Below are 228,540 nucleotides of genomic sequence, written 5' to 3'. Positions count from 1 at the left end.
CGCGATGAGGAGCGCCGCACCGGCCACGGGGAGCGCCGCCCACGGAGCGGGAAACGGCGAGGTGGGTTCGATGAGGACGAAGGATGCCACGACCACCGCGAGTCCGCCCCAGGCGAGGAGGCCGCGCAGCGGTGCCGGCATCCGGCCGAGGACGGGCGCGAGGGCGGCGAGCACGGCACCCACGCCGAGTTCTCCGGCCCGCGCGAGCGTCGAGAAGTACGCCCCTGCCGGATCGGTCGCGGTGAGCTGCGCCGCGGCCACCGTGGAGGCCGCGACGAGCGCGAGGGCGATAACGCCGGTGAGCCGGCGTGCCGCGGGGCCCCGCCGCGCGGCCGCGGGCAGGAAGGCGACAGCGGCGAGCAGGAGGAGCGGCCACACGAGCGAGAACTGCTCCTCGATCGACAGCGACCAGAAGTGCTGCAGCGGCGAGACGTCGGTGGATGAGAAGTAGTCGCGCCCCTCGAGTCCGAACCGCCAGTTCGAGACCAGACCGAGTGCCGAGAGCGCGTCGCCCAGCGTCTGCTCGGCGCGGGCGCTGTGGAACACCGCGAAGCCGAGGCCGACCACCGTCGCCAGCACGAGCAGCGCGGCGGGGAGCAGGCGCCGGATACGGCGCGCGAAGAAGGCGCGCAGGTCGATCGATCCGGTGGTCGCGAGATCGCGGAGCAGAATGCCGGTGACGAGGAACCCCGAGAGGACGAAGAACACGTCGACGCCCGCGAATCCGCCGGTCGGCCACCCGGTGAGATGGCTCGCGACGACGCCGAGGACGGCCAGCGCGCGGAGTCCCTGGAGGTCGAGACGCGTGCGGGTCGGGGCGGTGGGCACGGGCGGCGGCATCCTCTCGGACCGCCGGATGCGGCCGGAGCGAGCTTACTGGAACCGCTCCCAGGGCACCGACCCGGACGCGCTGTCAACGGGATCGACCGCGGCGACGGTCCGTGATCGCCTGGGCGCATGACCGAACAGGACCGCACCCCCATCCCCGACCCCGCCGCGCAGAAGACCGACCGGCACGACACCTCGATCGTCCCCGACATGGAGGCGAACCCGGCGGAGGCCGAGGAGCACCGCCTCGACGACGAGGCGGATCCGGGCAAAAAGTAAGGCCCGGGGTGGAAGCCCGGGCCTAGGGTGAGAGCCGCGTTAGATGGACGCGGGTCTCTCGCTCCCCGGCTTGGACTCGAACCAAGAACCTATCGGTTAACAGCCGATTGCTCTGCCAATTGAGCTACCGAGGATCATGCCCACCTGGCGGCGGGCAACCAGACGATACTAACAGCACCGCGGCGCAGCGGAAAAATCAGCCGGCCGAAATCCGTCGGTCGGGCGCGCCGTCGGGCGTCCACTGCAGACCCTCGGTGCCATGACCGTACGCGACGACGTGCCCGGCGCGCAGCACGAGGACATCGGCATCCAGGTCGCGCGGGGCGTCCGAGTCGTTCGTGACGACGAGCGAGGCCATCCCCCGCTCGTCCCGTCGGCGCGTGAGCGCCGCGCGTACGGCCTGCCGCACCTCGACGTCGAGGTTGGCGTAGAGGTCATCGGCGACGAAGAGGCGCGGCTCGAGCACCAGGGCGCGGGCGAGTGCGACGCGCTGCCGCATGCCCGCGCTGAGCTCGTACGGGTACTTCGGCGAGGCGCCGAGCGGCAACTCCATCTCGTCGAGGAGCGTCGCGACGCGCACAGCGAGGGCGCGCGTGTTGACGCGGCGGTCCCGCGCGGTGATCGGCTCCGAGATGACCTCGTGCACCGTGAGTCGCGCCGGCAGGTTCGCGCCCGCGCCCTGCGGCAGGTACCCGGTGTGGAACGTCCACTCGCGCAGCGCGCGACCGGGATGCCGCGCCGAGATGCCGTGCACGCGCGCGTCTCCCCCGACGACGGTCAGTCCCTCGTCGGGGCGACCCGCGAGCAGCGAGGCCAGCGACGTCTTCCCCGACCCCGTCGGGCCCATCACGACCAGGCTGCCGGCGGCCGCGAGCGTGAAGGTCACGCCGTCGATCACACGGACGCCGTTACGGGCGAGCGAGAGGTCGTCGGCACGGACGGCGACGGCGGTGTCGAGGGACCGGGGCATGCTGACATCCTCCCCGACCGGCGGCGTCCGCGCCAGCCGATCGCGCCGCGCGGCGTCAGCCCGCGGTCAACCGCTGCCGGTCGGCATCCAATTCGCGCAGTCGCAACCGCAGACGGCGACCCTCCTCCGAATCGGCGGGAACGCGCTGGATGCCGCGCAGCAGTTCGTTCTTCTCGCGCTCCAGCTCGCGCACGAGGAGTCCGCGCGCGAGGTCGTTCGCGGAGGCCACCGCGCCCTCCTCGCTGCGCGCCGGGAACTCCGCCGTGAGCAGTTCGGCGGCGAGCGTCCGGAACGGCTCCCGCACCGCCTCGACGGCGGCGACGGCCCAGCCCGGCTGGGACAGATCCGTGGATGCCAGCGTGCTCCGCACCGCCTCGAGGGCGGGGTGGCCGAACGGGGTCTGCAGGGCGCGAAGGAACAGGTCGGGTTCGATGCGGTGCCCGTACTGCAGGAACGCCATCATCGCGCCGCGCTCGAGGGCGACGTCGCGCGTGTTCGGCAGCGACGCCATCGTCACCGAGACGGCGACGGGCGGGGGTGCCTCGGCTCCCCCGCGCTGCGCGTCGCGCTTCTCGGCTCGGTCGGCGCCGCGCGCCGCGCGTTCGACGGCGCTCTGCACCTCGGGGATGTCGAGACCGAGCCGCCGCGCGAGCACCCGCACGTACCCGGGCCGCAGCGCGGGGTCGCGGATGTCCGCGACGATCGGCGCCGCGGCGCGGAGCGCCCCCGCCCGCCCCTCGACGCTGGAGAGGTCGTAGTCCTTCAGGCGCTGGTCGATGACGAACTCGAACATCGGCGCCTTGTTGTCCAGGAGGGCGCGCACCGCACCGTCGCCGCGCTGCAGGCGCAGGTCGCACGGGTCGAGGCCCTCGGGAGCCACGGCGACGTACGTCTGCGCCGCGAAACGCTTCTCGTCGGCGAAGGCGCGCAGCGCCGCCTTCTGCCCGGCGGCATCCGGGTCGAAGGTGAAGACGACCTCGCCCGCGGCGGTGTCGTCGCCCATCACGCGCCGGAGCACCGTGATGTGGTCGCTGCCGAAGGCCGTGCCGCACGAGGCGATCGCGGTCGTGATGCCCGCGAGGTGGCAGGCCATGACGTCGGTGTACCCCTCGACCACGACGACGCGGTGCTCGCGCGAGATGTCGCGCTTGGCGAGGTCGAGGCCGTAGAGGACCTGCGCCTTCTTGTAGATCGGCGTCTCGGGGGTGTTGAGGTACTTCGGGCCCTGGTCGTCGTCGTAGAGCTTGCGCGCACCGAACCCGATCACCTGGCCGGTGACGTCGCGGATCGGCCACACGACGCGTCCGCGGAACCGGTCGTAGACCCCGCGCTGGCCCTGCGACACCAGGCCCGCCTGCACGAGTTCGTCGCGCGAGAACTTCTGCGCGAGCAGGTGGTCCATGAGCGACGACCAGCCCTTCGGGGCGTACCCGACGCCGAAGTGCGCCGCGGCTCCCGCGTCGAAGCCGCGGTCGCCGAGGAACCGGCGGGCGGTGTCGGCCTCCGGCGACAGCAGCTGCGCGCGGAAGTACTCCGCGGCGGCGGCGTTCGCCGCGTACAGGCGGGACCGACCGGTGGTCTCGGGCGCAGCACCGCCGTCCTCGTAGTGCAGCGTGTACCCGACGCGGGCGGCCATGCGCTCGACGGCCTCGGTGAACGAGACGTGGTCCATCGCGCGCAGGAACGAGTACACGTCGCCCGACTCGCCGCACCCGAAGCAGTGGTAGTACCCGACCTGGGGTCGCACGTGGAAGCTGGGGCTGCGCTCGTCGTGGAAGGGGCACAGACCCTTCATCGACCCGACGCCCGCGGGTTTCAGCGCGACGCGCTCACCGACGACGTCGGCGATGTTGACCCGCGCCTTGACCTCGTCGATGTCGGCCTGCCGGATACGCCCCGCCATCAGGCATCCGCTCCCCGCGGCGGTCGCGCACCCGGCGCCCAGACGCCGAGCTCGGCGGCATCCACGTCGCCCACGAGCCGGCCGTACCACGCGATCGCGAGCTGGTCGGTGAGGCTCGCGACCTGGTCGACGACCACGCGGCGGCGCGCGACGTCGTCCGTCGCGCCCTCGAAATCGGGCAGGTGCAGCGTGTCGAGCGACCCCGGGTTCTCCCACAGGGCGGATGCCAGACGCTTCAGCACGCGTCGCTGCTCGCGGTACAGCGCCTTGCGGCCGTCGATCGACACGACGGTCGCGCCGATGATGCCCTTGAGCACCGCCATCTCGGCCTCGACGACGCGCGGGACGACGACGTGCGCGCGGTACCGCGTGAGGTCGCGGACGGCGTAGGCCTCGCGAGTCGCGGTCGTGGCGGCACGCGCGAAGCGCCCGATGAGGTCGGACGTGAGGTTCTTCAGCCGCGCGAGCGCGGGGCGGGAGCCGTCGAACGACTCGATCCATTCGGGCAGCCGCATCAGCCGGTACAGGGCGTCGGCGAGCTCGTCGCGGGAGAAGTCGTAGCCGACCCACGTCTGGATCGCGGTGAGGAGCGACTCGTGACCGGCCGGGGATGCCAACGCGGCAGGGTCGATGTACCGGTTGACGACCGCGTCCTCGAAGTCGTGCACCGAGTACGCGATGTCGTCGGAGAGGTCCATGACCTCGGCCTCGATGCAGCGCACGCGTCCGGGCGCTGTCCCGCGCATCCAGTGGAACACCGGCTCGTCATCGGGGTACACGCCGAACTTCAACCGGCCGCCGGGGTCGGGAAGCGGAGCGTCGGCGGTCCACGGGTACTTGCACGTGGCATCCAGGCTCGCCCGCGTGAGGTTGAGCCCGAACGAGTGCCCGTCCGGGCCGATGACCTTCGGCTCGAGGCGCGTGAGGATCCGCAGCGTCTGCGCGTTGCCCTCGAAACCGCCGATGTCTTCCGCCCACTCGTTCATCGCCCGCTCGCCGTTGTGGCCGAACGGCGGGTGGCCGAGGTCGTGGCTGAGGCACGCGGTGTCGACGACGTCGGGCGACAGCTCGAGCGCCGTCGCGAGCTCGCGGCCGACCTGGGCGACCTCGAGCGAGTGCGTGAGGCGGTTGCGCGCGAAGTCGGCGGGGCTCGCGGGGCTCAGGACCTGGGTCTTCGCGGCGAGACGGCGGAGCGCCGCCGAGTGCAGCACACGCGCACGATCGCGCGCGAAATCATCGCGCTGCGAACGGTGCTGCTCTTCGTGGAACCGGGCGGCGTCGACGTCGTCGTACCCGGACGGGCGCGCGACGCCCACCGCCACCTCACCCGCCACTGTGGTGCAGCTCCGCTTCCGCCAGCTCGCGGCCGGCGGCGTCGCCGATCTCGCGGGAGTCGAGCCAGCCGTCGGGCAGCGCCGGGCGCTTCGGAGTGCCGGCGCGACCGCGCTGGCCCTCGGCCGCTTCGCCCGGGTAGGGCGCGTCGAGGTCCATCGTGGCGAGGAGGTCGTCGATCTCTTCCAGCGTCGAGGCGGTCGCGAGGCTCGCCCGCAGCTCACCGCCGACCGGATACCCCTTGAAGTACCAGGCGACGTGCTTGCGGATGTCGCGGCATCCACGCCCCTCGTCCTCGAAGAACTCGACCAGCAGCTCGGCGTGGCGGCGGAACGCCTGCGCCACGAAACCGAGCGTCGCGTCGACGGGTTCGCCGTGCGCCGCGCCCGGGCGCCCGAGCGCGCGGGCCAGGTCGCCGAACAGCCACGGGCGCCCGAGGCAGCCGCGGCCGACGACGACGCCGTCGCACCCGGTCTCGTCCATCATGCGCACCGCGTCGGCGGCCGACCAGATGTCGCCGTTGCCGAGCACGGGGACGCCGGTCACGGTCTCTTTGAGCTTCGTGATCGCACTCCAGTCGGCCTGCCCGGAGTAGAACTCGGATGCCGTGCGCGCGTGCAGCGCGATGGAGGACACGCCCGCGCCCTCGGCGATGCGTCCGGCCTCGAGGTACGTGAGGTGGTCGGCGTCGATGCCCTTGCGCATCTTGATCGTCAGCGGGAGGTCGCCCGCCGCGCGCACCGCGCGCTCCACGATCTCGCGGAACAGCGAGAGCTTCCACGGCAGCGCGGCGCCGCCGCCGCGACGCGTCACCTTCGGAACGGGGCAGCCGAAGTTGAGGTCGATGTGATCGGCGTGGTCTTCCTCGACGATCATGCGCACAGCGGCCTCGACGGTCGCCGGGTCGACGCCGTAGAGCTGGATCGAGCGCGGCGTCTCGGACTCGTGATGCCGGATCAGACGCATCGTGGTGTCGTTGCGCTCGACGAGCGCGCGGGTCGTGATCATCTCGCTCACGTACAGCCCGGCGCCGTACTCGCGGCACAGTCGCCGGAACGCCGTGTTGGTGATTCCGGCCATGGGCGCGAGCACGACCGGGGCGTCGAGTTCGATGGGGCCGATGCGCAGCGCGCGCGTCGGGGCCAATGCCGTGGTCATCGTTCCATTCTCCCAGACCCCGCGCCCACGCGGTGTCGCTGTGGACGCGGGGAGGCCTGGGGAGGAGGGGTCACGCCTGCGCGGTCTCCGGCTCGTTCGCGGCCGCTCGCCTCTCGCCCCACACCTGGCGGGCGATCTGCGTGAAGGCCTCGACCGGCTGCGCGCCGCTGACGCCGTACTTCCCGTCGATCACGAAGAAGGGCACTCCGCTGATGCCGTAGGCCTGCGCCTGCGCCTGGTCGGCGCGCACCGCGTCGCGGAAACGGCCCGAGGTCAGCGCCTCGCGGGCGAGCTCGGCATCCAGCCCGATCTCCACAGCGAGCTCGACGAGGTCGTCGTCGCGGCCGACGTGCTTGCCCTCGAGGAAGTACGCAGCCATGAGGCGCTCGGAGAGGTCGAGCTGGCGCCCGTGCTCCTTGGCGAAGTGCAGCAGCTCGTGCGCCTTCACGGTGTTCGTGTGCTGCAGGATGTCGAAGCGGTACTCCAGGCCCGCCTCGGCGGCCACGCCGGTCACGCGGTCGAGCATCTCCCGCGCCTGAGCGGGCGAGATGCCCTTGTGCTGCGACAGGTAGTCCACCTCGCCGCCGACGAAGTCGACGGGGGTGTCGGGCGAGAGTTCGAACGAGTGGTACTCGATCTCGACGACAGGGGCGTCGTCGTCATCGGCGGTGGCGGCGAGGCCGTTCTCGAGGTTGCGCTTCCCGATGAAGCACCAGGGGCAGGCGATGTCGCTCCACACGTCGATCTTGATGGCATCCGTCATGTCGTGTGCAACCTTTCGGGTGGAGGGCTTTATTCCGAAAGCGGCATTCAGGTCGCTGCCGGGGTGTCGACGGCGCCGCCGAACCGTCGATCGCGGGACACGTACTGACCGATGGCGTCCCACAGATGCTGGCGTCGGAAATCGGGCCACAGCGTGTCGAGGAACACCATCTCGGCATACGCGGACTCCCACAAGAGGAAGTTCGAGGTGCGTTGCTCTCCGCTCGAGCGGAGGAACAGGTCGACATCGGGCATGTCGGGCACGTAGAGGTTCTTCGCGATCATCTTCTCGCTGATGGCCGACGGCTTCAGGCGCCCGGCGGCGACCTCCTCGCCGAGGCGGCGCATGGCATCCACGATCTCCAGGCGACCGCCGTAGTTGACGCACATCGTGAGGGTGAGGCCGTCGTTGCCGGCCGTCAGGCGCTCCGCGGCCTGGAGCTCGTTGATGACCGAACCCCACAGCCGAGGGCGACGGCCCGCCCAGCGGACCCGCACGTTCCACTCGTTCAGCTGATCGCGGCGCCGCTGGAGCACCTCGCGATTGAAGCCCATGAGGAACCGCACCTCGTCGGGCGACCGCGTCCAGTTCTCCGTCGAGAACGCGTAGAGCGACAGGTGCTTCACGCCCGCCTGGATCGCGCCCGCGACGATGTCGAGGATCGTCGCCTCGCCGGCCCGGTGTCCCTCGATCCGCGGCAGGCCCCGGCGGTTCGCCCAGCGCCCGTTGCCGTCCATGACGATCGCGATGTGCGCGGGCACCGATCCCTTCGGGAAGGCCGGCGGGTACTCCCCCGTCCAGTCGAGGGGCCGGTAGGGCTCGGCGTTGCGGTGCGTGAACGGCTTCGGGGTCATCGACTCGATTCCAGGTGCGAGAGAGAACGGATGCCGCGCTCCAGGTGGAACTGTGCGTACGCGGCCACGAGGCCCGAGGCGGCGGCGGTGGTGCGTTCGGGGGCAGCATCCACCACGTCCCACTCCCCCGCGATGAGCGCGCGCAGCAGATCGACGGTCTCCCGCGCGACCCGCGGCGAACCCGCCGGTGCGCAGGCCGAGCACACGACGCCGCCGAGCTGGACGAGGAAGTAGTCGTGCTCGCCGACCGTGCCGCATCGCGCGCACTCGCCGAGACCGGGAGCCCAGCCCGAGAGCGCCATCGCGCGCAGGAGATACGAGTCCAGGACGCTCCGCGCCGCGTGGTCGCCGCGTGCGAGAGAGCGGAGCCCCCCGACCAGCAGCAGGTACTGCTGCGGCGTGGCCTCGGCCTCGTTCAGCCGATCCGCCGTCTCGACCATCGCGCTGGCGGTGGTGTAGCGGTCGTAGTGCTGCGCGATGTCGGCCCCGTACGCGCCGAGCGACTCGGCCTGCTGCACGATGTCGAGCGTGCGGCCCTGGTACAGCTGCACGTCGGCGACCATGAACGGCTCCAGCCGCGAACCGAACCGCGACGACGTGCGCCGAACGCCCTTCGCCACCGCGCGGATCTTGCCGTGGCGACGGCTGAGGAGGGTGACGATGCGGTCCGCCTCCCCGAGTTTGTGGGTACGCAGGACCACGACTTCGTCGCGGTAGGTGGGCACAGTCCATTATCCGCCCGCGACCCCGGGAGTCGGCGGTGCGCCGCGCGCGACCCCGCGGTCGGTCCCCGGGAGAATGGATGCCGTGAACCCGCCCGTCTTCATCATCCCGCTGTGGGCCGACCTCACCGCCGTCGCCCTCGGCGGAGTGCAGGGTGCGCTCTTCGCCTCCGGCTTCCAGGGGCAGCGGCGGCTGGATCTGCTCGGCGTCGCGATCATCGGCATCCTGCTCGGGATGGGCGGCGGACTCATCCGCGACCTGCTGCTCGGGCTGCCCCCGGCCACGTTGCAGAACAACTGGTACTTGATCACCGCGACCGTGGCATCCCTCGTCGGAATGCTGCTGTCGGGGATCTTCCAGCGCCTCAACCGCGCGATCGTGCTCCTCGACGCGGTCGTGATCGGGCTGTTCGGCGCGTTCGGCACGTCGAAGGCGCTCGCGGTGGGGCTGCCCCCGGTGCCGGCGGTGTTCGTCGGCGTCGTCGCCGCCGCGGGCGGAAGCGTGCTGCGCGACGTCCTCATGGGGCTCCCCGTCGCGATCATGCACGTCGGGTCGCTGTACGCCGTGGCCGCGGGCGCCGGATGCGCGGTCCTCGCGACCGCCGCCGCGTTCGGTGTGCCGCTCCCGGTCGCGGCGGTGATCGGCGTCGTCGTGACGACGGTGATCCGCGTGCTCGCGGTCCTGTTCGATCTCTCGCTCCCCGAGCAGCGGAAGCTGCACCGCCGCAAGGTCGCGGTCGAGACGACCGGCATCCCCATCATCCGCGACGACGAGGCCTGAGCGGCGCGCTTGCGTGAGGGGTCAATTTCTGTCGCTTCTGACTCCCTCGGGCGACAGATATTGACCCCTCACGCGGCGATCAGGCCCGCGCGAGGATTTCGCCGTGCGGGAGGAGGATCCAGCCGTCGGGGTCGGCGGCCCACTCGCGCCACGCCTCGGAGATGCGCTGCAGCGTCGCGTCGTCGGCGAGGCCCAGCCGGAGAGCGTGCCCGGCGAAGGCGGATGCCAGGACACGGTCGGCCCACATCCCGCCCCACCACGCGCGCTTCTCCGGGGTGTCGAACACCCACACGCTCGCGCTCGCCTCGATCCGGGTGAACCCGGCCGCGCGCGCCCACGCTTTCAGCGCGCGGCCCGCATCGGGTTCCCCCGACGATCCGCGATGCACGCCGTGGTAGATCTCGAGCCACTCGTCGAGTTCCGGGATCCGTGGATGCCAGATCACCCCGCCGTAATCCACGTCGCGCGCCGCGACGAGACCGTCGGGTCCCGCCACCCGCCCGAACTCCCGCAGCGCGTCCACGGGTCGCGCGAGGTGCTGGAGCGTCTGGTGGGCGTGGACGATGTCGAACGAGGCATCCGGGACATCCAGGGCGTAGGCATCGCCGACGCGGAACTCGACGTTCGTGCGGTCGCCGATCGCGGCGCGCGCGATCGCGACGACGTCGGGAGCGGCATCCATCCCCACGACCTGCCCCGGGAAGACCCGGTCGGCGAGGTCGACGGTGATGGTGCCGGGGCCGGCGCCCACATCCAGGATGCGAGCGCCGGCGAACAGCGAGGACACCAGGTAGGCCGCCGAATCGGCGACGGTCCGTGCGGCGTGGGAACGCAGCACGCTCTCGTGGTGTCCGTGGGCGTACGCCACGGCCGAGACCTCAGGCGATCAGACGCCGGCGAGGGCGCCGGAGCGCTCACGCGTACGGATGGCGCGGTTGACGCCCGAGACGATCGCCTTGAGCGACGCCGTCGAGATGTCGTTGTCGATGCCGACGCCCCACAGGCGCTGGTCGTCGACCTGCAGCTCGATGTACGCCGCCGCCTGCGCGTCGCCGCCGGAGCTGAGCGCGTGCTCGACGTAGTCGTACAGCGTCACCTCGAAGCCCTGCGCCCGCACGATCTCGAGGAACGCGGCCACGGGGCCGTTGCCGACCGCCGACGCCGGCTGGACCGACTCTCCGTCGCGCAGCGTCACGTCCAGCGAGACATCGCCCGACATGTCGCTCGACGAGCGGGTCGACAGCAGCTCGAAGCGGCCCCAGCGCTGGTCGTCGTCGGTCGTGGGCAGGTATTCGTCGGTGAAGATGTCCCAGATCTGGGCGCTCGACACCTCACCGCCCTCGGCGTCGGTGCGGGCCTGCACGACACCGGAGAACTCGATCTGCAGCTTCCGCGGCAGGTCGAGCGCGTGGTCGGCCTTCAGCAGGTAGGCCACGCCGCCCTTGCCGGACTGCGAGTTCACGCGGATGACGGCCTCGTACGAGCGGCCCAGGTCCTTGGGGTCGATGGGCAGGTACGGGACCGCCCATTCGATGTCGTCGACGTGCTTGCCCTCGGCGGCCGCGCGGGCCTCCATCGCCTCGAAGCCCTTCTTGATGGCATCCTGATGCGAACCGCTGAAGGCGGTGAAGACCAGGTCGCCGGCCCACGGGCTGCGCTCGGGAACGGGCAGCTGGTTGCAGTACTCGACCGTGCGCTTCACCTGGTCGATGTCGCTGAAGTCGATCTGCGGGTCGATGCCCTGCGTCAGCAGGTTCACGCCCAGGGCGACCAGGTCGACGTTGCCGGTCCGCTCGCCGTTGCCGAACAGGCATCCCTCGATGCGGTCGGCGCCGGCCATGTAGCCGAGCTCTGCGGCCGCGACCGCGGTGCCGCGGTCGTTGTGCGGGTGCAGCGACAGGATGACGTTCTCGCGGTGGTTCAGGTTCCGCGACATCCACTCGATCGAGTCGGCGTAGACGTTGGGCGTGGCCATCTCGACCGTGGCGGGCAGATTCAGGATGACCTTGCGCTCGGGCGTCGGCTGGAAGACTTCGAGCACCTCGTTGCAGATGCGCAGCGCGAACTCGAGCTCGGTGCCCGTGTAGCTCTCGGGCGAGTACTCGTAGTAGACGTCCGTCTCGGGGATCGTCGCCTCGTACTTCTTGCACAGGCGGGCGCCCTCGAGGGCGATGTCGACGATGCCCTGCTGGTCGGTACGGAAGACGACCTCGCGCTGCAGCACGGACGTGGAGTTGTACAGGTGCACGATGGCCTGCTTCGCGCCGGCGATCGCCTCGTACGTGCGCTCGATGAGGTGCTCGCGCGCCTGCGTCAGCACCTGGATCGTGACGTCGTCGGGGATGAGGTCTTCCTCGATCAGCTGCCGGACGAAGTCGAAGTCGGTCTGGCTGGCGCTCGGGAACCCGACCTCGATCTCCTTGTAGCCCATCTTCACGAGCAGGTCGAACATGACCCGCTTGCGCTCGGGGCTCATCGGGTCGATGAGGGCCTGGTTTCCGTCGCGCAGGTCGACGGCGCACCAGCGGGGTGCGGTCTCGATGCGCTTGCTCGGCCACGTGCGGTCGGGCAGGTCGACGCGGATCTGCTCGTGGAACGGACGGTACTTGTGCACCGGAGCGGACGTGGGCTTCTGCGTGTTCTTCATGAGGGGGTCGCTTCTCTTGTCTGTCTGAAGGGGCCGACGACGAGCTCCGCGACGAGGAAGGCCCTTAGAACGAGGACTCGTCGCGGCAGCTAAGAAGAAGCAGGCCACCGAAGCGCATTCTGTGATCGTAGCACTCGCGTGCGGCGGCTCTCACGCGCTCGGGGTCCATTCGCGAGCGAGCACGGCGTAATCCACCTCGTCGCTCCAGCGTCCCTTGAACCATTCGTTCTCGACGAGGTGCGCTTCGCGGCGCATCCCGACGCGCTCCGCGAGGGCGATCGAGCGGGCGTTCTCCGCGTCGATGCGGGCGACGAGACGGCGCAGGCCGTAAACCTCGAACGCCGTGTCGATGAGCGCGCGCACGGCCTCGGTGGCAAGACCTCGCCCGGCGGCGGAAGGACTCACGACCCAGCCGATCTCGGCAGTGCCGGAGGCCGCGTCGAGGTGGAACAGTACGAGGTCGCCGATCACGGCTGCGTCGTCGAGCCGCTCGATCGCGAGCACCACTCCCCCGCGCTCGCCCTCGAGGCTCGTCTCGCCGAAGAGGTAGCCGATGCGCTGCCGGATGTCGTCGGCGCTCTGCGGCTCGAACGGCAGGAACCGACACACGTCGGGATCGCCGCGGTACGCGACCATCGCGTCCACGTCGGCGTCAACGATCGGCCGGAGCCGCACGCGGTCGCGCACGACGTCGAGACGCGCCGGCGCCGGCGGCAGCACGAACGGCGACGCGGTCACGGCAGCAGCGCCACCTTGCCGCCGGGGTGGCCCTGCATCACGAACCCCACGGCGTCCTTCGCGTCGGCCAGCGCGAACGTGCGCGCGACCGGCACTTCCAGATCTCCGGATGCCGCGAGCTCGAGGATCCGCGGCCGCGCGATGTCACGGAACCGGGCGCTCTCGGGACGTGCGCCGGCGATCCACAGGAAGCCGTCCGACTCCGCCCGCTGGGGCGCAACGATCGTGACGATGCGATCGCGCTCCGCGACGAGAGCGAGGGAGACGTCGATCGCCTCGTCGGTGCCCACGGCGTCCCATGCCGCGGAGATCGGCTCCCCCGCAGCCGCTTCGACGGCCCGCTCGTGAAGACCCTCGCCGTACTCCACGGGGATGCCACCGAACCGGCGGACGCGCTCCGCCGACTCCGCGGAGTCGGGGCCGACCGTGCCGATCACCCGGATGCCGAGCACCCGCGCCTGCTGCAGCAGGCTCACGCCGACCGCGCCGGATGCCGCGTGCAGCAGCACCGTCTCGCCCTCGGTGGCACGCGTGACCTGGATCATCTCCGCGGCGGTGGCGCCGGCGAGGAGGAGGTTCGCGGCCTCGGGGTGCGACAGCGTGGCGGGCTTCGGGAAGACGTCGCGCGCGGGCACGTTGAGCTCGGTCGCGTACGCGCCCCGGACCCGGAACGCCACGACCTGGTCACCCACGGCGAGCTCGCCCGAGCCGCCGACGGCGTCCGGCCCGACAGCGGTGACCTCGCCCGACAGCTCGTACCCGATGGGCGCCGGGAACTCGACACCGGGCCGAGGCGCCGCGACGTGCTTGGCATCCGCGGGGTTGATCCCGGCCGCGCGGACGCGGATCGTGACCTCACCGGGACCGGGCGGCGGCACCTCGACCTCGTCGAACGTCCAGTTCTCCACCGGACCGGGCTGGTGCGCCCGCCACTGCTTCGCCATGATCGTCGTCCTCTCGTCGCGTGGACGGTCGGCTCAGAAACCGAGTCGGCCGAGCTGCTTGGGGTCGCGCTGCCATTCCTTGGCCACGCGCACGTGCAGGGACAGGTATACCCGACTGCCCACGAGCGGCTCGATTCCCTTGCGCGCGCGGGCGCCCACGTCGGCGAGACGCGAGCCCTTCCGCCCGATGATGATCGCCTTCTGGCTGTCGCGCTCGACGACGATGTTGGCGTACACGTCGGTGAGGTCGCTGCCCTCGCGCGGTGCGACGTCCTCGATCGTCACGGCGATGGAGTGCGGCAGCTCGTCGCGCACCCCGTCGAGCGCCGCCTCGCGGATGATCTCGGCGATCCGGTCCTCGAGCGACTCGTCGGTGACGACGTCGTCGGGGTACAGGGCCGGCCCCTCCGGCATGAGGGCGAGCAGCTCGTCGCTCAGCACGTCGAGCTGATCCCGCGTGACGGCCGACAGCGGGATGACGGCCGCCCAGTCCTCGCGCAGTGCGTCGACCTCGATGAGCCGTTCGGTGATCTGCTCGCGGGTCGCGGCATCCGTCTTCGTCACCAGCGCGACCTTCTTCGCGCGCGGGTAGCCCGACAGGGACTCGGCGATGCGGCGATCGCCGGGGCCGACCTTCTCGGTCGCGGGGGCGCAGAACGCGATGACATCGACATCGCCCAGCACTTGCTCGACGAGGTCGTTGAGGCGCTGGCCGAGCAGCGTCCGCGGACGATGGATGCCAGGCGTGTCGACCACCACGAGCTGACCGCCGGGACGGTTGACGATGCCGCGGATCGCGCGACGCGTCGTCTGAGGCTTGTCGCTCGTGATGGCGACCTTCTCGCCCACGAGGGCGTTCGTCAGGGTGGACTTCCCCACGTTGGGGCGACCGACGAAGGTCACGAAGCCGGATCTGTTGTCGCTCATCTGTCGTTCCTCTCGCGACCGGAGCCCGCGGGCGCCGTCTCGTCGTCTTCGTCGTCGTTGTCGGCGCGTTCCACGATCACCGTCGCGATCCCGCGGTTACGCCCGCGCGAGGCGCCGCCCGTCATGAGCAGACCCGAGTGCTCGGCCGTCGCCCCGGGCTGCGGGATGCGCCCGAGGGCCTTGCCCAGCAGACCGCCGATCGAGTCGACGTCCTCGTCGTCGAGCTCGAGGCCGAACAGGTCGCCGACCTCGTCGAGGCCGAGGCGCGCGCTGACCCGGAAGCGGCCGTCGTCGAGCGGCACGACCTCCGTCGAGGGCGCGTCGTACTCGTCGGAGATCTCGCCGACCAGTTCCTCGATGAGGTCCTCGAGCGTCACGAGCCCCGAGACGCCGCCGTACTCGTCCACCGCGAGACACACGTGCACGGCATCCTTCTTCATCTGCTGCAGCAGGGTCTCGGCCTTCATCGACTCGGGGACGAAGACGGCCGGGCGGGCGATGCGACGGATCGGCGCGTCGCGCCAGCCCGCTTCCTCGCGGAACCCGAACTGCACGAGGTCTTTGAGGTACAGCATGCCGACGATGTCATCGGCCTCGTCGTCGGCGAGGGGCACGCGCGAGACGCCCTTGTCGAGGAACAGCGCGAGGGCTTCGCGGGTGGTGGCCGCGGCATCCACGGTCACCATGTCGGTGCGCGGGACCATGACCTCCCGGACGTACCGGTCGGTGAAGTCGAACACCGAGTGGATCAGCTCGCGGTCGTCCTCTTCGATGAGTTCGTTCTCGGCCGCCTCGTCGATGATGCTGAGCAGCTGCTCCTCCGAGGCGAACGACGTCGAGCGCGCGACCCCGGGCGTGAGGCGGTCGCCGACCGCGATCAACCCGTGCGCGAGCGGCCCGAGCAGGATCCGCATGCCGCGGATGATCGGCGCGCCGCCGCGCAGCAGTCCGGTCGCGTGCTGTCGGCCGACGGCGCGGGGACTCGCCCCGACGAGGACGAACGAGATGCCGGTCATGAGGATCGCCGCCCGCGATCAGCGCGATCCAGATGTCGTCGAACAGCAGCATGAACGCCGCCGCCACGAGGACGGCGGCCGTGGTCTCGGCCAGCACGCGGATGAACACCACGGCCGTGATGTGGGCGCTCGGGTCGTCGGCGATGCGCTGGAGCGAGCGGGCGTTGCGGCCGCTCGTACCCAGCTCGGCGAGGTCGGCGCGCGAGGTGACGCCGAGAGCCGCCTCGGACGCCGCCATGAAGCCGCCGAAGGCGACGAGGATCAGGGCGAGGACGAGGAGGACGGCCGCGGTCATGCGCGGCGGCGACGCTCGACGGCCTGGAAACCGGTGATGAGCTCGCGCTGCAGACCGAACATCTCGCGCTCTTCCTCGGGCTCGGCGTGGTCGAAGCCGAGGAGGTGCAGGAGCCCGTGGGTGGTGAGGAGGATCAGCTCGTCCTGCGTCGAGTGCTTCGCGGCAACCGCCTGCGTCTCGGCGACGGCCGGGCACAGCACGATGTCGCCGAGGAGACCCGCGGGTGTCGGCGAGTCCTCGGTGCCCGGACGCAGCTCGTCCATCGGGAAGCTGAGCACGTCGGTCGGGCCCGGCTCGTCCATCCACTGCACGTGCAGGGACTCCATGGCGCCCTCGTCGACGAGCACGATGGCGACGTCGGCGTCGGGGCTCACGTGGAGTTCCGCGAGGTTGTACTCCATCAGGCGCAGGAGCACCTGCTCGTCGACCTCGTGGCCGGATTCGTTGTTGATCTCGATCGTCATGAGCGGTTTCGTCTCGGGAGGTGATCGCGCGGACCCGCGGGACGGGCCGCGCCGCGGCGTTCGGCACGGTTGGCGAATTCGGATGCCTCGTCGCGTTCGCGGCGGGCCACGAGACGCTTCTCGTCGTATTCGCTGTACGCATCGACGATACGGCCCACCAGCGTGTGACGCACGACGTCGGCGCTCGTGAGGTACGAGAAGTGGATGTCGTCGATGTCGCCGAGCACCCGCGTGACGAGGCGCAGACCGGACGCGCCCTGCGGCAGGTCGATCTGCGTGATGTCACCGGTGACCACCATGCGCGTGCCGAATCCGAGGCGCGTGAGGAACATCTTCATCTGCTCGGGCGTGGTGTTCTGCGCTTCGTCGAGGACGACGAACGAATCGTTGAGCGTGCGTCCGCGCATGTACGCCAGCGGGGCGACCTCGATGGTGCCCGTGGCCATGAGCTTCGGCACGATGTCGGGGTCCATCATCTCGTTGAGCGCGTCGTAGAGCGGCCTCAGGTACGGGTCGATCTTGTCGGTGAGGCTGCCCGGGAGGAATCCCAGGCGCTCGCCCGCCTCGACGGCCGGGCGGGTCAGGATGATGCGGCTGACCTCCTTGCGCTGCAGCGCCTGGACGGCCTTCGCCATCGCGAGGTACGTCTTGCCGGTACCGGCGGGACCGATGCCGAACACGATCGTGTTCTCCTCGATCGCGTCGACGTACGCCTTCTGCCCGAGGGTCTTGGGGCGGATGACCTTGCCGCGCGACGACAGGATCGCCTCGCCGAGCACCTCGGACGGACGGGGTCCGCCGTCGGAACGCAGGATGCGGCTGGAGCTCGATACGTCGGCGGGGTCGAGGCCCTGCCCGTTGCGGGTCATCGTGAGGAGCTCCTCGACGAGGCCCTTCGCCGCGGCCACGGCGGAGGCGCCACCGGTGAGGGTGATCTCGTTGCCGCGCACGTGAACGTCGACGTCGGGGTGCTCCTTCTCGACCACGCGCAGCAGGCGGTCCTGGGGGCCCAGGAGCTGGACCATGGCGACGCCGTCGGCGTACAGACGCTCGACGAGGGGTTCTTCGGGGGAATCAGCCACCCGTGCTCTTTTCGTTCAGTCCGCCCGCGAGAACGTGGGCATGTACATGGAAGACCGTCTGACCGGCACCGGCGCCGGTGTTGAAGACGAGGCGGAAGTCGCCGTCCGCGTGCTCGGCCGCGACGGCGTTCGCGAGACCGACGATCTCGGTGAGGAGGTCGGGGTCGCCCGCGGCCAGTTCGACCACGTTGCGGTACTGCTCGGTCTTGGGGATCACGAGCAGGTGCACCGGCGCCTGCGGCGCGATGTCGCGGATCGCGAAGGCGTTCTCGGTCTCGGCGACGATCTCGGAGGGGATTTCGCCGCGGAGGATGCGGGTGAAGATCGACGGCTCGGTCATGGCATCCAGTCTATCGACGGGCTCGGACACGGGGCCGGGAGCGGGCCGGGCCTGCGGGGTTCGGGGCGCGTTCCTGCGTTCGGGGCGTGCGTGTTGCGCCCCGAGGCGACGATCGCGCCCCAAACCGCCGACGCCCTCCGGCGGTGCGTTACCAGCGCCCCGTCGCGGCCGACAGCACCGAGATCGCCGCGGCACCCGCGGTCGACGTGCGCAGCACGGTGTCGCCCAGGCGCACGAGACGCGCGCCGGCGGCGTCCAGGGCGGCGAGCTCCTCGGGCGCGATCCCGCCCTCCGGCCCCACGACGAGCACGACGTCGCGCTCATCGGGGGAACCGGATGCCAGAGACGTCAGCCGCTCGTCGGCGGAGGGCTCCAGCACCAGCACGCGCGCCTCCCCGGCGCGGGCGACGAGGTCGGCGAGCCGCGCGACCCCCTCGACCTCGGGGATCCACGCGCGATGCGCCTGCTTCGCGGCCTCGCGCACGATCGTGCGCCAGCGCGCGAGCCCCCTGTCCGCCTTGGCATCCCACCGCGAGACACTCCGCGCGGCCTGCCACGGAACGATCGCGTCGACGCCCAGCTCGGTCGCCGCCTGCACCGCGAGCTCGTCGCGGTCGCCCTTCGCGAGGGCCTGCACGAGGACGATACGGGGCGAAGGACCCGGAACCTCGGCGCGGCCGGTGATCCGCACGTCGACCTGCTTCGGGGCGGCGGCCGTGACGAGGCCCTCGAGCCAGACGCCGCGGCCGTCGCCGAGCGTCACGGCCTCGTCGACGCGCACGCGCCGCACGGCGGCGGCGTGGTGGGCCTCGGGACCGGTCAGCACGACGACGTCGCCGACACCGGCGGTCGACGCGTCGTCGGTGACGAAGTGCAGCGCCACGATCAGTGCCGGAAGCGGTCGCGGAACTTCGAGAACATGCCCTGCTGGTGCTCCGCGAGGCGCGGCGCGGGCGCCTTCGTGCGCTTGGCGAAGTCCTCGATGAGCGCGCGCTCCTTGTGGTCCAGGCGCGTCGGGGTGACGACGTGCACGCCGACCTTCAGGTCGCCGCGCTGGCTGCCGCGCAGCGGCGTGATGCCGCGGCCCTTGATCGTCAGCACGTCGCCGGACTGGACGCCGGGGCGCACCTCGAGGTCGACGCTGCCGTCGAGCGACTCGATGGTGGTGGTGGTGCCGAGGATGGCGTCCGGCATCGAGACCTCCAGGGTCGCGAGCAGGTCGTCGCCCTCGCGGCTGAAGGCGTCGTGCGACTCGACCGTGATCTCGAGGTACAGGTCGCCGTTGGGGCCTCCCGCGGGACCGACCTCGCCCGAACCGGGGAGCTGCAGGCGCAGGCCGGTCTCGACGCCGGCGGGGATGTCGACCGAGACCGTGCGGCGCGCGCGCACGCGGCCCTGGCCCTGGCAGGTTCCGCACGGGTACGGGATCGTCGTGCCGTGGCCGTGGCAGACGCTGCAGGGCTGGCTCGTCACGACGTTGCCGAGGAGGCTCCGGACCGTGCGCTGCACGTGACCCGAGCCGTGGCAGATGTCGCACGTGACCTCGCTGGTGCCCGGCTGCGTGCAGGCGCCCTGGCACGTCTCGCACAGGACGGCCGTGTCGACCTCGAGGTCGCGGTGCACGCCGAACACGACGTCCGCGAGCTGCAGATTCACGCGGACGAGGGCGTCCTGGCCGCGCTCCCGCCGCGAACGCGGACGCGGGCCGCGGCCCCCGCCGCCCTGTGCGCCGCCGAAGAACGTCTCGAAGATGTCGCTGAAGCCGCCGAACCCGGCCGCTCCCCCGCCGCCGAACGGGTTCTGGTCGCCGCCCATGTCGTAGCGGCGGCGCTGCTCGGCGTCGCTCAGCACGTCGTACGCGTGCGTCACGAGTTTGAAGCGCTCGGACGCGTCCTCGCCCGGGTTGACGTCGGGGTGGAGCTCGCGCGCGAGACGCCGGTACGCGCGCTTGATCTCGTCGGGGCTGGCATCGCGTGCGACGCCGAGGACCTCGTAGTGGTCAGCCACAATCGCCTTCCTGCCCGCTCATGCGGGGTCGATCCGTTTCGGTGCGGGTGCCGTCAACGAGCGGTGTCGTCGTCTTCGAGCATCCGGGTCAGATAGTGCGCGACGGCGCGGACCGCCGCGAGATTCGAGGAGTAGTCCATGCGGGTGGGGCCGAGCAGGCCCACGCGCGCACCGCCGGCGGTGCCGTCGTAGCGGCTGGCGAGGACGGATGCCTCGACCAGGCCGAACGGCTCGTTCTCGCGGCCGATGCTGGCCGAGAGTCCCTGCTCGTCGGCGACCATCTCGCTCATGAGCCGCAGCAGGGTGACCTGCTCCTCGATGGCCTCGAGGAGCGGGTAGATGCTGCCACGGAAGTCGGACTCGCGCTTCGCGAGCGTCGCCGCGCCGGCCATGACCAGACGGTCCTGGCGGAACTCGTCGAGCTCCTCGCCCACGACGCGGAGCACCGCGTCGGCGATCGCGTCGAGTGCGTTGCCGGGACGCGGGCCGTCGGCCGTGGCGACCGCCTGCGCGCAGTCGGCGACGCTGCGGCCCACGAGCAGCGCCCCCACGCGCGCACGCAGCTGCACGATGTCGCTCTCGGTCGGCTCGAACGGGACGAGCGCGATGCGCTGCGAGACGCGGCCGGTGTCGGTGACGAGGATCACGAGCACGCGCGGGCCGCCGAGGGCCACGAGCTCGACGTGCGACAGGTTGGCGCGCGCGAACGACGGGTACTGCACGATCGCGACCTGACCGGTCAGCTGGGTCAGCGCCCGCACCGTCCGCGCGAGGAGATCATCGAGGTCGCCGGCCTCGTCGAGGAAGGAGGTGATGGCGCTGCGCTGGGCCGTCGACAGCGGCCGCAGCTCGGCGAGATGATCGACGAACACGCGGTAGCCCTTGTCGGTGGGCACGCGGCCCGACGACGTGTGCGGCGCGACGATGAGGTCTTCGTCCTCGAGCTGCGCCATGTCGTTGCGGATCGTCGCGGCGGACACCCCGAAGGCATGTCGCTCGACGATGGCTTTGCTGCCGACGGGTTCGCGCGTGTCGACGTAGTCCTGGACGATCGCGCGGAGCACCTGCAAGCCGCGTTCGGACACCATGGCCGGCTCCCTCCTTCTGGCACTCCGGTCACCTGAGTGCCAATTCTAGAGCACCCGCCCGCTCCGGAGCCGGAAGCGCGCTCAGGCGGTGAGTGCCCGCACGACGGCGTCGGCGAGCAGCCGTCCGCGGCGCGTGAGCACGATGCGCCCGCGCACGGCATCCGCTCCTTCGATCAGGCCGTCGGCGATGAGGGATGCCACGGCCTTCCGGCCTTCGCCGAGGAGCTCGGAAACCGGGAGTCCGTCGCGGATGCGGCTGCGCAGCAGCACAGACTCGAGGCGCCGCCCGGTCTCGTCGGGACGCTCGCGCGCCGCCGCCGGCGACTCCCCCGCGGCGAGGCGCTGTGCGTACGCCGCCGGGTGCTTGACGTTCCACCAGCGGAGCCCCGCGACGTGGCTGTGCGCGCCCGGGCCGAAACCCCACCAGTCGGTGCCGCGCCAGTACGCGAGGTTGTGGCGCGAGCGGTGGGCCGTGTCGGTGGCCCAGTTCGACACCTCGTACCAGTCGTAGCCCGCGCCGCCGAGGAGGTCGTCGGCCAGCTCGTACATGTCGGCCTGCAGGTCGTCGTCCGGCATCGCCAGGGCGCCCGAGCGGATCTGGCGCGCGAGCTTCGTGCCGTCCTCGACGATCAGCGCGTACGCGGAGACGTGGTCGGGGCGGAGCGCCGTCGCGGTCTCGAGCGACGCGCGCCAGTCGTCGAGCGATTCGCCCGGCGCGCCGTAGATGAGGTCGAGCGAGACGTCGAGTCCGGCACGGCGTGCGGCGGCCACCGCGGTCGCGACGTTCCGCGGGTCGTGCGTGCGGTCGAGCACCGCGAGCACGTGCGGCTGCGCGGACTGCATCCCGATCGACAGGCGCGTCACGCCGGCCGCCGCGAGCGTCTCGGCGACGCGATCGTCAACGGTGTCGGGATTGGCCTCGACGGTGACCTCGGCGCCGTCGGCGATCCCGAATTCCTCGCGCACCGCGCCCAGCATCCGCGCCAGGTCGCCGGGAGGGAGGAGCGTGGGCGTCCCTCCACCGAAGAACACCGTGGATGCCACCCGCCGACCGCCCGCGGCATCCATCACTCCACCCGCCAGGCGCACCTCCGCCGCGAGCGTGTCGGCGAAGTCCTCCTGGCGCGCGCCGCGGAGTTCGCTCGACGTGTACGTGTTGAAGTCGCAGTAGCCGCAGCGGACGCGGCAGAACGGGACGTGCAGGTACACGCCGAAGTCGGCGGCGGGATCGAGCGGCAGGTCGTCGGGCAGTCGCCCGTCGACGGGGGCCGGGTCGCCGAGCGGGAGCGGTCCGCCCATCAGGACGTGTACAGGGGCGAGATCGCCCGCAGGTACCGCTGGAACAGCGCGCGACGGCGACGGCGCACGAGGCCGAGGAACACGCGGTACGACGGCGCCGTGGGGCGGTCGAAGGCGCGGACCACGAACCACACCTCGTCGTTGTCGCGCCACTCGACGGCGAACAGTTCCTCGCCGCTCACGATCGAGTGCCCCACGGTGCCGAGGATGTAGCCGACGCGGCGCGGCTCCTCGAACACCGAGATGACGCGCAGGTGGCCGTCGGCACGGTGGCCGTCGACCTTGCCGTGCACGCGCACGCTCGTGCCCGGGCTGACGAACGGCGTGCCGTCGGCGGCGAACCGCTGCTCGGACTCGAGGCGGCTCGGCGCGATCGGGGCGCCTTCGGCGTCGAAGCCGACGCCGGTGTACCCGCTGTCGGTCGCCGGGCGCACGTCGGTGATGCTCAGTTCCTCGGACCGGAGCGGGGCCCACGAGAGCAGCAGCTCGCTGGCCGCCGCGAAGCGCTCCTCGCCGCTGCCGATCCGCCATGCGTCTTCCGCGGGCACGGAGTACTCCGGCGGATACTGCATGAGGTCGTGCGCCTGCGTGGCGCCGACCGCTGCGTAGTCGACCGTGTCGTCGGTGAAGTTCTGCCGGCGCATGGTGTCCAGTCTCCTCTCCCCGGATGGGAAGTCGGTGGGCGTCGTTACTTCTTGCCCTCGACGTCGCCGGACAGGGCAGCGATGAACGCCTCCTGCGGGACCTCGACCCGGCCCACCATCTTCATGCGCTTCTTGCCCTCTTTCTGCTTCTCGAGCAGCTTGCGCTTACGGGTGATGTCACCGCCGTAGCACTTGGCGAGGACGTCCTTGCGGATCGCGCGGATGTTCTCGCGGGCGATGATGCGCGCACCGATCGCTGCCTGGATCGGAACCTCGAACTGCTGGCGCGGGATGAGCTTGCGCAGGCGCTCGGTCATCATCGTGCCGTAGCTGTAGGCCTTCTCGCGGTGGACGATCGAGCTGAAGGCATCCACTTTCTCGCCCTGCAGCAGGATGTCGACCTTGACGAGGTCGGCGGTCTGCTGACCGGCGGGCTCGTAGTCGAGGCTCGCGTAGCCCTGCGTGCGACTCTTGAGGTGGTCGAAGAAGTCGAAGACGATCTCGCCGAGCGGCATGTTGTAGCGGAGCTCGACGCGGTCTTCGCTGAGGTAGTCCATGCCGAGGAGCGTGCCGCGGCGGGACTGGCAGAGCTCCATGACCGTGCCGACGTAGTCCTTCGGAAGCAGGATGCCGACCTTCACGATGGGCTCGGACACCTCGGCGACGCGTCCATCGGGGTACTCGCTCGGGTTGGTGACCGAGACGACCTCGCCGGTGTCGGTGGTGACCTCGTACGTGACCGACGGGGCGGTGGTGATGAGGTCGAGGCCGAACTCGCGCGAGAGGCGCTCGGTGATGATCTCGAGGTGCAGGAGGCCCAGGAAGCCGCAGCGGAAACCGAAGCCGAGGGCGACCGAGGTCTCGGGCTCGTACTGCAGCGACGCGTCCGACAGCTTGAGCTTGTCGAGGGCCTCGCGCAGTTCGGCGTAGTCGCTGCCGTCGATCGGGTAGATGCCCGAGAAGACCATGGGCTTCGGGTCGGTGTACCCGGCGAGGGCTTCGGTCGCGGGCTTCCGGTGGTTGGTGATCGTGTCGCCGACCTTGGACTGCCGCACGTCCTTCACGCCGGTGATGAGGTAGCCGACCTCGCCGACGCCGAGACCCTGGGTCGGCACCGGCTCGGGGCTCGACACGCCGATCTCGAGCAGCTCGTGCGTTGCGGTGGTCGACATCATCTGGATGCGCTCGCGCGGCGAGAGTGCGCCGTCGACCATCCGGACGTACGTCACGACACCCCGGTACGCGTCGTACACGGAGTCGAAGATCATGGCGCGGGCGGGGGCGTCGGCCTTGCCGACCGGCGCGGGGATCTTCTCGACGATGAGGTCGAGCAGGTCTTCCACGCCCATGCCGGTCTTGCCGCTCACGCGCAGCACGTCTTCCGGCTGACCGCCGATGAGGCCGGCGAGCTCGGCGGCGTACTTGTCGGGGTCGGCCGCGGGAAGGTCGATCTTGTTCAGCACCGGGATGATCGTTAGATCGTTCTCGAGCGCGAGGTAGAGGTTGGCGAGCGTCTGCGCCTCGATGCCCTGCGCGGCGTCGACGAGGAGGATCGCGCCCTCGCACGCGGCGAGCGAACGGCTGACCTCGTACGTGAAGTCGACGTGGCCGGGCGTGTCGATCATGTTGAGCGCGAACGTCTGGCCGTCGACGGCCCACGGCATGCGGACGGCCTGCGACTTGATCGTGATGCCGCGCTCGCGCTCGATGTCCATGCGGTCGAGGTACTGCGCACGCATGTCGCGGTCGGCGACGACGCCGGTGATCTGCAGCATGCGGTCGGCCAACGTCGACTTGCCGTGGTCGATGTGGGCGATGATGCAGAAGTTGCGGATCTGCGCCGGCGGCGTTGCGGACGGCTCGAGGGGCTTCAGGGCGCGCGGTGACATGTTCCGTCGATTCTACGGGCGACGGCCGACATCGCCGTCCCGGTGCCGTTCCCCGGGGCATCCGGGGCCGATGCAAAGGCGGCGTTCGTAGGGTGGATGCCATGACGGTCCAGGTCGTGCTCGTGCACGGCATCCGCACGTCCGCCACGATGTGGCGTGCGCAGGTGGAGCATCTGCGGGAGCGCGGGAACCCGGTCACGGCCGTGGATCTGCCGGGGCACGGAACGCGCCGCGGCCAGACGTTCACACTCGACGAAGCGTTCGCGACGATCGACCGGGCGGTTCAGGATGCCGCGACCCGCGGTCCGGTCCTCCTCGTGGGGCATTCGATGGGCGGACTGCTGTCGATTGAGTACGTCGGCCGCGAGGACCCGCCACCGGTCGCGGCCTTCATCGCGGCATCCTGTACCTCGATCCCCCGCGGAGCGGGACTCTCGGCCTACCGGTTCCTCGCGCGGCGGTTCGACGGGCTGCCGAACCGGGGCCTCGGGCTCACGAACTACGTGCTCGACCGGACGCTGCCGCCCGAGACGCGCGCGGATTTCGGTGCGGGCGGGTACGCGTTCGACGCGCAGGACACCGCGCTCGCGTCGTTGTCGGTGCTCGACCTGCTCGCCGCACTGCGGCGGATCGACGTGCCCCTGTGGTTCATCAACGGGCAGTGGGACCAGCTGCGCGTCAACGAAAAGCTGTTCCTGTCGATCGCCCGGCATGCCGAGCTGATCGTGGTGCCCCGCACGACGCACCTGGTCACGGCGATGCGGCCCCGGGTGTTCAACGCGCTGCTGGACGTGGCGCTCACCACGGTGGAAGCCTCGACCTGATAGACTCGGCCCTTGGCTTGCGTGTGGGGTTTTTCCCGACCTCCACGACCGCCGGTGCAGCGTCCCTCTACCGCTCGCCCGGCACTTCCAACACTCACTCAAACGAAAGACCGTCGAACGTGGCGAACATCAAGTCGCAGATCAAGCGCAACAAGACCAACGAGAAGGCGCGCGAGCGCAACAAGGCCGTCAAGAGCGAGCTCAAGACGCACGTGCGCCGCACGCGCGAGGCCGTCCTCGCCGGTGACAAGGAAGCCGCCGAGAAGGCGCTCGTCCAGGCCGGCAAGAAGCTCGACAAGGCCGTGAGCAAGGGCGTCATCCACGCCAACCAGGCCGCGAACCGCAAGTCGGCCATCGCGAAGCAGGTCGCCGCTCTCTGAGCCGCATCCTTTCGACAGCCCGTCCCGCACCGCGGGGCGGGCTTCGTCGTTTCCGGACGGGCTACGGCTCGGGGTTCGGGGCAGATTCTTGGCATGGGGGCGTGATTCTCGCGCCCCAAATCGAGGGATGCGCCCCAAACCTTCGAGGCCGGGCACCGGCCCGTCGACTGTGGGATGCGGCGTGCCGTTCGGGTTGCGCCCTGACTCCTTGCGTGATGTGCGGAGGGTATGGGGTGAGCGGAGGATCGCGGCGGCGGTTTGGGCCCTCCGTTGCTCCCCCGTCCTCCGCTCCTCACGCCCGGGCGGCGTGATGTGCGGAGGGGGTGGGACGGAGGGAGGACCGGTGCGGCTGTTCGCGTCCTCCGCTGCTCCCTTGTCCTCCGGTCCTCACGTCCGCGCGGCCGCGTGACGTGCGAAGGGGGTGGGACGGAGGGAGGACCGGTGCGGCGGTTTGGGTCCTCCGTTGCTCCCTGGTCCTCCGGTCCTCACGCCCGGGCCGGCGCGGGCGGTGACGGGCGGAGGTGATGGGACGGAGGGAGGACCGGTGCGGCGGTTTGGGTCCTCCGTTGCTCCCCCGTCCTCCGCTGCTCACGCCCGGGCCGCGGCGCGCGGCCGGTGGAGCGCTGGAGGTCAGCGGCCGTAGGGCTGGCGGGTCGCGATGATCGTGATCATGCGTTCGAGGGCGAAGACGGCGTCGCGCGAGGCTCCCTTCACCTCGGCATCCGCTCGGGCGGTCGCGTGGATCGCCATGCCGAGCGTTGCGGCGCTCCAGCCGACGAGGTCGCGGCGTGCCCGGTCGACCTGCCAGTCCTTCATTCCCAGGCGCTGCGCCAGCGCGCCCGATGACTCGCGGTTTCCCGCGACGCGCGCCATCGTCCGCAGCTTCATCGCGACGGCCGCGACCAGCGGAACGGGATCGGCTCCGGATGCCAGAGCATGGCGCAGGGCGAGGAGGGCCTGCCCGTAGTGCCCGGCGATGGCCGTGTCGGCGACGGTGAACGCGGAGGTCTCGACACGACCGCCGTAGTACCGCTCCACGGTGCGCTCGTCGATATCGCCGGGGACATCGGCGATGAGCTGTTGGCATGCGGCCGCGAGTTCGGTGAGATCGTCGGCGAACGCCGAGACGAGTGAACGCAGGGCGACCGGGGCGATCTTCTTCTGCGCGGCCTTGAACTCGCCGACCGCGAAGTCGAAGCGGTCGGAGTCGCGCTTGATCGCTGGGCACGCGATCTCGATGCCGCTCCCCTGGCCGGCGCGAATGGCATCCAGGAGCTTCTTTCCACGCACGCTCGCGCCGGTGTGCCGGAGGACGACCGTGGCGCCGTCCTGCGGGTGTTCGAGATACGCGAGTGCCTCGGTGAGGAAGGTGTCGGAGCACTTCTCGACGCCACCCACGCGGACGAGCCGTGGCTCGCCGAACAGCGACGGTGAGGTCACCGCGAGCAGGGTGCCGGCCGTGTAGTCGTCGGCGCGGACGTCGGTGACCTCGAGGCTCGGATCCTCGCTCTTGAGGTAGTCGCGGACACCCGCGATCGCGCGTTCGGCGCAGACCTCCTCGGGACCGGAGACCAGCACGATCGGAGCGGGCTGCGGGGTCCGCCAGCCGATCTGCGGGATCGCCGACTTCGCCTTCGCGGGGGCGGAGCGTCGGGGTGCCGGGGTCACTCCCCCAGCCTACCGACCGGGTCGGACACGGATGCCGGGACGGGCACGGGCGAGTCCGTCGCTGGAGGCAGCGGTACGCGCCGGGCCGCGACGGAGACGCCCTCGACCGCCCGCGTCACGGGGGCTTCTGCCGCCACAGCGTCAGCCTCCCGTCGTCCTCGTGCCAGACCGCGAGGATGCCGCCCTGGTCGGTGCGGGCGGCCACCGTTCCGTTCTGCTGCAGGATGTCGAGCAGCCGCGCGGTCGGGTGGCCGTAGCTGTTGTCCGCCCCGACGCCGATGAGTCCCACCTGCGCGTGAAGTCGGCGATAGAGGTCGGGGTCTTGGTCGGCGCTGCCGTGGTGCGCGACCTTGACGACCTCGACCGGCGAGATGTCGACCCGGCGGAGCAGCGCGGCTTGCGCCTCCTCGCCCAGGTCGCCGAGCATCACGGTGTGCGGGAATCCCGGACCCGTGACGTCGATCGCGACGCTCGCGTCATTGCCCGGTTCCATCCCGGGAAGGGGGCCGAGCGCCTGCCAGCGGGTGTCGCCGACGGCTTCGGTCATCCCCATCGTCGCGAGGACGAGCCGTGCGCCGCCTCGCGCGAACCGATCGAGCAGCCGCTGGTCCGCAGCCTCTCCCGTGGGCCCGTGGATCACGACGCTCGCGCGACCGAGAATCGCTGCGGATCCGCCCACGTGGTCCTTGTCGAAGTGGGTCAGGACGACGAGATCGAGGTGGTCGATGCCGAGCGTCTGCAGGCATGCCGCGAGCGGCTCGGGGTCGGGCCCCGTGTCGACGAGGGCCACCTCAGATCCGGACCGCCACAGCGTGGCATCCCCCTGTCCGACGTCGCACATCGCGACCTGCCACCCGGTCGGGACGGTCAGTGGTCCGGCGACCGTCCGGATCGCGCTCGTGCCGCCGACCGCTCCGACGAGCACGGCCACCACGAGGGTTGCGAGGGCCGTCAGGCGCGGCACGCGCTGCGGCCGGGCGATGGCGACGGCGATCGCGCCCCCGATGACCGCGAGCAGGGCCGCGCCGAACGGCCCATCCGGCCAGGGCAGGTTCTGCGCGGCGGAGGAGGCTGTTGTGTGGGCGACCCCGGCGATCCACGCGGCGGGGATCCAGGCCAGCGCAGACAGCCCGTCGCGCACCCACGGGATCGGCGCGATGCACGCGAGGACCCCCGCGATCGTCGCTGGTGCTGCCGCGGGATCGGCGAGGAGGTTCGCTGCGATCCCGAGGAGCGGGACGTGTGGATCGATGAGGACGATGAGCGGTCCGCACACCAGCTGCGCCGCGGTCGGCACCGCGAGCGCGAGCGCGAGGCGGGACGGCATCCATCTCGCGAGCCCGTCGGCGAGGGGCTTCGCCAGCACCAGGAGGGCCGCGGTGGCCGCGGTGGACAGCGCGAACCCGAGCGACCGGCACAACCAGGGGTCGCCGATCAGCAGGACCGTCACCGCGGCGGCCAGGACGGCGACGCCCACCAGGGGGCGGCCGAGACCGAGCGCGAGGATGCCGATCGCGCTCATCGCCGCGGCCCGGACCACGCTGGGCTCGGGCGTCACGAGAGCGACGAATCCGGCGAGTACGAGCAGCGCACCCATCACCCGGATCCAGCGCCGCACCCCGCACAGCGCCAGCAGCGCGAATGCCGCCCCGACCACGAGGGCGCAGTTCGCCCCCGACACCGCCGTCAGGTGCGAAAGCGATGAGGCGTTCATCGCGTTCTCGGTCACGGCATCGAGACTCGACGTGTCGCCGACGGCGAGTCCCGGTACGAGCCCCGCGCCCGGCTGGGGCAGCCCCCGCGTCGAGGCGACGAGCCCGTCGCGCAGGCCTTCGAAGACGGCCCAGGCGCCCGCGGGTGGGGGTGCACGCTCGATGGCGGTCGCGCGGAGCACGAGAATCGCCCGCTCGGCCGGGTCGGACGGAATCCCCCGCCCCGCCACCGCGATCTCGCTGCCGGGACCGACGGCTGAGAGGCGCCCTCGGCCGTCGGCATCCACTCCGATACGCGCCGGAATCGCGCCCGTCACGGTCGTGTCGCCCGCGGTCACGGCGGACACCGTCGCGTCGAACCAGCCGCCGCCGTCGGGGCCGGTCGAGAGGTGACCCGTGACCGTCGCGGTCACGCGCACGTGACGGCCGCCGGCGACTTCGAGCCCGGCGACCGCGTCACGCGTGGGCTGAAGGGTCGTGACGGTGCCTGCGCTCGCAGCGGCGCACGCCAGCGCGACGGCCGCCACCATGAGCAACGGATGCCGGAACCGCGAGAACAGCGCGACGGCCGAGGCCGCAGCCACGCTCAATCCGAGCGCGAGAACGCCCGCGTGAGGGACGACGATCGCCACGGCCGCGCCGATCCAGGTAGCCCCCGCCACGGCGACCGGCCGCCACGCTCGCCGGCGGAGAGCCCGTCGCTCGCTCATACGCGCACCAGATCCCGCAGGCTCGCGAGCATCTTGTCGCCGATCCCCGGCACCGATCCGAGGTCGTCGACGCTCGTGAACCGCCCGTTCTGCTCGCGCCACGCGAGGATGCGATCCGCCAGTGCCGGTCCGATCCGCGGCAGCGCGTCGAGTTGCTCGCGTGTCGCCGTATTGAGGTCGAGCGGGCCGGATGCCGCCGCTCCCCCGACCGTCGTCCCGCCCGGTCCCGCAGCGTCGGGCGTCGCCCCCGCCACCGGCACCACGATCTGCTCGCCGTCGGTCACCGTGCGGGCGAGGTTCACGCCGTCGCGCGCCGCGTCGTCGGCGAATCCGCCCGCGCGGGCGATGGCGTCCGCCACCCGATCGCCGACCTCGAGACGGTAGAGGCCGGCGGCGCGGACCGCCCCCGCCACGTGCACGTACACCGCCGCGCCCGTGGCCGCGGTCGCGTGCCCGGTCGGCGTCGGTTCCGCCGTCACCGTCTCGGCGCCCGTGGCCCCGCGGAAGATCCCGATCCCCACCGTGACCGCGAACGCCAGCAGCACGAGCACGATGACCGCGCCGACCCCCAGGCGCCGACGCGGAGCGAGCCGTTCCGCAGGCGGGTCGGGATCGATCGTCACGCCAGCACGTTACGAAGTCGGGAAGAGAGCGCGCGGAGGCAAACGCGCGAACGGTGGACAACCCCCACGATCGCACCGCTGGGGAGGACCCGCGCCTAGCCTGGAGCGATGAACGAGAACGCATGGCGGGCGATCCTCGCCGCCCTCGCCGACGACTCCGCCCGCGAGATCTACGCGCGCGTCGTGCTCGGCGAACCGATCGCCCCCGTCCTCACGGCGCTCGCCCCGTCACGCGCCCGCCGCGTCACTGCGGCGCTCACGTCTGCCGGCCTGATCGTCGAGACCGCCGACGGGTACGCCGCCTCCCCCTCGGTCTTCGCCGACGCTCTCGCGGCCGCCCCACGCCCCGCGCGTCCGACGGGCGTCGAGAGATTCTTCACCGACGGCCGCCTGACGGACTACCCCTCTCGCGCGGGCGATCGGCGCGAAGTGCTGGCAACCGTGGCATCCCGGATCCTCGCCGAGGGCGAACGACTCACCGAACCGGAGATCAACGAACGGCTGAGCGCCGTCGTCGAGGACATCGCCGCGATCCGCCGCTACCTGGTCGACGAGGGCCTCATCGAACGCACGCGTTCCGGCACGGAGTACGCCCTGGCTCGTCCGTGAACGACGGATGCCACGCCCCATGCTCTGCAGAGCACCGGGGACGTGGCATCCGGAACCGATGCTCGTCGAGGACGTGAGGCTGCGATTCCGGGCTTCGGCCGGTCGCCGATCCGCTGCGGCCGCGGCGCGGACCGCTGCCGCTGTGTGATCGTGCACGCCCGCGCCGGTCACACGGCTGGCATCGCCGCACGGTGTGGATGCCGCCGTGACGGTATCCGCGGCCGCGGCCGCCATCACAGAGACGTCGCCGGTGGCCCGGCGAGAGGGTTCCGGGTCGGAGGAATCCGGGTGGAGCGCCGCCCGTGGCGCGACCGATCGTGCCCGCGAAGGTTCAGGAGGGAACCCGGCTCACTGTCGCGGACATCACGGAACTGAACCCCCTGAGGAGGAAGAGTCATGAATCACCGCGTCATCGCCTTTGCCGCTGCCGCCGTCGCGGCCGCGCTGCTCGGGTCGCAGATCATCACGCCGGCGCCCGTGTCCGCCACACCCCGCGAACCGGCGGCCGTCTGCACGGTCGGTGGCGTCGCCGTGGCCGACGGGGAGCCACTGCCTCCCGACATCCCTGTCGTGGTGTCGTGCTTCGCCAGTGAGACGGAGGCGCAGGAGTTCATCCAAGCGGGTGCTCCCGGGGACCTGGAACGGTTGATGGACGGGCTGGCGGTGGAGTTCAGAGCGCTCTCCACGGAGCGCGCGGGTGCACGCGCGTCCACCGTCACGATCGGAAAGGTCTGGACGGGCACCTCTCGTGGCGGATCCGAGCTCATTCACTGGGGCACCGGGTCGGGGTGTCATGGGGTCACCTATGGCTTCCCGTCTCTGTCCAGCTCGTGGAACGACAAGATCCGTTCGGCCGAAGGCTTCAACAATTGCTGGGCCTCGCACTACGCGGACGGCTCCTACGGCGGCGGCGTACTCACCTGCGCGCCGTACTGCGCGACCTTGGGGTTCCTCGCCGGTCAATCGTCATCGATCGTGTACCGGCCGGTCGGCACCTTCGGATAGGACCGGCGCAGTCGGTGGGAACCCGGGTCTGCAGTCCGGACACCACGGAGTGAGGGCATCCGCCCTGGGACTGACCGCGCGCAGTCCACCACCACGGAAAGGAACACCATGAAGCGATATATCCTCCCACCGCTCGGCGTCATCACCACGGTGCTGCTCGTCGGTGCGGCCGCGTCCGGAGCCACCGCTGCTCCGGACGACGAACCCACCAGTGTCTCCAGCATCGCGACCGTGGCGCCGGAGGTCCTGGCTGACGCTGTCTCGCCTTCGACGACGGGCTCACGGCTGGCCATCGGCACAGCGAGCGCCGATATCGTGCTCCCCGAGGACACGAGCGACCCGGTGCGGTACGCGGCGAACGACCAGATCCTGGAGATCACTCTCCCCGCGAGCGGGGCCGCGGGCACCGCGACGGTGGTCGACGGTTTCGTCAGCTACGACAATCTCGATGGCAGCAGCACCGTTCCGGTGCCGAAGCAGGACGGCTCGCTGCAGATCGCGACGGTGGTCGAGGGCCCGTCCGCTCCGACGACGTACGAGTACGCGCTCGGGCTCCCGGACGGGTATGAGCTCTCGGCGGGCGACGAGGGAGGCGGAATCGCCATCGCCGCGATCGACAAGTCGAACCTGCTGGGTGTGTTCGCGGCACCGTGGGCCGTCGACGCGGACGGACGCGCGGTACCGACGCATTACGAGATCCGCGGCACATCGCTCGTGCAGGTCCTCGAACACGACTCGGACGTCTACTCGTACCCGATCGTCGCCGATCCCTGGCTGGGGAACGAGCTCTACTACACCCCGTATCTGACCTCGTGGAACGGCGCGTTCAAGGTGAACGTGACGCCACGGCAGGCGGGCAAGGACTGGGCGGGGATCGCCACCTGGTGGGCGCACGCAGATGAGATCAAGAACAAGCTGGCGGCGTCCTACCCGTCGCGTCCGGCAAGCCAGCGCTGGAACGACAACGTGCAGGAACAGCTGTACTGCCACATCGCCGGTCTCCCGCTCTCCCTGCCGGAGTACAACCTGGAGGCTGCCCGCACCTTCCTGTACTGGGAACAGCAGGTCGCCTACAAGTGCAACTACCCCGAAGGGTACTTCTCCAACTAGGTGCAGCGAGCGTAACCTTGCATTGCAATACTTGCGATGCAAGGTTACGCTCACGGCATGGAATCGACCCGTGCCCGCATCGCGACCAATCTGCGCAAGGGCGTCCTCGAGTTCGGCGTTCTCGGCTTGCTCTCGCGAGAGCAGATGTACGGTCTGCAACTCGCCGAAGAACTGCAGGCGCGCGAACTCATCGCCAGCGAGGGCAGCCTCTATCCGTTGCTCGCTCGCATGCGCGAGAGCGGATGGATCGAACCCCATTCGACTCGGGTGGAGGCATCCGCCCGCCCACGGCGCTATTACGCCATCACGGCGACCGGTCGCGCACAGCTCGAAGAATTCGCCGAGCTGTGGGGGGAACTGACCTCGACGATGAATCAGCTACTGAAGGAGCGGAAATGACAGACACCGCGCAACAGCGCTACCTCCGGATCGTGCAGTCCGCGCTCGCCGATGTGCCGCACGACCGTCGGACGATGGTGTTGGAGGACGTACAAGCCCACATTCGGGATGCCGTCGATCACGGCGCGAGCGTGGAGGACGCACTGACGCAACTCGGTCCCGCAAAGGCTCTCGCCTTCCGAGCGCGCGAGGAGATGAGTTCGGCGCTCCCCTCTCTCGCGGCCGGCGTCCGCGCGAGCCGGATCCTGATCGTCGGTGCGGTCGTCATCGGCACGGTCACGACTCTCTTGACGGCCTTCGCCGCGCCGTTCTGGTCCACGGTCGATCGATTCGATGACGGAACGAACGTCCTGCGGACGACCGCCGATCCGGGAGGCCCCTGGGTCGCGCTCGTCGGGCTCGCTCCGGTCGTCGTGGCTGCGATCACGCTGTTTCTGCCACGACGTCCCGCCCGTATCCTCCTATTGGTGCTCGCGAGTCTCATGACCGTCGCCGCACTCGGCGGGTTCACCGTCGCCGGATGGTTTCTCCCCTTCATCGCGCAGCTGTGGGTAGCCGTCTTCCTCCCGATCGCCGTGTCGCGCGGTTTCGACCTCTCCGGCCGACCGAAATGGCGTCTGGCCGCCGCGGCCAGTGTCATCGTGGTGACGGGGGTCGCGACAATCCGCAGCCTCACGGCACCGGACGGTGTCGGCATCCTTGCGGCGGTCGTTCTGTCCATCGGGCTGGTCGTCGCGACCCTCGTCGGCCTCGGCGTCCGAGCCTGCTTCCTGATTCTCGCCGGCGGTGGTCTGGCACTGATGTTCGTGTCCACCGTGGCTGCGCCGTTCATGCTCCCGGTGTGGTGGCTGGGTGGCGCGCTCTTCGTGTCGGGCTCGGCCGGGGTGGCGGCACAGCAACACGGGCGATCGGTCAGGGGCGAGTCATGAGACGTCGCGAGCGGATCGGCGCCCTCGCGGTCCTCGCCTGCGGCGCGATGCTCGTCTCGTGCGCGCCCGCGGTCGACCCGCCCGGCGCCGTCGACTGGAAGACCTATCCGGCTCACGCGCATGTGCCCGCGGAGGACGTGCTCGCGGCGCCGTCGGGCTCGGACCATGTGTCACGGGGTTTCGACGTGCTCGAAGATGCGCGGAATGCCGTGACGGCCGGTTCTTTCGGGGGCGATTGGGTTCAGGCCACGCCGGAGCAATGGCATCCGTTCGATGGAAACGGGTACGGCGGGGATTCGCTGCTCTCGTACTACGTGGCTCCGACCTGGCAGCTCGAGATCGAGCTTCCGCGCACGCGCTGGGACGACATCGTGGAGGCCGTCGCGCGGGTCGCCGAGACGCAGGCTATGACGCCACGAGACCGTTCCGAAGAGGTCCCGTCCGAATGGATGACGTTGGGCAGCTTTCACGGCTCGGTCGACTACCTCGAGGTGGTCGTGCAGGACGCTCGCCTGAACGAGGAAGAACTGGCGCTCGCGCGGTCGCAGGACCTCATGGTCGCCGGGATCACCCTCACCTACGGAGGTACCACCGTCCGGGACGCCGATCGGGAGGAGTTCGCCCGCGCGGCGGCAGCGTTCGAAGGACTCGAGCGCCCTCCTGCGACGAGCGAATAGTCCTCTGCCCAGGCCGAAATCTGAGGAACGGGGGTCGGCGGGGACGGGCTGAACACGTAGGCTGTGGGAGTCCGGCGTCCGTTTCCGGGATCCAGGGGGGCTTACGGCGTGGCCTCGACAGCTGACCTCTCTCCGTCCGACGGTGAGCTGATGTATCGACTCTCGAGGGGCGACGAGTCCGCCTATCGCGATCTTTTCCGCCGATACGAGCGCGTCGCGTACCGTGTCGCGCTGATCATGGTCCATTCACCCTGGGATGCGGAGGAAGTCGTGGCGAGCACATTCCTCGAACTATGGCGCAAGCGGGATCAGGTGCGCCTGGTGGACGGGACTGTGCGCCCGTGGCTCCTCACGGTCGTCTCCTTCGTCGCGAAGAATCACTTGCGCGGTCGTGGTCGGTATCGACGGCTCTTGGCGCGTATCCCGCATCCGACGGAGGAGCCCGACCACGCCGACGAAGTCGCGCGAACGGTGGATGCCATTCCCGTGGCCGATGCTGTCCGCGATGCGCTGGGCCGGCTCAATTCGAGGGACGCGAGCGTGCTCCTGCTCTGCGTCGTCGAACACCTCAGCATCCAGCAGGCGGCCGTTGCACTGGGAATTCCGGAGGGAACCGTGAAATCTCGGCTCTCCCGCGTGAAGGCCCGCCTCCGCCTCGAACTCCATCGCTACGATCCCAGCCCGGACGGAGTGAGCGCATGAATGACGACGCGCGAGGCGTTCCACACGGGGCGGAGATCGAGGACCTCCTCGTCTCGCGGATGCGGGAAGATCTTGCACGGCCGCGATGGTGGCGCACGGTGCGCGGCCGGATCGCGATAGCTGTGGGTTCAGTGGCCATCGCGAGCACCGCCATCGCCGGGGTGGTATTGCTCGAGTCACGATCCGTGACCGACACGGGGATTGTGCATTGCCTCGATTCCGCCACCAGAAATGCGGACGGATCCCTACCCGGCGCCGCCGTGAGTATCGCGGCACCGGGGGGATCCGTGCCCATTCACGACGCGGTGGACGTGTGTCGGCAGATGTGGGCGGCGGGCAGCCTCCACGAGCAGGACCCGTTGAACCCCACTCCCGCACCCGCCGAGGTACCCGATGAGTTCACGGTGTGCGTGACTCGGGAGGGGTCGGCCGCCGTGGTCCCTGGTCGGATCGAATGTTCGGTGCTGAAACTGCACCCCTACGACGAGAATCTGTCCGGGGAGTCCCAGGACGGTGCGCCCACCGGCGGCGGCGCCTAGCGCGAGTTCGGATACGCGCTTCTCCTGAACGACGGATGCCACGCCCAGACGCTCTGCGAAGCGTCAGGGACGTGGCATCCGGAACGACGAACTACTTCGTGGAGAAGCTGACCACCTTCGGAGGACGCACGACCGCACGCACGATCTCGCGGTCGCCGAGCGCCCGGCGCACCTTCTCGTCGGCGCGGGCGGCGGCCTCCAGCGCGTCCGCGCCGATCTTGGCCGAGACCTCGATCGTGCCGCGGACCTTGCCGTCGATCTGCACGACGGCGGTGACGGTGTCCTCGACGAGGAGCGTCGGGTCGGCCTGGCGCCAGGTCACGAGGCCGACAAAGCCGTCGTAGCCGAGCGTCTGCCACATCTCCTCGGCGGTGTGCGGGGCGAAGAGGTCGAGGGTCATCGCGATGACCTCGGCGGCCTCGCGGACGGCGGGGTCGCTCGCACCGGCGGAGCCGTCGATGGCCTTGCGGGTCGCGTTCACGAGCTCCATGAGACGGGCGACGACGACGTTGAACTTCGTCTGCTCGACGAGGTTCGGCGCTTCGGCGAGGAGGCGGTGCGTCACGCGGCGGAGCGACGCGTCACCCTCGGCCCACACCACGTCGGTCGGGCTGTCGACCTCGTGGGCGATGCGGAGCGCGCGGGCGAGGAACTTCGCCGCACCCGTGGTCGAGACGTCGTTCCAGTCCTTGTCGTCCTCCACAGGGCCGGCGAACGCCAGCGCGACGCGCAGCGCGTCGGCGCCGTGGGCGTCGAGCTCCTCCTGGAAGAGCACCAGGTTGCCCTTGCTCTTCGACATCTTGGCGCCGTCGAGGATCACCATGCCCTGGTTGATCAGGCTCGAGAACGGCTCGGTGAACTCCACCAGGCCCATGTCGAACAGCGCCTTCGTGATGAAGCGCGCGTACAGCAGGTGCAGGATCGCGTGCTCGACACCGCCGATGTAGAAGTCGACGGGACCCCACTTGCGGGCCTCGGGCAGTGAGAACGCCTCGTTCGGGTCGTTCGGCGAGAGGAAGCGCAGGAAGTACCACGAGCTGTCGACGAACGTGTCCATCGTGTCGGGGTCGCGCAGCATCTTCTGCCCGGTCTCGGGGTCGGTGACCTCCACCCATTCGGTCGCAGCTCCCAGCGGCGACGAGCCCTTGGGCTTGAGGTCGAGGCCCTCGACCGACGGCAGCACGACGGGCAGCTCGTCCGCGGGCACGGGCACGATGCTGCCGTCCTCGGCGTGCAGCATCGGGATCGGCGTGCCCCAGTACCGCTGGCGCGAGATGAGCCAGTCGCGGAGGCGGTAGGTCTTGGCGGCGCGGCCGACGCCCTTCGCCTCGAGCTCCTCGATCATGCGCGCGATCGCGTTGCGCTTGGACAGGCCGTTGAGCGACCCGGAGTTGATCAGGCGTCCCTCGCCGGTCAGCGCGACGCCGGTCTTCACGGGGTCGAGGTCATCGACGTCGCCGAGCGGGTCGATCGGCACGCCGTCCTCGTCGACCTCGATCACGGGGATCGCGCCCGTCACCGGGGCGTTCGTGTCGACGACGACCTTCACGGGGAGGTCGAACGCCCGCGCGAAGTCGAGGTCGCGCTGGTCGTGCGCGGGCACGGCCATGACCGCGCCGTGACCGTAATCGGCGAGGACGTAGTCGGCGGCCCAGATCGGGAGCTTCTCGCCGTTGATCGGGTTGATCGCGTAGTGACCGAGGAACACTCCGGTCTTCGGACGATCGGTCGCCTGCCGCTCGATGTCGGTCGCGCGCTGCACCTCTTCCAGGTACGCCTGGAACTTCTGCCGCACCTCGATGTCGGCGATTGCCGCGAGCTCGGCCGCCAGGTCGGACTCGGGCGCCACGACGAAGAACGTCGCGCCGTGAAGGGTGTCGGGGCGCGTGGAGAAGACCGTGATCTTGTCGGCGCGGCCCTCGATCTCGAACTCGATGTCGGCACCGACAGACCGGCCGATCCAGTTGCGCTGCATCTGGATGACCTTCTGCGGCCAGAAACCCTCGAGCTGGTTGAGGTCGTCGAGCAGACGGTCGGCGTAGTCGGTGATCCGCAGGAACCACTGCGTCAGCTTCTTCTTGACGACGACGGCGCCGCTGCGCTCGCTCGTGCCATCGGGCAGCACCTGCTCGTTGGCGAGCACCGTCTGGTCGACCGGGTCCCAGTTGACCAGCGCGTCCTTGCGGTACGCGAGGCCCTTCTCGTACAGCTTCTGGAACAGCCACTGGTTCCAGCGGTAGTACTCGGGGTCGCTCGTGTGGAGGACGCGGCTCCAGTCGAACGAGACGCCGTAGTCCTTCAGGCTCTCCTTCTGCTGCGCGATGTTCGCGTAGGTCCACTCGACGGGGTCGGCGCCACGCTTGATGGCGGCGTTCTCGGCGGGGAGGCCGAAGGAGTCCCACCCGATGGGGTTGAGGACGTTGTAGCCGCGGTGGCGCCAGAAGCGCGCGACGATGTCCGAGTACAGGTAGTTCTCGGCGTGCCCCATGTGGAGGTCGCCGGAGGGGTACGGGAACATCGCGAGCACGTACTTGCGCGGGCGCGTGTCGGCGTCGCCGCCGGCGCGGAACGGGTCCTTCTCGGCCCACGCCTGCTGCCACTTCGCCTGGATCTCGTGGGGGTCGAAGCCTCCGTCGGCGGACGGCGCGGAAGAGGGGTTCTGAGACACGGGTGAGACCAATCGTGAAAGTCGGGAGGCCACGAGGGCCAACGTCCAGGCTACCGGACCCCGCGGGGCCGCTTCCGAAGCGGTCGGGACCTCACCATCCGGCCGGCACGGTGGCCCCGAGCGCCGCGAGCGGAGCCCGCGCCTTGATCCCCACCTCGGCGACCTCGGATGCCGCGACCGAGCGCCACGTGATCCCTCCGCCGGCGCCGACCCAGGTGGCATCCGGTTCCACGACGATGCTGCGGATCACCATCGCGAGGTCCGCGGCGCCGTCGTCGCCGACCCACCCGAACGTGCCGGAGTAGACGCCGCGCGGAGCCCCTTCGAGCCCTGCGAGGATCTCCATCGCCGAGGCCTTCGGTGCGCCGGTCATGCTGCCGGCGGGGAAGGCCGCGTCGAGCAGCCCGCCGATCGTCGTCCCGGGCCGCAGCGTTCCGGAGACCTCGCTCACGAGCTGGTGGACCGTCGGGTAGCTCTCGACGTCGAGCAGCCGGTCGACGGTCACCGATGACGGTTCGCACACGCGCGAGAGGTCGTTGCGCATGAGGTCGACGATCATGACGTTCTCGGCGCGCTCCTTGGCATCCGTCCGCAGGTCTTCGGCGAGAGCCCGGTCTCGGGCGGGATCCGGATGCCGCGGACGCGTGCCTTTGATCGGATGCGTGTGCACGCGCCTGCCGCGCACCTCGAGGAAACGCTCGGGCGAGGCGCTCACGAGCGCGGTGTCGCCGATGCGGACGAAGCCGGCGTGGTGGGACGACGCGCTGAGTCGGAGCCGTCGGAAAGCCGCCAGCGCGTCGACCGGCCCGCGGAGGGTGAATCGCGTGGTGAGGCAGAGCTGGTAGGCGTCGCCGTCGGCGATCCGTTCGCGGCAGGCCGCGATGAGCGCCGCGTACTCCTCGGGTGAATGGCGACCGGATGCCACTCCCCGCCGCTCCGCTGCGGGCACGGCCGGGGCTGCGGGAACGTCTGCCGCGGCCCCGGCGAGCGCGTCCGCATCGGCGGACACGGCCCACATGCGACGCGAGGCGTGGTCGAACGCGAGCAGCTCGTCGACGCGCAGCCACGCCGGCTCCCCTTCGTAGGACACCCAGCCGATCCATCCGCCCCGGAACGCCGGGGCGCCGGGGGTGTGCGCTGTTGCTGTCGTGGCATCCACCGCCGTAGGGGCGTCGGGAGGCGAGGGCCGACCCGTGCCCAGGAAACTCCAGCCCGCGGAGGCGTTCGCCCCGGCGTCGAGCCAGAACGCGTGCGGGGCGTCGGCGAACAGCGCGCAGAAGACGTCGTCGGGCTCCCGCCACCGCGGCGAGGCGACCGTGGAGACAGAACGCGGCACGCTCCCAGGCTAGGGGGCGGTCGCGGTCCTAGGCTGTGCGAGGTGAACGACATCCTCACGTGGCTCCTCGACGTGGTGCAGCACGTCGATCCCGTCGTGCGCACGCTCGTCGCCGGTGTAGCGATGATGTTCGAGACGAGCGTCCTCCTGGGCCTCATCGTTCCCGGTGACACCATCGTGATCGTGGCGGGGACCGCGATCGCCTCCCCGGTCGAAGGCATCCTGCTCGGTGTCGCCGTCGTGATCGGCTCGCTCCTCGGCGAGAGTCTCGGATTCTGGCTCGGCCGCTACTTCGGACCGCGCATCCGCGCCTCGCGCATCGGGCAGAAGCTCGGCGACCGCAACTGGGAACGCGCCGACAGGTACCTGCGGCGGCGCGGCGGCCCCGCGATCTTCCTGTCGCGTTTCCTGCCCGTGCTGCACTCGCTCGTGCCGCTCACCGTCGGTATGGCGGGGTACCGCTACCGTCGATTCCTCGCGTGGACGGCGCCCGCGTGCATCGTGTGGGCGGGCCTCTACATCACGGTCGCGGCGACGGCGGCCGGCACGTACCGCGAGCTCGCCGACCAGATCCACTACGCCGGATACGTGTTCGTCGGCATCATCGTCGTCTTCCTCCTGCTCGTCTACATCGGCAAGAAGGTGCTCGAGCGCATCGAGCACCGGCACCTCGCCGACGAGCCCGACTCCCTCGAACCGGCGGGCGACGACGTGAAAGACTGAACGGGATGCCTCGTTCTCCTCGTTCCCCTCGCGCCAAGGTGCTCTGGTTCGCACGCCTCGAGTACCGCTTCCACGCCTGGCGCGAACGGCGCGCGCGCGGACGCGGCCTCCGGCCCACGGTCACCGGGTTCCCCGGCTACGGGACCGAGGAGTGGGTGCGGGTCCTCGGCCGCGTCCTCATCACTCCCCCGGTGAAGCGCACGTCGAGCGGCGACTTCGCGAGCCTCCGCGGCTGGCGCAGCTTCGCGGCGGTTCCCGTCGGATTCGCGCGCGTCACGGTGACGATCCAGGGCGTCGACCACGACGTCGTCGCCGACCGCGGCGGGGTCATCGACGCGAAGCTCCCCGCGACGCTGCCGCCCGGCTGGCAGACCGTGACGACGACCGTGGAGGGCACCGAGCCCACCGAGACGCGCGTGTTCATCGTCGGCTCCGACGTGCGGTTCGGTGTCGTCAGCGACGTGGATGACACGGTCATGGTCACCGCGCTTCCGCGGCCGCTGCTCGCCGCGTGGAACTCGTTCGTCGTGGACGAGCACGCCCGCCAACCGGTGCCCGGCATGGCCGTGATGCTCGAACGCCTCTCGCGCGAGCACCCCGGGACGCCCGTCATTTACCTCTCGACCGGGGCGTGGAACGTCGCGCCCACCCTGACGCGGTTCATGCGGCGCCACCTCTTCCCCTCCGGCTCGTTCCTGCTGACCGACTGGGGGCCGACGCACGACCGGTGGTTCCGCAGCGGTCGCGCCCACAAGGAGGGCAACCTGCGGCGTCTCGCCGCGGAGTTCCCGAACGTGAAGTGGCTGCTCGTCGGCGACGACGGCCAGCACGACGACGCCATCTACACGCAGTTCGCCATCGAGCACCCCGACAGCGTCGCCGCCGTCGCGATCCGTCGCCTCCTCCCCGCCGAGGCCGTCCTGGCCGGTGGCCGCACGGTCGTCGACGACCACTCCGCCGCCGACGTGCCGTGGGTCACCGAGTCGGACGGCGCCGGGCTTCTCGAACGCCTCGAGGACGCCGGCGTCATCTCGCGCGACGCCTGACGTTGCGGGCGCGCTGCGGCGGTGGCTCGGCGACTGGCGCAATGTCAGTGGCATCCGGGGTTCTGTGGCTGAGGGTGTGCGGATCGGTGAGGTTGCGGACGCGGCCGCCGCTCCGAGCCCCGAGACTGCACGCTGCTGACAAACCCACTGCAGCCTGCAACCGAGTTGTCAGGCGCATGCAGTCTCGCGGTCCCGGCCACCCGCGCCGGCCGCAAGCCCGTCCGCGGCACAGCCCGGATGTCGGAAGCCCCGCGTACCCTCGAAGCATGTGCGGTCGATTCGTCGTGGCCAATGTGGCATCCGAGCTGGTGGGCGTGCTGCGCGTCGACGTCGAGACCGATGAGCTGCCTCCCCCGTCGTACAACATCGCGCCGACGGCCTCCGTGGCGATCGTGCTCGACTCGGTGAAGACCGAGCCGCCCGTGCGGCGCCTCGAGGTCGCGCGGTGGGGCCTGGTCCCGGGCTGGGCGAAAGACGTCAAGATCGGCGCGCGGGCGTTCAACGCGCGGTCGGAGGAGATCGAAGACAAGCCGATGTTCCGCAACGCCCTGATCAAGCGTCGCGCGGTCATCCCCGCGTCGGGCTACTACGAGTGGAAGACCACCGACGCGGGCAAGACGCCGCACTACATCCACCCCGCCGACGGCTCGCCGCTGTTCTTCGCCGGGCTTTACGAGTGGTGGAAGGACCCGGCGAAGGCCGAGGACGACCCCGCACGCTGGGTGCTCAGCTGCACGATCCTCACGCGCGACGCGATCGGGCGCCTCGGATCCATCCATGACCGGATGCCGCTGTTCATGGACCCCGACTTCGCCGACGCCTGGCTCGACCCGACGACCGAGAACGTCGGCGACATCCTGGATGCCGCGATCGACGCCGCCCCCGACGTCGCCGAGGCGCTCGGCGACCACGTCGTGTCGTCGGCCGTGGGAAACGTGCGCAACGACAGCCCCGACCTCATTGAGGCGGTCGAATGACGACGCTCCTCGATACGGCGGTTCTTCCGCGCGCTCAGTGGACCGAGCGCGCCGAGGCCCACGCCGAGCGCGCCGACGCGCTCACGGCCGCGCATCGCGCCCGCGCCGCCCGGGGCCAGAAGCATCCGGTCGAAGACTTCCTCTTCACGTACTACTCCTACAAGCCGGCGATCCTGCGCCGGTGGCATCCCGGTCCGGGCGTCGTCCTCGCCGACGCCGCCGAGCGCGCCGCCTGGCGCTGGTACCGCCCCGCCGCAGGGGGCGTGGAGGTGGATGCCGAGGCCTTCCGCCGCGACCGCGGCTCGCTGTACCGCGGCGTGGTGAACCTTCTGCGGGTCACCGCTGCCCGTCCGGCGCAGTTCGGCTGCTTCGGGCTGCACGAGTGGGCCATGGCCTACCGCACCGAGGAGGTGCGGCACGCCGTGCCGCTGCGTCTCGGCTCCGACGGGACGGACGCCGTCGTCGAGTCGCACGACCTCAAGTGCACGCACTTCGACGCCTTCCGGTTCTTCACGCCCGACGCGGTTCCGCGCAACCGCACCGCGCTGTCGCGCGATCTCCAGATCGACGTCGAACAGCCGGGGTGCCTGCACGCGGGCATGGACGTGTACAAGTGGGCCGTGAAGCTCGGGCCGCTCGTGCCCGGCGACATCCTGCTCGACGCGTTCGAGCTCGCGCGCGACATCCGCATGCTCGACATGGAGGCGTCGCCGTACGACCTCACTGAGTGGGGCTACTCCCCCGTCCCGATCGAGACGCCCGACGGTAAAGCGCGATACGTCGCCCGCCAGCGCGCCCTGAGCGAGCGTTCCCAGGCGCTGCGCACGGCTCTCGTCGCGGCGGTCACCGCGGGCGACGACACGCCCGGTGGGGCCGATTTCTTGCGTCCCGAATCCGTGTAGTAAGCTCATGGAGTTGCCTCGAAAGGGGCGAGAACAGAAAACGGGCCTGTGGCGCAGCTGGTAGCGCACCTGCATGGCATGCAGGGGGTCAGGGGTTCGAGTCCCCTCAGGTCCACCGAAACAGATGCCCCGCGAGAATTCGCGGGGCATCTTGCATTTAGCCGAGCAGCTCGACGTCGAACTCCCGTACCACGGCCCGCACCTCGTCGAGGTAGCGCTGTGCCTGTCGCAGCACCCGGTTCCCAATCTGCCTGCGCAGGAGCGAGTCGGGCGGTGACTACTCGCCTTCACGGGACTAGTGCGAACGTGCTTGGCGTGTCCCTCGGTGCGGGTTAGGAGTGCGCCGCGATCGCGCCGCGATCGGCGGCGGTTTCGGGTTGGATCTTGACCCTCGTTGCGTCGGCGCCCTACAGCACCTCGGCATCGGACTTAAGCTGCTCGATCCATGCCTTGAGCGACAGGCGCGTCTCTCCTGTCAGGGACAGGGCATTAAGGTCCGCCAGGGCCTCAAACTGAGCGCGTGCCGCCTCGGGCACGCGAACCAAGAGCGACCGGGTGGCTCCGCCGAGGTCGTAGCCCGCCCCCGAAATTGAGACGAGATCACTCCTGGCGACCGACCTCGTCACTCACGGGCAACTGGCCCTTGGAGTCGCAGCGCCGCGATGAAGCCGCAGTCGGGGCGATGCTCGACGGCGCACCCCATCACGTGTCGGTCCCTTAGCCGGGACGATCTACCTACGGGGAAGCTGGAGGGTCTTCGCTCTCCGAGTCTTCGCTAGGGCAGGGGTTGATAGCTCCGCAGTTCTCGAAGCACGAGGCGGCTGTCATACTACGGGCGGCACGCACTGTCGCGAGGGTGTCGGGAACGTCATCTCAAACGAGCTGCCAGAGTATCGCCAGAACGCCTCAGGGAGCCGAAACGGTAGCCCTGGTCCGAGGAGCACGCAGGAGGTGCGAATGAACTACCGTCTGCCGTATCTCGCGGGCCTACAGGACATCATCGAATGGGCCGATCGAGTCGTCAGTCGAAGCGACCTTCCGAATTTAGCGCGGCAGCTGATCTGGCAAACGAACGACCGCATCATCAAGCTCGATATGGGTGGTGACGAAGAAGTCAACTTCGGCGGGTATGACGGCAGAGTGCTCGCCGGGCGAGGGACCCCGTTTGTCCCGGAAGGCGCAAGCGTCTGGGAGTTCAGTACCTCGACCGATATCCGGGGCCGGGCGCAGGAAAACTACAAGAAGAGAACCGGCAACACGCTCGGCGTCGTGCCTTCCGAGACCACTTTCGTCTTCGTCACTCCCCGGCGTTGGACTGATGCAGAGAAGTGGGCTGCCGAGAAGAGGATCGAGGGCGTCTGGAAGGACGTTGTCGCGTTTGATGCCGCCGACATCTATGGAGCGCTGGAGAATGCGCCGGCTGCGCATATTAAGTTTTCGGAGGCGATAGGCAAGCCAGCGAACAGCGTGGGCGGGCTTGAGGAGTGGTGGAACCGCTACCGCGCGTCTACTGGGGGCCTGCTCACTCCGGAGCTTGTGCTGGCGGGTCGCGCAGACGAGGCGGCCGCCCTCCTGCGTACGCTGCGTGACCGCGAGACGGGTCACACCTGGATTTCCGCGACGAGCATCGACGACGTTCTCGCATTCGTAGCTTCAACACTGTTAGCAGCCGATCCGGACATTGGATCGGACTTTCTTGACCGTTCACTTGTAGTCTACGAGCCCGGAACGCTGCGCTTCCTCGACGCTGCCTCAAACCTGTTGATTCTGCTCCCGTTTGAGCAGTCATTGGTCAGAGAGGCCGATCTCGTCACGTCGCACCACGTCATCCTCCACGCTCCTCTCGGTGCGATCGCGCAGGTCTCGCTTCCTAAGATCCCGGTTGCGAGCGCGGAGGCCATCCTAAGCGGCCTGGGAGTGACATCCGAGTCCGTTCATGACCTCGCACTGGCGGCCTACAGGAGCATTCCCCTATTCCGAAGCCGGTTGGCGCAGAGCCCTACCGCGGATGGTCAAGCGCTGGCTGCAAACCTTGCGTCCTCCGCGATCGCGCGTCGTTCTTGGCTGCTGGGCGCATGGAACTCATCGCGCACGGGAGATGCAGAGGTCTTCAGCCTCATGGTTGGGGAGAGTGACGCGCCTTACGTCGTCCTTCGCCAGTTGAGCGAAGCGGCAGATCCCATCTTCACCGTTGTTGGGTCAACTTGGAAGGTCATTTCACCCGACACTCATTTCGGGGCCGTGGCGGGAAATCTAACTAGCGATGACCTGGCTGCTCTTGAAGCTGCAGTGCAGACTGTGCTCGGGGCCGTAGACCCCACACTTCAAGTCGACGCGGCAGAGCGGTGGAGGGCAGATCTTCTTGGGCCCGCCCGGGTCCATTCCAGTGATATCCGTACCGGCATCGCGACCACACTTGCGGCATTCGGCGGCTTGGGTGATGGCCATCGTGCTGGCTCCGGTCCAACGCTTCGTGGCTGGGCCGAGCTAGCTGTTCGTGCACTATTGGAGCGCGCGAATGAGGACGAGACGGGTCAGCTGTGGCTATCGCTCACCGATGTTCTGCCGCTGCTGGCTGAGGCTGCGCCGTACGTCTTCCTCGACGCACTGGAATGTGCGATCGCCGATGAAGGGCCTTTGAAGCCTCACCTGTTCTCCGATGCGATTGATGATTGGTCTGCGTCAAGCCCTCACGTCCACGTCTTGTGGGCGCTCGAAACGCTCGGTTGGTCAGCCGACCATCTCGCGACTGTCACTGAGACGTTGGCGCGGCTGGCAGAGCTGGATCCAGGCGGCAAACTATCCAATCGTCCCGCAAACGTGCTAACGAATACTTTCCGGCCATGGACGCCCCAAACGAGCGCCACCACGGAAGACCAAATTGAAGTAATTAGGGCTGTCGTGGAGAAGCATCCATGATCGGGTGGCACTTCCTCCTTTCGCTGCTTCCTGAGCGCCACGCGGTTGGGCATTTTAATGCCACTCCGGCCTTTCGACAGTGGGCACCGCCTCGAACGAATCGGATCGACGAAGAGCACTATTGGAAGGTCACGCGCGCCGTCTACGAACTCTGCCTCGAACGAGTGGGTGCCGAACCTTCCCTCTGGCCCGGCTTGATCGAGCACCTTGACAATCTTCCCGACAGCTACCGCGAGGAGGCTTATGCGCGTCTCGTAACGGATCGAGATCGCCTCACCGAAGAGGAGCAATTCTTGGCGTGGGAGGCTCTTGATGCCCTTGCTCGTAGGCACCGCGAGTATGCCGACGCGAGGTGGGCTTTGCCGGTCGAGAGCAGAATAGAGCTTGAGTCGGTCGCTGGAAGCCTTCGGCCGGAACGCGCTTCATTGAGCGAGCGCTGGCTGTTCGACGACTCGATGCCGGATCTCGGAATCAAGAAGGCGTCGGACAGCGATAACTACGAACAGGAACTTGCGCGGCTGCGAGGTGACGCTGTCGTTGCCATTTGGGAAGAGGGCGGGCTGGACCTCCTCATCGACGTCGCGCACCGAGTGAGTACTCCTTGGTCACTCGGCTATGCGTCGGGCGTCGCCTTGGACCTTCCCCTGGAGGTGATCGCCGAGCTTCTGGACGCTGACTCCGAGACGAGCTCAGAGTTCGCCACCGCGGCGTTGCGGGCAACGGCGAAGGGAGACCTCGGCAGGCTCGGGCCGCTGGTCGAACGGTTCGGAGGACGCCCCGACGTCCAGGCGCGACTTCTTCTTATGGCGGAAGACCTCCCCGGGGCTTGGGCGATAGCCGAATCTACGGGAGCCGACGTTGACGCGAAGTACTGGGCGGGTTTCTATCCCTTCGGACGAGGGGCAAACTTTTCGCTTGTCAACGAGACCGCGCGAAAGCTAGTTGACCATCGTCGATGGGCAACAGCACTCGACCTGATGAGTCATTTCATTACAAACGGGAACTTGGACGAGGACCTAATCATCGAGGCGTTTACGTCGATGCTTCACGAGGGTGACCCCGAGCTGCGGGTTCTTTCCGAATATGAGATCACCAATCTCATGAGCTACCTGCGCGAGTCGAATCGCGTTGACGGCGGTACCCTCGCGCGGTTGGAGTGGCAGCTTCTCCCGGCTCTCGACTCGCAGCCTGACTCTTCAACGCTCCAGCGAACATTGAGCGAGTCCCCGGAGTTCTTTGTGGAGGTCATCTCGTTGCTGTACCGACGCAGGAGCGAGAGGGGCGAGAATAGCGAACGTACGACTACCGAGGTTGAAAGGAACCTGGCCAGCAATGCGTGGCGTCTGCTCCACGAATGGGGACGCGTTCCTGGGACGGTCGACGAAACTCACACGATCGACTTCGACGCCCTGGTCGCCTGGGCGGCTAAAGCACGCGAGCTGCTCAAGGAGGCAGATCGTCTAGAGGTCGGTGAATCGCAGATCGGTCAGGTATTGGCATTTGCTCCGGCTGACGAGGATGGCACGTGGCCGGCGCGGGCTGTTCGTGACTTCCTCGAGGCTCACGGCTCGAAGAAAGTGCTCAGCGGATTTAGCATGGGCACGTATAACAAGCGTGGCGTGACGTCGCGTGGGGTGACGGAGGGCGGTGCGCAGGAGTACGCGTTGGCCGACCGATACACCAAGTGGGCGGATGCAACGAAGATCAGGTGGCCAAAGACGTCGCGAGTTCTTCGGGACCTTGCGGATGAATATCGTAGCGAGGGCCGGCGAAATGACGAGCAGGCGCAACGAGCCCAGGAGGGCTTCGGCTTATAGCTCCGCGAATCAGGCTGGTGATCGGGTGGTCACGCCATCGGCCGATGTGCCGCTTCATTTGATGCGTCCCCGACTTCGGGTGGGTACGTCCGGCCGGCGCATTTGGGCCAGAACGGCGTTAGGCGAGGCAACGGCCTCCCGTCCTACGGTAGCGCGCAGGAGCCAGGCTGGTGGAGCTACGCGGCGGGTGCGAAATCGACGTAGGAGGTCCGCCAGTCGCGGCCCTCAACACGTTGACGATCCAATACTCGCCGGATGGGCCCTTGGCGGCAGCCAAAGTGGGCCGCGAGTCCGTGGGCGCTTCGGTCAGCGCGAAAGCGAATCGCGACCAGCTTGTCGTCCGCTTTCGGACGCCTCCTCTGGTGTTGGCGCTCGCTAGCTGTGCTGGCGTGTGGGCTTGAGGCTTGTTACTTCGCCGGTTTGGCAGATGCGCGCGACGAGTTCTTCGCAGCACCTCCCCTCAGGTCCACCGAAACAGATGCCCCGCGAAGATTCGCGGGGCATCTTGCGTCACCCCAGCAGCTCCACGTCGAACTCCCGCACCACGGCCCGCACCTCGTCGAGGTACCGCTGCGCCTGTTCCGTGAGCGGGATCGCGGCGTGGGCGATCCACCCGATCTCGATGCGCTCGTCCACGTCGAGGGGCACAGCGACGATCTCGGGGTCGAGGTCGTCGCTGATGATGCCGGTAGAGATCGTGTAGCCGCCGAGGCCGATCATGAGGTTGAAGATCGTCGCGCGGTCGGACACCCGGATCTCCTGCGTGCTCGACCGCGTCGAGAGGATCTCCTCGGCGAAGTAGAACGAGTTGTTCGTGCCCTGGTCGAACGTCAGACGCGGCAGCCCCTCGAGGTCCGCGAGGGTCACGCTCTTCCGGCCCGCGAGCGGGTTCTTCCGCGAGACGAAGATGTGCGGGTCGGCAAGGAACAGCGGGTGGAAGGACAGCCCCGAGTCGCGCAACAGCTTGTCGATGACATCCCGGTTGAAGTCGTTCCGGTACAGGATGCCGAGCTCGCTGCGCAGCGTCCGGACGTCCTCGATGATGTCCCACGTGCGCGTCTCCCGCAGCGAGAACTCGTACTGCTCCGCTCCGCTGGCCTTGACCATCCGCACGAACGCGTCGACGGCGAACGAGTAGTGCTGGGCCGACACCCCGAGGAGCCGGCGCGACGGTGGCCCGCCGAGGTACCGCTGCTCGAGGAGAGCGACCTGCTCGACCACCTGACGCGCATACCCGAGGAACTCCACGCCGTCCGAGGTCAGCGTGATGCCGCGCGCGGACCGGACCAGCAGCGACCGGCCGACGCGCGCCTCGAGGTCTTTCATCGACGCCGACATCGTCGGCTGCGACACGTAGAGCAGGTCGGCCGCCGCGGAGATGGACCCCTCGGCTGCGACCTCGATGAAGGACTGGAGTTGCTGCAGCGTCACGCCGCTCGATCGACGAGCCATAGGCAAAGACTATAGGAGCGAATAGTCGGGACGGATTACCCGATGGATGCCACGGGCGAGGACCATGGGATCACCGATGACCGCGCGGCGGTCTCCCGACGCGCGAGAGGAGTTCTCGGACATGTCCACCGACTTCACGTTCCAGATCTCGACCACCCGATTCGACGAGAACTACTCCCCCTCCGAGAGCTCGCGCGCCACGACGAACTTCGCCAACCTCGCCCGCGGTGACGACCGGCAGGAGAACCTCCGTAACGCCCTCACGATGATCGACCGACGGTTCAACGACCTCGCCCGCTGGGACAACCCGGAGGGCGACCGGTACACCCTCGAGATCGACATCGTGTCCGTCGACCTGGAGTTCGCGGCATCCGGAGATGACCAGCGCTTCCCGCTCCTCGAGGTGCTCGACCTCGTCGTGGTCGACCGCAAGACCGACGCGCGTCACCACGGGATCGTCGGCAACAACTTCTCCTCCTACCTCCGCGACTTCGACTTCAGCGTGCTGCTGCCCGCCGCCAGCGCGGCCGCCGGCGGCTTCACGGTGCCCGACGACTTCGGCGCTCTCCACGGGAAGCTGTTCCAGCACTTCCTCGAGTCGACCGAATACCGCGAGCGTTTCGACGTCTCGCCGGTCATCTGCATCAGCGTCTCGACGAGCAAGACGTATCAGCGCACCGACAACCGGCATCCGGTCCTCGGAGTCGAGTACGTGCAGGACGACTACTCGCTCACCGACGAGTACTTCGGGAAGATGGGCCTCCAGGTCCGCTACTTCCTGCCTGAGGGCAGCTCGGCGCCGCTCGCGTTCTACTTCCGCGGCGACCTGCTGAACGACTACACGAACCTGCAGCTGATCGGCACGATCAGCACGATGGAGACGTTCCAGAAGATCTACCGGCCCGAGATCTACAACGCCAACTCCGCGGCCGCCCACGTGTTCCGCCCGACCCTGGAGAGCCAGGACTTCTCACGCACCCGCGTCGACTACGACCGCGAGGAGCGCTCGCGTCTGGCCCTCACCCAGGGGAAGTACGCCGAGGAGCACTTTGTGAAGCCCCATGGCGACCTGCTCGCCCGCTGGGCCGGCCTCTCCCCCGCCCTCGTCCACTGACGCGTCCTGATCGACCGGAGACCGCACGCATGAATGCCCTGATCCCCACCGCCGCCGTTGGGAGCCTCCCGAAGCCCTCGTGGCTCGCCGAGCCCGAGAAGCTCTGGTCGCCCTGGGCGCTCGAGGGCGACGCTCTCGTCGAGGGCAAGCAGGACGCCCTCCGCGCCGCCGTGCACGAGCAGCGGCAGCGGGGCCTCGACATCATCAGCGACGGCGAGCAGACCCGCCAGCACTTCGTCACGACGTTCATCGAGCACCTCAGCGGCGTCGACTTCGAGAACCGCGAGACGGTCCGCATCCGCAACCGTTACGACGCGAGCGTCCCGACGGTCGTCGGTCCGGTCGGGCGTGAGAAGCCGGTCTTCGTCCAGGATGCCGCTTTCCTCCGCCAGCAGACCGATCAGCCGATCAAGTGGGCGCTGCCGGGCCCGATGACGATGATCGACACGCTGGCCGACCGCTACTACGGGAGCCGCGAGAAGCTCGCGTGGGAGTTCGCCGGCATCCTGAACCAGGAGGCGAAAGAGCTCGAGGCGGCGGGCGTCGACATCATCCAGTTCGACGAACCGGCGTTCAACGTGTTCTTCGACGACGTGCGCGACTGGGGCATCGCGACGCTCGAGCGGGCCATCGACGGGCTCCGCGCCGAGACCGTCGTGCACATCTGCTACGGCTACGGCATCAAGGCGAACACGGACTGGAAGGCGACGCTCGGCCCCGAGTGGCGCCAGTACGAGCACTCGTTCCCGCTGCTGCAGGGGTCGAGCATCGACACGGTGTCGCTGGAGTCGCACAACTCCCGTATTCCGCTCGACGTCATCGAGCTCCTCCGCGGCAAGAGGATCATGCTCGGTGCCATCGACGTCGCGTCGCACGAGATCGAGCGCCCCGAGGAGGTCGCCGACACGCTGCGCCGGGCACTGGAGTTCGTGGATGCCGACAAGCTCATCGCCAGCACCAACTGCGGCATGGCCCCCCTGCCGCGCGATGTCGCTCTCGCGAAGCTCAGCGCGCTGAGCGCAGGTGCGGCCATCCTGCGCGACGAGCTCGCCCCCGCGCTGGTCTGAAACGCCGAAGCGCCGCTCCTCACGGGGAGCGGCGCTTCGTTGGTCGAGCGTCAGTCGGCGGACGCCGGAGCCGGGAGCTCGAGCGGCACGACCGGGCAGTCCTTCCACAGGCGTTCGAGGCCGTAGTAGACGCGCTCCTGCTCGTGGAACACGTGCACGACCAGGTCGCCGAAGTCGAGGAGCACCCAGCGCGATTCCTGGCGACCCTCTCGGCGGAGCCGCTTGTGGCCGGCTTCGAGGAGCTTCTCCTCGACCTCGTCGGCGATCGCCGCGACGTTGCGCTCGTTACGACCGGTGACGAGCAGGAAGATGTCGACGAGCGGGAGCGGCTCGGAGACGTCGAGGGCGACGAGGTCTTCGCCCGCTTTCGAGTCGGCGGCGATCGCGGCGATGCGCGCCATCTCGATGCCGTTGGGGCTGGCTGTCATCCGAAGACTCCTGTCGTGAAGGCGAGAACCAGCGCGACGGCGACCGCCACGGCGAGGGCGCCGGTGGTGATGATGAGACCGATGACGAGCTTGCTGCCCTTCTCCGGCGCCGGGGGGCGGATGATCTCACCGGGTTGCTTGACGGTGCTGATGGCGGCGCTGGCCGCGATGGGGGTGGGCGACGACGCGGGCGGCAGCTCACCGTCGAGGAGGACGGCATCCACGTCACGACCGTCGGTGGTTCCGGGGACGTGACCGGACGAACCGAGTCCCTCGGGCAGTTCGAACGTGCCCGTGACGATGATCTCGCCCGTGGCCGTGACCGGGCCCACCAGCGGCACGCCCGTGGGCGTCTGTGAGAGGATCAGGGCGTTCGGCATCGACACCGAGCCGGTCGCCACGGTGCTGCGCTCGATGAGCTGGTCGAACGACGGCGGCAGCGAGATGTCGGGCGCGTCGCCGGCGAGCAGGTGCGAACCGAGCGCGGGGTTCACCGTCGAGACCGAGGCTTCCTCCGCGCTCTGCGCCTCCTCTGGAGCAGCCGGGCGGAAGATCGCCTCGAGTCCGGCGGTCTTGGGCGCGTCCGTGGTTTCGGCGGAATCCGTGGATGCCGACTCCTCGGCCGGAGCGTCAGTCGCCGTGTCCGCAACCGCCGCGGGTGCCTCCTCGTGCGACACCGGGGCGTCGGGCTGGAGATCGGGCGTGATGACCGGGACGCTCGCTGTGCGGATGCGCTCCTGAGCGCGGACCTGGCGACGGGTGAGGCCCGTCACGCCGAGATCGCTGCTCGAGGGAGGGGCGAACGTCGCGGGGACGAGTGGTTCCACCGGCGCCGGCGCAGCGGCCGGTTCCTCCGCGGCAGGCTCCTCCTCGGCCTTCTCGGCCTTGCCGCGGCCGAAGAGTCCGCCGAGCATGCCGCCCTTCTTGGCGGGGACCTCCGGCGCGGGCTCCTCTTCGACGACGGGTTCGACGGGAGCGGAAGCCGCGGGCTCGGCCTCGGCGGGAGTTGTGGCATCCGGAGTCGGCTCAGCGACCGCGGGCTCAGCGACCGCCGGCTCGGCGACCGCCGGCTCGGCGACGCGCGCCTCGGCAGGGGCGTCGGAAGGCAGGCCGACGATCGGCGTGGCGCCGGTGTTGCGGAGTTCGCGCAGCTGACGCCGCGTCAGCGGCGGGGTCTCGGGATTCTCGGAAGTGCTCATGCGGGGCTCCGGTAGAGGTGATGCTTCGCGATGTACTGCACGACGCCGTCGGGCACGAGGTACCACACGGGGTGGCCTCGGCGCACGCGGGCGCGGCAGTCGGTGGACGAGATGGACAGCGCCGGGATCTCGAGCTGGCTGACGTCCTCGGTGGGCAGGCCCTCCGTCGTCAGCACGTGGCCCGGGCGGGACACCGCCACGAAGTGCGCGAGGTCCCACAGCTCCTGATGGTTGCGCCATCCGAGGATCTGCGCAACGGCGTCGGCGCCGGTGATGAAGAACAGGTCGGCACCCGGCCGTTCACGCTTGAGATCGCGGAGCGTGTCGATCGTGTAGGTCGGACCCGCCCGATCGATGTCGACGCGGCTCACAGTGAATTGCGGATTGGATGCCGTCGCGATGACGGTCATCAGATAGCGGTGTTCGCTCTCGGTGACGTCGGCTTTCTGCCACGGGCGACCCGTGGGGACGAAGATGACCTCGTCGAGATCGAACGATTGCGCGACCTCGCTGGCCGCGACCAGGTGACCGTGATGGATGGGATCGAACGTCCCACCCATGACCCCGATGCGAGGGGCGCGTGTCACCGACATACAGTGGGCCTCAGTGGCCGTGCGCCTCGGGGGTGGGCGTCCCGTGCTTCTTCGTGTACGCCTCGGCCTTGTGGGCGTGACGGTTCGAGACGTTGCGGTACGACAGGGTCACCAGGCTCAGCGAGACGAACACGATGAAAGCGACCGCGCCGTACCAGAAGGTCTGAGCCTGCACGTTGCCGCCCTCGTGGTGGGCGCCCTCAGCAGCGGCGTAAGCGATCAGCGAGGCGAAAGTCATCAGTGCTCCGTTCGAAGTTTCTGCGCGGCGCGCAGGGTCATTTTATGCGGTCAGGCCCGAACCTGGCCGTCGCCGCGCCCCAGCCACTTGGTGCTGGTGAGTTCGGCGAGGCCCATGGGGCCGCGCGCGTGCAGCTTCTGGGTCGAGATCCCCACCTCGGCGCCGAAGCCGAACTCGCTGCCGTCCGTGAAGCGGGTCGACGCGTTGACCAGGACGACGGCCGAATCGACCTCCGCCAGGAAGCGCGACGCGGATGCCTCGTCGTCGGTGATGATCGACTCGGTGTGATGCGTCGAGTAGCGGCGGATGTGCTCGAGTGCGGTGTCCAGATCGTCGACGACGCGCACCGCGAGGTCGAGGCTCAGGTACTCGGTGGCCCAGTCCTCCTCGGTCGCGGCGACGACGCGGGGGTCGTAGCCCGCGGCGGTCTCGTCGCCGTGGACGCGGACGCCCGCCTCGGCGAGCGAACCCAGGAGGTCGGGCAGCAGGCGGTCGGCGGCATCCCGATGCACGAGAACCGTCTCGACCGCGTTGCACACGCTCGGACGCTGCGTCTTCGCGTTGAGGACGATGTCACGGGCCCAGTCGGCGTTGGCCGTGGCATCCAGGTACACGTGCACGACACCGGCGCCCGTCTCGATGACGGGCACCGTGGACTCGGTCACGACAGTTTCGATGAGACCGGCGCTCCCCCGCGGCACCAGGACGTCGACCAGACCGCGGGCGTTCATGAGCGCCCGCGCGCCGTCACGGCCGAAGTCGTCGACGGTCTGGATCGCTTCGGGAGTGAGTCCCTGCGCCTCGAGGGCGTCGCGCATGACGCGGACGAGGGCGGCGTTCGTGCTCTGCGCGGCCGATCCGCCGCGCAGCACCACGGCGTTGCCGGAGCGCAGCGCGAGGGCGGCGATATCGACCGTGACGTTCGGGCGCGCTTCGTAGATCGAGCCGACGACGCCGAAGGGTACCGCGACCTTCTCGAGCTGCAGGCCGTTGGGCAGCGTGCGCTGGTCGAGCACGCGCCCCACCGGGTCGGGCAGCTCGGCGACGTCGCGCACCGCCGCGGCCAGGGCCGCCACGCGGGTGGCATCCAGCCGGAGACGATCGAGCAGCGCGTCGCCGATGTCGGACTCGCGCCCGCGGGCCAGATCGTCGGCATTGGCCGCGACGATCTCGTCGGACGCGGCGTCGATGGCGTCGGCGATCGCGCGCAGCATCGCGGTCTTGGCCGCGGAGTCCAGGAGCCCGACCTCGCGCGCGGCATCCTTCGCGAGGCGCAGCCGGTCGTCGACCGAAACGGCGGTGAGCGTCATCACGCCAGTCTATCGCCGCTGGACACCGCGCCCACGGGTCCCGTCATGAGGGTGACGGGGTCGGGATGCGGGGCGAACCACGTGCCGACGGACGCGCCCGCGAGGGCCTCCGCGACGAGGTCCGCGCTCGTGACGAGCACGCCGACACCCGCCGCCGAGGCGAGCTTCGCGGCAGACGCCTTGGTCGCGGCTCCCCCGGTCCCCACACCGTTCACGGTGACGGACCCGAACGTGTACTCGGAGAGGTCGTCGCCCCACTCGACGTCGATGATCGGACGTGCGCCCGGCTCGCTCGGCGGCGCCGTGTAGAGGCACTCGATGTCGCTCAGGAGCACGAGCGCGTCGGCGCCGATGAGCTGCGCGACGAGCGCCGCGAGACGGTCGTTGTCGCCGAAGCGGATCTCGTGGGTGGCGACCGTGTCGTTCTCGTTGACGATGGGCAGGATGCCAAGACCGAGCAGCCGCTCCATCGCCCGGCGCGCGTTGGAGCGGTGCGTGGCGTTCTCGAGGTCGCCCGCCGTCAGCAGCACCTGCCCTGCGAGCAGACCGAACCGGTCGAGGGAGGTCTGGTAGCGCCACATGAGGACGTTCTGACCGACCGCCGCAGCGGCCTGCTGCGTCGCGAGGTCGTTGGGTCGGCCCTGCAAGTCGAGCAGGGGCAGCGCGGTCGCGATCGCGCCCGACGACACCAGGACGACCTCGACGCCGGCCTCGCGCGACCGGGCGAGTGCGTCGACGATGAGGTCGATCCGGAACGCGCCGTCGCCGCTGATCGACGACGACCCGACCTTCACGACGATCCGAGAGGCGCGGGGCAGGTCTTCCCGGACGCGAGCGGTCATCGTTCGTCCTCGTCGTCGTACGCGCGCTCGGCGAGGCGCTCGGCCTCGAGCTCGGCGCGGGCCTCGGCCTTGGCATCCATCCGCTCGTGATACCGCTCGCGGCGTTCGTTGCTCGTGCGGCGCGTGCTCTGCAGCAGGCGGGGGTCGGTGCCGCGCGGAGCGGTCATCAGCTCGGCCGCGGAGGACAGCGTCGGCTCCCAGTCGAAGACGATGCCGTCGCCGGGGCCGATGACGACCGTCGCACCCGCGACGGCGCCGGCGCGGTACAGCTCGTCCTCGACGCCCAGACGCGCGAGACGATCGGCGAGGTAGCCCACCGCCTCCTCGTTCTGGAAGTCGGTCTGCTGCACCCACTTGACCGGCTTGTCGCCCAGGATCCGGTAGACGGGGCCGTACGTTCCGCCCTCGACCTTGATCGTGAAGTCCTTCTCGGACCCCTGCGGGCGGATGACGATGCGCTCGGCGGGGCTGTCGTCGATGGTCGCGACACGGTGCTGCTCGACGATCTCGCCCAGCGCGAACGTGAGCTCGCGGAGACCCGCGCGGCTGACGGTGGAGATTTCGAACACGCGGAATCCGCGCGCCTCGAGGTCGGGGCGCACGAGATCCGCGAGATCGCGCGCCTCAGGGACGTCGACCTTGTTCAGCGCGACGATCTGCGGGCGCTCGAGCAGCGGGAGCTGGCCGTCCGGAACGGGGTAGGCCGCCAGCTCCGCGAGGATGACGTCGAGGTCGCTGAGCGGATCGCGGCCGGGGTCGAGCGTCGCGCAGTCGAGCACGTGCACCAGCGCGGTGCAGCGCTCGACGTGCCGGAGGAACTCCAGGCCGAGGCCGCGACCCTCGCTCGCGCCCTCGATGAGGCCGGGGACGTCGGCGACCGTGAAGCGCACGTCGCCCGCCTGCACGACGCCGAGGTTCGGGTGGAGCGTCGTGAACGGGTAGTCGGCGATCTTCGGACGCGCGGCGGACACCGCGGCGATGAGGCTCGACTTGCCCGCGGACGGGAAGCCCACGAGAGCGACGTCGGCGACGGTCTTCAGCTCGAGGACGACATCGCCCTCCCAGCCGGGCGTTCCGAGCAGCGCGAAACCGGGCGCCTTGCGTTTCGGCGAGGCCAGCGCGGCGTTGCCGAGGCCGCCGAGGCCTCCCGGGGCGACCACGAAGCGCAAGCCCGGGGTGAGCATGTCGACGAGCACCGTGCCGTCGGGGTCCTTCACGACGGTGCCGAGCGGAACGGGCAGCTCGGTGATCTCTCCCGCGGCGCCGGAACGGTTATCGCCCATGCCGAAGCCGCCGTTGCCTGCCGAGCGGTGCGGCGAGTGGTGGTACGACAGCAGCGTGGTCACCTGGGGGTCGGCGACGAGCACGACGTCGCCGCCGTGTCCGCCGTTGCCGCCGTCGGGGCCGGCCAGCGGCTTGAACTTCTCACGGCGCACCGATACGCAGCCGTTGCCGCCCTTCCCCGCACGCAGATGCAGGGTGACGCGGTCGACGAAGGTGACCATGAGAATCCTTTCGACGGATGCCGGTGGGTGAGGGGCGTGGCCGGTGCGGGCCCGCGGGGCGCGGGGTGTGCCGGTCGTGCCCGGGAAAGACGACGAGGGGGCGGGCGCAGTGCCCACCCCCTCGGGAACGCCGTGTGCTGCGGGATTACTCCGCGGCGGCAGCGACGATGTTGACGACCTTGCGGCCGCCCTTCTGACCGAACTCGACGGAGCCGGCGGCGAGGGCGAACAGCGTGTCGTCGCCACCGCGGCCGACGTTGGCGCCGGGGTGGAAGTGCGTGCCGCGCTGGCGGACGAGGATCTCGCCGGCGTTGACGGCCTGGCCGCCGAAGCGCTTCACGCCGAGGCGCTGTGCGTTGGAGTCACGACCGTTGCGGGTGGAGCTTGCGCCCTTTTTGTGTGCCATCTCTGCGTCTCCTGGCTCTTACTTGATGCCGGTGATCTTGACGCGCGTGAGGTCCTGACGGTGGCCCTGGCGCTTCTTGTAGCCGGTCTTGTTCTTGAACTTCTGGATCACGATCTTCGGACCGCGCTCGTCACCGAGGACCTCGGCCGTGACCGAGACCTTCGCGAGCTTGTCGGCGTCGGTCGTGACCGTCTCGCCGTCGACGAACAGGACGGCGGGCAGCTGGATGCTCTCGCCGACCTTCGCCGCCTGGCGGTCGAGCACGACGATCGTGCCGACCTCGACCTTTTCCTGCCGGCCGCCGGCGCGCACAACTGCGTAAACCACTTCACACCTGTTTCGTTCGGGAGCGCACGGCTCCGGTTGTCTGATGACGTCGGGAGGGCTTCATGCCCTGAGTCTCGGTGCGATCCGGCCGACCGAAGCCGACGGGGTCTCGCGTCAATCGCGCGGACACGACGCACCAAAGGACGAGTTTAGCTCACCCGGCGGCATCCGGCAAAAGCATCGGGACCGCGTGTCGGCCGTAGGATCGCGGAGTGGCGATTCTCATCGACGACCCGCAGTGGCCCGCGCACGGCAGGCTGTGGGCGCATCTCGTGAGTGACGCGAACCTCGACGAACTGCACGCGTTCGCCGCCGCGGCCGGCATCCCGGCCCGCGCGTTCGATCTCGACCACTACGACGTCCCCGACGAGCGCCACGCCGACCTCGTCGCCGCGGGCGCCGAGCACGTCGGCGGACGCGAACTCGTGCGGCGCCTCCGCGCCTCCGGTCTGCGCATCACCGCCCGCGAGCGCCGCGCCCTCTGAGGCGTCGGCGCTCGCGCGTGAGGGGCTTACGCCTCTTCGGTCGGGTGGGCGCTCACGGGGGTGCCCGTGAGGGCAGCGGTCGTCACGCGGCGGCGCGAGCGGCCCTGACCGGGAGCCTTTGGCTCGGGCAGAGCCTCGAGCACCGACTCCAGGAGCGCGTCCTTCTCGGTGCGCGGGGCACGCGGCTCGCGCTTCTTGCGCGGGCGCTTCTCGCGCACGGGCGGTTCGACCTTGGCATCCAGGACCGCCTCGACCGAGGCCACCACGGCCGCTTCGACCACGGCCGGGTCGTCGACCGTCGGGTGGATCGTGGATGCCGCGATCTGCGCGAGCGCCGACTTCACGCCCTCGGTGATGACGTGCGTGCCGCCGGTCGGCGCCGCGGGGCCACCGTTGCCGTTGCCGTTGCCGCCGTTGGTGCCATTGCCGGCCGCAGAGCCATTGCCCCCGCGCGCGCCACCACGGCGGTTGCCGTTCGTGTTGCCGTTGCCATTGCCGTTGGTCGGGGCGGTGCGGTGCTTGACGACCGGATCGTGGTGCACGATGACACCGCGACCGGCGCAGACCTCGCACGCCTCGCTGAACGTCTCGAGCAGACCCAGACCCAGCTTCTTGCGGGTCATCTGCACGAGGCCGAGCGAGGTGACCTCGGCGACCTGGTGCTTGGTCCGGTCGCGGCTCAGGCACTCGATCAGGCGGCGCAGCACGAGGTCGCGGTTCGACTCCAGCACCATGTCGATGAAGTCGACCACGATGATGCCGCCGATGTCGCGGAGCCGCAGCTGGCGGACGATCTCCTCAGCAGCCTCGAGGTTGTTCTTGGTGACCGTCTCCTCGAGGTTGCCGCCCGACCCGACGAACTTGCCGGTGTTGACGTCGACGACGGTCATGGCCTCGGTGCGGTCGATCACGAGCGAACCGCCAGACGGCAGCCAGACCTTGCGGTCGAGCGCCTTCTCGATCTGCTCGGTGATGCGGAACGCGTCGAATGGATCCTGGTCGCCCTCGTACTTCTCGACGCGCTCGAGCAGGTCGGGGGCGACGCCCGCGAGGTAGTTCGAGATGGTCGTGAGCGCTTCGTCGCCCTGGATGAGCATGCGCGTGAAGTCCTCGTTGAAGACGTCGCGCACGATCTTCACGAGGAGGTCGGGCTCGGAGTGCAGCAGCGCCGGAGCCTGGATCGTCTTCACCTGGGTGCTGATGTGCTCCCACTGCGCGGTGAGGCGCTGGACGTCGCGCGTCAGCTGGTCTTCGGTGGCGCCCTCGGCGGCCGTGCGGACGATGACGCCCGACGACTCGGGCAGCACCTCCTTGAGGATCTTCTTCAGACGCGCGCGCTCGGTGTCGGGGAGCTTGCGCGAGATGCCGTTCATCGACCCGTTCGGCACGTACACGAGATAGCGGCCGGGCAGGGAGATCTGGCTCGTCAGGCGCGCGCCCTTGTGACCCACGGGGTCCTTGGTGACCTGAACGAGCACGCGGTCGCCGGACTTAAGCGCCAGCTCGATGCGGCGGGGCTGGTTGCCGGTCTCGACGCCGTCCCAGTCCACCTCGCCGGAGTACAGCACAGCGTTGCGGCCGCGACCGATATCGACGAACGCCGCCTCCATGCTGGGCAGCACGTTCTGCACGCGACCGAGGTAGACGTTGCCGATGAGTGAGGCATCCTGGTTGCGGGCGACGTAGTGCTCGACGAGCACGTTGTCTTCGAGCACGCCGATCTGGATGCGACCGCCCTTCGACCGCACGACCATGACGCGGTCCACGGCCTCGCGGCGGGCGAGGAACTCGGCCTCGGTGACGACGGGGCGTCGGCGTCCGGCTTCGCGGCCGTCGCGGCGGCGCTGCTTCTTCGCCTCCAGACGCGTCGAGCCCTTGATGCGCTGCGGCTCGGTGATGAGCTCGACCGCGCGCTGGCGGACGGGAGCGGCCGGAGCCTCGGGCTGATCGTCGGTGCCGGACGCGGCTCCCCCGCGCCGGCGGTTGCGGCGACGGGCGTTCGCCGAGGTGCGCTCGACCGGGCCGTCGTCGTCGCGCTCGTCGACGTCGTCGCGGGCGGGGAGCGGCGGGAGCTCGGGGGCGTAGAAGTGCAGCTGCGTCGACACGGCCGACACGAACACCTCGGGCAGGAGACCGAGCGACACCGCGGTGGGGATCGCGGGGGCTTCGCCGGCTCGGCCGGGGCTTCGGGTTCGGGCTGCGGCTCGGGCGCTGCCTCGGGCTGCGGCTCGGCCTCGGGCTGCGGCTCGGGCGCCGCCTCGGCCTCGGGGGCCGACTCGGCCTCGACCACGGCTTCGGCCTCGACGATTGCTTCGGCCTCGACCGGAGCGACGTCCGCCTCGGGCTCCACGACGTCGGTCGCCGTCATGGCGGCGGCGTCAGCGGCATCCACCGCGTCCGTCTCGAGGACCGCGGGCTCACCGGCGTCGGTCGCGGCGGCGGCCTCGGCGTCGTCCACCGCGGCTTCGTCGTCGGGATCGGCGTCGACCGACGGGGTGTCGGTCGCCGGGCTCTCGTCCTGCACCGACTCGGGGGCGTCGGTCGCGAGGGTCTCTTCGGGGGTCTGATCTTCTGTTGCGTCGGCCATATCGGGCGTACTCCCTGGCGGGCGACACCGCGCGTCGCCCGGCGAAATCTCGTGCGGCGCCGCACCCGGCGGGGCCGCGAACTCACTCGGTCTGCAGCAGGCCTGCGGCTCGTGCTGCGAAGGGCGGTCATCGCCCGAAGTCTTCTGGTGATTCGCCTGCGGCGCGGCCGCGGCTCATCGAAGCTCCATTATCGCACGGTCGGCCGGATTCGCTCACAGGCGCGGTGGGTCTTCCTCCGCGATAAACGCGATCCACGGCGAGAAACGCCGGGCGACGCCGTTTCCACCCGTCGATCGCGTTTATCGGCGGAAATGCACGCAGCGCTGGCTTCTCGACGGCGAGGCATCCCACACGCAGCACATTGGGCAGCAGTGCAAGAATCGCGAGCATGAGTGAAACCGTCACCCCGCGTCAGCCTCGAGTGCTCGCGGTGTGGTTGATCATCGCGGGCGCGGTCGGCTGGTGGGCCGCGTTCTCGCTGACGATGGAACGCTTCCACCAGCTCATGGACGGCGGGGCCGCGGCATCCTGCGACTTCAGCGTGCTCGTGCAGTGCACCGCGAATCTGAAGTCGTGGCAGGGCAGCGTCTTCGGCTTCCCGAACCCGATCATCGGCCTCGCGGCGTGGATCGCGCCGTTCGTCGTCGGGTTCGCGATCCTCGCCGGCGCCCGCTTCGCGCGCTGGTTCTGGATCCTGTTCTGGCTCGGCATCGCCGGCGCGATGACGTTCGTCATCTGGCTCATCTCGCAGAGCATCTTCGTGCTCGGGACACTCTGCCCGTGGTGCATGGTGACGTGGTCGGTCACGATCCCGACGTTCATCGTGGTCACCCTGCACCTGTTCCGCGAGGGCATCTTCCCCGTCGGACAGAAGGCGCGCGACATCGCATCTTCCCTCATGGCGTGGGTTCCGCTCATGGCGTTCGGCGCCTACGTCGTCGTCGCCGTCATCGCGCAGCTCCGCTTGGACGTCCTCGGCCAGATCTGACCTCGGGCACAAGGTCAGCGATCCGCGGAATGTGAGTCGGATCGGCGCGGATGCCACTGAGCCGGCGCGGATCGCTGAGCCACCGCCGCACGGCATCCGCACAACCTCAGTGATCTGCACGACCTCAGTTGGTTTCGTGTGGATGCCGCTGAGTTAGCGCGGGCCGCTGAGCCGGTGCCGGGCGGCCGCGGCGTGCTGGCATAGCCTCAGCGATCTGCACGACCTCAGTTGGTTTCGTGTGGATGCCGCTGAGCGGGCGAGGATCGCTGAGCGACCGCCGCGCCCGACCCGCATAACCTCAGAGATCTGCACGACCTCAGTTCGATTCGAGGGGATGCCGCTGAGTTAGCGCGGGCCGCTGAGCCGGTGCCGGGCGGCCGCGGCGTGCTGGCATAGCCTCAGCGATCTGCACGACCTCAGTGCAGTTCGAGGGGATGCCACTGAGCCGGCGCGGATCGCTGAGCCACCGCCGCCGCCGGACAACAGAACGGCCGCCGCCCCGAGGGACGGCGGCCGTCATGGCATCCGGGATCAGGCGAACCAGATCGCGAGCTCGCGCGCGGCGGACTCGGGGCTGTCGCTGCCGTGGACGAGGTTCTGCTGCACCTTCAGGCCCCAGTCGCGGCCGAAGTCGCCGCGGATCGTGCCGGGCGCGGCGGTCGTGGGGTCGGTGGTGCCGGCGAGGGAGCGGAAGCCCTCGATGACGCGGTTGCCCGCGAGGCGGATCGCCACCGACGGACCGGAGAGCATGAACTCGAGCAGCGGCTCGTAGAACGGCTTTCCCTCGTGCTCGGCGTAGTGCTGCGCCAGGGTCTCGCGGTCGGGCTCGACCAGGCGGATGTCGACGAGGGCGTAGCCCTTCGCTTCGATGCGGGCGAGGATCGCGCCGGTGAGGCCGCGCGCGACGCCATCGGGCTTGACCAGGACGAGGGTCTCTTCGGTGGCCATGGGTCATTCTCCGTTCGAGAGGTCGGGGTCGGCGGCCCTCCGCGCGTTGGCGCGATCGAGAGCCGCTCCCTTGATCGTCGCATACGCCCACATCCCACCGAAAATGAGAGCGACGACGGCCAGAGCCGGAACCAGGATGCCACCGAGCGCCAGAATCACCTGGAGTGCCCAGCCCGCGATGATCGCCCAGCGGTGGCGGAGAAGGCCCGAGGTCGCGACCATCGCGGCGGCCATCACGACCCCGCCCACGATCCCCCACCACGGCTCGATTCCCCACGGCAGCGCCTTGAGCCCGTAGACCACGAGGCCTCCCAGGAAGACGACGATCGACTCGAAGCCGAGCACCACCGCGCCGAGCGATTCCTGCGCGCCGCGGACGCGACGCGGACGCCGCTCCCGCGGAGCGCGAGGCTCGCGCGGACTCACCGCTGCCACCCGGCCTTCCAGTCCTCGAGCTCGGAGAGGCGGATCGCCTCGCCCGCGAGGACGACGGACCCGGCGATGATCACCGCGCGGCGGTCGGACTCCGCGGCCCACGCGCGCGCCGCGTCGGCGGCGTCCTCGAGCGTCGGGTGCACGGTGACGGGGACGTCGGCCGCCTCGGCGACGTCGGCGATGAGGTCGGGGTCGCCCGCGCGCTCGCTGTCGGGCGTGGTCGCGAACACGCGCGCCACCGCCGGGGTCAGCGTCGAGACGATGCCGACGGTGTCCTTCCCGGCCAGGATGCCGACGACCGCCCCCCACTCATCGATGTCGAACGCCTCGTCGAGGGCGGCGACGAGCGCGCGCGCCCCGTGCGGGTTGTGTGCGGCGTCGACGAGCACGGTCGGCGCGGTGCCGAGCAGCTGCAGGCGACCCGGTGAGGTGACGGCGCCGAGGCCGTCTCCCACGATGTCGGCGTTGAGGGGCTGCGCTCCCCCGCCGATCAGCGACTCCACCGCGGCGATCGCCAGGGCGGCGTTCGCGCCCTGGTGCGCGCCGTACAGCGGGAGGTACAGCTCGGGGTACGTGCCGGCGACGCCGCGCACGGTAAGCAGCTGACCGCCCACGGCGAGGGTCTGCGTCTCGAGCGCGAACCCCTCCCCGGCGAACGCGACGGTGGCGTGCATCTTCTCGGCGCGAGCGAGGATCGCGCGCCGCGCTTCGTCCGGCTGCGCGGCAGAGACGACGGCCGCGCCCTCCTTGATGATTCCCGCCTTGACCGTCGCGATCTCCGCGATGGTGTTCCCCAGGCGGTCGGCGTGGTCGATGTCGATCGGCGTGAAGACCGCGACGTCGCCGTCCGCGGTGTTCGTCGAGTCCCACTCGCCGCCCATGCCGACCTCGAGCACGAGGACGTCGATCGGCGCATCGGCGCACGCGACGAACGCGAGCACGGTCAGCAGCTCGAAGAACGTCAGGGGCGCATCTCCGGCCGCTTCGAGCTCGGCATCCACGATCTGCACGAAGGGCTGGATCTCGTCCCAGGCGTCGGCCACCGCGGCATCCGCCACCGGCTCCCCGTCGATGAGGATGCGCTCGGTGAAGCGCTCGAGGTGCGGGCTCGTGAAGAGGCCCGTGCGGAGCCCGAGCGACCGCAGCAGGCTCTCGATGATGCGGCTCGTCGAGGTCTTGCCGTTGGTGCCGGTCACGTGGATGACGCGGTAGGTGCGCTGCGGATCGTCGAGCAGCTCGAGCACGCGGCGCGTGCGCTCGACGCGCGGCTGCACCCACTGCTCACCCTGTCGCTGGAGCAGCGCCGAGTACACGGCGTCGGCGCGAGAACGGTCGCTCATGCGGGGGCTCCGATCCGGGCGACGGCGACCGTGACGGCGCCGACGTTCGCGTAGGTCTTCGCCGCGACGACGTTCTCGAACTCCGGCGCGCGGGTCTCGCCCCGCTCGATGAGCCGCTCGGTGCGGCTGGCGAGCACGACGCCTTCGGCGAGGGTCTCGGATGCCACGCCGGCGAGGTCGAACGCCTGGGCCACCGCCGCGGCGTCCGCGGCGTCGTCGAACGTCAATGTCAGCGTGATGCGGTCGCTCACGTCGAAGCCGGCGGCCTTGCGGGTGTCCTGGATCGCGCGGATCATGTCGCGCGCCAGACCCTCGGCCTCGAGTTCGGGCGTCGTCACGGTGTCGAGCAGGACGAAGCCACCCGACGACAGCACCGCGAGGGCCTCGCCCTCCGGGCGCCCGGCCGTCTCGACGACCAGGTCGTACTCGCTCGGCTCGAGCGGGATGCCACCGGCGACGACGCGGCCGTCGACCTCGCTCCAGTCGCCTTCTCGCGCGGCCTTGATCGCCTGCTGCACCTGCTTGCCGAGACGCGGCCCCGCGGCGCGGGCGTTCACCGACAGGCGGTGGGTGATGCCGTACGCGGCCGCGGTGTCGGCCTCCAACGCGATCTGCTCGACGCTCTTGACGTTGAGCTCGTCGCGCAGGATGTCGTCGAACTGCGCCAGGCCCGTGGCATCCGGGGTCACTACCGTCAGGCGCGGCAGCGGCAGGCGCACGCGCTTGCCCTCGCGCTTGCGGAGGGCGTTGGCGACGCTCGAGACCTCGCGCACGGTGTCCATCGCCGTTCGGATGTCTGCGGCCGCCGGGAACGCCGACGCGTCCGGCCAGTCCTGCAGGTGGACGCTGCGGCCGCCGGTCAGGCCCTGCCACACGCGCTCGGTCACGAGCGGCAGCAGCGGGGCCGCGACGCGGGTGAGCGTCTCGAGCACCGTGTAGAGCGTGTCGAACGCCTCACGGCTGGTCGGGTCGTCGGTCACGCCCACCCAGAACCGGTCGCGCGAGCGGCGGATGTACCAGTTGGTAAGCACCTCGGCGAAGTCGCGCAGCCGCTCGGCCGCGGTCGTCGAGTCGAGGCCTTCGAGATCGGCGGCGACGTCGCGCACGAGGTCCCCGGTGAGCGCGAGGATGTAGCGGTCCAGCACGTCGGTGGAGTCGGTGCGCCACTGCGCCTCGTAGCCGTCGGGCCCGGAGGCGTTCGCGTAGGTCGCGAAGAAGTACCACGCGTTCCACAGCGGTAGCAGGAACTCGCGGACGCCCGAGCGGATGCCCTCCTCGGTCACCACGAGGTTGCCGCCGCGGAGCACCGAGCTGGACATGAGGAACCAGCGCATGGCATCCGAGCCGTCGCGATCGAAGACCTCGCGCACGTCGGGGTAGTTGCGCAGCGACTTCGACATCTTCTGGCCGTCGTTGCCGAGGACGATGCCGTGGCACGAGACCCCGGTGAACGCCGGGCGGTCGAACAGTGCGGTCGAGAGCACGTGCATGAGGTAGAACCACCCGCGGGTCTGCCCGATGTACTCGACGATGAAGTCCGCCGGCGAGTGCTCGTCGAACCACTCGTGGTTCTCGAACGGATAGTGCACCTGCGCGAACGGCATCGAGCCGGAGTCGAACCATACGTCGAGGACGTCCTCGATGCGGCGCATGGTCGAGCGTCCCGTGGGGTCGTCGGGGTTCGGACGCGTGAGGTCGTCGATGTACGGACGGTGGAGGTCGACCTCCCCCTCCGCGTTGCGCGGCAGGCGGCCGAAGTCGGCCTCCATCTCGGCGAGCGAGCCGTAGACGTCGACGCGCGGGTAGTTCGGATCGTCGCTCTTCCACACCGGGATCGGCGAACCCCAGTAGCGGTTGCGGCTGATCGACCAGTCGCGTGCGCCCTCGAGCCACTTGCCGAACTGGCCGTCCTTGACGTTCTCGGGCACCCAGGTGATCCGCTGGTTGTTCTCCAGCAGACGGTCCTTGAAATCGGTGACCCGCACGAACCAGCTCGACACGGCCTTGTAGATGAGGGGGTTCCGGCAGCGCCAGCAGTGCGGGTACGAGTGCTCGTACGACGCCTCGCGCAGCAGCCGGCCGCCCTGCTTGAGCAGACGGATCAGCGGGCGGTTGGCCTCGAACCACAGCTCCCCCGCGACGTCGGTGACGTTCGACAGGAACCGGCCGCCGTCGTCGAGCGAGATGATCGTCGGGAGACCCGCGGCATCCGCGAGGCGCTTGTCGTCCTCACCGTAGGCCGGGGCCTGATGCACGATGCCCGTGCCGTCGCTGACCGTGACGTAGTCGTCGACGAGGATCTTCCACGCGTCCTGCGTGCCCCACGTCTCGGCGTCGGCGTAGTAGTCGAACAGGCGGTCGTACGAGACCCCGCCGAGCTCGGCGCCCGTGATCGTCGACTGGACCGCCGCGCGGGCGGCATCCACCGACTCGTACCCGAGGTCCTTCGCGTAGCCCGGCAGCAGGTCTTCGGCCAGAAGGTAGCGGTGCGCGACGGCCTCGAACGCCTCGTCGGGAGTTCCGTCGGGCGCGCGGTGCACGTCGGCGGCACCGTTCGGTCCACCCGGGACCACGGCATAACGGATGCCAGGACCCACCGCCAGAGCCAGGTTCGTCGGCAGAGTCCAGGGCGTCGTCGTCCACGCGAGCGCCCGCACGCCGGTCAGGCCCAGGGCCTCGGCCTTCGCCCCGACGAGCGGGAACGTGACGGTGACCGACGGGTCCTGGCGCATCTTGTAGACGTCGTCGTCCATGCGCAGCTCGTGGCTCGACAGGGGCGTCTCGTCGCGCCAGCAGTACGGCAACACGCGGTAGCCCTCGTACGCGAGGCCCTTGTCGTGCAGCGTCTTGAACGCCCACAGGACGCTCTCCATGTACGACGTGTCGAGCGTCTTGTAGCCGCGCTCGAAGTCGACCCAGCGCGCCTGGCGGGTGACGTAGTCCTGCCAGTCGCGTGTGTACTCGAGCACCGACTCGCGGGCCTTGCCGTTGAACACGGCGACGCCCATGCGCTCGATCTCGTCCTTCTCGGTGATCCCGAGCTGCTTCATCGCCTCGAGTTCGGCGGGGAGGCCGTGCGTGTCCCAGCCGAAGACGCGGTCGACCTTCTTTCCGCGCATCGTCTGGAAGCGCGGGAACAGGTCCTTCGCGTAGCCGGTCAGGAGGTGGCCGTAGTGCGGCAGGCCGTTCGCGAAAGGCGGGCCGTCGTAGAACACCCACTCCTCGGCGCCCTCGCGGTTCGCGATCGAGGCGCGGAACGTGTCGTCCGCGTCCCAGAACGCGAGCGTGTCGCGCTCGATGTCCGGGAACCGCGGGCTGGGGACGACGGATGCCACCGACGCGGCGCCGCTGCCGGGCGTGGAGGTCGTGGCATCCGGGGTCGATGCGTCGGCGGCCGGGCCGAAGGATGAGGGGCGAGGGTAGGTCATGTCTCTCCGCAGGTTGCGATCCACCTGCAGGGACGATCCGGTCGGACCGCGGTACCACCCCGCATTGCGCCCACCGGAGTGGTCGCCGCTCTCACTGCGGCTGTGACGGGCCTGCCCCGCTCGGTTCTACTGGGGGCCTGAACCCTGTTCTTCCGAGAGCTCCCCGGTGATGGCCGGATCGGTGCTGATCCCTCCATTCTACGCCGTCCCGCTGGGGGCGATGGGCCGCTCCGGGAATGCCCGACCGCGCGCGGGAGTTTCTGGACTCGTGCCAAGATCTAACCCCGTGACTTCCGCTCCCCCCGTTCCCCGCCCGACCACCTCCGCACCCGCTCGCCGCGTCGCGTGGGCCTCGATGATCGGCACGTCGCTGGAGTCGTTCGACTTCTACGTCTACGCCTACTTCGCCGCGTTCTTCGTCGGACCGCTGTTCTTCGGTCCGCTCGGCGACTTCGGCTCCACGCTCGCGTCGTTCTCGACGATCGCGCTCGCGTTCGTCGTGCGCCCGATCGGCGCGATCATTTTCGGGCACATGGGCGACCGGCTCGGCCGTCGCGCGACGCTGCTCTGGACCGTCGCCATCATGGGCGTCGCCACGGGACTGATCGGCGCGCTGCCGACCTACGCCCAGGCCGGCTGGCTCGGCGCAGCGCTGCTCATCGTGCTGCGCATCGCCCAGGGGCTGTCGCTCGGCGGCGAGTGGGGCGGCTCGATCCTGCTCGCGACCGAGCACTCGAGCCCCGTGAAGCGCGCGTTCTACGCGGCGATCCCGCAGCTCGGCTCGCCCGTCGGCTCGATCCTCTCCGCCGTCGTGTTCCTCGTGATGACGTTCGTCCTGCCCACCGACCAGCTCGCCGCGTGGGGCTGGCGGATCCCGTTCCTCCTCGCGCTTCCGCTGCTACTGGTGTCGCTTTACCTGCGCTGGTCGATCGACGAGACGCCCGTGTTCGAGAAGGTCGTCGCCACCGGTCGCCGCGACCGGCTTCCGGTGCTGACGATGCTCAAGGCCCGCCCGGCCGCGGTGGCCATCGCGATCGGCGCCGCGCTGCTGGGTATCGGCTCGTACTCGCTCATGAACACGTACACGATCAACTACGGCGTGAAGCAGCTCGGATTCAGCTCCCAGGACCTCCTCGTCGCCACGACGATCGGTGCGCTGTTGCAGCTCGTCACGATCCCGCTCTTCGGTGCGTGGGCGAACCGCATCGGCTCTGCGAAGGTCGTCGCGTGGGGCGCGCTCGGGACGCTGCTCATCACGTTCCCGATGTACTTCCTCCTGCAGTTCGCGACGTTCCCGATCCTGGTCGCGACGATGATCATCGGTGGCATCCTGCCGACGATGTCGTGGGCCGCGCTCGGCGGTCTCATGAGCGACCTGTTCCCCGACCACTTCCGGTACTCCGCGCTGTCGCTGTCGTACGCGATCGGGGCGACAATCTCGGGCTTCATCCCCTCGATCACCCTCAGCCTGGGTGACGCGACGGTCTACGCGTGGTGGCATCCTGGTGTCGTGCTCGCCGTCCTCTCCGCCCTCACGCTCGTCGCGGCGTGGGCGGCTTCGCGCCGTCGGCCCGAATCCGTCGAGGCCTGAGTGGCGCGCGTCCGCGGTCCGCTGCCGCCCCGCGTCTCGGGTCCCGACCTGCCTCGGGAGTTCGAGATCGCGCACGGCCTCGGACCGCGGGCGGACCTGCTCGGCACACGCGTCGTCTCGCTCGAGGGACACGTGGATGCCGCGCACTCGACGCTCTCGGAGAGCGTGATCGCCGAAGCATCCGTCGACTCGCTCGACCTGACCGGCGCGACTCTGGCCGACGTCGAGATCGTGTCGCTGCGCGCCACGGAGCTCCTCGCGCGTGACGGGCGCTGGCGGAACGTCGCGGTGGACGGCGGCCGCATCGGCACGCTCGACCTGTCGGGTGCCGAACTCGACAGCGTCGAGCTGCGGGGCGTGCGCATCGACTACCTGTCGCTGCGCGGCGCGACCGTGCGCGACGTCCTCGTCGCCGACTGCGTGATCGGCACGCTCGACTTACCGCTCGCGACCCTGTCGCGCGTGCGATTCTCGGACTCCCGCGCCGACGAGGTGGACTCCGACGGCCTGCGCGCCGAGCACGTCGACCTGCGCGGCCTCGAGGCGCTGTCGTACGGCCGCCCGGACTCCCTCCGCGGCGTCACCCTGAGCCACCGCCAGGTCGAGCTCGCCGCCGCCGACTTCGCCCGGGCGCTGGGTATCGACGTGCAGGACTGAGGCGGGTGCCGAGGCGCTTCACCGCGACACCGGCTCAGCGATCTGCACAATCTCAGTCGGCATCCCGCGTTCCGGGCTGAGATTGCGCGGATCACTGAGGTTGCGCGTGGGCTGCCTGGGGCGGCACCGGCTCCGGGTTCTGCACAATCTCAGTCGGCATCCCGCGCTTCGGGCTGAGGTTGTGCAGATCACTGAGGCTGCGCAGATTGCTGAGGTTGCGCGTGGGCTGCCTGGGGCGGCACCGGCTCTGGGTTCTGCACAATCTCAGTCGGCATCCCGCGCTTCGGGCTGAGGTTGTGCAGATCACTGAGGCTGCGCAGACCGCAGAGGCCGGACACGATCCCGAAGTGCCCCTCAGGCCCGATGCAGACCCTGCGCGACAGCGTGCAGGATCCGGTCCTGCACCTCGGGCCACCGGTGCACGACCTGCTCGTAGCCGACGCGGATGACGTGGTACCCGAGTAGCAACAGCTCCGCGTCGTGTCGGATGTCCGCGGTGCGCTGCGCACCTACGTGGTGGCCACCGTCGATCTGGACGACCAGTCTGTCGCCGATGAGCACGTCGACGCGGTGCTCCGCGATCCACACCTGAACGTGGATCGGCAGCCTCAGCCAGCGGAGCCGAACCACGAAGATCGTCTCGAGTCCCGAGTCCGCCCACGGTGTCGCCTCGACGACGAGTCTTCGCGCGGCGCCCGTCCATGGCATCCGTTTCAGGGTGGACAGGTCGACCAGGCCCTTGTTGAGAGCCGAGTCCCAGATGGCCCGGGCCTCTTCGATGGGGAGACAGGATGCCACGGTCATGAGGACGTTCTCGACAGGGTCCTCGAGAATATCCGGATGCCGCGGAACGACCGGCCGTTGCCAGTGCACCACGGCTGCGGAGGCGGCGATGCGGCCGCGACCCGGGTACGCGGCGTGCGGAGCCTCGGGGATATACGTGACCCACAGTCCGAGGCGCGCGGCTGCGGTGACGCAGGACACGACGACTCCGTACCGCGCCGCGGCGACGAGGTCGGGATCGGCGCCGGGCACCGCGATCCAGCCGCGCCGGACACGCGACACGAGCCCGAGATCGACGGCGTTCGCGATGCGGTGTCGGCTGAATCCATCCGCGATGACGCGAGCGGTGCGGGCGACGCCGCCGAGTGCGGCGACGTGCGCGGCGACGGCGTGGGCGGGAGTGGCATCCATTCGACGATCGTCGCGATTGCGGACGCACCGCAGGGGTGGTCGCCGCGATCTGTGGAGAGAAGGCCGGCTGGGGAGGAGGGGTCGGCGCGCGGCGCAAGGTCTGTGATCGGCGCTTGCTCAGTTGCATCGAGCGCAATGTGACTGATCCGCCGTGGATCGCTGAGTTTGTGCAGCGCGCACGCTGACCGGCGCTGCTCAGGGGCGTGCGGCGCAAAGTCAGTAATCCGTGCTGCCTCAGCCGGTCACGGGGCTGCAGTGCTGATCCAGCGCGGATCGCTGAGCCAGCGCCGCTACCCCGCCTCCCCGCCTCCCCGCCGCCCCCAGCGGCCCCCGACCCTCCGCGACCCACCCCGCACGCCCGGTAGACTCGAGCGACATTCCACAGTCAGGCACGCACACACGGTGCCGTCTATATCGCTCGAGGAGTACCCATGTCGCTGATCCCGGACAAGCCCGCCCTGGAGGGCCTCGAGCAGAAGTGGGATGCCGCGTGGACCGACCGCGGCACGTACGTCTTCGACCGTGTCCGCGCCGCCCAGGTGGGCCGTGCCGGCGTCTTCTCGGTGGACACGCCTCCGCCGACGGCATCCGGAAGCCTGCACATCGGGCACGTCTTCAGCTACACGCACACCGACGTGAAGGTGCGCTTCGAGCGCATGCGCGGCAAGACGGTGTTCTACCCGATCGGCTGGGACGACAACGGCCTCCCGACCGAGCGCCGCGTGCAGAACTACTACGGCGTGCGCTGCGACCCGTCGCTGCCGTACGACCCCGACTTCACTCCCCCGTTCTCGGGCGGCGACAACAAGAGCAGCAAGGCCGCCGACCAGGTGCCGATCAGCCGCCGCAACTTCATCGAGCTGTGCGAAGAGCTCACCGTCGAGGACGAGAAGGCCTTCGAGGCGCTGTGGCGCGACCTCGGACTCAGCGTCGACTGGGGTCAGACGTACCGCACGATCTCCGACGACTCGATGCGCACGAGCCAGCTGGCGTTCCTCCGGAACGTGGAGCGCGGCGAGGCGTACCAGGCGCTCGCGCCGACGCTGTGGGACGTCGACTTCCGGTCGGCCATCGCGCAGGCCGAGCTCGAGGACCGCGACCAGCCCGCCGCGTACCACCGCCTCGGGTTTCACAAGACCGACGGCTCGGGTGACGTGTTCATCGAGACGACGCGCCCCGAGCTCCTCGCCGCGTGCGTCGCGCTCGTGGCCAACCCCGACGACGAGCGTTACCAGCCGCTGTTCGGCACGACGGTGCGCACGCCCCTGTTCGACGTCGAGGTGCCGGTGCTCCCCCACCCGCTCGCGCAGCAGGACAAGGGGTCCGGCATCGCGATGATCTGTACCTTCGGTGACGTCACCGACATCATCTGGTGGCGCGAGCTCGACCTCCCCAACCGCACGATCATCGGCAAGGACGGGCGCATCGGCGCCGACGCTCCGGATGTGATCGTGACGGATGCAGCGAAGGCTGCGTACGCGGAACTCGCGGGCAAGACCGTGTTCAGCGCCAAGAAGCGCATCGTCGAGCTGCTGCAGGAGTCCGGCGAGATGGAGGGCGCGCCGAAGCCCTTCACGCACCCGGTGAAGTTCTTCGAGAAGGGCGACCGCCCCCTCGAGATCGTGTCGACGCGCCAGTGGTACATCCGCAACGGCGCGCGCGACGCCGAGCTGCGCGAGCGTCTCATCGCTCTCGGGCGCGAGATGTCGTGGCATCCGGACTTCATGCGCGTGCGCTTCGAGAACTGGACCAACGGACTCACCGGCGACTGGCTCGTGTCGCGTCAGCGGTTCTTCGGCGTGCCGATCCCGGTCTGGTACGGCCTCGACGAGAACGGGGAGCGCGACTACGGCCGCGTGCTCACGCCCGACCTCGCGTCGCTGCCCGTCGACCCGACGACCGACGTCCCCCCGGGCTACACCGAGGACCAGCGCGGCGTGCCGGGCGGATTCGACGCCGAGCAGGACATCCTCGACACGTGGGCGACGTCGTCGCTGACGCCGCAGCTGGCCGGCGGCTGGCAGCGCGACGACGAGCTCTGGAACCTCGTCGCGCCGTTCGACCTGCGTCCGCAGGGTCAGGACATCATCCGCACGTGGCTCTTCTCGACGATGCTCCGCAGCGCCCTCGAGGACGACCGTGCGCCGTGGTCGGATGCCGCGATCTCGGGCTTCATCGTCGACCCCGACCGCAAGAAGATGTCGAAGTCGAAGGGCAATGTCGTCACCCCGGCGGACATCCTGCAGCAGCACGGATCCGACGCGGTGCGCTACTGGGCGGCATCCAGCCGTCTCGGCACCGACGCGGCCTTCGACCCGCAGAACCCGACGCAGATCAAGATCGGTCGGCGTCTCGCGATCAAGCTGCTGAACGCGGCGAAGTTCGTCCTGTCGTTCCCGGTGCCCGAGGGAGCCGAGGTGACGCACGCTCTGGATGCCTCGATGCTCACGACCCTCGACAAGGTCGTCGCCGACGCGACCGCGGCGCTGGAGGCGTACGACCACGCCCGCGCGCTGGAGATCACCGAGTCGTTCTTCTGGACGTTCTGCGACGACTACCTCGAGCTGGTCAAGGAGCGGGCGTACGACCGCTCCGACGTCGGTCAGGCATCGGCGGCGCTCGCGCTGCGCACGGCGCTGTCGACCCTGACCCGCCTATTCGCGCCGGTGCTGTCGTTCGCCGCTGAGGAGGTGTGGTCGTGGTTCGAGGAGGGCTCGGTCCACACGGCCGCGTGGCCCACGCCGCTCGGCATCCAGGGTGACCCGGTCGTGCTGACGGCCGTGGGCGAGGCGCTCATCGGTATCCGTCGCGCGAAGACCGAGGCCAAGGCATCCCAGAAGACGCCGGTGCTCTCGCTCACGATCGCAAGCCCCCACGCGGAGGCGCTGCGGTCGGCGGAAGATGATCTGCGTGCCGTGGGCCGGATCGAGACGATCACTTTCGTCGAGGCCGACACCACCGCCGTCACCGACATCGTGTTCGCACCCCAGGAGGACTGATGCAGCTCGGAACCCGTTGGACCGCCCGCGAGCAGCCCCCTGCTGCCGTGCCCGCGGTGCTGCACGCGCAGATCGCGGCCGTCGAGGCGGCGCTGAACCCCGACGGGCTCAGTGCTCCCGCCCCGCGGTGGACCCTCACGTTCCTCGAGGGGCGCCCGGTCGCCGAGCTCGACACCGGCGTGATCGTCGCGCAGGACGCCTCGGGCGAGGTGGTCGTGCGCTACGACGACGAGGACGAGTTCGCTTGAGTTCGAGGGCCGGGATGCCATGCACCCGGCCCTTCCTCTTGGCTCAGCGCACCCGCAGGTAGGCCTCTGCCGCGAACTCCGGGCGTGCTCCGGCGGCGAGGACGGCCTCGCGCTGCGCGGTGACGTCAGCGCGCGCCGCGCGGGCACGCATGCGGGCATGAGCGTGGTCGGCGAGGATGCGCGACAGCGTCAGTAGGAGACGCTCGGGCGCGGTCGGCGTGGCGAGGGGTGCGGTGAGAGCGCTCATCGGATGCCTCCATCGGTGGGGAGCGGGAAGACGTCGGCCCGCATGGTTACCACGCGGAGGCCTTCGCCGGTCTGATCTCGGTAGCGGTCGACGGTTTCGGCGATGATCGACTGCAGTCGGTCGCCGAGTTCCGCCATCTGTTCGACAGTGAGCCGGGCACTCGCGGTCGAGATGAGGCTCTTGTCGAACCACTCCTCGTCCTCATCCCAGCCGTGCGTGACGAACGACATGAGCTGCTGCTGGCGCAGCGTGAGCGTCTCGGAGTGGACGGCTTCCATCACCGCGCGTCCGCTCGGCGTGGTCGCCATCTCGGGGTTCACGAGTGTCACCGCCCCCTTGGGCCGCTCCCACCACCGCTCGCGTGCCGTTCCGCGTCCCGCGACCTCGCGGATCAGGTCGTGTTTGGCGAGCGCCCGCAAGTGGTAGCTGGTCGCGCCGGTCGACTCCCCCGTCAGGGCGGCGAGCCCACTGGCCGTCTGCGGCCCGTACTGGCTCAGCAGTTCATAGAGCCGGACGCGAAGGGGGTGCGCCAGGGCGCGCAGGGCGCCGGCGTCGAGGACTCGCCCCTCGGGACGGGAATCGGAACTCATGAATGCAAAGATACCTTTGCAATCGGGTGTATGCAAACACTTCTTTGTAACCATGCGCGGGCCCGGTGACTACGCTGGAACGATGACGGATGCCGTGACCAATCCCCTCCTCGCTCCGACGCCCCTCCCCTACGACCTGCCGCCGTACGGCAGCATTCGGGTCGAGCACTACCTCCCCGCGTTCCACGAGGCGTTCGCCGCGCAACGGGCCGAGGTCGACGCGATCACCGCGCAGACCGAGGCCCCGACGTTCGAGAACACCCTCGTCGCGCTGGAGCGCAGCGGTGCGCTGCTCGACCGCGTCGCGCGGACGTTCTACACCGTGGCATCCGCCGACGGCACGGCCGAGGTGCAGGCCGTCGAGGAAGAGCTCGCGCCGCTCATGTCGGCCCACGGCGACGCGATTCAGCTCGACGCGGCGCTGTACGCGCGCGTCACGGCCGTGCACGACACGCTGGACATCCTCGACCTGGATGCCGAGAGCCGCTACCTCGTGGAGCGTCGGTACCGCGAGATGTCGCTGGCCGGTGCCGGACTCGACGAGGCGCAGAAGCAGAAGCTCACCGACCTCAACCAGCGTCTCTCGACGCTCACGACGACGTTCGAGAAGAACCTCCTGGCCGACACCAACGACCTCGCGGTCGTGTTCGACGACGCGGCCGAGCTCGACGGCCTCAGCGAGGGCGAGCTGTCCGCCGCGGCGCAGGCCGCGACCGAGCGCGGGCTCGACGGACGCTACGTCGTGACCCTGACTCTCTACACCGGGCACCCGTACCTCGCCTCGCTCACGAACCGCGAGAGCCGCCGCCGGCTGCTCGAAGCGTCTCGAGCGCGCGGCACCCGCGGCAACGCCCACGACAACCGCGCCACCCTGCGCGAGATCGTGCGGCTGCGCGCCGAGCGAGCGGCCCTCCTCGGCTACCCCTCGCACGCCGCCGCCGTGCTCGCCGACCAGACCGCGGGGTCGCCCGAAGCAGTCCACGATCTACTGCGCCGCCTCGCCGTGCCCGCGGCCGCCAACGCCCGGGCCGAGCAGGCCGCGCTCCAGCGCATCGCCGACGGCGACGGCATCCGGATCGAGGCGCACGACTGGGCGTTCTACACCGAGAAGGTCCGTGCGGAGCAGTACGACCTCGACCGTGCCGCGTTGCGCCCGTGGTTCGAGGCGGAGCGCGTGCTGCGGGACGGCGTGTTCTCGGCCGCCGAGCAGCTGTACGGCATCCGGATCTCCGAGCGCCACGACCTGCAGGGCTACCACCCCGACGTCCGCGTGTTCGAGGTGCACAACGCCGACGGCAGCGAGCTCGGGCTGTTCCTGCTCGACCTCTACACGCGCGACTCCAAGCGCGGCGGCGCGTGGATGAACTCGATCGTCACGCAGTCGCGGCTTCGCGGCACGGCGCCGGTGGTCGTGAACAACCTCAACGTCAACAAGCCTGCGCCCGGAACGCCGACGCTCCTCACGCTCGACGAGGTCACGACGCTGTTCCACGAGTTCGGGCACGCGCTGCACGGCCTGTTCGCCACGGTCACCTACCCGCACTTCGCGGGCACCGCGGTGCACCGCGACTTCGTGGAGTTCCCCAGCCAGGTGAACGAGATGTGGATCTTCTGGCCCGAAATCCTCGCGCACTACGCACGGCACCACGAGACCGGCGAGCCGCTCCCCGCCGACGTCGTCGAGCGGCTGCACGCTTCGGAGGCGTTCAACCAGGGCTTCGCCACGAGCGAGTACCTCGCGGCATCCTGGATCGACCAGGCGTGGCACGGCCTGAGCGTCGAAGAAGCGTCGCGGGAGATCGACGTCGCCGCGTTCGAGGCGGCCGCCCTCGCCGACATCGGCCTCGACAACCCGGTGGTCCCGACGCGCTACGCATCCACGTACTTCGCGCACGTGTTCTCGGGCGGCTACAGCGCCGGGTACTACTCCTACATCTGGAGCGAGGTGCTCGACGCCGACACGGTCGAGTGGTTCCGCGAGAACGGCGGGCTCACGCGCGAGAACGGCGACCGGTTCCGCCAGCGGCTGCTGGGCGTCGGCGGCTCGGGCGACCCGCTCGAGGCCTACCGCGATTTCCGCGGACGGGATGCCGAGATCCAGCCGCTGCTCGAACGCCGGGGCCTCACGGTCTGACGGGAGCCCCCTCCCGCGCTCAGAACGGCGGGTTCGTGTACAGGCTCGTCGAGCAGCCCACCTCGCCCGGCTCGAGCGAGATGCGTCGGAAGTCGACCGGTTCGATCGTGCCGTCGGCGTGGCGCACCAGAACGACGCAGTCGCGGGCGGCAGGCGCCCCGACGGCGGCGACGGTCTCCCCTTCGTCGGTGACGCTGACCTCGACCGTGGTCGTCGGGTCCGCGAACAGGGCACGGACGCTCTCCGCCGAGACGTCGGTCGCGGACAGTGCGTTCCGGAGACGTTCTTCGGCGTCGGTGGGCAGTTCGGGTGCGTTCGACGCGACGGGAGGTTCGACGGTAGTCGTGCTCGCGGGGCAGTCGATCGGTTGCGCGTTCGCGTACTCCCCGACCGGCATGGTGAATCGGAAGCAGCCCGACGCGGACCCGGGCGAGTTGCCCTTGCTCCAGGGAGCTCTCTCCCGCCCCGCGACCTCGGCGGCGATTCGCACGTCGACGACCGCGGGGTCGCCCGGCGAGCCGTCGCCGCTCCAGGCGAGCGGGGTCACAGTCACCTGACCCGTCGCACCGGTGAACGTCGTCGCGGCTCGGGTTTCGGCATCCATTGCTCTCGGGATGTAGCCGAGCGAGCTGGTCAGGTCGTCGGCGGTGTCCCGGACGAGACGCGCGGCCAGCACGTCACCGTTCTCCGAGTCCGCGATGGCCTGTCCGACGGTTCCGAACAGGCCGGTGGCGCTCTGGAGCAGGTACAGCACCGCGACAGCGACGACGACGCAGGAGCCGACCGCAACCGAGGCGATGACGGTGAGACGGCGACGGATCATCGGCTCTCCGTCACCAGACCGTGTCAGGCGCTCTTGCGCTTCTGCGCCAGCACCACGGTCGCGGGGGCGCGGTCTTCGACCGACGCGCGCGTGATGACGACCTTCGCCACGTCTTCGGCCGACGGGATGTCGAACATCACCGGACCGAGCACGTCTTCGAGGATCGCCCGGAGGCCACGGGCACCGGTCTTGCGCGCCACGGCGAGGTCGGCGATCGCGCGCAGCGCGTCTTCCTCGAACTCGAGCTGGACGCCGTCGAGCTCGAACATGCGCTGATACTGCTTGACGAGCGCGTTGCGCGGCGCCGTGAGGATCTCCATCAGCGCGTCCTGGTCGAGAGGTGAGACGGATGCCACGACGGGCAGGCGCCCGATGAACTCGGGGATCAGACCGAACTTGTGCAGGTCTTCCGGCAGGACCTCGCTGAAGAGGTCGGGCGCGTCCTCCTTGCGGTGCAAGGGCGCGCCGAAGCCGACGCCGTGCTTGCCGACGCGCGAGGAGATGATCTCTTCCAGCCCGGCGAAGGCGCCGGCCACGATGAACAGGACGTTCGTCGTGTCGATCTGGATGAACTCCTGGTGCGGGTGCTTGCGGCCACCCTGCGGCGGGACCGAGGCGACCGTGCCCTCGAGGATCTTCAGCAGCGCCTGCTGGACGCCCTCACCCGACACGTCGCGCGTGATCGAGGGGTTCTCGGCCTTGCGGGCGATCTTGTCGACCTCGTCGATGTAGATGATGCCGGTCTCGGCGCGCTTGACGTCGAAGTCGGCGGCCTGGAGAAGCTTGAGGAGGATGTTCTCGACGTCCTCACCGACGTAGCCGGCCTCGGTGAGGGCCGTGGCATCCGCCACCGCGAAGGGGACGTTGAGGCGCTTCGCGAGCGTCTGCGCGAGGTAGGTCTTGCCGCACCCGGTCGGACCCAGGAGCAGGATGTTGCTCTTGGCGATGTCGATCTCTTCGGCGCGCTGCTCGGCGGGCTGCAGGGTGCCGTGGGAACGCACACGCTTGTAGTGGTTGTAGACGGCGACGGCGAGGGCACGCTTCGCGGGCTCCTGCCCGACGACGTACTCCTCGAGGAAGCCGAAGATCTCGCGGGGCTTCGGGAGGTCGAAGTCGGCGACCTCGCCCGTCGAGGACTCGGCCATGCGCTCTTCGATGATCTCGTTGCACAGCTCGACGCACTCGTCGCAGATGTACACGCCCGGACCGGCGATCAGCTGCTGCACCTGCTTCTGGCTCTTGCCGCAGAAGGAGCATTTGAACAGATCGGCGCTCTCCCCGATGCGTGCCATGCCCGTGCCTCCTCATTCCCGGCCCCACGCCGGAGTGACTTTGAGCCTAACCGGTGCCCGGGACATTCGAGGGCATTTGCGCGAGCGCCGTCCTCTTGATCGCCACGGGCGGACACACGGGCCGCGCGCCGAGGTCCCGGCATCCGTCTCCCCCACGCGAATTCGCGACTCACGCGAGAAGGACCCGCCGGACACGACGATGCCCCGCCGGACGGATCCGGCGGGGCATCGGGTGGAGCGGGTCAGGCGGTGAGGGCCGCCGGGACGCGCTTACGGCTCGTGAGCACCTGGTCGACGATGCCGTACTCGAGCGCCTCCTGAGCGGAGAGGATCTTGTCGCGGTCGATGTCCTTATTGACCTTCGCGACGTCCTGACCCGTGTGACGGGACATCGTCTCTTCGAGCCACGTGCGCATGCGCATGATCTCGGCCGCCTGGATCTCGATGTCCGACGCCTGACCGTGACCGGACTCGCCGACGGCGGGCTGGTGGATCAGGATGCGGGCGTTCGGGAGGGCGAGACGCTTGCCGGGGGCGCCGGCCGCGAGCAGGACGGATGCCGCGGACGCCGCCTGGCCGAGCACGACCGTCTGGATCTGGGGCGAGATGTACTGCATCGTGTCGTAGATCGCCGTCATGGCCGTGAACGAGCCACCGGGCGAGTTGATGTACATGATGATGTCGCGGTCGGGGTCCTGCGACTCGAGCACGAGCAGCTGGGCCATGACGTCATCCGCCGAGGCGTCGTCGACCTGGACGCCCAGGAAGATGACGCGGTCCTCGAACAGCTTGTTGTACGGGTCCTGGCGCTTGTAGCCGTAGGCCGTGCGCTCCTCGAACTGGGGCAGGATGTAGCGGCTGCTCGGCATCTGCAGAGCGCTGCCGCCGAAGGTGGGAGTGTGCATTGCGGTGTCCTTTCCTCTCGCCCTCGGCCTCAGGCCGCGGTCCCGCCGCCGCCGGCGACGTCGCTTGCGTGCTCGCGCATGTGGTCGACGAAGCCGTACTCGAGCGCCTCCTGAGCGCTGAACCAGCGGTCGCGGTCGCCGTCGGCGTTGATCTGCTCCACGGTCTTGCCGGTCTGCGCGGCCGTGATCTCTGCGAGACGCTTCTTCATGTCGAGGATGAGCTGCGCCTGCGTCTGGATGTCGCTCGCGGTACCGCCGAAGCCACCGTGCGGCTGGTGCAGCAGCACGCGGGCGTTGGGCGTGATGTAGCGCTTGCCCTTGGTGCCGCTGGTCAGCAGCAGCTGTCCCATCGAGGCGGCCATGCCGATGCCGACGGTCACGATGTCGTTCGGGACGAACTGCATGGTGTCGTAGATCGCCATGCCGGCCGTGATCGAGCCGCCGGGCGAGTTGATGTAGAGGTAGATGTCCTTCTGCGAGTCCTCTGCCGCGAGCAGCAGGATCTTGGCGCAGATCTCGTTGGCGTTCTCGTCACGCACCTCCGAACCGAGCCAGATGATGCGGTCCTTGAGCAGCCTGTCGAAGACGCTCGTTGCCATAAGGGGTTCGGGCATTTGTGCTCCTCTTCCGGTGATCTGCAACGAATCTACCGGCGCGATTCGGGGCGGGTCGCCGTGTTCGCCGCGGGCGGATCAGGCGTGTCCGTCCGCGATCTCGCGGGCGTATCCGGTGACCGATCGGGTGTAACGCGGCAGGTGCGGAGCGAGGGTTTCCAGAGCGATGGATGCCGCCCGCTCGGCCTCTCCGGCCGACACGAGCGCGAGGGCGTAGAACGCCGCGGCCGCGTCGTGGAGCGGTCCGCGAGGCTCGCGCTCGTACTCCGCCCGCAACATCTCTCGCGCCTCGTCGATCTTGCTGAGGTTGCGGATCGTGCTGGCGAGCTGGATCGTCGCGCGCGTGCGACGCTCGTCGTCGAGCCCGCCGTCCAGCGCACGGCGGTAGAGCACCTCGGCCTCGGCCTCGAGCCCGGCGGAGTCCCGCGCGCCCGCGCGTTCGAAGAGGGCGACCGTGTCGTCCTCGGGCCGTTCGCTCGCGAGCGCGTCGATGCGATCGATGACCTCTTGCTCGGTCAGCGTCGCGTCGTCCCAGACCGCGTCGACGCGTTCCTGCCAGTCGTTCATGGGTGTCCTCCCCTGTGCCGTGTCGTGTGGTCCGCCGTCGAGTGTCCGGGACACGCCGTATCGCGCGAGCCCGGCGCGGCGTGTCTTGGACGCTCGACCGCGAGCGCGGAACAGAACAGGGGGCGGATGCCATGGCATCCACCCCCTGTCAGCGAACCGGACGAGGCTTACTCGCTGTCGGCAGCCTTCTTCTTGGCGGGAGCGCGCTTCTTGGCGGGGGCCTTCTTGGGGGCCTCCTCGGCGGCGGCTTCCTCGGCCTCGACGACGGCGTCCGCGTCGGCAGCGGCGTCGGCGATCTCCTGAGCCTCTTCGACGACCTCTTCCTCGGCGTCGACGGGCTCTTCGCCCTCGACGGCGACGAAGCCGGTCAGGTCGACGGGCTTGCCGTTGGTGTCGACGACGGTGACCTTGCCGAGCGCGATCGCGAGCGCCTTGTTGCGGGCGACCTCGCCGACCATCGCGGGCAGCTGGTTGCCCTGCTGCAGCGCGTTGACGAAGTCCTGCGGAGCCATGCCGTACTGCGCGGCCGACTGGATGAGGTACTGCGTCAGCTCGTCCTGCGAGACCTGGACGTTGGCGTCCTCGGCGATCTTGTCGAGGATCATCTGGGTGCGGAACTGCTTCTCGCTGGCCTCGGTGACCTCGGCGCGGTGCACGTCGTCCTCGAGGCGGTTCTCGCCCTCGAGGTGGGTGTGGACCTCGTCCTCGATGAGCTGCGGCGGAACGGGGATCTCGACGGCCTCGATGAGCGCCTCGACGAACTTGTCGCGCGCGGCGGCGCCCTGCGTGAAGACCGACTGCTCGGAGACGCGCTCGGCGAGCGACGCACGGAGCTCTTCGAGCGTGTCGAACTCGGATGCCATCTGGGCGAAGTCGTCGTCGGCGTCGGGCAGCTCGCGCTCCTTGACAGCCGTGATCGTGACGGAGACCTCGGCCTCTTCGCCGGCGTGGTCGCCACCGACGAGCTTCGAGCGGAACGTGGTCTGCTCGTCGGCGGTGAGCGAGTCGATGGCCTCGTCGATGCCCTCGAGCAGCTCGCCGGAACCGACCTCGTACGACACGCCCTCGGCGCGGTCGATCTCGGTGCCGTCGATCGTGGCGACGAGGTCGAGCTCTACGAAGTCGCCCTTCGCGGCGGGACGGTCGACGGTCACGAGGGTGCCGAAGCGGGCGCGCAGGCGGTCGAGCTCGGCATCCACGGCCGCCTCGTCGGCCTCGACGGCGTCGACGGTCACGGTGATGGAGTCGTAGGCGGGCAGGTCGAACTCGGGGCGGACGTCGACCTCGACGTCGACGACCAGGTCGCCCGAGTAGTCCTTCAGCTCGGGGAGTTCGACGATCTCGGCGCTGGGGCGGCCGATGACGCGCAGCTCCTGGTCTTCGACGGCCTGGCGGTAGAACCCGTCGAGACCCTCGTTGACGGCGTGCTCGATGACGGCGCCGCGACCGATGCGCTGGTCGATGATCGGCGCGGGCACCTTGCCCTTGCGGAAGCCGGGGATCTGCACGTCCTGAGCGATGTGCTCGTAGGCGTGGGTGATGCTCGGCTTGAGCTCTTCGGGCGAGACCGTGATGTGGAGCTTGACCCGAGTCGGGCTGAGCTTCTCGACGGTGCTGTTGACCATGCGGTGTGTTCTCCTCGTGTGGCCCGCGCGGACGCGGGGGCCGGCTAGGCCTGGGGTCTGTGGGGCCGTTGCGTCGGGGCGACAGGATTTGAACCTGCGGCCTCCCGCTCCCAAAGCGGGCGCTCTACCAAGCTGAGCTACGCCCCGGAGCGACGCGCAGCACGCGTTCGACGAAACGACCCCTGGAAGTCTAGTCGATCGAGGTGCAGGGGCCGGTCTGGGAGGAGATCGGATGCCATGTGCTTCAGCGGGGGCGCCGTGTCCGCGGCTGCGACAACAGCTCCTCGCGGACGGGATCGGGGCACATCCTCTGTTGCGGCGACGCAGGTGTCCATGACACCGGCGGACGTGAAGTAGAGTTGTCGACGCTGCGGTTCGCCGCCGCGGGGATGTAGCTCAATGGTAGAGCCTCAGTCTTCCAAACTGATGGTGCGGGTTCGATTCCCGTCATCCCCTCCAAGATGCTGGTATCCGTTCGGCACGACGAGGTCGGCCCGCCCTTTCGGAGCGGGCCGGCCTCGTCGTCGGTCAGCCGCCCAGTGTGCTGCAGGCGACCTCGTTGCCATTGACGAGCACGGTGCCCGTGAAGCCGGCGGCCTCACAGGCCTGGTAGGCGGCCGCGCCGAAGCCGATGGCCGAAACGACCAGGATGGCCACGATGATCCCGACGACCGTGAGCACCGCACCCACGATGATCGCCGCGACGGCGAAGCCGTTCTTGTGTCCGGCCTTGCGGCTCTGCACCAACGCGACGATGCCCAGGATCAGCCCGATGACGTTGAAGAAGATCGCGACGACGAGGGCGACGATGCCCAGGGTGCGACCGGGGACGGGAGCGGCCGCGGGCCGATTGCTTTCGACGGACATGGTTCCTCCAGAACGTTGCTGTTGACTCCGTACGAGACGGACACTAGCGGTTGGGACCCCCATGCTGAGTGTCTCCTGTGAGGAAGTCTTCGGTTGGGTCGGGAGCTCTGCGCGGACTCGTCATCGCTGAGGCGACTGCCGCTGGTGAGCAGCCGTGGGACGTCAGGGCCGGCTCAGTCCCTCTTGAGCACAGCTCGGAACGACTCCGGCAGCGCCACGTTCTCCCCCGCTCCCGCGAAGAACCCGGCGACCTGCTCGGGCCGGTAACCGGCGATCCCGCAGCCGACCTCGGTCACGAGGAACCGCAGCTCCGGGTGCTCAACCGCGAACGCGACGAATCGCCGAGCATGCTCCTCGAACACGGCCGGCCCCGACATCGTGTCGATGCCGTAGGACTGGCCCTGGAGCCCCTCGGACTGGCCCCATGCGGCACCGAAATGGTCGAGGGCGAAACGGGCTGCGCCGCCGCCGTGGGCGCCGGACCCGTTCGACCCGAACACGAAGACCTCGCCGGGTTCGAGCTTCTCGATGTGCATGGCGCCAGGCTACGCGCGGGCACCGACCCGACCGAGGGGGTGCCGCGCCGTAGGCTCGATCCGATGATCGCGTGGGCGAACCGCTGGCAGATCCCGCTCTATCTCGCGGGGATGCTCGTCGGCGGCGCGATCGGGCTCGCCGTTCCCGGAAGCGGGGCGGGCCTCGATGCCCTCGTCACTCCGGCGCTGATCGTCCTGCTGTTCGCCACGTTCCTCGCGGCCCCGTTCGCCGAGCTGGGTCGGGCGTTTCGCGATCTGCGCTTCCTCGCCGCCGTGCTGGTCCTGAACTTCGTCTTCGTTCCGGTGCTCGTCTTCGGTCTCTCGCGCTTCGTGACGCACAACCAGGCGCTGCTCGTCGGAGTGCTGTTGGTGCTCCTCTCCCCCTGCATCGACTATGTCGTCGTGTTCACGCGGCTCGCCGGGGGCTCGGCATCCCGTCTCCTCGCCGTGTCGCCGGTGCTGATGCTCGCTCAGCTGGCCTTGCTTCCGGTGTTCCTGAGCGTGATGGCGGGTCCGGGCGTCGTGGGTTCGATCGACATGGCCCCGTTCGTCGGAGCCTTCCTCCTCTTCATCGTTCTGCCCGTGGGGCTGGCCGCGCTCACCCAGTGGCTGGGGCGACGCGTCCGCGCCGCGCGCGCCGTCGAGCGGACGATGGATGCCAGCATGGTGCCGCTCCTCGCTCTCACCCTGGCCGTGATCGTCGGGGCGCAGATCGACGTGGTGCGCACGCACGTGGCCGAGCTCCTCGTGATCGCGCCGCTCTACGTCGCGTTCCTCGTGGTCGCTCCGGTGCTCGGCATCCTGGTCGCCCGGATGTTCCGCCAGGATGTCGCCGCCGTGCGAGCGACGGTGCTGTCGGGGTCGACGCGGAATTCGCTGGTTGTGCTGCCGCTCGCGCTCGCCCTGCCCGAGCCGATGGCTCTGGCATCCGCGGCCGTCGTGACGCAGACGCTGGTCGAGCTGGTCGGCATGATCGCGCTCGTGCGGGTCGTACCGCGACTTGTCGTGAGCCGGGGCGAGAACGCTGGGCTCGGCGCACTCCCCAGCCCGCGCACAAGACGGCGCCGTTACGCTGACCCGCAATGAAGACGATCGCGGAGCGCATGAGCCGGACCGGCAGCCTCGCCGCGGTCGGAATGGCACTCACCATCGCCCTCGTCACCGCGATCGTCGTCCTGGGATCCGGCATCCTGTTCGTGGACCCGCGGCCCCTGCGTGTGACGAGCCCGTCGCTGCTGTTCGAGTCCTCGGCTGACGTCAGCCTGGCGTTCGAGGATGCGCAAGGGCCCGTGAACTGGTCGGTTGCGGACCGATCCAGCAAGGTCGTCGATTCCGGCACCACGGACGACCTCCCCGCCGATCACATCGCGCCGAAGATTTCGGTCCCGGGCCTCTACTCGTTCACGCTGGACGATGGGCGCGGACCCGTCACCGGGAACCTCCTCATCACCGGGGCCATGCCGGCGACGTCGGACCCGTTCTTCTCGGTCGCCACGCACTGGGGCAAGCAGACGTTCGCGTCCTCCACCTGGCCCCTCGCCACCACCCCTTCCTCTCGTGACAGGTCTCGGCTTCCGCGAGATCCGAGACGAGACGACGTGGACGAGCGTCGAAAGGACGGCGGGCATCACGACGATTCCCGACTTCGCGTCGGAACTCGCCGCAGCGACCCAGGCGAACGACATGCACATGCTCTTCGTCGCCAGCTACGGCAACCCCCGCGCCTACCCCGGCGACATGGACGGGCCGATGACCCCGCCGACGACCGACGAAGGACGCGCGGCTTTCGTGAGCTACATCAACAGCGTGCTCGACGCGAACCCGAGCATCGACAAAGTAGAGGTGTGGAACGAGTTCAATCGTCCTCGTCGGAACACCAGCGACTGCCAGTCCGGCGCGTGCTACGCGACGCTCGTGAAGGCGGTGTACCAAGGCGTGAAGGCCGAGCATCCCGGTGTGAAGATCGTCGCCGGGAACACGCACGGCATCCCCTTCGCGTGGTTCGCCGACTTCATGGACGCGGGCGGACTGCGGTACACCGATATTCTTTCGACCCACGGTTACGCGTCGGACATCGCAGATCTCCGCAACGGCATCCGCCGCCTCGATGCTCTCGCACGTTCGCATCACGGAGGGAAGTCCGTTCCCATCATCGTCAGTGAGGTCGGGCTGACGAACACCACTGCTACTCCACCTCTGGGAAATGTCAGCCGCGTGCTGAACGAGGATCAAGCTGCCGCGGGCCTGATCAAGATCTACGTGACGATGAAGTCCTTGCCCACGGTCGTGCAGACGGTGTGGTACGACGCGCTCGACGATGGATCCGATCCGACCCAGACCGAAGACAACTTCGGCCTCTACCGTCAGCCCACAGAGCAGATCGGTGCTTTCCAGCCGAAGGTCGCCGCTGCCACGATGGCGACGCTCGTGCAGCAGCTCGATGGGTATACCTTCACGTCGGTCACCTCCCCCGAGGGGGACGTCAGCACCTACACGTTCACGGACCGGAGCGGTGACGAGCGACGCGTCATGTGGCGCAACGAGCCGTTCGCGAGCACCGACGCCTCGACGACCTCGGTCCGCATCACCACCCCACCTGGTCGTGTCACCGACGTGCGGTCGGCGACGGGGGAAGTCGTCCGGGCGCTCACCGCCGGCACGGCGACAATCGAGGTCGGGAGCGAACCGGTCTACCTCTCTGAGAGTGCGGCGAAAGGCTGATCGCGGGACGATCCCCTCGAGATCGCGGTCCGATCCTCAGTCGACGCGCACCGCGCTCCCGTGCCGCTCGGAGTGCCCGAGGTACGTCTGCGCGTTCCGGAGGATGCCCTCCCGCTCCTCGGGCGTCAGGGCGCGGCGCACCTTCGCGGGAACGCCCGCGACGAGGGAGCCCTCCGGAACCACCGTGCCCTCGAGCACCACCGCTCCCCCGGCGACGAGGCATCCGGGTCCGATCCGGGCGCCGGACAGCACGACGCTGCCCATCCCGATCAGCGAACCGTCGCCGATCGTGCAGCCGTGCACCACGGCGTTGTGCCCCACCGAGACGTCGGCGCCGATCGTGACCGGACGGTCGCGGTCGACGTGCACCGAGACGTTGTCCTGGAGGTTGCTCCGCGGACCGAGGACGATCGCGGCGCTGTCGCCACGGACGACGGCGTTGTACCAGACGCTCGACCCCTCGCTCAGGGTGACCGCACCGATCACGCGAGCCCCGGATGCCACGAACGCGGTGTCGTGCACCTCCGGCGTCGCGTCGGGGAGGGCGAGGACCGTGGCATCCGGTGAGATCGTCATGGGGCGAGACTATCGCGCGGGACGCTCCGGACTGAGGTGAGGATTGCCTTCCTACCAGGCATTTAGCCGAGCCTCATCTTGCTTGCGGAATGTTCTGGCGTGAGTAGCGTTGCTCTCATCACGACTTCGGTACAACACTCAGGAGATCTCATGAGCACCGTTCAGACGCCCGCCGCCACCACCGTCGACTCGACCATGGCCTCCAGCACCGCGCAGTTCCTCTCGCCCGTCGTCCTCGGCCTCGAGGCCCTCGTCGTCAACGGCAAGCAGGCCCACTGGCACGTCCGCGGCGCCAACTTCATCGGCGTGCACGAGCTGCTCGACACCGTCGTCGCCCACGCGCAGGACTGGGCCGACCTCGCCGCCGAGCGCATCGTCGCCCTCGGCCTGCCGATCGACTCGCGTCTCTCGACCGTCGCCGCGAAGGCGAAGGAGACCGCCGTCCCCGCCGGGTTCGCGCAGTCCGACGTCGTGATCCGCGCCGTCATCGCCGACATCGACGCCGTGCTCGTCGACATCCAGACCGCCATCGACGGACTCGACGAGACCGACCTGTCGAGCCAGGACGTCGCGATCGAGATCAAGCGCGGCCTCGACAAGGACCGCTGGTTCCTTTTCGCGCACCTCGCGGCCTGAGTTCTCTCTTCCGGAGGGGGCGGCGCTTCGGCGCCGCCCCCTCCGTCGTTGCGTGAGGGGTCAATTTCTGTCGCTTCTGTACGGCCGAGGCGACAGAAACTGACCCCTCACGCGCGTGCCGGACTCAGGACGCGTGCGTGACGCGGCCGGCGAGCAGGGTCGTCCGGACGGGCATCGCGCGCAGAGTCAGTTCGTCGGCGGACCGCGGATCGGCATCCACGATCACGAGGTCCGCGCGGGCACCGGGGGCGATCTCGGCCGGGGCCGTCGAACCTCCGGCGGTGGATGCCGCGATCGCGGTGTCGATGTCGACCCGCTGATGCGGCTGCCACGCGTCGCGGCCATCGCGCGTGCGGAACACCGCGGACGCGATCGCGGCCCACGGGTCGAGCGGCGCCACGGGAGCGTCGGAACCGAAGAGCAGGTTCGCGCCGCTGTCGGCCAGGGCCCGAAGCGGGTAGGGCTGCGCGGACTGCTCGGCCCAGATGGCATCCGTCATGTCGCGGTCGTCGAGCGCATGCTCGGGCTGCACGCTCGCGGACACACCGAGGCGGGCGAAGCGCGGGATGTCGGCGTGGGCCACGAGCTGCGCGTGCTCGATCGTGCCGACCGCACCGGTGCGGGCGTAGGCGTCGAGGGCGTGCGCGTTCGCGACGTCGCCGATCGCGTGAATCGCGCACTCGAGGCCCGCCGCGGTCGCACGCGTCATGAGGTCGACGAGCTCGTCCGGCGGGATGGTCAGCATCCCGTGGTTGTCGACCTCGCCCGGGTAGTGGTGCGCGCACGCGGCGGTGCGTGTGCCGAGCGAGCCGTCCGTGATGGCCTTCAGCGGCCCCACCCGCACGAGGTCGTCCGTCGCCCCGCGCACCGGGTTGCCCGTGCGCAGGCCCTCGGCGATCGCGCGGTCCAGGTGCTGCGGGTACGTGCCGTACGACACTCGCAGCGTGTCGAAGCCGCGGGCGACGCGCCGCTGCCACGGCTCGTCGTTCCACGTCATGTCGAGGTCGACGAGGCCGACGAGCCCGCGTGCCGCGGCGGCACGGGCCATCCGCTCGACGGCGCGATCCCCCACCTCGGGGTCGACCGCGTTCAGCCGCCGGGAGATCTCGAAGGCGTCCTCTTCGCACAGGACACCGGATGCCGATGGCTCGAAGGCCTCGCGCCGGAAGGCCGCGGAGTTCATCCAGACGCTGTGAACATCGGCGTTGACGAGGTAGGTCGGGACCTCGCCGGTCGTGGCATCCAGGAGCTCGAGCGTGGGCTCGTCGGGCCAGAGGCCGTCGCGGAAGCCGACGCCGATACGGCGGTCGTCGTCGCTCGTCGGGAGGGCGGACATCATCGTGGCGGCTTCGCGCGCCGACCCGGCGCCGCCGAGCGGGACGCGATCGGCCGTGAGTGCCCATTGCACGACGTGCACGTGGTGGTCCCACAGCCCGGGGAGCAGCCATCCCCCGTCACCGTCCACGACGACGCCGCGCGGGCGCAGGTTCCCGGTCGGCGCGATGTCGACGATACGGCCGCCCGCGAGGACAAGGTCGACCGGCTCATCGGGCGTCGGGAGGAACTCCCGGCCGGGGCCGGCGACCCGGACGGCGCGCACGAACGCCGGGGTCTCGCCGATCATGCGCGTCGGCGCGCGTCGGCGGCGTGCTGCATCTCGGCGGCCAGAGCCGGGTTGGCGTACGGGCCCGCGGCGAGACCCTCGATGATCGTGTCGATGACCTCGGGCGGGCGATTCTGGCTCAGCTTCCGCTTGCCCACCACCCGCGTCGGGGTCAGCCGGAAACCGACGGTTCCGGCGGCGAGCCGGTCGACGAACGCGGCATCGTTCGGCGCGCGGTACAGCCCGCGACCGTCCTCGCCCTCGAAACGCTCCACCAGCCGGTCGAGCACGTGCAGGTTCTCCTCTGGCGTGAGGATCTCCGGGATGCCAGTGAGGTGCGCCGACACGAAGTTCCAGGTCGGCACCGCGGGGCCGTCGCCGTACCAGCGCGGCGTGATGTATCCGTGCGGTCCCTGCACGACGACGAGCAGCTCGCGGTCGCCGAGCCCGAGGATCGCGTCGTCGGGCTTGCCGACGTGCCCCACGATCGTGAGGTCGTCGCGGTCGTCGTCGAGCAGGACGGCGTAGTGGGAGGCCACCAGGCCGTCCGCGCCCGCGGAGACCAGCGTGACCCACGGGTGATGCTCGATGAGGCGCCGGATCTCCCCGACGTCGGTCATCGCGAAACTCGGATTCTGCCGCACCGGATCAGCCTAGATCGCTCATGCCTGGCACTTGGGGCACCAGTACAGCTTCCGCCCGGCGGCTTCTTCGACGAGCACCGTCGTGCCGCACACCCGGCACGGCAGACCGGCGCGGTGGTAGACCCAGTGCCGGTCGTCGCGATGAGCCATCGCGCGCCGGTACGCCTCGGGGTCGAGGTCGTCCATCGTCATCATCTGGCCGGTCTCGACGCCGATCGCGAGCAGCCGCACCCAGTCGCGCCACATGGCGCGGACCGTCTCCTCCGGCACGTCACGGCCCGGTGTGTGCGGGTTCTGGCGCGCGCGGAAGAGGATCTCGGCGCGGTAGACGTTCCCGATGCCGCTCACGACGGCCTGGTCCATGAGCAGGAGCCCGATCGCGGTGGGCTTGCGGCGCACGGTCGCGACGAACCGTTCCTCCCCCGCGGCGACGTCGTCGACGAGCGGGTCGGGGCCGAGCTTGGCGATCGTCGCTGCGACCTCGTCGGGCGTCTGCAGTTCGCACGCGGTGGGCCCGCGCAGGTCGGCGCACGTCGTCTCGGTCAAGAGGCGCAGCCGCACCGCACCGACGACCGGCGGCGGCCATTCGGTCTGCTCCTCGAGCCCGGTCGTCTGCTCCGACATGCGCACGCGGGCGCGCCGCGGAGCGCCGATCGAGGTGAGGGAGTTCTCGCCGGCGGCATCCAGAATCGGCTCGTCGAGGACGGTTCCGCGCTGGTTCGTGTGCCCCATGCGCCCGTTCGCCGACGCGATGGTCGCGTCGATCGCGACCTCGCCCGCGAAGTCCCACGCGCCGTACATCCCGAGGTGCACCCGCAGCCACACGTCGGGATCGAACCGCAGGAACATCTGCTTGCCGACCGCGCGCACCTCGAGGGCCTCGCGTCCGTCGATCGCCGCAGCGCCCTCGGCGAACCGGCCCTGGGGACTGGATGCCGCGACGGTGCGGCCCACGATGTTGCGGTCGAACTGCCGAGCGATGCGGTGGACGGAATGCCCTTCGGGCATCAGCCTGCCTCGGGGTCGAACGAGTCGCTCGCGTCGAGGACGTCGGGCTGCGCGGCGTTCTCGCGCGGATCGGGCAGCAGGATGCCGTCCTGCTCGTAGGCGGCGAGCTGCGCGATGCGGCGGGCGTGGCGCTCTTCGCCGGAGAACGGCGTCGCGATGAAGCGGTCGATGAACGACGCGGCCTCTTCGAACGTGTGCTGACGCGCGCCGATGGCGATCACGTTCGCGTCGTTGTGCTGACGGGCGAGCTCGGCGGTCGGGATGTTCCAGACGAGGGCGGCACGCACCCCGAGGACCTTGTTCGCCGCGATCTGCTCGCCGTTGCCCGAGCCGCCGAAGACGACGCCGAGGGTCTCGATGCCGTCGGCCTGGTCACGCACGACGGCCTGGGCGGCGCGGATGCAGAAGGCCGGGTAGTCGTCGAGCGGGTCGTACTCGATGGGGCCGTGATCGACGACCTCGTGGCCCTGCGAGGCGAGGTGGTGCTGGAGCTGGGTGGAGAACTCGAGACCGGCGTGATCGGTGCCGATGTGAATGCGCATGCGCCCATCCTAGGGACGGCCACCGACACCGCGGCGCGAACGACGACGCCGCCCGCCCCGGCGAGGGACGAGCGGCGTCGTGATGTGTCAGGGGCGCAGGCCCGCGGCGACGGGCTTGAAACCCGCGCGTACGTTCTCGCAGCAGCCGGGGCGGCACACGTCGTACCAGGGACCGAGGTCGGTCAGGTGCGGACGCTCCGACTTCGGTGTGCCCTTGAGGCGCTCCTCCACGAGGTCGACGAGGCCCGAGACGTACGCGGGGTCGATACCCGGGGTGGGCGTGCGGACGGCGCGGATGCCGGCTTCCTCCGCCGCCTCCATGGCCTCGGTGTCGAGGTCCCACAGGACCTCCATGTGGTCGCTGACGAAGCCGAGCGGCACGATCACGACGGCCTCGGCGCCGCGGCCGGGGAGTTCCGCGATGACGTCGTTCACGTCGGGCTCGAGCCACGGCTGCGACGCGGGGCCGGAGCGCGACTGGTACACGAGCTCCCACTCCACGTCGGCGACCGCCGCGGCGACCTCGGCCATGACGAATGCGGCGACGGCCTTGTGCTGCGCCTCGTACGCGCCGCCCTCGCCGAAGTCGACGTCACGGGGGCCGGAGCGCTGCGCGTCGGCGGTCGGAATGGAGTGGGTCGAGAAGAGCACACGGATCTTCTCGGGCGCGATGCCGTCCGCGACGTAGGTCGACACGGCATCCTTCACGCCCTCGACGAAGGTCGAGACGAACCCGGGGTGGTCGAAGAACTGCCGCACCTTGTCGATCGTGACCGTCTCGCCGAGTCCGGTCGCCTCGAGCACGCGGGCGTAGTCCTCGCGGTACTGGCGGCAGCTGGAGAACGAGCTGTAGGCGCTCGTCGCGATCGCGAGCAGCGTCGTGTCACCGGCTTCGGCGGCCTCGGTCACGGCCTCCTCCAGGTACGGCGACCAGTTGCGGTTGCCCCAGTAGACGGGAAGGTTCAGCCCGCGGCGCGCGATCTCGGCCTCGAGCGCCGCCTTCAACTGACGGTTGTGCTCGTTGATCGGGCTGACGCCGCCGAAGTGGCGGTAGTGGTGGGCGACTTCTTCGAGGCGCTCGTCGGGGATTCCGCGTCCGCGCGTGACGTTGCGGAGGAAGGGGATGACGTCGTCCTGGCCCTCCGGCCCGCCGAAGCCGGCGAGGAGGATCGCGTCGTACGCCACCGGGGTCTCTACCCACTTGGGTCCGGATGCCGCGGCGGGAGACGCGTAGAGGACGGTCTCGGGGGTGGTGTCCGTGTCGGTCGTGCTCACCCCGACATCCTCCCACCTGAGCGATCAGCCCGGCCCGGGGGTATCTCGACACTAGGCTTATACGGTTGTCGTCGGCGCCAGCAGTGCCATCCGCGACGATCCACCCACATCCTCGGGAGAACGCCAGTGCCAGGAGAGAACCTCACCCGCATCGAAGCGCAGGAGCGCCGCGCGATCGTCGACACGCACGACTACGACGTGCGCCTCGACCTCACGCGCGGCGACGAGGTCTTCGGTTCCGTGACGACCGTCCGCTTCGCCGCCACCGAGGGGGCGTCGACCTTCATCGACCTCATCGCGCGCACGGTGAACTCCGTGACGCTCAACGGCCGGACCCTCGACCCCGCCGAGGTGTTCGCCGACTCGCGCATCGCGCTCGAGGGACTGGCGGCGGAGAACGAGCTCGTCGTCGACGCCGACTGCGAGTACACCAACACCGGTGAAGGTCTGCACCGCTTCGTCGACCCCGTCGACGGCGAGGTCTACCTCTACACGCAGTTCGAGGTGCCTGATTCCCGCCGCGTCTTCACGGTGTTCGAGCAGCCCGACCTCAAGGCCGAGTTCACCTTCACCGTGACGGCCCCGGCCGCGTGGAAGGTCGTCTCCAACTCCCCCACGCCCGAGCCGCGCGAGGTGGGCGACGGCCTCGCCGAGTGGGCCTTCCCGGCCACGCCCCGCATCTCGTCGTACATCACGGCCCTCATCGCCGGCCCGTACGAGTCGACGTTCTCCGAGCTGACGAGCGCCGACGGTCGCGTCATCCCGCTCGGCGTGTACGCCCGCAAGAGCCTGTGGCAGTACCTGGATGCCGACTACGTCTTCGACAAGACGCGTCAGGGCTTCGCGTACTACGAGGAGAAGTTCGGCTTCCCCTACCCGTTCGCCAAGTACGACCAGCTCTTCGTGCCCGAGTTCAACGCGGGCGCGATGGAGAACGCGGGTGCGGTGACGTTCACCGAGACGTACGTCTTCCGCAGCAAGGTCACGGATGCCGTGAAGGAACGTCGCGTCGTGACGATCCTCCACGAGCTCGCGCACATGTGGTTCGGCGACCTCGTCACCATGAAGTGGTGGAACGACCTGTGGCTCAACGAGTCGTTCGCCGAGTGGGCGTCGACGATCGCGACCGCCGAGGCCACCGAGTGGGAGGCCGCCTGGACGACCTTCAACGCGATGGAGAAGACCTGGGCGTACCGCCAGGACCAGCTCCCCTCCACCCACCCGGTCGTCGCCGAGATCAACGACCTCGAGGACGTGCAGGTCAACTTCGACGGCATCACCTACGCCAAGGGCGGCTCGGTCCTCAAGCAGCTCGCCGCGTGGGTCGGCATCGAGCAGTTCTTCGCCGGCGTCGGCGCGTACTTCCAGAAGCACCAGTGGTCGAACACCGAGGTGGGCGACCTGCTCGCCGAGCTCGAGACCACGAGCGGCCGCGACCTGGGCGACTGGGCCAAGAAGTGGCTCGAGACCGCGGGCGTGAACACGCTCTCCCCGCTCATCGAGCAGGACGACCACGGTTCGCTCACGCGCTTCGCGATCGTGCAGACCGCGCCGTCGGACTACCCGACGATCCGTCCGCACCGCCTCGGCGTCGGCTTCTACTCGCTCGACAAGTCGGGCCGCCTCGAGCGCGTGCACCGCATCGAGCTCGACGTCGACGGCGACCGCACCGAGGTGCCGCAGCTGCGTGGCATCCGTCGACCGGATCTCGTGCTGCTCAACGACGACGACCTGGCTTACGCGAAGATCCGCCTCGACGAGCGCTCGCTCGCCACGGCCATCGCGCACCTCAAGGACATCGCCGATCCGCTCGCGCGCTCGCTCGTCTGGGGTGCCGCGTGGGACCAGACCCGGGATGCCGAGGCCTCGGCGACCGACTACATCGACCTGGTGCTGCGGAACATCGGTTCCGAGACCGAGTCGACGACGGTCCGCACGACCCTCGCGCAGCTCCAGCTCGCGGCCAACAGCTACGTCGCTCCGGCGACCCGTCCGGCCGCTCGCGAGCGCGTCGCGGACGGTCTGTGGGAGCTCGCGCAGGCGGCCGAGGCCGGCAGCGACAGCCAGCTGCAGTTCGTCACGGCATTCGCCTCGGCAGCGGCTACCCCCGCGCACGTCGAGACGGTCCGCGCGCTGCGCGACGGCGAGACGGTGCTCGACGGACTTGAGATCGACACCGACCTGTCGTGGCAGCTGCTCGTGGCCCTCGCCGCGGGCGGCGCGGTCACCGCGACCGACATCGACGCGGCCCGCGAGGCCGACAACACGGCGAAGGGCGGCGAGTTCGCGGCGCAGGCCAAGGCCGCGCTGCCGACCGTCGAGGCGAAGCAGGAGGCGTGGAGCTCGCTCATCGACCGCGCCGACGCGCCCAACACGATCGTACGCTCCGCGGCGCTCGGGTTCACGCACCCGGCGACGGTCGACGTCCTCGCGGAGTTCGTCGGGCCGTACTTCGACATGCTGCTCCCGATCTGGGAGAGCCGCAGCTACCAGATCGCGCAGTACCTGATCGTGGGTCTCTACCCGGCCGCGCTCGCGAACACGCAGCTGCGGGATGCCACTCGCGCCTGGCTCTCCGCGCACAAGGACGCAGCCCCCGCGCTCCGTCGCCTCGTGAGCGAGAACCTCGCCGGTGTCGAGCGCGCACTCGCGGTTCAGGAGCGCGACGCGCAGTAACGCACACGCCCTCGACGTACGCCCTCTCCCGCTCCGGTGGGAGGGGGCGTACGTCTGGAGATGTACACGGATCACTCCCCGGGCGGACGCGGCATCCGGGGTCCGCTTCCTAGCGTGGAAGCATGATCGTCGCAGAGCACCTCACCAAGAGATACGGCACGCGCACCGCGGTGTCCGATGTCTCGTTCACCGTCCCGCCGGGCCGCGTCACGGGCTTCCTCGGCCCGAACGGCGCCGGCAAGTCCACGACGATGCGCATGATCGTCGGCCTCGACCGCCCGACGTCGGGCAGCGTCACCGTCAACGGAACCCCCTACGACCGCCTCCGTGCCCCGCTCACCGAGGTGGGCGTGCTCCTGGATGCCAAGGCCGTGCACACCGGGCGGAGCGCCCGGAACCACCTCCGCGTCATGGCGGCGACCCACGGCATCGGCCGGCGCCGCGTCGACGAGGTCATCGAACTCGCGGGCATCGCCTCGGTCGCGGACAAGCGCGCGGGTGGCTTCTCGCTCGGCATGGGCCAGCGGCTCGGGATCGCGGCCGCCCTCCTCGGCGACCCGCACACGCTCATCCTCGACGAGCCGGTGAACGGCCTCGACCCCGAGGGCGTGCGCTGGGTGCGCGAGTTCGTCCGACACATCGCCGCCGAAGGGCGCACGGTGCTGCTGTCGAGCCACCTCATGAGCGAGATGGCGCAAACCGCCGACCACGTGATCGTGCTCGGCCGGGGCGCCGTGCTCGCCGACGCGCCGCTCCCCGACCTGGTGCGCTCGTGGACGACCGAGGCCGTGTTCGTCCGCTCCCCCGAACTCTCCCGCCTCGTCGAGGTGATGAGCGACGCCGGCGCGACGGCCACCCTCGTGGAGACCGGCCTCGCCAGCCTCCGCGGGGTTTCCGCGGCCGAGATCGGTGATGTCGCCGCGCGCCATGGCATCCCTCTCCACGAACTGACCCCGCGCAGCGGCTCGCTCGAGGACGCCTACCTGGCCCTCACCGAAGACGCGATCGAGTACAAGACGAAGGAACTCGCATGACCGCCCTCACCGCGCCCCGGCGCACGACCTTCACGCAAGCCCCGGTCGGACCGACGTTCCTCCGGACTCTCCGCAGCGAGCTGCTGAAGCTCACGACCCTGCGCTCGACGTGGTGGTCCCTCGCGATCGCCGCCGTCCTCTCGGTGGGCATCGCGTGGCTCTACGTATCGGCCTCGGACGGCGGATACGCGATCTCCGGGGTCGTCGCGTCGACCCAATTCACGATGCTGGTGGCCGGCATCCTGGGCGCGATCGCCGTCACCGGCGAGTACGCCACCGGGATGATCCGCTCGACCCTGACCGCCACCCCTCGGCGCGCACAGGTGGTTCTGGCGAAGAGCCTCGCCGTCGCGCTGGTCGTGGGCGCCGCGACGGCCGTCAGCTACCTGGTCTGCCTCGCCGTGACGGTGCCGATCTCGACCGCCGCCATCGCGTGGTCCGACCCGGCTCAGGCGCTGCTCCCGCTGCTCTTCGGTGTCGTCTCGATGGTCGCCTACGCGCTCATCGGCATGGGCTTCGGTCTTCTCATCCGCAACGGCGCCGGGGCCATCGCCGCGACCGTCGGGGTGCTCTTCGTAGCGCCGATCGCGGTCAACCTCTTCGCCCTCGGCGGGGCGTCGTGGCAATGGGTCGTGGACCTCGGCCGCTACCTGCCCGTGGCCGCCGGCGGTGACCTGACCGCGATTCCTACGGGCGACGTGCTTGTCCCCACCGTGACTCTCGCCGCGTGGGTGGTGGCGCTGGTGGGCGCCGGGATCGTCGTGCTGCGCCAGCGCGACGCCTGACCCCCAGGAGAACGACGGATGCCTCGATGCCCAGGCGGCACCGAGGCATCCGTCGTTAGCATGAAGGGGATGACCGTTCTCGCCAGCGCTCCCGATCCCACGCCGACTCCCACGCCTCCCGTCGATCTGAAATCGCTCACCGACCCGTCCGCGTGGGCGTGGATCGGCGAGCAGCTGCTCGGCTTCGGCGGCGTGATCCTGCGGATCCTCGGAATCATCGTGGGCGTCGTCGTCGCGGCGTGGATCCTGCGCGTGATCATCCGCCGGGTCGTCGACCGCATCGTGAACGGGGCGAAGAAGAACGCCCGCGTCGACGACACGCAGGCGTTGGATCGATCGCCGCTCGCCGCGGTCCGGCTCGTGCAGCGCACGCGCACCCTCGGCACGATCCTGCAGAACATCGTCAACGTCGTCCTGGTGATCGTCGCCCTCGTGTGGATCGCCGGGATCGTCGCGCCGAACGCCCTGGCATCCCTCACTCTGCTGACGGCCGCGGTCGGCGCCGGACTCGGCTTCGGCGCGCAGAACATCGTCAAGGACGTGCTGAACGGCATCTTCATCGTGGCCGAGGATCAGATCGGGATCGGCGACGTCGTCGACCTGGGGCTCGCCACCGGCATCGTGGAGTTCGTGAGCGTCCGCATCACGCACGTCCGCGACGTCAACGGCACGCTCTGGTACGTCCGCAACGGCGAGATCACGCGCATCGGCAACATGTCGCAGGGATGGGCCCGGGTCATCATCGACCTGGCCGTGCCGGTGGATGCCGACATCGACGAGGTCGAGAAGGCCATGCTCGGCGCCGCGAAGACCCTGGCGAAGGAGCAGAAGTGGCGTTCGCGCATCATCGAGCAGCCCGAGATCTGGGGCCTCGAGTCCATCAGCGGCGACGCCCTCGTCATCCGGCTCGTCATGAAGACGCGGTCCAGTTCGAAGGATGACGTCGCGCGCGAGTTGCGCGTGCGCCTGAAGCGCGCGATGGACGATCTGGGCCTCACGCTGCCGCAGCTCAACTCCATCGTCCTGACCGGGGCGGAGGGCGCGCAGAGCGTGCGCGGCGCGCACCCGCCCAAGACGAAGCCCACCCCGGTGGCCACCGCTCCCGAGCGACCGGTCTGGCGTCCGCGGCGGAAGAAGCTCGCGGTGTCCGACACGGTGTTGGACGCGGATGCCGTGGCGGCCGAGATCGCGGCGGAGAAGGCGCGGCCGAAGAAGCCCAAGGCTGCGGCTCCTTCCGGCACCGACACGGCGCCGAAGCCGGCCGCAGCGTCCGCCGACGGCGACGCCGTGCAGAAGCCCACTCCTCCGGCGACGCCCGCGTCGTCCGCCGACGGCGACTCGGTGCGGAAGCCCACTCCTCCCGCGGTGCGGGCTGACGATGACGGAGCATCCGCGTGAGCGAGCCGATCAGCTTCTACGAGCAGGCCGGCGGGATGGACACGTTCCGCCGACTGGTCGACGCCTTCTATCGCGGCGTCGCGGAGGACGAGGTCCTCAAGCCCATGTACCCCGAGGAAGACCTCGGGCCCGCGGCCGAGCGGCTCACGCTCTTCCTCGCGCAGTACTGGGGAGGACCCACGACGTACGGCGAGAAGCGGGGTCATCCCCGCCTCCGTATGCGGCACATGCCGTTCCACGTCGACCCGGACGCGCGCGACCGGTGGCTGCGCCACATGCGCGCGGCGGTCGACGAGATCGCCCTCCCGCCCGCGCTCGAAGCTCCGCTGTGGGACTACCTCGAGCGGGCCGCCCACGCGATGGTCAACACGTTCGAGCCGCGCGGCATCGGTCCGACGCGCGACGGGCGCGCCGACACCGGTCTGCCGATCCGCTCCGCGGACTGACGCTCACGCCCCTGTCGCCCGGGCTCTCACGCCCCGGGTGCGCGGAGACTCACGCCGCGGTGGCGCGGACGCTCACGCCCCGGTGGCGCGGACCGGCGTGAGACCCGAGCGCACCGGACCGCGGACGAGCACGTGCCCGCGGGAGAGCGTCACGCGCGTCCAGACGCCGCTCGTGCGGACCGTGGCCTGCTCGGCCCCCGCGATATGAACCCCAGCGCGTAGGCCGCGAACGCGGTGCCGAGCGGGAGATCGCCGAGCGCCGCGTCGGGCTGCCCCCATACCTGCGCACGCACCGTGCGGACGACGTCCTCCCCGGGATCCGCGGGCAGCGCGTCGGCCACGGCCGCGATCCCGTACTGCGCACGCGCCGCCAGCACCGAGCTGTCGATCGCGGCCGTCTCCGCCCACCCGCCGCGCGGCGGTGACACCCCGGCCCACGCCGGCGCGCTCGCGGTCTCGGGCAGCACGATCGCCGAGGCATCGTCCGGTGCGATCGAGAGAGCGGATGCCTCGACCACCAGGTCGCACTGCAGCTCCGGGTCGACGGCCGAAACGCGGAGGCCGAGCACCGTGGGAGTGGCATCCAGGAGCCCGCGGGGAGCGAGCGGAGCCGCCGTGGTCAGGAGGACTCCGCCGTCGGCGCGGAGGCGGACGGAACCGTCACCGAGTCGGACGGCTCGGGAGGAGAAGGTGAGCAGGTCGGCTGCCGCCTGCGGATCGGGGAACAACAGGCGCGCGGACACCCGCCCTAAACTATCAAGCGACGCAGGCCTCTGCGCGGAACGGGAGTGAGCGTGACCGACGCCAGCGACCCCGTGGCCTCTCTGCTCGCGGTGCTCGACCTCCGCGACGCGGGCGCACGGACGACCGAGGACATCTTCACCGGGGTCTCGCAGCCGATGCCGTCGGGGCGCGTGTATGGCGGGCAGGTGCTCGCGCAGTCGATCGTCGCGGCCTCGCGCACGCTCCCACCCGAGCGCACCGTGCACTCGATGCACGGCTACTTCCTGCGGCCCGGCGACCCCGACGCGGGCATCACGTTCTCCGTCGACCGGATCCACGACGGGCGGTCGTTCTCGACGCGGCGCACGCAGGCGTTCCAGGCGGGCGTGCCGATCTTTTCCATGATCGCGTCGTTCCAGGACGAGGGTCCGGGGCTCGAGCATGCCGAGCCCATGCCGGATGGCATCCCGCTCCCGGAGGATCTGCCGCCGTTCGACGAGGAACGCCTGCACCCCGTGAGCCGCAAGCTTTTTTCGGAGCGTCCCGTCGACGTGCTGCACGTTCCGTCGCCCGTGTACACGTCCGTGGAGGGTCCGCACGTGCCGCGACAGGCGGTGTGGATGCGCACACGGCGCGAGCTGCCCGACGACCCGGCGGTGCACCGCGCCGCGCTGGCGTACCTGAGCGACCTCACGATCCAGGAGACGATCCTCCGTGGACACGGCGTGCCGTGGAGCACGCCCGGCCTGCGCGTTGCGAGCCTCGACCACGCGATGTGGTGGCACCGGCCGGGGCGCGTCGACGACTGGCTGCTGTACGTGCAGGAGTCGCCGAACGCCCGGGGCGGCCGCGGGTTGTCGACCGGGCGGATCTACACGCGCGACGGCGTGCTCCTGGCCAGCGTGGCGCAGGAGATCATGGTGCGGGTGCCGGGCGAGTAGAGCCCGGGGTCGCGGTGGCGCTTCGGGGCGATGGCCCTAGCGGCCGCGCCGGCGGTATTCGATCGGGTCGCCGACGTACGGTCCCCACGCGGCGCGCTCGGTCTCGCTCCAGCGGATCGGGCGGCCGCTGGCCGTGTCGACGAGGACGACGACCGCGGTGGCGCGCGCGTAGAGCACGGGCTCGTCGTCGCCGACGGGACTGAAGACCTCGAAGCAGATGTCGGCGCTGGAGCCGCCCATCGCACCGATCCACAGCCGCACGTCGAGGGGCCGCTGGCTGTACGGAACCGGCCGGAGGTACTCGATCTCCTGCCGCGCGATGAGCGTCGCTCGCTCTCCCCCGCTCTCGAGCACGCTCATGTCGAACACGGCGGTCGGGAGGGCGTCTCCGTCCTCGTCGCCGCGCCAGAACGCCCGGAGCCGCGCCTCTTCGAGGAGCTTGAGCATCGAGGTGTTGTTGACGTGCCCGAGCGCGTCGAGGTCTCCCCACCGCAGGTGGATGGGGATGTGCAGCCGCGCGGGCCCGGCCGGAGCCGAGCCCGCGGACGGAGTGACGTCAGTCACGCGTGAGCTTGCGGTAGGTCGAACGCGACGGGTTCGCCGCGTCGGCGCCGAGGCGCTCGATCTTGTTCGCCTCGTAGGCCTCGAAGTTGCCCTCGAACCAGTGCCACTGGTCGGGGTGCTCCTCCGTACCCTCGTAGGCGAGGATGTGCGTCGCAATGCGGTCGAGGAACCACCGGTCGTGCGTGATGACCACGGCGCAGCCGGGGAACTCGAGAAGCGCGTTCTCGAGCGAGCTCAGTGTCTCGACGTCGAGGTCGTTGGTCGGCTCGTCGAGGAGGAGCAGGTTGCCGCCCTCCTTGAGGGTGAGGGCGAGGTTCAGACGGTTGCGCTCGCCACCGGAGAGCACGCCCGCCTTCTTCTGCTGGTCGGGTCCCTTGAAGCCGAACTTCGACACGTACGCGCGCGACGGGATCTCGGTCTTGCCGACCGTGATGATGTCGAGTCCGTCGGACACGACCTCCCACAGCGTCTTCTCCGGATCGATGTTGGCGCGCGACTGGTCGACGTAGCTGATCTTGACCGTCTCGCCCATCTTGAGCGTGCCGCCGTCGAGGGGCTCGAGGCCGACGATCGTCTTGAAGAGCGTCGTCTTTCCCACACCGTTCGGGCCGATGACGCCGACGATGCCGTTCGGGGGCAGGTTGAAGCTCAGGTTGCTGATGAGCGACCGGTCACCGAACCGCTTCTCGAGCTTCTTGGCATCGATGACGATGCTGCCCAGGCGCGGACCGGCGGGGATCTGGATCTCGTCGAAGTCGAGCTTCCGAGTGCGCTCCGCCTCGGCGGCCATCTCCTCGTAGCGTGCGAGACGCGCCTTCGACTTGACCTGGCGGCCCTTCGCATTCGAGCGGACCCACTCGAGCTCTTCCTTCAGGCGCTTCGCGAGCTTGGCGTCCTTCTTGCCCTGCACGTCGAGGCGCTGGGCCTTCTTGTCGAGGTAGGTCGAGTAGTTGCCCTCGTACGGGTACAGGTGTCCACGGTCGACCTCGGCGATCCACTCCGCGACGTTGTCGAGGAAGTACCGGTCGTGGGTGATGGCGATGACGGCACCCTTGTAAGCCTTGAGGTGCTGCTCGAGCCAGAGCACGCTCTCGGCGTCGAGGTGGTTGGTGGGCTCGTCGAGCAGGAGCAGGTCGGGCTTCTGCAGCAGGAGCTTCGCCAGCGCGACGCGACGACGCTCACCGCCCGAGAGCGGGACGACGCTGGCGTCGGCGGGCGGCGTGCGCAGCGCGTCCATCGCCTGCTCGAGCTGCGAGTCGAGATCCCAGCCGTCGGCGGCGTCGATCTCCTCCTGCAGCGTGCCCATCTCCGCCAGCAGCGCGTCGAAATCGGCGTCCGGGTCGGCCATGAGGGCCGAGATCTCGTTGAAGCGGTCGAGCTTCGGCTTGATCGCGACGCCGTCCTGGATGTTCTCCAGCACCGTCTTGTTCTCGTCGAGCTCGGGCTCCTGCATGAGGATGCCGACGGTGAACCCGGGGCTCAGGCGCGCCTCGCCGTTGGAGGGGGTGTCGAGCCCCGCCATGATCTTGAGGATGGTCGACTTACCGGCACCGTTCGGTCCGACCATGCCGATCTTGGCACCCGGCAGGAACGACATCGTGACGTCGTCGAGGATGAGCTTGTCGCCCACGGCCTTGCGGGCGCGGACCATGGAGTAGATGTATTCGGCCATCGAGGACGTACCACCTTCGATCGGGGATGAGGGCCGCGCCCGCCCGGGTCGCCGACTCAAATCTCATCTCGAATCTCGGCGAAGCGCCCGGGTGCGCGGAAGTCCCGTCCAGCCTATCAACGGCGCCTGTGACGATGCCGGTGCCCGGGCCGGTCAGACGGCGCCGTTGATCGCACCGGTCAGACGGCGCCGGTGACCGCGTGTGTCAGTGCAGTCGTCGCCTGGTCGCCCCCCCCCGGCCACACACCCGCCGAGGCGTCGACCATTCGTCTCACCAATCGATGGGGCGGGTCTCGCCGATGAGGCATCCCCCGGTCGACAAGCCCGGCAGCACGGTGGTGACCGGATCGCCGATGGACGGCCCCACCTGCCCGACGAGGCAGTCCACACCCCAGCGCACCGAGAACTCGATACTCTCCGCGGGGTTCCCGATCGTCGTCTGGTCGGGAGTCACCTGCATCGCGGCCTTGTCGAACCCGGCGCCGACCAGGGCGTCGATGTACGCCCGACCGGCGACCTGATCCGGACCGCCCCACACCGTGCGCACGACCTGCGTGAACAGCGGGAGGTTGTCGGCGGCGGATCCCGCCGGGGACAGAGTCGGAGCCGCAGCCGGCGCCGCGGCAGTCGTCGAAGCGGCGGGCGTCGGCTCCGTCGCGGCCGGAGACGGCTCCGTTGCGGCCGGCGCCGAGGGGCCGGTCGGGGTGCAGCCCGCGAGGGCGAACACGGCGACGAACGCCAGCACGGCGACCGGACGGGACTGCGAGCGGATCACCCGCCCGAGTCTACGTACCGGCCACCGCACGCCCGGCCCGCTCAGAAGGGCGTGGTGTCGCCCACCTCCACGAGCGCGGGCGATTCGTGGGCGGCTGCGACCGCGACCGTCGCGCCGTCATCCCGCGGATCAGCCGGAGCCTCACCCGGTACCGCCCACGCGTCGCCGCCCGGCGCAATGTCGTTCGCCGAGGAGTTGCTGGAGTCCGCGTCGGCGGCGGCGGCGGACCGCGCAGTGCGGCGGAACGTCGACGCGCCCCAGCGCAGATCGTGGCCGATGGCGTCCGCCGCCACGTCCGCGCTCACGCCGCGCTTGACATCCGTCTCCCACTCGCGCAGCCGGAGGCGGCCGGCGACGATGACGCGCTCGCCCTTGTGCAGCGACGCCAGGGTGTTCCGGCCGAGTTCACCGAACACCGAGACAGCGTAGTAGTTCGTGTGGCCGTCGACCCATTGGCCGCGCTCACGGTCGAATCGCCGCTCGCTCACGGCGAGTCGGAATGCGGCGATGGGGTCTCCTCCGCGGGTCGCCCGTTCTTCGGGGTCGCCGACGACGTTTCCGACGAGGGTGATGTGGTCGCTCATGGTGTGTCCTCTCTGGGTATGGGCTCCGGCATCCGCGTGCCCTACGGACGCCGGAGCCATCGCCAGAATGACGAGGCGCGGCACGCGCTCGTTGGCCGAATCGCCCCATCGGTGGACAATTGGAGCAAGAAGAGCGTTGGGGAGAAGTGCCGCCTCGGCGATGTCGGAACCCCCTCGTACCGTGTGGCCATGAGCACCGCACTGTGGAACGACCTCGCCCCGGCCCCGCGCCCGGCCGGGTGGGGCGCGGCGACGCACGTCGCCGCGGGCCTGTGGCGCATCGCCGACCCGCGGGGCGTCGTCGTCGGTCACGTGCGGGCCATCGCGGCCGACGGCGGCTGGCGCTACGCCGCCGAGCGGTTCCATTCGGCGACCGGGCGGTTCCGGAGGCTGGGCGAGTTCTGGTCGTCCGCCGACGCGCTCGAATGCCTGCGCTACGCGCGATGAGCGAGGGTGTAGCGCCGACGGGACCCGCCGCGGTTCAGACCACCGCGGCCAGGTCGTCGAGGGAAGCCGTCGCCGACGTCCCCCGCACGTCGTCCCACGCCGCACGGAGGATGCCCACCGCGCGCTCGAGGGTGTGGGGCGCGGCCGTGAACGGAAGGCGCAGACGTCGGTCGTGGCCGCCGTCGACGGCGAACCGCGAACCGGCGGAGAGGAGCAGGCCGCGCGCCCGGGCGTTCATCACCAGGGGCGTGCTCACCGGCTCGCCGATTCCGACCCACAGCGAGACCCCGCCCCGGGCGACCGGGATCTCCCACTCCGGGAACGTCGCCTCCAGCGCGCGGGTGAGCGCGTCCCGGCCAGCGCGCAGAAGGTCGGCGCGCTGCGCGCTGATCTCGTCGAGCCGCCCGACGACCCGGGCCGCGACGGCCTGCTCGAACTCCGGCGTGCCGAGGTCGTGCACCGGCCGACCGCTCGCGAGTCGACGGACGATATCGGCCTCCGCGCGCACCCACCCGACGCGCAGGCCGCCCCACACGGTCTTGCCCAGCGAGCCGACGCGGATGATGCGCGGCGCCTCGGGGAACGCGGTCCCCGCCGTCTCGCGGTCGATGTCGAGACCCGCGGTGGTCTCGTCGAGCACGAGGTACGTCCCCGCGCGTTGAGCGCCGTCGACGAAGGCCGCCATCTCAACGGGGCTCATCGAACGGCCCGTCGGATTGTGGAAGTCGGGCATGAGGTACGCCAGGGCGGGCAGCACGCGCGCGAACGTCTGTGCTGCACGGTCGAGGTCCCAGCCGGCATCCGGCGTCACCGGCACGCCGACGAGCCGAGCACCCACGGCACGGAAGGCGTCGGCGCCGTGCGGGTAAGTCGGCGTCTCGATGAGCACGCGATCGGCCCGCGACAGGAGCACGGATGCCACGAGGTGCAGCGCACTCTGCGCCCCGGTGGTCACGAGCACCTGGTCCGGGGTCGTCGGGAGGCCGCGGGCCCGATACATCTGCGCGATCTCCTCGCGCAGACCGGCGTCGCCGACGACGTCGTAGCCCGTGCGCGCGACGAGAGCCGCCGCCTCCTGCGCCACCTCGGCCATCACGGCGGGCAGGCCCGGCCACGCGGCCGGACTCGCCTGCTGCAGGTCGATCACACCGTCTCGCCGGTCCTCGATGCCCGGGTCGGTGCGTCGGAGCGGCAGGGTCACGCTGCCGCTCCCCCGCAGGCTCTCGATGTGCCCCGAGTCGCGCAGGCTGCGGTACGTCGCAGCCACGGTCGTCCGACTCAGCCCCAGGGCCGCGGCGAGCTCGCGCTCGGCCGGGAGCGCCGTCTGCGGCGCGATGCGGTTATCGAGGCAGAGCAGACGGATGCCATCGGCCAGCGCCTCGTACGCCGGGCCGCGGCCACGCCACCCGCCGAGGGCCTCGGCCAGCGCGCGCGCGGAGATTCGGGAATCCATGAGGCCAGAATAGGGGAATTGGCATCCATGAAGGAAACCAATCCGGTGATTGGATCTCTTCATGACTTCGCGGATCCTTCGCCTCCTCGTCGGCCTCGCCCTCTACGGCTTCGGCTGTGCCCTCACCGTCGCGGCGGGCCTCGGCGTGGACCCGTGGACGGTGTTCGCCGAGGGGCTGTCGCGGGTCACGGGAATCGGCGTGGGCTGGATCACGAACATCGTCGGACTCGGCGTCCTCCTCCTGTGGATCCCGCTGCACCAGCGACCCGGCGTCGGCACGCTGGCCAACATCCTGCTGGTCGGCACGAGCATGCAGCTGGCGCTCGGAGTGCTCCCCCACCCCGACGCTGTCGTCTGGCAGGCCGCGATGCTGGTGGCAGGTGTGGTCACCGTCGCCGTGGCATCCGGGCTCTATATCGGCGCGCACTTCGGGCCCGGACCGCGCGATGGCCTGATGACGGGACTCCACGCACGCCTCGGGTGGCCCATCTGGGCGTGCCGCCTCGGTGTCGAGGGCACCGTGCTCGTGGCCGGGTGGCTGCTGGGTAGGCACGGTCGGCATCGGCACGGTCGTGTTCGCGCTCGGGATCGGACCCCTCGTCCACCTCGCCCTGCCGCTGCTCGCGGCACCCGAGCCGCGTCGGCGTCCCCGCACGGCGGTTCACGCGTGACGGTTCGCGGATGGCGGCGGTGCCGCGGCGGCCTCTTCGCCCCGCGGCACCGTGTCGCTCAGTGCTCCCGGAACTCCGGGCGGTCGCTCCCGGGCTTCATGTGCGCGTGCAGAGCGTTCTTCGCGATCTCCATGGTCGGGTAGACCCCGAGCCGCTCGTCCTTGCCGGTCATGTGCACGGCGTAGCCTTCGGCATCCTGCCGGATCGTTCCCACCACACCGACGGGACCGTGGGCGACCCACAGGCGTCGTGTCGTCGTTTCGGACATGGTGCTCCTTTCGTTCGATCTGGCCGGAGAGTACGCCCGCGCGCACACTCTCGCCAGGGGGTCGATGAACGGACGAGCCGTCACCGATATCCTGGGAGCGACCCCCAGTAGCTCAGTGGATAGAGCAGCGGCCTTCTAATCCGCCGGTCGCACGTTCGAATCGTGCCTGGGGGACCGCACGCTTCAGCCGTCGGTGTCCCACCCCGTCAGTAGGATGAGGGAATGGTAGGCGCCTCTGAGAACGATCGGCTGGTCTGGATCGACTGCGAGATGACGGGCCTCGACCTCGCGGTCGACGAGCTGGTCGAGATCGCGATCGTCGTCACCGATTTCGAGCTGAACGTCCTCGACCCCGGGTTCCAGGTGGTCATCAAGCCCGACGCGTCGGCGCTGGCCAACATGGGCGACTTCGTCACCGAGATGCACCGCTCCTCGGGTCTCCTCGACGAGATCCCGCATGGCGTGAGCCTCGCGGATGCCGAGTTCCAGGCGCTCGAGTACATCCAGCGGTTCGCTCCGCTCGAGGGCAAGGCGCCTCTCGCCGGCAACACGATCGGCACCGACCGCATGTTCCTCGCGAAGTACATGCCCCGCGTCGACCGCTGGCTGCACTACCGGAACGTTGACGTCTCGAGCATCAAGGAGCTGTCGCGCCGCTGGTACCCGCGCGCCTACTTCAACGCGCCGGCCAAGAACGGCGGCCACCGCGCGCTGGCCGACATCCTCGAGTCGATCCGCGAGCTCGCCTACTACCGCAAGGCCGTGTTCGTGCCCGAGCCGGGGCCCACGAGCGACGAGGCGAAGGGCGCCGCATCGTCGGTCATTTCGTCGTTCGCGCTGGACGTATGACATAATCGTTCAGTTGTCCGCTGCGGCGGACACATGGTGGCTATAGCTCAGTTGGTAGAGCACCGCGTTGTGGTCGCGGGGGTCGCGGGTTCAAGTCCCGTTAGCCACCCCAAGAAAAGTCGAGCGCAGAGATGCGCGGGGGCCTGTGTCTCGATTCCGGAGTGTCCGTCGTCCGCCGAGACAGTCCGCAGAACCCGCCGCGACGACCCGCGGTCATCGGAGGATCGACCCCGCGTACGAGGTCGAGGGTGTGTTCCCTGCAACGCGCCACCGCGCGGCGCAGGGAACACACCACTGCTAGTCCCCCAAAGCGAGCGCCTGATTCAGCACGCGACCGTAGCTCGCCGACGCGTCATGGGTGAGGTGCGCACCGTCATAGCGAAGAACCGTCGAACCGAGCGCCATCGGGCACGCGCGGTCAGCACAGAACCAGTTCTCCACGTCGATGAAGCGTGCACCGCTTGCTGCCGCTGCGCGGGCTTCCGCCTCGCGCTTCACGTACCAGAGGTCATCGATCTCCGAGGCGCACGCGTCTATCCCGGTGAATCGAGTCAGGCACTCGTTCGGGTGAATCCCTGCGGGAGGGCTTCCGAGGATCACTACATCCCCGTCCACGGCCTGAACCAGTCGCACCGTCGCCTCGTCCCACTCCCGCGCTGCCGCGTCGGGCGCAGCACCGCTGGAGAGCCGGGTGAGACTGCTCTGAGCGGAGGACGTGAACACGAGGTCGGGGGCAAGATCACCGGCGAAGCCGAGCATCGCCTCTTGCGCCTTGTTGCAGAGAGCAGCCACGCCCGCGTCCCCGACGTCGACCGGCACGGCAGGGCACGCCGCGTACCCGATCGCGGTGATGCTCCACCCCGGTAGGGCTTCGCGAATTGCCGGCACCCAGGACATCGCGACGGAGTCTCCGACGATGAGCGCTCTCTGAGGTCCACCGGGGTAGTCGCACACGTTCGGTTCGCCGGTCTTCGCCAGACTGTTCCGACATCCGTCGACCAAGCTCATCTCGGGCGTCGCGAGCGAGGCACTGAGCCCCGACACGTCGACATCCACAGACGCAGGGTCCTCGAGTGCCTTCACCACGGCCTCGGAGACACGCTCGGGGGTATCGAGCACCGGGTCGATCTGCGCGGGCTTCTTCGTCGCGGGAGCAGTCGCACTGAGCGGTGAGACCAGCGTGTCCGGGCCGCGCAGTTGTGCCGCCGACGCGCCGACCAAGACGAATGCGACTGTGGCTGCAAGGACCAACTGCCCCGTGAGGCGCATCTGCCTCCTGCCGCGTGTGGCCCTGCCGCGCGTGGCCCTGGTGCGCTGGAACGGCTGCTCGATCCATCGGTACGACGCAGCTGAGACGGCCAGCATGAACCCGAAGGAGACGATGTTGACGAGCGCGGAGTTCCCGAACAGCGAATGTGCGAAGACGATGAGAGGGAAGTGCCACAGGTACAGCGAGTAGGAGATCCGTCCCACGTATTGTGTGACCGGGTTGCTCAAGACAGGTGTCGTGCGGAAGCCGGCGCATCCGGCGGTGAGCACCAGGACCGTGCCCCCGACGGGGACGATGGCCCATGGCCCGGGGAACGGACTCGTTGCGCTCAAGAGGAACGCCCCCGCCACGATCACGAGCAAGCCGGCCCACGTCAATGTCGAAGCGAGCGCCACCGACAGCCGCACCCGAGGCGCCACGACCGCGAGGACTGCGCCCGCGCCCAGCTCCCACACCCTCGAGACGGTGTCGAAGTACGCGAATTCCGGAGCGCGATCGGTGATCAGCACCGCCCACGCGAAAGTCGCCACGCTGACGCCGCCCAGGACGACGAGCAGAACCACGGTGCGGTTCCAGCGCAGTCGGCGCACGAGCACGGCCAGCGTGGCGATGATGAGGAGCGGCCAGAAGATGTAGAACTGCTCCTCCACCGACAGCGACCAGAAATGCTGCACCGGCGATGGCGGCGCGTCGGCCTGCAGGTAATCTGTGCCGAGACGCACCGAGTGCCAGTTGCTCGCGAACAACAGCGCCGCAACCGCGTCGTAGAGAGTCTGCAACGCTCTCGGTCGGTACCAGACGATGAAGGCGAGGATGACCGTCACGAGGAGTGTCGCCACCGCTGCCGGCAGTATTCGCTTCGCGCGGCGAACGTAGAAGTCCTGTATCGAGATGCGACCGTTTCGGTCGTACTCGCGAACAAGGAGTCCGGTGATCAGGAATCCGGAGATGACGAAGAAGACATCGACGCCGATGAACCCGCCCACGGGGAACCCGAAGACGTGGTTGACGACGACGAGGAGCACAGCGACGGCGCGCAGGCCATCGATATCCGCTCGGCGAGTCCTTGTGGTGAGGGGTGAAGTTGTGGAGTCGGGCCGCCCCCTGCGCCCGCGATCTCTCAGCATCCGCTCAGGCTAACTTTCTGGAGTCTCGCCGCTGCGCCACCTCACCCGCTCGGGGTCGACGTCCGCGAGCGTTCCGGCCGGTGGCCCGCAGCGGCTCATAGAATCGATCGAACGGGGCGGGTGGCATCCATCCCTCCGTTCGCACGATCGGGAGACGCATGCACGAGGACGCCGCGCAGCAGGCGACGCTCGACCTCGACGCCGAGGCGTTCGAGGCGCTCGTCGTGGCGGAGCTCGACCTTCTCCCCGACGACATGGTCGAAGGGCTCGACAACGTCGTCTTCGTCGTGGAGGACCGCCCCGAGGACGGGTCGCTCGATCTCCTCGGCCTGTACGACGGGTGGGCTTTGACGGAGCGCGAGCGGTACGGGGTGGGCGAGCTGCCCGACCGCATCATCGTCTACCGCGAGCCCCACCTGGCAGCGTGCGCCGACGAAGAGGAACTGCGCGACGAGATCCACACGACCCTGGTCCACGAGATCGCGCACTTCTACGGCATCGACGACGAACGTCTCCACGAATTGGGGTGGGCGTGATGGCCGGAGTGGCATCCCCCGATGTCGACGAGGTCACCGACCTCGAGGTCGTCCCGCCGATGTCGTGGCAGACGGTGGTGTGGAACGACCCGGTCAACCTCATGAGCTACGTCGTCCACGTCTTCCGCACCTACTTCGGATTCGACGCCGCCACCGCGCACCGCCTCATGCTCTCCGTGCACCATGACGGCCACGCCGTCGTCGCGCGCGGACCCCGCGAGCTCATGGAGCTGCACGCGCAAGCCATGCACGAGTTCGGCCTGTGGGCCACCGTGCGGAAGGACGCCGAATGAACGACCGTATCGTCGTGATGGAGATCAGCGGCCTCGAAGCGCTGCACCTGGCGGGGATCGTGGGTCAGTTCCGCGACCTCGTCGCCGACGCCGACCGGGAGCACGACCCCGCCGTCACGCGCCTGCTGCCGGACGCCTACCCCGACGACGAGGCGGCGAGCCGCGAGTTCCGCCGCCTGACCGGGGCCGACATGTTGGACCGCCGTGTGGAGGACGCGGGGATCGTCCTGAACACCCTCGGCATGGACGGCGGCGAGCTCGACCCCGAGAGCGACCCCGACACCACGATCACGGTGGCGCTCGGGGAGACCGAAGCCCGCGCGTGGATGCGGACCCTCTCGGCGGTGCGCCTCGTACTGGCGACGCGACTCGGCATCCAGGACGACGATCGCCACATCCCCGGCGACGCGCGCTTCGGCATCTACGACTGGATCGGCTACCGCCTCGACGGTCTCGTCACCGCCCTCGACCGGAACCTGGACCACCCGCCCCGGGCCTGACTCACGGGACGAACACGACGAGGGATGCCAGCGCCTGCGGCTCGTGCTCGGCGAGATGCGCGTCCTCCTGAGCGGCCCAGCGCTCCCAGTGGGGTCGATAGGTGTCGCCGTCGCGTCGCAGCGCGCGATCCTTCCGTGAACCGTCGGGAGCGTCGACCCAGACGCCGACATCAGCGAGCTTCGCGGCCGCAGGAGTGAGGACGCCCGAACCCTCGACGACGAGCGGCAGCGACGGGTCGACGGCGTGCGCCTCCGCCCGCTCCCCCGCTTCCCAGTCCCAGCGCTGCCAGATCCCGACGCCGCCCTTCGCGTGCGGCAGCAGGATCGACTCGCGCGCGTACTCCGCGCCCTCGGCGAGTCCCCCCCAGCCCGGGTAGAGGTCGTCGAGAGCGACGAGCTGCACGCGACCGCGCCCCGGCCATTCGGCCACGAGCCGTCGCGCCAGCGAGCTCTTCCCCGCACCGCTCCGACCGTCGATCAGGACGACGGGATTCGACGCTCCCACCGCTTCCACCCGCGACGAGATCGCCCGGACCGCCTGGGCCAGAGCGTCGTCGAGGGGATCGGCGCTACTTCTTGAGGGCGCGGATGACACGGCTGAGGGCGCGACCGGCCACCCACACGAACGGGATGCCGACGGCGAGCAGCGACACGAGGTTCGGGTCGAAGCGGAGGTCGTCGCCGCGGCGGATGTACGCGCCCAGCGGCAGCGTGTACCCGCCGCCGCCCCCGCCCTCGTTGCCGCGCTCGTCGGAGCCGCCTCCGAAGCCGGACCAGACGAGGGCGACGGGGACGATGCGGACGCCGTCGACGTCCTGCTGCTCGCCGTAGGCGGCGGTGACGCCGAAGCTGGTGGACTGCTTGCCGAGTTCCAGTGCGATGTTGGGCATGCGCCCACCGTACCCGCCGGTTCCGACACGGCCCAGGGGTGTTGCGCCCGAGGGCACGCCGTGTCAGTGCTCGTACGACGGCCGCGGGTTCGTGGGCAGGGCGCCGCCGCCGCGCGAGGGTCCGAGCAGCGAGCCGCGGGTCACCGCACCACGCCCGAACCGGGCAGCCGCGCCATCGAGCGCCCCCTCGACGCGGCGCCACTCGGCGTCGTCGTCCCACAGCGTCGCGGCGGCCGCCGTCGGCCGGAGCTTCTCGCCGCGCACGCCCACGAGCCGCACCGCCTGGCGCCGGTCGATCCCGTCGAACAGCTCGATCGCGGCATCCCCGATCCGCTGGCCGACCGACGTGGGCTCGGGGAGCGTGCGCGAGCGGCTCAGGGTCGTGAAATCGCTGAAGCGGACCTTGATGGAGATCGTGGATGCCTCGAACTCCTGGCTCCGCAGGCGCGCGCCGACGCGGTCGGCGAGCCGCCGCAGCTCGACGTGGAGCGTGCGGGTGTCGGAGATGTCGGTATGGAACGTCTCTTCGTGGCCGACGCTCTTCTCGGTGCGTCCGGTGTGCACCTCGCGCGCGTCGATGCCCCGCGCGAGGTGCCAGATCCGTTCCCCCATCGCGGGCCCCAGCACCTGTTCGAGCGCGGGGCGCGGGGTGTCGAGGACGTCGGAGATCAGCCGGATGCCACGGGACTCGAGCGCCTCCGCGGCCTTCGGCCCCACGCCCCACAGCGCGCGGACCGATCGCGGGCGCAGGAACGCCTCGGTGTCGGCCGCGGCGACGATCAGGAGACCGTTGGGCTTGGAGATCGTGGATGCCATCTTCGCCACGTGCTTCGTCGCGGCGACCCCGACGCTGCAAGTCAGGCCCGTCCTCTCCTTCACACGGGCGCGGAGGTCGCGGGCGATCTTTCCGGGGCTCCCCCACAGCCGCCGGGCGCCTCGGACGTCGAGGAACGCCTCGTCGATGGACAGTGGCTCGACGAGCGGCGTGATTTCGTCGAAGATCGCCATGACCTGACGCGACATCTCGGTGTACCGCGAGTACGGCGGGTTCACCACGATCGCGTTCGGGCACAGCCGCAGGGCGACGGCGACGGGCATGGCGGACTTCACGCCGTAGCGGCGCGCCTCGTACGACGCGCTCGAGACGACACCGCGCCCCTCGGACCCGCCGATGATGAGCGGCTTCCCCGCGAGCGACGGATCGTCCAGCACGGCCACCGACGCGAAGAACGCGTCCATGTCGACGTGCAGGATGCCCGCTCCCGTGTCGTCGGCGTCGGGCGGCGAGACGATGCGCCCCGTGCCGTCTCCGCGTCCCATGGCATCCATTCTCCCCCGGGCCTCCGACATCGCGCCCGGCGCGGGCGGCGGCGCCGCGCAACCTCAGCGATCCGCGCAACCTCAGCAGCAAGCCCCCGAACCCAACTGACCCGCGGCGAATCGCTGAGGTTACGCAACGACCCACCCACCCGGCAGCGTCGGCCCGGCGGCCGCGCACAACCCCAGCGATCCGCACAACCTCAGCCACGATCTCGCCGAGCTGGCTGACGTTGGGCGGATCGCGGACCTTGTGCCGCCGGGAGGTCTCGGGGCAGCGCCGTGCTGAGCGCACGACCGCGCAAGCTCAGTGATCCGCACAACCTCAGCCGGAAGCCCCCGAAGCCAACTGATCCGAGGCGAATCGCTGAGGTTACGCCGGCCACGCCCCGAGCACCGCCCACTCCGACCCGTCAGCACAACCTCGGCGATCCGCCTAACCTCAGCCCAAATCCCCCGAAGTCGACTGACCCGAGGCAAATCGCTGAGCTTGCGCACCCGCAAGCCCTACCCCGGGAACGACGGATGCCACGACCCCCACCCCGCGGGGAGGGAGCCGTGGCATCCGGGGTGCTTACTGTGCGGCGGCGCGCTCCAGCACGAGCTCGCGCACACGCGCGGCGTCGGCCTGGCCCTTCATCGCCTTCATGACGGCGCCGATGACCGCGCCGGCGGCCTGGACCTTGCCATCGCGGATCTTCGCCAGCACGTCGGGCTGCGCGGCCAGGGCCTCGTCGATCGCGGCGATCAGTGCGCCGTCGTCGGACACGACGGCGAGACCGCGGGCGTCGACGACTTCCTGCGGAGTGCCCTCGCCGGCGATGACGCCCTCGAGCACCTGCCGCGCGAGCTTGTCGGTCAGGATTCCCGCGTCGACGAGCTGCTGCAGCGCGGCGACGTTCTCGGGGCTGACGAGCTCGGCCGGCTCGCGCTCCTCTGCGTTCGCGATGCGGCTGATCTCGCTCAGCCACCACTTCCGCGCGGCGGCGGGAGTCGCACCGGCGGCGACGGTGGCCTCGACCTCGTCGAGCAGTCCCGCGTTGACGACGCCCTGGAAGTCGATGTCGGCGAAGCCCCAGTCGGCCTTGAGGCGGCGACGGCGTGCGGCCGGCGGCTCGGGCAGCGCGGCGCGCAGTTCCTCGATCAGCTCGGGCGCCGGAACGACGGGCAGCAGGTCGGGCTCGGGGAAGTAGCGGTAGTCGTCGGCATCCGACTTCGGACGACCCGGCGACGTGCGCCCGGTGTCCTCGTGCCAGTGCCGCGTCTCCTGCGTGATCGCGCCGCCGGCGGCGAGGATCGCGGCCTGCCGCTGGATCTCGTACCGGACCGCGCGCTCGACGGACCGCATCGAGTTGACGTTCTTCGTCTCGGTACGGGTGCCGAGCTTCTCCTGTCCGCGCGGACGCAGCGAGACGTTCGCATCGCAGCGGAGGTTGCCGCGCTCCAGGCGCGCCTCCGAGATGCCGAGGGCCCGCACGATGTCGCGGATCGTCGCGACGTACGCCTTCGCGAGCGCGGGAGCCGAGTGCTCCGCGCCGAAGATCGGCTTCGTCACAATCTCGACGAGCGGCACGCCGGCGCGGTTGTAGTCGACGAGCGAGTACTCGGCGCCCTGGATGCGTCCGGTCGAACCGCCCATGTGCGTGAGCTTGCCGGCATCCTCTTCCATGTGGGCACGCTCGATCGGCACGGTGACGATCGTGCCGTCTTCGAGCTCGACCTCGACCGATCCCTCGAACGCGATCGGCTCGTCGTACTGCGAGATCTGATAGTTCTTCCCGAGGTCGGGGTAGAAGTAGTTCTTCCGCGCGAAGCGGCTCGACGGCGCGATCGAGCAGCCGAGCGCGAGGCCCAGGCTGATCGACGAGCGGATCGCCTCGGCGTTCACGACCGGCAGCGCACCCGGCAGACCCATGTCGACCGGGGCGACGAGCGTGTTCGGCTCGGCGCCGTGGTTCGCCTCGTTCGCCGGGTTCGGCGCGGAGGAGAACATCTTCGTCGCGGTGTTCAGTTCGACGTGGACCTCGAAGCCGAGGACCGGCTCGAACAGCTCGAGCGCCTCGTCGAAGTCCATCAGCGCGTCTTTCGCCATCAGCGCGTCGCTCCGTTCGTGAGAGAGGGGGCCCGGTCCAGCAGCGGTCCGCCCCACTGGTCGACCAGCAGCGCCTCGAGGGCCGCGCCGACGCGGTAGAGACGCGCGTCCTCGCGGGCGGGGGCGAGGAATTGGATGCCGACGGGCAGCCCGTCCTCCTCGGCCAGGCCGCTCGGGATCGAGATGCCGGGCACGCCGGCGAGGTTCGCCGGGATCGTCGTCACGTCGTTGAGGTACATCTGCAGCGGGTCGTCGAGCTGCTCGCCCAGGCGGAACGCCGTGGTCGGCGCCGACGGCGTCGCGATGACGTCGACATTCGCGAACGCGGCCGCGAAGTCCTGCTGGATGAGCGTGCGAACCTTCTGGGCGCTGCCGTAGTAGGCGTCGTAATAGCCGGCCGACAGGGCGTAGGTGCCGAGGATGATGCGACGCTTGACCTCGGGACCGAACCCGGCGTCGCGCGTCGCGGCCATGACGTTCTCGACCGTCGGGGTGCCCTGCGGCGTCACCCGCAGACCGAAACGCACCGAGTCGAACTTGGCCAGGTTGCTGGATGCCTCGGCGGGAAGGATCAGGTAGTACGCGGCGACCCCGTACTCGAAGTGCGGGGCGCTGATCTCGACGATCTCCGCTCCCTGGGCCTCGAGCGTGGCGAGAGCGGCGCGGAACGAGTCGGAGACGCCCTTCTGGAAGCCGCGGTCGTCGAGCTCGCGGATGACACCGACCTTGAGACCCTTCAGGACCTCCCCGGACGCTCCCTCGCGGGCTGCCGCGGCGAACGACGGCCACGCGTCGGTGAGCGACGTCGAGTCGTGCGGGTCGTGCCCGGCGATCACGTCGTGCATGAGTCCGGCGTCGAGCACGGTGCGCGTCACGGGACCGACCTGATCGAGGCTGGATGCCAGGGCGATCGCGCCGTACCGGCTGACCCCGCCGTACGTGGGCTTGACGCCGACGGTGCCCGTCACGTGCGCGGGCTGGCGGATCGAGCCACCGGTGTCCGAGCCGAGCGCGAGGGGCGCCTCGAACGCGGCCACGGCCGCGGCCGAACCGCCGCCCGAACCGCCGGGGATCCGGTCGAGGTCCCACGGGTTGTGCGTCGGACCGTACGCGGAGAACTCGGTCGACGAGCCCATGGCGAACTCATCCATGTTCGTCTTGCCGAGCGGCACGAGTCCCGCGGCGCGCGAGCGCGCGACGACGGTGGCGTCGTAGGGCGACAGGTAGCCCTCGAGGATCTTCGACCCGCTCGTGGACGGCATGTCGGTCGTGACGAGCACGTCCTTCACCGCGAGCGGCACGCCCGCGAGCTCGTGCAGCTCCTCCCCCGCGGCGCGGCGGCGGTCGATGTCGGCCGCGACGTGGAGAGCGTGGTCGCTCACGTGGAGGAACGCGTGCACGTCGCCGTCCACGGCGGCGATGCGGTCGAGGTGCGCCTGCGTCGCCTCGACGCTCGACACCTCCTTCGCGGACAGGGCGGCGGCGAGGTCGGCGGCGCTCAGGCGCGTGAGGTCGCTCACTGCTCCTCCCCCAGGATCGCGGTCACCCGGAACCGGCCGTCGGCCTGGTCGGGCGCGTTCTGCAGCACCTGCTCGAGGGTGAGCTGCGGCTGCACGACATCGGGGCGGAAGACGTTTTCGAGGGGGATCGGGTGGCTCGTCGCGACGACGTCGGGCGTGGCCACCTCGGACACCTTCGCGATGTTGTCGACGATGGCATCCAGCTGCCCGGTGAGGCTCTGGACCTCTTCGTCGCTCAACTCGATCCGAGCGAGCACACCGAGATGGCGCACGAGATCAGGGGTGATTTCAGACACCCGGCAAGTCTAGTTCGCGGTCACCGCGCGCCGAGACCGGCCCCGGCCTACGCTGGGACGGTGACGAGCTTCGACCCGCCTCGCCCCTGGACCGCCAGCTACGCCGCCGGAGTGCCGGAGGACCTCGACCCGCAGTCGGGGTCGCTCGTCGACATCCTCGACGCCTCGACCCGCGACTACCCGAAGGCTCCGGCGCTGGAGTTCTTCGGCCGCGAGACCACCTACGCCGATCTGTCGGCCGAGGTGGCGCGGGTGGCCGCGGCCCTCGCCGCCCACGGCGTGCGGGCGGGCGACCCCGTCGCGATCGTGCTGCCGAACTGCCCGCAGCACATCGTGGCGTTCTACGCCGTGCTGCGCCTCGGCGCGGTCGTCGTGGAGCACAACCCGCTCTACACGGCGCGCGAGCTGCGCAAGCAGTTCGAGGACCACGGCGCGAAGCACGCGATCGTGTGGAGCAAGGTCGTGAAGACCGTGCAGGAATTCCCCGCCGACCTGCGGGTGACCACGCTGGTCTCGGTCGACGTCACGCAAGCCATGCCGCTACGCATGCGCCTCGCGCTCCGGCTGCCGATCGCCAAGGCGCGCGAGGCGCGGTCCGCACTGACGGAGAAGACGACGGATGCCACGCCCTGGGCGCAGCTCCTCCGCCACGACCCGCTCGCCGAGACGCATCCGCGTCCGGCCACCGGGGATCTCGCGATCATCCAGTACACGAGCGGCACGACGGGGACGCCGAAGGGCGCGATGCTCACGCACGCCAATCTGCTCGCGAACGCGGCCCAGGCGCGGGCGTGGGTGCCCTCGATCGTCCGCGGCGAAGGGTGCGTCGTGTACGCGGTGCTCCCGATGTTCCACGCGTACGGGCTCACGCTATGCCTCACCTTCGCGATGTCGATGGGCGCACGCCTCGTGCTGTTCCCGCGTTTCGACCCCGACATGGTCCTCGCCGTCACGAAGCGGCATCCGGCGACGTTCCTCCCGCTCGTGCCGCCGATCGCCGAGCGCCTGCTCGCGGCCGCGGAGGCCCAGGGCGTGTCGCTCGCCGGAACGGACATCGCGATCTCGGGAGCCATGGCCCTTCCGCACGAGCTGGTCGTGCCGTTCGAGAAGGCCACCGGCGGCTACCTCGTCGAGGGCTACGGGCTGAGCGAGTGCTCCCCCGTCCTCATGGCCAACCCCGTGGCCGAGAACCGCGTGCCCGGGACCGTCGGGCTCCCGCTGCCCGGTACCGAGTGCCGTGTCGTCGACCCCGACGACCCACACACCGACGTCGAGCCCGGCGGCCGCGGCGAGCTCGTGGTGCGCGGGCCGCAGGTGTTCTCGGGCTACTACGGCAAGCCAGAGGAGACCGAGGCCGTCTTCGTCGACGGATGGTTCCGTACCGGCGACATCGTGACGATCGACGACGGCGGCTTCGTGCGGATCGTTGACCGCATCAAAGAGCTCATCATCACCGGCGGCTTCAACGTCGCCCCGACCGAGGTCGAGAACGTGCTGCGGCAGCACCCGTCGATCGCCGACGTCGCGGTCGTGGGGCTCCCCAGCGAGCACTCGGGCGAAGAGGTCGTGGCGGCGGTCGTCGTGGCGGACGGATGCGAGCTCGACACCGACGAGGTCCGCGCGTTCGCGCGTGGCATCCTGACGCCGTACAAGGTGCCGCGCCGCATCGTCGTCGTCGACGAGCTGCCGAAGTCGCTCATCGGGAAGGTGCTGCGGCGCCAGGTGAAGGAACAGCTCCTCGCGAAGTGAGGGCTGTGCCCGATTGTCGCCGCTCGCGCAAGGGGTAGCGTCGCGGTCACGGGCACCCCGCTACGGTGGCAACGGGGTCGATCCAGGCCCCGAAGTGACTCTTGGGGGCATCACATGAAGACCATCCGCGCACCTTTCGCCGTTGGCGCCGCGGCCGCTCTGCTTCTTCTCGCCGGCTGCTCCGGCGGCGGATCGGCTCCGGACCAGGGCGATGCGGCCGCGCCCAGCTCCGCCCCATCGAGTGCGCCGTCGGCCGCCGCACCCGTGGCGGAGCAGTCGAAGGCCGACGCGTGCAAGATCATCATCGACTCGTTCACCGACGTGTCACAGGCGAGCAGCTCCATGTCGACGTCCGACCCGGCGGCGGCGATGGCGACATTCAAGGAGCTCGTGACCAAGGTGCAGGGCGATTTCCAGGGCATCACGAACGCCGAGATCGCCCCGGCCGCGCAGGACGCCAGCGCCACGCTCAGCAACTACGTCGCGTTCCTCGAAGAGGTCACGGCTGACCCGAGCAAGGCGAGCGAACTCGGCACGCAGGTGACCGCGCTGCAGAACAGCTTCACCGCCGCCGGCAAGGCCTGCGAGGGCTGATCCTCATCGAGTCGAAGCGGGGGCGGGGCGTTCGGCGCTCCGCCCCCGCTCTTCGTCGAGCGGGTGACCTCGGTTCAGGGTGTTGCGGGCTCGAGCGCATCGGGTCCCTGCTCGACGAGGATGCGGAACTGCGCGGCATCCAGGATCCGGATGCCGAGTTCTTCCGCCTTCGCCAGCTTCGAGCCGGCGCCCGGGCCGGCGGCGACGAAGTCGGTCTTCTTCGACACGCTCGAGGCCGCCTTACCGCCCGCCGCGATGATCGCCTCCTGCGCGCCCTCGCGGCTGTAGCCCTCGAGTGAACCGGTCGCGACGACGGTGAGGCCCGCGAGGACTCCCCCGGCCTCAGCGGCGGCGCCCGGCCCGGGGTGGCCGGGGATCGCGAAGCGGACGCCGGCCGCCGTCCACCGATCCACGATGTCACGGTGCCAGTCGACCTCGAACCAGTCGATGACCGCGTCGGCGATGATGCCGCCGACGCCCTCGACCGCGGCGAGCTCCTCGCGTGACGCCGCACGGATGGCATCCAGGGATCCGAACCACTGCGCGAGGGCACGCGCGGCGACCGGGCCCACGTGGCGGATGTTGAGCGAGACGAGCAGACGCCAGAGGTCCTTGGTCTTGGCCTTCTCGAGCTCGGCGATGAGCTTGATCGCCTGCTCGGACGGCAGCACCTCGTGATAGTTCTTGCGGATGCCGCGCTTGCGGCGCTCGGCGGGGTCGAGGTTCTCGGTTCCCGGTGGGTAGGTCGCGGGACCGAACTTCTGGAACGGTGCGCGCCGCACCTCTCTTCCGTTGTCGTCGATCTTGCGCTCGCCGGTCTCGGCGTCGCGCACGACGACCTCGATCGGGACGAGCTGTTCGAGCGTGAGATCGAAGAGGCCGGCCTCGGTGTCGAGCGGTGGTTGGGCGGGGACGTCGGGCTGGGTCAGCGCCGCAGCCGTGACCTCGCCGAGCGCCTCGACGTCGAGCGCGCCGCGCGAGCCGATGTGCTCCACCCGACCGCGGACCTGCGCGGGGCACGACCGCGCGTTCGGGCATCGCAGGTCGATGTCGCCTTCCTTCGCGGGGCGCAGGGGCGTACCGCACTCGGGGCAGTTCGTCGGCATGACGAACGCGCGCTCGGTGCCGTCGCGCAGCTCGACCACGGGTCCGAGCACCTCGGGGATGACGTCGCCCGCCTTGCGCAGCACGACAGTGTCGCCGATCAGGACGCCCTTGACCTTGACGACGTCCTGGTTGTGCAGGGTGGCCTGGCGCACGACGCTGCCCGCCACGCGCGCGGGCTCCATGACGGCGAACGGGGTCGCCCGGCCGGTCCGGCCCACCGAGACCACGATGTCGAGGAGCTTCGTGTTCACCTGCTCGGGCGGGTACTTGTACGCGATCGCCCAACGCGGCGCGCGGCTCGTGGCACCGAGCTCGTCGTGCAGCGCGAGTTCGTCGACCTTCACGACGACGCCGTCGATCTCGTGCTCGACCTCGTGGCGGTGTTCGCCGTAGTGCGCGACGAAGCCGAGAACACCGTCGACGCTCGACTCGACCTTGCTGTACGGCGACGTCGGCAGCCCCCACGACGCGAGCAGGTCGTAGATCTCGCTCTGGGCGGCGACCGGCGGGTCGGGCCACGCCCCGATGCCGTGGACGTACAGCGCGAGCGAGGCGATCCGGGCAAGGCCGGCCTCGAGCTCGAGCCCCGTCTTCTTCTCGATCTGCTGGCGCAGGCCACCGCTCGCGGCGTTCCGCGGGTTCGCAAACGCCGGGAAGCGCCGCGCCGCGGCCTGCTCGGCTTTTTCGAGGTCGAACGCCTTCGCGCCACCGCGGCGTGCGATCGTCCGCTCGCGCGCCTCGGCGACGGCTCGCTCGCGGTACTCCCCCTGGAGGCGGTTCAGGTTCTCGAACGCGGCGACCGGGATGAACACCTCGCCCCGCACCTCGACGAGCGCGGGGTGCCCTTCGCCCGAGAGTTCGCGCGGGATCCCCGCGACGCGCAGCGCGTTGTCGGTCACGATCTCGCCGACGCGCCCGTCTCCGCGCGTGGCCGCCGAGGTCAGCTCACCGTTCTCGTACCGGAGGCTGATCGCGAGGCCGTCGATCTTCAGCTCGCTCAGCCAGTTCACCGGTCGTCCGGCCGATGCCTCGGTCTTCAGCGCCCAGTCGCGCAGCTCCTCCGGGGAGAACACGTTGTCGAGGCTCAGCATCCGCTCGGCGTGCTCGATCGTGACGAGGTCCGTGGCCTCGGCCGCTCCCACGGACAGCGTCGGGCTGTCCTGGCCCTGGAGCTCGGGATACAGCCGCTCGATGGCCTCGAGTCGATGCATCCATCCGTCGTACGTCGCGTCGTCGACGAGCTCGGCATCCCGCCCGTAATACGCGTCGCGCGCGCCGACGATGCGCTCCGTCAGATCGGCGGCCTCGGTGCGCGCTTCGTCGAGGGTCAGGTCGGGAAGCTGGTCGTGCTCGGTCACGCATCCAGCTTAGGGAGGGCCCCCGACATCGCCCGCGGGGGTTGCCCCACCGGTGAGGGCGGGAGGAGAAGGGGCGGGCGGAGGATGGATGCCGCCCCGCGGCCCTCCGTTCCTCCCAGGCCCTCCGCTCGTCACCGCCGACGCGGCCAGCAGGCCCCGGCCGGCGGCCGCAGGCTCACGCCTCGAGGGGAACCGCCGACACCGTCCGCGCGATCGTGAACTGGCCGATCACGCGCGTGCCGTCGTAGAGCACCGCCGTCTGCCCGGGCGCGACGCCGTCGAACGGCTCGTCGGGGCGCACGGTGAGCGTGCCGTTCTCCCACGTCGCTGTCGCGGGCACCGGGTCGGCGTGCGCGCGGATCTGCGCGTGGCAGTCGAACCTGGACGCGGAGGGCGCACGGCCCGCCCACGTGAAGCGGTCACCGGAGATCTCGGCGCACGCGAGCGCCTCCTTGGGACCCACGACGACGGTGTTGTTCACGGGCCGCACCTCGAGCACGAAGCGCGGCTTGCCGTCGGGCGCGGGAACGCCGAGCTGCAGCCCGCGGCGCTGCCCCACCGTGAAGGCGTGCGCACCGTCGTGGCTCCCCACCACGGCGCCCGAGCGATCGAGGATCTCGCCCCGCTCCGCGCCGACGCGGTCGGCGAGCCAGCCGCGCGTGTCGCCGTCCGGGATGAAGCAGATGTCGTGGCTGTCGGGCTTCTGCGCGACCGACAGGCCGCGCGCCTCGGCCTCCGCGCGCACCACGGCCTTGGACGGCGTGGACCCGAGCGGGAAGTACGTGTGCGCGAGCTGCGCCTCGGTCAGCACGCCGAGGACGTACGACTGGTCCTTCGCGGCATCCGAGGCCCGGTGCAATTCGCGTCCGTCGGGCGTGTCGACGAGCGTCGCGTAGTGGCCGGTGCAGACGGCGTCGAAACCGAGCTCGAGCGCGCGCTCGAGGAGCGCCGCGAACTTGATCTTCTCGTTGCAGCGCATGCACGGGTTCGGCGTGCGGCCGGCGCGGTATTCGGAGACGAAGTCCTCGATGACGTCGTCGCGGAAGCGCTCGGAGAAGTCCCAGACGTAGAACGGGATGCCGAGCTTGTCCGCCGCGCGGCGCGCGTCCATGGCGTCCTCGATCGTGCAGCAGCCGCGGCTTCCCGCGCGGAGAGTTCCGCCCGCGCGCGACAGGGCAAGATGCACGCCGACGACGTCGTGCCCCGCCTCGACCGCGCGTGCCGCAGCCACCGCGGAGTCCACGCCACCGCTCATCGCCGCCAGAACTCGCATCGCCCCAGTCTACGAAGCGTGCGCTGAACGGGCGCCGGATGCCACGGCCCGCTCGTACACGGACGGGAGCGCCGCGAGCACGGCATCCACGTCCGCATCCGTCGAGGTGCGTCCGAGGGTGAACCGGAGCACGGACCGGGCGGCACGGTCATCGAGCCCGAGCGCTAGCACGACGTGCGACGGCTCGGCGACGCCGGCCTGGCACGCCGATCCGGTCGAGACCGAGATCCCGGCCATGTCGAGGAGGAACAGCAGCGTCTCCCCCGCGGCCCCCGGGAACAGCACGTGCGCGTTGCCCGGCAGCCGGTCGTCCGGATCACCGAGCAGGCGGGCCGCCGGAATGGCCCGATGGATGCCACTGACCAACCGCCGTCGCAGGGCTTCGAGCCGCGTGGACTCGCGTTCGCGCTCCGCCTCGGTCGCGCGCGCCGCGGCGGCGAATGCGGCGGCCCCCGCGGCATCCTGGGTCCCCGCGCGGAGTCCGCGCTGCTGTCCACCGCCGTGCAGCAGCGGGGTGAGCCGTGCGTGGCGCGACACGACCGCGGCACCGACACCGACCGGACCGCCGACCTTGTGCGCGGAGACCGACAGCGCGACGAGTCCCGCGGGGCTGTTCCCGTCCCCGCGCCAGCGCGCGAAGTCCACGTCCACCTGTCCGAGCGCCGACACCGCGTCGAGGTGAAGGGGCACGCCGGCGTCGGCGGCGACACGGGCGAGGCCCGCGGCATCCTGGACCGTCCCGACCTCGTTGTTCGCCACGAGGGCTGTCGCGAGCGCCGACCCGGGCAGCGCCTCGGCGAAGGAAGCGACAGGGATCCGACCGAGGCCGTCGAGCCCCACCGCCCGCACGCGCGCGCCCTCGGACGTCGTGAGCCACGCCACGGTGTCGAGCGTCGCGTGATGCTCACCGTCGGGCAGGACCACCGTGTCGGTGCCGGGCTCGCGCGACCACCACAGCCCCTTGAGGGCGAGGTTCGTCGCCTCGGTGCCGCCCGAGGTGAGCACGACCTCGATGGGCTGGCATCCGAGGTTCTCGGCGAGGCTCTCGCGCGCGTCCTCCAACAGTCGGCGCGCGGCCTGACCGGCGCCGTGGATCGACGACGGATTGCCGAGCACGTCGTGGGCGGCGAGCCAGGCGTCGCGCGCTTCCGGCCGGAGCGGCGTCGTGGCGGCGTGGTCGAGATAGACCGACATGCACCCTCCCGCTTCGCGTCCGTGACCTTCACTACCCTAGGACGCATGGTCCCACCCGAAGCGGCCCTGACTGCCCAGCCCGCCCTGCTCTCGTCATCGCTCGACGACCTCGGGGTCCGACTCGGTCCCGACGGCGGAACCCTCCGGGTGTGGTCGGCGCACGCGGATGCCATGCACCTGGTGATCTTCGACGACATCGATCTCGACTGGGCGGTGGAGACGATCCCGATGGCGGCGGTCGGGAGCGGCGTGTTCGAGGCCTCGACCCCGCTGCTGCGCCCCGGTGCCCGCTACGCCGTGCGGGTGGGGGGACCGCAGGGCGCGGGCAACACGTTCAACCCCGAGACGCTCCTCCTCGACCCCTACGCCCGCGGGCTCGTGTCGGGCGGCATCACGGACTGGCGCTCGGTCGTCGTCGACGGCGGCTTCGACTGGGGCGGGGTCGCTAAGCCCCGCGTGCCGATGGACCGCACCGTGATCTACGAGGGACACGTCAAGGGCCTGACCAAGCGGCATCCGCTCGTCCCTCCCGCCCTGCACGGCACGTATGCCGGCCTCGCGCACCCGGCCATGATCGAGCACTACCTCTCGCTCGGCATCACGAGCGTCGAGCTGCTGCCCGTGCACGCGTACGCGACCGAGCCGCGACTGCTGCAGCTCGGGCTGACGAACTACTGGGGCTACAACTCCCTCAACTTCTTCACGCCGCACGCCGCCTACGCGACGGCCGCGAGCCGCGCCGAGGGCCCAGAGGCCGTGCTGCGCGAGTTCAAGGGCATGGTCCGGCTCCTGCACGAGGCGGGGCTCGAGGTCATCCTCGACGTCGTCTACAACCACACCGCCGAGGAGGGCATCGGCGGACCGCGGTCGAGCTTCCGCGGCATCGACAACCGCTCGTACTACCGCCAGACCGACGAGGGCGTCTACATCGACGAGACCGGGTGCGGCAACGCCGTGAACACCTCGACGGATGCCGCCGCCCGCCTCGTGCTCGACTCGCTGCGCTACTGGGCCGAGGACGTGCAGATCGACGGCTTCCGGTTCGACCTCGCCGTCACGCTCGGACGCGACGAGAACCACTCCTTCACGCCGGATCACCCGTTGCTGACCGCGATCCGCGACGACGCGGTGCTCGCCGGGACGAAGCTCATCGCCGAGCCGTGGGACGTCGGGATGGGCGGCTGGCAGACCGGCGCCTTCGGCGACGGATGGCTGGAGTGGAACGACCGCTACCGCGACCGGGTCCGCAACTTCTGGCTCAGCGACGTCGACTACGCCCGACGCGCGAGCACGGCTCCGGTCGGCATCGGCGGCTTCGCGACGCGCCTCGCCGGGTCGTCGAACACGTTCTCCCAGGAGCGCGGGCCCCTCGCGAGCGTCAATTTCGTCACGGCGCACGACGGCTTCACGCTGCGCGACCTCGTCTCGTACGACGTCAAGCACAACCTCGGCAACGGCGAGCAGAATCGCGACGGCGCCGACACGAACCGGTCGTACAACCACGGCGCCGAGGGCAAGACCGACGATCCGCGCATCCTCGCGACGCGTCGGAAGGCGATGCGCAACCTCCTCGGCACGCTGCTGCTCTCGGCCGGGGTGCCGATGATCACGGCCGGCGACGAACTGGGGCGCACGCAGCGCGGCAACAACAACGCCTACTGCCACGACACGCCGCTGACCTGGGTCTCGTGGGACCTCGCGCCCTGGCAGGAAGACCTCTTCGCCCACACGCAGCGGCTGCTGCGCCTGCGCCGCGAGAACCCGGCGCTGCGTCCCGTCCGCTTCGCGCGACTCGGGGAGCGCATCCCGTCCGCCTCGCTCATGGATTGGTTCGACGAGCACGGCGAGACGATGTCGAGCGAGCGCTGGACCGACCCCTCGCACCGGACGCTGCAGTACCTCGCGACCTCGACGCCCGAGAACGAGGCACCGAATCGCATCCTGCTCGTCGTGCACGGGAACGAGAGTCCGATCGACGTGACGCTGCCGGTGCTGACGGACGAGGTGGAGTACGTGTCGCTGTGGTCGAGCGCCGACGAGGCGCCGTCCGACGACACGCCGCGCCTCGCGCCCGGCGATGTCGTGCCGTTCGTCGGCACGTCGATGCGACTCTTCCGCGTGGACGCGCGGGACTGACGGCGGGGGCTGCGCGAGCCGGGTGCCCACCGGGCCGGGGCGCCCGTTCCCGGTGCGCGGGCCGCCCGCGGCGCGCGTTCCACGTGCACGCACGAGCGTCACGCACCGTCGGCGAACCCGGTCACTCTGTCAAGGCCCGGGGCAAGCCCTGCGGGAACGTCGGTGCCCCACGATAGGTTCGGAACGTGGCCACCACGACGACGACCCCGACGCCCGTTCCCGCTTGGCGCAGCGCCGCCTCGATCCCCGTGCGTCCGATCACACCGACGCCCTCGAAGGGGGTGGTTACGCCGCGGATCCCGCTGGCGCTGCCGCATCCGTCCGTCCCGGGAGGGAAGTTCCGTCCCTCCGCGTACGTCGGTGAGGCCGTCCCCTTCACCGTGACGGCGTTCCGGGAAGGGCACGACAAGATCGGCGTGCAGGTGCGGCTCTTCTCGCCCTCCGGTGACGAGTCGCTGCACCGCCTGTCGCCGCTCAACGACGGGTTCGACCGCTGGTCGACGCTGATCGCCCCGCTCGAGCAGGGCGTGTGGCGGTTCCGCTTCGAGGCGTTCGCCGACGAGTTCGCGACGTGGGAGCACGCCGCCGACCTCAAGATCGCCGCGGGCGTCGACTCCGCGCTCATGCGCGAGATGGGAGCGCAGCTCTTCGACCGCGCGCGCGGCGAGAAGAAGCGCCCGGGTTCCGACAAGGATGTGCTGTACGAGGCGGCACGCACGCTGCGCGACCCCGACACACACGACGACGTCGCCCTGCAGGTCGTCCGCGACCCCGCCATCGCGGCGATCTTCGACGCCCGCCCGCTCATGGGCCTGACGTCGGCCGGGAAGGATGCCGAGCTCCTCGTCGAGCGCGAACGCGCCGGTGTGGGCGCCTGGTACGAGTTCTTCCCGCGCTCCGAGGGCGCCACGCGCGCCGAGGACGGGTCCGTGATCAGCGGCACTTTCCGCACCGCCGTCGACCGCCTCCCCGGCGTCGCCGACATGGGCTTCGACGTGCTGTATCTGCCCCCGATCCACCCGATCGGCGAGCAGAACCGCAAGGGCCCCAACAACACCCTCGTCACCTCCCCCGGCGACCCCGGCTCGCCGTGGGCCATCGGCGGCCCGGCCGGCGGACACGACACCGTCCACCCCGACCTCGGCACCCTCGAGGACTTCCGCGCCTTCGTCGACGCGGCGCGCGAGAACGGCATCGAGGTCGCGCTCGACCTGGCGCTGCAGGCCTCGCCCGACCACCCGTGGGTCGCAGCACACCCCGAGTGGTTCACGACGCTGCCCGACGGCTCGATCGCCTACGCCGAGAACCCGCCGAAGAAGTACCAGGACATCTACCCGGTCAACTTCGACAACGATCCCGTCGGCATCCGGGCCGAGGTCCTCCGCATCGTGCGGCACTGGATCGCGCAGGGCGTGAAGATCTTCCGCGTCGACAACCCGCACACCAAGCCCCTGCAGTTCTGGGAATGGCTGATCGCGACGGTGAGCGCCGAGGAGCCCGACGCTGTCTTCCTCGCCGAGGCCTTCACGCGCCCCGCTCCCCTGCAGGGTCTGGCGATGGCCGGTTTCCAGCAGAGCTACACGTACTTCACTTGGCGCAACACCAAGCAGGAACTCGAGGAGTTCTTCGACGGTCTCGCCCACGAGACGGCCGACTTCCTCCGGCCGAACCTGTTCGTGAACACGCCCGACATCCTCACCGAGTACCTGCAGTTCGGCGGGCGCCCGGCCTACAAGATCCGCGCGGCCCTCGCGGCCACCGCGGCGCCGACGTACGGCGTCTACGCGGGGTACGAGCTGTACGAGAACATCGCGCGGCCGGGTTCGGAAGAGAACATCGACAACGAGAAGTACGAGTACAAGTTCCGCGACTGGGCGGGCGCCGAGGCCGCGGGCGACTCCCTCGCGCCGTACCTGCGTCGCCTCAACGGCATCCGGCGCGAGCACCCCGCGCTCCGCCAGCTGCGCAACCTGCACGTGCAGTGGAGCGACGACGACGCGATCCTCGTCTACGCCAAGCACCTCGACGCGGCACTGTCGCCGACCGGCGCCTCCGACACGATCATCGTCGTGGCCAACGTCGACCCCCACTCGGCGCGCGAGACGACCGTGCACCTCGACACCACGATCTGGGGCATCGACCCCGGCACGCCGTACGAGGTCGAAGACCTCATCACGGGTGCCGTCTGGACCTGGACCGACCACAACTTCGTGCGCCTGGACGCATTCGCCGAACCCGTGCACATCCTGCACGTGAAGGAGTCCCGATGACCGCTCTTCCTCCCGAACTCCTGGACGCCGTCGCCCACGGCGCCCACCACGACCCGCACAGCGTCCTCGGGGTGCACGAGACCGCCGACGGCTGGGTGATCCGCACGCGGCGGCCCCTCGCGAAGGAGGTCGTCGCGGAGCGCGAGGACGGCACGAGCGTCGAGCTGACGCACACCCGCTCGGGTATCTGGGAGGGCGTGCTCGACGAAGCGCCCGGCACCTACCGCGTGCGCGCGACGTACGACGGCGGGGCGGACCACGTCGCCGATGACCCCTACCGGCACGTCCCCTCGCTCGGCGAGCTCGACCTGCACCTCATCTCGGAGGGTCGGCACGAGGAGCTGTGGCGCGTCCTCGGTGCGCACGTGCGCGAGCTCGACGGCTCGACCGGCACGGCGTTCACGGTGTGGGCGCCCGACGCCCGCGCCGTCCGCGTGATCGGCGACTTCAACGGCTGGGACGGCACCGGCAGCGCCCTGCGATCCATGGGCGGCAGCGGCGTGTGGGAGCTCTTCGTCCCCGAGGTCGGAGTGGGCGCCCGCTACAAGTTCGAGATCCTCACCCGCGCCGGTGCGTGGATCCAGAAGGCCGACCCGATGGCGCGCCTGGCGGAGACGCCGCCGGCGACGGCATCCGTCGTCACCACCTCCGACTACCGGTGGGAGGACGACACGTGGATCGAGGAGCGGTCCCGCACCGCCCCCATCGACCGCCCGATGTCGATCTACGAGCTGCACCTGGGGTCATGGCGCCCCGGGCTGTCGTATCGCGCCGCGGCCGACGAGATCATCGCCTACGTGGGCGCACAGGGATTCACCCACGTCGAGTTCCTCCCCCTCGCCGAGCACCCGTTCGGCGGGTCGTGGGGCTACCAGGTGTCGGGCTACTACGCCCCGACGAGCCGGTTCGGCGACCCCGACGACCTGCGCTACCTCATCGACCGCCTGCACCAGGCGGGCATCGGCGTGATCATGGACTGGGTCCCCGGCCACTTCCCCAAGGACGACTTCGCCCTCGCCAAGTTCGACGGCGAAGCCCTCTACGAGCACCCCGATCCCCGCCGCGGCGAGCACAAGGACTGGGGCACGCTGATCTTCGACTACGGCCGCAACGAGGTCCGCAACTTCCTGGTCGCCAACGCGCTGTACTGGTTCGAGGAGTTCCACGTCGACGGACTGCGCGTGGATGCCGTGGCATCCATGCTCTATCTCGATTACTCCCGCAACGACGGCGAGTGGGCCCCGAACCAGTTCGGCGGCCGCGAGAACCTCGAGGCGATCCGGTTCCTGCAGGAGGTCAACGCCACCGCCTACAAGCGCTACCCGGGCATCGCCATGATCGCCGAGGAGTCGACGAGCTTCCCCGGCGTCACGGCCCCCACCGCACACGCGGGACTCGGCTTCGGGTTCAAGTGGAACATGGGCTGGATGAACGACTCGCTCCAGTACATCGCGCGCGACCCGATGTACCGCTCGCACCACGAGGGCGAGCTGTCGTTCTCGTTCGTGTACGCGTTCAGCGAGAACTTCATCCTGCCGATCAGCCACGACGAGGTCGTGCACGGGAAGGGCAGCCTCTTCGGCCGCATGCCGGGCGACCACTGGCAGAAGCTCGCGAACATGCGCGCGTTCCTCGCGTACATGTGGGGTCACCCGGGCAAGCAGCTGTTGTTCATGGGCCAGGAGTTCGGGCAGATGTCCGAGTGGTCCGAGTCGCGTGGACTCGACTGGTGGATGCTCGAACAGCCGTCGCACGCGCAGCTGCACTCCTTCGTCGGCGAGCTGAACCGCGTCTACAAGGACCACGCCCCGCTGTGGTCGCGCGACCACGACGGTGCCGCGTTCTCGCGCCTCGGTGCGCCGGCGTGGAACCCGAACGTCCTCGCGTTCGCGCGCCGCGACCACCACGGCAACACCATCGCCGTCGTGTGCAACTTCTCGGGTGTGCCGCTCGGCGACTTCCCGCTGGACCTCCCCGAAGCCGGCACGTGGACCGAGGTGCTCAACAGCGACGCCGAGGCGTTCGGCGGCTCGGGCCAGGGCAACCTCGGCGCGGTCACGACCGACGGGCGCGGCAGCGCGGTCCTGACGCTCCCGCCGCTCGGTGTGCTCTGGCTGCACCACCGCGCGGGCTGAGCCCCGACGACGAGAAATGGCCCCGTCCGAAGACGGGGCCATTTCTCGTGGAATCAGAACAGGAGGGATGCCAGTCGCGACCGCGCGCGGATCACCCGGGGGGTCCTCGTCGCCGATGAGACCGAACAGCTCGAGCAGACGTTCGCGCACCGGCGCCCGCTCGTCCGACGGGAGCACCGCGAATAGGTCGAGGAGGCGCCCGAAGGCGTCTTCGACGTGGCCGCCGGCGATGTCCAGGTCGGCGACCACGAACTGCGCGTCGGGGTCGGTGGGGGCTGCCGCCGCGGCGGCGCGGGCAGCCTGCAGGTCGACGCCCTGGACGCGGTCGAGCAGTCGCACCTGGCCGAGACCGGCGCGGGCGTCCGCGTCGCGCGGGTTCTCGGCGAGGGCCTTCTCGTACGCGGCGATCGCGCGCGGGTAGTCGCCCTCTTCGATGGCGGCGAAGGCCTCGGCGTGGAGCGGCGGCAACGGCTGCTCCGCGGGCTCCTCGGCACCGGCGTCAGCGCCGTCGACGGGAACCGTTCCGGTGACGCCGTGCTGCGCCGCGAGCTGCAGCAGCTGGGCGAAGACTTCGCGCACCTGCTGCTCGGGCACGGCACCGGTGAACAGCGGCACCGGCTGCCCCGCGACGAGCGCGACGACCATCGGAATCGACTGGGCCCGGAAGCCCTGGGCGAGCTGCGGGTTCGCGTCGACATCGACCTTGGCGAGCACGACCTTGCCGGCGAGCTCGACGACGACCTTCTCGAGGACGGGGCTCAGCTGCTTGCAGGGACCGCACCACTCTGCCCACAGGTCGACGACGACGGGCACGCTGCGCGAGAGTTCGAGGACCTGACCGAACGACGCATCGGTGACATCGAACACGAGGGACGACGCGGGGGCGCCTCCCGCAGCGGCCGGAGCGGCACCCTGCGCGGGCGCGGCGGGCGGCTGAGGACGGTTGCGCAGCGACGAGAGGTCGACGGCGCCGCGCAGAACGGAACCGGGGGTCGGAGTGCTCACGGAGACACCTTCGCTTCGAGGAGGCTGGAACGGTAGCCCAGCAGTCGGATCTTGTCGTTCGATCCCTGGCTGGGCACGTAGAAGAAGATCTGGTCGGTGTAGGTCGTGGTGAACCCCGTCGCCGACTGGTCGACGCCGGTGAGCGCCTTTACGGCGGGGTTGTTGTCGAGCTTGATGACGGCATCCGGGTTGGTCGGCTTCGCCGTGTCGCTCTCGTAGACGTTGACCGCGACGATCGCGCCCGTGTCGAGAGTCGCCAGCGCGATCGGCGACGCGGGACCGGCAGCGGCCGAGAAGCTGATCTGAGCGGTGTCCTTGCCCGTCTGGTTCAGCTCGTCGGTGCGGTTCTTCTTGTTCTCCTCGATCGCCGGCAGCAGCAGATCGTTCGCGGTGTCGAACGAACCCCACGACGCGCTGTTCTGGCCGTTGTTGATGAGGTCCGCGTAAGCGGTCGCGATCTTGTTGGGTGCCATCACGAGGAACGACGAGTCCGGCGGAACCTGCGTCGCGCCGACGTACGGTGCGGCGAGCTCGGGCAGATTCGTGGATGCCTCGAGGTTGCCGATGTAGGACACGCGGTACTCCGACCACGGGTCGTCCTGCGTCATCATCATGATCGAGGTCGTGGGGGCCGTGGCATCCGCGGATTCGACGACGGTCATGACCGTGCGAGGCCAGCCCTCCGTGGTCTGCGGAAGGGTGATCTGCACCGGCTCCGCGGGGATCGCCGGTAGTGCCGGGCGGTCGGGGATGGCCTTGCGGAGCGCGTAGTTGGTCTTGCGCTCGGCCAGCGCCGGGCCGGTCAGGCGCGTCGCGGCCGCGTTCTCGTCCATGGCCGAGTCCGCCTGAGCGACGGTGGCGGAGATCCGCGACACGATTCTCGCGGCCTGGCTCTCGGTGACGACCGGCGGGAACTGACCCTCCGGGACGATGACGGTCGGCGACGCACTCGGGGTGTCGCTCGCGGCGATCTGCGGCCACGCGTCGGCCGAGCAGCCGGAAAGGAGCGCCAGCGACACACCGACCGCGGGCACCGCGATCAGCGAACGACGTCGCGGGCCCGGGGCGCCGAGGCTGCGGCGCGACGGCGTCGAGCTGATGACGCCCTTCGCCTCGGCATCCGTGTCGGCGATCGAGATCGGCTCGGTGACGGGGAGCGGGAGACCCTTGCGACGCGGGCGTCGGGAGCGGCGGACGTGCAGGATGCCGAGGAGGTACAGCACGATGCCGGCGAGGAGCGCGACGCCGCCTCCGGCGATCAGCGGCCCGGCCCACGGCGTCGAGTTGTCGATCGGCCACGTGAGGGTGATGTTCGTGGGCGCCGGGGCACTGCCGTCGCTCGCGACGAGGACGCTCATGTCGGACGGCAGCTGCAGCGTCGTGCTGAACGAGCCGGTCTGCTGGTATTCGTCGAGCCACAGGTCGGAGCCCACGGGGGTCCGCGCGGTCGTGGCGTCACCCGACGGCGCCGCGGTCGACGCGGGAACGAGCGCGGTCGTGGCGGTGTCCGGGTCGCCGCCCGGGGTCACGGCGGTGTACGGGACGTCCGCGAGCCAGGCCTTCACGTCGCTGGTGCGGGCGTAGGAGACGAACACGGCACCCGTGCCCTCGACGCGGAGCGATTGCGCCCCCGGCAGGCTGGTGAGAACGGCACCGTCGATCAGCGTGTAGGCCGTGGACCCGTCGGTCTGGATCGCCTCCGTGGCCTCCGCGGGCCCCTGGAAGACGGTGCGCTGAGCAATGCCCGCGCCGATCATGGCGGCGGCGATGACGAACGCCACCACGGCCCAGACGAATCTCACGCTACACACCATCCTCACCGGCGACACCGGCGGCCACCGAAGAATCGACGTTTCAGACTAGCCGAGCTCGGCTGAAAGTTCGCGGGTAGGCCCGGCGGTCCCGTTCTGCGAGCCGCGCTCAGTATCCTGTGCGGATGGGCACGTCGCCCTCCGGAGGCAGGAGTCGCTGCGGATGAAGATCCACAATCCTTTCCGGGTCGCGCTGCTCGCGACCCTCGGCGTCGGAGTCGGGCTGCTCGTCATCGGCAGCGTGCAGAACCTCTCCACGATCCTGCTGTACGTCGGAACGGCGCTGTTCCTGTCGCTCGGTCTCGACCCGGTCGTGTCGTTCCTCGAGCGGCGGGGTCTGCCGCGTTGGGCGGCCGTGCTGCTCACGATCCTGGGCGTCCTGGGCGTCTTCGCCGGCATCATCTTCATGATCGTCCCGATCATCGTGAGCCAGATCGCGCAACTCGTGGATCAGATCCAGAACCTGCTGCAACCCGGCAAGTGGAACGAGATCGTCACGGGCGTGCAGCAGTGGGCGACCGCGAACTTCCCCTGGCTGCGGCTGGACGAGCTGTGGGCGGGCGTCCAGCACTGGTTCTCGACGCTGGACGTCGGGTCGATCTCCACGATGATCGGAAACAGCCTGCTGACGGTCGGCGGCGCCGTCGCGGCCGGGCTGGGCGGCGCGTTCATCGTGCTCATCCTCACGATCTACTTCACCGCGTCGACTCCGTCGCTGAAGTCCGCCGTCTATCAGCTCGTTCCCGCCTCCAAGCGCGCGCGCTTCATCGAGCTGTCCGAGAAGATCACCGACTCCGTCGGCTATTACGTTATGGGGCAGGTCAGCCTCGGCGTGATCAACGGCATCCTGAGCGCGATCTTCCTGAGCATCATCAAGGCGCCCTTCCCCGCGGTGCTCGCGGTGATCGCGTTCTTCTTCTCGCTGATCCCGCTCGTGGGAACCCTGACCGGCTCGACGATCATCGTGCTGACCTGCCTGATCCCGGGGCTCGGGTCCCCCACGATCGCCCTGATCGCGGCGATCTACTACCTCGTGTACATGCAGGTCGAGGCGTATGTCATCTCGCCGCGCATCATGAACCGCGCGGTGTCCGTCCCCGGCTCGGTCGTGGTGATCTCGGCGCTCGCGGGCGGGGCGCTCCTCAACCTGCTGGGCGCACTCATCGCGATCCCGGTGGCGGCGAGCATCCTGATCATCTACCGGGAGGTCATCATCCCGCGGCAGAACGAGCGCTGAGGCTCAGTCGGCGACCGGCCCGTCCCACTCGACCGGGAGCGGCAGCGCATCGGGGTTCACGGCCGCGACGATCTCGGTGAGCACGCGCCGCGTCTGAGTCTCCCCCACCCACAGGTGCTTGCCGCCCTCCACGGCGATGAGATTCGCGTGGGGCACCGAGGCGAAGCGTTCGCGCGCCTCGTCGGGGCGGAGGTAGTCGTCGAACTCGGGCACGAGCACGACCATGCGGCGCCCGTCGCCCGCCCACGCCGCGACCTCCTCGGCGGTGGCGCGGTGCAGGGGCGGCGAGAGCAGGATGACGCCCTCGATGTCGTGATCGCGCCCGTACTTCAGCGCCAGCTCGGTGCCGAACGACCAGCCGACGAGCCACGGCCGCGGAAGCCCGCGTTCGCGCACGAAGTCGACCGCCGCGGCGACGTCGAAGACCTCGGCCGCTCCCCCGTCGAACGTGCCCTCGCTCGTCCCGCGCGGAGACGAGGTGCCCCGCGTGTTGAAGCGCAGCACCGCGAGATCGGCCAGCGCGGGCAGCCGCCCGGCGGCCTTGCGGAGGATGTGCGAGTCCATGAAGCCGCCCGCGGTCGGGAGCGGGTGCAGGGTCACGAGCGTCGCGACCGGCTCGCGCTCCTCCGGCAGGGCCAGTTCACCCACGAGCGTCAGCCCGTCGACGGTCGTCAACTCGATGTCCTCCCGGCGAGCGGGAAGCAGCACGGGTCCGCGTATCTCCATCAGGCGATCCTCCAACAGTGCGTGTGCCAGTGGCGACGTGCGGCGAGATCCGCCGAGTCCCCCAGGACGCCGTCCGCACGCCATACGACGACGTGTGCGACGCCCACCTCGACGGTGCGGCCGCACCCCGGGCAGATGTAGGGCTTCTGTGCCTGCGCGGCGGAGAGGGGCTGCACGGTCCATTCCGCGCCGCGCTTGACCTCGGTGCGCTTCCAACCGGCGATCAGGCGATCGAGAGAGGCGTCGGAACGGTCGCTCGACGGCCGACGCTTGCGGGAACGGGGCACGCGCCCGTCACCACCAGTGGTTGGCGGTCCAGAACGCGTACGCCCCGGCCCAGCCGCCGTAGCGGCTCGTGGCGTAGCCCGTGCCCCAGCGCAGGTTGTCCACCGGGTCGTAGCCGTTGCCCGGCACCTTGCCGCACGGGAGCGCCTGCACCAGCCCGCACGCGCCCGACGAACGGTTGGTCGCGTTCGGGTTCCAGCCGCTCTCACGGCTCACGATGTAGTCGACGTAGCCCATGTCGGACTCGGAGATGCCCGCCGCAGCCATCCATTCACTGGGCGCACCGCCGCCGGAATACAGGACGGGGCCGCCGCCTCCGCTCGACGCATCCGAACCCGAGGTCTTCTTCTTCTCGGTGGGCGTGGGCGTCGGGGTGGGCTTCGGCTTGACGTAGACGTTGTAGCTCGAGCGGTCGAGCGTCGGAGCCTGCTTGTCGCCACCGACGGAGACCTGCTGCACGTCGCCGAGTCCCTCGGCGTACAGCGTCACGGTCTTGGGCTCCTCGGCCTGCGCCCGCGAGATCGCGCCGCCCATCGGGCCGACGTAGGCTCCCGTGAAAGCCAGCGCTGCGCAGGCCGCGAAGACCGTGACGACTCCGCGTCGACGCGTCCAGTGCGGGCCGCGACGGCCCGCCGGACCCGGGTGCACAACGTCGACGACGGTGTGGCCGCGACGGGCCACACGTCGAGAGGACGCACGCGTGAGGTCGGATCCGGAAGTCACAGTGGGGTCGATTCTACCGATGGGTTCATCATCAGGGGAGGCGGGGTTCAGCCGATCGCGAGCATGACCTCGACGACGGCGTCCAGGACCGCATCGACCTGCGCCTCGCGGTAGCCGTTGCGCTCCACGCGGAACGCCACGGAACGCACCTGTTCGGCCGTCACGGGGTCGCCCGCGGAGAGGTACCGCGAGATGCGGTCGGCGACGATGTCGACCTCGTCGACGGCGTAGCCGAAGTTCAGGACGCCGACTCTCTCGAACCGCGCCCGACGCGGCCGCGACAGCCGGTCGAGCACGACCTGGGCCGTGTCCCGCGTCTCGGCCACCCAGGCGCGGGCACCGAGCCGGGCCAGCGCGTATTCGCGCTCCCGCGCAGCGAAAGCGTCCTCGACGCGTCCGAGCGCGGCATCCACCGGTCCGATGGCGTAGCCACCGCGCACCAGGGGGAAGGATGCCTCGCGCACCTCCGTCGAGCGGAGCGCGCCGGGCTCGTCGGCCTCGAACGCGTCGCGGGCCTTCTCGAGGAAGGTGTCGACAGCGCGCTTCTCGTACCCCTTCTTGCGCCGCGGCGCGTCGGGGAACGGCGTCGAGCGTGCCGGGCGTGAGGTCTCGGTCTCGGTCATGACACTCCCAGGGGCGAGAGGAGGTAGTAGAGCGCCAGCGCGGCGGTCGCGGACGGCAGGATCGAGTCGAGCCGGTCGAGCACACCGCCGTGTCCGGGGAGCCACGAACTCATGTCCTTGATGCCGAGGTCGCGCTTCAGCATCGACTCGCCGAGGTCACCCACCGTCGCGGTGGCCAGCACCACGGCACCGAAGATCAGACCGGCCCACCACGGCACCCCGAGCATGAACACCGCCAGCAGCACGCCGGCGGCGAGGGCGGCGACGAACGCGCCTGCGAATCCCTCCCACGTCTTCTTCGGGCTGATGCGGGGAGCCATGGGATGCCGTCCGCCGCGGCCGAAAGTGAGGCCCGACACATAGGCGCCGGTGTCTGCCACGACGGCGAGCACGAGGAAGGCCAGCACCCACCATTCGCCGCCGTCCTCGGCGAGCAGGATCAGAGCCATGCTCGTCAGGAAGGGGACGTAGAGCTGCACGAAGACCGCCACCAGGACGTCCGCGAACACCTCGTTGTGGGCTCGTCCATCGCCCGCGTGCATCTGTGCGACGAGGCGCCAGACGACCACGAGAGCGACCGCGACGAGCGTGGCCACCCAGTGCATCCAGAGGCCCGCGAGGTATCCGCTGGCGAGCAGCAGGACGCCCGCGGCCAGCTGCGGGACGAGGTCGACCCGACGGCCCGACACCTGCAGTGCGCGGGAGAACTCGAGCACCCCGAGCACCATCGCGCCGAGCGCGAAGAACGCGAACAGCCACTTCACGAAGATCAGCGAGGCCACGACCACGACGCCGATCGCGACGCCGATGAGGATCGCGAGGATCAGATCGCGACCGGTGCGCTGCTTGATTCGCTCGTTGGCCTGATCGAACTCCGCCCGGGCCTGGGCGATGTGGTGCTCGGCATCCGTCCGCATCGCGCGCAGCTGCGACTCGATCGCCGCCGCCGTCTCACCGGTGGCCGGTGCACGACGCGCGGCATCGCCCCTCCGTCGGGAGGGCGGCGCGGCGGACGACGGCTCGTCCGCGTCGGGGGCTTCGGTCATCGGTCAGACCTCGAGCAGTTCGGCCTCTTTGCGCTTGAGAGCCTCGTCGATCGCGTCGACGTGCGAACGGGTCACACCGTCGAGTTCCTTCTCGGCGCGGACGAGCTCGTCTTCGCCGACCTCGTTCTTCAGCGCATCCAGGTCGTCCTTGGCCTTGCGGCGGAGGTTGCGCACCTGCACCTTGGCGTCCTCGCCCTTGCTGCGGACGAGCTTGACGTACTCCTTGCGGCGGTCCTCGGTCAGCTCGGGCATCGTGATGCGGACGATGTTGCCGTCGTTCGTCGGGTTGACGCCGAGGTTCGGCATGTCACGGATCGCCTGCTCGATGGCCTTGAGCGCCGACTTGTCGTAGGGGTTCACCACCAGCGTGCGGGCCTCGGGGTTGTTCAGCGAGGCGAGCTGCGCCAGCGGGGTCGGCGAGCCGTAGTAGTCGACCAGGACCTTCTGGAACATCTGGGGGTTCGCGCGCCCGGTGCGGACGGTGGCGAAGTCCTCCTTCGCGGCCTCCACGGCGCGGTCCATGCGGGCTCCGGCATCGGCCAGGACATCGGCGATCACGGTGACTCCATTCGTTGGGGCTGACGTCTCAGTCTAATCGCGCGCGGGCCCGGCACCCGGGCCCGCGCGCCGGATCACGACGTGACGAGCGTCCCGATGGGCTCGCCGAGGAGAGCCCGGGTGACATTGCCCGCGGGCTCCATGCCGAACACGCGCATGTCCATGCCGTTGTCCATGCAGAGGCTGAACGCGGTCGAGTCGACGACCTTGAGGCCCTTCTGGAGGGCGTCACCGTACGTCAGGTGGTCGAGCTTGGTGGCCGTGGCATCCACTCGGGGGTCGGCGGTGTAGACGCCGTCGACGCCGTTCTTGGCGACGAGCACCTCGGACGCGCCGATCTCGAGCGCACGCTGGGCGGCGACGGTGTCGGTGGAGAAGTACGGCAGGCCCGCGCCGGCACCGAAGATGACGATGCGGCCCTTCTCCATGTGCCGCTGCGCGCGACGGGGAATGTAGGGCTCGGCGACCTGGGTCATCGAGATGGCGGACTGCACGCGCGTCGCGGCACCCGCCTGCTCGAGGAAGTCCTGCAGCGCGAGCGAGTTCATGACGGTGCCGAGCATGCCCATGTAGTCGGCACGGCCGCGGTCCATGCCGCGCTGGCTGAGTTCCGCCCCGCGGAAGAAGTTGCCCCCACCGACGACGATCGCGATCTCCACGCGATCCACCGCCTCGGCGATCTCTCGGGCGATCTGGCTGACGACGTCGGGATTGACCCCGAGCTGTCCCCCACCGAAGGCCTCACCGGACAGTTTGAGCAGAACGCGGCGGCGCCGGGTCGCTTCATCGATCACGTGTCATGTCCTCTCGTCTGGTTCAAACTATCTCCCCCGCCGACGCGACCGATACGCCACGCGCGCAGGGAAAAGGCCCGGGATGCCATGGCATCCCGGGCCTTGTCATCGGTGCTTACGCGCCGACCTTGAAGCGGGCGAAGTCGGTCAGCGTGAGACCGGCGTCGGAGGCGACCTTCGCGACGGACAGCTTGTTGTCCTTCGCGTAGTCCTGGTCGAGGAGGGCGACCTGCTTGAAGAACGCGTTCACGCGGCCCTCGACGATCTTCGGGAGCGCAGCCTCGGGCTTGCCCTCGTTGCGGGAGATCTCGGTGACGATCTCGCGCTCCTTCTCGACGTCGGCCTCGGGCACGTCGTCACGGGTGAGGAACGAGGGGTTGGCGAAGGAGATGTGCTGCGCGATGGAGCGAGCCGTCTCCGCGTCGTCGCCGGTGTAGGCGAGGACGACGCCGACCTGGGGCGGGAGGTCCTTGCTGGTCTTGTGCAGGTAGACCTCGAACTTCTCGCCGCGGATGGTGCGGACGCGACGGAGCTCGACCTTCTCGCCGATGATGGCGGCCTCGTCCGAGATGAGCTGCTCGACGGTCTGGCCGTCGGCGTCGGCGGCGAGGGCGGCCTCGACCGAGTCGGCACCGGCGGCGGAAGCCGCGGCGACGACCTTGTCGGCCAGCGCGATGAAGCGGTCGTTCTTGGCGACGAAGTCGGTCTCGCAGGCGAGCTCGAGCAGCGTCACGGCGCCCTCGGTCTCGCGGGCGGTGACGAGGCCCTCGCTCGTGGAGCGGTCGGCGCGCTTGGCGTTACCCTTCGCGCCCTTGAGGCGGAGGATCTCGACGGCCTTCTCGACGTCGCCGTCGGCCTCTTCGAGCGCCTTCTTGGTGTCGACCATGCCGGTGCCGAGCTGCTCGCGCAGGGCCTTGATGTCGGCGATCGTGAAGTTTGCCATGGTGTGGCGTCTCCTAAGTCGTTGGTGGTTCTGATGTGAGCTCGGCGGGGCCGCGCGCACCCCTGGGGGCGCGTACGACCCCGCCGGATCGTAGCCTGTGCGGGTGACGCCGCGGTGTCGCGGCGGCGCGCTTACTTGCTGTCGGCGGCCTCGGCGGCGGCGACCTCAGCGGTCTCCTCGCCGGACTCGGCGGCGACGGCCTCGTCGTGGGCCTCGGCGCCGGCGGCGTCGTCGGCGGACTCGGTCGCAGCCTCGGTGGTCTCGGCGTTCGTCTCGAGCAGCTCGCGCTCCCACTCGGCGAGGGGCTCAGCGGCCTCGTCCTCGCCCGCGGGCTGGTGGCGCTGGATCAGGCCCTCGGCGGCGGCGTCGGCGATGATGCGCGTGAGCAGGCTCACGGAGCGGATCGCGTCGTCGTTGCCGGGGATCGGGTACTGGAACTCGTCCGGGTCGGCGTTCGTGTCGAGGATGCCGATGACGGGGATGCCGAGCTTCTTGGCCTCGTCGATGGCGAGGTGCTCGCGCTTGGCGTCGACGACCCAGATCGCCGAGGGGGTCTTCTGCAGGTTGCGGATACCACCGAGCGACTTGTGCAGCTTGTCGAGCTCGCGCTTCTTGAGCAGGAGCTCCTTCTTGGTGAAGCCGCTCTCGGCCGGGTTCTCGTAGTCGAGCTCCTCGAGCTCCTTCATGCGCGCGAGGCGCTTGGAGACGGTCGAGAAGTTGGTGAGGAGGCCACCGAGCCAGCGCTGGTTCACGTAGGGCTGGCCCACGCGCGTCGCCTGCTCGGCGAGGACTTCCTGCGCCTGCTTCTTGGTGCCGACGAAGAGGATGGTGCCGCCGTGCGCGACGGTCTCCTTGACGAACTCGTACGCCTTGTCGATGTACGACAGCGACTGCTGGAGGTCGATGATGTGGATGCCGGAGCGCTCGGTCAGGATGAAGCGCTTGACCTTCGGGTTCCACCGACGGGTCTGGTGTCCGAAGTGAACGCCGCTGTCGAGCAGCTGGCGGATGGTGACGACGGCCATGGTCGTACTCCTGTTCTGAGGCGCTCGCGCGCCATGGTTGCGGTTGTTTCGCGCCGATCGAGGGACCGGCGAGCCTGGTGCCCGGCGCACACCCGCCATCCGCCGGAGCGGAGGACCGTGGGGTGTGGATGCCGCGCGATGCGCTGACCCGGAGGCCAGTGCGGTGCGCTGTGGGCACGCGGAGTCATCCCGATACACGAGATGCGTCCTCCAGCATACAGGACGGCTCCTCCCCAGGAGGTCCCGGGTCGTGTTCGTCCACGGATCGTCGCGGGGAGCCCGCGCGGGCCTTGGCCCCTTGGGCAGCCTGGTGTCATGAAGATGCGTTTCCTGGCGTACGGGGTCTTCGTGGTGGTGGCCGTCCTGGGCGTCGCTCCCGCGACGGCCGGTGAGGACGACCCTTTGGCGCGGCGCGGATGGGTGTGGCCGGTCGATGCCGTGCAGTTCGTGCGTCCGTTCGAGGCGCCGGCGAACCGGTACGCGGCCGGGCATCGCGGCGTGGACCTCGGTGGCGTCGAGCGCGTGCGCTCGCCCGCGGCCGGCACCATCGCATTCGCGGACTCGGTCGCGGGACGCCCGGTCGTCACCATCGATCACGGCGATGGTCTGGTCACGACGTTCGAGCCCGTGACGACATCGCTGGAGGTCGGAGACGCGGTCGCGCGAGGCGATCCGGTCGGTGAGGTGGGCGTGGGCGGGCACAGCGCGCCGGGGGCGTTCCACTTCGGCGTTCGCTGGAACGGCGAGTACGTCAACCCGCTGCGGCTGCTGGGCGGGGTGCCGCGGGCGATCCTGCTGCCGTGCTGTTGAGGCGGTGGGTGTCGTTCGGCCGCGGCGATGCGTTTCAGTCTCAGCCGATCGTGTTGCCGCGACCTTCGATCGTGCTGTCGCCGATTCCGCCGCCCGCTTTCACCGTGCTGTCCTGTCCACGGACGCGGAGGGAACCGATCGCTCCCCCGGCGGTGATCGTCGCACGGTCGCCGCTCAGGTCGAGGCGTCCCAGCGCCCCGGCGACGGTGAGCGCAATGTCGTTGCCTTGGATGATCGCGGAATCGACGGCCGCGGCCGAGACGCGGATGCGGTCGCCCGACATCGTGAGAGCGCCGACGGTCGCTGCGCCCGCATCCACCGTCAGCGCCGTTCCCGACACAGTGAGCTGGGAACACGTGCCGGTGACGCGGACGGACCGTTCTGCCCCGGTCACGGAGCCGGTACTGCCGTCACCGCAATCGACGACGGATCCGTCGCTCGGGGCGATGGTCGGGGCGGTGGTCACGGACGGTGACGCCTGCGAGGGAGGAGCCGTAGCGGTGGGTGCTGCGCTCGGCGCGGTGACCTCACCCGACGCGGCGGAGGCCGGTGGCGGGAGTCGGGTGACCACCGGTTGAGGGACGAGGCCGCAACCTGCGAGGAGGACGGCGCCGAGCAGCACACCGCTGACCGCGGCCGTGTGCCTGACCGCGGCCGTGCATCTGATGACCGCGGCCGTGCCACTGAGGGCGGTCACGGGTCTGACCGCAGTGGTGCGTCGAGCTCGAGTGGCCACGCCCCCACGGTACGTCGGCCCGGAAAGGGATGCCAGGGGTCCACAGCCGCTGTCGTGTCTGGGCAGTCGCGTGCGTGGCGTCACGCGCGCGGGTGGGCCAGCCGGTACGCCTCACGGAGGCGCTCGGCGGAGACGTGGGTGTAGATCTGGGTCGTGCCGAGGCTGGCGTGACCGAGGATCTCCTGGACCGAGCGCAGGTCCGCGCCACCGTCGAGCAGGTGCGTTGCCGCGGAGTGACGGAGCGCGTGCGGCCCGAGGGATTCCGCCCCCACGACCGGTGCGACGACACGGGAGACGAGGGCGTGGACGGTCCGCGGTCCCAGCCGGCCGCCGCGCGCCCCGAGGAAGACCGCGGCCCCGGCACCCCCACCCCGGCCCGCCAGAGCCGGCCGACCGCGAACGAGGTACGCGTCGAGAGCGCGAGCCGCCGGTGAGCCGTACGGCACGACGCGTTCCTTGTCGCCCTTGCCGTGGAGGCGAAGGGTTCGGCGGTCGTCGTCGATGTCGTCGACGTCGAGGCCGCAGATCTCCGACACCCGGGCGCCCGTGCCGTACAGAAGCTCGAGGAGCGCATGATCGCGGAGGGCGACGGGATCGCCGTCCTTCGCCTCGGCCTCGGCCGCGGCCAAGACGCCCTCAAGCGCCGCTGCCGTGGCGACTGCGGGAAGGGTGCGACCGCGCTTGGGCGCGACCAGCCGCCCGCTCGGGTCGGAGTCGATCACCCCCTCTTCCCGGGCCCACGCCAAGAAACCCTTCACGGCGGACGTCCGGCGCGCGGCCGTGGCTTTGCTGAGCCCGGCGGTCGTGGCATCCCACTGCCACTCCCGGAGGTCCTCGATGTCGAGGTCGCGCACGTCCGGGTCGCCGGAGGCCCGGGCGAGGTCGGCGAGGTCGGAACGGTAGGCGCGAACCGTCGCGGGCGAGAGGCGGCGCACGTCGGCGAGGTGGCTCAGGTAGCCTTCGACCGCTTCGGACATGCGCACGCATCAAGGATGCGTCCTCGGGCCCGCCCCGGACGGCACGACGCGCTCGATCATCGGTCCCGCGCCGGAGCGTCACCCCTCCTCATTACGGACCGCCACAGCCCGTCGTCTCCGCGCGACGCCCGACCTTCGAGTTCCGCGAGGCCCAGCATCGCCTGGGCGTCGGCGTACGCGAAGCCCGCGCGGCGCGCGAGGTCCGCGACTTCCCGGCCCACCCGCGGCGACAGCGCGTCGAGCAGTCGGCTGGTCTCGTCCGTGCGCCCTCCCCCAGCCGGCCCGGCCGAAGCCCCCTGTCCGAGCATCTCGCGCACGTCCGCCGCCGACGTCACGCACACACCGTCGAATTCCCGCAGAACGCGATGACAGCCGGCCGAGGCTGCGCTCGTCACCGGCCCCGGCACAGCGCCGAGCGCCCTACCGAGTTGGCCGGCGTGTGCGGCGGTGTTCAGCGAGCCGCTGCGGTGCCCCGCCTCGACGACGACGACCGCGTCCGCGACGGCGGCAATGAGCCGGTTCCGCGACAGGAAGCGCCACTTCGTCGGTGCCGCTCCGCACGGTGTCTCGCTGACGACCGCGCCCGTTTCCGCGATCCGGGCGAGGAGTGCTTCGTGCCCGCGGGGGTAGGCACGATCGACGCCGCCGGCGAGGAAGGCGACGGTGCGCCCTCCGGTCGAGAGCGCCGCCCGGTGTGCCGCGCCGTCGATGCCGTAGGCGGCCCCCGACACGACGACCACGCCGGACCCCGCCAGGTCGGCCGCCAGATCGGCGGCCACGGCCTCACCGTAGGGGGTCGCCGCGCGGGCACCCACGATCGCGACGGTCGGTACTCCCCCGAGACCTTCCACGTCCCCCCGGATCCAGAGGGCGTGCGGCGCGTGCACGCCCAGGTCGTCGAGCCGCGACGGCCACCGCGGATCGGAAGGCACCAGAAGGGTCGCGTCGGCGCGACGGGCGGCATCCAGGGAGCGATGCACGGATCCGGAATCCGCGCGCGGCTTCCACCGACCCCGGGCGCTGGCCCACTCGTCGTCGGTGTCCGACAGAGCGATGCGGAGCGCGTCCGTCGCCCCGAACCGCGCGATCAGCTCGCCCGCGGCGCCGTCACCGGGTTCGGCGAGCACCGACCACCAGACGCGCGCGTACGTGTCGCTCGGGTCGAGCTCCTGCGCTCGACCGACTCCGGCCAACGCCGCGGCCGCGGCATCCATCGTCAGATCCGCGTGCGTCATGCCACGCTCCCCTGCCGGAGGAACAGTGCCCGGCCGACGTCGTCTCCGTGCAGCCGGTCGTGTCCCGCGAGGTCGGCGACGGTCCAAGCGACGCGAAGGAGCCGGTCGTAGCCCCGGAGCGTCAGCGCGCCCCGCCGCAGCGCGGTGTCGAGAGGTCGCAGCACCTCCGCGTCGGGTACAGCGGCACCGCGCAGCCATGTCCCCGCAACATCGGCGTTGCGTCGCCACGGCGTCTCCGCCCACCGGCGCGCCGCTCGTTCGCGCGCCGACCCCACGATCTCGCGCGCGTCTCGCGTGGTCACGGCGGGCGCCGCACTCGACCGGCGCGCGTCCGACACACGCTGCAGCCGCAGGTCGAGGTCGATGCGGTCGAGCAGCGGACCCGACAACCGCCGCGTGTACCGACGGATCGCTTGTGGCGCGCACTCGCACACCCCGCCCGGGACGCCGTACTGTCCGCACGGGCAGGGGTTGGTCGCGACGACGAGTTGGAACCGTGCCGGGAACGTCGCGGATACGCCCGAGCGGTGAAGCTGGATCACCCCGCTCTCCAGCGGCTGGCGAAGCGCATCGAGAACGGATGCCGGAAACTCCCCGCCCTCGTCGAGGAACAGGACTCCCTCGCTCGCGCGGGCGATCGCCCCGGGCCGCACCACACCCGATCCCCCGCCGATCAGCGCCGCGGCGCTCGCCCCGTGGTGCGGGCTCTCGAACGGCGGGGTCCGGCTCAAGCGCGTGACGATCTCGCCCGACAACGAGCGCACCGACGCGACCGACAGTGCCGCGTCGTCATCGAGATCCGGCAGGATGCCCGGCAGCCGCCGTGCCAGCATCGTCTTGCCCGCGCCGGGAGGCCCGCTCATCAACAGGTGGTGGCCGCCGGCCGCCGCCACGATCAGGGCGTCCACGGCATCCGGTTGCCCGAGGATGTCGGCGAGGTCGAGCGACTCCTCACGCAGCGCCAGCGGCTCATCGGCGAGGACCGGCCGCAGGTCGGGTGCCTCGCTCACCCCGCCGTGCCAGCGAACGACCTCCGCGAGGCACGTGGCCGCGCGCACCTCGATACCCTCCACCAGCGCCGCCTCCGCCGCGTTGGCTGCGGGAACGACGACGCGCGACCGACCGGCCCGGTGCGCCGCGAGCACCGACGGCAGGACGCCGGGCACAGGGCGAAGCCGCCCGTCCAGACCGAGCTCGCCGATGTGGACCGTGTCGGCGACGCGGGTGGCATCCATGGTCCCGGTCGTCGCGAGAGCCGCCACGGCGATCGCGACGTCGAAGGCCGAGCCGCGTTTCGGCAGGCTCGCCGGCGAGAGGTTCACCGTGAGCCGCCGCTTCGGGAGTTCGAGGCCCCGGTTCGTGCAGGCGTTCCGCACCCGTCGCCCGGCCTCGCCGAGCGCCTTGTCGGGCAGCCCGATGATGGCGAACTCCGGCGTCTGCGGCGAGAGGTCGGCCTCGACCTCCACCAGGTCGCCCCGGACCCCGGTGAGCGCCACCGCCCAGGTGCGCGCGACGGTCACAGCGCGTCCTCGAGGTGCTCGAGCCGTGCGGTGCGCGGGTCGGGACCGATCAGGGCGATCGCGTCGATGCGCAGAGTCCGCCGCCGCGCCTCCATCGGATGCACGGCGATCCACGCCAGCGCCAGGCGCCACAGACGCTCGGCCTTGCGCTTGTCGATCGCCTCGAACGGGTGCCCGAACGCCTCGCTCGCCCGGCTCTTCACCTCGACCACGACGAGCATCCCCGCGGTCTCGGCGACGATGTCGATCTCGCCCTGCGGACACCGCCAATTGCGGTCGAGGATGCGGAAACCGTTCGCGGTCAGGTGGCGGGCGGCCCGCTCTTCACCGGCTCGCCCGAAGTCGTCTTTCGCTGCCATGCCCGAGAGCGTGGCATCCAGGGGTCACGCCCCGACGGACGAAAACAACGATCCGGGGATGGCTGGCGAGAAAGGGCGCCTGGGGAGGAACCGTCAGCTGTCGAGCGAGAGCTCTTCGGGCAGCTGGAAGTCGCGGCGCGAGAGCTCCTCGACGTTGACGTCCTTGAACGTCAGCACGCGCACCGACTTCACGAAACGGTCGGCGCGGTAGATGTCCCACACCCACACGTCGGTCATCGAGATCTCGAAGTAGAAATCGTGCTCGGTGTCGCGGCGGACGACATTCACGTCGTTGGCGAGATAGAACCGGCGTTCGGTCTCGATCACGTACTGGAACTGCGAGACCACGTCGCGGTACTCGCGGTACAGGGCCAGTTCGAGTTCGCGGTCGTAGTCCTCGAAGACGTCGTCATCCATGGTTCTCCCATCCTAGGCGCGTTGCGCGCGGACGCCGACCGCCGGGACCCACGCCCGCGCGTCAGAACAGCGTCGGAGCCGGGGCAATCGCCCACGAGCGTCTGTGGTGCACGCTCATGCCGTACACGCCGATCGCCTCGCGATGGTCGAGGCTGGCGTACCCCTTGTTGCGCGCCCACCCGTAGGCGGGCAGTTCGTCGTGCAGCCCGGTCATCACGGTGTCGCGCGCGACTTTCGCGATGACGGATGCCGCGGCGGCACTCGCGCAGTCCCGGTCGGCCTTGATGATCGGCTTCACCCGGAGGCCGCTCTCCCCCGCCGGGGTGATGTAGTCGTGGTTGCCGTCGAGGATTACCAGCGCGTCCTCGGGCACGACACCATGCGCGCGCAGGTCGGCGATCGCCCGGACCGCCGCAAGACCCAGGGCACGGATGATGCCGACCTCGTCGATCTCTTCGGAGCTCGCCCAGCCCACGGCGCTGTGCTGCACGAACGCCGCGGCGCGCGCGGCCACCTCCGGCCGCCGGGCCTCGGGCACGAGCTTGGAGTCCCGGAGCCCGAGCGGCACGCGCTTGCGCGAACGCGACGGGTCGATGACCGCCGCCCCCACCGCGACGGGACCCGCGAGGGCTCCGCGACCCACCTCGTCGCACGCGATGATGAGCGCGTGCTCCTTGAGCAGGCGACGCTCGAGAGTGAGCGTGGGCTCGATCACGGCGCCGACTCCGGCGCCGGCACCCCCGCGAACACGTCGTGGTGGAAATCGATCGCCCCGAACCGGTTGAACGGCCAGGTGATGAGGAACGCGCGCCCCACGACGTTGTCGATCGGGACGAAGCCCTTCCCGGGCTGGTCCTGGTTGAAGCGCGAATCCTTCGAGCTGTTGCGGTTGTCGCCCTCCACCCACAGCGACCCTTGCGGCACGGTGATGTCGAACGGCACCGGCGACGGCGCGGTGGCACCGGGTGCGAGCTTGACGTAGGGCTCGACCAGCGGCGACCCGTTGACCTCGGTCTGGCCGAGGGCGTTGCAGCACACCACGTGGTCACCCGGCGTGCCGATGACCCGCTTGATCAGGTGGTCATCGCTGTCGGGCGCGGACAGGCCGACGAGCGACAGCACCCAATCGGTCGCCGCGACGAGCGGCGGCTGCTCGGGCTTGGGATTGGCGGGCAGCCATCCGCCCGGGTCGCGGAACACCACGACGTCCCCGCGCTCGTACTCGCCGAAGTGCGGGGTCAGTTCGTCGACCAGGATGCGGTCGTTGAGCTGCAGCGTGTCGGTCATCGACGCGGACGGAATGTAGAACGACCGCACCACGAACGTCTTGACCAGGAACGACACCAGGAGGGCGATCAGCAGGATCACCACGACGTCCCGCAGGAACGTGAGGGTGCCGCGCCGCCGACGCGTCGTGGGGGCCGAAGCCGGAGGGGATGCGGTTTCGTCGCTCATGTTGATCCTTCGCCGGGCTCACCGCACACCGGAAGACCGCGGGGACAAGCCTCGCACATTCCGCCGCGCGCACCGAACGTCACACGGCGTCGAACGCCTATGAATCCCGGGCGAATCGGCATCCGGATGCCACCACCCCGCGCCCCTTCCCCGAGACCGCGTCCGGGCGCGACCACCGCCGCCCGTTCACCGAGACCGCGTCCGGATGCCGCCACCGCCGCCCGTTCACCGAGACCGCACTCCGCTGACAACTCGGCGACATCACGCAGCGGTCTCGCCGGCCGCATGCAGTCTCGCGGCCCCGACCCCCGCAATCCCCGCCCCGGAAACGACGAACGCCCCGCGACGGATCGCGGGGCGTTCGAGGAGGGCGGGACTCAGCGGTCGCGCTTCTCCTTGATCTTGGCCTTCTTGCCACGCAGGTTGCGCAGGTAGTAGAGCTTCGCGCGGCGCACGTCACCGCGGGTGACGACCTCGATGTGGTCGATCACGGGGCTGTGCACGGGGAAGGTGCGCTCGACACCGACCTGGAAGCTGACCTTGCGGACCGTGAAGGTCTCGCGCACACCGTCGCCGGAGCGGCCGATGACGACACCCTGGAAGACCTGGATGCGCGAGCGGTTGCCCTCGGTGATGTTGACGTGCACCTTGACGGTGTCGCCGGGCGAGAAGACGGGAATGTCGGAGCGGAGCGAGGCCGCGTCGACGGCGTCGAGGATCTGCATGATCTTCACTTCCTGCGACCGCCACAGGTCGATCGCACGATGATTGGGGAAAAGAAAAGGATTGTGCCCGAGCCGCGAAGCGGCGGACTCCCCTGAGGCAGAGCCGGTCAGGGCACAAACGCCTATTCTGCCACGGACGGGCACACCGTCCAAACCGAGTCGGCTCAGCGGCCCGCACGACAAAGCGTCAGCGCGTCGCGGGGTTCTCCGTGATGACGATGACCTCGCCCTCGACGCGCGGACGCGGCTGTTCGCGCGTCGGCGGGATGTATCCGGTCCCGTCGGCGGCGCGCAGGAGGGTGACCCCGCCGCGCGCCTCGTTCCACAGCTGCGCGAGCGACGACCACAGCAGGACGAAGGCGCCCACGACGCTCAGGACCAGCAACGGGAAGAACGTACGCGAGTCGTAGAACCCCAGGGCGACGACGACGACCTGCCACGCCGCGATCGCGATGACGTCGCGCCAGGATGCCGACCGCTCGGCACGGACGCTCCCCCGCGCGCGCACGAGGAAGGCGGTGATGATCTGCGTCACGAAGACCGCCGGTGCAGCGATGAAAAGCCACAGGAGGGCCCACCCGCTGCCGCCGCTGAACACGATCCACCCCACGAACAGCCACAGCGGCAGGACGAACGCGGCCGGGAACAGCCAGCGGAGAAAGATTCGGCGGAGCACCATGAACCGATGGTAGGGCGGTCAGTTGTGCGGCGGCTTTGAACCCGGACAGCGGCCGCCGCGGACAGCGCGTGCCCGGGCTGCGGCCACCCCGACACCGCGTGCCCGGGCATCGACCGGCGGTGCCGATACGAGAGAATGGAGGTTCGAGGAAAGGGAACCACCGATGATCGAACTGCGCACACCCGCCGAGATCGACGCCATGCGCCCGGCCGGACGCTTCGTCGCGGAGGTCCTGGCGACGCTGCGCGACGAGACGAAGGTGGGCACCAACCTCCTGCACCTGGACCGTCGCGCGCACGACATGATCCGCGCCGCCGGGGCCGAGTCCTGCTACATCGACTACCACCCCTCGTTCGGCGCGAGCCCGTTCGGCAAGGTGCTCTGCACCTCGATCAACGACGCGGTCCTGCACGGCCTCCCCCACGACTACGCGCTCCGTGACGGCGACCTCGTCTCGCTCGACTTCGCCGCCTCCGTCGACGGCTGGGTCGCCGACTCCGCGGTGTCGTTCGTCGTCGGCACCCCGCGCGACGAGGACCTCGCCCTCATCGACACCACGCAGCGGGCCCTCGCCGCCGCGATCGAGGCCGCGACCGTCGGCCACAAGATCGGCGACATCTCGGCCGCGATCGCCGCCGTCGCGCACGCCGAGGGGCTCAGCATCAACACGGACTTCGGCGGCCACGGCGTCGGACGCACCATGCACGGCGACCCGCACGTCGCAAACGACGGCAAGGCGGGCCGCGGCTACCCGCTGCGCGCAGGCCTCGTCCTGGCGCTCGAGCCGTGGTTCCTGCAGACCACCGACGAGCTCATCACCGACCCCGACGGCTGGACGCTCCGCAGCGCCGACGGCTCGCGCGGCTCGCACTCCGAGCACACGGTCGCGATCACCGAGGACGGGCCCATCGTCCTCACCGACCGCTCGTTCCTCGGCGTCGACTGATCCTGTCGGTCATGGCATCCGGAGTCCGGATGCCATGACCCTCAGCCCGTTCGACCCCTGCGGGCGCCTCGCGGCTCAGTCGGCGAGCAGATCCGGGCGACGCTCGCGGGTGCGCTCGAGCTGCTGCTCGCGGCGCCACGTCGCCACCGCGCCGTGATTACCGCTCAGGAGCACGGGCGGGACCTCGCGGCCGCGCCACGAAGCGGGCTTGGTGAACGACGGGTACTCGAGCAGGCCGTCCTCGTGCGACTCCTCGACGAGGCTCTCGGGGTTGCCGACCACGCCGGGGATCAGCCGGCCGATGGCCTCGACCATCGCCATGACCGCCACCTCGCCGCCGTTCAGCACGTAGTCGCCGAGACTCAGCAGACGCACGCGGCCGAGATAGGCGGCGTAGTCGAACACGCGCTCGTCGATGCCCTCGTAGCGGCCGCAGCCGAAGACGAGGTGCTGCTCGGTCGACAGCTCGCGCGCGATCTTCTGCGTGAAGCGCTCGCCCGCGGGCGACGGGAAGATGATGACCGGGGATGCCTCGGTGTCGCGGGCGACGTCGTCGAGCGCCTCGCCCCACGGCTCCGGCTTCATGACCATGCCGGCGCCACCCCCGTACGGGGTGTCGTCGACCGTGCGGTGCCGGTCGTGCGTGTAGTCACGGAGATCGTGGACGCGCACGTCGAGCAATCCGCTCTGCCGGGCCTTGCCCAGGAGCGACACCTCGAGTGCGTCAAAGATCGTCGGGAAGATCGAGACGACGTCGATGCGCACGTCAGTCCTCGCGGGAGTCGGCGACCTCGTCGGACTCGTCGCCCTCCGACGCGTCGTCCGCGGCAGCGGCATCCTCGTCGGATCCGGTCTCTTCGCGCGGAGGGTCGTCGTCGCCGGGGATCTCCTCGAACAGACCGGCCGGCGGCGTCACGACGACGCGGCCGCCCTCGACGTCGACCTCGGGCACGATCGCGCTGACGAACGGCACGAGCACGTCGGCGTCCTCACCGAGGCCCGTGGGCCGGATGATCAAGAGGTCCTGCGCGGGGAAGTGGTCGACGCGCACCACGCGGCCGATCACGGCGCCGTCGCGCACGACGTCGAGGCCCACAAGCTGATGGTCGTACCACGCGTCGTCTTCGGCGGGGGCGGACTCGGTGTCCTGGTCGATCCACAGGATCGCCTTCACCAACTCCTCGGCGGCCGTGCGGTCGTCGACGCCCTCGAAGAAGGCCACGGGGTGGGAGTTCATCCAGCGGAATTCACGGACCGTCAGCTCGCGGCCGTGCCACGGCGAGGTCTCCGGAACCTGGAGGGTGAACGTGTTGCCGGGGACGAAGCGTCCCTCGGGGTCATCGGTGTACAGCTCGAGCTTGAACGCGCCCTTGAGGCCGTGGGCCTTGACCAGGCGGCCCACGCGGAGCTGAGTCTTGGCGGGCTGGGCGCCCGCAGCGTCGCCGACCGACATCAGTCGTCGGCGACGTCGACGCGGACGCGCTGCCCGTCGGCGAGGGCCGTGATGAGCGTGCGCAGCGCCTTGGCGGTGCGACCGCCGCGCCCGATCACGCGACCCCGGTCATCGGGGTGCACGCGAACCTCCAGCACCTCGCCGCGGGGCGACGTGGCGGAACGGATGGTCACGGCGTCAGGGTGATCGACGATCCCCTTGACGACGTGCTCGAGCGCGGCGGACAGCACGGGACTTACTCTGCCGAGGTCTCGTCGGCAGCGGCTTCGGGCGCCTCTTCGGCGGCCGGAGCCTCGGCCTTCTTCTCGGCCTTGGGCTTGACGACCGACTTCTTGGCGGCGTCGGCCTCGAAGGCAGCCTTGGGCTCGCGGACCTTGACGGTGGACTTCGCGTCCTTCTCGCCCTTGAACGTGCCCCAGTCGCCCGTGAGCTTGAGGATGGCGCGGACCTGCTCGGTCGGCTGAGCGCCGACGCCGAGCCAGTACTGCGCGCGCTCCGAGTCGACCTCGATGAACGAGGGCTCCTCGGTCGGGTGGTACTTGCCGATCTCCTCGATCACACGACCGTCGCGCTTGGTGCGCGAGTCGGCGACGACGATGCGGTAGTAGGGCGCACGGATCTTGCCGAGACGCTTGAGACGGATCTTGACAGCCACGATTTCTCCTGTGGTGGGAAATGAACGAACCGGTCGCCTGGAGCGTGGGGTGCACACCCGGCGGAAGCTCAAAGAGGAGGACCGGCGCTGGATAGAGGGTCGAGCACCTGGTCCGACCCTCTATTCTGCCAGATGACACGGCGGGTCGCGAACCCGCTGACGCCCGTGTCGCCATGTCAGACTGACCGCATGACGCTGCCGTTCGCCCCGTCCACGCGTTCCTCCGTGGGACTCGAATGGGAACTCATGCTCGCGGACCGCGAGACCGGGGATCTCGTGCCCCGCGCCCCCGAGCTCCTCGACCTCGTGGAAGACGCGACCGCGCTCGAGCGGTACACGGTGACCGGTGAGCTGCTGACCAACACCGTGGAGGTCACAAGCGGCGTCGGTCACACGGTCGCCGAGTCGGTGGACGACATCGCGGATGCCATCGGCGCGCTGCGCGAGCAGACCGAACCGCGCGGCATCGAGTTGCTGTGCGCCGGCAGCCACCCGTTCGCGCAGTGGTACGACCAGCAGGTCACCGACAAGACGCGGTACCACAAGCTCATCGAGCGCACCCAGTGGTGGGGCCGCAACATGATGATCTGGGGCATCCACGTGCACGTGGGCGTCGACGACGTCGACAAGGTCATCCCCATCGTGAACGCGCTGACGGTGTTCCTCCCCCACCTCCAGGCGCTGTCGGCATCCAGTCCCTTCTGGGCGGGCGAGCGCACCGGCTACGCCTCCAACCGGGCGCTGGTTTTCCAGCAGCTGCCGACCGCGGGTCTGCCGTGGCAGCTGAAGGACTGGTCCGAGTTCGAGCGCTACCTCGACGACATGGTCCGGACAGGGGTGATGGCGGATGCCAGCGAGGGTCCGTTGGGACATCCGTCCGGCGCCGCGCTGGGGCACCGTGGAGATCCGCGCGTGCGACGGCATGTCGACCCTTCCGGAGCTCGCCGCGGTCGCCGCGCTCGCGCAGACGCTCGTCGAGCACTTCTCGCGGATCCTCGACGAGGGCGGCGAGCTGCCCGGCATCCCGCCGTGGTTCGCCCGCGAGAACAAGTGGCGTTCCGCGCGGTACGGACTGGATGCGCGGGTCATCGTCGACCGGCAGGGGACGCAGCTCCCGGTTCGCGAACACTTGCTCGCGGCGATGGCCGACATCGCGGACATCGCCGTGGAACTCAAGTGCGCGCGGGAGTTCGCTGGCCTCGAGACGATCCTCGCGACCGGCGGCAGTTCCGCGCGCCAGGTGGCCGTGGCCGAGGCCGCCGACGGCGACCTCCGCGCGGTGGTGCAGCATCTCATCCGGGAGTTCCGCGGCGGCCCCACACTGCGCGAGCACCTCGCCGCTCTGCGCGTCTGAGTCGCGGCCTCGGCGCCGACTCATAGGTTGGCGCCCGTACGATCTCTGCATGTCCCGTCCGCGTCGCGTCGCGTTGCCGTTGTCGGCCGCCGTTGCCGCGGGCAGCGTTCTCGTTCTCGCCGGGTGCGTCCCCGAGCCGTCGAGCGCCGTGGCTCCCCTGACCTTCTCGGCGCCCCCGCTGGTCCCCATCGCCTCGCCGGCCGCGGAGGAACCCACCCGGGCGCCGGCACCGATCCGGGTCGTCACCCTGGGCGACTCGTTGATGTCAGGCGCGGGCCTCGATCACGGCCAGGCGTGGCCCGACCTGCTCGCGACGCGCGAAGACGTCTCCCTGACCAATCTCGCCTGCGGGGGCATGGGCTTCGTCGTGACGGGAGAGTGCGGAACCGCGTACGCGGGATTCTCCCCCGCCGTCGCGGCGCTCCAGCCGGAGCTGATCATCGTGCAGTCCTCGAGCAACGACTTCTTGCAGGACGCCGACACGATCCGCACCGACACGGACGACACGGTCGCGCAACTGCACGACGCGGCGCCGGACGCCCGCATCGTGGGGCTCAGCACCATCTGGAACGACGACGCCGACGTGCCGGACGACACCGCGACTACGTCGGACGCGCTCAAGGACGCGATCGACTCGGTGGGAGGGACCTTCGTCGACGTCGGCCAACCCCTCGTCGGACACCCCGAGTGGCTCCAGGACGACGACGTGCACCCCACGGCCCGCGGTCAGATCGCGATCGAGCAGACCGTCGTGTCCCGGTTGCAGGACGCGGGCGTGCTCCCCTGAGCGGAGCCCCGCGCCGCCGGCCTCAGCCGCGGCCGAGGAGCTTCTGCAGCTCGGCGAGGTCGGCCTCGCTCGGCGCCTTCTGACCGCCCAGGCCGAAGCCCGAGCCGGTCGCGGGGGCCGCGGCGGTGATCCCGGCGTTCTCGGCCGCGCGCTTCGCGGGGTTGCCCGAGCGCGAGCCCTTCGCCTTCTGCTGCTTGCCGCGCTTGGACGACGCGCCCGGCTTGCCGCCGATCGGGCCCATGCCGGGGATGTTGGGCACACCGCCGCGCGCGACGGTCTTCATCATCTTCGCGGCCTGCTCGAAGCGCTGCACGAGCTGGTTCACGTCGGTGACGGTCATGCCGGAACCGCGCGCGATGCGGAGGCGGCGCGAGCCGTTGAGGATCTTCGGGTTGCGCCGCTCGGCGACGGTCATCGACCGGATGATCGCCTCGGTGCGGTCGATCTCACGCTCGTCGAAGTCCTCGAGCTGCTGCTTCATGGACCCCATGCCCGGGAGCATCCCGAGCATCTTCTTCATGGAGCCCATCTTCTTCATCTGCTGCATCTGCTCGAGGAAGTCCTCGAGCGTGAAGGTCTCGGTCGCGAGCTTTTCGGCGACCTTCATCGCCTCGGCCTCGTCGAAGGCCTGCTGCGCCTGCTCGATCAGGGTGAGGATGTCACCGAGGTCGAGGATGCGGGATGCCATGCGGTCGGGGTGGAACGGCTCGACGTCGTCGAGACCCTCACCGGTCGACGCGAAGATGATCGGGCGCCCGGTCACGGAGGCGACGGACAGCGCCGCGCCACCGCGCGCGTCGCCGTCGAGCTTCGACAGCACGACGCCCGTGAAATCGACGCCGTCCTGGAACGCCTTCGCCGTGTTCACGGCATCCTGACCGATCATCGCGTCGATGACGAACAGCACCTCGTCGGGCTGGGTCGCGGTACGGATGTCGGCTGCCTGCTTCATCAGCTCGGCGTCGACGCCGAGACGGCCGGCGGTGTCGATGATGACGGTGTCGTACTGCTTCTGCTTCGCGTACTCGACGCCGTCGCGGGCGACCTTCACGGGGTTGCCCACGCCGTTGCCGGGCTCGGGCGCGTAGATCGCCGCACCGGCGCGCTCGGCGACGACCTGCAGCTGGTTCACGGCGTTGGGGCGCTGGAGGTCACAGGCGACGAGGAGGGGCGTGTGGCCGTCCTTCTCGAGCATCTTCGCGAGCTTGCCCGCGAACGTCGTCTTTCCCGAGCCCTGGAGACCCGCGAGCATGATGACGGTCGGCGGGTTCTTGGCGAACTGCAGTCGACGCTGCTGGCCACCCAGGATGCCGATGAGCTCGTCGTTGACGATCTGCACGACCTGCTGCGCCGGGTTAAGGGCGCGGTTGACCTCGTCGCCGAGGGCGCGCTCGCGCACCGCGGCGGTGAACTCCTTGACGACGGGCAGCGCGACGTCGGCGTCGAGCAGGGCACGCCGGATCTCGCGGACCGTCCCGTCCACGTCGGCAGGGGTCAGCTGCCCCTTCTTTCGCAGATTGCGGAAGGTCTCTGTGAGCCGGTCGGAGAGGGTGCCGAAAGTCGCCATGATGCGACGAGTTTACGCGGCCCTGCCGCGGACTGCCGCCGGGCGGTGCCGCACTGCGGCACATCCTCGGCGATCCGCGGAACCTCAGCCCCGATCCCGCCCGTGCGGCTGAGGTCGTGCAGACCGCGGAGGAGACGAAACCGGATGCCGCGCCCTCACGCCGCGGCCAGGGCCTCCGACAGCGTCTCGGTGAGCGGGTGGCCCGCGGTGTGGTCGGCCCAGGCCCACACCGCGGCGAGCACGGCCGCGGCCAGCGCCCCCGCGCGCACCTGCGCAGTCAGCGGGGTCGCACCGTCGCGGATCAGCCGCGCCGCGGTCTCGCGCTGCAGGCGGAACTGCCGGATCGCGCGGTCCCGGTCGAGTTCGGCGGCGATGCCCATGGCATCCGCGTTCACGATGGCCAACGCGAGTGCGTCAGGGGCGAGACCGTCGCCGATGGCGAGGAGGACCTCCGACACGGTGCCGCCGTCGCGCAGGTCCGCGACCGCGGCGTCGACCCGCTCGTCGAAGCCCGACCACAGCACGGCGCTCTTCGCCGAGAAGTAGTTGAAGAAGCTCGAGCGGCTCACGCCCGCGCGGCGGGTGATGTCCGACACCGAGGTGGCGTCGTAGCCCTTCTCGAGGAAGAGCTCGCACGCGGCTTCCGACAGCACCTCGCGCGACGACGCGCGCGGGCGTCCCGTGCGGGATTCGGTGGCCATGCCGACAGCCTAGGGCGCGGCATCCATGTATTCTTGGACGCAATCCAACAACCGGGAGCGGTGATGCTCGAGATTCTTCGCGCGGGGCTCGGCCCCGACTACGTGCCGTATCTGGACGGCTGGGCCCTGCAGCGCGTCGTGCACGCCGACGTCGTCGCGGGAACGCGGCCCGACACGCTCCTGCTGCTCGAGCACGAGCCGGTGTACACCGCGGGGAAACGCACCGAGGCGCACGAGCGTCCCACCGACGGCACGCCCGTCATCGACGTCGACCGCGGCGGCAAGATCACGTGGCACGGCCCGGGGCAGCTCGTGGGGTACCCCGTCGTGCGGCTGCCGGAACCGCTCGACGTCGTCGCCCACGTCCGGCGGCTCGAGGGGCTGCTCATCGCCGCTCTCGCGACGCACGGCGTCGAAGGCTTCCGCGTCGAAGGGCGCAGCGGGGTGTGGGTCCGCCGCCCGCTCGGCGTCGACAAGATCGCGGCGATCGGCGTCCGCGTCGAGAGAGGTGTCACCATGCACGGGTTCGCGGTGAACTGCGACAACACGCTCGCTGGGTTCCGGGGCATCGTCCCGTGCGGGATCACGGATGCCGGAGTGACCACGGTGAGCGAGGTCCTCGGTGCCGAGGTCTCCCCCGCCGACATCGTCGACAGCATCGAATCCGTCTTCCGCGCCGAGTACTCGGCGGTGGCCGCGTGAGCGCCTGCGGGACCGGCAGCGCCGGGGGCGCGGCATCCACCGCTCCCAACGGACGCAAGCTCCTCCGCCTCGAGGTGCGGAACGCGCAGACCCCGATCGAGCGCAAGCCCGAGTGGATCAAGACGAAGGCGCGCCTCGGACCCGAGTACACGGCTCTGCAGAACCTCGTGAAGACCGAAGAGCTGCACACCGTGTGCCAGGAGGCCGGCTGCCCGAACATCTTCGAGTGCTGGGAGGACCGCGAGGCGACGTTCCTCATCGGCGGCTCGCAGTGCACGCGCCGCTGCGACTTCTGCCAGATCGACACCGGCAAGCCTGCCGACTACGACACCGACGAACCGCGCCGCGTCGCGGAGAGCGTCTCGCGGATGCAGCTGCGCTACGCCACGGTCACCGGCGTCGCCCGCGACGACCTGCCCGACGAGGGCGCGTGGCTGCACGCCGAGACCGTCCGCCGCATTCACGCGGAGAACCCCGGGACGGGTGTCGAGATCCTCGCGACCGACTTCTCCGGCAACCCCGCGCTGCTCGAGGAGGTCTTCTCCTCGCGGCCCGAGGTCTTCGCGCACAACGTCGAGACGGTTCCGCGGATCTTCAAGCGCATCCGGCCGGCGTTCCGCTACGAGCGCTCGCTCGGCGTGCTGACCGCGGCGCGCGACGCGGGCCTCATCACCAAGTCGAACCTCATCCTCGGCATGGGCGAGGAGCCCGAAGAGGTCGTGCAGGCGCTCCACGATCTGCACGAGGCCGGGACCGACATCATCACGATCACGCAGTACCTGCGCCCCACGCCGCGGCACCTCCCCGTGCAGCGGTGGGTCAAGCCCGCGGAGTTCGTGGAGTTCAAGGAGGAGGCTGAGCGCATCGGATTCCTCGGGGTGCTCGCCGGTCCCCTCGTGCGCTCGTCGTACCGTGCCGGTCGCCTGTGGGCGCAGTCGATGGTGTCGAAGGGCCGCGAGATCCCGCCGCACCTCGCGCACCTCGCGAAGGACATCGCCGCCGCCGACGCCGGCTTCGCGCAGGCGGTGTGAGACACCGGGCGCGGCAGGATTTCCGCCCGTCGTGAACACCGCGGGCCCCGGCGGGCGCGGTCGGTAGCATCGCGACGTGCCCATTGACGATCCCGTCACGTCCTGGCTCGACGCCCACGCGCACGACCTCCGCGGAACCGACCCGGACGGGCCCGACGACGATCTCGAGCCGTTGCTGGACATCGTCGGCGACGCGAGGATCGTCGCGATCGGCGAGAGCATGCATCGCGTCCACGAGTTCTTGGACCTCCGCCACCGCATCTTCCGTTTCCTCGCGCGCCGCGCGGGCTTCACCGCGCTGGTCATCGAGAGCGGGTTCCCGGAGGGTCTGGCCGTCGATGACTGGGTACGGAACGGCGGAACGACGCGCCTTCGCCCCCTGCTCGACCGGGGGATCACGTACCGGTTCGGCAGCTGCCAGGAGATGCTCGACCAGGTGACGTGGATGCGAGAGCAGAACGCGCGTACCCCGGGTCGGCCGCTCCGCTTCTTCGGCATGGACGTCCCCGACAGTTCCGCGAGCGCCCTGCCTGCGGTTCTGGTCGCCCTGGCGCTGCTCGACGTCGCCGATCCGGCCTACGCCGCGCATGCGCGGAGTACTCTGCTCCCCCTGTTCGACTACCTCCCGACCGACCGCACGGGCTTGGCCCAGGCGGCCCCCACGATCCGCGCGTATCTCGCACTGCCCGAGTCGACGCGTCTTCAGCTGTCCGCGCAGCTCCGCGATCTCGCGGAACGCCTGGACGCGCGCAGACCGGAACTGGTCGTGGCGACGGGCTCGCCCGAGTGGGTAGACGCAGCGATCCACGCCGCCCGCGTCGCCGTGGGGGCCGACGCCTTCCTCGCCGCGATGAGCGCGGGACCGACGCGGACATGGCCGCCCGCGAACATCCGCGATCGGGTGATGGCGACGACGGTCGACGGGGTGCTCGATCGGGAGGACCGCATCGTCGTCGCCGCGGCGAACGGCCACGTGCAGAAGACGCCGTACTCCGCACCTCCGTTCGTGCCGGAACCGCTCGCGACACTGGGCCAGCACCTCGCTGCCCGCTGGGGCGACGACCTCGTCGTGATCGGAACGGCGATGGGTGGCGGCAGTGTCTGGCTGCATCAGCCGGGTCCCGAGGATGCCGAGGGGCACTCGACCCCGTTCACCACAGCGCTCCCCCATCCGCTCCCGGTCAGCGTCGATCGAGTGCTGAGCGACGCGCGGCGCGGGAACTTCCTCGTCGACCTCCGCGACCTGCCCGCGGACGCGTCGGACGTGCTCGCGGAAGCGCCCGGCAGCCTCAACGGCTTCCACGTCCAGCCTCTCGACGCGCGAGCGGCCTTCGACGCGATGATCGTCGTGGAGAACGTGAGCCCGTGGCATACGTGGCTCGACGCGCACGGGCTCGCGCGGTGAGGGCCGCCGTGTCCTGAGACCGCTCCCACGGACGGTGTGCGGCGCAGAATAGCCCTCTCCGCCCCCACGGCGGAAGCACCCCTTCCGTTCGTTTCCGAGGTCTAGCCTGACGCCCGGTCATCCGACCGCACGTGGGAAACACCTCACCGAACGGAGCCCCCGGTGGACCTCGCCGTCCTCATCCCCGTCCTTCTCGTCGTCGCACTCTCGTTGTTCTTCGATTTCACCAACGGCTTCCACGACACCGCGAACGCCATGGCGACCTCGGTCGCCACCGGCGCACTCAAGCCCAAGGTCGCCGTCCTCATCTCCGCCGTGCTGAACCTCGTCGGGGCATTCCTGTCCACTGCGGTCGCCAAGACCGTGTCCGAGGGCATCCTGGCCCAGGACTCCCGGGGTCTCCCGGACATCACCGTCCCGATGATCTTCGCGGGGCTGATGGGCGCGGTGCTCTGGAACCTCCTCACGTGGTGGCTCGGCCTCCCGTCGAGCTCCACGCACGCGCTGTTCGGCGGCCTCATCGGCGCCGCGGTCATCGGGGCAGGGTTCGGCGCCGTCGAGTGGGGCGGCGTCGTCTCCAAGATCGTGCTGCCGGCCCTCCTGTCGCCGTTCATCGCCGGGTCCGTGGCGCTCGTCGCGACGTACCTCGTCTACCGCGTCACGCGGATGGCGACGGTCGCCGGTTCCACCACCGCGTTCCGGCACGGGCAGACGGTGTCGGCATCCCTCGTCTCCCTCGCGCACGGAACGAACGACGCGCAGAAGACGATGGGCGTCATCACGCTCACGCTCATCGTCGCGGGATACCAGGAGGCGGGCACCGCGCCGCAGTTCTGGGTCATCCTCGGGGCGGGTCTCGCGATCGCCCTCGGCACCTATCTCGGCGGGTGGCGCATCATGCGGACGGTGGGCAAGCGCATCACCGACGTGAAGCCGCCTCAGGGATTCGCCGCCGAGACGAGCGCGGCATCCACGATCCTCATCTCCTCCACGCTCGGCTTCCCGCTCTCGACGACGCAGGTGACCTCGGGCGCCGTCGTCGGCTCGGGACTCGGGAAGCGGCTCGCGTCGGTGCACTGGAACGTCGTCGCGCGCATCGCGTTCGCGTGGATCGTCACCCTCCCGGCCGCCGCCCTCGTCGGCGGACTCGCGGCCTGGGCGGCCAACGCCAGCACGCTCGGCCTGGTCATCGTGCTGGTCGTGGGTCTCGGCGGGTGCGCGGGTCTGTTCCTGCTGGCCCGGCGGAAGCCCGTCTCGGCCGAGAACGTCAACGAGGAGTCCCTGGATGCCGACCACGTCGGCCGCGAGGGCAGGAACACGCAGGAGGCACGCGCATGAACGGCATCCGGCACACCGCTTCCGCGTCGGCCGGATGGCTCGGCGTGGACTGGGGGTCGATCGGCCTCGTGTTCGTCGTCGGTCTCGTCGCGACCCTGGTGATCGTGGGGCTCTACACCGCCGGCATCCGCCTGTTGGCCGTGGGAGCACCCGATATCCGGGTGGGGGCGGACGGCGATCCGGAGGGGCCCGACGCGGGCGTGTCGGCTCGGGTCGGGACGCGACCCGTAGCAGCCACGATCGGCGGTTTCGCGTGCTTCGCGGTGTTCGCCGCCGCGGTGCTCGTGGGCGTCTACCTCGTCATCCCCGCGTTCCACGGGCACTGACGGTCGCGGGCCCTCGGCCCGCGGCGTCAGTCGGCGCTGGTGACCGACTGCACCTGCCCGTCCGAGGAGAGGTTCACCAGGAGCACGTCGTCGGTCGAGTCGGGGTCGAGCGCGTACTCGAGGACGGCGAAGGGATCGGTTCCGCCGTGCTCGTCGGCCAGGATCGTCATGCTCATCAGCTGCAGCGACTTGATGACGTCGATGTGCGTGTCGCCGGACGGGTCCGAGAGCAGGTCGTCGAGCTCGTCGCCGAGCGTCGCCTGCTGCTGCAGGATGTACTCGGTCACCTCGCTCGTGCGGTCGTCGAGCTCGTTGACCATGGCGTTGCGTGCGGCGAGGTCGATCGACTCGAGGGACGAGATCATCGCCGCGGCCACGTCGAGCGCGTCGATGGACACGTCGTCCTGGTCGGGAGCGGTCAGGTCGACGGTGACGCTCTGATCACCGAACTCGACGTTCTCCGACCAGAAGATCGACCCGTCGGGTCCTGACTCGAGGAGTCCGAAGAAGTCGTGCTCGATCGCCATGTCCCCATGAAACCAGCCAGACCCGCCTCGCGAAAGGCGACCCGCCACACCGCGCTCGTGCGGTAATGGAATCAGTCGACGAGAGACGCGGCGAACACGTGCGGCGTGAAACCCGTGAGATCGCCGATCCCCTCGCCCTGACCGAGGAGCTTGACCGGGATGCCGGTGCGTTCCTGCACCGCAAGAACGAAGCCGCCCTTCGCCGAACCGTCGAGCTTCGTGAGCACGAGTCCCGTGACCCCGGCGCTGTCGAGGAAGGCCTGGGCCTGCATCAGGCCGTTCTGCCCGGTCGTGGCATCCAGGACCAGGAGGACCTCGCTGATCGGGGCCTGCTTCTCGATGACGCGCTTGATCTTGCCGAGCTCGTCCATCAGGCCGCCCTTGGTGTGCAGGCGACCCGCGGTGTCGACGAGCACGATCTCGGTCCCCGTCTCCTTCGCGTGCGCGACGGTCTGGAAGGCGACGGATGCCGGATCCTGACCCTCGTGCTGGGGGCGCACGATCGTGGCTCCCCCGCGCTCGGCCCACGTCGCCAGCTGGTCGACGGCTGCGGCGCGGAAGGTGTCGGCCGCGCCGACGACGACCGTGCGGCCGTAGCGCTGCAGGAACTTCGCGAACTTGCCGATCGTCGTGGTCTTGCCGACGCCGTTGACGCCGACGACGAGGACCACGGCCGGACGCTCGGTGAGACGCAGCGTGGTGTCGAACTTCGCGAAGTGCTCCTCGAGCGTCTCGCGGAGCATGCGCTGGAGGTCGCGCGGGTCGGTCGTGCGGTAGCGGTCGACCTTCTCGCGCAGCTCGTCGATGAGCCGCTCGGTGACGTCGGGACCGAAGTCGGCGGTCAGCAGAGCCGTCTCGAGGTCGTCCCACGTGGTCTCGTCGATCGTGGGTTTGACGAACAGCCCGCGCAGCGCGCGGCCGAGCGACCAGGAGTTCTCAGCCATTCCCTCAGCTTACGGGGGCCGGTTCCGCCGCAGCGCGTGCGCGGTCGCCGACGCGTTGACCCACGACGGCCGACACGCCGTCCTGCCGCATCGATACGCCGTAGAGCGCGTCGGCGATCTCCATGGTGCGCTTCTGGTGCGTGATGACGATGAGCTGGCTGCTCTCGCGCAGCTTCTCGAACACGCCGAGGAGGCGGCCGAGGTTCGCGTCGTCGAGCGCCGCCTCCACCTCGTCGAGGATGTAGAACGGGCTCGGACGCGCGGTGAAGATCGCGGTGAGGAACGCCACCGCCGCGAGCGATCGCTCCCCGCCGGAGAGGAGCGACAGCCGCTCGATCTTCTTGCCGACCGGGCGCACCGCGACCTCGATGCCGGTCGTCAGGGGATTGTCGGGGTCGGTGAGCGAGATGCTGCCGGCGCCGCCCGGGAACAGGATCGGGAAGATCTCGCCGAACGCCGCACGCGTGTCCTCGAACGCGGCTACGAAGATCGTCTGCATCCGCTCGTCGAGTTCGGCGATGATCGTCTGCAGGTCGGCCCGGGTCTGCTGCAGATCGGCGAGCTGCTCGGTGAGGAACGCGTGCCGCTGCTCGAGCGCCGCGAACTCCTCGAGCGCCAGCGGGTTCACGCGGCCGAGCTGGGCGAGCTTGCGCTCGGCCTCCTGCAGCCGCCGCTTCTGCGTCGCACGGTCGAACGGTTCGGTGACGTCGTCCTCGCCGGCGGGGATGGGCTGGTCGGGGCCATATTCCGAAACGAGAATGTCTTCGTCGAGCGACAGCTCGGACTGCACCCGCTCGAGCAGGCTCGTGACGTGGAGCCGCTTCTCGTGCATCTGCAGCTCGAGCCCGTGGACGCTCTCGGTCAGGCGCGCGAGGCGCTCCCGCACGGCGTTCTCGTCGGCCCGAGCGCGGGCGAGATCCGCGGTGACGGCCGAGCGCGCGGACTCCGCCGCCGCGAGTTCGACCCGCGCCTGGCTGACCGACCGATCGACCGAGTCGAGGAGGGCGGGCAGCGCGCCCGCGACCTCCGCCGCGATCTCGCGCTGCGCCCGACGGATCACCGCGCGTCGGGCCGCCGCGGCGGCGGCCGCGCGCTCGCGCTCCCGCTGCTGCTCGAGCTGCACGATCCGCGCCTCCCCCGCGCGGACGCGTTCACGCAGGGTCTCGATGTCGAGCCGCGCGCGCATCTCGACCTCGCGCGCCGTCTCGAGGTCGGCGAGCATGCCCTCGCGGGCTGAGGCGTCGAGCAGGGGGCGCGGAACCTCGAGCGCGCGCTCGAGCGTCTCGTCGGCGACGCGCGCCTTCTCCTCGGCGTCCGCGACCGCGGCCTGGGCCTGCGCGAGGCCGGCCTGTAGCCGCTCGCACTCCGCCACCGCGGCCTCGTGCCGGACGGTGACGCGATTCAGCTTCTCGGCGTGGGCCGCGAGGGCGGCGTCATGCGCGCGGAGGGTCGCGAGCGTCTCCTTGGTGCGGGCGCGCGCCTCGGTGAGTTTCCGCTGCTCGTCGGCCAACGCCTCGCGCAGGGAGTCGGCGATCACGGTGATCTCCGCGAGACGCTCGGCCGCGGCATCCCGTTCCGCGGCGAGCTCGAGACGCGAACGTCCCCCGCCCGAACCGGCCCGCAGCGTGCGGGAGGTGAGCACCGCGCCGTCCCGCGTGACGAGGACGCTCCCGGGAGGCGCCGATTCGAGGGCCGACCGCGCCGCTTCCGCGGCTGCGAGATCGTCGACGATCACGACCCCGGACAGGATGCCACGCACCCCCGCCGGAGCCGTCACCACGTCCACCGCGCGCACGCCGCCCGCGATCGCGGGGCCGTCGCCCGCATCGGGGGCCGCGGCGATCGCGATCTCGACGACGCCGAGGTCCCCCTCCCGCGCGGCCCGCGCCGCCGCGAACGCCGCCGCGTCATCGTCGACGAGCAGTCCTTCCGCGAGCGAGCCGAGCGCCGCGGCGATCGCGGCCTCGTATCCCGCGGTGACCTTCACGGCGTCGCCGACCAGTCCGCGGATGCCATCGGCCCCGCTCGCGACGAGGTCGGCGGCGGCGTTGCGCACGTCGAGGGCGCGGCCGAGCGCCGTCGTCTGCGCCGTCAGCGCGTCCCGCTCGCGCTCGGCGGCGTGCAGGCGCTCGCGCAGCCCCGCGACCTCGGTCTCGGTGTCGTTCGTCTCGCGTTGCGCGCGTTCGTATGCCGCGGCGTGCTCAGCCGTCGACTCCTCCGGCCTGACGTCGGGATCGAGGGCGGCGCGCGCCTCCTCGGCCTCGGCGAGGCGTTCGCGCGCGGCATCCAGGGCCCGCTGCTGCCGGTCCACCGCTCCGCGCGACGCCGCCAGCCCCGATGCCGCGGCCTGCGCCGAGCCGCGCAGAGCCGTGAGCTTCATGTCGTGCTCGGAGACGAGCGCACTCTGTGCCGCGATGTCCGCGTCGAGCGCGTCGAGTTCCGCACGGGCGCGTGCGACTCCCCGAGCCGCGTCCGCCGCGGCATCCTGGGCGTCGCCGAGGCCGCCCGCGATGTCGTCGATCTCGGCGCGGAGGTCGTCGATCATGGCCTGGGTCACGGTCGGCGCGGCGGACGAAGCGTCGCCCTCGTCGTCCGCGAGCAGCGTCAGGCGCTGTCCGGCGAGCGTGTAGAGCCCGCGCAGGCGCTCCTGCACCTGTTCGAGCGAGAACGCGACGCGTCGAGCACGGTCGGCCGCCTCGGAGCGCTGCTCCTCCTCGAGCCTCTCGACCTTGAGCCGGATGCCATCCGCCTGGTCCTGCAGCATGAGTCGCTCGGTGTGGCGCTCGCTCTCGGCCGCCGCGGCGTCGGCCAGTTCGCGGCGGAGCTGCACCAGCTCGTCGGCGAACAGGCGCGCCTTCGCGTCGCGGACGACCGCGGCTATCGTGGCCGCCTCCCGCGCGATCTCGGCCTGCTTGCCGAGCGGCTTGAGCTGGCGGCGCAACTCGCCCGCGAGGTCGCTCAATCGCGTGAGGTTGGTCTCCATCGCCTCGAGCTTGCGGACCGTCTTCTCCTTGCGGCGACGGTGCTTGAGGATCCCGGCGGCCTCCTCGATGAACCCGCGCCGCTCCTCCGCCGAGGCCTGCAGCACGGTGTCGAGGCGCCCCTGGCCGATGATCACGTGCATCTCGCGGCCGAGACCCGAGTCGCTCAACAGTTCCTGCACGTCGAGGAGGCGACACGTCTGCCCGTTGATCGCGTACTCGCTCGCCCCGGTCCGGAACAGCGTGCGGCTGATCGTCACCTCGCTGTACTCGATCGGGAGCGCGCCGTCGGCGTTGTCGATCGTGAGCTGCACTTCGGCGCGACCGAGCGGTCCGCGGGTGGACGTGCCGGCGAAGATGACGTCCTCCATCTTGCCGCCGCGGAGCGTCTTCGCGCCCTGCTCGCCCATCACCCACGCGAGCGCGTCGACGACGTTGGACTTGCCCGACCCGTTCGGACCGACGATGCACGTGACCCCGGGTTCCAGCGCGAACGTCGTCGACTGCGCGAAGGACTTGAAGCCCTTGAGCGTGACGCTCTTGAGGTGCATGCGGATGCGCCTTCCCGACCGGTGAACTTCCGCCTCACGCTACCCGACGACCCGCGGAATCCCGCGGTGGCTGGCCGATCGAGCCGTCGTCCGACGCGCCCGGGCCTCCGCCTTCTCTGGAACTTCGCTTGACATCCGCTGAACGACCCCGCTAGCGTCGGGGGTCGCAACCGACTGAGGAAGGAGGTCACTCCCATGATTCGTAACACCATCGGCTTCACCGCCACCGGCTTCACCGCCGTTCCCGTGCTGTCCGCACCCCTGCGCGGAGTGACCACCGTCGTCGGCATGCCTGTTCGTCAGGCGTGACGCCGCCGCGTTGAGACGCTCGCTCGTCTCCGCCCCCGCACCGTCGTCCGACTCCCGGATGCCGTGCGCCCGGGTCGTCTCCGACCCTTCCGCCACCTCTCGCCTTCCCTAGGCCGTGGCCTCTCTGCTCGTCCTTCCTCATCGGAGCCTCCGCATGAACACTTCGCTCACGCGCGCGCCGCAGCACACGGCATCCGCGTTGTCCCTTCCCGTCGTCGAGACCCGCCTCGGTCTCCTCGACCGTCTCTCCCTCCGCCTCGGCCTGTGGCTGCTGACACGTGCGGCAGCGCGCGCCGATCAGCGGGCGCACCGCACGGCCATGGCCGACCTCGCGAACCGCGCCGCTCTCGAGCGTGCGCGACGCGAGGCCCACTGGCAGCGGCAGGCGCTTCTCTCGCGCCCGCCGCTGTGATCCGGCGGGGCCGGTATCCCCGGCCCCGCCACCTTCCCTCTTCCTCCCACCGAAAGTTCTGACATGAGCACCCTTCCGGCCGGCCTCGAGCTGCGCCCCCTGCATATCCCCGCATCCATCGATTCCCCGGATGCCGCCGACTTCCGCGAGATGGCGCGCGTGCGCAACCTCGTCTACCGCGAGATCGCGGGCCACGACGACCACGCCATGCCCGCCGACGAGCTTCTGCCCGTCTACCGTCCGACCGCAGCGCAGATCCGCCTCGTGTGGATCGCGCTCTGGGCCGGCGAGGTCGTGGGCCGCGTCGGACTCGACCTCCCCCAGGAGGACGGTGCGCGCACGGGCTTCTGGCTCATCGAGCTGCGACGCAGCGCGTGGGGTCGTGGCATCGGACGCGCCGCGCACGACCTGATCGAGCGCACCGCGCGGGAGCACGGTCGCACGATCCTGCAGTCCTGGGCCGAGCATCCGGCCACCGACGGTCCGCACCTGGAGGCGCCGACCGGCTTCGGTCAGATCCCCCTCGACCGCGCCGCCCAGTTCTACCTCGACGCCGGGTACACGCTCGAGCAGATCGTGCGGCAGAGTCGGCTCGATCTCGCCGGTGCCGAGCCGCACCTGCGGGCCCTCCTGACGGAGGCCGAGGCTGCGGCATCGGGCTACCGCGTCATCCAGTGGACCCTTCCCACGCCGCCGGAGTTCGTGGACGCCTTCGCGTACATGAAGTCGCGCATGATCACCGACGCCCCGTCGGCCGGCCTGGACCACGACGAGGAGGTGTGGGACGCTGCCCGGGTGGCCGAATGGGAGCGCACCTACTCCGACGCCGACCGACACCTGCTCGTCACGGTCGCGCAGCACGTCGATTCGGGCGAGCTGGCTGCCTTCAACGAACTCGTCGTCGGCAAGGACCGCACGGCCGTCACCCATCAGGAGGACACGCTGGTCGTGGCATCCCATCGGGGACACCGTCTCGGCATGCTCGTGAAGTGCGCCGGCCTCCTCGCCTGGCGCGAGGCCGTTCCGGAGTCGCCTCGCGTGATGACGTACAACGCGGAGGAGAACCGTCCGATGCTCTCGATCAACGAGGCGATCGGGTTCGTCCCCCTGTCCTACGAGGGTGCGTGGCAGAAGGTGCTCGGCTGATCGGATCGCCGAAACGGCATCCGGCTGACATCCCTACCGCGCACCGCGGGGGCTTCGTCAGCCGGATGTCGTCTCTGCAGACATCGGGCGCGAGCGCGGGTCAGCCCCGGCGGATCATCCCGCGCTCGCGCATGTCGTCCAGCGTCTCGAAGATCGTGGTCTCGGCCGGGCGCGGGGTGAAACCGAGCTCCGCCTTCGCGCGCTCGTTGTGGATCACGAGCGGCGGCAGGTCGTCGCCCGGCACCTCCTCGGTCGGCACGGCCGCAGCCAGGTCGCCGAGGTGCCACCGGAGAAGGGATGCCACGCCCAGCCACGAGATCGTCGGCCCGTCGGCGAGCAGGAGGTACCGCTTGCCCGCGGCGTCCGGCGTATCCATGGCAGCGAGGTGCGCCGCAGACACGTCACGCACGTCCGCGATGCCGAACCGCTGCCGCGGGGCGAGCGACATGTGCCCGTCGATCATCCCGAGGAACGCCTGCAGAGACGAACGCGGGTCAGCGGTCAGGGTGGGCCCGGCGATCCACGTCGGGTTGAGCACGACGAGCTCAAGGCCGTTCCCCTCGCGCTCGACGAAGTCCCACGCGGCGCGCTCGGCGACGGTCTTCGACCGCGGGTAGTCCGGCAGCCCGGGAGCGTCCGGGTCTGTCCAGTCGCGCTCGTCGTACTCCCGCACACCCTCGGCGTTCAACGGCTTCGGCGAGTATCCGACGGCCGCGAATGACGAGGTCAGCACGACCCTCGGGATCCCGGCATCACGGGCCGCGCGGAGCACGCGCAGGGCGCCGTCGCGCGCGGGAGCCAGGAGGTTCGCGTCCTCCGTGGCGAGGGTCATCGGGGATGCCAGGTGATAGACGCCCGCGACCCCGGTGACCGCGGCATCCCATCCGTCGTCCTTCGTCAGGGAGGCGACGGTGAGTTCGAGGCCGGTGTCGTCGGCGCCGGCGCGGCGCACGGCCGCGCGGAGAGCCGGCTCCCCCTCGAGAGAGCGGACAACAGCGCGCACGGGCGTGCCGCGCTGGAGGAGGTCGGCGACGACGCGGGTTCCGAGGTATCCGGAGGCCCCGGTGACCAGGACGGTGTCATGAGAAGTGTTCATGACGTGAGTCGAACAAACCTCAAGCGCTGGAAGTCAAGCGCGGATCAGCATCTCGATCTCGGGGTAGATCTCGTGGACGCGCGCCTGCGCCTCCGCTTCCGCGGACGCATCACCGCGGTCGCGTGCATCCCACAGGTCCGCCTTGCGCCGCAGGTAGTCGAGGTGCACGCGCAGCGTCGCCATCTCGATCTCTACGCGCTCCGCGTGCCGGAGCAGGATGTCGCGCTGCTCGGCCGCGGCTTCCCGGCCACGTCGGCGGTTCGCCTGGTACGCGCGCATGTCCTCGATCCCGACACCCATAGCGCGGAGACACGCGAGCACCTGCAGGTCATCGAGGTCGCGCTCGCGATACCGCCGGTGACCGCTGCTCGTGTCGCGCGCGATCGGGCCGATGAGTCCGACGTCCTCGTAGTACCGGAGGGTGGGTTCGCTGAGTCCCGACCGCCGCGCGGCCTGTTGGATGGTGAGCATCGACATGCCGCTAGCTCAGCACACCTCAAGCACTTGAGGTCAAGTGGCGGGCGCTCGAGCCGGGCCGTTTCGCTGAGACTGCATCCTGCTGACATCTCGGTTGCAGCGTGCCGCAGTCTCGTCAGCAGCATGCAGTCTCGCGGACCAGGGTCGGCGCGGGGCCGGGCCGGGCCGGGCCGACAGCGGTCAGCGCAGGCGCTGGCACCTCGGGCAGAAGTGACTCGATCGGTTCATGAAACTCACCCGCACGATCGGGCGCCCGCAGCGCGGGCACGGCTGACCTGTGCGACCGTACGCATTCAGAGAGTGGGCGAAGTACCCCGCCTGGCCGTTCACGTTGACGTACTGCGCGTCGAAGCTGGTGCCGCCCTCGGCGAGAGCCTTCTCCAGCACCGCCCGGACCTCGGCCAGCAGCCGATTCACCGAGCGGGTCGGGAGATCGGATGCCACGGACTCGGGGTGGATGCGCGCGGCCCACAGCGATTCGTCGGCGTAGATGTTGCCGATCCCGCTCGCCACGGTCTGGTCGAGCAGCACGCGCTTGATCCCCGACGACGTGCGGGCGAGGCGCACGCGGAACCGCGCGTCGTCGAACGCCGGATCGAGCGGGTCGCGGGCGATGTGGGCCACCTGCGTCGGGACCCGCGGCAGGGACGAGCCACGGCCACCGGCGGCGGCATCCGGAGTGTCGACGAGCTCGTCGAGCGCGAGCGAACCGAAGGTCCGCTGATCCGCGAACACCACCGACAGCGCACCGTGCACGGGATGCTCGAGCTCGATGCGGATGCGTTCGTGCCGTTCCTCGGGTGCACCGGGCACGCGCAGCAGCATCTGGCCGCTCATACCGAGATGCGTCACGATCGCTTCGTCGTCGCCGAGTGGCATCCACAGGAATTTGCCCCGGCGGACGGCGCCGACGATGCGCCGACCGGTGAGCTCGGCCTCGAAGTGCTCCGGGGTGCCCGAGTGGCGGGTCAGGGCGCGGGCGTCCCGCACATCGACGGACGCGATGAGCGCGCCCGTCACCGCGGGCTCGAGGCCCGCGCGGACGACCTCGACCTCGGGCAACTCAGGCACGGGCGTTGAGCTCGCGCCAGGCGGCGAGGGCGGCGGCCATCTCGGCCTGCTTCTTGCTGGTGCCGGTGCCGTTGGTCGCGACATCACCGACCGTCACGGTCGCGGTGAATCGGCGATCGTGGTCGGGGCCGGTGGCCTCGACGGCGTACACCGGTGCCGCGAGCGACTGGCGCGCGGCGATCTCCTGCAGGCTCGTCTTCGGATCCATCGCCGCGCCGTAGCGGTCGGGATCGTCGAGGAGCGGCTCGACCAGACGCAGCACGAGAGCCGTGGCGGCGTCCGGTCCCGCGGAGAGATACGTCGCGCCGATCACGGCTTCCATCGTGTCGGCGAGGATCGAGTCCTTGTCACGTCCACCGGTGAGGATCTCACCGCGGCCGAGCCGTACGTGGTCACCGAGGCCGATGCCGCGCGCAACCTCGGCGAGGGCGACCGTCGAGACGACGCTGGCACGCCGCTTGGCGAGACTTCCTTCGTCGAGTTCGGGGTGCCCCGTGTACAGGCGCACGGTCACCGCCTGGCCGAGCACCGAGTCGCCGAGGAACTCGAGACGTTCGTTGTGCGGGATGCCGCCGTTCTCGTACGCGAACGAGCGATGGGTCAGCGCAAGAGAAAGAAGCTCGGGGTCGATGTCGACCCCGAGCTTCTCGATGAGCGCAGTATTTCGCGTCACCGGACGTTGATCAGACGTCGGCGACCTTGCGGCCCTTGTACTCGAGGAAGAGCTCGGTGCCCTGCGAGTCGGTGACGACCTTCGCCTGGTGGGGGCGGCTGTAGACGACCTTGCCGTTCTCGATGGTCTTGACCAGCGCGGGGGCTTCGGCCTTCCACTGCGCGCGACGCGAGCGGGTGTTCGAGCGGGAGACCTTCCGCTTCGGGGGGTTACCTGCCATGACTAGCTCTTCTCTGTCTTGGGGGCGGCGCGGAGCGCATCGCCGTCGTCTGGGGTGTACTGCTGGAGCGCCGCCCACCGAGGATCGACGGGTGTCTGCTCCGTGTCGCCGGCGCTCTCCGTCAGCTTCTCACCCGTGATCGGGTCGAGCCCGAGGCAATCCGGCTGACACACCGGCTGGAACGGAAGCGAGAGGACGATGGCATCCCGGACCAGATTTTCAAGATCCACGTGGTCGTCTTGAACTTCGAAGTCGTTCGCTTCCTCCCCAGGATACGCGAAAAGTTCCTGGAACTCGACTTCGACAGGCTCCGTGATGTCGGTGAGGCACCGTCCGCACACTCCGGTGGCCGTCGTGTCGACGGTTCCGGAGACGAGGATGCCCTCGTGGACGGACTCCAGACGCACGTCGATCTCGAGCGGTTCGGCGGCGGCGACGGACACGAGGCCCTCGCCCCACTTCTCGGGCGCGGGGATGTCGAGCTCGTGCTCGCGCATCTCGCCCGGCTTGCGCTCGATGTCGCGCACGGGGAGCTGGAAGGGTCCGGGTCGGTGGGTTCTCACGGTCGTCCATGCTACCCGCGCGCCCCTGGGCGAGGGCCGAGCCGACACGGGCCGGCCCGGGACCGCTACAGCCCGCGCGCGCCGGTGTCGAGGAACCGGGCGACCGCGGTGGGCACGTACGGCGACACATCGCCGCCGAGCGCGGCGACCTGGCGCACCAGCGAGCTGGAGACGAGCGCGTGCGACGGATCGGGCAGCAGGAACACCGTCTCCACGTGCGCAAGGTCGCGGTTCACGATGGCCATCGGCGTCTCGTACGCGACGTCCACCTGCGACCGGATGCCTTTGACGAGCACCTGCGCGCCCACGTCGGTGGCGTAGTCGACGAGGAGTCCCATGCTCCACGCGGCGACGATGACGTCGCCCTCGATACCCTCGTCCTGGATCGACTGCTCGAGCAGCGCCTGACGCTGCGCGATCGGCAGCATCGCCTCTTTGCCCGGGTTGTGGACCACGAGCACGTGCAGCTGGTCGAACAGCCCGGCCGCGCGGCGGATCACATCGAGGTGCCCCCGCGTCGGGGGGTCGAAGGAACCGGGCACGACGGCGATCCGCGGACTCATTCCGCCAGCCTATCGATCACGACTTCGCGAGGGCCGCGCGTTCTTCGACGCCGACACGTCGCTCGAGCGCGGCGGCGAGCCCCGGATGCCGTACGAGCGCGGGATCGTCGGCGAGCACCGTCTCCGCCGCGGCCCGCGCTTGGACGATGAGATCCGCATCGGTCACGACACGCAGGAGCCGGAGCGACGATCGCACGCCCGACTGCGCGCCGCCCAGGACGTCGCCCTCGCCGCGGAGCTCGAGGTCGACCTCGGCGAGCTCGAAGCCATCGAGCGTCCGGGCGACCGCCTCGACGCGCGAGCGCGACGACGTCCCCGGCGCTGCCTCGGTCACGAGCAGGCAGAGACCGGGGAGTCCGCCTCGGCCGACGCGCCCGCGGAGCTGGTGGAGCTGCGAGACGCCGAACCGGTCGGCCTCGAGGATCACCATCGTCGAGGCGTTCGGGACATCGACGCCGACCTCGATCACGGTCGTGGCGACCAGCACGTCGATGTCGCCCCGCGCGAACGCCTGCATCACGGCATCCTTCTCGTCCGCATGCATCTTGCCGTGGAGGATCTCGACGCGGATGTCGGCGAAGGCGGGCAGGGTGTCGAGCAGCGCTCCGACCTGAACGACGCCCCAGCGCGTGCGGGTGTCGGCACCGTCGGACGGCTCGTCGCCGACCTCGTCCTTCGTGAGCTTCTCGGCGTCGATCGCGGCGCACACGACGAACACCTGGTGCGTCTTCGCGACCTCTTCGGCGACACGGTCCCACACCCGCGCGAACCAGCCCGGCTTCTCGGCGAGCGGGGCGACGAAGGTCTGGATGCCCGCGCGCCCGGCCGGCATGGTGCGGATGGTCGACACGTCGAGGTCGCCGAACACCGTCATGGCGACGGTGCGCGGGATCGGCGTCGCCGTGAGTACGAGCGTGTGGGGCGAGTCGCCCTTGGCGCGGAGCGCCTCGCGCTGGTCCACCCCGAAGCGGTGCTGCTCGTCGACGACGACGAAACCGAGGTCGGCGAACGTCGTCGTGGAGCTGAGCAGCGCATGCGTGCCGACGACGATCCGGGCCTGACCGGATGCCACCCGCAGAGCGGCGCGGCGACGCTCGGCGGCCGGCAGCTGACCGGTGAGCAGCGTCGGCATCAGCTCGGGGGCGAGCTGCGGCCCGAGCATCTTCGCGATCGACCGCACGTGCTGCGCCGCGAGCACCTCGGTCGGGGCGATGAGGGCCGACTGTCCACCCGACTCGGCGACCTGCAGCATCGCGCGGAGGGCGACGAGCGTCTTTCCGGAACCGACCTCGCCCTGCACCAGCCGGTTCATGGGCCAGTCGCCCACGAGGTCGGCGGCGATCCGGGCGCCGACGCTCTCCTGGTCGGGGGTGAGCGCGAAGGGCAGGGCCGCGTCGAAGCGTTCGAGGAGGCCGCCGGGCGCGGCGGGGCGCTTCGCCGCCGACAGCGCGCGGACGAACTGCCGCTGCTGCAGCAGCGCGGTCTGCAGGACGAACGCCTCCTGCATCCGCAGCGTCTCGACCGCGGGTGGAATCTCATCGTCGTGCTCCGGACGGTGGATGTGCTCCAGCGCGGTGCGGGCGCCGACGAGGCCGTGCTGCTCGCGCAGGTCGTCGGGGAGCGGATCGTCGATGGCGCCGAGGCCGTCGAGCACGAGGGCGATGGTCTTCTGCACGAGCGGGCTCGGCACCGTGCTCGTTGCGGGGTAGATCGGGATCGGACGCTTCGAGTTGACCTCGGCCTCGGCGCGCGCCTCTTCGAGGTCGTCGAACAGCTCGTAGTCGGGGTGCGTCAGCTGCGTCTGCCGCCGGTACTCCCCCACCTTGCCCGAGAAGATGCCGCGGCGGCCGGGCGTCAGATCCTTGAGGCGCCACGACTGGTTGAAGAACGTGAGCGACATGCGGCCGTCGCCGTCGCTGATGATCACCTCGAGCAGCGACCCGCGGCGGTTCTGCATGCGGCGCTCGGTCGCGCTGACCACCTCGGCGACGATCGTCACGGGCTCGCCGAGCGGCAGGGAGGCGATCGGGGTCAGCTCGCCGCGCTTGGCGTACCGGCGCGGGTAGTGCTCGAGCAGCTCGCCGACGGTCTTCATGCCGAAGGCGCGCTCGAAAGCCGCGGCGGTCTTGCCGCCGACGGCGCCGTCGAGTCGCGACGACAGGGACAGACCGGGCATGCACCGAGTCTAGGCATCCCCTCCGACAGAGGACCGGCCACGCGGTTTGTAGGGTGGGACGGTGACCCGCATCATCTCCGGCCGCGCGGGCGGCACGGTTCTCGACGTCCCCGCCAAGGGCACGCGACCCACCAGCGACCGCGTGCGCGAGTCGCTGTTCGGGGCTCTGGAGTCCGCGGACCTGATCGAGGGTGCGCGCGTTCTGGACCTCTACGCGGGGTCGGGTGCGCTCGGGCTCGAGAGCCTGAGCCGCGGAGCCGTGTCGGCCGACCTCGTCGAGCTGTCCGCGCCCGCGGCGGCCCTCATCCGCAAGAACGCGGAGCGGCTCCGCAGCGCCGGCGTCCGCGGTGCGGCCCGCGTGCACCGGGCGAACGCGACGACGTTCGTCGAGTCGTCGACCACCGCGTGGGACCTCGTGTTCATCGACCCGCCCTACGACGTCGCGGACGACGACATCACCCGCGTCCTCGCCGCCCTGACCCCCCGTCTGAGCCCGGATGCCGCGGTGATCGTCGAGCGCGCGAAGCGCTCCCCCGCTCCGGACTGGGATGCCGCCGGTCTCGAGCCCGACCGCGACCGCACCTACGGCGACACGACCCTGTGGTGGGGCCGCCCGGTCTTCCCCCACGCGTGAGTCGCCAGGATTTGTCGCCTCTGCCGCGCGAGAGGCGACAAATCCTGGCGACTCACGCACCCACGGCGCTCAGCCGCGGCCGGCGTCCCAGTCCCGGTACGGGTCCCAGCCGGAGCGGCCGGTCCAGGGGCGCCCGTCGACCGTGACCGCGACCTCGCCGCGGCGCTCGACCGTGCCGACGCGGCGCCCCGGGCCGACCGCCCCCGCGGGGTACGTCACCAGGAATCCGTGGTCCTCTCCCCCGCCGAGCGACCGCGCGAGGTCGTCCCCCAGCGCGCCCGCGTCGAATGCGATCGTGACTCCGGACGCGTCGGCGAGGCGCTCGGCATCCAGAGCCAGCCCGTCCGAGATGTCCATCATCGCGGTGGCACCGGCGTCCGCCGCCCGCACGGCATCGGTGATCGGCGGTCGCGGCCGCAGCTGCCGGTCCAGGCCCTCCGCGTCTTCTGCGTCGAGGGCAGCGCGCGCCTCGGCAGTCACCGGGATCGGCGCTCCGGCCGCGTCGACGAAGCGGGTGAAGAGCACATCGAGTCCACGACCCGCCACGCCCAGCTCGCCGATCACGTGCACGGCATCCCCCGGTCGCGCGCCGGAACGGCGCACCGGATCGCGCCCGTCCAGGGTGCCGAGCGCCGTCACCGCGATCGTCAGCGTGTCCGAGACGGTGAGGTCGCCGCCCTCCACCGCGCAGCCCGGGGCGAGCTCGGCGCACGCCTGCGCGAGGCCGTCGGCGAGCCCGCGGACGAACGACAGCGGCGTGTCGTCCGGCATCGCGAGTGCGACCAGCAGCGCGATCGGTCGCGCGCCCATCGCCGCGACGTCGGCGAGGTTTACCGCGGCCGACTTGTAGCCGAGGTCCACCGCGGACGACCACGCCAGCCGGAAGTCCGGGCCGTGCACGAGCGTGTCCGTGGTCGCGACGACGCGTCCGTCCGGCACGGCGAGCACCGCGGCGTCATCCCCCGGCCCGACCGGAGCGGTCGAGGCGGGAAGGCGGTCCAGGATGCCACGGAGCACCTGTCCCTCGGACAGCTCCCCCACGGTGGTCTCGGCGTCGGTCACCCTCCCACGCTATTAGCCTGGAGGGGTGCCCCGCTCCCGTCGTTCCCTCGCGCTGATCGCCACCCTCGCTCTTCTCCCGGGGCTCGCCGCGTGCACGACGACCGTCTCGATGCAGCCGGCGAAGGATGCCAACGACCCGGCGTGCGCGCAGATCATCGCGCGGCTGCCGAAGTCGATCTCCGGTCAGGAGCGGCGGTGGACCGACGCGCAGGCGACCGGCGCGTGGGGCGATCCCGCCAGCATCCTGCTGACGTGCGGGCTCGAGGCCCCCGGGCCGTCGACGCTCCCCTGCCGCCCGTTCGACGGCGTGGACTGGCTGGTCGACGAGTCACAGGCCGATCAGAACCGCTACACGCTGACGACGTTCGGCCGCACACCCGCGGTACAGGTCTACCTCGACTACGCCGAGGCGAGCAGCGCCGACATCGCGTCGGCCCTCGCGCCGCTCATCCGCGACTACCTGCCCGCGACCGGCCAGGTGTGCACCTCGCCCGACGACGCGACCCCCGCGCCGAGCGCGACCCCCTGAGCGGATCGCCGCGCGTCAGGCGCGGTCGAGCGCGGCGTCGAGCAGGTCGCTGATCAGCTCGGGATACGACAGCCCGGACGCGATCCAGCACGTCGGGAACATCGAGATCGGCGTGAACCCGGGCATCGTGTTGACCTCGTTCACGTAGAACTCGGTGCCCGTGTAGAAGAAGTCGACGCGCGCGAGACCCTCGCCGCCGAGCGCCTCGAACGCCTGGGCGGCGATCCGCTGCATCTCGGCGAGCTCGCCGTCGCGCAGGTCGGCGGGACACACGAGGTCGACGCCGGGAGCGTTCATGTACTTCGCCTCGAAGTCGTAGAACTCGCGGCCCGTCACCACGATCTCGCCGGCGACGCTCACCCGCACCGGACCACCGTCGCGGCCGGGCAGCACACCGACCTCCAACTCACGGCCCACGACCGCCTGCTCCACCAGGACGAGACGGTCCTCGGCGAAGGCCGTGTCGAGGGCGGCATCCAGGTCCTCCCAGCGCGAGACCTTCGTCACGCCGACGCTGGAACCGGCCTCGTTCGGCTTGACGAACACGGGGAGGTCGAGGGACCGGATGCGCCGCTCCCACAGGTCGCGGTTGCGCGCGAGGTCGGCCCGGGTCACCGCGACCCACGGCACCACCGGCACCCCCGCCGAACGCAGGACGCGCTTCGTGACGTTCTTGTTCATGCCGATCGCCGACATGAGCACCCCGCCGCCGGCGTACGGGATGCCGAGGAGCTCGAGGAGCCCCTGGATCGTGCCGTCCTCACCGAAACGGCCGTGCAGGATCGGGAGCACGACGTCGATGTCGCCGAGCGACCGTTCGCCGTCGGCATCCGTCACGGTCCATTCGCGCGTCAGCACCGAATCGGGCAGGCGCACGCGGGTGCCGTTGTCGCGCACCTCGGGAAGAGCTTCGGGGCGAAGCGCGAACTTGTCGGGGTCGTCGTCTTCGAGCACGAAGGCGCCGTCGCGAGTGATCCCGACGGGGATCACCCGGAAGCGGTCACGATCGATCGCCCGCAGCACCCCGCCCGCCGTGGCGGAACTGATCGAATGCTCGCTGGAGCGCCCGCCGAAGAGCACCGCCACCGCCGGTTTGGTCATTCTGCGTCCTCTCGCCCTGCGGCTGGTCGTCGTCGGTCGTGAGATGGGGCGCGATGTCGCGCGGATTCATGGTGCCGTCGAGCACCATCTTCACCTGTCGCACGATCGGCATGTCGACGCCGACCTCGCGCGCGAGCTGCAGGACGGGGGCGACGGATGCCAGTCCCTCCGCGGTCTGCTGCATCTGCTTCACGACATCCTGGTAGCTGTAGCCCTGCCCGAGCAGGCGTCCGGCCGTGTTGTTGCGGCTGAGCGGCGACTGGCACGTGGCGATGAGGTCGCCGAGTCCCGCGAGACCCTGCAGGGTTTCGGGCTGGGCGCCCTGCGCGACCGCGAAGTCCGTCATCTCCACCAGACCGCGCGTGATGATCGAGGCCTTCGTGTTCTCGCCGTAGCCGACGCCGTCCACGATGCCGATCGCGACGGCGATGAGGTTCTTCAGCACACCGCCGAACTCGGTGCCGATGACGTCGGTGTTCACGAACGACCGGAAGTAGCGATTCCGCGCGCGCCGGGCGACGGCCTCGGCGGTCTCGGGGCTCAGCGAGCTGATGACCGCGGCCGTCGGCTGCTCCCGCGCGATCTCGAGGGCGAGATTCGGACCGGATGCCACGGCGATGCGCGCGGGATCGCACAGAAGGACCTGCTCGATGACCTGGCTCATCCGCAGCCCGGACGACTTCTCGACGCCCTTCATGAGGGACACGATCGGTGCGTCCGTGCGGTCGACCAGCGGCTTCACGGCGGCGAGGTTCTCGCGCAGCGCCTGGCTGGGGATCGACAGGTACACCTGCTGGGCGCCGTCGAGCGCCTCGGCGAGACTCGTCGTCGCGGTCATCGTGCGCGGCAGGTTGATCCCGGAGAGGTAGCGGCTGTTGCGCTTGGACTCGGTGATTTCGGCGGCGAGCTCGGGGCGGCGCGCCCACATCACGACGGAGGCACCGCCGTCGGCGAGGATCTTGCCGAACGTCGTCCCCCAGCTGCCCGCGCCGATGACAGCGACCTTGGGCCCGGCGGTCTCGGTCTTACGACTCAAGGCGGCCCGTCTCGTTCTGCCCGTGCTGCGACGGGTTCCACCGCTCCGCGGGCGCCGGCGCACCGCGCAGGCCCGACAGCATCTCGGCGATCCGCGCCATGAGGGCGTCGGTCGCGCGCGTCAGCGTGGCCGGTTGCGTCGCCGTGGCGCGGAATTCGGACAGGTCCAGCGCCGGCCCGAACTCGACGATGACGTGCGAGCGACGGGGGAAGCGCAGCTTGCCGTACCGGGGCAGGATCTGCTGAACACCCCACTGCGCCATGGGGATGAGCGGCAGGCCGCCGCCGAGCGCGAGCCGCACGGCACCGGTCTTGCCGCGCATCGGCCACAGGTCGGGATCGCGAGTCAGCGTGCCCTCGGGGTACACGATGACACCGCGCCCGTCGCGCGCGATGTCCTGCGCGGCGGTGATGGACTGGTTGGCGCTCGCGGACGTCCGCGGCACGGGCACCATTCCGGTCGCGCGGAGCGCCGCTCCGAGGACGGGGACCTTGAACAGGCTCTCCTTCGCCATGAACCGCGGGGCGCGGCCGACGCGCCACACCGCGACGGCGACGATGAGCGGGTCGAACTCGGAGTTGTGGTTCGGCGCGAGCACGTAGGCGCCCTCGCGCGGGAGGTTCTCCACGCCCCGCAACTCGATGCGGGCGAAGAGCCCCACGAGCGGGACGACGACCACGGCGAGGGGCCAGAAGGCGCTCGGCCGGCTCTTCTCCGGGGTGGCCGCCACGGCTCAGCCCACGACGTCGAAGTCGGCGTCGAGAGCGGTCAGCTTCTCGAGGAACTTCTCGTACCCGCGACGGATGATGCCGATGTTGCGCACCGTCGACTCGCCCTCGGCCGCCAGCGCGGCGATGACGTAGCTGTAGCCGCCGCGCAGGTCGGGCACCTCGACATCGGCACCGTGCAGGGGCGTCGGGCCGTTGATGACGGCGGCCTGCTCGAGGTCGCGGCGCGGCACGCGGCGGTCGGGGCTCGCGATGCCCTTGGGGTGCACGACGATGTCGGCACCCATCTTGTTGAGCGCCTGCGTGAATCCGAGGCGGTTCTCGTACACGGTCTCGTGCACGGTGGACGTGCCGTGCGCCTGGGTCAGCGCGACGATGAGCGGCTGCTGCCAGTCGGTCATGAAGCCGGGGTGGACGTCCGTCTCGACCATCACGGGCTTGAGATCGCCGCCGCGGCGGAACAGGATGCCGTCCTCCCGGACGTCGAACCAGCCGCCGGCCTTGCGGAAGACGTTGAGGAACGTCAGCATGTCCTGCTGGCGGGCGCCCTGGGCGAAGATCTCGCCGTCGGTGGCCAGAGCGGCGCACGCCCACGACGCCGCCTCGTTCCGGTCGAAGATCGCGCGGTGGTCGTAGCCCACGAGACGGTCGACGCCCTCGATGAAGATCACCCGGTTGGGCTCGTACGAGATGATCGCGCCCATCTTCTGCAGGACGGCGATGAGGTCCATGATCTCGGGCTCGATCGCGGCGTTCCGCAGCTCCGTGACGCCCTTCGCGCGGACGGCGGTGAGGAGCACCTGCTCGGTCGCCCCGACGCTCGGGTACGGCAGCGTGATGTTCGCTCCGTGCAGGCCGTTCGGGGCCGTGATGCGGATGCCCTCGTAGCTCTTGTCGACCACCGCACCGAACGCACGGAGCGCGTCCATGTGGAAGTTGATCGGACGGTCGCCGATGCGGCATCCACCTAGGTCGGGGATCAGCGCCTCGCCGAGCAGGTGCAGCAGCGGGCCGCAGAACAAGATCGGGATGCGGGACGCGCCCGCGTGCGCGTCGATCTCCTCGAAGTGCGCGGCGACCGCGCCCGAGGGGTCGAGGTGGAGAGTCCCCTCCTCGTCGCCCTCGGTCACGGTGACGCCGTGCACCTCGAGGAGCGAACGGACGACCTTGACGTCGCTGATGTTCGGGACGTCGCGCAGCGTGCTCGTGGTGTCGCCCAGAAGCGCCGCCACCATCGCCTTCGTGACGAGGTTCTTCGCCCCCTTGACCTCGACCGTTCCGCGGAGAGGTCGTCCGCCGCGGATCACCAGGGTCTCGGCCGCTTCCCAGTCCGGCTTCACGATCGAGTGCTCTCCGGAGTTGGTGACGAGTGTGCTCATAGGGGGGTAGACCTCACTTCGTGGACGAGGGGCGGCGGAACGGCCCGATCGGGCCGACCGGGCTTAGCGGACCGGAAGGGTCCGCGGCCGCCATGCCTCGCGGCGCGCCTCGAACTGCGAAATCTTGTCTTCGTTGCGCAGGGTGAGCCCGATGTCGTCGAGCCCTTCGAGAAGCCGCCACCTAGTGTAATCGTCGATGTCGAACGAGACTCGGAGGTCGCCGAGTGTGGCGGTTCGCGCCTCCAGATCGACCGTCATCTCGACGCCCGGCTGCGCCTCGGCTGCGGCCCAGATGCGCTCCACGTCGTCCTCGCCGATCACGCCCGTGACCAGGCCCTGCTTGCCCGAGTTGCCGCGGAAGATGTCGGCGAACTTGGGGCTCAGGACGACGCGGAAGCCGTAGTCGCGGAGCGCCCACACGGCGTGCTCGCGGCTGGATCCGGTGCCGAAGTCGGGGCCCGCCACGAGAATGGATGCCGAGCGGTAGGCATCCTGATTCAGGACGAACTCGGGGTCCTGTCGCCAGTTCGCGAACAGCGCGTCCTCGAAGCCCGTCTTGGTGACGCGCTTGAGGTACACGGCAGGGATGATCTGGTCGGTGTCGACGGCCGAGCGCTTCAGCGGCGCCACGATTCCGGTGTGCGTGGTGAACTTCTCCATGTCAGGCCTCCGCCCCGGTCGTGGCGATTGCAGCGGGCAGCGGCTCGAGGTCCGACGGGCTCGAGAGCGTCCCGCGCACGGCGGTCGCCGCCGCGACCAGCGGCGAAACCAGGTGCGTGCGTCCGCCCTTGCCCTGGCGGCCCTCGAAGTTGCGGTTGGACGTGGACGCGCAGCGCTCACCCGGAGCGAGCTGGTCGGGGTTCATGCCCAGGCACATCGAGCAGCCGGCGAAGCGCCACTCGGCGCCGAACTCGGTGAAGACCTTGTCGAGACCCTCGGCCTCGGCCTCCAGGCGCACGCGCGCGGATCCGGGAACGACCATGACCCGGACGTTCTCGGCCTTGGTGCGGCCACGGATGACGGAGGCGAAGGCACGCAGGTCTTCGATGCGGCTGTTGGTGCACGAGCCCATGAAGACGGCATCCACGGGGATGTCCTTCATGGGCGTGCCGGGCTCGAGCGCCATGTACTCCAGCGCGCGCTCGGCGGCGGCACGCTCGTTCGCGTCGGCGATCTCGGCCGGTGTCGGGACGACGTCCGACAGCGAGACGCCCTGACCGGGGTTGGTTCCCCAGGTGACGAAGGGCTCGAGCTCGTTCGCGTCGAGGAACACCTCGGCGTCGTAGACAGCGCCCTCATCGCTCGGGAGCGTCCGCCAGTAGGCGACGGCGTCGTCCCAGTCCTGACCCTGCGGCGCGTGCGGCTTGTCCTTCACGTACGCGAAGGTCGTCTCGTCGGGCGCGATCATGCCCGCGCGGGCGCCGGCCTCGATCGACATGTTGCACATCGTCATGCGTCCCTCCATCGACAGGGAGCGGATCGCACTGCCGCGGAACTCGAGCACGTAGCCCTGGCCGCCGTTCGCACCGATCTTGGCGATGATCGCGAGGATGATGTCCTTCGCCGTGACGCCGGGCTTCAGCTCCCCTTCGACCGTGATCGCCATGGTCTTGAACGGCTTGAGCGGCAGCGTCTGCGTCGCCAGGACGTGCTCGACCTCGCTCGTGCCGATGCCGAAGGCCATCGCACCGAAGGCGCCGTGCGTCGAGGTGTGGCTGTCGCCGCACACCACCGTGATGCCGGGCATCGTGAGGCCGAGCTGCGGCCCGACGACGTGGACGATGCCCTGCTCCTTGTCACCCAGCGAGTGGATGCGGACGCCGAACTCGTCGGCGTTGCGGCGCAGCGTCTCGATCTGGGTGCGGCTGGTGAGGTCGGCGATCGGCTTGTCGATGTCGAGCGTCGGAGTGTTGTGGTCCTCCGTCGCGATCGTCAGGTCGAGGCGGCGGACCGGACGGCCCTCGGCGCGCAGACCGTCGAACGCCTGCGGGCTCGTGACCTCGTGCACCAGGTGGAGGTCGATGTAGATGAGATCGGGCTGACCGTCCTCGCCCTTGACGACCAGGTGGTCGTCCCAGACCTTCTCCGCCAGGGTCCGGGGGCGATCGGGAATGTGGATGCCGTCGATCGATGTCGTGCTCATGAGACTTGCGTTTCTCCTCGGATGGGATGTGAGGCCCGCGACGAACTCCGCGACGAGAAAGGCCTAGAACAAGGTCTCGTCGCGGCCGCTAAGGAGGAGGCCGGCGATCCGCACCTCGCCACGATACCACCGGGCCGCGGGCCCCTCCCCGCGTAACACGGCGCCGCACATTTCGTCGGCGGCGGGGCGCACGTGCGAGCCTGTGGCGACGCCGTTGGAAGGAGAGTGCCGCATGAGCGCGCAGGATGACACCGGGTTCTCGACCCGTCAGGTGCACGTGGGGACGTCCGTCGCGCCCGCCTCGCCGCGCGCGACGCCGATCTACCTGACGGCCGGCTTCACGTTCTCCGACCTCGACGAGTCGGCGGCGCACTTCGCCACCGGCAGCGGCTTCGGGTACACCCGTACCGGCAACCCGACGGTGCAGGCCGTCGAGGAGCGCATCGCGTCGCTCGAGGGCGGCGACCAGGCGATCCTCGTCTCGAGCGGTCAGGCGGCGGTCACCGTCGCTCTCCTCGGACTCCTGGATGCCGGCGACCACATCGTCGTGTCCGAGCACATCTACGAGGGCACGCGCGGTCTCCTCCTCGACAACTTCGCGCGGCTCGGCATCCAGGCGACCTTCGTCGACACCTCGGACCTCGCCGCGTGGCGCGCCGCGATCACGCCGCGGACCAAGGCCCTCTTCGCGGAGACCCTCTCGAACGCACGCAACGACGTGCTCGACGTCGCCGCCGTCGCGGCGATCGGTGCCGAGCGCGGCGTTCCGCTCGTCGTCGACAGCACGTTCACCACCCCGTACCTCCTACGGCCGATCGAGCACGGCGCCGCGATCGTCGTGCACTCGGCGAGCAAGTTCCTCGCCGGGCAGGGTGCCGTGCTCGGTGGCGTCATCGTCGACGACGGACGCTTCGACGCGGCGGCATCCGGTCATCTCTTCCCCCACCTCGTGCAGACCGACCGACTCGGCGGTGCGAGCTACGCCGAGAAGTACGGCCGACGCGCCCGCGGGCAGTACCTGCGCGAGAGCGTCGCGCCGCGCTTCGGCCCGTCGCCGTCGCCGCTCAACGCCTTCCTCATCGGCCAGGGCGTGGAGACGCTGAGCCTGCGGGTCGAGCGGCAGTCCGCCAACGCGCTCGCGGTCGCGCAGTGGCTCGAGACGCGGCCCGAGGTCGAGCGCGTCGACTACGTCGGTCTTCCCTCGCACCCGCACCACGAGCTCGGTCGCCGGTACCTGACGCGCGGCAGCGGCTCGGTGTTCACGGTGACCCTTCGCGGCGGGCTCGAGGCCGCGCGTCACCTCGTGCAGTCGGTACGCCTCATCACGCACATGACTCACCTCGGCGACGTCCGCACGCTCGTGCTGCACCCGCAGAGCACCAGCCACTCCGCTCGGACCGCGGCGGAGCGCGAGCGTGCCGGGGTGTTCCCCGGCACGATCCGCCTCTCGATCGGCATCGAGGACGTCGACGACATCATCGGGGACCTCGCTCAGGCTCTCGAGGGCACGGCATCCATTCCCCTCGACGAGTTCGTGGATGCCGACGGCGCGCGCGAGGTCGTCAACGCGTGAGCCGGCTGCAGCACTTCGGCTGGTTCCTCGCCCGCGGCTTCGGCCCGCACGGGTGGGGGCACCCGTACCTCCGCTGGAACCACCGGTGGACGGAACCGGGGCTGTACCAGGACTCCGCGCGCACGCTCGAGCAGGCGGGCTTCGACCTCCTCATCATCGAGGACGCGCCCTCGCTCGGCAGCGCCGAGACGATCGACCTGCGCGTCCGGCACGCGTTCGGCGGCCCCAAGCACGATCCGCTCCTGCTGGCTCCGTACCTGTTCGCCGCGACGCAGCACCTCGGCGTCGTGCCCACGGTGAACCCCGCCGCGTACCTGCCGTACACGGCCGCTCGCCAGTTCGCGACGCTCCAGCACCTCAGCGGCCACCGACTCGGACTCAACATCGTGACCGACACCGGCAGCGCGCGGCACTTCTCGACGGCTCCGCAACTCGGTCACGACGCCGCCTACGACCGCGCCGAGGAGTGGGTCGACGGACTGCGCGAGCTGTGGCGGAGCTGGGGCGACGGCGCGCTCGTCGAGGACGAGGAGACCGGCGTCTACGCGGACGGCACGCGCCTCGCGGCGACGCCGCACCGCGGCGAGTACTTCGGCTTCGACGGTCCGCTCAACGCCGTGCCGTTCACCGACGGCGAACCCGCGATCGTCTCCCCCGGCGGCTCGGGCCGTGGCCTCGCGTTCGCCGGGCGCAACTCGGACGTGCAGCTGGCCCTCGCGCCGCTCGACGAGCAGAGCATCCGCGCTTACCGGTCACGCATTCACGCCGCCGCCGAAGCCGCCGGCCGCGCGCCGAGCGACGTGAAGATCCTGTTCGCCATCCAGCCGGTGCTCGTGTCGTCGCCGGAGGAGGCCGACCGCCTGGTCGCGGCATCCACGGATCCGGACGACGCGGCCCTGCTCACGATCGCTCGCAAGCAGTCGAGCGACCTCGAGACCGACCTCACCGGTCTCGACCTGGACGCGCCGCTCGACCGCGGGATCTTCGGCGAGCACGTGTCGGAGGGCAGCATCCGCCGCTTGGTCGGGAAGCACGAGCCCGACGCTCCCCTGCGCGCGATCCTCGCCGCGCACGCGCGCCTCGGGCGCCTGAACGACGGCTCGGGCTTCGTCGGCACGGCGGAGGAGTTCGCCGACCGCATCGAGGAGCTCGGCGATTGGGGCAACGACGGCGTCCTCCTGTGGGGCGACCTGCACCCGGTCACCGTGCACCGGCTGCTGGACGACCTCGTGCCGATCCTCCGTCGCCGTGGCATCCTGCGCGAGGAGTACGTCGAGGGCGGACTCGGGGCGAACCTCCGCGCGTTCTGACCCGCGCAGCGCGCGCGTCGCGTCGTGTCCCACTTCGTGCAGAAACCGCCGCCGAAACCTGCACATAGTGGGACATGCCTTTGGCCGCGACGGGCAGCGCGCGATGATGTCCCACTTCGTGCGGGAATCGCCGCCGAAACCGGCACATAGTGGGACATGCCCCCGTAGCGACGGGCAGCGCGCGATGATGTCCCACTTCGTGCAGGAATCGCCGCCGAAACCGGCACATCGTGGGACATGCCCCCGTAGCGACGCGGCGGTCAGTCCTTCGCGTCGGCCTTCTTCGGGATCGTCAGGCTGGCGATCGTCGCGACGGCCATCGACAGCACGATGACGGCGAGCGAGATCCACGTCGAGATCTCCGGCGCCCACTCGATCGGCTCGCCGCCGTTGAGGAACGGCAGCTCGTTCACGTGCAGCGCGTGCAGGATCAGCTTCACGCCGATGAACGCGAGGATGAACGCGATGCCGTAGTGCAGGAAGCGGAGGCGCTCGAGCAGGTCACCGAGCAGGAAGTACAGCTGGCGCAGCCCCATGAGCGCGAAGAGGTTCGCCGTGAACACGATGAACGGGCTCTCCGTGATGCCGAAGATCGCGGGGATCGAGTCGATCGCAAACAGCAGATCGGTCACCCCGATCGCCGCGAACACGATGATCATGGGCGTGAACACGCGCTTGCCCTCGACCCGCGTCAGTACCTTCCGGCCGTCGTACGAGTCGGCGATCGGCAGCACCCGGCGCAGCATGCGGACGATGAGGTTCTCGCGCTGCGTGTCGTCCTCGTGATCGCCGCCCGGGAAGGCCTGGCGGATCGCGGTGTAAATCAGGAACGCCCCGAACAGATAGAAGATCGGGCTGAAGTTCTCGATGATCGTCGCACCCACGAGGATGAACACCGCGCGGAGGACGAGCGAGATGATGATGCCGACCATCAGCACCTGCTGCTGGTAGCGCCGGGGCACCGAGAACTGACTCATGATCAGCACGAAGACGAACAGGTTGTCGATCGAGAGGCTGTACTCGGTGAGCCAGCCGGCCACGAACTGCCCGGCCACCTCTCCCCCGCCCACGATCACCAGGATCCCGGCGAACGCCAGAGCCAGCACGACGTAGAACACGACCCACAGCGCCGATTCCTTGGGCGAGGGAATGTGCGGGCGCGCGAGGATGATCAGCAGATCCGCGGCGAGGACCAGCACGAGCACCACGAGGGTGACCGTCTGGAACACGGGGTCCAGCTGCAGCTCCATGGCGGGCCTTTCGTTCGGGGGAACGCTGAAGTCTATCGACGGGCCCGGGCGGCTCGGCATCCGGTCCGGAATCGGGTATGAGACGATCTCGCGCGAGCGGACACCTCTCAATGAGAGAGTGCTCGCACGGGTGCGGACGAGGGAACGGATGCCATGACCGACGACGTCATCGACGACAGGGCGCTCGTCGCGCGCGCCGCCGGCGGGTCGGACGCCGCGTTCCGATCGCTGTACCGCGCGTACGTGCGGCCGGTGTACTGGATCGCGTTCGGACTCGTCCACGACGAGACGGACGCGGAGGACGTCGTGCAGGACACGTTCGTCGTCGCTTGGCGGAAGATCCCGAAGCTACGGCTGGAGGGGGTGTCCCTGCTCCCCTGGCTCGCGACGGTCTGCCGCCTGCAGGCGCAGAACCGCTTACGGTCGCGTCGCCGGCACGGCGAGACCGCCGAGCTCGACGAGCGGATCCCCGCGCTGATCGACGTCGAGAAGCAGGTCGTCGAAGCCGAGACGGTGGCGGCGATCCTCGCCGCCGTCGAGGGACTCGGCGACCTCGACCGGGAGATCTTCCGGCTCTGCGCGGCGGAGGGATACGGCTATCAGGCCGCGGCCGAGTCGCTCGGCGTCTCGCACGGCACCGTACGCAACCGCCTCTCCCGCATCCGTTCCCGGGTGCGCGCTACCGCGATGGAGACGGAGACCCCATGACCACCCCCAGCCTTCCCCCGGTCCGCGCCGATCGCGTGGATGCCATGGAGTCGGTCGTGTTCGCCCGGATCGCGCACGAGCGCGCAACCCGGCGTCGGCGCCGCCGCACCGCCTGGACGGGCGTCGGTGCCGCAGCCGCGGTGCTCGTCGTCGCGGCCGTCGTCGGGCCGGCACTGACCACCTCGAGCGGCACGTCCGGATCGTCCGTGTCGGCCGTCGGAGGTGCCGTGGACCCCGGTATGGGCACCGAGGCCGGCACGCGCGACATGAGCGCGCCGCTCGCCCCCCAGGGTGTCGCGGGCGGATCGGCCGGCGGCTCGGCCGATTCCTCGGCGGCGTCGGGTTCCGCCACGTCGTCGACGAACGGCACGCGCGACATCGTCGCCACCGGCTCCAGCACCGTGGAGGTCGACGACGTGCGCGCGGCGATCACCCGGATCACGGATGCCGCGACCTCCGCCGGCGGCTACGTGGAGTCGTCGCAGGTCGGCGGCGGATACGGCGTGGTCCCGCTCGACGGCAAGGTCGTCCAGCCGGAGGCGGTCTCATCCGGGTGGATCACCGTGCGGGTGCCGGCGACCTCCCTGCAGAGCGTGATGGACGGCCTGTCCGCCGTCGGCGATGTCACCGCGACGAGCGTGAACCGCTCGGACGTCACCGAGCAGACGGTCGATCTCCGAGCCCGGGTCGCCGCCGGCGAGGCATCCGTCGCTCGTCTGACCGAACTGATGGCTCAGGCCTCGTCGGTGTCGGACCTCATCGCGGCCGAATCCGCGCTCGCCGACCGCCAGGCGCAGCTGGACTCCGACCGCTCGGTGCTGACCTCGATCGAGTCGCAGGTGGCGATGTCGTCGCTGAACGTGCAGCTGAACGTGCGTTCGCAGACCGTGGCCGCCGACCCGGCCGGGTTCGGCGACGGCCTGGTCGCCGGCTGGAACGGCCTCATCGCGACACTCAACGGCGTCGTGATCGGCCTCGGGTTCCTGCTCCCCTGGATCGCCGTGGCCGCGGTGGTCGTGCTGATCGTCTGGGGTGTCCGTCGCATCGTGCGGAGGCGTCGGGGGTCGCACGAGGCGTAGGACGCTGGCGGCCCCGACTCCGCGGAGGGTCGGGGCCCAACCCGCACGGGCAAGCGCCACCCGGACATGAGAAAAGCCCCGACCATTCGGTCGAGGCTTTTCTCATGTTGGTGACCCCAGCGGGATTCGAACCCGCGTTACCGCCGTGAGAGGGCGGCGTACTAGGCCGCTATACGATGGGGCCGCGTCGCAACCGTTCAAGTATGCACTACGGATGCCGCGCACGACAAATCGGGCCGCGAATGACTCGCAGCCCGGGCGTGTCCGGCCCACCGTACCGCGCGCGCCGCCCGGAGGGAAGAGGAACGCGTGACTCGACCCGCGACGTTCACCTGTGGCATCCCGATGACTCGTCGTCCAGCGGTTGCACGCTCCCCCGGCGCGGAGTTGACTCGAGCGCATGCAGGTCACCAAACACGAACACGCCTCCCTCGTCCTCACCGAGGCTGGACACACCCTCGTCATCGACCCCGGCGTCTTCACCTCGCCGCTCGAGGAGCTCACCGGGCTGGTCGGTGTCGTCATCACCCACGAGCACCCCGACCACTGGACGCCCGAACACCTCACGCGGCTCCAGAAGGCGCACCCGGGTGTGCCGATCTACGGTCCCGAGGGCGTGCAGAAGGCGGCCGCGGGGTTCGACGTCACCGCGGTGCACCCCGGTGACACGCTCGACCTCGGACCGTTCCACCTGGAGTTCTTCGGCGGCAAGCACGCCGAGATCCACTCGTCGATCCCGATCGTCGACAACGTCGGCGTCCTGGTGAACGACGCGTTCTTCTACCCCGGCGACTCGTACACGGTCCCGAAGGGGGCGCACGTCGCGCTCCTCGCTGCCCCGGTGGGTGCGCCGTGGCTGAAGATCTCCGAAGCGATCGACTACGTGCTGGCCGTCAAGCCCGCGCGTCTGTTCGCGACCCACGACATGACGCTCTCGGTCGCCGGGAAGCAGATGGGCGACGCCCGCCTCACGTGGGCCGTCGAGCAGAACGGCGGCGCGTTCGTCGACCTCGGCCCCGGGGATTCGACCGAGGTCTGACCCCGCCGCGCGCGAGAACACCGGATGCCACGGCCCCCTGGGCTCGTGGCATCCGGTGTTCTTGCGTCCCCCGTCCCCCGCGAGAAACGCGATCCACGGGAGGAAACGGCGTGTCAACGCGTTTCCGGCCGTGGATCGCGTTTATCGCTGTGACGAGGGGGCGGGGCGCGGAGCGCTTACTGCGCGTCGAGGTCGGTCTCGAGGAGCTCGACGAGCTCGTCGAGCGCCTGCTCGGCGCCCTCGCCCTCGGCCTTGAGCGTCACGACGGTGCCGTGTCCAGCGCCGAGGCCCATGAGCGAGAGGATGCTGCCGGCGTTGAGGTCCGGTCCGCCCGCGGCAGAGATGGTGACGGGCACCTTCTTCTCCTGCACGGCCTGCACGAAGAGCTTCGCGGGGCGGGCGTGGAGACCCGAGCTGCTGGCGATGGTGGCCTGACGTTCTGCCATGGTGAATCCTTCCGATTCGACGGGGTGTTAGGCGGCGACGGGGACTGCGGGAGCAGCCTCTTCGACGGCGGCGTCCTTGGTGCTGCGACCGATGCCCTTGAGGGCGACGACGATCAGCGCCGTCACGACGGTACCCGCGACGATCGCCAGGAGGAAACCCCACCACGGGCTGATCGCGAACAGGACGAAGATGCCGCCGTGCGGGGCGAAAGACTGGACGCTCAGCCACATGCTGAGGCCGCCGGTGACGGCACCGCCCACCATCGAGGCGGGGATGACGCGCAGCGGGTCGGCCGCGGCGAACGGGATGGCACCCTCGGAGATGAACGACGCACCCAGCAGCCACGCGGCGGCACCGTTCTCACGCTCGACCGGCGTGAACTTCGGGCGGGCGAGGACCGTGGAGGCCAGCGCCATAGCGAGCGGCGGCACCATGCCTGCGGCCATGACCGCGGCCATGATGAGGTACGGCGCGGTGTTGGTCTGGCTGGCCGCGGCCAGGCCCGTCGTCGCGAAGACGTAGGCCACCTTGTTGACAGGTCCACCGAGGTCGAAGCACATCATGAGGCCCAGGATCACGCCGAGCAGGATCGCCCCGGCGCCCGAGGAGGCGAGCGATGTGAGCCCCTCGGTGAGGGCGGCCATCAGGGCGGCGATCGGGCGACCGAGGAAGAGGATCATCAGACCCGAGGCGAAGATGGAGCCGAGGAACGGCACGATCACGACCGGCATGAGGCCGCGGAGCCAGCGCGGAGCGTCGAAGCGGCCGAGCCACCAGGCGATGAAGCCGGCGAGCAGACCGCCGATGATGCCGCCGATGAAGCCGGCGTTCATGAGCACCGCGACGGCGCCCGCGACGAAACCGGGGGCGATACCCGGGCGGTCGGCGATCGCGTAGGCGATGAAGCCCGCGAGCACAGCGACGATGAAGCCCATCGACGTCGCACCGATCATGAAGGCGACCGAGCCGAGGTACTGGCCGAGCGGGCCGAGCGGCGAGGTCAGGTTCTCGGTGGGGAGGTCCCACAGCGAGTTCTGGATGATGACGTTCGCGGCGTCCTTCGTGACCTGGTAGCCGCCGAGCAGGAAGCCGAGCGCGATGAGCAGGCCGCCGCCGGCGACGAACGGGATCATGTAGCTGACGCCGGTGAGCAGCCAGCGCTGGATGCGACGCCCGACCGACTGCTGCGCGACGGGAGCGTCGGACGCGGATGCCGCGGCCGCACCGCCCTGGACACGCGGAGCGTTCGGGTTCGAGACGGCGGCGACGGCTTCGGCGATGAGCTGCTTCGGTTGCTCGATGCCGCGCTTCACGCCGGCGCGGACGACGGGCTTGCCCGCGAAGCGCTGCGGTTCGCGCACGTCGACGTCGACGGCGAAGATCACGGCGTCGGCGTCGTCGATGACGCTCTGCGGCAGGGCCTTGTAGCCGCTGGACCCCTGCGGTTCGACGACGAGCTCGACACCGTCGGCCTCGAGGCCGGCGGCGGTGAGTGCGTCCGCCGCCATGAACGTGTGCGCGATGCCCGTCGCGCAGGCCGTGACGGCGACGATCTTCGTCGTCTTCGTGGCCGTCGCCGTGCGGGCCTCGGCGCGAGTGGCAGCCGGCGCCGCGGCAGCCGCGGCCTCGGCAGGAGCGGATGCCGGGGTGATGGCATCCGTGATGATCCGGACCGCGTCGGTCGGGGTCGCCGCGGCCCGGAGCCCGCCGGTGAACTCCGGCTTCATGAGGCTGCGGGCGAGCTGCGACAGCACCGCGAGGTGTGCCTCGTCCGCGCCCGCGGGAGCGGCGATGAGGAACACGATGTCGGCGGGGCCGTCGGGCGCGCCGAAGTCCACGCCGGGGGTCAGGCGGGCGAACGCCAGCGTCGGCTCGGTGACCGAGGCGCTGCGGGCGTGCGGGATTCCGATGCCGCCGGGGAGGCCGGTCTCGTCCTTCTGTTCGCGCGCCCATGCGTCGTCGAAGAGTTCCTGGGCGCTCGTCGCGCGGCCCTGCGCGACGACGCGCTCGGCCAGAGCACGGATGACCGACTGCTTGTCGGTCCCCAGGGGCGCGTCGAGGCTGACGAGCTCCGGTGTGATGATGTCGGACATGGTTCGGTGACCTTTCGTGGTCAGTGTTCTGCGGTGGGGGTGGGGAAAACGGTCACGGCGATCGGCCCCGCAGGCAGATCGGCCGGTGTCGGGGCTTGCGTCCCCGGCAGAGTCGCCGCGGCCGCGCCGTACGCGATGCTGCGGGCGAGTCGGTCGGGGGCGGTAGCCCCCTCGAGGTCGGCGAGCAGATAACCGGCGAGCGAGCTGTCGCCCGCGCCGACCGTGCTCGCGACCTGGATTCTCGGGGCGCGTCCGCGCCACGCGCCGTCGGCGGCGAAGAGCAGCGCGCCGTCCGCCCCGAGGGTCACGAGAGCGGATGCCACCCGCTCGGGCACTAGAGCGGCCGCGCGCCGCGCGGCCTCGGCGATGACGTCCGCGTCGGTCGTGGCATCCTCGCCGACGAGTTCGGCGAGCTCCTCGTGGTTGGGCTTGATGAGGTCGGGGCGCGCGGTCTCGACGACGGCGGCCAGGGCCGCGCCCGAGGCGTCGACCGCGATGCGCGGTGCGCCCGCGCCCCAGCGCTCGCGCACCGCGGCGATGAGGTCGGCGTAGAACGTCACCGGAACGCCCGGCGGCAGCGACCCGGCGAGCACGAGCCACGTCGCGTTCTCGGCAGCCGCGACCACACCGGCCGTGAGCGCCGCGGCCTCGGCTGCGGAGAGCTCGGCACCGGGGAGGTTGAGCTTGGTCGTCTCGCCCCGCGGATCCGTGATCGTGAGGTTGGCGCGCACGCGCCCCTCGACGGGCACGATCTCGAGGTCGACCCCGGCGTCGTCCAGGAGCAGACGGTACGGGTCGTGGTCGTTCACGGGGACGACGGCGCGCGCAGGGGGCGCCGGCGGCGGAAACGACTCGGGCGACGTTGACGCCCTTGCCCCCGGCATCCTCTCGAGACGACTCGGCGCGCTGCACCTCGCCCGGCACGAGCGGGCCGGTGAGCTGCACGGCGCGGTCGGCCGACGGGTTGGCGGTGAGGGTGACGATCATGCGACACGCACCTCGGCATCCGCGTCGGCCAGGGCCTGGGCGAGCGCATCGGGCGGCGTGCCGTCGGTGACGAGCACGTCGATCTCGTCGAGGCGGGCGAACCGCACGAGCAGCTCCTCGCCGAACTTGGCGGTGTCGGCGACCACGACGACGCGGCGCGCCGCCCGGATGATCGCGGTCTTGACCGCCGCTTCCTCCGGGTCGGGGGTGCTGAGGCCGAACCCGGCGCTCAGTCCGTTCGTGCCCACGAAGGCGATGTCGGGGCGCAGCTCGCCGATCGACCGCACGGTGTGGGCGCCGACCGCGGCGGCGGTGACCCCTCGGACCTTGCCGCCGATCACGGTGAGCGAGACGCGGTCGTCACCCGCGAGCAGGTGCGCGGCCTCGAGCGAGTGTGTGACGATCTCGACGTCGCTCCCCTCCCCCAGCACCTGCGGGAGTTCGGCGGCGACGGCCGCGGGCGTGGTGCCGGCGTCGATGAAGATCGAGCCGCGGAACCCGGGGCTCAGCAGCCGAGCGGCTTCCGCGCCGATCGCGCGCTTCGCGTCTCCCTGGCGAAGTCGACGTTCCGACAGCGAGACCTCCGTGGTGCTCGCCCGGTCGATGCCGACCGCACCCCCGTGGACGCGACGCAGCGCGCCGGTCTGCTCGAGGCGGTCGAGGTCGCGACGAACGGTCTCGGTGGTGACGTCGAAACGACGAGCGAGGTCGACGACGCTGACGCGTCCGATCTCGCGCAGTTCGCGCTCGATGAGCTGCTGGCGCTCCATTGCGTACACGGAATCCCCTTCGAAGATTCCCACACGTTACAACACAAACCAACACATATCAACGATTGAACGGACCGTGATACCACGCCTTCGAAGCATCCACCCAACTCGCATCCCGAAATAGGTGAGGCTAGCCTTACCTACGGCTTCGCGCCGCACCTATCCCCTCACCGCACGGAGATCCCGGATGCCACTGCCCCGCGCCCTCGCTGTCCCCACCGTCGTCGTCGCCGTCGTCGCGCTGCTCACCGGCTGCGGCGCAAGCGAAACGGTCTCCGCCGCCGCCCCCACGAGCGGCGCGGAGGGGAAGACCACCTACCCGCTGACGCTGGAGAACTGCGGACGCGAGGTGACCGTCGAGGCGCCGCCGGAGCGGATCGTCTCATTGGATCAGAACTCCACCGAGATCCTGCTGTCGCTGGGGCTGGCGGAACGCATGGTGGGCACGGCATCCTGGACCGACCCGGTGCTCGACTCGCTGGCCGCCGACAACGCCCGGGTCCCGCGCCTTTCGGACAACGCGCCGTCGTACGAGGTCGTGCTCGGGGCCGACCCCGACTTCGTGACCGCTTCGTTCGGTCGCCACTTCGCGCAGGGCGGCGTCGCGACCCGGGATCGGTTCGCCGAAACCGGCATCCCGAGCTACCTCTCCCCCACGGATTGCGAAGGCGCGGTGAGCATCAACGGCGGCGGCACCCGGACCATCGCGCTCACCGAGGACGTGCTCTACGGCGAGATCCGCGACCTCGCCGCCATCTTCGACGTGCCCTCGCGCGGCGAGACGCTCATCGCCTCGCTGCAGCAACGCGCGGCCGCGGCCGTGGACGGCGTCGATTTCGGCGGCCGGACGGTGGCCTTCTGGTTCGCCGACACCAAGACGCCGTACGTCGCCGGCGGACTCGGCGCGGCCGCGCGCCTGGCGGCCGCGACGGGCATGATCAACGCCTTCCCCGACCGCACCGACGACTGGCCCGCGGTCGGGTGGGAGAGCGTCGTGGATGCCGATCCGGCGGTGCTCGTCCTCGGCGATCTGCGGCGCGACCGCTTCCCCGGCGACCGCCTCGCCGACAAGATCGCGTTCCTCGAGAGCGATCCGCTGACCTCGACGCTGACGGCCGTGCGCGAGAAGCGCTTCATCGCGCTCCACGGAGCCGAGATGAACCCCTCGATCCGTTTCGTCGATGGACTCGAGAAGATCCGCGCGTGGTGGGACGAGAACCGGAGCGCGCTCTGAGCGCGCCGGCCGCGGTTCGCTCGCGCGTTCCGCTCGGTCTGCTCCTGACGCTCGGCGGAACCGTCGCGCTGATCCTCTCGGTCGGCGTCGCGATCACGCTCGGTCCGGCCGACGTGTCGCTTGTGAACGTCCGAGATGTCCTCCTCAACAACCTCGGCCTCCCCGATGTGCCGGTCCGGGCCGCGAAGAACGCGATCGTGTGGGAGGAGCGCCTCCCTCGCGCGCTCGTCGCCGCGTGCGCCGGCGCCGGCCTGTCCGTGTGCGGTGTGGTGATGCAGTCGTTGCTGCGAAACCCCCTTGCCGAGCCCTTCGTTCTGGGCGTCTCCTCGGGCGCCTCGACGGGCGCGGTCGTGATCGGCGTGCTCGGACTCGGAGGCGGCATCCTGGGACTGTCCGGCGGTGCGTTCGTCGGCGCGCTCCTCGCGTTCGGCCTGGTGCTGGTGCTCGCGCGGTTCACCTCCGGCGGGACGTCGAGCGTGGTCCTCGCCGGCGTGGCCAGCACGCAGTTCTTCTCAGCCGTGACGTCGCTCGTGGTGTTCGCGATGGCCGACTCCGACGAAACGCGCGGGGTGATGTTCTGGCTGCTCGGCTCGCTCGAGGGGATGCGCTGGGACGACGTGGCCCTCTGTGCGAGCGTCGTGACGACGGGGACGCTCGTGTGCCTGCTCTCGGCGCGATCTCTGGATGCCTTCGCCTTCGGCGACGATGTCGCGTCGTCCCTCGGCATCTCCGTCGCCCGGACGCGCGTGGGACTCCTGGTCGTCACCGCCCTGCTCACCGCCGCGCTCGTGAGCGTCGTCGGAGCAGTCGGCTTCGTCGGCCTCGTCGTGCCCCACGCCGTGCGGTTGCTCGTCGGTCAGCGGCACGCCCGCGTGCTGCCGGTCGCTGTCGTCGCGGGGGCGATCTTCATGGTGTGGGTGGATGCCGCGAGCCGCACGCTCTTCGCGCCCACTCCCCTGCCCGTCGGGGTGGGCACAGCCCTCATCGGTGTCCCCGTGTTCGTCGCCCTGCTCCTGCGCCGGCGGGGACGCGCATGACGCTGCAGGCACGGGACGTGCGCTGGACCCGCGGTGGTGCGCTCGTCATCGATGGCGTCTCGCTCCGCCCCGTACCGGGGGCGACGGTCGGGCTCCTCGGCCCGAACGGCTCGGGCAAATCCTCGCTCCTGCGTCTGCTGCAGGGAGCATCGAGACCGGATGCCGGCGAGGTGCTTCTCGACGACACGCCCCTGCCGAAACTGCCCCGCCGCGAGATCGCCCGGTCGGTCGCCGTGGTGACGCAGCACGCCGAAACGGATGCCGACATCACCGTGCGCGACGTCGTCCGACTCGGACGCACGCCGCACCGCCCGATGTGGGGCGGCGCCCGCACGGATGACGACACCGCCGTGGAGGAGGCTCTCGCATGCGTCGGGCTCACCGACAAAGCCGACCGTTACTGGCACACGCTCTCGGGCGGCGAACGCCAGCGTGCACAGATCGCGCGTGCCCTCGCGCAGCGACCGCGAGAACTTCTCCTCGACGAGCCGACGAACCACCTCGACATCCGCCATCAACTCGACATCCTCGCCCTCGTCGCCGCGCTTCCGGTGACGAGCGTCGTCGCGCTCCACGACCTCAATCTCGCGGCGACCTATTGCGACCAGGTCGTCGTGCTGCGTCGCGGTTCCGTCGTGGCCGCAGGACGTCCGACCGACGTTCTGACACCCGAGCTCGTCGCCGACGTCTACGGCGTGCGCGCCCGGGTCTGGCCCGACGAGATCACGCAACGCCCGAGGATCGTCTTCGAGGGGACGCTGGCATCCTGAAGTCGCGGGCGGCGCTGCGACTCCGTCAGGGCGCGACGACCGAGATCGTGAAGGCGCTCGCCGTGCCATCCGGTCCGGTCAGCGTCGCCTTCGTCGTGCCGACCTTGCGCGCGATGAAGCCGGGGCGGAAGGTCGCCCCCTCGTCGGACCCGCCGGCCGAGAACTCGGCGATCGTGGGGTCATCCGTGGTTCCCCGCCACTGGTCCTCGGTGCCGTCCGGAACAGTGACCGAGAGCGCCGTCCCGATGACGACGGCGACGTTCTTGCCGTTCAGATCGCCGGGCGACACCATGGTCGGCGGCAGGGCCTGCGGGCTCGCCGACGCGTTCGCGACGCTCGAGGGTGCGACCACGGGCGGCGGAGTCTCGTCCGCGGTCGAACAGCCGACGGTGACGAGCGCGACCGCGACGAGGGCGACCACGGCGGAAGACCAACGGACCACGGAACACCCTTCGCAACGGCTGACGCACCGGATGCTACCGCGGTGGCATCCCGTGTTCCCTGAACGGCGCGGCCCGGCACCGAGGGCGGATCACTGCCCGATGTTGTACGCCAGGCTGAGTGTGCCGTCGCTCGCGGTGACCTGTGCGGTGATGCTCATGCCGCCGTGCGTCACCGTCGGGAGGGACAGGGTGGAGGCGGACCCCTCGTTCCGTGCGGCGTCACCCACCTGCTCGCGCAGGGCGTCGAGCTGCGCCTGGGACCATCCCCACTGCGCGGCGCGCGAACCGAGCTCCGACGAGATGCTCGTCCAGGACCCGCTCGCCGCGGGAACCACCTGCACACGCGTCACGATGTCGTCCGACGTGGTGAGCTCGAAGCGCGACACCCCGCTGAACTTCAGCGACGTGCCGTCGCCGCGGACCTCCAGCGAGATCGGCACGAGCGTGTCGATCGGGGTCTGCCCCGCGGCCGGGAGCCCGAGTTCGCTGGCGGAGGTCGACGCGGTCACATCGACCGTCGCGTGGCCCCGGCGATTCAGGAAGTCGAGCCCCGCCTGATCGAACCGGGATTGGCCGTCGGGCAGCTGCTGGTCGGCCGAGGCGACGGGTGCTTCCTCGGTCCACCACGAGTTCGCCATCGCGACGGCACCGAAACCGAGCACGAGGCAGATGACCGCGGCGATGGACAGCGTGACCCACGTGAGCACACGGTCCTTGCGTGCTGCGCGCGCGGCCGGTGACGGGCGACGGAGCGGAGGAACGGTGGAGGTCATAGCTCCTCCCTAGCACCGGCTCCGCGCCAGCGCACCCCCTCCGTCGCCGATTCGGAGGCGGTACGGAGGTTCGTGTGCGCGGTCGTGCGGGAGGCGGCATCCGGATGCCGATGTCCTTGCGTTGCGCCCGGAGGAACGCCGAGTGACCGGCGCGCGCGAGGATGGCAGGGTGACGCGAACGCAGGAGAGCAGCGCCCACTGGGGAACCTTCGAGGTCGAGGTGTCGGGAGACAGCCGGACGGTCGTGGCGACGCGGCCGTACGCCGACGATCCGGATGCCGCGCCGGCGATCACCGGGGTCGCGGAGGGTCAGCACCACCCGTCGCGGGTCACGCGCCCGGCCGTCCGGCGCCGGTGGCTCGAAAACGGTCCGGGTCCGGACGCCCACCGGGGCGACGTCGACGACGAGTACGTCGAAGTGGAGTGGGACGAGGCCCTCGATCTCCTCGCCGCGGAACTCGGGCGCGTCCGCTCGACGCACGGCAACCGCGCGATCTTCGGCGGCTCGTACGGCTGGGGAAGCGCCGGCCGTCTGCACCACGCGCAGAGCCAGCTGCACCGGTTCCTCAACTCGCTGGGCGGCTACACGCGCTCGATCAACGACTACAGCCGTGGCGCGAGCCTCGTCCTGCTCCCCCACCTCATCGGGCCGATCGGCATGCGCGAACTGCGCAGCCGACCGCCGTCCTGGGGACACATCGCCGAGCACACCGACCTGCTGATCGCGTTCGGCGGCCTCCGCCGTTCGAACACCTGGGTGGTGCCGGGCGGTCACGACCGGCACGTCGTCTCCCGACTCGCGCGATCCGCCGCGGCCTCCACGCGGATCGTGTCGGTTTCCGCGCAGCGCGACGACACCCTGACCGAACTGGATGCCGAGTGGCTCGGCATCCGCCCGGGAGCCGACACCGCCCTCCTGCTCGCCCTCACCCACACGCTCGTCGCCGAGGGCCTCGCGGACGACGCGTTCCTCGCGACGCACACCGTCGGCGCGGACCGCGTGCGGGCGTACCTGCGCGGCGAGCCCGACGGCGTGGCGAAGAACCCGGAGTGGGCCGCCGAGATCGCCGGCGTTCCCGCCGAGACGATCCGCGACCTGGCGCGACGCGCCGCGTCGGGACGCACGCTCGTCAACGTCACCTACTCGCTGCAGCGCGCGGAGCACGGCGAGCAGGCGGTGTTCGCGGCGGTGACCTTTGCGGCGTTCCTCGGCCAGATCGGTCTGCCCGGCGGCGGATTCACGCACGGATACGGCTCGATGGGCGACTACGGCGTCGGGGTCGCCCCGGTGCCCCTCCCCACGTTCTCGCAGGGCACGAATCCCGTGACGGACTTCATCCCGTGCGCGCGCATCAGCGACCTACTCCTGCGTCCGGAACCGACGATCCCGTACGACGGCGGCACGCTGGACCTCCCCGACATCCGGCTCGTGTATTGGGCCGGTGGCAATCCCTTCCACCACCACCAGGACCTGCGGCGTCTGCGTCGCGCGGTCGCGGCCGTCGACACGCTCGTCGTCAACGAGTTCCACTGGACCCCGACCGCCCGGCACGCCGACATCGTCCTCCCTGCGGCCACGGGCCTCGAGCGCGACGACCTCGCCGCCGGCGCGGGAGACACGCGACTTCGCGCCATGCCGCGCGCGGTCGAACCGGTCGGCGACGCGCGCGAGGAGTTCTGGATCTACGACCAGCTCGCCCAGCGACTGGATGCCGACTACGCCGAGGGCCGCGACAGTCACGAATGGCTCGAGAAGATCTACGAGGACTGGCGGCAGCGCCCCGAGATCCCCGACGCCCCGCCGTTCGCCGAGTTCTGGCGCGAGGGCGGCACGCCCCTCCCCCAGCACCACTACCGGGACGGGGCGTTCACCGACTTCCGCGCCGACCCCGACGCACACCCGCTCGACACCCCCAGCGGGCGGATCGAGCTGTTCTCCGACACCCTCGACGGATTCGGTCTCGACGACACCGCCGGGCACGCCGTGTGGATCGACACCGCGGAAGCGGCGGGCTCGCCCTACGACCTGCAGCTGCTGTGCACGCAGCCGACGCACCGACTCCACAGCCAGCTCGACATGGCGGCACCGAGCCGGTCGACCAAGGTCGCCGGACGCGAGCCCGTCCGGCTGCATCCGTCGGACGCGGCGGCGCGCGGCCTGACCGACGGCGACGTCGCGATCGTGCGCAGCGCCCAGGGCAGCCTGCTCGCCGGCGTCGTGACCACCGACACCCTGTTGCCGGGCGTCGCGCGGATGCACACGGGAGCCTGGTACGACCCGAGCGCGCCGGGGATCGCCGACTGCATCAACGGCAACGTCAACGTCCTGACGAAGGACATCGGCACGTCGAAGCTCACGCAGGCGTCGAGCGGCGCCCGGGTGGCCGTGTCGATCGAGCGGTACGACGGGGAGGTCCCGCCAGTGCGCGCGTACGACGGGCCACGGCTGGCATCCCGGTAGAGGTCACTCCGTCTCGACCGCGCTCGTGTGGTGCGGCGTGCCGACCGGCTTCGACTCGCTCGATCCGCGCTGGCGCAGGTAGATCGAGAAGGCGATCATCGCGCCCACCGCAAGGAATTCCGACTGCCAGTTCTGCAGAGTCCGATTCCAGAATTCCGGGGACGCCACATATTGCAGCCACGTCTCGCTCGGCATTCCGTGCTGTGCGTTCTCCTCATTCGCGACCGTCGTACCGCCGAGGGATTGCGCGAACCACGACAGCAGGAAGATCGCACCCATCACGATGAGGAGAGAGTTGGAGTACACCCACCCCGCGGGTCCGCCGAGGCGCGCCCACCGGGGCGAGTCGGGGTGCGCGTGCGGGCCGACGAGCTGCTCCTCGTCGGTACCCACACCCTCGTCGCCCGGCTTCTTCGATTCGGGCGAGCCCCGCTGCACGAGCCACACCGTCGCGAAGATGAACAGGAAGAACTGCAGGAACTCCGACTGCCAGTTCTCCGCGACGTCGACCAGGAAGTCCGACGACGTCACGAATTCCCAGTACCCGATCGTGGCGAGTCCATGGAACTCGAGCTCCTCGTTGTTGTTGGCGTATCCCGCGAAGGACTGCCCGATCAGCGCGGCGAGGAAGATGATCAGGAAGGCAATGCTGAGTCCCTGCTCACGGAAGAAGCGGCGCATTCTCACCGCCCCGCCAGCGGGAGGACGATCATCACGGCGAGACCGACGACGATGATTCCCATCCAGGCCCAGAACATCGCGCGCATGCCGACGGTTCCTGATTCGGCGCCTTCGTGATCCATGGGTTTCCTCTTTCGACTCTGCAGAACCCCCGGCGTCTGCTCGGCGAAGAAGCCGAACCGCGCCCGGGCCCGATGCATCCGCCAGCGTGCACCCGAGTCGACGCAGCGCGCATCCCCCTTGCGCCGGGGCGGCGAATGGGATGAGACGAGGAACAGGCGGGCGTCTCGCCCGCGAGACGTCTCAGCGCGCGCGGCGACGGGCGGTCGCCCATACGACAGCGCCGGCCGCGGACGCGACGAGGAGCATGGCGCCGATGCCGAGCGTCAGAGGATGCATACTGATCTGCCCGGCACCCGCGATCGCCTCGGCATAGCGCGTGGAAACCACCCCGCGCATCTCATCGACGGATGCCGGTGACGGCACCTCGCGCGAGGCGGACGCGTTGAGCGCGGTCACCACCCCGTCTCGCACGGCGTACCACGCATCGATGGTCGGGTCGGACACGAGAGTCGCGCGGTCATCCAGGCCGTCGAGCGCTCGCGCCAGATCGTCGTCGTCGTTGTACCCCGCGTACTCGGCCGTGCTTCCCGCGGTTGGGCGCCAGACGCGGTACGTCCCGACGAGGTCGCCATCTGCCCCCACGATCGGCGCCAACCATTCATCGAGTGGAGCGACGGCATCTCCATCGACTTCGCCCGCGATGAGCGCCGGGCTCCAGAGGTGGATCTGCCGAGGTACGCCGAACAGGGCTGCCGAGCCGATATCGGGGACCTTGGGCCCGTCAGCGGTGTTCGCGGAGGCGTCGATGTCCCGGAGGTTTGCGATGGCAGCCGACGAGTACGCGTCGGCGACGTCGGCCGGGACCTCTGCGTCACCGTCCGCCGCTCGCGCCGCGGACGTCGTGTCCGCCGCCAATGCCATGGCGATGAGCAACCCGGTCGCCACGCGACGGAAGTGCTCCATGGTCGATCCACCGCCCCCGGGGTGAGTGCGCATTGAGGTTCAGCCCTCCGCCGAGCTTTCGTCCGGCCAAGGGATTCTCATCCTGGCCCCACTCAGCGCGCCCGTCCAGACCAAGATCCCGGGTACTCGGCCGCGGGCACCGGCGGGAAACAGAACATCCTCCGGCGAAACCGCCGAAGGATGTGTGAATGGGCTGCGCCCGCATTCGATACGAAATATGGCTGTCCTACTCGACCTCTATTCGGGAAAATCGACGGTCGCCCTGACCCCTGATGGACTGCGTGCATTGGCGGCAGCGTCGGGCGGGTTCGCGCCCGTTGAGGCGCCTCGTCGACGATCCACACCCTTGGGCCAGAGACTGTCTCGGGCGCGCATCGGGGAACTGGTTCGACGTCACAGCGAAGGCGAGAGTGTCAGAACCCTCGCAGGCGAGGTTGATGTCGCAGCGTCTGCCCTCTGCCGACTCCTACGAAGCGAGGGACTGGTTATCGAAAAACGGAAGGTGAGTGAGGCACTCATTCGACGGCTAGCTCGTGAGTACGAAGCAGGTGCAACCATGCGAGAGCTTGAGAAGACACATGGCTTGTCGCACGGCGTCGTGTTCAGAGCGCTGCATCGAGCAGGAGATTTAGGTATGCATGAAAATGGTCCGCATCCCGCCTCGCTCAGTACGCGCGCTCCGCGAAAGCGTCCTCAAGCTGTTGGAGGAGGTGGATGAGCAGCCGCGCATCAGGACCACCATCGACGTGACGCACCTTGGAGGCGAACTTGTCGATCTGGTGCCACTGCGGGAAGCTGCCGTCGGATGCGTCCACTATCTTGCTCATCCAGGAAGCCTCTCGTTCCAAGCGATCGGAGAGCATTTGAGCCCACCTAGGGTCCGAGAGTTCCATGCTGGCGTGGACCCGCATCTCCTGAACAGTGTCCATCATCAATGCGAGAAGTTGCAGGACTGGGTCGTGTTCCCGACGGCGGGATAGCGGTCGGCGCAGGTCCCGATGTTCCTCGAAAGCACTCCATGTCCGATCGGCAACCGTAGAAAGGAGCGAAGCGACGACGCCCAAGCCCCCGGCGCCACCCGTGTCGGCCGCGATCGCCGGCAACGCGAGAGCTGCCGCGGTGTCAATCGCAGCGTCCGTCGTCACTTTCGCCACGAACGGAAGTTCGCGTGCGCCCTTGGGATGCGCACTGAGTTGAAGGCGATCGCGCAGGACGCGAACATGGAGCTTGAGCCGGTTACGGATATTGAGCACGAACGAGGGGTTACGGCGCCAGTGCCCAGGTGGGTCAGACTCGATGGCGTGGCGGACATTCATCGAAAGCGCTGCGGCGACTTGATCGGCGGACGGAGGAGGAGGCGACCTGTAGCCACCGGCTCGAAGGAGCTCCTCCCACGGCGCAGAGCCGACGCCAATTAATCCTCGTACCGCGTACGCGTCTGAGTAGAAGTCCGCCTGAGACAGTGATCTCCAGAAGGACCGATCTGCGATGCACTCTTCGAGGAGATCCAGCAACGATCCGAGGCGTTCACGAACCTCGCCCGCGATCTGCGCCTCCGCGCTCAGCACGCGCGCAGCTTGCGCTCCACGGATCAGCGAATGACCTCGGGAGAGTCCGCGATCAACCTGGCCGTGATCCATCACCATGTCCTGTCACACGCCCGGTGGGTGGTGAGCCTAGTCGACGGGCTTTTTTAGCCCGCACGAGGTGCACTGCATCCAGTTGGTGCTGATGCGCTGCAGTGTGTACGTGCCGCACTGAGGGCACAGATGACCTTTTGCCACCAGACAGTCCTTTCATCGGCGCTGTCTCAAATTGCCAGCGACACGAACCTAATCGTAGTGAAAGTCGGAGCGGGGTCCGGTCACCCTCGTGACCCATCCGGTGACACTGAACCGAGTCGCTGGGCGGGATTTGCTCGTCATGCCGTGTGTGCGCCGTTAGGGTCGCGCGTCGGCGCGTAGGGACTTTAGCGCCCATGCGTCCAGATCTCTTAGAACGCGCCTGCTTGACGTCTTCAGCACGATCAACTGCTCGTGTGACTCATGCATGCCCAGCAGGAACTCTGCGACAGCCACAGGTCCCGGCAGACCTCGGACCTTGAGCTGTTCGAGCGCCGTTTTGATCGGGACATCCGTCGCCGCTTTGTCTAGGGAGGCTCGGTCAAGGTTGCCGAGTCGCGCAACAGAATCCAGGTAGAACGCGCGGTCCAGGAGATCCTCCAGCCCGACCCCGTCAGGAAGGGAACGAATCCGACTTCTCGGGACGCCCGAGTTTAGAAGCTGACTCTTCCACCTGGCCCCGCCGCCGTCCCCGTCGACCATGTATGCAACTCGACTTGCGACGAGGTCAAGGCTGGCCATTTCCGATGTATTTGCTGTCGCGATGCCTGGAGCCACCTGGTAGGCCAGGTCCGCGTTGCCTGTGGCAAGCTTGATCAAGGTAGGGAGGAGCAACATATCTGACTCGCCCTCGGCGATGAGCGCGCGACGGAGACTCGAGAACGCTGCGGCACCTGCGCCCATCACGATTAACAGGGGGTTGAAGCCGACATGCTCCTGCCGATCGATAGTCCAGAAGTCGTGCCTGATGCGCGAGTGGCCGTTGTCAATCGGCTCCACGAAGCGGACGCCGTTACCGATGTCCGACGGCAGGCAGGCGGGCGAGTGAGTCGTATAAAGGACCTGCTCCACAGCCGTAAGCTCTTGCAACATTCGAACCAGGTCACCCTGCGCGTTCTGGTGAAGGTGATGCTCCGCCTCATCGATGAGAAGGATTGGCGGCCGAGCGAATCCTCCCGACTCCAAGAACGCCGCCAGACCAACGAACGTCCGTAAACCATCGCTTCGCTCGGTGATGTCCATCCACCCGGCGCTTCCCACAACGAGGTCGCGGACATGTACCCGCAGGACCTCCCCGTCCACGTCGATACCGACTGTGATTTGCTCCTGCTTCCACTTTTGAGTGAAGAACTGCTCTAGCCTGCGGTTCGCGTCGTCCACAAGCGTGCGTTGATATCCGGAGTCACCAGCCGAGGAACGGATTCGGTCGAGAGTGATTCCAGCGAGGCGGAGTAGATTTGCTAACCCAAGAGATTGTTCTGTATCGGAATCAGACAGGTTGTATTCCGACCGAATGACGCGGTGTTCATCCCCAAACTGTGCAAACACCGGACCCTGCATCCCCAGACGCTCGTAAACAAGACGCGATACTTCTGCACGCGGGCGTCCCCACTCGTAGAACAGCGAGAAGGCCGCTACCTTTGTGTCGAGCTTTGGGTCACCCGCGGCGTGCTCGGTGATCGCCGCATTCACGGAGTCCCAAACTTCGCTCCCGGGCTTGCTCCCCGTGCCCTTCAGGAACGCAGAGACTGCGTCGAGCTCATCCTGATCGAAGTCCTCCACTTCATCCTCCTCGAGCTGATCCAGCACAAGGGCAAGTCGCCTCTCGATGGCTGGCCATGCCTTGGCGAGGCCCAGTCTTGGCGACGTCGAGACGCGCGGCGGGGGTTCGAAACTGTAGGTCCGCCTGCCGTCGGCATGCTTCTGGTGTACGACGTACCTCAATTCCTTGTCCTCGATAGGCAGCTGAGCGGCTAGGGCTTTCTCTTCGCTCGTCAGCGTGAACGACAGTCGAACCACCACCCGGTTCGGGTCTAGTGGCTGACCGCGCACGCTTCGAGTCGCATCCGTCACACGGATAGCGCTGCCCGAAGCAAAGAGACGAAGAGCGGACAGGATCGAACTCTTACCGGCCTCATTCGGCCCAACGAATGCGACCATCTTTCGTCCAACGTAGGCACTCGCACGATTCAAGCGCCGATAGCCGAATATCTCAATGCGATCTAACACGACACTCCCCGTAGCCCGCGGTCCTGAGCAGACTAGCGGGGAACCTCGAGGATCAGGCGTAGGCGGCGGGGAGTGAGGCACGAATCGGGTGCAAACATGCGCGAGCTTGAGAAGACACACGGGTTGTCGAACGGCGTCACGTTCAGAGCGCTGCGTCAAGCACGACCCGAAGACGCGGTCAAGGACTGCTTCCCCATTGAGCTGGGCGATGATGTCCAGCTGGGTGCGGGTGGACTCATTGAGTCTGACCGCGAGGGGTTTGATCGGACCGCAACCGAGTCCGTTGGCGGACGCGGCTTGGGCGGGCGGGGTGTTGACGTTGGACTCGCTCATGAGGGCGGGTCACCTCCTTGACGGGTGCGGCCGAGAACTCGATTGGTTCTCTACGAGACCGCAGACCAACAACGAGGACGGCAAGGGGGCCGCGACTGGGCCGCAGCACCCGCTGGCTCTAGTGAACGACGGAACCAGTCGCGTGCCAACCGTCCGATCGACGCGACCCGAACGATCCGGCCGGGGGCCAACGATGACGTTCGCCCAAATACCTGCCACAAGAAGCGCGTCGTACCACGCGCTTTAGCTCAACTGGTTGTGGTGGACGCGAGGGGTTTGTGCTCAATAGCCCGGCGCTAGGCGCCGGGACGAGCTAGGCAACGACCGTCCTACACGGAGTTAGCAACCCCACAACGGTAGGAAAAGTTGGGCAGCGGGCGTTGCATTCTCGTCCTACCCGAGCAGGTGTCCGGACTGCCGCAAATCGCACTTCCTTGATCCGACGAGCGCTTGCCCTGCGTGGCTAGGCGCTGAGTGACCGTGTGCCATCATCGCACCATGTCTTCGAAACGCACGGTGGTTGTGAAGATCCTGAGCTACGTCACACTCGCGGCCGCTTGCTTCGGCTTGGCTACCGTGCTGTTTCCGCGCCCCGCGAATCCGGTCCCGCCCACGCCGATCGTAGTGATCGTCGGGTCAGCGGCTGCGGTGCGCTGGGTAAATGTAACAGTGCACGAGAATACCGACGGCACCCACGACCTTGTGGTCGGGACATCGGTGGACCCTGGAACGGGCTCAGAATGGGTGAACCTCTCGCTGTGGGTCCCTGGTAGCGATGATTCCCTAGTTACTTGCGAGCCCACTCCAGAATCCTGCACTCAGACAGCCAATGAGGGAAACTATCTCGGGCGCTCTCCAACTCGATTCGTCCAGATGTCCGCGCCCACGTCCTTGCGCCCTCCGTCGACGCTGCCAGACGCCTTCGCGACATTCCGTATTGCTAACGCATGGAAGCCTATGGAATGTAGCGAGAGTAGGTGCGCCGGGTACATCACGACAGTGCTGGCCAGCTCGGGAACTGAGGTCGCTCCCGACGCTCCTGCTGTCGTGAGCTATGAAGGGTCCAGGCTCGGGGAGTACGAATGGACGTCATCGCGAATCGTTCCGGACGCTGGAAACGACGTCCCAACTTTTATGACACCCCTACCAAAATGGAGCTACAGCACGACTCGCATCGGCACACCGTTCATAGGGACCGTTCCAGGCTCCACAGAGTCGGATGCAATGATGACTTTCATCCTTGGTGCAGTAGTCGGGGTGGGCGGGGGCCTGCTTGTCGCCGCGATACAGGAGATCGGTTCTGCGTCACCAAGGAGAGGGAAAGGCTCCTAGGGGTCATTGCTGTAAAATCGGACTCCAGAACTGGCGGGGTTTGTTGCGTTTCTTCGCTTCCCGCGACCGCGCCGCTCAACGTTGCGGTACAACCCCTACTTCGATCACGCGCGCAAGACGTTGACCTCCGCCAAGAGCATCGCGACAATAGCATCACCTACGCAGCACCGGCAGGACCTGAGTCGTGCGGCTGAATGGGCGACTCGCAACAGCTTCAGCCGAAATTCATGACGATTCAGGTGAGTGCTACACGCTATCCGGCCCTGTCGCAGTACCGTCGCCGGTGCCGGCATTGCCCCTACGCGACTGAGTGCCCTCGACTCTAGCTACGGAGTCCTCCGGCCACAAGCCGAGGGAGGTGAGCTTGTCGCGCACCTCGTCAACCGACTTCTGACCGAAGTTGCGGATGTTCATCAGATGGGTCTTTGACAGGGCGACCAGCTCCGAAACGGTGTTGATGCCCTCGCGCTTGAGACCGTTGTACGAGCGCACCGAGAGGTCGAGGTCTTCGATCGGCATCGACAGCTCGTTCGAGAGGACGGTCTCCACCGGCGCCGGACCGATCTCGATGCCCTCGGCCTCGACGTTCAGCTCGCGGGCGAGACCGAACAGCTCGGTGAGCGTACGACCGGCCGAGGCGACGGCGTCGCGCGGGGCGATCGACGGCTTCGACTCGACGTCGAGGACGAGCTTGTCGAAGTCGGTGCGCTCACCGGCACGGGTCGCTTCGACGCGGTAGCTGACCTTGAGCACCGGCGAGTAGATCGCGTCGATCGGGATCTGGCCCGCCTCGGCGTACTCGTTGCGGTTCTGGGTCGCCGACACGTAGCCGCGGCCGCGCTCGATCGTGAGCTCGAGCGCGAACTTCGCGGTGTCGTTCAGGGTGGCGATGACCAGCTCGGGGTTGTGCACCTCGACGCCCGCGGGAGCGGAGATGTCCGCCGCCGTGACCTCGCCGGCACCCGTCTTGCGCAGGTAGGCCGTGATGGGCTCGTCGCGCTCGCTCGAGACCACGAGCTGCTTGATGTTCAGGATGATCTCGGTGACGTCTTCCTTCACGCCCGGGATGGTGCTGAACTCGTGGAGGACGCCATCGATGCGGATGCTCGTGACGGCCGCGCCGGGGATCGACGACAGGAGGCTGCGACGCAGCGCGTTGCCGATCGTGTAACCGAAGCCGGGCTCGAGCGGCTCGATGACGAAACGGCTGCGGAACTCCCCGATCTTCTCCTCGGTCAGAGTGGGACGCTGTGCAAGCATCATCACCACGGACCGCGGCGCCACAGCTGCCGAGTCGACGCTAGTCCCTCTCACAGAGCGCGCAGGCAGGCGCTCGCCAATTGAAGTCGATAGCCGACGCATTGTGATCTCACGAACGTCCTCCGTCACCGCCTCATGGGAAGCCAGAAGCGTGCGGAGGGTGTCCGCCAGTTCATGAACTAATGCGTAACGCTCGATGTACCTGCTCCGAAGCAGCGAAATCGAGCGCCAGCTGGCAGGCGTCTGGGGTTCGTCGACATGATAATCCGCGGCGGCACCGAGCAACGTGAGAGCGTTCGCATCAGGAATCGCTATGCCACCTCCTCCAACCTCTATTTCCGTCAGCGCCCGTTTGACATTGCTAGTCCACTCCGACCACTCTTGCGCTGAAGATGTGTGGAACATATGCACGGCGTACACGGTGTGGTAGTTGACACCCATCCACGCGCGCATCAGCGCGCCTTGCACTCCAGGCCCGATCTGCATCTCACGCCACGCTCGAGCCTCCTCCTCGAAATGTAGGGTGACGAGATTTTCTCCGGTGTGTTCGCGCACGGAGAACACTGCATCGATGCCGCGATCAATAAGCGTATGCAGATTTCGTGATTGGAAGGCGGAAAAATCGGCGACGACCATCATATGTCCCCGAATTCAACGAACTTGAAAGGCAGAATATATCCGACCTCAGGCTTGGAAACGGACCGATGATCCCTTCCCTCCGCGGTTCTTTGCACGTCTATGCGATACTTATGGGGCTTGACGACGCTCTCGTTTTCCGCCCAAAGGATCGCAGCTCCAAGGAGCGAGCGATAGTCAGGGTTAGAGCCGTACGATTCGGTGCGGCTCCTCGTCTCCGCAAGAAGCAACGAGGTCACACCTAGCTCCTTCGTGGCGCTGCCATACGCGAGATACAGATCAATTATCCACCGCAGGGGGGCGAACTCCATGATGGCACCAAGTCTGCCTGTCGGATCAAATCCGGCTATAGCCGGGCTGAACAAGCGAAGTATTCCGTCGAGGATGTCGTTCCGCGAAATGTCCTTAAAGTCGCGGAGCTCCCACTCGGTCATGGCTTCCAACTTCGCAACGCGCAGCACGAGACCACCCAATGAATGCCCGACGAGGTAAAGCTCCTCGTACGGAGTCGTGACGTCGGCACGGACCATGAGTCCGTCGCGGACAAGCATCCCCTGGTAGGGAATCGGGTAGAACGTGGGTAGGTGCTGTCGCAGGCGGTCCGCAGTTGTCGTGATGCGCGCGTGAACGGAGTCGTACTCCAGAAAGAGCAGATCCGACTCGCTCCACCATTGGCTGGACGAAGGTTCGGTTGCGAAGCCACCCCAAGTAGTGTCCGCGTGTCCCTTCCATCCGTGCAGGAAGACGACCAGCCGTTTGGGCGTCTTCGCCGAGACCTGCGCGAAGCTCGCCAACGGGTGATCGAACGTCGAGTACGCATGTTCAACCATCATCGCGATTCTATGGGTGCTGGAGGCCTCAGGAGGACAGCAAGAACGACACTCCCCATTGAGCAGGGCACCAAGGCGTGACAAGTGCCCAGATCGCCTGGTCGTGAGAAACAGAAGGTGAGTGAGGTGCTCACGAATACGCTCGCTGCTGAGCACGAACCAGGCGCCAAGATGCGGGAGCTCAAGCAGCGGCACGAGCTGTTACACGGGGTGGCGTTCCGCGCGTGCCGTCGCGCAAGCCGAGGCAACCAGCGACATCCATCGCCAACAAGGTGCGCCATCAAAATCCCGCGACTTACCGACGCCGATGATGCTGATGATGACTAGCCTGTAGATCATGTCGGACAAAGACGAGGATGACGCGGCCGATGCAGGGTTGCCCGCGTGGTCTCGATGGCTCATTGGTGCAGCGGGCCTAGCAATCATGACCTTCGGGACAATCGCTGTCTTCATCAAGGACACGAACGTCGCAGGTGTCCCACTCCTCGTCGTTGCCGGCGCAGGCTTTCTCTACGTCTCCCTTACGGGTCAACGCCTCATTCAAGTCAACAAGGATGGCGTCGTCTTCAGCCGAGCACAGCGACTCCGAAGGACGTTAGACCAACTCAGTACCGATCCAGAAATTCCCGCGGAGACCAAGGAGCGGATACTCGACGTTGCCGAGGCAAACGGTGTTCACCTCCCCCCGGTGACAGACCAACAGTTCGAGCAGACCATCAGCGAAGCGTTGCGCTCGATCAGCCAAGAGTTCAACCTCCAGCTCAATGAACCATCTCACGCCGGCGACAGCGGCTATGACTTCCTCCTCACCAACGGCGACGGCAAGCAAGCCGCCATCGAGGTCAAGGGCCACCTTCGCACCCGCGGTTTCGCCGGCGCCATCCGACAACTCCGCATGCTCCAGATTCCGATACGGTTCCTCATCATCGACGGTAGCTTCGCCCCCGAAATCAGCACGCCCTTTGCTGCCGAGGGCATCTGGATTGTCGGCTGGGACGAGGTGGGCAGGGCGACCCTCACGGAGTGCCTACGCTCAGCCGGCATCATCTAGGTTCGCGGCACCTCCCGCGGACCCTGGGGCGTCGTCAAGCCTCGCGCTCCTCCTGAGCCGTCCTCGCGACCGCAGATCATCGATTGACTCACCGCGGACGGCTACATGCGGGCCTTGTCCGGCCGTACGTCACTACCTCTCGCGCTTGCTCCACCCCACTCGCCCACTCGCCGCACACATCGAATCGAAGGAATCGAGCTGAGACATACCAACGACGTGCCTGCGGCAATTCAGATGGGGCCAGCTCTATGGGCAGGCGCCGAACAGCGCACGGCGCGATCTCATCACCGCCTTCTTCGCTCGGCTACTGATCGACGTGGACGAGGATCTCGATATCCAGAGCGAGCGCAACGAGGCAAGTCTTGCCGTCCGGCACGCACTCCCCCAGCGAGAAGCAACGCAAACCAAAACCTCCTCCGGCGTAACCGCCGAAGGAGGTAAAACGGCTTCCGAGCGGTTCGCTCGTTCGCCTGGTTCGAATAAGAACTATGTGGCTGGGGTACCTGGACTCGAACCAAGAACAACGGAACCAGAAACCGCCGTGTTGCCAATTACACCATACCCCAAGGCGCTGAACCGAAGTTCGTGCCGAGGATCAAGCTTACGTGACACCGGGCCGAGCGCCAAACCGGCGCCCGCCCGCGCGCGTCGCGACGGCTCGTATGCCCCTCTCCGCATGCTTCGGTGTCCACAACACGCGGACGCCGAGGCATGGCATCCGCGTGTCCTGGACACCCACTCGAGAAGCATCGGCGAACGGCGCGCTGCGGCTCGGCGCGCGGACGAAGCCGCGGCGCAGCCGGTCGCGTTGCGCTGTGCCCCGGCGCTGGCGACAGCCGACGACACCTGATTTCGGTGTCCAGAACACGCGGACGCCGAGGCATGGCATCCGCGTGTCCTGGACACTCAGTTGGGTGCGGCAACGTACCGGATGGAGCAGCTCGACATGCGGCCCGAGTTCCGGCACCGGGGGCCGTGCCGTGCCGCGCTCCCCTCACGCGCCGGGCACGATTGGCCCCGTCGCGCAGCTCCCGGGAGGCGTCGGGGAAGTAGGCACGAAGGTTCGGTGTCCAGAACACGCGGACGCCAGCGCATGGCATCCGCGTGTCTTGGACACTGAATCAAGGACACGGAGCCCGGATGCCGACAGAGCGAGCTGCAACGTCGGGTGACGGCGCGCCCGCTTACGACGGGACGCGCACGCCCGGCGCGACGGGCGCGTCAGCCCAGGTGCTGCACCAGGGCGTCGAGGCGGCGGAGGGTCTCGGCCTTGCCGAGCAGCTCCATCGACTCGAACAGCGGCGGCGAGACGCGACGGCCGGTCAGGGCCACACGCGGCGGGCCGTAGGCCACTCGCGGCTTCAGGCCGAGTTCGTCGACGAGAGCGGCCGAGAGAGCTTCCTGAACCGCGGCGGCGGTGAACTCGCCCTCGGGCACGAGTTCGAGGGCGCCGACCGACGCGACGAGGACCTCGGCGGCGTTGGCGGGCAGGCCCTTGAGCGCGTCCTCGGCGTACGACACCTCGTCGACGAAGAGGAAGCCGAGCATCCCGGGCACCTCGCCGAGCAGCTGCACGCGCTCCTGCACCAGAGGCGCGGCCGCGGCGATGATCGCGCGGTGTTCCTCCGACGGCTCCTCGGCCACGTACCCGGCTGCAGCGAGGTGGGGCACGATGCGGGCGGCGAAGTCGTCGGCATCCAGCATCCGGATGTGGTCGCCGTTGATCGCCTCCGCCTTCTTCTGGTCGAAGCGCGCCGGGTTCGGGTTGACGTCGGCGATGTCGAACGCCGCGATCATCTCGTCGAGCGAGAACACGTCGCGGTCGCTCGACAGCGACCATCCGAGCAGCGACAGGTAGTTGAGCAGGCCCTCGTGGATGAAGCCCTTCTCGCGCTGCAGGAACAGGTCGGCCTGCGGGTCGCGCTTCGAGAGCTTCTTGTTGCCGGTCTCGCCGAGCACCAGGGGCATGTGACCGAAACGCGGGATGAACGTCGTGACACCGGCATCCACCAGTGCCGAATACAGCGCCAGCTGACGGGCCGTCGACGGCATGAGGTCTTCGCCCCGGATGACGTGGGTGATGCCCATGAGCGCATCATCCACGGGGTTAACGAAGGGGTAGAGCGGCACGCCGCCCGCCCGCACGAGGACGAAGTCGGGGAACGACCCGGCGGGGAACGTCACCTCGCCGCGGATGAGATCGACGTAGCTCAGGTCGTGGTCGGGCACGCGCAGGCGCCAGGCGGGCTGACGCCCCTCGGCGCGGAACGCCGCCTTCTGCTCGTCGGTGAGATCGCGGTCGAAGTTGTCGTAGCCGAGCTGCTTGGCACGGCCGTTGGCCTCGTTGCGCGCGTCGATCTCCTCGGCGGTCGAGTAGCTCTCGTACACGGCGCCGGCGGCGATGAGCTTGTCGAGCACCTCGCGGTAGATCTCGTGACGCTGCGACTGCCGGTACGGCGCGTGCGGTCCGCCGACCTCGACGCCCTCGTCCCAGTCGATGTTCATCCACCGCAGCGCTTCGAGCAGCTGCTGGTAGCTGTCCTCGCTGTCGCGCGCGGCATCCGTGTCTTCGATGCGGAAGACGAGCTTGCCGCCGTTGTGGCGCGCGTAGGCCCAGTTGAACAGGACGGTGCGAATGAGACCGACGTGCGGCAGCCCCGTGGGTGAGGGGCAGAAGCGGACGCGGACGTCGGCGCCGGTGGCGGTCGTGGTGCGGGGATCGGGGGTGGCAGACACCCCCCGATCCTACTCGGCGGCGCCGACGCGACCCGGGCGCGGAGACGTCGGGTGGGGATGATCCGCGAGCACCTCGTCGACGATGTGGAGAGCCGCCCCGACGGCGGGCACGCGCTCGGCCCCGCGGGCGGTGACGACGTGCAGCGTGCGGGCCTCGGCGACCGGGAGGCGCGGCACCGCGATCCCCGCGACGAGCGGGAGGGATGCCACGGCCATCCCCGGCAGGATGGCGACGCCGACGCCCTGCGCGACGAGGTTCTCGACGGCGACGTAGTTGTCGGTTTCGAACGCGATGTCGGGCGTGAACCCGGCGCGACCGCACGCCTCAAGGAGGTGGCCGCGGCACTGCGGACAGCCGGCGATCCACCGCTCCCCCGCCAGCAGCGACAGGTCGACGGGGTCGCTGTTCGCGACCGGGTGATCCGCGGGGACGACGACCACCGTGTCGTCGCCGCCGACCGTGCGCACGGTCAGCCCCGTCGCGGCGGACTCCAGCTGCTCGCGCCGGTCGCCCGGGAAGCTGTAGATCAGGGCGATGTCGGCCCGGTCCTCACGGACGGCGGCGATCGCCTCGGGCGGCTCCGCCTCGACGAAGCTCAGCGCGACGCCTGGCCGTCGGGAGGTCAGCGCCGCGATCACGCGCGGGACGACCGTCGAGGATGCCGAGGGGAACGCGGCGATCCGCACCCGACCGGCGCGCATCCCCCGCAGCTCCGCAAGGTCACCGGCGGCCGCATCCAGCGCCGTGGTGACCGTGGCCGCATGCCGCGCGAGCACCCATCCGGCCTCAGTCAGCCGCACCCCGCGACCCACGCGTTCCACGATCGGTAGACCCGACCGCCGCTCCAGTCGCCGCAGTTGCTGACTCACCGCGGGCTGGCTGTACCCGAGCGCTCGAGCGGCGGCGGTGATCGAGCCCGTGTCGGCGATGGCCTTCACGACGCGGAGGGCGTGCGCGTCGAGCCCGTCGTCGTGCAGCGCGTCGCTCATGCGAATACATAACCATTGCGGATGCTTTTCATGCAAAACATCCCGTAGTGCAATGGTCCGTCGTCGCGCCACCCTGGACGCATGACCCTCGCCGCACACTTCGCCGGAGGCCGCGATTACCTCGCCGCCTGCACGCTCGGGCTCCCGCCGCGCGCCACGGTCGCGGCCGTGACCGCGGACCTCGAGGCCGCGGCATCCGGTCGTCCCGATGTCGGCGCCGCCACGCGCGCGGTCGAGGACGCCCGGCGCTCGTACGCACGACTCGTCAGCGCGCCCGTGTCGCGCGTCGCGATCGCCGCCCAGACCTCGGTCGCCGTCTCGCTCATCGCCGCCGCGGTCCCCGACGGCGCGGAGGTGCTCTGCGCCGACGGCGACTTCGCATCGCTCGTGGCTCCGTTCGCGCACGCGGGGCGGGGCGTCCGTCTGCGGTCGGTTCCGCTGGGTCGACTCGCCGACGAGATGACCGCGGACACCTGGCTCGTCGCGTTCTCACTCGTGCAGTCCGCGACCGGCGAGGTCGCCGACGCCGCTGCCATCGCCGCCGCCGCGGCGCGGACCGGCACCCGGACGCTCTGCGACCTGACCCAGGCCGCCGGATGGTTGCCCGTGGATGCCACTCTCTTCGACGCGACGGTCTGCCACGCGTACAAGTGGCTGTGCGCGCCGCGCGGGGTCGCGTTCCTCACCCTCTCCCCCGCCCTCGCCCGCGAATTGCGGCCTGTTCAGGCCGGGTGGTACTCGGGAGAGGACCCGTGGGCGTCCTGCTACGGCGTCGAGGCCCCGCTCGCCGCCGATGCCCGGCGCTTCGACGTCTCGCCCGCGTGGCAGGCCTTCGTGGGCGCCGCCCCCGCGCTCGCGCTCTTCGCCTCCGCCGACCCAGCCGCGATCCACGCGCATACGACGGGACTCGCGGCGCGCTTCCGCGCCGGCATGGACCTGGCGGAGCCGGAACGCCCCTCGGCGATCGTCACGTGGCCGGATGCCGACGGCTGCGCGCTCGCCCGACTCACGGCATCCGGGATCCTCGCGTCGGGGCGCGCCGGTCGCGCGCGCGTCGCCTTCCACGTGTTCAACGACGAGGACGACGTCGATCGGGCACTTTCAGCGCTGCGCTCCGCGCCGGTCACGCTCGCAGTCTGACCCACAGCGCGCCGAGGCACACGGCCGCGACAGGAAGGAGCGCCCAGAGCGCGAGCCCGCCGTATCCCGCGCCGTTCAGGATGACGCCGGCGAGCACCGAGCCCACCGCCGCGCACGCCGTCATCAGCGTGTCGCTCCGCCCCTGTCGGCGTGGACGTGACGCGAGCGGCGTCGCTTCGGTGAGGAGCGCGGAACCCGCGACGGTCGCGGCGCTCCACCCGAGGCCGAGCAGGACGAGCGCGACGAGCACGCCGGCCTGCGACCACGACAGGGTCGCGGCGACAGCCAGCGCCGCCGCGAGCAGAACCTGCCCGACGACCACGACCGGAATCCGCCCGATGCGATCGGCCAGGATGCCGAAGACCGGGGACAGGCCGTACATGCCGAAGACGTGCAGCGCGATCGTGACGCCCACCGCGAGGGTCACAGCATCCGGAGCGACGATGTGCGACAGATGCACGGGCGTCATCGCCATCACGGATGCCATGGTCACGTGCGAGGCGGCGACGGCGAACATCGCGTAGCGGGCCAGGGCGGGCCGGTCCGTCACCGCGTCGGCGACGGCGGCCGCCGCGTTCTCGCGGTCGCGGCGCTGCGCCAGGAGCAGCGGGTCGGGTCGCAGCACGAGGACGTACAGCGCGAGGGCGCACGCCTGGGCCGCGAACGAGAACAGGTAGGCGCCGGTGAGGCGTGGCATCCCGATGCTCGCGCCCAGGACCTCGCCGGGCGCGAGGAGGAGCGGCCCGACGACGCCCCCGACGGTGGTCGCCCAGACGACCGTCGCGAGGTCGCGCCCGCGCCGCGCCGTGCTCGCGAGATCGGTCGCGGCGAAACGCGCTTGCAGCGTGCCCGCGTTTCCTGCCCCGATGAGGGCGATCCCCACGAGCAGCAGGGGGAAGAGCCGGAGTGCCGCTGCCGCGATGACGACGGAGATTCCGGCCAGCGCCATGACGTTGCCCGTGCTGAGGGCGAAGCGACGGCCGCGCCGGGACGCCAGGCGCGCGAGCGGGATCGCGGTGAGCGCGGCGCCCAGCGTGACGGACGCGGTCGCGAAGCCCGAGAGCGCCTCCTGCCCCGAGAGGTCGGCGGCGAGGAGCGCGCCGAGCGACAGCGTCGAACCGAACGCCACCCCGGCGAGCACCTGCCCGGCCGCGAGGACGCGGACCGTGCGGCGCTGCACGAGCGCGACGTCGACCGCCGCGCCCGCCGCGAGGTCAGGCATTGCGCACGGTGTTGCGCAGCACTCCGATTCCGCTGACCTCGACCTCGACGGTGTCGCCGGCCTCGAACGGGCCGATGCCGGCCGGCGTGCCGGTGAGGATCAGGTCGCCGGGGAGCAGCGTGAACACCGCCGAGGCGTAGGCGATGAGGTCGGGGACCTTGTGGATCATGTCCGACATCGGACCGTTCTGCCGCACCTCGCCGTTGACGCGGGTCGTGATGATCGCGGCATCCGTGTCGAGCTCGGTCTCGATGACCGGCCCGACGGGGCAGAACGTGTCGAAGCCCTTGGCGCGCGTCCACTGACCGTCGCGGCTCTGCAGGTCGCGGGCCGTCACGTCGTTGGCGACGGTGTAGCCGAAGATGTAGTCGGCGGCGCGCTCGGCCGGAACGTTCTTCGCGATACGGCCGATCACGACGGCGACTTCGCCCTCGTAGTCGGTGCGGGAGCTGAGGGCGGTCGGGCGGACGATGACGTCGTCGGGGCCGATCACCGACGTGTTCGGCTTCAGGAACATCAGCGGTTCGGCGGGCGCCTCGCCGCCCATCTCGGCGGCGTGGTCGTGGTAGTTCTTGCCGATGCACACGACCTTCGAGCGCGGGATGACGGGTGCAAGAAGCGTCACCTCGGACAGCGGGATCCGCTCCCCCGTCGTCTCGAAGCCGGCGAACAGCGGATCGCCCGCGAGGACGACCAGTTCCGCGTCGTCGACGATCCCGTATCGGAGGGTTTCCTGGTGGCTGAACCGAGCGATCTTCACCGTTCCACCCTATCCGGGGCCTCCGACGTGGCATCCGGGGTTCTCGTCCGTCGGCGTGCGGCCGCGTCCCCCATCTCCGCGATAAACGCGATCCACGCGAAGAAACGCCCCGCCGTCGCGTTTCTTGCGGTGGATCGCGTTTATCGCAGCATTGGAGCCTCGGAGCCTTGGAGCCCCGGAGCACCGCGGGCGGAAACGACGAAGGGGCCCCCGCGTGGGGACCCCTTCGTGTGCGACGCGAATCAGGCGTCGAGGCGGTACAGCCAGCCGTGCTTGTCCTCGGCGCGGCCGTACTGGATGTCGGTGAGCTCCTGGCGCAGCTCGAGGGCGAGCGTGCCGGAGGGCTGCTCGTCGATGAAGTCCTTGCCCTTGAGCGTGCCGATCGGGGTGACGACGGCGGCGGTGCCGCACGCGAACACCTCGACGATGTCCCCGGATGCCACGCCCTCACGCCACTCGGTGAGGGAGACGTTGCGGCCGACCACGTGGTGGCCGCGGTCACGGGCGAGCTGCAGGAGCGAGTCGCGCGTGATGCCCTCGAGGATCGAGTCGGACTGCGGCGTGACGATGGTGCCGTCCTTGTAGACGAACACGATGTTCATGCCACCGAGCTCTTCGATGTTGCGGTCCTGGTCGAGGAACACGACCTGGTCGCACTCGTTCTCGTACGCCTCGGACTGCGGCAGCAGGCTCGCCGCGTAGTTGCCGCCGGTCTTCGCCGCGCCCGTGCCGCCCTTGCCGGCGCGCGAGTAGTCCTCGCTCAGCCAGATCGACACCGGCTGCACGCCGCCCTTGAAGTACGCGCCCGCGGGGCTCGCGATGAGGTAGTACGCGACCTTGTGCGCGGGGCGGACACCGAGGAACGCCTCCTTCGCGAACATGAAGGGACGCAGGTACAGGCTCTGGTCGTCGCCCGACGGCACCCACGCGCCGTCGACCGCGATGAGCTCGCGGAGCGACTGCAGGAAGTACGGAACGGGAAGCTCGGGCAGCGCGAGACGGCGGGCCGAGCGCTGGAGGCGCCGACCGTTCTGGTCGGGGCGGAAGGTGTGGACCGACCCGTCGGCGTGACGGTACGCCTTGATGCCCTCGAAGATCTCCTGACCGTAGTGCAGCACGGCCGCGGCGGGGTCGAGCGAGATGGGACCGTACGGCGAGACACGGGGACGGTGCCATCCGCCGCGAATCGACCAGCAGACGTCGACCATGTGGTCGGTGAAGTGCTGCCCGAAGCCCGGGTTGGCGAGGATCTCGTCGCGCTGAGCCGGGCTCTTCGCGGCGAGGTTGCGGGTGACGGCGAACTCGAGCGGGTCGAGTCCGGTGTCGGGGTCGGTGTCGATGGTCGTCATGGTCTCTTTCACACGGTGTCGGGGAGCGCGGGCGGCGGCGCGGGCCGATCGGTCCAGGTTACGCCCGGACGCGTTCGGCGATCGCGTCGCCGATCTGCGCGGTGCTGCGCGGCGTGGCGTCCCGGGCGGCGATGTCGTCTTCCACTGCGCGGGTGACGCGGGCGGACTCGCTCTCGAGCCCGAGGTGGTCGAGCAGGAGGGCGACCGAGAGGATCGCGGCCGTGGGATCGGCCTTCTGGGTGCCCGCGATGTCGGGCGCCGATCCGTGGACGGGCTCGAACATCGAGGGGAACGCGCCGTCGGGGTTGATGTTGCCCGAAGCGGCGAGGCCGATGCCACCGGTGACGGCGCCGGCCAAGTCGGTCAAGATGTCGCCGAAGAGGTTGTCGGTGACGATCACATCGAAGCGGCTGGGGTTCGTGACCAGGAAGATCGTGGCCGCGTCGACGTGCAGGTAGTCTACGTCGACCTCGGGGTGCTCCGTCGCCACCGCGTCGACGATGCGCTTCCACATGCCGCCGGCGTGCACGAGGACATTGGTCTTGTGCACGAGCGTGAGCTTCCGGCGCCGACGCTCGGCGAGGTCGAACGCGTAGCGGACGACGCGCTCGATCCCGAAGGCGGTGTTGACCGACGTCTCGTTGGCGACCTCGTGGGGCGTGCCGCGCCGGATCGACCCGCCGTTGCCGACGTACGGCCCCTCGGTGCCCTCGCGGACCACGACGAAGTCGATGTCGCCGGGGTTCGCGAGCGGACCGGTCGCCCCCGGGTAGAGCTTCGACGGCCGCAGGTTGACGTAGTGGTCGAGCTCGAAACGCAGCTTGAGCAGGAGGCCCCGCTCGATGTTCGCGTCCTTCAGGCGCGGATCACCAGGCACTCCCCCGACCGCGCCGAGAAGGATCGCGTCGTGCTCGGCGATCGCGGCGAGGTCGGCGTCGGTGAGGGTGTCGCCGGTCTCGAGGTACCGTGCGGCGCCGAGCGAGAACGGCGTCTTCTCGAACGTGACGCCGGAGTCGGCGGTGACGGCGTCGAGAACCTTCACGGCCTCGCTGACGACCTCGGGACCGATGCCGTCACCGGGGATGACGGCCAGTTTCACGACGCGCGACATCGCACTCCTCAGCGCTCAGGGCACATCACTTCGTCGATGCGCCCGCGGGATCCTCCCAGGGTAGTGGCAGCGATGAGCGCCGCCACGACGATGAGCCCCGCGCCGATGAGCGCCGTGACCACGACGCCCGAGTCGAACGCCTGCGCCGCAGCGAGCCGTAGCGCCTCGCCCAGCGCCGCGTCGTCGAGGGTGTGCGACACCGCGACGGCTCCGGCAAGGGTCTCACGGGCCGCGTCGGCCGCAGCATCCGGGAGACCCGCCGGCAGCACGAGCTGCGCCCGATAGAACGCGGCCAGGATCCCACCCAGTACCGCAGTGCCGAGCACCGCGCCCACCTCGTACGCCGTCTCGGAAACGGCGCTCGCGGCACCGGCCTTGGCGGGCGGCGCACTGGAGAGGATCAGCTCGTTCGACACGGTCTCGGCGGCGCCGATGCCGATGCCCAGCAGACCGAACGCCACGATGAGCAGCAGGAGGTCGGCGGTCGAGAAAGCGACGAGGACGTACGCCACGACCGAGAAGGCGAGAGCGGCCGGAACCACACGACGCGGCGCGAACCGCTGCGCCACGGGAACGATCGCGAGCCCCGACACGATCATCAGCACGAGGCCGGGCAGCAGCGCGAAGCCCGCGACCATCGGCGTGAGGCCCACCACGAGCTGCAGGTGCTGCGCGACGAAATACAGGAACCCGACGAGACCGACCACGCTCAACAGGTTGACGAGGATCGCCCCGGAGAACGTCCCGCGCCGGAACAGGGACATGTCGAGCATCGGCGTGGGCAACGCGCGCTGGCGCCGCACGAACAACCAGCCGAACACCACGCCCGTCACGAACAGCGCGAGCGTCACCAGCGTCGGGCCGTCGACCGCGAGCTTCTTGATGCCGTAGACGATCGGCACCATGGTCGCGAGCGAGAGCAGCACGCTGAGCGGGTCGAAACGCCCCGGCGCGGGGTCGCGGCTCTCAGGCACGAAGAACGGCGCGAGGATGAGCAGCGGAACCAGCACGGGCACGGCCATGAGGAACACCGAGCCCCACGTGAAGTGCTCGAGCAGGAACCCGCCCACGATCGGGCCGAGGGCCGCACCGGCCGAGAAGCCCGACGCCCACACGGCGATCGCGAGCCGGCGCTCGTCGCGGTCGCGGAAGATGCTCCGCAGCAGCGACAGCGTGGACGGCATGAGCATCGCACCGAACACGCCCAT

The 228,540-nt window shown here is 69.9% G+C and carries 209 protein-coding genes, 8 tRNA genes and 6 pseudogenes (2 of these 223 running past the window's edge); 76 read left to right on the top strand and 147 right to left on the bottom strand.

The genetic code is table 11. The annotated features are described in order from the left end of the window. A protein-coding gene (locus RKD05_RS15110) for an acyltransferase family protein (protein WP_424711130.1) crosses the window boundary here: on the bottom strand, positions 1-828 show its start. The gene continues 1,530 nt to the left of window position 1, outside the view; only the first 828 of its 2,358 coding nucleotides appear in the window; its start codon is at positions 826-828; its stop codon lies beyond the left edge, outside the window. A 129-nt stretch (positions 829-957) separates the two neighbouring features. On the opposite strand from RKD05_RS15110, the gene RKD05_RS15105 reads away from it, so the two are divergent. After that, positions 958-1,107, top strand: coding sequence for a hypothetical protein (locus RKD05_RS15105; protein WP_424711129.1), 150 nt, complete (start codon positions 958-960; stop codon positions 1,105-1,107). Positions 1,108-1,168: 61 nt separating this feature from the next. Here the strand turns inward: RKD05_RS15105 and RKD05_RS15100 are convergent. The 8 genes from RKD05_RS15100 to recO form a co-directional block, all read right to left on the bottom strand. Continuing rightward, a tRNA-Asn gene (locus RKD05_RS15100) sits at positions 1,169-1,241 on the bottom strand. 62 nt (positions 1,242-1,303) lie between these two features. After that, positions 1,304-2,077 (bottom strand): ATP-binding cassette domain-containing protein, encoded by a 774-nt coding sequence (locus tag RKD05_RS15095; RefSeq protein WP_022878001.1) that lies wholly within the window; start codon positions 2,075-2,077, stop codon positions 1,304-1,306. A 55-nt stretch (positions 2,078-2,132) separates the two neighbouring features. Continuing rightward, complete coding sequence (gene dnaG, locus RKD05_RS15090; RefSeq protein WP_424711128.1) at positions 2,133-3,980, bottom strand: DNA primase; 1,848 nt, start codon at positions 3,978-3,980, stop codon at positions 2,133-2,135. Then, entirely contained in the window at positions 3,980-5,302 is a 1,323-nt protein-coding gene (locus RKD05_RS15085) for a deoxyguanosinetriphosphate triphosphohydrolase (RefSeq protein WP_424711127.1), read from the bottom strand. Before RKD05_RS15085 ends, dnaG begins: the two co-directional genes overlap by 1 nt. A gap of 1 nt (position 5,303) precedes the next feature. Further along, positions 5,304-6,470 carry a tRNA dihydrouridine synthase DusB gene (dusB, locus tag RKD05_RS15080; RefSeq protein ID WP_424711125.1) on the bottom strand — a complete coding sequence of 389 codons (1,167 nt, stop codon included), beginning with the start codon at positions 6,468-6,470 and terminating at the stop codon, positions 5,304-5,306. Between the two features lie 70 nt (positions 6,471-6,540). Continuing rightward, positions 6,541-7,233 carry a DsbA family oxidoreductase gene (locus RKD05_RS15075; protein WP_424711123.1) on the bottom strand — a complete coding sequence of 231 codons (693 nt, stop codon included), beginning with the start codon at positions 7,231-7,233 and terminating at the stop codon, positions 6,541-6,543. A gap of 47 nt (positions 7,234-7,280) precedes the next feature. Then, positions 7,281-8,087 carry an isoprenyl transferase gene (locus tag RKD05_RS15070; protein ID WP_424711121.1) on the bottom strand — a complete coding sequence of 269 codons (807 nt, stop codon included), beginning with the start codon at positions 8,085-8,087 and terminating at the stop codon, positions 7,281-7,283. Next, positions 8,084-8,812, bottom strand: coding sequence for a DNA repair protein RecO (gene recO / locus RKD05_RS15065; protein ID WP_424711120.1), 729 nt, complete (start codon positions 8,810-8,812; stop codon positions 8,084-8,086). The genes RKD05_RS15070 and recO overlap by 4 nt, the downstream gene beginning before the upstream one ends. 82 nt (positions 8,813-8,894) lie before the next feature. Here recO and RKD05_RS15060 point away from each other — a divergent pair, with 82 nt between their 5' ends. Further along, entirely contained in the window at positions 8,895-9,590 is a 696-nt protein-coding gene (locus RKD05_RS15060; protein WP_424711119.1) for a trimeric intracellular cation channel family protein, read from the top strand. 79 nt (positions 9,591-9,669) lie between these two features. Here the strand turns inward: RKD05_RS15060 and RKD05_RS15055 are convergent, their stop codons facing one another. From RKD05_RS15055 to lepA, 15 genes and pseudogenes are all read right to left on the bottom strand, one after another. Beyond that, positions 9,670-10,458 carry a methyltransferase domain-containing protein gene (locus RKD05_RS15055; RefSeq protein WP_424711118.1) on the bottom strand — a complete coding sequence of 263 codons (789 nt, stop codon included), beginning with the start codon at positions 10,456-10,458 and terminating at the stop codon, positions 9,670-9,672. A gap of 18 nt (positions 10,459-10,476) precedes the next feature. Continuing rightward, positions 10,477-12,237, bottom strand: coding sequence for a 2-isopropylmalate synthase (gene leuA / locus RKD05_RS15050; protein ID WP_424711116.1), 1,761 nt, complete (start codon positions 12,235-12,237; stop codon positions 10,477-10,479). Positions 12,238-12,387: 150 nt separating this feature from the next. Then, positions 12,388-12,975, bottom strand: a complete 588-nt coding sequence (locus RKD05_RS15045; RefSeq protein ID WP_424711115.1) for a GNAT family N-acetyltransferase — start codon at positions 12,973-12,975, stop codon at positions 12,388-12,390. After that, positions 12,972-13,919: a quinone oxidoreductase family protein gene (locus RKD05_RS15040; RefSeq protein WP_424711114.1), complete on the bottom strand. Its 948-nt coding sequence runs from the start codon at positions 13,917-13,919 to the stop codon at positions 12,972-12,974. The genes RKD05_RS15045 and RKD05_RS15040 overlap by 4 nt, the downstream gene beginning before the upstream one ends. Positions 13,920-13,952: 33 nt before the next feature. Beyond that, positions 13,953-14,846: a GTPase Era gene (gene era / locus RKD05_RS15035; protein WP_022879934.1), complete on the bottom strand. Its 894-nt coding sequence runs from the start codon at positions 14,844-14,846 to the stop codon at positions 13,953-13,955. Beyond that, positions 14,843-16,157: pseudogene (locus RKD05_RS15030) on the bottom strand (hemolysin family protein). Before RKD05_RS15030 ends, era begins: the two are co-directional and overlap by 4 nt. Further along, complete coding sequence (gene ybeY / locus RKD05_RS15025) at positions 16,154-16,621, bottom strand: rRNA maturation RNase YbeY (RefSeq protein WP_424711113.1); 468 nt, start codon at positions 16,619-16,621, stop codon at positions 16,154-16,156. The pseudogene RKD05_RS15030 and the gene ybeY overlap by 4 nt, the downstream one beginning before the upstream one ends. After that, on the bottom strand, positions 16,618-17,646 hold the full coding sequence (locus RKD05_RS15020; protein ID WP_239642558.1) for a PhoH family protein: 1,029 nt from the start codon (positions 17,644-17,646) through the stop codon (positions 16,618-16,620). Before RKD05_RS15020 ends, ybeY begins: the two co-directional genes overlap by 4 nt. Before the next feature lie 49 nt (positions 17,647-17,695). Beyond that, positions 17,696-18,043: an HIT domain-containing protein gene (locus RKD05_RS15015; protein WP_063257695.1), complete on the bottom strand. Its 348-nt coding sequence runs from the start codon at positions 18,041-18,043 to the stop codon at positions 17,696-17,698. 148 nt (positions 18,044-18,191) lie between these two features. Further along, positions 18,192-18,926 carry a 16S rRNA (uracil(1498)-N(3))-methyltransferase gene (locus tag RKD05_RS15010; protein ID WP_424711112.1) on the bottom strand — a complete coding sequence of 245 codons (735 nt, stop codon included), beginning with the start codon at positions 18,924-18,926 and terminating at the stop codon, positions 18,192-18,194. Between the two features lie 2 nt (positions 18,927-18,928). Further along, positions 18,929-20,050, bottom strand: coding sequence for a molecular chaperone DnaJ (gene dnaJ, locus RKD05_RS15005; RefSeq protein WP_424711110.1), 1,122 nt, complete (start codon positions 20,048-20,050; stop codon positions 18,929-18,931). A gap of 53 nt (positions 20,051-20,103) precedes the next feature. Next, positions 20,104-21,138 (bottom strand): heat-inducible transcriptional repressor HrcA, encoded by a 1,035-nt coding sequence (gene hrcA, locus RKD05_RS15000; protein ID WP_063257692.1) that lies wholly within the window; start codon positions 21,136-21,138, stop codon positions 20,104-20,106. 81 nt (positions 21,139-21,219) lie between these two features. Then, positions 21,220-22,437: a radical SAM family heme chaperone HemW gene (gene hemW / locus RKD05_RS14995; RefSeq protein ID WP_424711109.1), complete on the bottom strand. Its 1,218-nt coding sequence runs from the start codon at positions 22,435-22,437 to the stop codon at positions 21,220-21,222. After that, positions 22,437-23,081 (bottom strand): DUF1990 family protein, encoded by a 645-nt coding sequence (locus RKD05_RS14990; RefSeq protein ID WP_424711107.1) that lies wholly within the window; start codon positions 23,079-23,081, stop codon positions 22,437-22,439. Before RKD05_RS14990 ends, hemW begins: the two co-directional genes overlap by 1 nt. 44 nt (positions 23,082-23,125) lie before the next feature. Further along, positions 23,126-24,970: a translation elongation factor 4 gene (gene lepA, locus RKD05_RS14985; RefSeq protein WP_424711105.1), complete on the bottom strand. Its 1,845-nt coding sequence runs from the start codon at positions 24,968-24,970 to the stop codon at positions 23,126-23,128. A gap of 101 nt (positions 24,971-25,071) precedes the next feature. On the opposite strand from lepA, the gene RKD05_RS14980 reads away from it, so the two are divergent. Both RKD05_RS14980 and rpsT read left to right on the top strand, forming a co-directional pair. Then, complete coding sequence (locus RKD05_RS14980; RefSeq protein WP_424711103.1) at positions 25,072-25,794, top strand: alpha/beta fold hydrolase; 723 nt, start codon at positions 25,072-25,074, stop codon at positions 25,792-25,794. A gap of 119 nt (positions 25,795-25,913) precedes the next feature. Beyond that, a complete protein-coding gene (gene rpsT / locus RKD05_RS14975; RefSeq protein ID WP_026096043.1) occupies positions 25,914-26,174 on the top strand; it encodes a 30S ribosomal protein S20 in 261 nt (86 codons plus the stop codon). Between the two features lie 630 nt (positions 26,175-26,804). On the opposite strand, the gene holA is transcribed toward rpsT, so the two are convergent. The 3 genes from holA to RKD05_RS14960 all read right to left on the bottom strand — a co-directional run bounded on the left by holA (position 26,805) and on the right by RKD05_RS14960 (position 30,887). Further along, positions 26,805-27,842 carry a DNA polymerase III subunit delta gene (gene holA, locus RKD05_RS14970; protein WP_424711101.1) on the bottom strand — a complete coding sequence of 346 codons (1,038 nt, stop codon included), beginning with the start codon at positions 27,840-27,842 and terminating at the stop codon, positions 26,805-26,807. A gap of 115 nt (positions 27,843-27,957) precedes the next feature. Next, positions 27,958-30,264 (bottom strand): ComEC/Rec2 family competence protein, encoded by a 2,307-nt coding sequence (locus tag RKD05_RS14965; protein ID WP_424711099.1) that lies wholly within the window; start codon positions 30,262-30,264, stop codon positions 27,958-27,960. Next, a complete protein-coding gene (locus tag RKD05_RS14960) occupies positions 30,261-30,887 on the bottom strand; it encodes a helix-hairpin-helix domain-containing protein (RefSeq protein WP_424711098.1) in 627 nt (208 codons plus the stop codon). Before RKD05_RS14960 ends, RKD05_RS14965 begins: the two co-directional genes overlap by 4 nt. A 108-nt stretch (positions 30,888-30,995) precedes the next feature. Here RKD05_RS14960 and RKD05_RS14955 point away from each other — a divergent pair, with 108 nt between their 5' ends. The 8 genes from RKD05_RS14955 (at position 30,996) to RKD05_RS14920 (ending at position 36,857) form a co-directional block, all read left to right on the top strand. Next, the gene (locus RKD05_RS14955; RefSeq protein WP_424711097.1) at positions 30,996-31,496 is read left to right on the top strand and encodes a DUF2087 domain-containing protein; all 501 of its coding nucleotides are present in this window, start codon (positions 30,996-30,998) and stop codon (positions 31,494-31,496) included. Between the two features lie 396 nt (positions 31,497-31,892). Continuing rightward, a complete protein-coding gene (locus tag RKD05_RS14950; protein ID WP_424711096.1) occupies positions 31,893-32,501 on the top strand; it encodes a hypothetical protein in 609 nt (202 codons plus the stop codon). A gap of 108 nt (positions 32,502-32,609) precedes the next feature. Beyond that, entirely contained in the window at positions 32,610-33,611 is a 1,002-nt protein-coding gene (locus RKD05_RS14945; protein ID WP_424711095.1) for a hypothetical protein, read from the top strand. 57 nt (positions 33,612-33,668) lie between these two features. Next, complete coding sequence (locus tag RKD05_RS14940) at positions 33,669-34,010, top strand: PadR family transcriptional regulator (protein WP_424711093.1); 342 nt, start codon at positions 33,669-33,671, stop codon at positions 34,008-34,010. After that, positions 34,007-34,939: an HAAS signaling domain-containing protein gene (locus tag RKD05_RS14935; RefSeq protein ID WP_424711092.1), complete on the top strand. Its 933-nt coding sequence runs from the start codon at positions 34,007-34,009 to the stop codon at positions 34,937-34,939. Before RKD05_RS14940 ends, RKD05_RS14935 begins: the two co-directional genes overlap by 4 nt. Then, positions 34,936-35,616, top strand: coding sequence for a hypothetical protein (locus tag RKD05_RS14930; protein WP_424711090.1), 681 nt, complete (start codon positions 34,936-34,938; stop codon positions 35,614-35,616). Before RKD05_RS14935 ends, RKD05_RS14930 begins: the two co-directional genes overlap by 4 nt. Positions 35,617-35,766: 150 nt before the next feature. Further along, positions 35,767-36,318: an RNA polymerase sigma factor gene (locus RKD05_RS14925; protein ID WP_424711089.1), complete on the top strand. Its 552-nt coding sequence runs from the start codon at positions 35,767-35,769 to the stop codon at positions 36,316-36,318. Then, on the top strand, positions 36,315-36,857 hold the full coding sequence (locus RKD05_RS14920) for a hypothetical protein (protein ID WP_424711087.1): 543 nt from the start codon (positions 36,315-36,317) through the stop codon (positions 36,855-36,857). Before RKD05_RS14925 ends, RKD05_RS14920 begins: the two co-directional genes overlap by 4 nt. Before the next feature lie 91 nt (positions 36,858-36,948). Here the strand turns inward: RKD05_RS14920 and leuS are convergent, their stop codons facing one another. After that, positions 36,949-39,525 (bottom strand): leucine--tRNA ligase, encoded by a 2,577-nt coding sequence (gene leuS / locus RKD05_RS14915; protein WP_424711086.1) that lies wholly within the window; start codon positions 39,523-39,525, stop codon positions 36,949-36,951. A gap of 91 nt (positions 39,526-39,616) precedes the next feature. Then, positions 39,617-40,861 carry an anthranilate synthase component I family protein gene (locus RKD05_RS14910; RefSeq protein WP_424711085.1) on the bottom strand — a complete coding sequence of 415 codons (1,245 nt, stop codon included), beginning with the start codon at positions 40,859-40,861 and terminating at the stop codon, positions 39,617-39,619. 42 nt (positions 40,862-40,903) lie between these two features. Between RKD05_RS14910 and RKD05_RS14905 the strand changes: the two genes are divergently transcribed. From RKD05_RS14905 to RKD05_RS14875, 7 genes are all read left to right on the top strand, one after another. After that, positions 40,904-41,584: a DedA family protein gene (locus tag RKD05_RS14905; protein WP_424711083.1), complete on the top strand. Its 681-nt coding sequence runs from the start codon at positions 40,904-40,906 to the stop codon at positions 41,582-41,584. 5 nt (positions 41,585-41,589) lie between these two features. Then, positions 41,590-42,630: an App1 family protein gene (locus RKD05_RS14900; RefSeq protein ID WP_424711081.1), complete on the top strand. Its 1,041-nt coding sequence runs from the start codon at positions 41,590-41,592 to the stop codon at positions 42,628-42,630. A 266-nt stretch (positions 42,631-42,896) separates the two neighbouring features. Next, on the top strand, positions 42,897-43,607 hold the full coding sequence (locus RKD05_RS14895) for an SOS response-associated peptidase (protein ID WP_424711079.1): 711 nt from the start codon (positions 42,897-42,899) through the stop codon (positions 43,605-43,607). After that, positions 43,604-44,509, top strand: coding sequence for a 3-methyladenine DNA glycosylase (locus RKD05_RS14890; RefSeq protein ID WP_424711078.1), 906 nt, complete (start codon positions 43,604-43,606; stop codon positions 44,507-44,509). The genes RKD05_RS14895 and RKD05_RS14890 overlap by 4 nt, the downstream gene beginning before the upstream one ends. A gap of 42 nt (positions 44,510-44,551) precedes the next feature. Then, positions 44,552-44,624, top strand: a tRNA-Ala gene (locus RKD05_RS14885). Positions 44,625-45,466: 842 nt separating this feature from the next. After that, positions 45,467-47,428: a hypothetical protein gene (locus tag RKD05_RS14880; RefSeq protein ID WP_424711076.1), complete on the top strand. Its 1,962-nt coding sequence runs from the start codon at positions 45,467-45,469 to the stop codon at positions 47,426-47,428. Continuing rightward, complete coding sequence (locus tag RKD05_RS14875) at positions 47,425-49,245, top strand: hypothetical protein (protein WP_424711075.1); 1,821 nt, start codon at positions 47,425-47,427, stop codon at positions 49,243-49,245. Before RKD05_RS14880 ends, RKD05_RS14875 begins: the two co-directional genes overlap by 4 nt. A gap of 510 nt (positions 49,246-49,755) precedes the next feature. On the opposite strand, the gene RKD05_RS14870 is transcribed toward RKD05_RS14875, so the two are convergent. Next, a complete protein-coding gene (locus RKD05_RS14870) occupies positions 49,756-50,697 on the bottom strand; it encodes a LysR family transcriptional regulator (RefSeq protein WP_424711073.1) in 942 nt (313 codons plus the stop codon). A gap of 121 nt (positions 50,698-50,818) precedes the next feature. Here RKD05_RS14870 and RKD05_RS14865 point away from each other — a divergent pair, with 121 nt between their 5' ends. Together RKD05_RS14865 and RKD05_RS14860 are read left to right on the top strand one after the other, a co-directional pair. Continuing rightward, the gene (locus tag RKD05_RS14865) at positions 50,819-51,811 is read left to right on the top strand and encodes a putative oxygenase MesX (protein ID WP_424711071.1); all 993 of its coding nucleotides are present in this window, start codon (positions 50,819-50,821) and stop codon (positions 51,809-51,811) included. A 29-nt stretch (positions 51,812-51,840) separates the two neighbouring features. Beyond that, on the top strand, positions 51,841-52,878 hold the full coding sequence (locus tag RKD05_RS14860) for a methionine synthase (protein WP_424711069.1): 1,038 nt from the start codon (positions 51,841-51,843) through the stop codon (positions 52,876-52,878). Between the two features lie 50 nt (positions 52,879-52,928). Here the strand turns inward: RKD05_RS14860 and rsfS are convergent, their stop codons facing one another. The 9 genes from rsfS to rplU form a co-directional block, all read right to left on the bottom strand. Beyond that, the gene (rsfS, locus tag RKD05_RS14855) at positions 52,929-53,306 is read right to left on the bottom strand and encodes a ribosome silencing factor (protein ID WP_063257675.1); all 378 of its coding nucleotides are present in this window, start codon (positions 53,304-53,306) and stop codon (positions 52,929-52,931) included. Continuing rightward, positions 53,303-54,505 (bottom strand): hypothetical protein, encoded by a 1,203-nt coding sequence (locus tag RKD05_RS14850; protein WP_424711068.1) that lies wholly within the window; start codon positions 54,503-54,505, stop codon positions 53,303-53,305. Before RKD05_RS14850 ends, rsfS begins: the two co-directional genes overlap by 4 nt. After that, entirely contained in the window at positions 54,502-55,098 is a 597-nt protein-coding gene (nadD, locus tag RKD05_RS14845) for a nicotinate-nucleotide adenylyltransferase (protein ID WP_022878523.1), read from the bottom strand. The genes RKD05_RS14850 and nadD overlap by 4 nt, the downstream gene beginning before the upstream one ends. A 10-nt stretch (positions 55,099-55,108) precedes the next feature. Beyond that, positions 55,109-55,336, bottom strand: coding sequence for a hypothetical protein (locus RKD05_RS14840; protein ID WP_022878522.1), 228 nt, complete (start codon positions 55,334-55,336; stop codon positions 55,109-55,111). Between the two features lie 50 nt (positions 55,337-55,386). After that, complete coding sequence (locus RKD05_RS14835; protein ID WP_424711066.1) at positions 55,387-56,646, bottom strand: glutamate-5-semialdehyde dehydrogenase; 1,260 nt, start codon at positions 56,644-56,646, stop codon at positions 55,387-55,389. Beyond that, positions 56,646-57,488, bottom strand: coding sequence for a glutamate 5-kinase (gene proB / locus RKD05_RS14830; protein ID WP_022879124.1), 843 nt, complete (start codon positions 57,486-57,488; stop codon positions 56,646-56,648). Before proB ends, RKD05_RS14835 begins: the two co-directional genes overlap by 1 nt. Continuing rightward, entirely contained in the window at positions 57,485-58,993 is a 1,509-nt protein-coding gene (obgE, locus tag RKD05_RS14825; RefSeq protein WP_424711065.1) for a GTPase ObgE, read from the bottom strand. The genes proB and obgE overlap by 4 nt, the downstream gene beginning before the upstream one ends. Positions 58,994-59,138: 145 nt before the next feature. Beyond that, positions 59,139-59,399 carry a 50S ribosomal protein L27 gene (gene rpmA, locus RKD05_RS14820; RefSeq protein WP_022878252.1) on the bottom strand — a complete coding sequence of 87 codons (261 nt, stop codon included), beginning with the start codon at positions 59,397-59,399 and terminating at the stop codon, positions 59,139-59,141. Positions 59,400-59,417: 18 nt separating this feature from the next. Then, positions 59,418-59,726 carry a 50S ribosomal protein L21 gene (gene rplU / locus RKD05_RS14815; protein WP_424711064.1) on the bottom strand — a complete coding sequence of 103 codons (309 nt, stop codon included), beginning with the start codon at positions 59,724-59,726 and terminating at the stop codon, positions 59,418-59,420. A 212-nt stretch (positions 59,727-59,938) separates the two neighbouring features. Between rplU and RKD05_RS14810 the strand changes: the two genes are divergently transcribed. Further along, complete coding sequence (locus tag RKD05_RS14810) at positions 59,939-60,211, top strand: DUF4031 domain-containing protein (RefSeq protein WP_424711062.1); 273 nt, start codon at positions 59,939-59,941, stop codon at positions 60,209-60,211. Between the two features lie 26 nt (positions 60,212-60,237). Here RKD05_RS14810 and RKD05_RS14805 read toward each other — a convergent pair whose 3' ends face one another. Next, the gene (locus RKD05_RS14805; RefSeq protein ID WP_424711061.1) at positions 60,238-62,355 is read right to left on the bottom strand and encodes an Rne/Rng family ribonuclease; all 2,118 of its coding nucleotides are present in this window, start codon (positions 62,353-62,355) and stop codon (positions 60,238-60,240) included. A gap of 832 nt (positions 62,356-63,187) precedes the next feature. Here RKD05_RS14805 and RKD05_RS14800 point away from each other — a divergent pair. Then, positions 63,188-63,787, top strand: coding sequence for a vitamin K epoxide reductase family protein (locus tag RKD05_RS14800; RefSeq protein WP_424711059.1), 600 nt, complete (start codon positions 63,188-63,190; stop codon positions 63,785-63,787). 531 nt (positions 63,788-64,318) lie between these two features. Here the strand turns inward: RKD05_RS14800 and ndk are convergent. From ndk to ileS, 4 genes are read right to left on the bottom strand one after another with little or no spacing between them, the layout of a single operon-like run. Then, on the bottom strand, positions 64,319-64,735 hold the full coding sequence (gene ndk / locus RKD05_RS14795; RefSeq protein WP_134126794.1) for a nucleoside-diphosphate kinase: 417 nt from the start codon (positions 64,733-64,735) through the stop codon (positions 64,319-64,321). 3 nt (positions 64,736-64,738) lie between these two features. Beyond that, a complete protein-coding gene (locus RKD05_RS14790) occupies positions 64,739-65,170 on the bottom strand; it encodes a DUF4233 domain-containing protein (protein WP_424711058.1) in 432 nt (143 codons plus the stop codon). Continuing rightward, positions 65,158-66,510, bottom strand: coding sequence for a bifunctional folylpolyglutamate synthase/dihydrofolate synthase (locus tag RKD05_RS14785; protein WP_424711057.1), 1,353 nt, complete (start codon positions 66,508-66,510; stop codon positions 65,158-65,160). Before RKD05_RS14785 ends, RKD05_RS14790 begins: the two co-directional genes overlap by 13 nt. Continuing rightward, positions 66,507-69,938, bottom strand: a complete 3,432-nt coding sequence (gene ileS / locus RKD05_RS14780; protein ID WP_424711055.1) for an isoleucine--tRNA ligase — start codon at positions 69,936-69,938, stop codon at positions 66,507-66,509. The genes RKD05_RS14785 and ileS overlap by 4 nt, the downstream gene beginning before the upstream one ends. Before the next feature lie 286 nt (positions 69,939-70,224). Between ileS and RKD05_RS14775 the strand changes: the two genes are divergently transcribed. Next, positions 70,225-71,529: an MFS transporter gene (locus RKD05_RS14775; RefSeq protein ID WP_424711054.1), complete on the top strand. Its 1,305-nt coding sequence runs from the start codon at positions 70,225-70,227 to the stop codon at positions 71,527-71,529. After that, positions 71,530-72,186, top strand: coding sequence for a hypothetical protein (locus RKD05_RS14770; RefSeq protein WP_424711053.1), 657 nt, complete (start codon positions 71,530-71,532; stop codon positions 72,184-72,186). A gap of 354 nt (positions 72,187-72,540) precedes the next feature. Here RKD05_RS14770 and RKD05_RS14765 read toward each other — a convergent pair whose 3' ends face one another. Further along, positions 72,541-73,380 carry a DUF559 domain-containing protein gene (locus RKD05_RS14765; RefSeq protein WP_424711051.1) on the bottom strand — a complete coding sequence of 280 codons (840 nt, stop codon included), beginning with the start codon at positions 73,378-73,380 and terminating at the stop codon, positions 72,541-72,543. 431 nt (positions 73,381-73,811) lie between these two features. On the opposite strand from RKD05_RS14765, the gene valS reads away from it, so the two are divergent. Beyond that, the gene (gene valS, locus RKD05_RS14760) at positions 73,812-76,379 is read left to right on the top strand and encodes a valine--tRNA ligase (protein WP_424711049.1); all 2,568 of its coding nucleotides are present in this window, start codon (positions 73,812-73,814) and stop codon (positions 76,377-76,379) included. Beyond that, a complete protein-coding gene (locus RKD05_RS14755; RefSeq protein ID WP_022878819.1) occupies positions 76,379-76,627 on the top strand; it encodes a hypothetical protein in 249 nt (82 codons plus the stop codon). Before valS ends, RKD05_RS14755 begins: the two co-directional genes overlap by 1 nt. Positions 76,628-76,670: 43 nt before the next feature. Here the strand turns inward: RKD05_RS14755 and RKD05_RS14750 are convergent, their stop codons facing one another. Further along, entirely contained in the window at positions 76,671-76,874 is a 204-nt protein-coding gene (locus tag RKD05_RS14750) for a hypothetical protein (protein ID WP_424711047.1), read from the bottom strand. Next, complete coding sequence (locus tag RKD05_RS14745; protein WP_424711045.1) at positions 76,871-77,464, bottom strand: helix-turn-helix domain-containing protein; 594 nt, start codon at positions 77,462-77,464, stop codon at positions 76,871-76,873. Before RKD05_RS14745 ends, RKD05_RS14750 begins: the two co-directional genes overlap by 4 nt. Positions 77,465-77,546: 82 nt before the next feature. Between RKD05_RS14745 and RKD05_RS14740 the strand changes: the two genes are divergently transcribed. Then, positions 77,547-79,598 (top strand): M3 family metallopeptidase, encoded by a 2,052-nt coding sequence (locus RKD05_RS14740; protein WP_424711043.1) that lies wholly within the window; start codon positions 77,547-77,549, stop codon positions 79,596-79,598. A 19-nt stretch (positions 79,599-79,617) separates the two neighbouring features. On the opposite strand, the gene RKD05_RS14735 is transcribed toward RKD05_RS14740, so the two are convergent. From RKD05_RS14735 to RKD05_RS14705, 7 genes are all read right to left on the bottom strand, one after another. Further along, positions 79,618-80,421 (bottom strand): hypothetical protein, encoded by an 804-nt coding sequence (locus RKD05_RS14735; protein ID WP_424711042.1) that lies wholly within the window; start codon positions 80,419-80,421, stop codon positions 79,618-79,620. A 23-nt stretch (positions 80,422-80,444) separates the two neighbouring features. Beyond that, positions 80,445-81,713 carry an ATP-dependent Clp protease ATP-binding subunit ClpX gene (clpX, locus tag RKD05_RS14730; RefSeq protein ID WP_424711041.1) on the bottom strand — a complete coding sequence of 423 codons (1,269 nt, stop codon included), beginning with the start codon at positions 81,711-81,713 and terminating at the stop codon, positions 80,445-80,447. A 242-nt stretch (positions 81,714-81,955) separates the two neighbouring features. Beyond that, entirely contained in the window at positions 81,956-82,618 is a 663-nt protein-coding gene (locus RKD05_RS14725) for an ATP-dependent Clp protease proteolytic subunit (protein WP_063257658.1), read from the bottom strand. Positions 82,619-82,647: 29 nt separating this feature from the next. After that, entirely contained in the window at positions 82,648-83,232 is a 585-nt protein-coding gene (locus tag RKD05_RS14720; protein WP_022878827.1) for an ATP-dependent Clp protease proteolytic subunit, read from the bottom strand. A 78-nt stretch (positions 83,233-83,310) separates the two neighbouring features. After that, the gene (locus tag RKD05_RS14715) at positions 83,311-83,799 is read right to left on the bottom strand and encodes a tetratricopeptide repeat protein (RefSeq protein WP_424711039.1); all 489 of its coding nucleotides are present in this window, start codon (positions 83,797-83,799) and stop codon (positions 83,311-83,313) included. Between the two features lie 167 nt (positions 83,800-83,966). Then, positions 83,967-85,424: a trigger factor gene (gene tig, locus RKD05_RS14710; RefSeq protein WP_063257656.1), complete on the bottom strand. Its 1,458-nt coding sequence runs from the start codon at positions 85,422-85,424 to the stop codon at positions 83,967-83,969. Positions 85,425-85,497: 73 nt separating this feature from the next. Beyond that, positions 85,498-85,571: transfer RNA gene (locus tag RKD05_RS14705), tRNA-Pro, on the bottom strand. Between the two features lie 238 nt (positions 85,572-85,809). Here RKD05_RS14705 and RKD05_RS14700 point away from each other — a divergent pair. After that, positions 85,810-85,883 (top strand) — tRNA-Gly (locus RKD05_RS14700). A gap of 69 nt (positions 85,884-85,952) precedes the next feature. On the opposite strand, the gene RKD05_RS14695 is transcribed toward RKD05_RS14700, so the two are convergent. Both RKD05_RS14695 and RKD05_RS14690 read right to left on the bottom strand, forming a co-directional pair. Next, the gene (locus tag RKD05_RS14695) at positions 85,953-86,291 is read right to left on the bottom strand and encodes a hypothetical protein (RefSeq protein WP_424711038.1); all 339 of its coding nucleotides are present in this window, start codon (positions 86,289-86,291) and stop codon (positions 85,953-85,955) included. 173 nt (positions 86,292-86,464) lie between these two features. Continuing rightward, on the bottom strand, positions 86,465-86,827 hold the full coding sequence (locus RKD05_RS14690; protein ID WP_424711036.1) for an A1S_2505 family phage non-structural protein: 363 nt from the start codon (positions 86,825-86,827) through the stop codon (positions 86,465-86,467). A 63-nt stretch (positions 86,828-86,890) separates the two neighbouring features. Here RKD05_RS14690 and RKD05_RS14685 point away from each other — a divergent pair, with 63 nt between their 5' ends. Both RKD05_RS14685 and RKD05_RS14680 read left to right on the top strand, forming a co-directional pair. Beyond that, complete coding sequence (locus tag RKD05_RS14685; protein WP_424711034.1) at positions 86,891-87,913, top strand: arsenic resistance protein; 1,023 nt, start codon at positions 86,891-86,893, stop codon at positions 87,911-87,913. A 471-nt stretch (positions 87,914-88,384) separates the two neighbouring features. Next, complete coding sequence (locus RKD05_RS14680; protein ID WP_424711033.1) at positions 88,385-89,548, top strand: hypothetical protein; 1,164 nt, start codon at positions 88,385-88,387, stop codon at positions 89,546-89,548. Positions 89,549-89,584: 36 nt separating this feature from the next. On the opposite strand, the gene RKD05_RS14675 is transcribed toward RKD05_RS14680, so the two are convergent. Next, positions 89,585-90,124, bottom strand: coding sequence for a gamma carbonic anhydrase family protein (locus RKD05_RS14675; protein WP_424711032.1), 540 nt, complete (start codon positions 90,122-90,124; stop codon positions 89,585-89,587). Positions 90,125-90,274: 150 nt separating this feature from the next. On the opposite strand from RKD05_RS14675, the gene RKD05_RS14670 reads away from it, so the two are divergent. Continuing rightward, positions 90,275-90,760 (top strand): Dps family protein, encoded by a 486-nt coding sequence (locus tag RKD05_RS14670; RefSeq protein WP_134126623.1) that lies wholly within the window; start codon positions 90,275-90,277, stop codon positions 90,758-90,760. A gap of 124 nt (positions 90,761-90,884) precedes the next feature. Here the strand turns inward: RKD05_RS14670 and RKD05_RS14665 are convergent, their stop codons facing one another. From RKD05_RS14665 to RKD05_RS14645, 5 genes are all read right to left on the bottom strand, one after another. Beyond that, positions 90,885-92,384, bottom strand: a complete 1,500-nt coding sequence (locus RKD05_RS14665) for an amidohydrolase (protein WP_424711031.1) — start codon at positions 92,382-92,384, stop codon at positions 90,885-90,887. Beyond that, positions 92,381-93,007, bottom strand: coding sequence for an FMN-binding negative transcriptional regulator (locus tag RKD05_RS14660; RefSeq protein WP_424711029.1), 627 nt, complete (start codon positions 93,005-93,007; stop codon positions 92,381-92,383). Before RKD05_RS14660 ends, RKD05_RS14665 begins: the two co-directional genes overlap by 4 nt. Positions 93,008-93,025: 18 nt before the next feature. Next, positions 93,026-94,015, bottom strand: a complete 990-nt coding sequence (locus RKD05_RS14655; protein WP_424711028.1) for an Fpg/Nei family DNA glycosylase — start codon at positions 94,013-94,015, stop codon at positions 93,026-93,028. Beyond that, positions 94,015-94,557, bottom strand: coding sequence for a ribose-5-phosphate isomerase (locus tag RKD05_RS14650; protein ID WP_424711026.1), 543 nt, complete (start codon positions 94,555-94,557; stop codon positions 94,015-94,017). Before RKD05_RS14650 ends, RKD05_RS14655 begins: the two co-directional genes overlap by 1 nt. Before the next feature lie 87 nt (positions 94,558-94,644). After that, complete coding sequence (locus RKD05_RS14645; protein WP_424711024.1) at positions 94,645-95,832, bottom strand: ferrochelatase; 1,188 nt, start codon at positions 95,830-95,832, stop codon at positions 94,645-94,647. A 126-nt stretch (positions 95,833-95,958) separates the two neighbouring features. Between RKD05_RS14645 and pepN the strand changes: the two genes are divergently transcribed. From pepN to RKD05_RS14620, 5 genes are all read left to right on the top strand, one after another. After that, complete coding sequence (gene pepN / locus RKD05_RS14640) at positions 95,959-98,508, top strand: aminopeptidase N (RefSeq protein WP_424711023.1); 2,550 nt, start codon at positions 95,959-95,961, stop codon at positions 98,506-98,508. 122 nt (positions 98,509-98,630) lie between these two features. Next, the gene (locus RKD05_RS14635) at positions 98,631-99,542 is read left to right on the top strand and encodes an ABC transporter ATP-binding protein (protein ID WP_424711021.1); all 912 of its coding nucleotides are present in this window, start codon (positions 98,631-98,633) and stop codon (positions 99,540-99,542) included. After that, positions 99,539-100,327, top strand: coding sequence for an ABC transporter permease (locus RKD05_RS14630; protein ID WP_424711020.1), 789 nt, complete (start codon positions 99,539-99,541; stop codon positions 100,325-100,327). The genes RKD05_RS14635 and RKD05_RS14630 overlap by 4 nt, the downstream gene beginning before the upstream one ends. 69 nt (positions 100,328-100,396) lie before the next feature. Further along, on the top strand, positions 100,397-101,725 hold the full coding sequence (locus RKD05_RS14625; RefSeq protein ID WP_424711018.1) for a mechanosensitive ion channel domain-containing protein: 1,329 nt from the start codon (positions 100,397-100,399) through the stop codon (positions 101,723-101,725). After that, positions 101,722-102,171 carry a globin gene (locus RKD05_RS14620; protein ID WP_022877390.1) on the top strand — a complete coding sequence of 150 codons (450 nt, stop codon included), beginning with the start codon at positions 101,722-101,724 and terminating at the stop codon, positions 102,169-102,171. Before RKD05_RS14625 ends, RKD05_RS14620 begins: the two co-directional genes overlap by 4 nt. A gap of 149 nt (positions 102,172-102,320) precedes the next feature. On the opposite strand, the gene RKD05_RS14615 is transcribed toward RKD05_RS14620, so the two are convergent. Beyond that, positions 102,321-102,914: a hypothetical protein gene (locus RKD05_RS14615; protein WP_424711016.1), complete on the bottom strand. Its 594-nt coding sequence runs from the start codon at positions 102,912-102,914 to the stop codon at positions 102,321-102,323. 51 nt (positions 102,915-102,965) lie between these two features. Between RKD05_RS14615 and RKD05_RS14610 the strand changes: the two genes are divergently transcribed. Then, positions 102,966-103,835, top strand: coding sequence for an acyl-CoA thioesterase (locus RKD05_RS14610; RefSeq protein WP_424711015.1), 870 nt, complete (start codon positions 102,966-102,968; stop codon positions 103,833-103,835). Between the two features lie 36 nt (positions 103,836-103,871). On the opposite strand, the gene RKD05_RS14605 is transcribed toward RKD05_RS14610, so the two are convergent. From RKD05_RS14605 to ssb, 4 genes are all read right to left on the bottom strand, one after another. Next, complete coding sequence (locus RKD05_RS14605) at positions 103,872-104,399, bottom strand: acyl-CoA thioesterase (RefSeq protein ID WP_424711014.1); 528 nt, start codon at positions 104,397-104,399, stop codon at positions 103,872-103,874. After that, entirely contained in the window at positions 104,392-106,071 is a 1,680-nt protein-coding gene (gene ettA / locus RKD05_RS14600; protein WP_424711012.1) for an energy-dependent translational throttle protein EttA, read from the bottom strand. The genes RKD05_RS14605 and ettA overlap by 8 nt, the downstream gene beginning before the upstream one ends. Positions 106,072-106,342: 271 nt before the next feature. Beyond that, positions 106,343-106,846, bottom strand: a complete 504-nt coding sequence (locus RKD05_RS14595) for a DUF6993 domain-containing protein (protein WP_424711010.1) — start codon at positions 106,844-106,846, stop codon at positions 106,343-106,345. Positions 106,847-106,887: 41 nt separating this feature from the next. Beyond that, the gene (gene ssb, locus RKD05_RS14590; RefSeq protein ID WP_424711009.1) at positions 106,888-107,430 is read right to left on the bottom strand and encodes a single-stranded DNA-binding protein; all 543 of its coding nucleotides are present in this window, start codon (positions 107,428-107,430) and stop codon (positions 106,888-106,890) included. A gap of 189 nt (positions 107,431-107,619) precedes the next feature. Between ssb and RKD05_RS14585 the strand changes: the two genes are divergently transcribed. Beyond that, complete coding sequence (locus RKD05_RS14585) at positions 107,620-107,877, top strand: hypothetical protein (RefSeq protein ID WP_063257592.1); 258 nt, start codon at positions 107,620-107,622, stop codon at positions 107,875-107,877. Between the two features lie 34 nt (positions 107,878-107,911). Here RKD05_RS14585 and RKD05_RS14580 read toward each other — a convergent pair whose 3' ends face one another. Next, the gene (locus tag RKD05_RS14580) at positions 107,912-109,330 is read right to left on the bottom strand and encodes a PLP-dependent aminotransferase family protein (RefSeq protein WP_424711007.1); all 1,419 of its coding nucleotides are present in this window, start codon (positions 109,328-109,330) and stop codon (positions 107,912-107,914) included. Positions 109,331-109,391: 61 nt separating this feature from the next. Between RKD05_RS14580 and RKD05_RS14575 the strand changes: the two are divergent. Beyond that, positions 109,392-110,001: pseudogene (locus tag RKD05_RS14575) on the top strand (YczE/YyaS/YitT family protein). Positions 110,002-110,059: 58 nt separating this feature from the next. Here RKD05_RS14575 and RKD05_RS14570 read toward each other — a convergent pair. Then, on the bottom strand, positions 110,060-110,269 hold the full coding sequence (locus RKD05_RS14570; protein WP_022877400.1) for a hypothetical protein: 210 nt from the start codon (positions 110,267-110,269) through the stop codon (positions 110,060-110,062). Positions 110,270-110,370: 101 nt separating this feature from the next. Between RKD05_RS14570 and RKD05_RS14565 the strand changes: the two genes are divergently transcribed. The 3 genes from RKD05_RS14565 (at position 110,371) to RKD05_RS14555 (ending at position 111,230) form a co-directional block, all read left to right on the top strand. Then, positions 110,371-110,443, top strand: a tRNA-Arg gene (locus RKD05_RS14565). 48 nt (positions 110,444-110,491) lie between these two features. Continuing rightward, a complete protein-coding gene (orn, locus tag RKD05_RS14560) occupies positions 110,492-111,118 on the top strand; it encodes an oligoribonuclease (protein ID WP_424711006.1) in 627 nt (208 codons plus the stop codon). Between the two features lie 36 nt (positions 111,119-111,154). Further along, positions 111,155-111,230, top strand: a tRNA-His gene (locus RKD05_RS14555). 185 nt (positions 111,231-111,415) lie between these two features. On the opposite strand, the gene RKD05_RS14550 is transcribed toward RKD05_RS14555, so the two are convergent. Continuing rightward, positions 111,416-113,515 carry an acyltransferase family protein gene (locus tag RKD05_RS14550; RefSeq protein ID WP_424711005.1) on the bottom strand — a complete coding sequence of 700 codons (2,100 nt, stop codon included), beginning with the start codon at positions 113,513-113,515 and terminating at the stop codon, positions 111,416-111,418. 158 nt (positions 113,516-113,673) lie between these two features. Between RKD05_RS14550 and RKD05_RS14545 the strand changes: the two genes are divergently transcribed. From RKD05_RS14545 to RKD05_RS14535, 3 genes are read left to right on the top strand one after another with little or no spacing between them, the layout of a single operon-like run. Further along, positions 113,674-114,051, top strand: coding sequence for a metallopeptidase family protein (locus RKD05_RS14545; RefSeq protein WP_424711003.1), 378 nt, complete (start codon positions 113,674-113,676; stop codon positions 114,049-114,051). Further along, on the top strand, positions 114,051-114,344 hold the full coding sequence (gene clpS / locus RKD05_RS14540; RefSeq protein WP_424711868.1) for an ATP-dependent Clp protease adapter ClpS: 294 nt from the start codon (positions 114,051-114,053) through the stop codon (positions 114,342-114,344). Before RKD05_RS14545 ends, clpS begins: the two co-directional genes overlap by 1 nt. After that, complete coding sequence (locus tag RKD05_RS14535) at positions 114,341-114,844, top strand: DUF2017 family protein (RefSeq protein ID WP_424711002.1); 504 nt, start codon at positions 114,341-114,343, stop codon at positions 114,842-114,844. Before clpS ends, RKD05_RS14535 begins: the two co-directional genes overlap by 4 nt. A gap of 1 nt (position 114,845) precedes the next feature. Here RKD05_RS14535 and RKD05_RS14530 read toward each other — a convergent pair whose 3' ends face one another. The 6 genes from RKD05_RS14530 to gatC all read right to left on the bottom strand — a co-directional run bounded on the left by RKD05_RS14530 (position 114,846) and on the right by gatC (position 120,959). Continuing rightward, entirely contained in the window at positions 114,846-115,439 is a 594-nt protein-coding gene (locus RKD05_RS14530) for a hypothetical protein (RefSeq protein ID WP_424711000.1), read from the bottom strand. Then, a complete protein-coding gene (locus tag RKD05_RS14525; RefSeq protein ID WP_063257583.1) occupies positions 115,414-115,734 on the bottom strand; it encodes a hypothetical protein in 321 nt (106 codons plus the stop codon). The genes RKD05_RS14530 and RKD05_RS14525 overlap by 26 nt, the downstream gene beginning before the upstream one ends. Before the next feature lie 63 nt (positions 115,735-115,797). Beyond that, positions 115,798-117,054 carry a DNA polymerase IV gene (locus RKD05_RS14520; RefSeq protein ID WP_424710998.1) on the bottom strand — a complete coding sequence of 419 codons (1,257 nt, stop codon included), beginning with the start codon at positions 117,052-117,054 and terminating at the stop codon, positions 115,798-115,800. 571 nt (positions 117,055-117,625) lie between these two features. Next, on the bottom strand, positions 117,626-119,143 hold the full coding sequence (gene gatB, locus RKD05_RS14515; RefSeq protein WP_424710996.1) for an Asp-tRNA(Asn)/Glu-tRNA(Gln) amidotransferase subunit GatB: 1,518 nt from the start codon (positions 119,141-119,143) through the stop codon (positions 117,626-117,628). After that, positions 119,143-120,663: an Asp-tRNA(Asn)/Glu-tRNA(Gln) amidotransferase subunit GatA gene (gatA, locus tag RKD05_RS14510; RefSeq protein ID WP_424710995.1), complete on the bottom strand. Its 1,521-nt coding sequence runs from the start codon at positions 120,661-120,663 to the stop codon at positions 119,143-119,145. Before gatA ends, gatB begins: the two co-directional genes overlap by 1 nt. Further along, a complete protein-coding gene (gene gatC, locus RKD05_RS14505) occupies positions 120,660-120,959 on the bottom strand; it encodes an Asp-tRNA(Asn)/Glu-tRNA(Gln) amidotransferase subunit GatC (protein WP_022877561.1) in 300 nt (99 codons plus the stop codon). The genes gatA and gatC overlap by 4 nt, the downstream gene beginning before the upstream one ends. 60 nt (positions 120,960-121,019) lie before the next feature. Here gatC and RKD05_RS14500 point away from each other — a divergent pair, with 60 nt between their 5' ends. Then, a complete protein-coding gene (locus RKD05_RS14500) occupies positions 121,020-122,708 on the top strand; it encodes a long-chain-fatty-acid--CoA ligase (RefSeq protein WP_424710993.1) in 1,689 nt (562 codons plus the stop codon). Positions 122,709-122,822: 114 nt separating this feature from the next. After that, the gene (locus RKD05_RS14495; protein WP_424710992.1) at positions 122,823-123,302 is read left to right on the top strand and encodes a hypothetical protein; all 480 of its coding nucleotides are present in this window, start codon (positions 122,823-122,825) and stop codon (positions 123,300-123,302) included. Between the two features lie 74 nt (positions 123,303-123,376). Here RKD05_RS14495 and ligA read toward each other — a convergent pair whose 3' ends face one another. From ligA to RKD05_RS14480, 3 genes are all read right to left on the bottom strand, one after another. Then, the gene (gene ligA, locus RKD05_RS14490) at positions 123,377-125,767 is read right to left on the bottom strand and encodes an NAD-dependent DNA ligase LigA (RefSeq protein WP_424710991.1); all 2,391 of its coding nucleotides are present in this window, start codon (positions 125,765-125,767) and stop codon (positions 123,377-123,379) included. A 175-nt stretch (positions 125,768-125,942) separates the two neighbouring features. Then, a complete protein-coding gene (gene mnmA, locus RKD05_RS14485) occupies positions 125,943-127,040 on the bottom strand; it encodes a tRNA 2-thiouridine(34) synthase MnmA (protein WP_424710989.1) in 1,098 nt (365 codons plus the stop codon). 9 nt (positions 127,041-127,049) lie between these two features. After that, positions 127,050-128,234, bottom strand: a complete 1,185-nt coding sequence (locus tag RKD05_RS14480) for a cysteine desulfurase family protein (RefSeq protein ID WP_424710987.1) — start codon at positions 128,232-128,234, stop codon at positions 127,050-127,052. 45 nt (positions 128,235-128,279) lie between these two features. Between RKD05_RS14480 and glgX the strand changes: the two genes are divergently transcribed. From glgX to glgB, 3 genes are all read left to right on the top strand, one after another. After that, complete coding sequence (glgX, locus tag RKD05_RS14475) at positions 128,280-130,370, top strand: glycogen debranching protein GlgX (protein ID WP_424710986.1); 2,091 nt, start codon at positions 128,280-128,282, stop codon at positions 130,368-130,370. Positions 130,371-130,651: 281 nt separating this feature from the next. After that, positions 130,652-132,640, top strand: coding sequence for a maltotransferase domain-containing protein (locus tag RKD05_RS14470; RefSeq protein WP_424711867.1), 1,989 nt, complete (start codon positions 130,652-130,654; stop codon positions 132,638-132,640). Continuing rightward, entirely contained in the window at positions 132,637-134,775 is a 2,139-nt protein-coding gene (gene glgB / locus RKD05_RS14465) for a 1,4-alpha-glucan branching protein GlgB (protein ID WP_424710984.1), read from the top strand. The genes RKD05_RS14470 and glgB overlap by 4 nt, the downstream gene beginning before the upstream one ends. Positions 134,776-134,828: 53 nt before the next feature. Here glgB and RKD05_RS14460 read toward each other — a convergent pair. Further along, a pseudogene (locus RKD05_RS14460) lies at positions 134,829-135,780 on the bottom strand (tetratricopeptide repeat protein). Continuing rightward, positions 135,777-137,582 (bottom strand): glycosyl transferase, encoded by a 1,806-nt coding sequence (locus RKD05_RS14455; protein WP_424710983.1) that lies wholly within the window; start codon positions 137,580-137,582, stop codon positions 135,777-135,779. The pseudogene RKD05_RS14460 and the gene RKD05_RS14455 overlap by 4 nt, the downstream one beginning before the upstream one ends. Before the next feature lie 172 nt (positions 137,583-137,754). Here RKD05_RS14455 and RKD05_RS14450 point away from each other — a divergent pair, with 172 nt between their 5' ends. Beyond that, positions 137,755-138,828 carry an AI-2E family transporter gene (locus RKD05_RS14450; RefSeq protein ID WP_424710981.1) on the top strand — a complete coding sequence of 358 codons (1,074 nt, stop codon included), beginning with the start codon at positions 137,755-137,757 and terminating at the stop codon, positions 138,826-138,828. A gap of 3 nt (positions 138,829-138,831) precedes the next feature. On the opposite strand, the gene RKD05_RS14445 is transcribed toward RKD05_RS14450, so the two are convergent. The 9 genes from RKD05_RS14445 to rpsB form a co-directional block, all read right to left on the bottom strand. Further along, complete coding sequence (locus RKD05_RS14445; protein WP_424710980.1) at positions 138,832-139,554, bottom strand: alpha/beta hydrolase; 723 nt, start codon at positions 139,552-139,554, stop codon at positions 138,832-138,834. Beyond that, positions 139,554-139,841, bottom strand: coding sequence for a hypothetical protein (locus RKD05_RS14440; RefSeq protein ID WP_022878886.1), 288 nt, complete (start codon positions 139,839-139,841; stop codon positions 139,554-139,556). The genes RKD05_RS14445 and RKD05_RS14440 overlap by 1 nt, the downstream gene beginning before the upstream one ends. 7 nt (positions 139,842-139,848) lie before the next feature. After that, positions 139,849-140,562, bottom strand: coding sequence for a transglycosylase SLT domain-containing protein (locus tag RKD05_RS14435; protein WP_424710978.1), 714 nt, complete (start codon positions 140,560-140,562; stop codon positions 139,849-139,851). Between the two features lie 47 nt (positions 140,563-140,609). Further along, a complete protein-coding gene (locus RKD05_RS14430) occupies positions 140,610-141,185 on the bottom strand; it encodes a DivIVA domain-containing protein (protein ID WP_424710976.1) in 576 nt (191 codons plus the stop codon). Further along, complete coding sequence (locus tag RKD05_RS14425; protein ID WP_424710974.1) at positions 141,182-142,231, bottom strand: phosphatidate cytidylyltransferase; 1,050 nt, start codon at positions 142,229-142,231, stop codon at positions 141,182-141,184. Before RKD05_RS14425 ends, RKD05_RS14430 begins: the two co-directional genes overlap by 4 nt. Positions 142,232-142,234: 3 nt before the next feature. Further along, positions 142,235-142,789 (bottom strand): ribosome recycling factor, encoded by a 555-nt coding sequence (gene frr, locus RKD05_RS14420; protein WP_022878890.1) that lies wholly within the window; start codon positions 142,787-142,789, stop codon positions 142,235-142,237. A gap of 74 nt (positions 142,790-142,863) precedes the next feature. Continuing rightward, entirely contained in the window at positions 142,864-143,583 is a 720-nt protein-coding gene (gene pyrH, locus RKD05_RS14415) for a UMP kinase (RefSeq protein WP_424710972.1), read from the bottom strand. A gap of 115 nt (positions 143,584-143,698) precedes the next feature. Continuing rightward, complete coding sequence (gene tsf / locus RKD05_RS14410; protein ID WP_022878892.1) at positions 143,699-144,526, bottom strand: translation elongation factor Ts; 828 nt, start codon at positions 144,524-144,526, stop codon at positions 143,699-143,701. Between the two features lie 131 nt (positions 144,527-144,657). Next, positions 144,658-145,551 (bottom strand): 30S ribosomal protein S2, encoded by an 894-nt coding sequence (gene rpsB / locus RKD05_RS14405; protein ID WP_063257561.1) that lies wholly within the window; start codon positions 145,549-145,551, stop codon positions 144,658-144,660. Positions 145,552-145,866: 315 nt separating this feature from the next. Between rpsB and RKD05_RS14400 the strand changes: the two genes are divergently transcribed. After that, positions 145,867-146,361 carry a murein hydrolase activator EnvC family protein gene (locus RKD05_RS14400; protein WP_424710970.1) on the top strand — a complete coding sequence of 165 codons (495 nt, stop codon included), beginning with the start codon at positions 145,867-145,869 and terminating at the stop codon, positions 146,359-146,361. A 40-nt stretch (positions 146,362-146,401) separates the two neighbouring features. Here RKD05_RS14400 and RKD05_RS14395 read toward each other — a convergent pair whose 3' ends face one another. From RKD05_RS14395 to RKD05_RS14350, 10 genes are all read right to left on the bottom strand, one after another. After that, the gene (locus RKD05_RS14395; RefSeq protein WP_424710969.1) at positions 146,402-146,827 is read right to left on the bottom strand and encodes a DUF3060 domain-containing protein; all 426 of its coding nucleotides are present in this window, start codon (positions 146,825-146,827) and stop codon (positions 146,402-146,404) included. Positions 146,828-147,177: 350 nt separating this feature from the next. Continuing rightward, complete coding sequence (locus tag RKD05_RS14390; RefSeq protein ID WP_424710968.1) at positions 147,178-148,080, bottom strand: tyrosine recombinase XerC; 903 nt, start codon at positions 148,078-148,080, stop codon at positions 147,178-147,180. 50 nt (positions 148,081-148,130) lie between these two features. After that, on the bottom strand, positions 148,131-149,309 hold the full coding sequence (dprA, locus tag RKD05_RS14385; RefSeq protein ID WP_424710966.1) for a DNA-processing protein DprA: 1,179 nt from the start codon (positions 149,307-149,309) through the stop codon (positions 148,131-148,133). Further along, positions 149,306-150,829 (bottom strand): YifB family Mg chelatase-like AAA ATPase, encoded by a 1,524-nt coding sequence (locus tag RKD05_RS14380; protein WP_424710964.1) that lies wholly within the window; start codon positions 150,827-150,829, stop codon positions 149,306-149,308. Before RKD05_RS14380 ends, dprA begins: the two co-directional genes overlap by 4 nt. After that, on the bottom strand, positions 150,826-151,188 hold the full coding sequence (locus RKD05_RS14375; RefSeq protein WP_424710962.1) for a YraN family protein: 363 nt from the start codon (positions 151,186-151,188) through the stop codon (positions 150,826-150,828). Before RKD05_RS14375 ends, RKD05_RS14380 begins: the two co-directional genes overlap by 4 nt. Positions 151,189-151,281: 93 nt before the next feature. Continuing rightward, complete coding sequence (locus RKD05_RS14370; RefSeq protein ID WP_022878868.1) at positions 151,282-151,605, bottom strand: DUF2469 family protein; 324 nt, start codon at positions 151,603-151,605, stop codon at positions 151,282-151,284. Between the two features lie 61 nt (positions 151,606-151,666). Beyond that, complete coding sequence (locus RKD05_RS14365; RefSeq protein ID WP_424710961.1) at positions 151,667-152,320, bottom strand: ribonuclease HII; 654 nt, start codon at positions 152,318-152,320, stop codon at positions 151,667-151,669. Further along, positions 152,317-153,060: a signal peptidase I gene (lepB, locus tag RKD05_RS14360; RefSeq protein WP_424710959.1), complete on the bottom strand. Its 744-nt coding sequence runs from the start codon at positions 153,058-153,060 to the stop codon at positions 152,317-152,319. Before lepB ends, RKD05_RS14365 begins: the two co-directional genes overlap by 4 nt. A 377-nt stretch (positions 153,061-153,437) precedes the next feature. Then, positions 153,438-153,785, bottom strand: coding sequence for a 50S ribosomal protein L19 (rplS, locus tag RKD05_RS14355; RefSeq protein ID WP_022878871.1), 348 nt, complete (start codon positions 153,783-153,785; stop codon positions 153,438-153,440). A 187-nt stretch (positions 153,786-153,972) separates the two neighbouring features. Then, positions 153,973-154,464 (bottom strand): MFS transporter permease, encoded by a 492-nt coding sequence (locus RKD05_RS14350; protein ID WP_424710958.1) that lies wholly within the window; start codon positions 154,462-154,464, stop codon positions 153,973-153,975. A gap of 163 nt (positions 154,465-154,627) precedes the next feature. On the opposite strand from RKD05_RS14350, the gene map reads away from it, so the two are divergent. Next, positions 154,628-155,410 (top strand): type I methionyl aminopeptidase, encoded by a 783-nt coding sequence (gene map, locus RKD05_RS14345; protein WP_424710957.1) that lies wholly within the window; start codon positions 154,628-154,630, stop codon positions 155,408-155,410. A gap of 75 nt (positions 155,411-155,485) precedes the next feature. Here the strand turns inward: map and trmD are convergent, their stop codons facing one another. The 4 genes from trmD to rpsP are packed head-to-tail and all read right to left on the bottom strand — an operon-like array spanning position 155,486 to position 157,518. Then, positions 155,486-156,175 carry a tRNA (guanosine(37)-N1)-methyltransferase TrmD gene (trmD, locus tag RKD05_RS14340; RefSeq protein WP_424710955.1) on the bottom strand — a complete coding sequence of 230 codons (690 nt, stop codon included), beginning with the start codon at positions 156,173-156,175 and terminating at the stop codon, positions 155,486-155,488. A 1-nt stretch (position 156,176) separates the two neighbouring features. Continuing rightward, positions 156,177-156,863: a ribosome maturation factor RimM gene (gene rimM / locus RKD05_RS14335; RefSeq protein ID WP_424710953.1), complete on the bottom strand. Its 687-nt coding sequence runs from the start codon at positions 156,861-156,863 to the stop codon at positions 156,177-156,179. Next, positions 156,863-157,093 (bottom strand): RNA-binding protein, encoded by a 231-nt coding sequence (locus RKD05_RS14330; RefSeq protein ID WP_063257548.1) that lies wholly within the window; start codon positions 157,091-157,093, stop codon positions 156,863-156,865. The genes rimM and RKD05_RS14330 overlap by 1 nt, the downstream gene beginning before the upstream one ends. A gap of 5 nt (positions 157,094-157,098) precedes the next feature. Then, positions 157,099-157,518, bottom strand: coding sequence for a 30S ribosomal protein S16 (gene rpsP, locus RKD05_RS14325; protein WP_424710952.1), 420 nt, complete (start codon positions 157,516-157,518; stop codon positions 157,099-157,101). A 189-nt stretch (positions 157,519-157,707) separates the two neighbouring features. Here rpsP and RKD05_RS14320 point away from each other — a divergent pair. Further along, positions 157,708-158,872: pseudogene (locus tag RKD05_RS14320) on the top strand (glutamate--cysteine ligase). Between the two features lie 49 nt (positions 158,873-158,921). Further along, entirely contained in the window at positions 158,922-159,659 is a 738-nt protein-coding gene (locus RKD05_RS14315; protein ID WP_424710951.1) for an SGNH/GDSL hydrolase family protein, read from the top strand. Between the two features lie 22 nt (positions 159,660-159,681). On the opposite strand, the gene ffh is transcribed toward RKD05_RS14315, so the two are convergent. Both ffh and RKD05_RS14305 read right to left on the bottom strand, forming a co-directional pair. Continuing rightward, a complete protein-coding gene (gene ffh, locus RKD05_RS14310; RefSeq protein WP_022877703.1) occupies positions 159,682-161,226 on the bottom strand; it encodes a signal recognition particle protein in 1,545 nt (514 codons plus the stop codon). A gap of 155 nt (positions 161,227-161,381) precedes the next feature. Then, a complete protein-coding gene (locus RKD05_RS14305) occupies positions 161,382-161,927 on the bottom strand; it encodes a TetR/AcrR family transcriptional regulator (RefSeq protein ID WP_424710950.1) in 546 nt (181 codons plus the stop codon). Between the two features lie 63 nt (positions 161,928-161,990). Here RKD05_RS14305 and lipB point away from each other — a divergent pair, with 63 nt between their 5' ends. From lipB to RKD05_RS14280, 5 genes are all read left to right on the top strand, one after another. Continuing rightward, positions 161,991-162,629, top strand: coding sequence for a lipoyl(octanoyl) transferase LipB (lipB, locus tag RKD05_RS14300; RefSeq protein WP_424710948.1), 639 nt, complete (start codon positions 161,991-161,993; stop codon positions 162,627-162,629). After that, positions 162,626-163,660 (top strand): lipoyl synthase, encoded by a 1,035-nt coding sequence (gene lipA / locus RKD05_RS14295; protein WP_063257542.1) that lies wholly within the window; start codon positions 162,626-162,628, stop codon positions 163,658-163,660. The genes lipB and lipA overlap by 4 nt, the downstream gene beginning before the upstream one ends. Before the next feature lie 76 nt (positions 163,661-163,736). After that, on the top strand, positions 163,737-165,065 hold the full coding sequence (locus RKD05_RS14290) for an erythromycin esterase family protein (protein ID WP_424710947.1): 1,329 nt from the start codon (positions 163,737-163,739) through the stop codon (positions 165,063-165,065). Between the two features lie 162 nt (positions 165,066-165,227). Then, complete coding sequence (locus RKD05_RS14285) at positions 165,228-166,403, top strand: anion permease (protein WP_424710945.1); 1,176 nt, start codon at positions 165,228-165,230, stop codon at positions 166,401-166,403. After that, complete coding sequence (locus tag RKD05_RS14280; RefSeq protein ID WP_424710944.1) at positions 166,400-166,729, top strand: hypothetical protein; 330 nt, start codon at positions 166,400-166,402, stop codon at positions 166,727-166,729. Before RKD05_RS14285 ends, RKD05_RS14280 begins: the two co-directional genes overlap by 4 nt. A 26-nt stretch (positions 166,730-166,755) precedes the next feature. Here the strand turns inward: RKD05_RS14280 and RKD05_RS14275 are convergent, their stop codons facing one another. The 3 genes from RKD05_RS14275 to smc form a co-directional block, all read right to left on the bottom strand. Further along, complete coding sequence (locus RKD05_RS14275; RefSeq protein ID WP_022877696.1) at positions 166,756-167,256, bottom strand: DUF2004 domain-containing protein; 501 nt, start codon at positions 167,254-167,256, stop codon at positions 166,756-166,758. 71 nt (positions 167,257-167,327) lie between these two features. After that, complete coding sequence (ftsY, locus tag RKD05_RS14270; RefSeq protein WP_063257538.1) at positions 167,328-168,200, bottom strand: signal recognition particle-docking protein FtsY; 873 nt, start codon at positions 168,198-168,200, stop codon at positions 167,328-167,330. A 4-nt stretch (positions 168,201-168,204) separates the two neighbouring features. Continuing rightward, on the bottom strand, positions 168,205-171,732 hold the full coding sequence (gene smc / locus RKD05_RS14265; protein WP_424710942.1) for a chromosome segregation protein SMC: 3,528 nt from the start codon (positions 171,730-171,732) through the stop codon (positions 168,205-168,207). Positions 171,733-172,195: 463 nt separating this feature from the next. On the opposite strand from smc, the gene RKD05_RS14260 reads away from it, so the two are divergent. Beyond that, positions 172,196-172,453 (top strand): hypothetical protein, encoded by a 258-nt coding sequence (locus RKD05_RS14260; RefSeq protein ID WP_424710940.1) that lies wholly within the window; start codon positions 172,196-172,198, stop codon positions 172,451-172,453. A 63-nt stretch (positions 172,454-172,516) separates the two neighbouring features. Continuing rightward, the gene (locus RKD05_RS14255) at positions 172,517-173,599 is read left to right on the top strand and encodes an N-acetyltransferase family protein (RefSeq protein ID WP_424710938.1); all 1,083 of its coding nucleotides are present in this window, start codon (positions 172,517-172,519) and stop codon (positions 173,597-173,599) included. A gap of 100 nt (positions 173,600-173,699) precedes the next feature. Here RKD05_RS14255 and RKD05_RS14250 read toward each other — a convergent pair whose 3' ends face one another. The 8 genes from RKD05_RS14250 to RKD05_RS14215 all read right to left on the bottom strand — a co-directional run bounded on the left by RKD05_RS14250 (position 173,700) and on the right by RKD05_RS14215 (position 180,438). Further along, positions 173,700-174,695: an NAD-dependent epimerase/dehydratase family protein gene (locus tag RKD05_RS14250; RefSeq protein WP_424710936.1), complete on the bottom strand. Its 996-nt coding sequence runs from the start codon at positions 174,693-174,695 to the stop codon at positions 173,700-173,702. A 33-nt stretch (positions 174,696-174,728) separates the two neighbouring features. Next, positions 174,729-175,172: a MerR family transcriptional regulator gene (locus RKD05_RS14245; protein ID WP_424710935.1), complete on the bottom strand. Its 444-nt coding sequence runs from the start codon at positions 175,170-175,172 to the stop codon at positions 174,729-174,731. Between the two features lie 180 nt (positions 175,173-175,352). Continuing rightward, positions 175,353-176,243 carry a bifunctional DNA-formamidopyrimidine glycosylase/DNA-(apurinic or apyrimidinic site) lyase gene (gene mutM, locus RKD05_RS14240; protein WP_424710933.1) on the bottom strand — a complete coding sequence of 297 codons (891 nt, stop codon included), beginning with the start codon at positions 176,241-176,243 and terminating at the stop codon, positions 175,353-175,355. Next, on the bottom strand, positions 176,236-176,916 hold the full coding sequence (rnc, locus tag RKD05_RS14235; protein WP_424710932.1) for a ribonuclease III: 681 nt from the start codon (positions 176,914-176,916) through the stop codon (positions 176,236-176,238). Before rnc ends, mutM begins: the two co-directional genes overlap by 8 nt. A gap of 10 nt (positions 176,917-176,926) precedes the next feature. Then, positions 176,927-177,136 carry a 50S ribosomal protein L32 gene (gene rpmF, locus RKD05_RS14230; protein WP_013586329.1) on the bottom strand — a complete coding sequence of 70 codons (210 nt, stop codon included), beginning with the start codon at positions 177,134-177,136 and terminating at the stop codon, positions 176,927-176,929. Between the two features lie 2 nt (positions 177,137-177,138). Further along, positions 177,139-177,633 carry a YceD family protein gene (locus tag RKD05_RS14225; protein WP_424711866.1) on the bottom strand — a complete coding sequence of 165 codons (495 nt, stop codon included), beginning with the start codon at positions 177,631-177,633 and terminating at the stop codon, positions 177,139-177,141. A gap of 131 nt (positions 177,634-177,764) precedes the next feature. After that, positions 177,765-178,262, bottom strand: a complete 498-nt coding sequence (coaD, locus tag RKD05_RS14220; protein ID WP_424710930.1) for a pantetheine-phosphate adenylyltransferase — start codon at positions 178,260-178,262, stop codon at positions 177,765-177,767. Between the two features lie 16 nt (positions 178,263-178,278). Continuing rightward, the gene (locus RKD05_RS14215; RefSeq protein WP_424710928.1) at positions 178,279-180,438 is read right to left on the bottom strand and encodes an ATP-dependent DNA helicase RecG; all 2,160 of its coding nucleotides are present in this window, start codon (positions 180,436-180,438) and stop codon (positions 178,279-178,281) included. 61 nt (positions 180,439-180,499) lie between these two features. On the opposite strand from RKD05_RS14215, the gene rsmD reads away from it, so the two are divergent. Next, entirely contained in the window at positions 180,500-181,072 is a 573-nt protein-coding gene (gene rsmD, locus RKD05_RS14210; protein WP_424710926.1) for a 16S rRNA (guanine(966)-N(2))-methyltransferase RsmD, read from the top strand. 69 nt (positions 181,073-181,141) lie between these two features. Here rsmD and thiL read toward each other — a convergent pair whose 3' ends face one another. Beyond that, positions 181,142-182,134 carry a thiamine-phosphate kinase gene (gene thiL, locus RKD05_RS14205; RefSeq protein WP_424710925.1) on the bottom strand — a complete coding sequence of 331 codons (993 nt, stop codon included), beginning with the start codon at positions 182,132-182,134 and terminating at the stop codon, positions 181,142-181,144. A gap of 25 nt (positions 182,135-182,159) precedes the next feature. Between thiL and RKD05_RS14200 the strand changes: the two genes are divergently transcribed. Continuing rightward, positions 182,160-182,663 (top strand): DUF3515 family protein, encoded by a 504-nt coding sequence (locus tag RKD05_RS14200; protein ID WP_022880357.1) that lies wholly within the window; start codon positions 182,160-182,162, stop codon positions 182,661-182,663. 15 nt (positions 182,664-182,678) lie between these two features. On the opposite strand, the gene RKD05_RS14195 is transcribed toward RKD05_RS14200, so the two are convergent. The 6 genes from RKD05_RS14195 to leuC form a co-directional block, all read right to left on the bottom strand. Then, positions 182,679-183,764: a D-alanine--D-alanine ligase family protein gene (locus RKD05_RS14195; RefSeq protein WP_424710924.1), complete on the bottom strand. Its 1,086-nt coding sequence runs from the start codon at positions 183,762-183,764 to the stop codon at positions 182,679-182,681. Next, positions 183,664-184,800 carry an NAD(P)H-dependent glycerol-3-phosphate dehydrogenase gene (locus tag RKD05_RS14190; RefSeq protein ID WP_063257525.1) on the bottom strand — a complete coding sequence of 379 codons (1,137 nt, stop codon included), beginning with the start codon at positions 184,798-184,800 and terminating at the stop codon, positions 183,664-183,666. The genes RKD05_RS14195 and RKD05_RS14190 overlap by 101 nt, the downstream gene beginning before the upstream one ends. Then, on the bottom strand, positions 184,790-185,530 hold the full coding sequence (locus tag RKD05_RS14185; RefSeq protein ID WP_063257524.1) for a lysophospholipid acyltransferase family protein: 741 nt from the start codon (positions 185,528-185,530) through the stop codon (positions 184,790-184,792). Before RKD05_RS14185 ends, RKD05_RS14190 begins: the two co-directional genes overlap by 11 nt. Before the next feature lie 3 nt (positions 185,531-185,533). Then, positions 185,534-186,907 carry a UDP-N-acetylglucosamine 1-carboxyvinyltransferase gene (murA, locus tag RKD05_RS14180; protein WP_063257523.1) on the bottom strand — a complete coding sequence of 458 codons (1,374 nt, stop codon included), beginning with the start codon at positions 186,905-186,907 and terminating at the stop codon, positions 185,534-185,536. A gap of 63 nt (positions 186,908-186,970) precedes the next feature. After that, positions 186,971-187,567 (bottom strand): 3-isopropylmalate dehydratase small subunit, encoded by a 597-nt coding sequence (gene leuD, locus RKD05_RS14175; protein ID WP_063257522.1) that lies wholly within the window; start codon positions 187,565-187,567, stop codon positions 186,971-186,973. A gap of 1 nt (position 187,568) precedes the next feature. Further along, positions 187,569-189,050, bottom strand: a complete 1,482-nt coding sequence (gene leuC / locus RKD05_RS14170) for a 3-isopropylmalate dehydratase large subunit (protein ID WP_424710923.1) — start codon at positions 189,048-189,050, stop codon at positions 187,569-187,571. A gap of 232 nt (positions 189,051-189,282) precedes the next feature. Here leuC and RKD05_RS14165 point away from each other — a divergent pair, with 232 nt between their 5' ends. Beyond that, a complete protein-coding gene (locus tag RKD05_RS14165) occupies positions 189,283-190,623 on the top strand; it encodes an O-acetylhomoserine aminocarboxypropyltransferase/cysteine synthase family protein (protein ID WP_424710922.1) in 1,341 nt (446 codons plus the stop codon). Continuing rightward, positions 190,620-191,933: an LLM class flavin-dependent oxidoreductase gene (locus RKD05_RS14160; protein ID WP_424710920.1), complete on the top strand. Its 1,314-nt coding sequence runs from the start codon at positions 190,620-190,622 to the stop codon at positions 191,931-191,933. Before RKD05_RS14165 ends, RKD05_RS14160 begins: the two co-directional genes overlap by 4 nt. A gap of 260 nt (positions 191,934-192,193) precedes the next feature. Here the strand turns inward: RKD05_RS14160 and RKD05_RS14155 are convergent, their stop codons facing one another. After that, entirely contained in the window at positions 192,194-193,183 is a 990-nt protein-coding gene (locus RKD05_RS14155; protein WP_424710919.1) for a TerC family protein, read from the bottom strand. A 153-nt stretch (positions 193,184-193,336) separates the two neighbouring features. Between RKD05_RS14155 and RKD05_RS14150 the strand changes: the two genes are divergently transcribed. Both RKD05_RS14150 and RKD05_RS14145 read left to right on the top strand, forming a co-directional pair. Beyond that, positions 193,337-193,891, top strand: coding sequence for an RNA polymerase sigma factor (locus tag RKD05_RS14150; RefSeq protein WP_424710917.1), 555 nt, complete (start codon positions 193,337-193,339; stop codon positions 193,889-193,891). Beyond that, complete coding sequence (locus RKD05_RS14145) at positions 193,888-194,970, top strand: DUF4349 domain-containing protein (protein ID WP_424710916.1); 1,083 nt, start codon at positions 193,888-193,890, stop codon at positions 194,968-194,970. The genes RKD05_RS14150 and RKD05_RS14145 overlap by 4 nt, the downstream gene beginning before the upstream one ends. A 108-nt stretch (positions 194,971-195,078) precedes the next feature. Here the strand turns inward: RKD05_RS14145 and RKD05_RS14140 are convergent. Then, positions 195,079-195,154, bottom strand: a tRNA-Glu gene (locus RKD05_RS14140). A gap of 216 nt (positions 195,155-195,370) precedes the next feature. Here RKD05_RS14140 and RKD05_RS14135 point away from each other — a divergent pair. Further along, the gene (locus RKD05_RS14135) at positions 195,371-196,009 is read left to right on the top strand and encodes an MBL fold metallo-hydrolase (RefSeq protein ID WP_424710915.1); all 639 of its coding nucleotides are present in this window, start codon (positions 195,371-195,373) and stop codon (positions 196,007-196,009) included. A gap of 176 nt (positions 196,010-196,185) precedes the next feature. Here the strand turns inward: RKD05_RS14135 and RKD05_RS14130 are convergent, their stop codons facing one another. From RKD05_RS14130 to RKD05_RS14115, 4 genes and pseudogenes are all read right to left on the bottom strand, one after another. Further along, positions 196,186-196,455 carry an HPr family phosphocarrier protein gene (locus tag RKD05_RS14130; protein ID WP_424710913.1) on the bottom strand — a complete coding sequence of 90 codons (270 nt, stop codon included), beginning with the start codon at positions 196,453-196,455 and terminating at the stop codon, positions 196,186-196,188. A 27-nt stretch (positions 196,456-196,482) separates the two neighbouring features. After that, positions 196,483-198,549: a PTS fructose transporter subunit IIABC gene (locus RKD05_RS14125; RefSeq protein WP_424710911.1), complete on the bottom strand. Its 2,067-nt coding sequence runs from the start codon at positions 198,547-198,549 to the stop codon at positions 196,483-196,485. A 20-nt stretch (positions 198,550-198,569) separates the two neighbouring features. Then, positions 198,570-199,536, bottom strand: a pseudogene (locus RKD05_RS14120) (1-phosphofructokinase family hexose kinase). After that, entirely contained in the window at positions 199,533-200,315 is a 783-nt protein-coding gene (locus RKD05_RS14115) for a DeoR/GlpR family DNA-binding transcription regulator (RefSeq protein ID WP_026095854.1), read from the bottom strand. Before RKD05_RS14115 ends, RKD05_RS14120 begins: the two are co-directional and overlap by 4 nt. Positions 200,316-200,493: 178 nt before the next feature. Between RKD05_RS14115 and RKD05_RS14110 the strand changes: the two genes are divergently transcribed. The 3 genes from RKD05_RS14110 to RKD05_RS14100 are packed head-to-tail and all read left to right on the top strand — an operon-like array spanning position 200,494 to position 203,347. After that, complete coding sequence (locus tag RKD05_RS14110; RefSeq protein WP_424710910.1) at positions 200,494-201,540, top strand: ABC transporter substrate-binding protein; 1,047 nt, start codon at positions 200,494-200,496, stop codon at positions 201,538-201,540. Next, positions 201,510-202,577, top strand: a complete 1,068-nt coding sequence (locus RKD05_RS14105) for a FecCD family ABC transporter permease (RefSeq protein ID WP_424710908.1) — start codon at positions 201,510-201,512, stop codon at positions 202,575-202,577. Before RKD05_RS14110 ends, RKD05_RS14105 begins: the two co-directional genes overlap by 31 nt. Continuing rightward, positions 202,574-203,347: an ABC transporter ATP-binding protein gene (locus RKD05_RS14100; RefSeq protein WP_424710907.1), complete on the top strand. Its 774-nt coding sequence runs from the start codon at positions 202,574-202,576 to the stop codon at positions 203,345-203,347. Before RKD05_RS14105 ends, RKD05_RS14100 begins: the two co-directional genes overlap by 4 nt. Positions 203,348-203,372: 25 nt before the next feature. Here RKD05_RS14100 and RKD05_RS14095 read toward each other — a convergent pair whose 3' ends face one another. Continuing rightward, positions 203,373-203,789 carry a hypothetical protein gene (locus tag RKD05_RS14095; protein ID WP_424710905.1) on the bottom strand — a complete coding sequence of 139 codons (417 nt, stop codon included), beginning with the start codon at positions 203,787-203,789 and terminating at the stop codon, positions 203,373-203,375. Between the two features lie 90 nt (positions 203,790-203,879). Next, positions 203,880-204,563, bottom strand: coding sequence for a hypothetical protein (locus tag RKD05_RS14090; protein ID WP_424710904.1), 684 nt, complete (start codon positions 204,561-204,563; stop codon positions 203,880-203,882). A 169-nt stretch (positions 204,564-204,732) separates the two neighbouring features. Here RKD05_RS14090 and RKD05_RS14085 point away from each other — a divergent pair, with 169 nt between their 5' ends. Continuing rightward, positions 204,733-207,024 carry a molybdopterin-dependent oxidoreductase gene (locus RKD05_RS14085; RefSeq protein WP_424710902.1) on the top strand — a complete coding sequence of 764 codons (2,292 nt, stop codon included), beginning with the start codon at positions 204,733-204,735 and terminating at the stop codon, positions 207,022-207,024. Positions 207,025-207,027: 3 nt separating this feature from the next. On the opposite strand, the gene RKD05_RS14080 is transcribed toward RKD05_RS14085, so the two are convergent. From RKD05_RS14080 to RKD05_RS14050, 7 genes and pseudogenes are all read right to left on the bottom strand, one after another. Beyond that, positions 207,028-207,705, bottom strand: a complete 678-nt coding sequence (locus RKD05_RS14080) for a DUF6766 family protein (protein WP_424710901.1) — start codon at positions 207,703-207,705, stop codon at positions 207,028-207,030. A 303-nt stretch (positions 207,706-208,008) separates the two neighbouring features. Further along, positions 208,009-208,731, bottom strand: a complete 723-nt coding sequence (locus tag RKD05_RS14075; RefSeq protein WP_424710900.1) for a hypothetical protein — start codon at positions 208,729-208,731, stop codon at positions 208,009-208,011. 665 nt (positions 208,732-209,396) lie between these two features. Further along, positions 209,397-210,371 (bottom strand): hypothetical protein, encoded by a 975-nt coding sequence (locus tag RKD05_RS14070; protein ID WP_424710898.1) that lies wholly within the window; start codon positions 210,369-210,371, stop codon positions 209,397-209,399. Positions 210,372-210,671: 300 nt separating this feature from the next. Continuing rightward, positions 210,672-212,375 carry an ATP-dependent nuclease gene (locus RKD05_RS14065; RefSeq protein WP_424711865.1) on the bottom strand — a complete coding sequence of 568 codons (1,704 nt, stop codon included), beginning with the start codon at positions 212,373-212,375 and terminating at the stop codon, positions 210,672-210,674. Between the two features lie 78 nt (positions 212,376-212,453). Continuing rightward, positions 212,454-212,915: pseudogene (locus RKD05_RS14060) on the bottom strand (DUF2813 domain-containing protein); the annotation flags it as partial. 1,578 nt (positions 212,916-214,493) lie between these two features. Then, on the bottom strand, positions 214,494-215,510 hold the full coding sequence (locus tag RKD05_RS14055) for a DNA-directed RNA polymerase subunit alpha (protein ID WP_424711864.1): 1,017 nt from the start codon (positions 215,508-215,510) through the stop codon (positions 214,494-214,496). 632 nt (positions 215,511-216,142) lie between these two features. Beyond that, positions 216,143-216,976 carry an esterase/lipase family protein gene (locus RKD05_RS14050; protein ID WP_424710896.1) on the bottom strand — a complete coding sequence of 278 codons (834 nt, stop codon included), beginning with the start codon at positions 216,974-216,976 and terminating at the stop codon, positions 216,143-216,145. 334 nt (positions 216,977-217,310) lie between these two features. On the opposite strand from RKD05_RS14050, the gene RKD05_RS14045 reads away from it, so the two are divergent. Next, a complete protein-coding gene (locus RKD05_RS14045; RefSeq protein WP_424710894.1) occupies positions 217,311-218,024 on the top strand; it encodes a hypothetical protein in 714 nt (237 codons plus the stop codon). A 491-nt stretch (positions 218,025-218,515) separates the two neighbouring features. Here RKD05_RS14045 and RKD05_RS14040 read toward each other — a convergent pair. From RKD05_RS14040 to RKD05_RS14030, 3 genes are all read right to left on the bottom strand, one after another. Further along, positions 218,516-218,590: transfer RNA gene (locus tag RKD05_RS14040), tRNA-Gln, on the bottom strand. A gap of 655 nt (positions 218,591-219,245) precedes the next feature. After that, positions 219,246-220,760, bottom strand: coding sequence for a glutamate--tRNA ligase (gene gltX, locus RKD05_RS14035; RefSeq protein ID WP_424710893.1), 1,515 nt, complete (start codon positions 220,758-220,760; stop codon positions 219,246-219,248). A gap of 9 nt (positions 220,761-220,769) precedes the next feature. Continuing rightward, positions 220,770-221,750: a LysR family transcriptional regulator gene (locus tag RKD05_RS14030; RefSeq protein WP_424710891.1), complete on the bottom strand. Its 981-nt coding sequence runs from the start codon at positions 221,748-221,750 to the stop codon at positions 220,770-220,772. 81 nt (positions 221,751-221,831) lie between these two features. Between RKD05_RS14030 and RKD05_RS14025 the strand changes: the two genes are divergently transcribed. Next, a complete protein-coding gene (locus RKD05_RS14025; protein ID WP_424710890.1) occupies positions 221,832-222,890 on the top strand; it encodes an aminotransferase class V-fold PLP-dependent enzyme in 1,059 nt (352 codons plus the stop codon). Here the strand turns inward: RKD05_RS14025 and RKD05_RS14020 are convergent. The 5 genes from RKD05_RS14020 to RKD05_RS14000 all read right to left on the bottom strand — a co-directional run. Continuing rightward, complete coding sequence (locus RKD05_RS14020) at positions 222,874-224,112, bottom strand: MFS transporter (protein WP_424710888.1); 1,239 nt, start codon at positions 224,110-224,112, stop codon at positions 222,874-222,876. The genes RKD05_RS14025 and RKD05_RS14020 overlap by 17 nt on opposite strands. Next, positions 224,105-224,872 (bottom strand): fumarylacetoacetate hydrolase family protein, encoded by a 768-nt coding sequence (locus tag RKD05_RS14015; RefSeq protein ID WP_424710886.1) that lies wholly within the window; start codon positions 224,870-224,872, stop codon positions 224,105-224,107. The genes RKD05_RS14020 and RKD05_RS14015 overlap by 8 nt, the downstream gene beginning before the upstream one ends. A gap of 242 nt (positions 224,873-225,114) precedes the next feature. Continuing rightward, entirely contained in the window at positions 225,115-226,221 is a 1,107-nt protein-coding gene (locus RKD05_RS14010; RefSeq protein ID WP_424710884.1) for a branched-chain amino acid aminotransferase, read from the bottom strand. 58 nt (positions 226,222-226,279) lie between these two features. Beyond that, on the bottom strand, positions 226,280-227,332 hold the full coding sequence (locus tag RKD05_RS14005; protein WP_424710883.1) for a 3-isopropylmalate dehydrogenase: 1,053 nt from the start codon (positions 227,330-227,332) through the stop codon (positions 226,280-226,282). A gap of 8 nt (positions 227,333-227,340) precedes the next feature. After that, positions 227,341-228,540, bottom strand: the 3' portion of a protein-coding gene (locus tag RKD05_RS14000) for an MFS transporter (protein ID WP_424710881.1). 357 nt of this gene lie beyond the right edge of the window; 1,200 of the gene's 1,557 nt are visible here — the last part of the coding sequence; its start codon lies off the right edge, out of view — the gene reads right to left on this strand; its stop codon occupies positions 227,341-227,343.

The organism is Microbacterium sp. SLBN-111, from assembly GCF_049739645.1.
In the GTDB taxonomy this organism is placed as follows: Bacteria; Actinomycetota; Actinomycetes; order Actinomycetales; family Microbacteriaceae; genus Microbacterium.
Note: the sequence above shows the minus strand (reverse complement) of the source record. Positions and strands in the feature narration are given on the sequence as shown.

Coding starts and splice junctions, on each gene's coding strand:
- RKD05_RS15105 (WP_424711129.1), top strand. CDS start 958: ATGACCGAACAGGACCGCACCCCCATCCCCGACCCCGCCGCGCAGAAG.
- RKD05_RS15095 (WP_022878001.1), bottom strand. CDS start 2,077: ATGCCCCGGTCCCTCGACACCGCCGTCGCCGTCCGTGCCGACGACCTC.
- dnaG (WP_424711128.1), bottom strand. CDS start 3,980: ATGGCGGGGCGTATCCGGCAGGCCGACATCGACGAGGTCAAGGCGCGG.
- dusB (WP_424711125.1), bottom strand. CDS start 6,470: ATGACCACGGCATTGGCCCCGACGCGCGCGCTGCGCATCGGCCCCATC.
- RKD05_RS15075 (WP_424711123.1), bottom strand. CDS start 7,233: ATGACGGATGCCATCAAGATCGACGTGTGGAGCGACATCGCCTGCCCC.
- RKD05_RS15070 (WP_424711121.1), bottom strand. CDS start 8,087: ATGACCCCGAAGCCGTTCACGCACCGCAACGCCGAGCCCTACCGGCCC.
- leuA (WP_424711116.1), bottom strand. CDS start 12,237: ATGAAGAACACGCAGAAGCCCACGTCCGCTCCGGTGCACAAGTACCGT.
- RKD05_RS15040 (WP_424711114.1), bottom strand. CDS start 13,919: ATGGCGAAGCAGTGGCGGGCGCACCAGCCCGGTCCGGTGGAGAACTGG.
- era (WP_022879934.1), bottom strand. CDS start 14,846: ATGAGCGACAACAGATCCGGCTTCGTGACCTTCGTCGGTCGCCCCAAC.
- ybeY (WP_424711113.1), bottom strand. CDS start 16,621: ATGACGATCGAGATCAACAACGAATCCGGCCACGAGGTCGACGAGCAG.
- RKD05_RS15020 (WP_239642558.1), bottom strand. CDS start 17,646: ATGGTCCAGCTCCTGGGCCCCCAGGACCGCCTGCTGCGCGTGGTCGAG.
- RKD05_RS15015 (WP_063257695.1), bottom strand. CDS start 18,043: ATGACCGAGCCGTCGATCTTCACCCGCATCCTCCGCGGCGAAATCCCC.
- hrcA (WP_063257692.1), bottom strand. CDS start 21,138: ATGGTGTCCGAACGCGGCTTGCAGGTGCTCCGCGCGATCGTCCAGGAC.
- hemW (WP_424711109.1), bottom strand. CDS start 22,437: ATGGGCGGACCGCTCCCGCTCGGCGACCCGGCCCCCGTCGACGGGCGA.
- RKD05_RS14990 (WP_424711107.1), bottom strand. CDS start 23,081: ATGCGCCGGCAGAACTTCACCGACGACACGGTCGACTACGCAGCGGTC.
- lepA (WP_424711105.1), bottom strand. CDS start 24,970: ATGTCACCGCGCGCCCTGAAGCCCCTCGAGCCGTCCGCAACGCCGCCG.
- RKD05_RS14980 (WP_424711103.1), top strand. CDS start 25,072: ATGACGGTCCAGGTCGTGCTCGTGCACGGCATCCGCACGTCCGCCACG.
- RKD05_RS14965 (WP_424711099.1), bottom strand. CDS start 30,264: ATGAGCGAGCGACGGGCTCTCCGCCGGCGAGCGTGGCGGCCGGTCGCC.
- RKD05_RS14955 (WP_424711097.1), top strand. CDS start 30,996: ATGAACGAGAACGCATGGCGGGCGATCCTCGCCGCCCTCGCCGACGAC.
- RKD05_RS14950 (WP_424711096.1), top strand. CDS start 31,893: ATGAATCACCGCGTCATCGCCTTTGCCGCTGCCGCCGTCGCGGCCGCG.
- RKD05_RS14945 (WP_424711095.1), top strand. CDS start 32,610: ATGAAGCGATATATCCTCCCACCGCTCGGCGTCATCACCACGGTGCTG.
- RKD05_RS14940 (WP_424711093.1), top strand. CDS start 33,669: ATGGAATCGACCCGTGCCCGCATCGCGACCAATCTGCGCAAGGGCGTC.
- RKD05_RS14935 (WP_424711092.1), top strand. CDS start 34,007: ATGACAGACACCGCGCAACAGCGCTACCTCCGGATCGTGCAGTCCGCG.
- RKD05_RS14930 (WP_424711090.1), top strand. CDS start 34,936: ATGAGACGTCGCGAGCGGATCGGCGCCCTCGCGGTCCTCGCCTGCGGC.
- RKD05_RS14925 (WP_424711089.1), top strand. CDS start 35,767: ATGTATCGACTCTCGAGGGGCGACGAGTCCGCCTATCGCGATCTTTTC.
- RKD05_RS14920 (WP_424711087.1), top strand. CDS start 36,315: ATGAATGACGACGCGCGAGGCGTTCCACACGGGGCGGAGATCGAGGAC.
- RKD05_RS14900 (WP_424711081.1), top strand. CDS start 41,590: ATGCCTCGTTCTCCTCGTTCCCCTCGCGCCAAGGTGCTCTGGTTCGCA.
- RKD05_RS14895 (WP_424711079.1), top strand. CDS start 42,897: ATGTGCGGTCGATTCGTCGTGGCCAATGTGGCATCCGAGCTGGTGGGC.
- RKD05_RS14890 (WP_424711078.1), top strand. CDS start 43,604: ATGACGACGCTCCTCGATACGGCGGTTCTTCCGCGCGCTCAGTGGACC.
- RKD05_RS14880 (WP_424711076.1), top strand. CDS start 45,467: ATGAACTACCGTCTGCCGTATCTCGCGGGCCTACAGGACATCATCGAA.
- RKD05_RS14875 (WP_424711075.1), top strand. CDS start 47,425: ATGATCGGGTGGCACTTCCTCCTTTCGCTGCTTCCTGAGCGCCACGCG.
- RKD05_RS14870 (WP_424711073.1), bottom strand. CDS start 50,697: ATGGCTCGTCGATCGAGCGGCGTGACGCTGCAGCAACTCCAGTCCTTC.
- RKD05_RS14865 (WP_424711071.1), top strand. CDS start 50,819: ATGTCCACCGACTTCACGTTCCAGATCTCGACCACCCGATTCGACGAG.
- RKD05_RS14860 (WP_424711069.1), top strand. CDS start 51,841: ATGAATGCCCTGATCCCCACCGCCGCCGTTGGGAGCCTCCCGAAGCCC.
- rsfS (WP_063257675.1), bottom strand. CDS start 53,306: ATGACAGCCAGCCCCAACGGCATCGAGATGGCGCGCATCGCCGCGATC.
- RKD05_RS14850 (WP_424711068.1), bottom strand. CDS start 54,505: ATGAGCACTTCCGAGAATCCCGAGACCCCGCCGCTGACGCGGCGTCAG.
- nadD (WP_022878523.1), bottom strand. CDS start 55,098: ATGTCGGTGACACGCGCCCCTCGCATCGGGGTCATGGGTGGGACGTTC.
- RKD05_RS14840 (WP_022878522.1), bottom strand. CDS start 55,336: ATGACTTTCGCCTCGCTGATCGCTTACGCCGCTGCTGAGGGCGCCCAC.
- RKD05_RS14835 (WP_424711066.1), bottom strand. CDS start 56,646: ATGACGCTCACCGCCGTTTCGGTCGACGACCGGCTGCGCCTCGCGAAG.
- proB (WP_022879124.1), bottom strand. CDS start 57,488: ATGACCGCTCGCGTCCGGGAAGACCTGCCCCGCGCCTCTCGGATCGTC.
- obgE (WP_424711065.1), bottom strand. CDS start 58,993: ATGGTCACCTTCGTCGACCGCGTCACCCTGCATCTGCGTGCGGGGAAG.
- rpmA (WP_022878252.1), bottom strand. CDS start 59,399: ATGGCACACAAAAAGGGCGCAAGCTCCACCCGCAACGGTCGTGACTCC.
- RKD05_RS14800 (WP_424711059.1), top strand. CDS start 63,188: ATGAGTGAAACCGTCACCCCGCGTCAGCCTCGAGTGCTCGCGGTGTGG.
- ndk (WP_134126794.1), bottom strand. CDS start 64,735: ATGGCCACCGAAGAGACCCTCGTCCTGGTCAAGCCCGATGGCGTCGCG.
- RKD05_RS14785 (WP_424711057.1), bottom strand. CDS start 66,510: ATGAGCGACCGTTCTCGCGCCGACGCCGTGTACTCGGCGCTGCTCCAG.
- ileS (WP_424711055.1), bottom strand. CDS start 69,938: ATGACCTACCCTCGCCCCTCATCCTTCGGCCCGGCCGCCGACGCATCG.
- RKD05_RS14765 (WP_424711051.1), bottom strand. CDS start 73,380: ATGGATGCCACTCCCGCCCACGCCGTCGCCGCGCACGTCGCCGCACTC.
- valS (WP_424711049.1), top strand. CDS start 73,812: ATGTCGCTGATCCCGGACAAGCCCGCCCTGGAGGGCCTCGAGCAGAAG.
- RKD05_RS14755 (WP_022878819.1), top strand. CDS start 76,379: ATGCAGCTCGGAACCCGTTGGACCGCCCGCGAGCAGCCCCCTGCTGCC.
- RKD05_RS14750 (WP_424711047.1), bottom strand. CDS start 76,874: ATGAGCGCTCTCACCGCACCCCTCGCCACGCCGACCGCGCCCGAGCGT.
- RKD05_RS14745 (WP_424711045.1), bottom strand. CDS start 77,464: ATGAGTTCCGATTCCCGTCCCGAGGGGCGAGTCCTCGACGCCGGCGCC.
- RKD05_RS14740 (WP_424711043.1), top strand. CDS start 77,547: ATGACGGATGCCGTGACCAATCCCCTCCTCGCTCCGACGCCCCTCCCC.
- RKD05_RS14735 (WP_424711042.1), bottom strand. CDS start 80,421: ATGATCCGTCGCCGTCTCACCGTCATCGCCTCGGTTGCGGTCGGCTCC.
- clpX (WP_424711041.1), bottom strand. CDS start 81,713: ATGGCACGCATCGGGGAGAGCGCCGATCTGTTCAAATGCTCCTTCTGC.
- RKD05_RS14725 (WP_063257658.1), bottom strand. CDS start 82,618: ATGCACACTCCCACCTTCGGCGGCAGCGCTCTGCAGATGCCGAGCAGC.
- RKD05_RS14720 (WP_022878827.1), bottom strand. CDS start 83,232: ATGCCCGAACCCCTTATGGCAACGAGCGTCTTCGACAGGCTGCTCAAG.
- RKD05_RS14715 (WP_424711039.1), bottom strand. CDS start 83,799: ATGAACGACTGGCAGGAACGCGTCGACGCGGTCTGGGACGACGCGACG.
- tig (WP_063257656.1), bottom strand. CDS start 85,424: ATGGTCAACAGCACCGTCGAGAAGCTCAGCCCGACTCGGGTCAAGCTC.
- RKD05_RS14695 (WP_424711038.1), bottom strand. CDS start 86,291: ATGTCCGTCGAAAGCAATCGGCCCGCGGCCGCTCCCGTCCCCGGTCGC.
- RKD05_RS14690 (WP_424711036.1), bottom strand. CDS start 86,827: ATGCACATCGAGAAGCTCGAACCCGGCGAGGTCTTCGTGTTCGGGTCG.
- RKD05_RS14685 (WP_424711034.1), top strand. CDS start 86,891: ATGATCGCGTGGGCGAACCGCTGGCAGATCCCGCTCTATCTCGCGGGG.
- RKD05_RS14675 (WP_424711032.1), bottom strand. CDS start 90,124: ATGACGATCTCACCGGATGCCACGGTCCTCGCCCTCCCCGACGCGACG.
- RKD05_RS14670 (WP_134126623.1), top strand. CDS start 90,275: ATGAGCACCGTTCAGACGCCCGCCGCCACCACCGTCGACTCGACCATG.
- RKD05_RS14665 (WP_424711031.1), bottom strand. CDS start 92,384: ATGATCGGCGAGACCCCGGCGTTCGTGCGCGCCGTCCGGGTCGCCGGC.
- RKD05_RS14655 (WP_424711028.1), bottom strand. CDS start 94,015: ATGCCCGAAGGGCATTCCGTCCACCGCATCGCTCGGCAGTTCGACCGC.
- RKD05_RS14650 (WP_424711026.1), bottom strand. CDS start 94,557: ATGCGCATTCACATCGGCACCGATCACGCCGGTCTCGAGTTCTCCACC.
- RKD05_RS14635 (WP_424711021.1), top strand. CDS start 98,631: ATGATCGTCGCAGAGCACCTCACCAAGAGATACGGCACGCGCACCGCG.
- RKD05_RS14630 (WP_424711020.1), top strand. CDS start 99,539: ATGACCGCCCTCACCGCGCCCCGGCGCACGACCTTCACGCAAGCCCCG.
- RKD05_RS14625 (WP_424711018.1), top strand. CDS start 100,397: ATGACCGTTCTCGCCAGCGCTCCCGATCCCACGCCGACTCCCACGCCT.
- ettA (WP_424711012.1), bottom strand. CDS start 106,071: ATGGCCGAATACATCTACTCCATGGTCCGCGCCCGCAAGGCCGTGGGC.
- ssb (WP_424711009.1), bottom strand. CDS start 107,430: ATGAGCGACCACATCACCCTCGTCGGAAACGTCGTCGGCGACCCCGAA.
- RKD05_RS14585 (WP_063257592.1), top strand. CDS start 107,620: ATGAGCACCGCACTGTGGAACGACCTCGCCCCGGCCCCGCGCCCGGCC.
- RKD05_RS14580 (WP_424711007.1), bottom strand. CDS start 109,330: ATGGATTCCCGAATCTCCGCGCGCGCGCTGGCCGAGGCCCTCGGCGGG.
- RKD05_RS14570 (WP_022877400.1), bottom strand. CDS start 110,269: ATGTCCGAAACGACGACACGACGCCTGTGGGTCGCCCACGGTCCCGTC.
- orn (WP_424711006.1), top strand. CDS start 110,492: ATGGTAGGCGCCTCTGAGAACGATCGGCTGGTCTGGATCGACTGCGAG.
- RKD05_RS14550 (WP_424711005.1), bottom strand. CDS start 113,515: ATGCTGAGAGATCGCGGGCGCAGGGGGCGGCCCGACTCCACAACTTCA.
- RKD05_RS14545 (WP_424711003.1), top strand. CDS start 113,674: ATGCACGAGGACGCCGCGCAGCAGGCGACGCTCGACCTCGACGCCGAG.
- clpS (WP_424711868.1), top strand. CDS start 114,051: ATGGCCGGAGTGGCATCCCCCGATGTCGACGAGGTCACCGACCTCGAG.
- RKD05_RS14535 (WP_424711002.1), top strand. CDS start 114,341: ATGAACGACCGTATCGTCGTGATGGAGATCAGCGGCCTCGAAGCGCTG.
- RKD05_RS14525 (WP_063257583.1), bottom strand. CDS start 115,734: ATGCCCAACATCGCACTGGAACTCGGCAAGCAGTCCACCAGCTTCGGC.
- RKD05_RS14520 (WP_424710998.1), bottom strand. CDS start 117,054: ATGGGACGCGGAGACGGCACGGGGCGCATCGTCTCGCCGCCCGACGCC.
- gatB (WP_424710996.1), bottom strand. CDS start 119,143: ATGGCGAAAGACGCGCTGATGGACTTCGACGAGGCGCTCGAGCTGTTC.
- RKD05_RS14495 (WP_424710992.1), top strand. CDS start 122,823: ATGAAGACCATCCGCGCACCTTTCGCCGTTGGCGCCGCGGCCGCTCTG.
- mnmA (WP_424710989.1), bottom strand. CDS start 127,040: ATGCGAGTTCTGGCGGCGATGAGCGGTGGCGTGGACTCCGCGGTGGCT.
- RKD05_RS14480 (WP_424710987.1), bottom strand. CDS start 128,234: ATGTCGGTCTATCTCGACCACGCCGCCACGACGCCGCTCCGGCCGGAA.
- glgX (WP_424710986.1), top strand. CDS start 128,280: ATGGTCCCACCCGAAGCGGCCCTGACTGCCCAGCCCGCCCTGCTCTCG.
- glgB (WP_424710984.1), top strand. CDS start 132,637: ATGACCGCTCTTCCTCCCGAACTCCTGGACGCCGTCGCCCACGGCGCC.
- RKD05_RS14450 (WP_424710981.1), top strand. CDS start 137,755: ATGAAGATCCACAATCCTTTCCGGGTCGCGCTGCTCGCGACCCTCGGC.
- RKD05_RS14445 (WP_424710980.1), bottom strand. CDS start 139,554: ATGGAGATACGCGGACCCGTGCTGCTTCCCGCTCGCCGGGAGGACATC.
- RKD05_RS14430 (WP_424710976.1), bottom strand. CDS start 141,185: ATGACCGAGACCGAGACCTCACGCCCGGCACGCTCGACGCCGTTCCCC.
- RKD05_RS14425 (WP_424710974.1), bottom strand. CDS start 142,231: ATGACCGAAGCCCCCGACGCGGACGAGCCGTCGTCCGCCGCGCCGCCC.
- tsf (WP_022878892.1), bottom strand. CDS start 144,526: ATGGCAAACTTCACGATCGCCGACATCAAGGCCCTGCGCGAGCAGCTC.
- rpsB (WP_063257561.1), bottom strand. CDS start 145,551: ATGGCCGTCGTCACCATCCGCCAGCTGCTCGACAGCGGCGTTCACTTC.
- RKD05_RS14400 (WP_424710970.1), top strand. CDS start 145,867: ATGAAGATGCGTTTCCTGGCGTACGGGGTCTTCGTGGTGGTGGCCGTC.
- dprA (WP_424710966.1), bottom strand. CDS start 149,309: ATGACGCACGCGGATCTGACGATGGATGCCGCGGCCGCGGCGTTGGCC.
- RKD05_RS14375 (WP_424710962.1), bottom strand. CDS start 151,188: ATGGCAGCGAAAGACGACTTCGGGCGAGCCGGTGAAGAGCGGGCCGCC.
- RKD05_RS14370 (WP_022878868.1), bottom strand. CDS start 151,605: ATGGATGACGACGTCTTCGAGGACTACGACCGCGAACTCGAACTGGCC.
- lepB (WP_424710959.1), bottom strand. CDS start 153,060: ATGAGCGACGAAACCGCATCCCCTCCGGCTTCGGCCCCCACGACGCGT.
- rplS (WP_022878871.1), bottom strand. CDS start 153,785: ATGCAGATCCTCGACGCCGTCGACGCGGCCTCGCTCCGCTCCGACATT.
- RKD05_RS14350 (WP_424710958.1), bottom strand. CDS start 154,464: ATGGTGCTCCGCCGAATCTTTCTCCGCTGGCTGTTCCCGGCCGCGTTC.
- map (WP_424710957.1), top strand. CDS start 154,628: ATGATCGAACTGCGCACACCCGCCGAGATCGACGCCATGCGCCCGGCC.
- rimM (WP_424710953.1), bottom strand. CDS start 156,863: ATGTCGGTCGGCGACGCTGCGGGCGCCCAGCCCGCCAAGACTCAGCTC.
- RKD05_RS14315 (WP_424710951.1), top strand. CDS start 158,922: ATGTCCCGTCCGCGTCGCGTCGCGTTGCCGTTGTCGGCCGCCGTTGCC.
- ffh (WP_022877703.1), bottom strand. CDS start 161,226: ATGGCGACTTTCGGCACCCTCTCCGACCGGCTCACAGAGACCTTCCGC.
- RKD05_RS14305 (WP_424710950.1), bottom strand. CDS start 161,927: ATGGCCACCGAATCCCGCACGGGACGCCCGCGCGCGTCGTCGCGCGAG.
- lipB (WP_424710948.1), top strand. CDS start 161,991: ATGCTCGAGATTCTTCGCGCGGGGCTCGGCCCCGACTACGTGCCGTAT.
- RKD05_RS14280 (WP_424710944.1), top strand. CDS start 166,400: ATGAACGGCATCCGGCACACCGCTTCCGCGTCGGCCGGATGGCTCGGC.
- RKD05_RS14275 (WP_022877696.1), bottom strand. CDS start 167,256: ATGGCGATCGAGCACGACTTCTTCGGACTCCTCGAGTCAGGACCCGAC.
- ftsY (WP_063257538.1), bottom strand. CDS start 168,200: ATGGCTGAGAACTCCTGGTCGCTCGGCCGCGCGCTGCGCGGGCTGTTC.
- smc (WP_424710942.1), bottom strand. CDS start 171,732: ATGCACCTCAAGAGCGTCACGCTCAAGGGCTTCAAGTCCTTCGCGCAG.
- RKD05_RS14260 (WP_424710940.1), top strand. CDS start 172,196: ATGAACACTTCGCTCACGCGCGCGCCGCAGCACACGGCATCCGCGTTG.
- RKD05_RS14255 (WP_424710938.1), top strand. CDS start 172,517: ATGAGCACCCTTCCGGCCGGCCTCGAGCTGCGCCCCCTGCATATCCCC.
- RKD05_RS14250 (WP_424710936.1), bottom strand. CDS start 174,695: ATGAACACTTCTCATGACACCGTCCTGGTCACCGGGGCCTCCGGATAC.
- RKD05_RS14245 (WP_424710935.1), bottom strand. CDS start 175,172: ATGTCGATGCTCACCATCCAACAGGCCGCGCGGCGGTCGGGACTCAGC.
- rpmF (WP_013586329.1), bottom strand. CDS start 177,136: ATGGCAGGTAACCCCCCGAAGCGGAAGGTCTCCCGCTCGAACACCCGC.
- RKD05_RS14225 (WP_424711866.1), bottom strand. CDS start 177,633: ATGCGCGAGCACGAGCTCGACATCCCCGCGCCCGAGAAGTGGGGCGAG.
- coaD (WP_424710930.1), bottom strand. CDS start 178,262: ATGAGTCCGCGGATCGCCGTCGTGCCCGGTTCCTTCGACCCCCCGACG.
- RKD05_RS14215 (WP_424710928.1), bottom strand. CDS start 180,438: ATGCCCGGTCTGTCCCTGTCGTCGCGACTCGACGGCGCCGTCGGCGGC.
- RKD05_RS14195 (WP_424710924.1), bottom strand. CDS start 183,764: ATGACCAAACCGGCGGTGGCGGTGCTCTTCGGCGGGCGCTCCAGCGAG.
- murA (WP_063257523.1), bottom strand. CDS start 186,907: ATGAGCACACTCGTCACCAACTCCGGAGAGCACTCGATCGTGAAGCCG.
- leuD (WP_063257522.1), bottom strand. CDS start 187,567: ATGGAGAAGTTCACCACGCACACCGGAATCGTGGCGCCGCTGAAGCGC.
- leuC (WP_424710923.1), bottom strand. CDS start 189,050: ATGAGCACGACATCGATCGACGGCATCCACATTCCCGATCGCCCCCGG.
- RKD05_RS14165 (WP_424710922.1), top strand. CDS start 189,283: ATGAGCGCGCAGGATGACACCGGGTTCTCGACCCGTCAGGTGCACGTG.
- RKD05_RS14155 (WP_424710919.1), bottom strand. CDS start 193,183: ATGGAGCTGCAGCTGGACCCCGTGTTCCAGACGGTCACCCTCGTGGTG.
- RKD05_RS14150 (WP_424710917.1), top strand. CDS start 193,337: ATGACCGACGACGTCATCGACGACAGGGCGCTCGTCGCGCGCGCCGCC.
- RKD05_RS14145 (WP_424710916.1), top strand. CDS start 193,888: ATGACCACCCCCAGCCTTCCCCCGGTCCGCGCCGATCGCGTGGATGCC.
- RKD05_RS14135 (WP_424710915.1), top strand. CDS start 195,371: ATGCAGGTCACCAAACACGAACACGCCTCCCTCGTCCTCACCGAGGCT.
- RKD05_RS14130 (WP_424710913.1), bottom strand. CDS start 196,455: ATGGCAGAACGTCAGGCCACCATCGCCAGCAGCTCGGGTCTCCACGCC.
- RKD05_RS14125 (WP_424710911.1), bottom strand. CDS start 198,549: ATGTCCGACATCATCACACCGGAGCTCGTCAGCCTCGACGCGCCCCTG.
- RKD05_RS14110 (WP_424710910.1), top strand. CDS start 200,494: ATGCCACTGCCCCGCGCCCTCGCTGTCCCCACCGTCGTCGTCGCCGTC.
- RKD05_RS14100 (WP_424710907.1), top strand. CDS start 202,574: ATGACGCTGCAGGCACGGGACGTGCGCTGGACCCGCGGTGGTGCGCTC.
- RKD05_RS14090 (WP_424710904.1), bottom strand. CDS start 204,563: ATGACCTCCACCGTTCCTCCGCTCCGTCGCCCGTCACCGGCCGCGCGC.
- RKD05_RS14080 (WP_424710901.1), bottom strand. CDS start 207,705: ATGCGCCGCTTCTTCCGTGAGCAGGGACTCAGCATTGCCTTCCTGATC.
- RKD05_RS14075 (WP_424710900.1), bottom strand. CDS start 208,731: ATGGAGCACTTCCGTCGCGTGGCGACCGGGTTGCTCATCGCCATGGCA.
- RKD05_RS14070 (WP_424710898.1), bottom strand. CDS start 210,371: ATGGATCACGGCCAGGTTGATCGCGGACTCTCCCGAGGTCATTCGCTG.
- RKD05_RS14055 (WP_424711864.1), bottom strand. CDS start 215,510: ATGATGCTTGCACAGCGTCCCACTCTGACCGAGGAGAAGATCGGGGAG.
- RKD05_RS14050 (WP_424710896.1), bottom strand. CDS start 216,976: ATGATGGTTGAACATGCGTACTCGACGTTCGATCACCCGTTGGCGAGC.
- RKD05_RS14045 (WP_424710894.1), top strand. CDS start 217,311: ATGTCGGACAAAGACGAGGATGACGCGGCCGATGCAGGGTTGCCCGCG.
- RKD05_RS14030 (WP_424710891.1), bottom strand. CDS start 221,750: ATGAGCGACGCGCTGCACGACGACGGGCTCGACGCGCACGCCCTCCGC.
- RKD05_RS14025 (WP_424710890.1), top strand. CDS start 221,832: ATGACCCTCGCCGCACACTTCGCCGGAGGCCGCGATTACCTCGCCGCC.
- RKD05_RS14020 (WP_424710888.1), bottom strand. CDS start 224,112: ATGCCTGACCTCGCGGCGGGCGCGGCGGTCGACGTCGCGCTCGTGCAG.
- RKD05_RS14010 (WP_424710884.1), bottom strand. CDS start 226,221: ATGACGACCATCGACACCGACCCCGACACCGGACTCGACCCGCTCGAG.
- RKD05_RS14005 (WP_424710883.1), bottom strand. CDS start 227,332: ATGTCGCGCGTCGTGAAACTGGCCGTCATCCCCGGTGACGGCATCGGT.